The following is a 222690-nucleotide window of genomic DNA, read 5'->3' on the forward strand; positions in this document are numbered from 1 at the left end:
CTGGAGTTCAGCTGGGCAGGGCGGCTTTGCCTGAGTCGCAACAGCGCTCCCGCCTTTGGCGAAATCGAGGAAAACCTCTATTCCGCTTGCTGCGAAAACGGGCTGGGCACGGTTAAAAGCACATTGGCAGGCGTGATGGCTGCCGAATTGGCCAGCGGTCACCATTCACAGGTTTTGCAAAGTTTCAGTCAACTGCCAGGGCCTAGCCGGCTTCCACCAAAGATATTGACGATGTTGGGTGTCAACTCGGTTATTCGCTGGCAGGCGCTCAGAGCAGGTCGAGAAGGCTGAATAGTTTCAAACCACCGGCTTTTATTTCATAAAGGCCTAATCTCTAGTTTTAACCGTAGATCGGAGCACGCCATGAAAAAGATTTGGAAGGCAGTCTGCGCTGTCGCTGTGGCCGGCGTTATGTGTTTGCCAGTTCACGCCGAAGAAAAAAATATCACCATGGGTACTATGACGTGGGAGGACTTGACGCCAATTACGGGTATTACCAAGAAGGTGCTTGAAGACTCTGGTTATACCGTAAAAGTTGTGGAGTTCTCTGAGTGGGGCATCGCTTATGCGGCATTAAGCAAAGGTGATGTTCAAGTGCTGGCGTCGCAAACGGACTACGCGGCAAACGATTACTGGAACAAAAACAAGAACAAAATCGAGAAACTCTCGCCGGTTTCGTTTGGCCTCTACCAAGGGCTTGCGGTACCGAGTTATGTCGACATCGATTCCATCGACCAGTTGAACGCCAATTCGGAAAAACTGGGCGGCAAGATCATCGGTATCGAACCGGGTTCCGGCCTGATGAACGATGCGACCAATGTGGTTAAAGCCTATGACCTCAAGCTGAAACTGGTGGAAGGCAGTACCACGGCAATGACGGCGGCGTTGAAGTCGGCAGTCGACCGTAAAGAGCCGGTGGTCGTCACCGTTTGGGATCCGTCCTGGATGACCAAGAAATTCGATCTCAAATTCCTGAAAGATCCAAAAGGCATTTTCCCGCCGCTGCAAGGCTACTACTGGATCGGCCACAAAGGCTTCGCTGAAAGCAATCCGCGTGCGCGTGAACTGATGGCGAGCGTGTACGTGCCCATCGCTGACATCACCGCGATGAACGCCGAAGTCAAAGATGGCAAGACCATGGAACAGGCCATCAAGGGCTGGACCGATAGCCACAGCGAGCTGCTCAAGCGCTGGGAAAATATCAAGAACTGATTGCTGATGCCTTACGCCACTGCCGCCCTTTGATTCATTAGAGAAACCAGAAAACTGGTTCACGGGTTACGAAAATGACAACGGCCAAAATAGACACTAACGAAGTGCTGATAGATTGCCAGTCAGTCTGGAAAATCTTCGGGAAAGCCGCACCGGCAGCGATGAACGTTGTCACTCAGCAAGGGCTGACCAAGACTCAGATCCTGCAAAACTACGGCTGTGTGGTCGGGGTCTCCGACGTCAGCCTCCAGGTTCGACGAGGCGAAATCTTCTGCATCATGGGCTTGTCCGGCAGTGGCAAATCCACCTTGATCAGGCTCCTCAACAAACTGATCACGCCGAGCTCAGGCAAAGTGCTGGTCAAAGGCAAGGATCTGTCTTCCCTGACACCGGCGCAACTTCGAGAGGTGAGGGCGCGTCACATCGGCATGGTCTTCCAGAGTGTGGCGTTGTTGCCCAATCGAACGGTGCTGGAGAACACGGCATTCGGCCTGGAAGTGCAGGGCGTCGGCAAGGCTGAGCGGTACAAAGTGGCCGAGCAGGCACTGGCCAAAGTGGGGCTGAGCGAATGGTCATCGCGTTACCCCACGGAGTTGTCTGGCGGCATGCAGCAACGTGTCGGCCTGGCCCGCGCCATTACTGCCGACCCTGAAGTGATTTTGATGGATGAGCCGTTCAGTGCGCTTGATCCATTGATTCGCCGGCAGTTGCAGGACGAGTTTCGCCAGCTGACCAAGGAGCTTGGCAAGTCCGCGGTTTTCATCACTCACGACCTGGACGAAGCCATCCGCATCGGTGATCGTATCGCGATCATGAAGGATGGCGTGATCATCCAGGTCGGCACCGCCGAGGAAATCGTGCTTAACCCGGCGGACGATTATGTCGCGGAATTTGTGGCAGGTATCTCCCGGCTGCACCTGGTCAAGGCGCACTCGGTCATGACGCCGGTCGAGCCTTTCAAGGTCGCAAACCCGGGATGCGACATTTCCAGGCTGAGCAAGACTTCGCTGGGCGCAGACATCAACGAACTGATCGGATTGACGATGAAGTCCGAGCGCGACGCGCTGGCAGTCATCGACAACGGCGTGGTGGTGGGCATCATTACGCCGCGCGATTTGCTTCGCGGCGTTCAGGGCATTCCGAATGAATTCTCGGCCTCAACAACCGACACCGTTCTGGAGGCATCGACATGAGCATTCCGGACTTTTCCGATCAATTCGACGCGACCATCGACTCGAGCCTGGAATGGCTCTCGGACCATGGCGAGTTTTTGTTCGACGGTGTCAATGCACTGCTGACGGGCGTTTATAAAAGTGTGCTTTGGTGCATTGCCTATCCGCCGTATTACCTCGTCGCGCTGGCCATCGCCCTGATCGGATGGCGGGTGGTGGGCGCCCGGTTCGCGATTCTCGCGGGCCTCGCGCTGGTGTTCTGCGACGTGATCGGCTTGTGGCCAGAGACGGTCAGCACGCTTGCGCTGGTGCTGACGGCCACCGTACTGGCGCTGGTGGTCGCGATTCCATTGGGCGTGCTGGCCGGCCTCGCGCCGTCGGTTGATCGCGTGGTCGATCCGGTGCTGGACCTGATCCAGACCATGCCGCCCTACATCTACCTGTTGCCGGCCATCGCGCTGCTGGGCTACGGCCCGGCCACCGCACTGCTCGCCACTTTTATCGTGGCCGTGCCGCCGGCGATACGCCTGACATCCCTGGGGATTCGGATGACCCCGCGAGAGTTCATCGAGTTGGGCGATGCCAGTGGTGTCACGGGCTGGCAAATGTTTTTCAAGATTCGCCTGCCGTTCGCCAAGCCCAGCATCATGGCTGGGGTGAACCAGAGCTTGATGATGGCGTTCGGCATGGTGGTTATCGCCGGCATCGTCGGCTCCGGCGGGCTGGGTGAATCGATCTACGGCGCCGTTCGCACACTGGATATCGCCAAGTCGATCAACGCGGCCATCGCCATCGTCATTCTGACCATGATCCTGGATCGGTTAGCGCAGCACGCTGCCCGCTCGCGGATGGGAGAAAGCCAATGAGTGCCTCAGAACTGCAATTTTCCCCGGGCGAATTCCTGGCGCCCGCAGTCGATTGGCTGAACGCCAATCTGCACGGTGTGTTCAAAGGCATCAGCCAAGTCATCGAGGCGGTGCTGGGCGCGGTGGAGTCCACGTTGCTGGCGCCGCATCCTTATCTGTTCATCGCCATCGTCGTGGTCGGCGCGTTCTTTTTCGCCAACAAACGCGTCGCGGTGTTTGCCGCCTTGATGTTGGCGTTTTGCCTGTTCGCCGGCCTTTGGGCGGCCTCCATGCAAACCATCGCGCTGGTCTCGGTGGCGGTGTTGATCTCGGTGGCCATCGCCTTTCCGCTCGGTGTATTGGCGGCACGGGTAAAACGCGTGGATGAAGCCTTCCTGCCGATCCTCAACATCATGCAAACCGTGCCACCGTGGGTTTACCTGATCCCCGCGGTGATGCTGTTCAGCCTCGGGCGAGTGCCGGCGATTATCGCGACCATCGTCTACGGCATTCCGCCGATGCTCAGGCTGACCACCCTGGCGTTCAAACAGTTACCGAAAGACCTGCTGGAACTGGGCCAGGCGTCCGGCGCTTCACCCCGGGACATTCTGTTCAAGATCGAACTGCCGACCGCCGCGCCGACGCTGTTGGTCGGGCTCAACCAATGCATCCTCATGTCCCTGGCGATGGTGGTGCTGGCGGGCCTGGTCGGTGCCGGTGGACTCGGTGCCGAAGTGACGCGAGGTCTCTCCAGAATGGAGATGGGCCTGGGGCTGCGTGCCGGTCTGGCGATCGTCGCGGTGGCTCTGTTGCTGGACCGGCTGACACGCGGCGCGTTGCAGCGTCACTCCCCACGCGCACTTCTTTGAGAGACCTTCAGAATGAGACGTAGCTTTTTTTGTGTCGACTCCCATGCGTGCGGGAACCCGGTGCGGGTCGTGACCGGCGGCGGGCCTCTGCTGCCGTCCGTTTCGATGGCCGAACGCCGTGAGATCTTCGTGCGCGACCATGACTGGGTTCGCACCGCGCTGATGTTCGAACCCCGTGGGCACGACATCATGTCCGGCGTGATCATCTACCCGTCGAACCGCGACGATTGTGATTTTGGCGCATTGTTCATCGAAGTCAGCGGCTGCCTGCCAATGTGCGGGGCGGGTACGATCGGGTTGTCCACCGTGGTGATCGAAGAGGGCCTGGTCACGCCGCGCGAACCGGGTCGGCTGGCCATCGAAACACCGGCCGGACGTGTCGATGTCGATTACGTCATGAGCGGCGAATACGTGGACTCGATCCGACTGTTCAACGTGGCCAGCTACCTGCACAGCGCCGACGTGGTGGTCGAGGTGCCGGGCGTTGGAGCCTTCACCGTCGACATTGCCTATGGCGGCAATTTCTATGCAGTGGTTGAACCACAAGAAAGTTGGGCCGGCCTGACGGGGATGACGACCGCAGACATCGTCAGCCTGAGTCAGAAACTTCGCTCGGCATTGGCAGGCGTGGGTGATCCCGTGCATCCCGAAAACAGCCGGATCAGCGGCGTTCACCATGTCATCTGGTGCGACGACGAACACGGTACCGCCGCTGATGGCCGCAGTGCGGTGTTCTACGGCGACAAGGCGATTGACCGCTCTCCCGGCGGCACCGGGACGTCGGCGCGGATGGCGCAACTGGTGGGGAAGGGCCGGTTGCGCGTGGGCGAGACGTTTCGCAATGAGAGCCTGATCGGCACGATCTTCGAAGGCAAAGTCGAGTCTGCGGAGAAAGTCGGCTCATTCGACGGCATTCGCCCCAGCATCGGTGGCTGGGCGCAGATTACCGGGCACAACACCATATTTGTCGATGACAAGGACCCGCTTCGTCATGGCTTCCAGTTGGCGTGATCAGGTGTAAATGGCGCTAGGGTGTTTTGAGCGTCAGCAGGTAGCATTAGGTTTTATCTACGCCGTAACCGAGTGCCAAAAACTTTGATCGAACGACGCCAATTTAGCGGAGGCATGAAGGGGAAAAATCTTCGCTATCTGAACGACAACCCCGACGAGCCTGTTCAACTGACACGGACAGGCTTTTTGCTGCTCGAACATTTTTCGCTGCCGGCATTTACGCAGGCACTGGATACGATCGTCACGGCGAATCTGCTACGGCCAAAACTGTTCTCGTCGCGCACGTTCGGCTTGCACGACGGGGAGGTCGTCAGCGATCTGGGGCTGGTCATCCGGCCGGATGCGCGCATCGATTATTCCGTCGTGCACGAACTCGATCTGTTGGTCATTTGCGGTGGCTACAGAACCGAGCTGAAGGCCTCTGACGAGTTGACCAGTCTGTTGAAAGCGGCCGCCGACCATGGCGTGAGCCTGGCCGGTTTGTGGAATGGCGCCTGGTTCCTCGGGAGTGCCGGCTTGCTCGACGGCTATCGCTGCGCGATTCACCCCGAACATCGCCCCGCGCTCGCGGAAGTGGCGAAAGCGACGCATGTCACCAGTGAGCCTTTTGTCATTGATCGAGACCGGCTCACGGCGTCCAGTCCTTCGGGCGCTTTCCACATGGCGCTGGACTGGATCAAGAGCTTGCACGACAAGGCTCTTGTCGAAGGGATCGAGGACATCCTCGCGTTCGAAGAGTCGCGTTACCGGCGGATCAAACCAACGGAAAATGTCTGCGTGAGCGCACCCTTGCGCGAAGTGGTGAAGCTGATGGACGCCAACCTCGAAGAGCCTCTGGAGCTGGAGCAGTTGGCCGTTTACGCAGGCCGTTCTCGGCGCCAACTCGAGCGTCTGTTCAAGGAACAACTCGGCACCACGCCTCAGCGTTATTACATGGAATTGCGGATTACCGAAGCGCGGCGCCTGCTGCAGCACACGGAACTGTCCCAGGTGGATGTGCTGGTGGCCTGTGGTTTTGTGTCACCGAGTCATTTCAGCAAGTGCTACAGCTCGTATTTCGGGTACAGGCCGTCGAAGGAAAAACGGCTGGTCAAATAAGCCCCCTCGAAAATGGTCGGAGCGAGCCTGCTCGCTCTTACCATTCAAATGTTCGCCACGACATGCGTTGTCGTACGACTATCTGATTTTCAAATACCCACGGCCACACCCGGACCACTAATCTCTTCAAGGGCGGCGCAGCCTTTGCCGTTCGGCGAGTTGTACGTCGAGACGAACGGCCATTTTCCGGATTGACAGCCGGGTAGGGGAGTCGTTATAAAAGGCGTAGTTGTACGACGACATACGATGTTACACCCCTAAAAACAAAAACCGGGTCCCATCATGAACTCAATCCGCATTCCAGCCTTCCCGCATACCGCTTCTTGTGGTCCGGTCCTGATTGCCTGCCCAGGCGCTCAGTCATCCCCGTTATCTGTAGCAACCCCCCGATTGCACGTGCTACTCGTCTGACGATAGCCACAGAGCAGTTCGCTGCGCGTAAGAATTGATCTCGCTTGAAACCGAGAGATCATCACCACAATCCAATAATAAAGTGATGCCATGAATCTGAACGAGCCCATCAATGCGCAACGTGTCGGCCAGTCCGTCGGCAAGTATCGCTGGACGATCTGTGCGCTGTTGTTCTTTGCCACCACCGTCAATTACCTCGACCGCCAGGTGCTCAGCCTGTTGGCGCCGGATTTGTCGACGCAATTTGGCTGGAGCAACAGCGACTACGCCAACATCGCTTCCGTTTTCCAGTTTGTGTATGCGATATCCATGCTGTTTGCCGGCCGTTTCGTCGACAAAATCGGCACCAAGAAGGCCTACATCATCGCGATCGCTGTCTGGTCGACCGGCGCCATGATGCATGCCTTTTCAGTGCCGATGGGCGAGGGCATCGCGGCGGTGAGCAGTGCGTTCGGTCTTGCGGTGATCCCGGTCTCGATCGCCGGTTTCATGCTGTCCCGCGCCGTGCTGGCGATAGGCGAGGCGGGTAACTTCCCGATCGCGATCAAGGCCACGGCCGAATACTTCCCGAAGAAGGAACGCTCCTTCGCCACCGGTATCTTCAACTCCGGTGCCAACGTGGGCGCGATCCTGGCGCCGATCTGCGTGCCGCTGATTGCCGCCCTGTGGGGTTGGGAAGCGGCGTTCATCGTGATCGGCATGCTGGGCTTTGTCTGGGTGGCCGTGTGGATTGCGCTGTACGAAAAACCTGAAAATCAAAAACGTCTCTCGGCAGAGGAACTGGCCTTCATCCGCAGCGACGCGCAGGTGATTGCCACCCCGGCACCGGGCGTTGCCGAGAAAAAAGTCTCGTGGTTCAAGTTGCTGACCTACCGCCAGACCTGGGCGTTCGCCTTCGGCAAATTCATGACCGACGGTGTGTGGTGGTTCTTCCTGTTCTGGCTGCCAACCTACCTGTCGGCGCAGTACGGCATGAAGGGCGCGGCCATCGTGTTGCCTTTGGCCGTGCTGTACAGCATGACCATGGTCGGCAGTATCGGCGGCGGCTGGTTCCCGAGCTATTTCATGGCACGTGGCGATGCGCCGTATGACGGCCGGATGAAAGCCATGCTGGTCATCGCCTTTTTCCCGCTGCTGGTGTTGCTGGCTCAGCCACTGGGTTACATCAGCTTTTGGGTACCGGTGATATTGATCGGTATCGGGGCGTCGGCGCATCAGGCGTGGTCGTGCAATATCTTCACCACCGTGTCTGACATGTTCCCGCAAAAATCCATCGCGTCAGTGGTAGGCATTGGCGGTTTGGCCGGCGGCATGGGCGGGGTTGCGATGACGAAGCTTGGTGGTTGGGTGTTCGACTACTACAAATCGATCAACGATATTCACACCGGCTACATGATCATGTTCGCCATCTGTGCGGTGGCCTACCTGGTGGCGTGGAGTGTGATGAAACTGCTGGTACCGCGCCACAAGGAAATCACCGATCTGTAATCGGCTGGCTTGAGAGGTTGAACCGGTAGACGGCGGTTATCGCCGTCACCGGTTCCGTTTCACCATTCACCGCCCTTCAGTTCAGGGGGCGCAGGTCAGGTACGACTCGCCATGCGCCGTTTCACCCTGTAGCAGTCATTGATATCGAGCGCTTTCTGGTAAAACTCCCAGCGCTGCGCGCGGTTACTGTCACCCTGCAGCCGGTAAATCTCCGCTTGATAATCACGGCTGCTGCCCCATTGCATTGCCATGCCCACGGGCTCTTCGCGTCGACACTCAAGCTTTACAACCGGCTGCGGAAAGTATTTCTCATAGAGGGGCATGCTGGCCTCGATCGCCTGCAGCGCTGTCTGGTATTGGACGGTGTCCGTGAACGCCACGCACCAGGACGAAATTTCGAGTGCCGCTGGAGCAAAGCCATGCACCAGACTTTGTTCGAACAAGGGGCAAGCCTTCTCCTTTATCACGTCGCTCGGATGGAGCATCACGTAGATCAACGCCAGACGATACTGCGCTACCGGATGCTCAAGCGCTGCGGCTTGCTCCAGCAATGTGATCGCAGGCCTGAGCAACACTCCCGCTTCGTCGACCAGCGCCATTGAGCGCTGCTTCTCCTCGGCACTCGCCGTGGGAAAATTGGAAGGCACCGCTTCAAGCTTGCTATTGGCTTGCTGCAGATACGGGACAGCCTGTTGGTAGAGACTCTCGGAGCGAGAATCTATGGAAAACGAACTCGCCATGCACAGCGACGGCATCAGACTCGCCAGCACGGTGATGCAACTGCGATGGATAAACATGGGGACTTCCTTGTGTCACGCGTCTTGAGTGTTGCGCAGGATACTGAGAACTCCGCATGGGGACCACTTTCAGGCGTGAGCGATCAGGATTCTGGTGACGATAATGGACGCGCTTGAATGACGACTCGAACCTTCACCCCTTGGCCCGATGACGCAAGCGTGAATACGAAATCAGCATGCTGGTCAGTTCTTGCGTGACCTGGGTGAAGGGTGACACTCGACGGCTGATCAGGCACACCTCGCACGACTCCAGCGGCTCGCTAATCGAAATGCTGGTCAGCGACGAGGAAAACAGCTTCATGCCGGGAAGCATGCCGGGCTCAATGGTCAGGTAGTCCGTCTCAGAGATGATGTGCAGGATTTCCAGCAGCGACTCGGTCGTGATCGCGATTTTCGGAGGCGGCAAGCCTTGGGCTTTGAACAGCTCGATCAGATGCTTCTCCGCGCTACCGGCAATCCCCGCCGGGCGGACGCTGATCCACTGGCAATCGGCGAGGTCGCGCACTGAGCGAGCCTCCGCCAGGGGATGGCCCTTGCGCGCTATGACGCTGGCTTTCGAGCGGTAAAGCCGCTCAATCTGCAAGTCGATATCGCAAACGTCGGCACTCAGTGGACACATCACAAAGTCGAGCCGGCCCGCGCGAATCATTTCGATCAACTTCTTCGTCTGGCCACCGGCGACGTGCAACTGCACGTTTGGAAATCGGCGGGTAAAACTGTTGAAGACCGGCATCAGGCACGCAGCCAAGGGTTCCGTCGTGACACCCAATGCGATCTGACCTTCGGGCGCACCGTTGCATTGTCGGACGTCCTGTACTGCGCGATCACAATCCAGAATGATCGAGCGTGCCCTGGTCAGGAACACCTTGCCGGCCAGGGTCAGGCTGATGCCTTGATTGGAGCGCACCAACAAGGTGGCCCCCAGTTCTCTTTCCAGACTTTGAATCGACTCGGTCAAGGTGCTTTGAGCCGCTTCCAGCGTTCGCGCCGCCGAACGAAAACTGCCCATGTCGACCACTGAGCAGAACGCCCGGAGCTGGATCAGTTTCATGCAGCAGTGATCCAGTTGTTGCCGTTGTGGCCATGGGCAGCGTGAGAGACAGAGATTGTGCGGCTGCTTGCGGTGTTCATGGCGGATTCTCCAAACGGCAGGGTTATGGTGGCTTGCTATCGTTATCGATTAAATCGCATGCGATGTAGTTATATTCAAGTAAAGACCCCTTGATGTCAAAGCTCATGTCGCGACTTGGCGACGAGCGGTGATGGGCTTCATCTCTACTGGCGAAGGGCAGCTGGGTGGCCGGAAAAGCCGAAGGTGATCGGTTTTTCCGTCATTCCCGGTGCTTTTGTCGTGTCTATAAACTTAGCCAGGTCAGATAGTTACGTATCTTTAGTGCTATTTGACTTTAATAAAAAAACTCAAGGAATCACTGATGAGCAAAATCGAAAAAGTCTTGGCTACCGGCAAGACTCACACCACCCTGAGCAGCTCCGGCAACACTTCGCGCGGGCACAACGGCAACCTCGACATCGAACTCTCAACGCCGGGGAGCGCCAAACCGGCCCACGTATTTGCCGCCACCCAGCCGCACCCGACGGCCGAGCAGTTGTTTGCCGGCGCATGGTCGGCCTGTTACATCGCAGCGCTTGGTCTTGCGGCCAAAGAGTTGAAGGTGGCTATTCCGGCCGACGTGTCCGTCGATATCGAAATCGATCTGGGGCAAACCGGGAACGCTTACTTCCTGCAGGCCGGGTTCAACGTCAACCTGCCAGGCCTGCCTTATGAGGTCGCTTGCGCTGTTGCACATGCGGCGGATCAAATTTGCCCGTACTCGAAGGCCACGCGCGGCAACATTGATGTGTATTTGAATGTTCAAGTGTCGTAAGTCGATATGAAAAGCCGGGTTCAAGTCGCTGAGGCAAGTGAAAAGCCCAAAGCATGAAGACTTGATGCTGACGGCGGCAGTGTCCGTCGACGCACGGCTCCCTGGTGAGCTGTGCGCCGACTTTCACCGGTCTGTTGCACGTGGATAGCGAATACCAGATTAACGAGCACTTCCGATACCATCGCATGCGATGTATAGTCAGGCCTTGCGATTCATTTGTCTTTGGCCCGGAGAATGCTCATGAAACCCACTGAAAAGACATCCGCCCTCGACCTGAAGCTTTCCGACTTCCTGTGTTTTGCGGTCTATTCCTCCAACCTCGCCTTCGGCAAGGCTTACAAGCCAATGCTCGAACGGCTCGGACTCACCTACACGCAATACATCACCCTAGTGGCGCTGTGGGAGGAAGACAACCAGACCGTTGGCAGCCTCGGCGAAAAACTGTTCCTGGAATCCAACACCCTCACTCCGATCCTGAAGAAGTTGGAAGCCATGGGGTATGTGCTGCGCCAGCGCGACCCGGAAGACGAACGCCAAGTGCGGATCAGCCTCACAAAAGAGGGGCGAAAATTGCGGGAAGGTCTCTCCGAAGACGGCTTCCCGCAAACCGGTCTGGATGCCGACGACTTCGTGCAATTGCAGCAGGCAATCGTGAAGTTACGGGGCAACCTCATCCGTACGACGAAAGATCGGGAGTAGGGCGACTCAACCGTTCAAGCCTGTCTACCCGAAGGCAAGACGACAGGCAGTTCATCACACAACCCGCGTCGGCGCTTTACCCTGCCACCCCCACCAAGCATCATGTGCGGCCCGCACTCATGCCAACGGTGCCGGACATCCGTGGTGAAAAGGAACTGCAGTTGAACGAACAGACATTGTCCATGCGCCTGGAGCGCGTGGCTGCGCATATGCCAGCCGGTGCGCGCCTGGCCGATATCGGCTCGGATCATGCTTACTTGCCGGTGGCGTTGATGCGCCGTGGTGCCATCGCGTCGGCGGTGGCGGGCGAGGTGGCATTGACGCCGTTCCACTCGGCCGAACGCACCGTGCGCGAAAACGGCCTGGACCAGCACATCACCGTGCGTCTGGCCGATGGCCTGGCGGCAATCGAGCCGGGAGACGGGATCACCGCGATCAGCCTCTGCGGCATGGGCGGCGAGACGATCCGCGACATCCTCGACAGCGGCAAGGCGCACCTGAGCGGCCAGGAACGCCTGATCCTGCAGCCCAACGGCGGCGAGCAGCCACTGCGACAATGGCTGATGGAAAATGGCTACCGCATCCTCTGCGAGGAAGTGCTGCGCGAAAACCGTTTCGACTACGAAATCATCGTCGCCGAGCGCGCCGGACCGGTGACGTACACCGCCGAAGAACTGTACTTCGGCCCGCTGCAGATGCAGGCACGCACCCCGGCGTTCCTGGTCAAATGGCAGCGCATCCTGCGCCACAAGCAACAGACCCTGACCCAGTTCGCCCACGCGCGGCAGGCTGTGTCGGAGGAGAAGGTGCAGGATGTTGCCCGGCAGGCGCGGTGGATTAGTGAGTTGCTGGCTTGATACGTTTCCGGGGTTTGTACGGACGTTAGCTGGGCGGATATTCCTCAGAGGCGTAGACACATCTGGAGGGCCGTAAATGGTTGATAACGGCCTATAGTGAGGGGCAGCGAACGACCCATAGCTGCCCTTCGCGTAAGACTGCGATCGGCCAAAACTTGCCCACCGCAGTTAGATTGGCTCTGATGCGACACTGTTGCGCCCACTGAGCATCGTGAGCGCATGTCCCAGGTGCAACGTCGGTCCGCGTAAGCGCATGGAAACGGCCCAAATCGAATGGGTTCATGAGCATACTCGGTATAAATCAACTGATATCGGGGCAAGCAGCTGCTGTCCCGAACTTCAACCGATTTTGCGCAATGCACCTTGCCAGTATTTTTCGCGTACTTGCCGGCGTAGTACTTTGCCTACTGCTGAAGTAGGTAGTTCTTCGACAAATACCAACGACTTGGGCGCTTTGTAGCCACCCAGTCGCGCCCGTGTATGGTCAATCAAAGCCTCGGCGCTGACGGTCTCACCTTTACGCAAAACCACTTCGGCATGAACGGCTTCACCCCATTCCTCGTGAGGAATACCGACTACGGCAGCCATCATTACAGAGGGATGAGCGGCTAATGCCGCTTCAACCTCCACCGCGTACACATTGAAACCGCCGCTGATGATCATGTCCTTGAGGCGGTCGACGATGTACAGGTAGCCATCGGCATCGAGGTAGCCCAAGTCGCCGGACTTCCAAGCACCGTCCTCGAACTCTGCCACTGTTGCTTCAGGGTTCTCATAGTAACCTTTGATAATGGCTTTGCAGCGGATGCGAATTTCACCGGTTTCGCCAATGGACAACGGGTTTCCCTGCGCGTCTGCAATGAAAACCTCGACCCCGGGCGTTGGACGTCCGGCGGATGACAAGTGCTGCAATGTTGTAGCGCTATCCGGTTGGTGGGCGGCCTTGTTGAGCGTGGTTATCAGCATCGGGGATTCGGTGGCGGCATAACCTTGAGTAAAGATTTGACCGAAGCACGCCACCAGTTCCCCGAGTTTGTCAGGGCTCATCGGCGCTGCGCCGTAGATCAGTGTGGTAAGCGAAGAGAAGTCTTTTGGATCGCTTCGCTGCAACTCCAGCAGTCGGTAGAGCACGGTGGGCACCAGGAACGAATGAGTGACCCGTTCATGCTCCACCGTCCGCCGCCAGCTTTCCATGTCCAGGTGATTGAGGGTGATGTTGGTACCCCCGGCATAAACCGTCGGGATGAACTTCATCAGCGTCCCGTGGGATAACGGCGAGACGTGCAGCAATCGCGTCGTACCGCAGAACCCCAGGTCGGTATTGATGAACGCTGCGTCGCGACACGCCATCCAGTTGTCGATGGAGTACATCGCACATTTGCCCTTGCCGGTGGTGCCCCCGGTGAAGCGCAACATGCAGATATGCTCGTCGGTATCGAGACTCACCTCGTTGTCGAGATCGCAAGCGGCCTCCACCAGCGGCCAGAAACTGTGCACGCCGGGGAGGGCGGCTTGTTCGGTGGTGGGCGGGTCCATCACGACCACCTCGCATCCGCGATGGCGCAGCATTTCGTAATAGCTTTCCAGAAGGCGGGTCTCGAGAAACACGATCCGCGGCTTGACCAGGTCGATCTGGCGCGCATGCTCGTCGAGCGCATCGCGCAGGTTGGTCATGACCACCGTACCTTCCTGCTTGAAGGTGCTGGGAAACATCATCAGGCTGAGGTTGTCGTTTTCCAGGATCAGCATGAAGCGCTCACCCGCCCGCACCTTCAATGTGGTGCGCAGCACATCGGCGATGCGATTACTCAGCAGGTGATATTGCGCATAGCTAAAGCGTCGATTGCGCTCGATGTTGACGATTGCCTCGTTATCGCCATAACGCAATGCCAGCAAACGCATGATGCGGCAAAAATTCATTTTCATGGTTGATTGCTCTGATGGCTCAAGAAGGTCGCAGCTTGGTTTAGCGAGCGCGCATTCGCGTTGCGCCATCAAGGCGAATGGTTTCCCCGTTGATGTAGGCGTTCTCGATCAGGAAAGCGCAGCAATGAGCAAACTCGCGGGTGTCGCCCAGGCGCTTGGGTGCTTCCATTTGTTCCTTGAGCGAGTCGAGAATTTTTTCCTCGAGCCCGGCAACCATGGTGGTCAGGAACAGCCCCGGAGCGATGGCGTTGACACGTACCCCGACCGCACCCAGTTCGCGCGCGGCCGGCATGTTCATGCCGATCACGCCAGCTTTAGTCGCGGAGTAGGCGCATTGGCCAACCTGGCCTTCATACGCGGCGCCTGACGATACGTTGATCACCACGCCGCGTTCTTCGCCGGCTTCGGCGTCATTGCGGGTCATTTGTTCAACACACTTGGACATGACGTTGAACACGCCATTGAGATTGATCGCAGTGGCTTGGGCAAAGCGCGCCAGCGGTGCAGCCTTGCCTTCCTTACCCAGTATTTTGAAACCGGTTGGCACGGCAGCGCCGTTGATGCACACGTGGATGGCACCAAACCGGGCCATGACCGTATCGACGGCATGTTGAACCGAGGCTTCGTCGCTGACGTCGGTCTGGACGTATATTGCCCGGTCCGCGCCAATTCTCGCGACGGCAGCCTCACCGGCTTCGACGTTGAGGTCGAAAATCGCGACGAACGCAGCTTTCTCCTCCACCAAATAATGAGCGGTTGCCAGGCCGAGGCCCGAAGCGCCACCGGTGATGACCACGACTTTGTCTTGAATACGCATGAAAGTGTCCTGTTCCTTGCCCGGCCATCAAGTGACCGGATTGTTATTGTTGGGTGTCGAACCTTGAGCCGATCAGAACGCGTTGATCCCGGTCAGGGCGCGGCCGATGATCAGTTGCTGGATTTGCGTGGTGCCTTCGGGGATGGGGACGACGATCGCCTCACGAGCCAGTTTCTCGACGAGGAAGTCGGTGGTGACACCGGCGCCACCGTGGATCTGCACGGCCTGACGAGCGATGGTCACCGCCGCCTCGCACGCGAAGTATTTGGCCATCGCTGCTTCCATTTCGGCTGGAATACCAGCCCCGATCATCTCGGCGGCGCGGTAAGTCAACAGCCGGGCTGCATCAACCCGGGTGGCCATTTCCGCGAGCATCGCCGAGATCAATTGATGGCCGGCGATCAGCTTGCCGTGCTGCTTGCGTTCCTTGGCATAACGCACCGCTTCTTCCAGGGCGCGACGTCCGATGCCCAGGCCTTGCGCAGCGACGAATACACGGGAGCGCTCGAACAGCGACAGGGTGTTTTTCAGCGCTTCACCTTCGTTGCCGATGATGTTGCTGGCCGGCACCCGTACATCGTTGAGGAAAATTTGTGCAGTGGACTGGCTGTTCCAGGCAATCTTGTGAATGTTGCGCACTTCATACGGATGTTCCTTGCGGTCCAGCAGGAAGTGGGTGAGCCCCTTGCGTGGATCGTCGCCCGTACGGCAGGTGCAGATCAGGAAGTCGGAGTAGGAGCCATTGCTGATCCAGGTCTTTTCACCATTGATGATGAAATCGTCGCCGTCACGTCGGGCCCGGGTTTTGATTTCCAGCACGTTGGAGCCGACGTCCGGCTCTGAAATGGCAATGCTGGCAAACAGGTCACCACTGATCAGGCCGGGCAGGTAACGGTCACGCAGGTGGTCCGGCGCCAATTTTTCCAGTATCTGCGCGCCAAAGGAGTTGATCACCACCGGCGACGACAGGTCGACCGAGCACGCCGCCACTTCTTCGAACAGCATGATCAGGGTCGGCCAGTCCAGGCCCAGGCCGCCGTGCGCCTCGCTGACCGCGCCGGAAATCATGCCGAACTCGGTAAGCTGGCGCATGATCTCGGCCATCTTCTCCCGGGGGATGAATTTGTCGCGGTATTCCTTGTTGAACACCGGGTCGATCTTATCGGCCAGGAAACGACGGAAACTCTCGACCGCTTCCAATTGCTCCGAGGTGCGCATGACGTGTCCCATGGGGGGCTCCTTAAATATTCTTGTTGGCGAGAATGTTGACGGCGACAACGGCTTCTTCGATGCCGAACAAACCACCACCGTTTTCCTGAATGGCAATGCGCGCGCCTTCGACCTGACGCTTGCCGGCTTCGCCACGCAGTTGCGTGACCAGCTCATGAAGTTGCGCCAGGCCGGTGGCGCCAATTGGGTGCCCTTTGGATTCGAGGCCACCGGACGGGTTGATCGGCATGCAGCCACCAATGGTGAAATCACCTCGCTCGGCCGCCGGACCGCCTTCGCCGAAAGGCACCAACATCAGCGATTCGGCATTGATGATTTCGCCAATGGCCGAGGCGTCGTGCACTTCGGCGACGTCGACATCGGCCGGGCCAACGCCAGCCTGGGCGTAGGCTTTTTTCGCCGCCAGGTGCGCAACGATTTTTTCCGGCTCGTCGAGGCCACGACTGGTGCCGGTTTGCACCACACTGGCCAATACACGCACGGCGCGCTCGCCGGCATTTTTCAAGCGTTTGAGGCCGTCGGCATTGCACAGCACGACCGCGGCGGCACCGTCGCTGATCGGTGAGCACATCAGCGTGGTCAGCGGGTAGCAGATCGGCGGCGACGCCAGCACCTCGTCAATGCTGAAAGCCTGCTGGAACTGTGCGAGCGGGTTGTGCACCGAGTGCTGGTGATTCTTCGCCGCCACCGCGGCAATCTGCCGTTGAGTCGTACCGTAGCGCATCATGTGATTGCGGCAGATCGCCGCATACACGTCCATGAACACACTGTAAGGGCGCTCGGAAACCGTGCCCGGCGGCGGCACGATGCCTTCGCCCATGGCCAGCAAGGTGCGTTTGTTCTGCTCGACGGTGGATACGTCCCAGCCGCCATCGAACACCGCGAACATCCGCGCTTTATCGGCAATGTTCATCTTCTCGGCACCCACCGCCAGGGCGATGTCGCACTGACCGGCGCGCAACGCCAGGATGGCGAGGTTGAAGGCAGACGAACCGGACGCGCAGGCGTTTTCCACCGAGAACACCGGAACACCCTCGATGCCTAGACGGCGCATGGCAATCGGTCCCGGAATGGCGGTCTGCCCCTGCAAAATGCCGTTGGTCATAGTGCTGTAATACACCGAGCCGATGTCGGCGGTGACGGCACCGGCATCCGTCAGGGCCAGGCTGACGGCCTCGCCAACCAGGTCGTGGACGCTGCGCTCGAGCAAGCGGCCAAAGGGGGTCATGCCAACGCCTGCTACATAGATATCGTTCATGGTCTGTTCCTGCGAAGTCGGAAAATGTGCGGCCTAGCGGCCCTTGAAGTTCGGTGCGCGTTTTTCGCCAAAGGCTTGCAGACCTTCCTGGAAATCGGTGGAGCGCAGGTGTTGACGCAACATCACCTGCTCGTGCAGCAGGGCATCGTCGCGAGACTTGTCGGCAGAGGCGCGAGCGACCTCTTTCATGCGCCGCAGTGCGATCGGACTCTTCTTGGCAATGTGCTGCGCCAATGTCAGTGCGGCGCTGGCTAATTCCGTATCGCTGTGGACTTCGCAGACCAAGCCATAGACTTTCATTTCAGTGGCCGACAGGGATCTGCCAGTCAGCAGCAGGTACATCGCCATGTTCAGCGGGATCAGACGTGGCAGGATCGCTGCGCCGCCCGCACCGGGATAGACGCCGAAATTGGCATGGGCGTCGGCCAGGGTGGCCGATTGCGCTGCCACCACGATGTCGGCGCACATCGCCAGTTCGAGGCCACCGGCCATGGTCACGCCATTGAGGGCGGCGATCACTGGCTTGGGGAAATTGCGCAGTTGACTGAAGACCTGGTTCGCACGGTCGAGAAAATCAGCTTCACCGGCGGCCAGGCTGGCGCCGGCCAGCACTTCCTTCAAATCGGCTCCGGCGCAGAAGGCGGGGCCGTTGCCGGTGAGAATCACTACCCGCAACTCGTCATTGCGAGCAATGTCGTCGAGGCAGTGTTCCAGCTCGTCCAGCGTCGCCAGGTTCAAGGCGTTCATGGCCCGTGGCCGATTGAGCGTCAGGCGCGCCACCGGGCCGACGATTTCATACTGCAAAATTTCACTCATGACAGCTCCCCGTTATTGTTGATCGCGCTGATGGCGTAGCGGATGAACTGATACTAGGAATACCGTCGGCACTGACGCAGGTCCTTGCAACGAAAGCGCTTGTCCGTTGAATGCGCTGCACAACAGCTGTCATTACGCAGCGTTCGCCAAAGACCGGAGAAAGGGTTCAGATGACAGGCACGGCGCAAGGGCGTTGCGCACCATCGGTGCGCATTACCATCAGAACTCAAGGAACCTCATGGCCAGCAGTGAACACCTCGACACCCATGTGACCATCGCCCGAATGCAGGACGTGCTGACGCGCCAGCAAGCCGCGTTCATTGCCGAAGGCCCGCCATCGGCAGCCCTGCGCATTGATCGAATCGATCGCCTCATTGCACTGGTACTGGACAACCGACAGGCATTTTGTGCAGCGCTGGCTACGGACTTTTCATGGCGATCCCACGATCAGTCGTTGATGAGTGACGTGTTGTTGCCGGTCGCCGGGCTCAAATATGCGCGCAAGCATGTGCGGCGCTGGATGAAGCCTGAGCGGCGCAGCCCGGAAATGGGCGCCGGGTGGATGGGCGCCAAGGCCGAAATCCATTTTCAGCCATTGGGCAGCATCGGCATCATGACACCATGGAATTTTCCGCTGGCCATTTCGCTCGCGCCTTTGGCCGAAGCCTTTGCGGCGGGCAATCGGGCGATGATCACGCTGTCGGAGTTCACGCCCGCCACCGCAACCCTGCTGATTGAACTGCTGGCTCGACACTTTGATGACACCGAGGTGGCGGCATTTGTCGGGGGCGCCGACGTTGGCGCAGCCTTCAGTGCCTTGCCACTGGACCACATCATTTTCACTGGCAGCCCTAGAGTCGGGCGCCTGGTAATGGCAGCCGCAGCACAGAACCTGACACCGCTGACCCTGGAGCTGGGCGGCAAGTCACCGACCATCATCGGTCGTGGCGCGGACCTTGACGATGCGGCACGGCGTATCTGGGGCGGGAAGGGCATCAATGCCGGTCAGGCCTGTATTGCCCCGGATTACGTGCTGGTGCATGAAACGGACCTCGAGCGGCTGCTGACCAGCATGCAAGTGGAACTGGGCAAGATGTTCCCGACCCTGCGCGACAACCCCGACTACACCGCCATCGCCACACCCGGCCAGTACCAGCGCTTGCAAGCCTGTCTGGCGGATGCCAGGGCCAAGTGTGTGCGTTGCATCGAAGTCAATCCGCGTCAGGAACACCTCACCGACGTACGCAAGATTGCGCCGACATTACTGGTCGAACCGCCCGAGGACACCCTGGTAATGCAGGAAGAGTTGTTCGGACCGCTTTTGCCGATCCGTGTCTACCGATCCACCGATGAAGCCATTGCCTATGTAAACGATCGGCCCAGGCCATTGGCGTTGTACTACTTCGGCAATGACCGTGCCGAGTCGAAAAAGGTACTGGAGCGCACGTCCTCGGGCGGGGCCTGTATCAATGAGGTCATGCAGCATATTTTTCAGAGCGATCTGCCCTTCGGTGGCTGCGGAAACTCAGGGTTCGGGCGCTATCGCGGCGGTGATGGTTTCAAGGCGTTCAGCTTGCAGCGCGCCATCTACACCCCCCCCTACGTGGACGTCATGGGCCTGCTGCGACCGCCTTATGGCAGGCTGTTTCGACGGGTGATGAAGGCTTTGTTGAAACCTTGAATCGAGTGATTCGCAACCCGGAGGCAGGCCTGTGAACGGTGATATCGATGAGTGGGGCCGACGGTTGATCCATCGGCGCACGGTGATCTGCAAAGGATTCTTGCGAGCCGACGGGTTGTGGGATATCGAAGGCCGGCTTGATGACAGCAAGTCTCATCCGATGACGCTGGTCCAGGGGCGAGTAGTGTCGGCGGGTGAGACATATCATGGCATGTTGATCCGTCTGACCCTGGACGATGACTTCATCGTGCAAGAAGTGCAGGTGTCCATGCCCCATGTCCCTACCAGCGAATGTCGCGGTGCTGTGCAGGCCTATCAGTCATTGATCGGCGAGCGGATTGGTCCGGGATTTTCGCGCCGTATCAAGGAGCTGTTTGGCGGTGTCGGTGGTTGCGTACATTTGACGGAGCTGTTGTTGCCAATCGCCACCACCGCGTTTCAAACCATCCCGATGGCGCGGGCAACAGTGGCGCCACGCACGACGGCGGATGCCGGGGCTTTTGACAAAGCCGCCACTGGTTTGATCAACAGCTGCCACGCCTTGCGTGAAGATGGCCCAGTGGCGTTGATTCTGAAGAATTGAAAGGCAGGCTCGCGCACGAGCCTGCTGTTTTTTATGCAAGGTGACGAGACAGATTGGCATCCTGATCTTTCGGTGCTCGCAGGGCGGCGCCACCGCGACGATCTTCAGCGATCAAGTCCGAGGCTTTCTCACCGATCATCACCGTGGCCGCGGTGGTGCTGCAGCCAATGATGGTCGGCATGATGGACGCGTCCACTACACGCAATCCTTCCACACCGTAGACTTTCAAACGCGGGTCCACCACGGCCATGTCATCTGTACCCATTTTGCACGTGCCCACCGGGTGATAGAGCGTGTCGGAGCGATTGCGCAGAACCTGTTCGATCTGCTCATCGGTGTCCATGGGCATTTCAATGACATCCCTGGGATTGAAGGCCCGGAAGGCCGGGGTGGCCATGACCTGCTGGATGACACGGAAACCTTTGACCAACGTCTTGATGTCGTCGGGATGCGTCAGGAATGCCGGGTCGATCAGGGGCGGGTCCAACGGGTCGGCGCTGGCGAGCGTCAGGCGCCCGATGCTTTTGGGGTGCAGCAGGCACGCATGCACGCTCAAACCATGGCCGCTATACAAGGTGCGACCGTGATTGGCGAACATGGCGATGGTCAGCGCCAACTCGATGTCGGCTTGAGGCAGTTCCGGTGAGGTCTTGATGAAGGCGCACGCCTCGGCAAAGTTGCTGGTCAGCGGGCCGCTGCGCCGCCGCCAGTAGCGGATGGCGGCTTTGGCCATGTCCCACAATCCGGCAAACGAAAGGCCCATCAGGCGACGGGATTTGACTCGGAAGGAATGCACGTAATCGATATGGTCCACAAGGTTTTGCCCGACACCCGGCAAGTCGTGGAGCACCGGGATATCCAGTTTCAACAGATCGTCCTTGGGACCGATTCCTGACAACAGCAACAGCTGCGCAGAGTTGAAGGCACCGGAACTTACAATCACCTCATGGCGGGCACGCAATGAACGTTTTACGCCGTTCTGCAGGAACTCAATGCCCGTCGCACGCTTGCCCTCGAAAATGATCCGGGTTGCGTGGGCGTGAGTTTCGATGCGCAGGTTCTTCCGACCCTTATGGGGTGTCAGGTAGGCCCTTGCTGCGCTGCAACGTTGGCCATCCTTCTGCATCACCTGCACGCGCCCGAATCCTTCCATGGTCGCGCCATTCTGGTCGGGGCATGCGCGATAGCCTGCCTGCAGGCCGGCCTCGACAAACACTTCGCCGAACGGATTGGGGGAGGTATGAAAGCGCACGTTGAGCGGTCCATTCTGGCCATGCAGGGGGTCGGTGAAATGCTCGTTGTGCTCGGCGCGCTTGAACAGCGGCAGTACGTCTTGATAACTCCAGCCAGGATTGCCCAGTGCCGCCCAACGATCGAAATCCTCAGGATGGCCACGGTGATAGGCCATGGCATTGATCGATGAACTGCCTCCCAGCGTCTTGCCCCTGGGCTGATAGCCGACCCGGCCGTTCAAGCCGGCCTGGGGCACGGTCTGGTACTGCCAGTTATTGATCGACGTCGGCACCATGGCGGCGATCCCCGCCGGCATGTGCACCAACGGGTGAGTATCAGGGCCGCCCGCTTCGAGCAAGCAGACGCGAATGTCCGGATCTTCCGACAAGCGACTGGCGACGACGCAGCCGGCAGCGCCTGCGCCAACTACGATGTAATCGAATACCGTGTTCTCGTTCATGCGTTCTTCTCTTTATCCGATGCACAACTTCACTGCATTGTCAGGAGAAGACCGCTTCGCCACCGGTCTATAGAACGAATTCGACGGTCAACGGCGCAGGTGACGATCGCGCCAAGCATCGGCACATCCGGCACAAGGCACAGTCCGGAGATTGACCGGCAAGCAGGCCGGAGCGAGTATCGACAATCGCATTTTCAGCAGGCAATCCCATGTCAGGTTCGACGACACAAAGGCCCGGCGATGCACCGGCCGCGAGCGACGAAGCGCAGCAGCCCACCACCATTGGCAGCTACACGGTCGCCATCGCTAGGGCGCTGGAGGCCAGTGGGGTAGACAGCAAACGTATCCTTGCGTCTGTAGGCATTCCCCAGGGACTGTCCGCCGACCCGATGATTCGCCTGCCTGCCGCGACCATGACGCGCCTGTTCCAGGCCTGCGTGGATGTGACCAATAACCCGTATTTCGGGCTGGTCGTGTCCAGGCATCTGCATCTGACCCACCTCCATGCATTGGGCTATGCCTTGGCGGCCAGTGGAACCTTGATGGATTTTTGCCGACGTCTGGAGCGTTATTTCCGCTTGGCCTCTCAGGTGGCTACTGTCAGCGTCAGCGAGAGCACCGATGAGGTGTCATTGCGCTTCGAGCATCGGGTGCCTCTGAGCAGTGAGACCGAAGACGCATTTTTCGGCTTTCTGGTGCGCACGATGCGCCTGATTGACACGCAGGCATTCAACCCCTTGCGCGTTGAAATGCGCCGGCCCATGCCGCACGAAGGTGCCGAGCCTTACGAGACGCTTTTTCGCTCATCGGTGGTCTTCAGTCAGGACTACGGGCTGCTGGTTTTCGACAAGGCCGATATGGTGCGCCAATTGAGTGGTTCGTGCCCGGAACTGGCACAAGTCAACGACAACATCATCATCAGCTACCTGGCGCGGCTGGACAAAAACGATGTCATCACCGGCGTCACGCAGAAGATCATCGAATTTCTCCCGGATGGCGATTGCACGCGGGACAAGGTGGCCAGCGCGTTGTGCATGAGCCCGACCAAGCTTCAGCTCAAGCTGTCCCAGCGCGGGACGAGTTTCCAGCAATTGCTCGATGACACACGCAAGGAACTGGCCTGCAGCTACTTGAGCCAGGCCTCGCGTCCCGTCACGGAGATCACCTTCCTGCTGGGCTTCAGTGATACCAGCAATTTTACCCGCGCCTTCAAGCGCTGGACCGGGTTGTCCCCGACGGATTACCGGCAGCAGGGCTGAGCCCATCGCAAAAAAAGCCTCGCCGGAACTCTGTTCGGCGAGGCTTTCGTTTTGTCGACGGCGATTATTGTGCCGGCGGATTGGGCAGCACAACTTCGAAATTCGGCGAGAACGTGTCCATGAGACCCAGCAGGGTGGCGAAGGCCTGGGTATTACCTTCGATTTTCAATTGCCCACCTTGCAGGGCCTGCTGCGGTGTCAGTTGCTGGCTCATGATCGCATTCAACGTGTCGCGATCGAGTGTCAAGTTAGCGTCCGGATTGGGTGCCACCTGACCGGCAGAGTAGGTCAACGCCGAGTTCTCCAGGTTGAGCGCGTATTGCTTGCCGCTGTCCGTGAAATTCCAGTTCATGACGATGTGCTTGCCCTCGGCCTTCGGCCCGTTGAGACGAACCCCGAGCAAGTCGAAAATGTTTTCGATGGATAACGCGCGAATGGTGTCCGGGCTGGCGGTACGCAACGGTGACGGCACTTTTTTCCCGCCGCTGCGCAACTCCTGAGCGCCGGTCAGGTAGCTGTTGCGTTCTACCGCCGATTCGGCCTGGTAGCCGAGCTGCTCCAGGGCATCGGCAAACAGCTCCAGTGCGGGTTGATTGGTGGGTTCGGCATTCACCAGATGGTTCATGGCCTGGGACACCCAGCGATATTCGCCAGCTTGAAAATCTGTGCGTGCCCGGGCCAGCAAGGCGTCGGCACCGCCGGCGTAATCGACGAACTTGCGCCCGTAATCGATATTGCTCAAGGCATCCAGATTGGCCGGGTTGGCATCGTACCAGCCCATGTATTGCTGATACACCGCCTTGGCGTTGCGCTGCACCGACCCGTAATAACCACGGGCAAACCACTCGCTGGCCAGACTGGATGGCACGTTCTGGCGCATGAACTCGCCGATCTCCACGGGTTTGTAGCCCTTGTTCACCAGGCGTAGTGACTGGTCATGCATCCATTTATAAAGGTCACGTTGCTTGCTCAGGTAGGTGTTGACCTGTTCCTTGCCGAACACCGGCCAGGTGTGTTGGCCCACGAGGATGTCGGTATCGGCGCCAAAGCGCTGAAGTGCATCGTTGAGGTATTTGGCCCAAGCCTGGCTGTCGCGGATTTCCGCACCGCGCAGGGTCAGCAACTGGTGTTGCGCCTGAATGGCCAGCTCACCGGTGTCGAGCACTTTATGTTGTGGAAAGTAGTGAACCATCTCCGCCGGCGCTTCGGTGCCCGGTGTGAGCATGTTGATGATTTCCACGCCATCGATTTCCAACGTATCGATCGGCTTGGTGATTTCCCGGGTGGGCGGGATCAGCGTGATGGTGCCATTGGGTAACGCCTTTGCGCCACCCAGATCCAGTTGACCGCGATCGCCACGGGGCAGGGTGGTACCGAACTGGTATTCGGTGCGCCGACTCATGGCGTTGCCGGCCATGACGTTTTCGGCAATCGCGTGCTCCATGAATCCCGCGGGTGCGATGATTTGTACCTTGCCGGCCTTGACGTCGGCTTCATCGACGATGCCTTTGACGCCGCCGTAATGATCGACATGGCTGTGGTTGTAGATCACCGCCAGCACCGGTTTCTTCGGACGATGCGCATAGTAGAGATTGAGTGCGGTACGCGCAGTTTCAGCGGTCATCAAGGGGTCGATGATGATCAGTCCGGTCTTGCCTTCGATGATGGTCATGTTGGTCAAGTCGATGCCGCGCACCTGATAGAAACCTTCCGTGACCTTGTACAAACCGTTGGCCATGTTCTTGCGTGCCTGTAGCCACAGGCTGGGATTGACGGTGTTTGGCCCTTCTGCCGGTTTGAGGAATTCATAACCCTTGAGGCTATAAATCACCTTGCCGTCCGCCGTCAGCGTTTCGGCATCCGGGATGCTGGCGATGAAACCGCGATGAATGTCGGCCTCGCTCCGGCTGTTCATATTTTTCAGCATCTGGCGTGTCGCGTCATTGGCCATCACGGTGGCGGGCTCGGCCGATTTCGGTTCAACGGCGGCCACGGCGGATTGGCTGATCAGGCTGGCCAGCAACGAAGGTAAAAGCAGAACAGAAAGGGTCTTTTTCATGAGGTCTGTTTTTCAGGTCAAGGGTTCTGGTCGGCGCAAGCGGACCGCTCGACATTTGTTCTACAGGCCCTGTTCCGTGCAGACCGGTCAATAGCGCCCATTCATCAGTCAATACAAGGCGCGGCGTGGGTTTGGTCGCCTGCGCGCTGTGCTGACCGATGATTTGGCCCAATTGACCGGCGTCTCCCTCACTGCTCGCGATACAACATTCTCGACCGATCCGGCCTGCGCTCCCTAAGAGCAGGGCGTTTGGCTGACGGGCGTTTTTCCTGAATGACTTTTCGCGAATCCACAGTAAGGCGAGCACGCTAGATGAATAACAACAATAAGATCTGCCACTCCAATCTGCGACGCGGGCTGCTGGCATCGGCGGTTCTCGCCGGGTTGGGGATCACGCCCGTGCAGGCGTTCGAGTTCGATACGGGCAATGAGGACGTTTCGGTTCGTTTCGACAACACCTTCAAGTTCAACTACGCCCAGCGGGTGGAAGCGCCGAACAGCAAGCTGGCCAACGCGTGGAACAACAACGACGGCAACCGTAATTTTTCCTCCGGCAGCCCGGTTTCGCAGCGCCTCGATGTGTTGTCGGAACTGGACGTGGTCTACAAAAAACAGCTGGGGTTTCGGGTCAGTGCCAACAGCTGGTACGACCATGCCTATGACGACGTCGGCAGCTTCAACCCATCGACCAACCAGCTGAACAATGGCAGGCCAGACTCCCATCATCTGAGTGGCTATGCCGAGCGTTATTACAATGGCCCGTCCTCGGAAATCCTTGATGCCTTTGTTTTCGGCAGCACCGAGTTCGGTGACGAATCGCTGTTGAGCGGCAAGGCGGGCCAGCACACCTTGTATTGGGGGGAAAGCGTGCTGGCCTTCGCCCACGGCAACAGTTATGGCCAGTCCGGACTGGACTTGTCCAAGGCGCTTGCGGTGCCAGGGACTGAAGCCAAAGAGCTGTTCATCCCGCGCAATCAATTGTCCACCAGCTTCACAGTCAACTCGGAGTTGACCCTGGCGGCGCAATACTTCCTTGATTGGGATGCTGCACGACTGCCGGAGTCAGGCACGTACCTGGGTTTCAACGACGGTATCCAGAACGGCGGGCACAACCTGTCGCTGATCGCTGCACGCAATCCCCGTTTCGGCACGCCAGGGCCCTTGGGGGCCAATGAGTTTCTACGCCTGACCAATGGCCACACCCATACCCCTGACAAGCGCGGTGACTTCGGTCTCATGGCCAAGTGGAGTCCGGCGTGGCTGGACGGCACCCTGGGTCTCTACTACCGCAAGACCTCCGACATCCTGCCCAACCTGGTGCTGCAACCGGTGGCGGTCGGCCCGGCGCAGTTGGCCTCGGGCAATGCCGGCAGCTACAACCAGTTCTACGTCGATGACATCGATGTCTATGGCTTGAGCCTTGCTAAAAACGTCGCCGGTGTGAGTGTCGGTTTCGATTTGAGTTATCGCCACAACATGGCGCTGTCCAGCGTTCCGGCCACCGTCAACCCGGCCTTGGGCGCAGCGAACGCGCCCGGTTTCATTGAAAGCTTCGATGGCCAGAACGGCGTGGCACGTGGCAACACCGTACACGCGGTGCTCAACGGATTGACCACCTTTGGCGACACCCCGCTGTGGGACTCCTCGACCTTGCTGGTTGAACTCGGCTACAGCCGCTGGCTGGACGTGACCGAGAACAAGCAACTGTTCAAGGGCGAGGATTGGTACCACGGCGTCGACAAGGTCACCAAGGACAACTTCATCCTTGGCATGAACTTCAACCCGACCTGGTACCAGGTATTCCCCGGCGTCGATCTATCGCTGCCGGTCAGTTACAACGTCGGCCTCTCAGGCCAGTCCGCCGTGCAAATGGGCGGTAACAAAGGCACTGGCAGCTATTCGGTGGGCGTTGGCATGGACGTGCACAGCCAGTACCGCTTCGACCTCAAATACGTCGATAACTTCGGCGACTTCGACACCTGCGGCTCTGCCGGCAACGCCGCGGCACAGGGCGATGGCGCTGCACCCGGCGCCAACGGCCAGTACAACTGCGTTCCCGGCCAGACCACAGCCTTTGCGGGTACCCCGGCCCAGCTCAAGGATCGCGGCATGGTCACTTTCACCTTCAAAACCACCCTCTGATATTCGAGTTGTGCGTTAACAGGAGACACTCTATGAACCTTCTCAAATCACTACTGGCTCCAGCCCTGACCCTGGCCGTTGCAGGCTCCGCGCACGCGGCCGTCAACGCCGACCAGGCCGCGAAACTGGGCACTACGCTGACCGCCGTCGGCGCGGACAAAGCCGCCAATGCCGATGGCAGCATTCCGGCCTACACCGGTGGCCTGACCACAGTCCCGGCCAATTTCAAAAATGGCGATTCGTTCCGTCCTGATCCGTTTGGCGATGAAAAACCGCGTCTGGTGATCACTGCCAAGAACCTCGCCGAACAGAAAGACAAACTCACCGCGACAACCCAGGCATTGCTCACGCGTTACCCCAGCTATCGCCTCGACGTGTACCCGACTCACCGTAGCGTCGCGCTGCCCAGGACGGTTCTCGAGAACACCGCGAAAAATGCCGTGACCGCCAAGACCACCGATGGTGGCTTGTCGCTGGAAAACGTACTGCCGGGCGTACCTTTCCCGATTCCGGCGGATGGCAACGAAGCGATGTGGAACCATTTGCTGCGCTATCAGGGCGTGGCCATGACCAACAAGTACGATTCGTGGAACGTCGACTCGTCTGGCACCGCATCCTTGAGCTCCACGGGCGTGTTCAATATCGAGTACCCGCTCTATGCTCCGTCCCGGGCTGTGGGGGCTGTCGCTGCCGATGAGTCCTTCTACAAGATCAAGCTGACTTACACAGGCCCGGCCCGGCGTGCCGGTGAAGCACTGTTGCTCATGGACTCGGTCAACCCGCTGAAACAGCCCCGTCGCGCCTGGCAGTACCTGCCGGGGCAACGTCGGGTGAAACTGGCGCCGGACCTGGCCTACGACACGCCAAACCCGGGCACAGTCGGTGCGGCAACCTACGACGATGCGTTCTTGTTCAACGGCGCGATGGACCGTTACGACTTCAAATTGGTGGGCAAGAAAGAACTCTACGTGCCGTACAACACCTACAAGCTGAGCTATCACAAGGACGCGCGCGATGTGACGACCGCCAACCACGTCAACCCGGACCTGCTGCGTTGGGAGCTGCATCGGGTGTGGGTGGTCGAAGCCACGCTCAAGCCGGGCAAGCGTCACATCTACAGCAAACGTACCTTCTACCTCGACGAGGACAGCTGGATTGCCCTGGCGTCCGACGCGTATGACGCTCGTGGCCAGCTCTACCGTGGCGGCTTCTCGCACCTGACCTACAGCTACGACGTGCAGGCCCCGGACACCATCAACCACATGCTCTATGACCTGGTTTCCGGTGCCTACAACATGAATGGTTTCTACGGGCCTTACGGCGGCCTCAAATACATCGACCCGCTGTCCAAGGCGCAGTGGTCGGCCGAGTCCCTGGCCGGCACCGGCATCCGTTAAACCCACGATCGTGCAGGAGCGGGCGGCGATACGACTTGCCCGCGCCTGCAGAGGTCTGTGACGTGCACCCGAGATCACAATAATGACAATGATCAAATGGACCCTGCTCGCCGCGCTCGCATCAGCGCTGGCAGTGCCGTTTACCCGCCCGGTAATTGCCGGCGGGTTTGCCGATGTGCTCGACACCCCCGCGCTGCAAAGTGAATACGCCATGCATTCGACCTACACCGGGCTGACCCAGGCCGGTGAGCGGTTGATCGCCGTCGGCCAGCGCGGTCATATCCTTTACTCCGATGATGCAGGCGAACACTGGAAGCAGGCACAGGTTCCGGTCAGTTCCGACCTGGTTGCAGTCACCTTTCCCACGCCGCAGTCGGGCTGGGCCGTCGGACACGACGGTGTGGTCCTGCACAGCCGCGACGCCGGGCAGACCTGGAGCCGGCAACTGGACGGGCGTCGGATCGGGCAGCTGCTACTCGACCACTATCAACCCCGACTCGCCGAGCAGCCGGACGATGCCGATCTGCAACAGCGTGTCAGTGATGCGCAGCGAATGCTCGACGAGGGCGCCGACAAGGCCTTTCTGGATGTCTGGTTCGAGAATGCCCGGGTTGGCTACATCGTCGGCGCGTTCAATCTGATTTTTCGCACAGACAATGGGGGCCTTGACTGGACGCCGCTGCTGGAGCGTACCGACAACCCCTCGGCGTTGAATCTCTATGCATTGCGCCCCGTAGGCAATGAACTGTATATCGCTGGGGAGCAGGGCCTGGTGCTGAAGCTGGACCGTGCCAGCGGCCGATTCAATGCCATGCCGACGCCTTATAACGGCAGCTTTTTCGGCATTACCGGTAAGCCGGGTGCGGCGCTGGTTTTCGGCTTGCGCGGTAACGTCTTTCGCAGCACCGATGATGGCGCGAGCTGGAGCAAGGTCGAACTCGCTCTTCCCCTCAGTATCACCGCCAGTTCCGTGGCCGCCGACGGCCGGATCGTACTCGTCAGCCAGGCCGGTCATGTGCTGGTCAGCACCGACGACGGTGCCAGTTTTCATCCCCGACAGAACACCGTGACGTCCCCGGTAGCCGCTGCGCAAGTGACGTCCGATGGTGCGTTGGTACTCGCGGGTACCCAGGGCCTGCGGCGACTGGCCCTCGACTGAGCCCGGCATTACATAGAGAACAACATCATGGGTCACTACGAACTCGAAACAATGCCGGTCATCCGCGAACTCAAGGGTTTCGATGCCTGCTCTGGTAATGGCCTCGAACGGCTGATCTTCAACAATCGCCTGTGGGTGGTGCTGGCTTGCCTGATGGTGACGATAGCGCTGAGCTACCTGGCAACTACGCGACTGACACTCAACGCCAGCTTCGAAAAAATGCTCCCGCAGAGCCAGCCCTTCATCAAGAATTATCTGGAAAATCGCCCGGCCTTACGGGGGTTGGGCAATGCGGTGCGGGTCGTGGTGGAGAGCACTGATGGCGATATCTTCGACCCGCATTATCTGAACGCGCTGAAAGAGATCAACGATGAGCTCTTCGTCACTCCGGGCGTCGACCGTGCCTGGATGAAATCGCTGTGGACGCCGGCAGTGCGCTGGACCGAAGTCACCGAACAGGGCTTCCAGGGTGGCCCGGTAATGCCCGACTCCTATGACGGCTCCGTGCAAAGTGTTCAGCAGTTGCGCCAGAACATTGCCCGCTCTGGCATTGTCGGCAGCCTGATCGGCAACAACTTCAAGTCGAGCATGGTGTTCGTGCCGCTGCTGGAGAAAGACCCGGTCACCGGCCAGGCCATCGACTATCACCAATTCTCCAGAACCATCGAAGAGAAGCTGCGTGAAAAGTACGAGTTCGATGGGGTCGTACGGGTGGCGAGCGAGGAGGGCAAGGGCCCGATCAAGATTCGCGTGATCGGCTTCGCCAAACTGGTGGGCGACCTGATCGATGGGTTGATGCAGGTGATGCTGTATTTCGGCGCCGCCGCGCTGATAGCCACGGCGATTATCTTCTACTTCACCCGGTGTGTGCGCAGCACGGCGTTGGTCATCCTGTGTTCGGTGATCGCAGTGATCTGGCAGCTGGGATTGGTGGCCCTGTTTGGCTTCGCGCTGGACCCGTTTTCGATTCTGGTGCCGTTCCTGGTGTTTGCCATTGGCGTATCCCATGGCGCGCAAAAGATGAACGGTATCATGCAGGACGTCGGACGCGGCACCCATCAGTTGATCGCCGCGCGTTATACCTTTCGCCGGCTGTTTCTCGCCGGCCTCACCGCATTGCTGGCCGACGCCGTGGGGTTCGCGGTATTGATGCTGATCGACATTCCGGTGATCCAGGACCTGGCGGTCACCGCCAGCATTGGCGTTGCCGTGTTGATTTTCACCAACCTGGTGCTGCTGCCGGTGCTGCTGTCGTATTGGGGTGTCAGTCGAAAGGCTGCCGAGCGCAGCTTGCGCGCGGAAAAAAAGGAGCTGCGAGGCAGCGGCATGGGCGCGCTGTGGTGTTTTCTCGACAAATTCACCGAGCGCCGCTGGGCGACCATCGCCGTCAGTGTGGCGGGGCTACTGGCGGTGGGCGGCTTCATGGTCAGCACCCAGTTGAAGGTCGGTGATCTGGACCCCGGTGCGCCCGAGCTGCGTGCCGATTCGCGCTACAACCGCGACAACGCCTACATCACCGCCAACTATTCGCTGTCCAGCGATCAGTTCGCGGTGATGCTCAAGACACCCAGCGAAGGCTGTCTGAAATATGAAAGCCTGGTAGAAGCCGATCGCCTGGGTTGGTTGTTGCAGCAACAACCGGGCGTGCAGACCACGGTGTCGCTGGTGAACGCGGTACGGCAGATCACCGCGGGTTCCTATGAAGGCAACCCGAAGATGCTGACCATCGCGCGTAATCAGGATGTGCTCAATTACGGCGCACAGCAGGCATCTGTGAGCAATCCGGACCTGTTCAACAACGACTGCTCGATGATGCCGATCATCGCGTATCTGGCGGACCACAAGGCCGAAACCCTGGATCGCGTGGTGCGAGTGGCTGAAAGCTTCGCCCGTGAACACAGCAATGGCGAGCGTCAGTTCATGTTGGCGGCCGGCAGTGCCGGGATCGAAGCGGCGACCAACATCGTCGTGCGCGAGGCCAACCGCACCATGTTGTTTTATGTGTATGGCGCGGTGATCGTGCTGTGCTTCATCACCTTCCGCAGCTGGCGGGCGGTGGTGGTCGCGGTAGTGCCGCTGATGCTGACGTCGATCCTCTGCGAAGCGCTGATGGTCTGGTTGGGCATGGGCGTGAAAGTCGCGACATTGCCGGTGATCGCCCTCGGTGTCGGCATTGGCGTGGACTACGCGTTGTACCTGCTGAGCGTGCAATTGGCCCAGCAACGCGCCGGGTTGTCGTTGACCGAGGCTTATCGCAATGCCGTGGCATTCACCGGCAAGGTGGTGGCGCTGGTCGGCATTACCCTGGCTGCCGGCGTGATCACCTGGGCCTGGTCGCCAATCAAGTTCCAGGCCGACATGGGCATCCTGCTGACCTTCATGTTCATCTGGAACATGGTCGGTGCTTTGGTGCTGATCCCGGCGTTGTCCCATTTCCTGTTGCAGAAAGTGAGTAGATCCAATCATGGCTGATTACAAAGCGCCCCTGCGCGATATGCGCTTCGTCCTCAATGAAGTGTTCGAGGTCGCCAAACTCTGGGCCGAATTGCCTGCGCTGGCCGAGACCGTCGATGCGGAAACGGTCGAAGCCATTCTTGAAGAAGCCGGTAAAGTCACCAGTAAAAGCATCGCGCCGCTGAGCCGCGCGGCGGACGAAGAAGGTTGCCATTGGGCGGACGGTGCCGTCACCACGCCGGCAGGTTTCCCACAGGCCTATCAGACGTATGCCGAAGGCGGTTGGGTCGGTGTCGGTGGCGATCCGACCTACGGCGGTATGGGCATGCCCAAGGCGGTTTCGGCCCAGGTCGAAGAAATGGTCAACTCCGCGAGCCTGTCGTTCGGTCTGTACCCGATGCTGACGGCCGGCGCCTGCTTGTCGATCAACGCCCACGCCAGCGACGAGCTGAAAGCCGCGTACCTGCCGAACATGTACGCCGGCACCTGGACCGGTTCCATGTGCCTGACCGAGGCCCACGCCGGCACCGACCTGGGGATCATTCGCACCAAGGCCGAGCCGCAGGCGGACGGTTCCTACAAAGTCAGCGGCACCAAGATTTTCATCACCGGCGGTGAGCACGACCTGACCGAGAACATCATCCACCTGGTACTCGCCAAACTGCCGGATGCACCGGCGGGGCCGAAAGGCATTTCGCTGTTCCTGGTGCCGAAGTTCATGGTCAATGCTGATGGCAGCCTGGGTGCACGTAACCCGGCGACCTGCGGTTCGATCGAACACAAGATGGGCATTCAGGCCTCCGCGACTTGCGTGATGAACTTCGACGAAGCCGTGGGTTACCTGGTTGGCGAGCCGAACAAAGGCCTGGCGGCGATGTTCACCATGATGAACTACGAGCGTCTGGGCGTCGGTATCCAGGGCCTGGCCTCTGGCGAACGTTCTTACCAGAATGCCGTTGAATACGCCCGCGATCGCCTGCAAAGCCGTTCGCCGACCGGCGCGCAGAACAAGGACAAAGTGGCCGACCCGATCATCGTCCACCCGGACGTGCGTCGCATGCTGCTGACCATGAAAGCCTCGAACGAAGGCGGCCGTGCCTTCTCGACTTACGTGGCCATGCAACTGGACACCGCCAAGTTCAGTGAAGACGCGACCACCCGCAAACGCGCGGAAGACCTGGTGGCGCTGCTGACCCCGGTAGCCAAGGCGTTCCTGACTGACCTCGGTCTGGAAACCACCATTCACGGACAGCAGGTTTTCGGCGGCCACGGTTACATCCGTGAGTGGGGCCAGGAGCAACTGGTTCGCGACGTGCGCATCACTCAGATCTACGAAGGCACCAACGGCATCCAGGCACTGGACCTTGTCGGGCGCAAGATCGTTGGCAGCGGCGGGGCGTTCTACAATTTGTTCGCCGACGAGATTCGTCACTTCACCGCGACGGCCAGCGCTGAGCTGGACGAGTTCACCAAGCCGCTGAACGATGCCGTGACCACCCTCGACGAACTGACGGCGTGGTTGCTGGATCGGGCGAAAAACAACCCGAATGAAATCGGCGCGGCTTCGGTCGAATACCTGCAGGTGTTTGGCTACGTGGCCTATGCCTACATGTGGGCGTTGATGACCAAGGCCGCCTTGGGCAAAGAAACCCAGGACAATTTCTACGCGAGCAAGTTGGGCACGGCGCGGTTCTATTTCGCCCGTCTGCTGCCGCGTATTCACTCGTTGAGCGCATCGGTGAAGGCCGGCAGCGAGTCGTTGTTCCTGCTGGATGCGGGACAGTTCTGATCGGGGAACCAGCGACAGAAAACCCCGCATTCGCGGGGTTGTTGGTGAGACTGAGCCTTCCAAAAACCGTACTACAGCGAACGACCGCTTTTGGCTGTGGATTCAACCGGTCGATGCAATTGCTGCAGGGACTGTTTCACTCGAAAGGTCAGGTCAGGACTTAGGATCCGGCTGAGCGATTCTTTCCCTGCGTACACGGATTAAAAATCTGGTAAATACTCTCACTGGATCCTACATAGGTTTTGGTACCTGGAACCGCCACAGCCGAGTAGTTTTTGCGATCGGTGACCTGAATAAAACTTCCTTGCGCAGCCGTGAAGCTCTCAGTGTTTGGCGGCACTAGCACGCTCAGGAACTGGGCTTTCTTGTCGAGGGCCAAGGCTCCTCCCACGGTAATTGGCGCCAGCATGGCGGCCCAACGTTCACTGAATAGGTAGAAGGTATCGGCTGCGGCTCTGCCACTTTGCAGGTGGGCACACTGCACATCGCTGGCGTTGATGACTTCAGCTTGCTGGTAGATGCCGCCCTTATAGAAGGCCAGTACTAGCTTGCTCTTGGTCAGCACACCCAGGCCTTGCTTGGGTCTGCACACTTGCAAATCACCATAGGCAGATAAACACCAGTTGGTTTCGGTGATAGTGACGATTTCGTCTGCTCTGAGCTTCAGATCGCGTTCAATATTGGCGCGGGCTTCCGGGGTTTCGTAAGGGATGGCGCATGCGCTCAATAGAGCTGCGAGGGTAAGGGCGAGTAGCGGGGTTCTCATCAAGCGTCCTTTGCTGCTGGAAAGTACATGTAAATGACGAATATTTTTTGCAAATCTCTTCTTTCAACACTCTACGAGTCAAGCAATCGCGAGAGCAGGAGAAAATAGCCGCCCTCGAAAAACACTAGACAACGAAACACCCGCTGAACGATTTTCTGGGCAGCGACGCTGGTGCTACGGACGTGGGCCGTCAGTGCACGCGGGTGCTCACTACCTCGCCAGTGACTGCATCCTCCAGCCACACTTCAAGCCGATTGAGGCCCACATACCTTGAGCGCGCCATTATTTTCTGGCCAGCTTTGCCCTCGAACTTCAGGTCCGCAAACAGGAAGTGGCGGGGCAACTGGTATTCCAATTGGATGGTGTAGGTGCCAGGCTTCAACACCGCGCGCTGCGGGGAGTCGTTCTTGTAGTAGTACGTAGAGAAGGGGATGTTGCCGACTTTGTTGTCGTTGATCCTTATGATGTTCAGGTCCGGCTGAAGATCGGCGAAGTGACGCTGGGCCCTGCCCGCATAAGTATCTGTCTCGACCACGGTATAACGCGACTCGTCATCCGCCGTGGCGGGATCGACGTTGGAGTACGCGGGCATTTCCGCACAACCGTGCAGGCACAGCAGTGCGATAACAAACGGAAGGAAGATTTTTCTCATCAATAGATCCTATTGTTGCGCAAAAAATAATGCTGTTTGTCCTGGCCGGGTCTGGCAGACAGTTCAGTCTCGATGACTGCTCAACGCACAACATTCACTGCTGTGAACGTGTAAACGCTCTTCGTATTTTTCGACGTCGACTCCAGTGTCAGGGAAACCCCCAAATCCTCGATAAAGGCGGCGGAAGTTTTACTGGTGCCCTGGTCGCACTCCAGCGCGATGGCGTCACCTGTCAGCGAGGTGAATACTTGCCGGGCAGGAAAGCGCTGACCCACGGTGCAAGTCGTCGACTGCTTCATGGGTTTGTCGCTTGGCCGAGCAGGCACTTCTTCCATGACCAGACGAGCGCTCAACGTCTCGCCGGGGCTCCAGCTCGTCGGGGCCTTGACCTCAAGTTCGCGGGTGAGCAACACACGTCCATCGCCTATGCCGTTCATCTTCGACTTCAGCTGAATCAGGCCCGCCTGGGTGAGACGCTCGACGTGGAAGGCTTCGTTATAGATCTCATTCTTCTTCAGCAAAGCGCCGTCTGCGGTGTACTCAACCGTCACCGGACGATCCTTGATCGCATCGCCGGTTCGGGTGGCGTAGGTGTAGCTCAACGTTTTGAATTTCGGTTTGAGCAGCGGCGAGTCGAGGCGCTTGAGCACGTCCTCCGGTACGGCGACGCCGGCAATGCTCGTATCCGGTTGTGGCTGAGGATAATCAGCCGACGTGATGTCCGGGCGCAGTTGGGCGAGCATCGCACCGTCAACGGCGCCTTGCAGGGAACAATTGACCCGCGACTGAGTGCCCTGTTTGCCTTCCGCCTCGACAATCAAGATGCGTTCCACACGCTTGCTACCCGGCGCCGTGCCTGGCTGCGGCTGGATGAGTCGCCATTGGTCACCGACCTTGAGTTCACTGCGCACATAAGACGAGCCAATATTCTGCAGTTGCCCCGGTTGTTCCATCAGCGGCGCGAGGCGCCTGGCCACTTCGTCTACGCCGCCTTCAACAATGAAGCCCCAGAAATAGTAGTGACCCAGTTGGCCGAGGTCGCTGCTCTCGTCGACATAGGACAGCAGTTTCATACCGGCAACAATCGGCGTACCGCGCAGAGGCACCGAATTTTCCGGGTTGCTGCCACGGTTTTTGACGGCTATCCACGCCGCATCTTTTCGCTGTTCAATAGGCGCAATCGCGCCCCAGGCATCGCGGTGTGTGTTCAGGCTGGCGAAGAAGTTGGCGTCGCAGCGGGTGAGGGCCTTGAGCGTTTCGGTCAATGCTGCGTCGCTGGCTTGGGCGACGGTGGGCAGGAGCAGAGCGCAAGCGAGGAGCAAAATGGGGGACGGCAGCTTCACTGAATGGATGTCCTTATCGATGGGCTATGCGGGTGGAGGCATATGGCCATTATCCAGACATTGAGGGGTTAGCTCCAGTCGTTCCTGTCCAAATCGCCATTGACCAGCGGTGATGCCTGGGGGCATTAGGGGACAGACCACATTTTCTAAATGTGGTCTGTCCCTGAAATCGCAGCTCAAGTGACTATCCCTGTGCTTTCTTCAGCCCTTTCAAGCGCACATTCGCCCTTTGCACAGCGGCCATTTTTTCAGGTCGCTTCATGCGTTTCCACTTTCTGATGTCTTCCTTGCTCCGTCCACAACTCACACACAGATCGCCACTCAGTTGGCAAACCGAGATGCAGGGGTTTTCGATTTCTTTAGCCATCGTCAATAACCCTTGGCCAGGCGCTTCTGCCAGTCGCCACCATGAGTGCGCTGGCATTCTTCCTCGGAGTCAAAGCGGACATTGAGGTCTGAAGGGCTCAGATCGATGTTGGCTTCATTCAAGGCGATGGCCGTCAGCTCAAAGATGCGTGTCTTCGCGTTAACCTGGGCGAGCTTTTTGTCAGCGAGGGTTTCGAACACCCAGATCACCTTCAGGGTTTCAGCCAATGCGTTCAGGTCAGCGATGTGGGTGAGCCAGGTAAAACCCTTGATTTCACCTTTTGCTGTTTCGCACGCATCAGTGAGCGTGGCAATCAATCGGCGTTCGATCCGCGCCAGTTCACGTTTCCCTGGGGGCATTACGGTTTCCTTTGGAGGCTGTGGAGGGGAGGCGCTGAATCAGGCCGGTCGAAACTCGACCGTCAGATGGCTGACTTCATGAACCGGCTTCAGACGTTCACGAATGCTGTCGGCGTTCGCAGTGGCTTCACCAAGGACGCTGACGATGGCCGCATGCGCTTGCGGGCCAACTCGCCAGACGTGCAAGTCAGTGATGGTGGCATCTCCGGGTTTCTCAACCAGTTCACGGATTTCCTCGGCGACGTGTGCGTCTGTCTGATCCAGCAGTACACCTGCGGTGACCCCCATCAAGATCCACGCCCAACGCGCGATAACGATAGCGCCGACAATGCCCATGACCGGGTCCAGCCACACCCAACCGAGATACCGGCCGGCGAGCAGTGCAGCAATGGCCAGAACCGAAGTCAGCGCGTCCGCGATGACGTGGACGTAGGCCGATTTCAGGTTGTTGTCGTTCCCATGATGGGCATGATCGTGATCGTGCCCATGACTATGCCCGTGACCCAGCAGCAGAGCGCTGACAATGTTGACGATCAAGCCGGCAATCGCGATGAGCGTAGCGGTGCCGAACTGAACTTCCGTTGGCTGCAAGAGACGTATGACGGACTCAACGCCAATTCCCAGGGAGACCATACCGAGAATCAGCGCCGAGGCGAACCCGCCCAAGTCTCCAACCTTTCCGGTGCCGAAACTGTAGCGCTGGCTGAAAGCGTGGCGTTTTGCGTATCCATAAGCGGCCGCCGCGATGCCCAATGCGCCGGCATGGGTTGCCATGTGAAAGCCATCAGCCAGTAACGCCATCGAGCCCGTCATATACCCGGCGGTGATCTCGCCAACCATCATCACAACGGTCAGTATCACAACCCAAAGCGTACGCTTGGTGTTTTCGTCGTGCGCTGAGCCAAGGAACATGTGGTCGTGTGTGTAGTTGATGTTGGAGCTGCTCATGAGTGTGTACCTGCGTTCACTTGGAGTAACGGCGAATGGCCTCAAGAAGTTCTTCGACGCCCTTGTTACGCTCCTCTTCGCTGAGAGCAGGGTTCGCGACATGCTCCCGCGCGTGGTCCTCGATGATTTCCTCCATCAAACCGTTGATGGCTCCGCGGGTTGCGGCAACAAGATGCAGTGTTTTGGCACAATCGAGATCCGATTCCAATGCCCGTTCAACGGCTTGGATTTGTCCGGCGATGCGTTTTACGCGTTTGAGAAGATCGTCTTTGTTTGCTGCAATATGGCCCATGGCATACCCCCCCCTACCTATGTATTGCGCATGATAGGCATACCCCCTATACCTATGCAATGTCAGGGGCGGAGAGGGCATCTATAACCCCCCGGCAGGAAAGAGGCTTCATTTGTGAGGGGGAGAAAATCATACAAACCATCATCGACAGTGATGCTCACCAACTGCCCCCTTGGACTCGAGCAATGGATATCGCTTGGATGAATGGCAGTTCCTCAGCCTGCGGGACGTCTGGAAATCAGCTGTACTTAAAATCCGGCATCGAGTTCCTGGAGATCAGATTATGAGAAAGCACAGGACGTTTGGTTGGGTAGCGATGATTTTTCTTCTGGTGGCGAACGGGGCAGCTTGGGCGGCCACCGAACGAGCCGAGACGCGTCGTGCCGCACGCGATGTCAGGCAGGACACGCGCCAAGGGGCTCGTGAGACGAAACAGGATTGTCGAGCAGCCGATGCCCAGAGCAATCCCGGTTGTCGACAAGACAAGCGACAAACGAAGCAGGAAGGACGTCAAAAAGCCCGGGATATCAAGTACTGAACGTGGACGCTTGAACGGCGGAAACTGGCCGATTTCGGCCAGTCGTGGACGGTAGAAATCGGCCAATACCCGATATTTCTCACCCTGGCTCGCAGACGTTTTCGGTCCATGTGCCGTCACAGCCAGCACGTGAAATTTTGCGCGAAAATCCGTCATAACATGTTATGACCTCACTCAAAAATGCCGTTTGGCCCAACAAATACGGGGTTTAATGGACGAATGGTCGTAAGGCGTCAAGCGCGGGGAATTGCTAGGGGCCTGAAGCCACTACAGGCGACTCAGATCGGCGCGTTCGTCGCGGTGAAGTGAACTTCACTTTGAACACGTGTCACATTAAGTCCTCGTTAAGAGAACTTCAGTGGAGGTATAGCCTTATGAACATGGCCACAATTGTCAGTGCCGTGATTTCCAGTCTCGCGCCAACTGTCTTCGACCAGAACGGCCTGCAGGAACTTGGCGCGCATGTCTCAGCCGTCGATTACCACTACGGAATGGAAATCGATGTGAAGCGGGTACTGCAGCGCACTGATACATCCAACAAGACAGGCGTGGTACCGGTGACCCTGGTCTATGAAGACAGTCTGGGTGAGGTTCACAAGATCCGTTTCCTCGAATGGGGCGCAAGCCCGGCAAATCCCGCCAGCATTGCCTGATCCGCTCGCCGATAGGGTTCTGGATATCGCCGACCCCAGAAGCGGAAGTTAAACCTCATATGCACTAAGTACGGATGATTAAAAGTTCATTCGCGAAAATCGCTATTGTCTTGGCAGCGTAATACTGCAAGATTATTTAATAATTATTGTTGGATCCTAATTACAATCAGCAACGGCAAATTCCAATCAGGCTGTGCCGAGAACTATGTTGATTCACTATTGAAGCCAAGAGGTAACCATGGAACTTAGTATGATTTCTTCGTCCGCCGTGGAATATTTTCGTTTGGGCGTTGTATATTTCCATCTTATCGCCTGCTGTGTTGCAATCGGTCTTGTCCTTACCAGTGACGTTGCAATGGTCAAGCAACTTCTGAAGGGTGACGTGTCGGGTCACCATGATGACGCACATATGGAAAGCCTTCAAAAAACCGTAGTACTTGCACTTGTAGCTCTTTGGGTTACGGGCATTGGCATTATCGGTATCGACTATGCCGGCAAGGGGATGGAGTATTTCCTGAATCCAAAGTTGCAAGCAAAAATCGGGATCGTTGTACTGCTGACCTTTAACGGCTTCCTGTTGCATAGCGCTGTATTGCCGGCGCTGAAAAAAGCCGGTTCGTTACTTGAACTTTCCTTCAGCCTTCGCATGCTGGCGCTGTTCTCGGGTGCGCTCTCTGGTGTGTCGTGGTTCTATGCCGCGATGTTGGGTGTTGGTCGTCCGCTGGCCTGGAAATACTCGCTGATCGAGTTGCTGGCAGCCTATCCGGTTCTCATCGTTGGTGGATTCGCAATGATGGTGTTGCTCACCGCCTGGGCAAAAAGCAGAGATACCGACGAGCGTATGGAGCAAGGCACCTGGACGCAACAAAACGCCGCCCTGGCTTAATGCTAAAGCCAGGTTGAATAAGCAAGTAATGCTTTAGCAAATAACTACCACTGTTATCTATTAATAAACTCTCACTTGAGGAAACCCAAATGAAATCCATGAAAGTTCTTTTCGTCGCCGCCGCTCTGACCGCTTCCACTCTGGCTATGGCCACAGGTGGCGGTGATCGGACCTTCACACGCATGGAGTCGGCCCGGAAAGTCTCGATGGAAGCCTTCCAGGTTGCACAGAAGCAGAAGGCTGAAGCCGCTGTTGCCGAAAGCAAAGCCAAGGCGACCGATCGCACCAACGGCTGATCTGTGTAGGGTCATTAGGGGACAGACCACATTTTCTAAATGTGGGCTGTCCCTGAACTCCCTGAACTCCTCTCTCGCTTGACCCCAAAAAACACTCTGAAGTACTTGCTCGTTCAAGCTGCCCAGCGTAGTCCCGCGACACTCAGCAGGATCAATCCGATCCAGACCATTCGCCAGAGTGAAACCCCATCACCCAACCAATACATGCCGACAATGGCTGTGCCGGCGGCGCCGATGCCGGTCCAGACTGCATAGGCGGTACCGACTGGCAGAACGCGCAACGCCATCGTCAACAGGCACAAACTACCGGCCAACACGATGACGGTACCGGCCAACACGGCGGGCCGTTCAAAGCCGTTTGCAGATTTCAAACCGACCGCAAAGGCGATCTCCAGAAGACCGGCAACGATCAGCATTAACCACGAAGTGCTGTGTGTCATTCGATGAAACCTGTAGGGGCAAAAAAAAGCGAGCCGGTGAAGGCTCGCCAAAGGGAGGTAAAACGTCAGTTGGCCAACAGTTTGCCGCTGAACAGGCTGATCAGGGTTTTCACCAACAGCACGGTCAGTGCCACAGTGAGAAACAGCAGGATCGCCGCAGCGATGACCATCAGCAGAGCGTTGTCCTGGGCATGTGCATATTTCAGCGCCGCATTACTCAGGGCCGCGATAGGAAAGCTGATAGCCCACCACGAAGGGGCAAAGGGCACATCGCGACGGAACACTTTGAAGCTCAGCACCACGAACAGGAACAGGCCGAAGTAGAACAACACACTGGCAAACCGGTCGATTTCGCCGAACACGTTGGTGTACGCCAGGAAACCTACCTCGAAGGGTGCAATCAGGACCATCAACGAAGGCACCATGCCTTTGGCCAAAGCGGCTTCATGCACCAGTCGCGAAAAGATCCGGGTGAAGAAAACCAATGCCAGCACCGCACCCACGGCGAGGGCAAACAGGTTGAACTCCGCAGCCCAAACCATGGGCATGTGCGCACCGGTTACCGCGATGTCGAGGGTGGCAACACCAGGGATCAGCCAGGCAGACACGGCATTCACCGAATCCTGATTGCCCGACAACAGACGCGAAACCACCAGGCCTGCGAGCAACACTGTCAGCGCGCTGCCCAGTATCCAAAGAGCCTCTGCGAGCCACTGGCTGTGGGGCGCAGCGACTGCCGAAAGCAGCAACAGGGCAATGGTGACGGTGCCAAAAAAGTTGCTGGCAATCGGATGGTTGAACTCGGCCTTTACTGCTTCAGGGTGTTTCACCCATTTGCTCAGGTAACCCAGGGTCAGCAGCACGAATACCAGGCCGGCCAGTGCGCCAATCGCTTCACCCAATGCGCCGCCGACGCCGAAATATTGGCCACTCAAACGCCAGGCCAGTCCCAGGCCAGCCAGACCCATGACTGAACCGAACAGGTTGATGGGCAGGTTTTTGATCGACGTCGTACTGCCTGATACCGATTGTGCAGCTGCGACGGAGGAAGTGTATGCAGTGTTCATGGCGGTCTCCCGTTTGACTGAATTTGCTGTTGGAGCTATTTTCAGCCGAAAAGACCATGGCTGAAATAGTCACATCACGACGTATTCAGCCAATGATTCGACGAGGACAGACATCATGCGCATAACCCTCCTGGCGTTCCCCCGCGTGCAGCTTCTGGACGTCATCGGCCCGGCAGACGTCTTTGCTGAAGCGGCAAAGCAGCTCGGCAATCCGCGCGCCTATCGGGTGGAAGTCATCGGTACGGACAAGGGGATGATCAAAGGCTCAAGCGGATTGAAGCTGGGCATCGACGAGACCTTCGATACCTATAAAGGCAAGATCGATACGTTGCTCGTGGCCGGAAGCCCACACATCGATGAAATTGCCCTCGACCCCGCACTGCAAGAGTGGCTGCGCCGACAGGCGAAATCCGTGCGTCGTATCGGCTCGGTCTGCAGCGGTGCTTTCTTGCTCGCCGCCGCTGGCCTGCTGGACGGACGCCGAGTCACTACTCACTGGAACTCCAGCGCAAAACTCGCCAAGGAGCACCCGCAAACGCAGGTCGAACCCGACAGCATCTTCATCAAGGACGGCAACATCTACACCTCGGCGGGTGTCACGGCCGGCATGGACCTGGCCCTGGCGCTGGTCGAAGAGGATCACGGCAGAGAACTGGCGCTGAGCGTTGCCCGTGAAATGGTGATGTTCTTCAAGCGGCCTGGCGGACAGTCGCAGTTCAGCGCGCAACTGGCAGCGCAAACCGCAGAACGCAGCGTAATCAGAGACGTGCAGGATTATGTTTTGGAGCACCTGAAGGCTGACTTGAGCGTGCCCACCCTGGCTGCCCGCGCCGGGATGAGCGAGCGCAACTTCGCCCGTACCTTTAAATCCGAAGCGAATTCGACCCCGGCCGAATTTGTCGAGCTGGCGCGCATTGATGCGGCCCGGCGGCTAATCGAAGGCTCGGACGTATCACTCAAGCGCTTGGCCGATACCGTCGGCTATGCCAATACGGACGGGTTCAGAAGGGCATTTATGCGACGCCTCGGAGTGGGGCCGAGCGATTATCGCAAGCGGTTTTCATCCGTGTGATGCAGGGGTAAGCATCAGCGACATTGATCAAGCGACTTCAGAAATATTCTGATAGCCGCCTGCATGTATTTATTGATGGGCTTGATCCACCTGGCTGATGCATCTGCCTGGCGTCGCGCCTGTCAGCCAATGTGGCTATTGCAAATCACCCATTACACACATGACAATGCGAGTCATTATCACTCGCGAATTATTCCATCGTCATGTCCGCCAACGATTTATCCCTGCGTAGCGCCGTCAATGATCTGTATTGCGACCATCACGGTTGGCTCAATGGCTGGCTGCGCAAGCGCCTGGGCAATGCGTTCGATGCGGCAGACCTGACGCAGGACACCTTCGTCCGGGTCATCAAGGCGCGTAACGCACTCGATATTCGCGAGCCGCGACCTTACCTGTCGATGATCGCCAAGGGGTTGCTGATCGATCTGTTCCGCCGGCGGTCGTTGGAACAGTCCTATCTGGAAGCCTTGGCGGCCATGCCCGAATGGCAGCAGCCTTCGTTGGAGGAGCAGGCGATCCTGTTGCAAGCCCTGATGGAGATCGACCGCCTGCTGCAAGGATTGGGGACGAAGGTCAAACAGACGTTCATCCTGTCTCAGTTCGACGGCTTGACCTACCCGCAGATTGCCGAGCGCTTGAATATCAGCTCTCGCACGGTCAACAACTACATGGCCAAAGCCATGGAGCATTGCTGCCTGATGCAGATTCAGTTGCAACTGGCATGAGCCTTTCGCCCGCTGAGTTGAAGGCGATCAGCGTTGCCGCCCAGTGGTACGCCCGACTTCGGTCGGGTGTCGTCACCGATTCGGACCTGGCCGCCTGGAACGACTGGCTGGTCGCCGACCCTGCCCATCGACAAGCCTGGCAACGCATGGCGGACGTCGGCGAGCAGATGGCCAGTGTGCCGGGTGCCCTGGCATCGCCAGCGTTGCGTGGTGCTGATCTATCCCGGCGCCAGGTGTTGCGCAGTGTGCTGGTGCTTGCCTCCGCCAGTTCGCTGGGCTGGCTGGGCTGGCGCAGTGAAACCTCGCAGAACCTGTTCGCCGATTTTCGCACCGCCGTGGGTGAGCGTCGTGAGTTCCGGTTGGCGGATGGCAGTTCGTTGCTGCTCAATACCGACACCTCGGTGAATCTTCGTTTTGACGGTCGTCAGCGTGTGCTCGAACTGTTGCGTGGCGAGATCCTTGTGACGACCGCTGTCGATCCCTTGCAACGCCCCTTCAAGGTGCTCACCCGTCATGCAGAGGTGCTGGCACTCGGGACGCGTTTTATCGTCCGGTCCCTTGAACAGGGCGGCGGGGTGGCGGTGATCGAGAAGGCCGTAGAGGTCCGTTCGGCTGGCGGTGGCTCGACGGTGCGTCTGGAGGCCGGCCAGTCCCTGGACTTCGATGGTCACTCGGTGGGGGCGGTACGGCGCAACGACGCAGCCGTCGGCGCCTGGCAAACGGGCAGCATCATTGCCATCAATCGTCCCTTGGCCGAGTTGCTGGCCGACCTTTCGCGCTATCGCACAGGTGTGCTGCGCTGTGATCCGCGTATTGCCCAATTGAAAGTGTCCGGCGCTTTTCCCATTGATAACACCGACCTGGCATTGGCTGCGCTGGAGAGTGGTTTCTCGCTGCGGATCACCCGGTTCAGCCGATATTGGGTCGACGTGTCGCGTGGTGATTTGCTCTGAATGTGGGCTTGCTCGCGATAGATCTGAAAATAATTTTCCAGCCTTTGCACTTTTCATACACATCGTTCGGCTCATCCCTCAGTGAGTTTTTATTGATTGTTTTTGGGGGAGGGTAAGCATGTCTCGGGTGTACAAGTCTGATCGTCTGGCGACCGCAGTGACGGTCGGGCTATTGGCGGCAACTACGGCGGGCGTCTGGTCAACGGCAACGCTTGCGGCACAGGTGCCGGTGCAACAGCAGAGCCCGGTGAAATCGTTCAACATTCCCGGCGGCAGCCTGACCGAAGTGCTCAGCCAATTCGCCAGTGCGGCGGGTGCCGCCATATCCTTTGATGCGCGACAACTCGAAGGGTTGAAATCCCCGGGCCTAAACGGTGCGTTCGGGATCAGCGAAGGGTTTGCGCGGATTCTGGGCGGAAGTGGTCTGCAAGCCGAACCCCAGGCCAACGGTACTTATGTCCTGCGACCAGCCCCGGCTGCCGGCTCGGCCCTGGAACTGGGTGCGACCAACATCAATGGGCAAATGCTCGGCGCGACCACCGAAAACAGCGGCTCGTACACCACGGGGGCGGTGACTATCGGCAAGGGGGAGCACTCACTCAGGGAAACGCCGCAGTCGGTCACGGTGATGACGCGCAAGATGCTCGATGACCAGAACCTGAACACCATCGACCAGGTCATGGAAAAGACCCCGGGCATCACCGTCTACGACTCGACCATGGGCGGCAAGTATTTCTACTCGCGCGGGTTCCGCATGTCGGGCCAGTATCAGTACGACGGCGTCCCTCTGGATATGGGCAGCCTCTATGTTCAGGCCGACAGTTTCAGCGGTGACATGGCGTACTACGACCGTGTCGAAATCCTTCGCGGCGCAGCCGGGATGATGAAAGGTTCAGGTGGCACCGCCGGCGGGGTGAACTTCGTGCGCAAACGCGGCCAGACGGCCCCGCGCACCGACATCACGCTCTCCGGTGGCAGCTGGGACAACTATCGCGGACAGGTCGACACCGGTGGCCCGCTGAACGAATCCGGCACCTTGCGGGGGCGGGCGGTTGTTGCCGAGCAGAGTCGGCATTACTCGGTAGACGACGCCAATCGCAAGGATCAGGTGTATTACGGCGCGCTCGACGCTGATGTGAGCCCCGACACGACACTCGGCCTGGGCGTTGCCTATGAAGATGTGGACGCCAACCCTTGCTGGGGTGGCCTGCCGCGTTACCGGGACCGCAGCGATTTGAAACTCAGCCGCTCGACCTGCCTCGATCCTTCGTGGAACACGTGGCGCAGCCAGCGCACCACTGTTTTCAGTGATTTGAATCACCGGATCAATGATGACTGGAGCTTGAAGGTCGCCAGTGTTTATACAAAAAACACCCAGGACATCAAGTACGCATTCGCCTCCGGCGCCGTGACGCCCGGCACCAATACCACCGGCATGCTGGGCAGCATGTACGATTACGATCAAGTCGATTACGGCCTTGATGCGTACGTGGATGGCAAGTTCAACGCGTTCGGCCAGCAACATGAATTGATCGTGGGCGCCAACGCCAGCCGTTCGAAAAAGGACGACTTCTACTCGGTGGCGTTTCTGAAGCAACGCCAGAATGTGTTCAACCCCGACAAACATATTCCGGAGCCGGATGACAGTTACTTTATTGACAACTCGTCTCGCGGCGGGCCAGTCAATTCGGTGACCAAACAGAAGGGCATTTACTCGACACTGCGGTTGAAACTGGCCGATCCGCTGACATTCGTTGTCGGCAGTCGGGTGAGTTGGTACTACTCCGAAACCGACTCCGACTTCATCAACACAGGCACCTCGGAACATTCCAGCGCTACCGAGACCGGGCAGGTGACGCCGTTTGCCGGTGTGTTGCTGGACCTGAACGAGAACCTGACGGCCTATGCCAGCTACTCGGATATCTTTACCCCGCAAGGCAATTTCCGCTCGGAAGACGGTTCGGCGCTCAAGCCGCTTGTGGGCCAGAGCTATGAGCTGGGGATCAAGGGCGCCTGGTTCGACGGTCGCCTGAACAGCTCCTTCAACCTGTTCCGCACGATCCAGAAAGATCAGGCGCAGACGGACTACAACTCATCCTGTCCTTCATCCGATGGTTACTGCTACGTCAATGCCGGCAAGGTTCGCGCCCAGGGATTCGAGGCCGAGATCAGCGGTGAAGTCATTGAGCGCCTGCAAGTGCTGGCGGGTTACACCTATACCCAGACCAAAACCCTCGACGACATCGACACCAGCCTGAACGGCGCAGCGTTCAACAGTTATGTGCCTCGGCATGTGCTGCGCATGTGGGGCGATTACGCCCTGAGCGGGTCGCTTGAGCGATTCACGATCGGTGCTGGCGTCAACGCGCAAAGCGATAACTTCCGGGTTTCACCTTCCAGTGGCGACAAAATCAGCCAGTCAGGTTATGCGGTCTGGAACGGCCGCATCGGTTACCGCATCGACGACACCTGGTCGGTTGCGCTCAACGGCAACAACCTGTTCGACAAGCGCTACTACGCCACCATCGGAACCGAGACCTTCGGCAACTACTACGGTGATCCACGCAACTTTATGGTGTCGGTCAAAGCGAGTTTTTAACGAAGGTCGCGCTGAAAACGCCGCATAACCCGTGAACGAAATGCCCGCTTCGCAAGAAGCGGGCATTTTTTTGGGTTCTTCACACAGTCCCGGGAAACACAAAAACAATAACGGCCCGCAACTGCCAATTCGACATCGTCTGGTAAGCGCAAAACCTGTAGGAGCCGGCTTGCCGGCGATGCGGTCTTGAACTTTACGTTGCCCGTTCGGACGTCATCGCCGGCAAGCCGGCTCCTACAGGGGGACGCTGTTCACCGCTTGCTGAACGCCAACCGCGCGGCAAACAGAACAAAGATCATGCCCGTCGTGCGGTCCATCCATTTGATGACTTTTTCACGCCGCAGCACCAGGGCGAGTGGTTGTGTAGCGCGAATCAACGTCAACGACCAGATCAAACCGAGCACCACGTGAATGCTGACCAGGCCAAAAGTCCAGGCAATCAGCGAGTGGCCCTGGGGAATGAACTGTGGGAGAAAAGAGACGTAAAAAATGCCGATTTTCGGATTGAGCACATTCCCCATCATGCCTTTCAGAAACCAGTTGGCCGTTGGTTTTGCGTCCGTTTCGAGGGGTGACAGCGAGCGGCGCGGGCGCAGCAGCATGTTCAGGCCCAGCCACGCCAGGTATGCGGCGCCGCAGTATTTCAGGACGTTGAAGGCCAGTTCCGAGACCGCAATCAACGCGCCCAGGCCAAAAGCGACCGCGGCGCCCCACAGGAAGCAGCCAGCATTGATGCCCAATGCCGCGCGGAAGGCCTGTTGTCGACCTTCCACCGTTGCGGTTCGCAGGATCAATGCGGTATCGAGGCCGGGCGTCAGTGTCAGCAACGTGGCCGCGAAGGTAAACGCGAGAAGATTGTCGGCGATGGACATGGGCGTGCGCTTCCAAAAGAGGATGCGCGCACGTTATCACGCGGCGATCTATCGGTTATGCGCGACGTCGGCCAATTGAGCGGTGTCCACGCGAACAAAGGTGGAGTCGCCCACCGCCGTGAGCACGTCCCCGGCGTAGATCTCGCAGATGACCCGGGTCTTGCGCCCGACATCACCTTCGACCTTCGCCCGCAGGGTCAGCGGGACACCCATCGGCGTCGGTTTGATGAACTTGATGCCGAGGTTGCCCGTGACGCAATTGATGCGCGGAAGGCTGGCGGCTTCGCGGTTTTCCGCCCGGTAGTGATAGGCCATCGCGGTCCAGTTGGAATGGCAATCCACCAGCATCGCGATCAAACCGCCGTAGACCAGATCCGGCCAGCCGCAATACCTGGCGTCGGGCACGTGCTCGGCGATGACATGCTCGCCGTCTTCATGCCAGAAGCTTTTGACGTGCAGCCCATGCGGGTTGCGGCTGCCACAGCCATAACAAACGCCTTCCGGCGCCGCTGTGTCTTGCAGGGAAATGTCGGGTGTGGACATGCCTGGGTCATCCTCAAAAGTGTGGGCTGAACATTTTCCGATTCTAACGCCGAACGGATAGCCGCGTTCATTCCCTGTGCAGGCGTCAGTTCATTCCTCGGCGGTGTCTGGAAGCCTGGCAATCACCTTGATCTCGAATTGAAAGCCATACAGCCACGTTACGCCGACTCCGGTCAACGTCGGGTGCGGTGCGTTACCCCAGAACTCCGGCACGATCTTCCAGATGGTTTCGAAGGTCGATTCGGGGTCGACGATGAACACGGTGACATCAATCACATCGTCGAAGGTGCAACCGGCCGCCACGAGGATCGCGTTCAAATTGGTGAAGGCGAGCCGCACCTGTTTCTCCAGATCCGGTTCGGGCGATCCATCCTCAGCGCTGCCGACTTGCCCCGAGACGAACAAAAAGCCGTTGGAGCGAATAGCCGGCGAGTAGCGATTGCGCTGATATAGCGCCTGGCGTTTGGCTGGGAAAACAACATCGCGCTGCGTCATGAAAGGCCTCCATCAAGGGCTCTGTGTGAACGATGAAGGGACTGTAAGGACTTGCATCGGGGCGATAAACGAGCAACCTTGGCCAGCACTGTTTGTGATATCCAAACAATCCTATCGATACCTGGGGCTGCAATGGACCGTTTTGATGCAATGCAGGCATTCGCGCGGGTGGTGGAGGCGGGCAGTTTCACCAAGGCGGCCGAAACCCTGCACATGAGCAAGACCACCGTGACCCAACTGGTGCAGCAACTGGAGGCCCGGTTGCGCGTCAAGTTGCTCAACCGCACCACGCGCAAGGTCAACGTCACGGCTGATGGCGCCGTCTATTACGAGCGGGTGTTGCGGCTGCTGGCCGACATGGACGATGCCGAAACCAGCCTGTCCGGTGCGTCGACGTTGCCCAGAGGCCGGCTGCGCGTGGATGTGCCGAGCCCGCTGGCGAGGATGATTCTGGTGCCGGCATTGCCTGCGTTTTATGCGCGATACCCGGACATCCAGATCGACATGGGCGTCAGCGATCGCATCGTCGACATCATCGATGAAAACGTCGATTGCGTGGTGCGCGGCGGCGAGCTGATGGACCAGTCGCTGATGGCCCGGCGTGTCGCTGACCTGCCGCTTGGGGTGTTTGCAGCACCGAGCTATCTGGCTCGCGTCGGCGTGCCTTTACATCCGCAAGAGCTGGAGGATTCGGATCATCGAGTCGTCGGCTTTTTATGGGCGCGCACCGGCAAACCGGTGCCCTACGCGATGTACAACGAACGTGAGCGTGTGCAGGTCAAAGGACGTTATGTGCTGGCCGTCGATGATGGCAACGCATTTCTTGCGGCGGGCCTCGCCGGGCTCGGTGTGCTTTGGCTGCCCAAATACATGTCCAGGGACTACGAGGCTCGCGGTGAATTGGTACCGCTGTTCGAGGACTGGAGTCTCGAGACGATGCCCTTGTATGTGGCCTTCCCGCCGAACCGGCACATCAGCCTGAAGCTGCGCGTGTTTATTGATTGGGTGGTCGAGTTGATGGCGCAGCATGCGCCGGTTGCTGATCGGCCGGGGGCATGAGGCTAGGGGGTAACGATGCCTTTTGCCGCAACCATTCGTTTGATCAATAACCATCATCAAGAATCGCAAGTTCTGTTTTTTCGCCAAGGGAGGAGGATAGCCACATACCGAATTCGCCACCGAAGGAACCTGCGCGATGAGAATCTCTACCCTGCTGGCCCTTGTCGCTGTCCTGACCGGCAGCGTTGCCGCCACCGTGCCGGCATACGCCGCCGAACAGTCCTGCCACTTCCCGCCGGTCGCCGACAGCGCCGCGACGTTGCAACACGCGCAATCAGTGGGCGTGCTCTACAGCGAAAACACTGTCAGCACCCTCGAATACCTTGAGCAATACCACTCGGTTGCACTGAACGGCGCGAAGAACCCGGAACTGGATTCACGCATCAGCAGCGCCTTCGTCGACAGCTCCGATCCGAAACGGGCGATCAACTGGCTGATGGGGTCGTTGCAGAAAGAGTTTGCCTCGGTGACGGTCTACGACAACCTCGATGCGCTGGTGCAGGCGCACCCGGACGTGGTGGTGATGCTCGACACCTACAGCCGCCTGGTGTCCAAGCGCAATAACCAGGTTGAAGCGCGGTTCATGGCCAAATTCTACGACTCGAACCTGCAATACATCGGCAAGGCCGAGGGCTCGCGCGCACAACAAATGCCTTCAGTCTGGGTGCATGGCAAAGCCGCGCCGGAGATCGCCGCACAGATCGATCAGCAAACCGCATTGCAAGTGAATGCACTGAAACAGTTCGACTCCTCGTTGAAGGCGCTGGTGACCTCAGGCCATATAGCTCAGGTCGCGATCAACTGACGCTTCACCGCAATCCTGTAGGAGCCGGCTTGCCGGCGATGGGGCCCTCTGAACCCTACATCGATTGTGTTTGCACGAAGGTTTGGCTAATCTCGCACAAACCCGCAAATTCAGGCATAAACATGCATGACCATCACTCGGCCGCCGAACTCCCGCATCTGCGCCGGCAGAAAATCCTGCTGATCCTCGAACGTGACGGCAAGGTCATGGCCTCCGAGTTGAGTCAGCATTTCGCCGTCTCGGAAGACACCATCCGCCGCGACCTGTCGGAGTTGGCCACGGCCGGCCTGGTGCAACGCGTGCACGGCGGCGCGCTGCCTCGGCCCAAGGACACGGGCAAGGATTACTTCACGCGGGTCAGCGAAACCGATGAGGTGAAGACCCACCTCGCGCAGCTCGCCGCCAGTCGCGTGGAGAATGGCCAGATCGTGATGTTCGATTCCGGCACCACCACGCTGCAGATCGCGCGTTCGTTGCCTTCGGACATTTCCATCACCGCCATCACGACCTCGCCGATGACCGCCATCACCCTGGCCGAATACAAAGGCATCAAGGTGATTCTGGCAGGCGGGCAACTCAACCTCGCGACGATGTCGGTCAGCGGACACGAGACCCTGCGCTTGTTGCAGGGCATCAAGGCGGATGTGCTGTTCACCGGCGTTTGCGCGATTCATCCGCAAGTTGGCATCAGCTCATTGCACTTCGATGAGGTGCCGGTTAAACAGGCACTGCTCGACAGTGCTTCGCAGGTGATCGCCGTCACCACGGCGGACAAACTGGGCGCGGTCGAGCCGTTTGTGGTCGCGCCGTGCAACCGTATCCATACGCTGATCACCGAGCGCCATGTGGCGTCGGGCGATGTCGGGGATTATCGGAAACTGGGGATCGAGGTGGTTCAAACGCAGGCCTGAACACCACGCACAATGCTTAGCCGCCAGTGACGGGTGGAAAAAACGCGATCTCGTCAAAGTCTTCGACGGTCTGATCCAGTCGGCACAGGTCCTGGTTCACCGCGCACATCAGGTTGCTCTCACTGAAAATATCTGCCCAGACACCGCCACGCGCTACCAGCCGTTGGCGGATGTCTTCGACCGTGTTGAGCGAGGCATCCAGCAGCAGCTTTTCACCGCCAAGGTTCAACTGCTCGCGATAGCGGGCGAAGTAACTGATGAGAATCATTGCGTGTCCTCCAGATTGAAATGCCCCGTTAAACCGGGCTGTAAATGCGTGGCGCGTTGCGATGGGGGACGTGAATCAGATTGAGGCGGTGCCGGATGGCCCACTGCACCGTCAATGCAGTGGGTGCCGACAGGCTGACCAGCGTGCCGAGCTTCGCCCGTACGGCTTTGTGAATCAGCTCCAGGCTGCAGCGGCTGGTCACGACGGTGAAGCCGACGCGCGTATCGATCCGTGCCTGTTGCAGCGCGCCGATCAATTTATCCAGGGCGTTGTGGCGGCCGATGTCTTCCCTGCACACAACCGCATTGCCGTCAGCGTCGAAATACAACGCCGCATGCAGCGCGCCACTGCTGCGCGCCATTTGCTGAGCCTGTTCGATGCGCTCGCGTATGCCGTTGAAGTGCGCTGCGGCGGGGAGCGGAACGGGCTGCAGAATGTCCAGTTGCGGCAGCGCCTGTTCCAGTGCCTCGACACCACACAAGCCGCAACCACTGGTGCCGGTCATTTGCCGGCGATGATTTTTCAGTGCCCAGAACGCGCGACTGGATATCTGCACATCGGCCTGGCAGGCCTGATCGAAATGCGTGAGACGCACGTCGTAGATTTCGCTCAGGTCTTCAACAATGTCGTTGCTGACGCTGAAACCGCGGATGAAATCCTCGAGGTTGCCGGGCGAGACCATCATCACCGCCTGGCTCAGCCCGTTGTAAGTAATGGCCAAGGCAATCTCGGACGCCAGCGCCGCTTCTGAACGGGCAGCGGCCTTATCGTATTCTCTGAACGTCACGTGCAGCGGTTGTGGCGCCGGTGCATTCACATCCGTTAGTTCATTGGATTGTTCAACTTGGCACAACATGATTAAACCCCGCAGCACTGGATTAAGTTCAGGCTACGGATATTCAATTATTGCGTCCAATCGCTTGTTCCGATTCTGTGATTGGCGCTGTCGATCATCATCTCCGCACGTTGTTTGTCGGACGGCTGATTAACATCAGCTTGTTGCTTTGAATAACAATCGGGCCTCGGCAAAACATTTCTCGGCGATGGCCGAGCGCGGTTCGGTTTTGCGCATGACCAGTCCCAGCGGCGCAAGGACGCTGGCATCAGGCAGCTGGATGAACGCAAGGTGTTCGATCGGCTCCTCCAGTCCGCTGTCCAGCGGCATGATCGAGCAGCAGAAGCCTTCGTGAATCGCCTGGAGCAATTGATACGTCGAATCACTTTCCAGGATCGGCTGCGGGTTGAGCCCGCGACTGCGGAAACTCAGGTCGATGGATTTGCGGTAGTGCATGCCATTGCTGATCATCCCCAGCGGCAGTTCGGCGGCGTCTTCCCAGCTCATTTCAGTGCCTTCGAAATGGAAATGACGGGTGTCGTAGAGCAGACCGACGCGGGTCTCGCCGATTTCGAAAAACTCGAAGTAATTGGGGTTCACGTGATCCAGGTAGCAGACGCCGAGGTCCAGCTGGTTGTTGCCCAGGCCTTCGATGATCTGGTCCGAACTCATCGAGTTCAGACTGAACTTGAGCTCGGGAAAACTGTGGGAAAGGCCCTTGATGTAGCTGACCGGATTGAAACTGCTGAGCGGGACCAGGCCCATGCGCAGGTTGCCGACCAGTTGGCCACGGCAGGCGGCCGCTTCGGCGAACAACCCGTCATGGGCCGCCAGCAGGGTTCTGGCCCACGCCAGTACGCGCTCGCCAGCCTGGGTGAAGCCTTCGAAGCGCTGGCCTCGGGTGACCAGCACCAGATCCAGTTCATCCTCCAGATTACGCAGGCGCATGGACAGGGTGGGCTGGGTGATATGGCAACGCGCGGCGGCTTGACCGAAGTGACGGGTCTGCTCCAGTGCGATCAGAAACTTGAGTTGTTTGATGTCCACGATGGCACCTGCCGAGAGGGAATGGGCTGTCAGTATTAGCGTAGGTGCGAAGGGCACAGGCTTGGCATTTAACGTTATGAACAGACGATCTCACTGCCTCTCTTTTCAGTCCAATCAGTAATATTTAATGAGTCATCGGCGGGCTCTATCACTGCAAGAATTAATAGTCGAAATGAGTGATAGAGGGGCTCGATAAGTTGGTTGGTTAGAGTGATTAGACAGTGATTATTCAAGCGCTTTAGTCTCTGAAGGTTATTTAATTAATACCTGCCGGAGAAAGATATGAGCGTGAAATCGGATGCGTTATTTGTACCGTTGAATATTGCCGTGCTGACCGTTAGCGATACCCGTGAATATGCCAACGACACCTCCGGGCAATTGCTGGTCAGTCGATTGCTGGAAGCCGGCCACACCCTCAGTGAACGCAACTTGTTGAAGGACGACCTGTACAAAATCCGCGCCCAGGTGGCGAACTGGATCGCTGACGAAGACATTCAAGTGGTGCTGATTACCGGCGGCACCGGCTTCACCGGCCGCGACAGTACGCCCGAGGCCGTGGCGTGTTTGCTGGACAAACAGATTGACGGTTTTGGTGAGCTGTTCCGGGCGATCTCCATTCTCGACATCGGCACGTCTACGGTACAGAGCCGGGCATTGGCCGGGTTAGCCAACGGTACGCTGGTGTGCTGCCTGCCAGGTTCGACCGGCGCCTGTCGAACCGCGTGGGAAGGCATCCTCGCCGAGCAGTTGGATGCCCGTCACAGACCGTGCAACTTTGTGCCGCATCTCAAAGCGGTGCAGGCGTGCGGGCCACGGGGATGAATTCGCCAGGGCTAATGCCTGTGGAGGACGCCATCGCCAAACTGCTGGCGATGGCCGAGGCGCAACGCCTGCATGACAGCGAGCCGGTCCCGTTGAATGCGGCCCGGCAACGCGTGCTGGCCAATGACCTGGTGGCGACCCTGGACCTTCCGCCGTGGCCCAACAGTGCCATGGACGGTTATGCGCTGAGTGTTCATGACTGGAACGGGCAACCGCTGGCCGTGTCGCAACAAGTTTTTGCCGGCCGCGCCCCAGACGCCTTGCGGCCGGGAACCTGCGCGCGGATCTTCACCGGGGCACCTGTGCCGCAGGGCGCCAATTGCGTCGAGATGCAAGAGAACGTCGACGTCCTGGCGGACGGGCAGATACGCTTCAAGCAGCCACTGACGGCGGGCCAGAACATCCGCCCGCAAGGCCAGGAAAATCGCGCGGGCGAGGTTTTGTTGGTTGCGGGCACACGGCTGGGACCGTTCGAATTGGCGGTGGCTGCGGCTCAGGGATTGACGCAGGTCGATGTGGTGCGCCGGCCACGGGTCGCGTTGCTTTCTACCGGCGATGAACTGGTCGAGCCGGGCACGCCACTGAAGCCCGGCGGCATTTACAACAGCAACCGGACGCTGTTGAGGCATTGGTTGAGCGCATTGGGCTGCGAGGTCATCGATGCCGGGATTTTGCCTGACCAGCCACGGCAGACACGGCTCAAGCTTGAACAGTTGCAACACGCGGCTGACTTGATTCTGACCACCGGTGGCGTGTCTGCGGGTGATGCCGACTGCCTCGGGCAAGTGCTGCGCGAATGCGGCAGGCCGTTGTTGTGGAAGCTGTCGATCAAGCCGGGCAAGCCACTGACCGTCGGCCATTTTGGTACGGTGCCGGTGATCGGTCTGCCAGGCAATCCGACCTCGGCGCTGGTGACGTTCGGGCTGTTGGCCCGGGCTTATCTGCTGCGGATTCAAGGTGTCGAAGAGGTCACGCCCTTGAGCTTTCCGGTCAGCGCCGGTTTCGATTGGCCCAAGGCCGGAAGCCGCCGGGAATACCTGCGGGTCAAGCTGCAAGCAGGCCGGGCTGTGCTTTATCCGAACCAGAGTTCCGGCGTGTTGCTCGGTGCTTCCTGGGCGGACGGACTGGCGGAGATTGCAGAAGGTTGCACGCTGAAGGTCGGTGACCCGGTGCGGTTTATCCCTTTCAGCGAATTGTTCTAGAGCACGTCAACCATCCCTCACCGTTGGCTGAGGGATGAACGTCTCGATCACTCAAGTACGTAATCAACGGGCTCCAGCACCGGAGGAAGCTGCGTCGCCCCCAGCGCCGACAGCACTTCACGTTCGATAATGCGCACCAGGGCATCGGTGGGCAGGTCATTTTCGTCGCGACCGAACGGGTCTTCCAGTTCATCGCCAATCGCGTCCAGCCCGAAAAACGTGTAGCTGACAATGGCGGTGAAAATCGGCGTCAGCCAGCCCAATGGTTCGGCCATGGCGAAGGGCAGCAAGATGCAGAACAGGTAAATGGTCCGGTGCAGCAACAGGGTGTAGGGAAACGGCAGCGGCGTGTGTTTGATACGTTCGCAAACGGCCTGGGCCTGGGTCAGGCGGGTCAGATGGTTGGCCATGAGCGTATAGCGCCATTCATTGATCGCGCCCGATTCGCTGAGCGTCGAACACTGTTGGCCGACCTGCAGCAGAATCTGCCCACTCAGGTCGGGAGTATTGTTCTTCGGCATCGGGTCGAGCCAGTCGCCACTGGCGGCCAGTTCGTTTTCCGAGCGCAGTTTCGCGTTCAGCGCATGGGCGAAGCCGCAGAGGTTACTGAGGATTTTTGAGCGTTCGCCGGCGTCCTTGATGATCTGGGTTTCGCGAATCATCGACCGGATGTCCACGATCACATCACCCCACGCCTTGCGTGCTTCATACCAGCGGTCATAGCAGGCGTTGTTGCGAAAGCTCATGAAGATCGACAACGACAAGCCCAGCAGGGTGAACGGCGTTGCACTGACCTTGGAGAAATAACTGGGGTGCAGGGTCTCGATCAGCACGATGGCCGAGGCGAGCACGGTCACCATCAGGCTGCGCCAGGCAATACGTTTGGCGATCGAACCCTTGAGTGAAGTCAGGACGCCGATCAGATTGGGTTTGGGTCTCACGATCATGGTTTTCAGCCGCCCGTCATGTTCATGAAGCGAACCACCTGAACGTCATCGTTCACTTCGAAATTGTGCCGATAAGGCTTGAGCTTCATCGCCTCGATAATGGCTTTTTCCAAGCGTTCGGGCTGACCGGGATGGGCGCGCAGTACCGCCTTGAGATCGACCGAATGCTCGTTGCCCAGGCACAGCAGCAGCCGGCCTTCCACGGTCAGCCGCACCCGGTTGCAGGTGCCGCAAAAGTTGTGGCTGTGGGGGGAAATGAACCCCAGGCGAATCTGTGGCGCCTCGGCCAGACGCCAGTAGCGGGAAGGGCCCTGGGTCGACTCGGCGGAGTCAATCAAAGTGTAGCGCTCGGCTATTCGTTCACGTACCTGGGCGCTGGAATAAAACGATTCCGCGCGGCTGTGCTCATGGATGGTGCCCAAGGGCATTTCTTCGATGAATGAAATGTCGAGCTGGCGGTCGATGGCGAAGCTCACCAGATCGTTGATCTCGTGATCGTTGCGGCCCTTCATCACCACGCAATTGAGCTTGGTGTTGCGAAACCCGGCGGCGATGGCGGCGTCGATGCCCTTGATGACTTGTGCCAGATCGCCGGTGCGCGTCAGTTCGCGAAAGCGTTGCGGGTCCAGACAGTCGAGGCTGATGTTGAGTCGCTTGACCCCGGCGTCGAACAACGGCTTGGCCAGTTTGCTCAACTGCGAACCATTGGTGGTCATGCACAATTCGCGCAGGCCGGGCAGGGCGGCGATTCGTTCGCACAGTTGCACCACGCCGGGACGAATCAACGGCTCGCCGCCGGTCAGGCGGATTTTGCGGGTGCCCAGCGCCACGAAGCTTTCGGCGACCTGGTAGATTTCTTCCAGGGTCAGGATCCGTTGGCGCGGCAGGAATTGCATGTCTTCGGCCATGCAATACACGCAACGGAAGTCGCAACGATCGGTGACAGACATCCGCAGATAGTCCACGCGCCGGGAGAACCCATCGATCAAGACTCGCTCTGACATGACAGCCTCGCTTGGCGGTTTTGGTGGTAATGACCCGCGCACTTTGTAATGGAAATTCCGTCGTTATCCGGAATGGATTGCGGTGACGGAACTGTAGGAGCCGGCTTGCTGGCGATGGCACCCTCACTGACGCCATCGCCAGCAAGCCGGCTCCTACAAATCCGTCACTCGTTACAGGTCCGTTGTTTTACGACCCGAACCGCAGGCTAAGTGCAACTTTGGAGGGCGTCCAATCACTATTAATGACCGGGTGATCGATGGGCTCTATGACAAACTTTTTTCAAGCGTTAAAGTTATTTATTAAACACTCAAGCCATTGAAAATAAAGGGATAAATCCCGTGATAGATCTCTTCGATAATGTGGTCATTAATAGCGATTAGACAATATTCAATCCCCATTCATATGCTCGCTCCGTACTTCGAAAAGCCTGTGTGCAATGTCACGGAGAAGCATCATGTCTCAAGTCGACCGTTACAAACCTTACAAGGGTGCCGCTGCCGGTTGGGGGGCGTTGATCGCCGTCACCAAGAACTGGCTGGGCAGTGAGAACGCCCTGAAAAATATCCGCGCCATGCTCAAGACCAACCAGAACGGTGGCTTCGACTGCCCGGGCTGCGCCTGGGGTGAGTCGCCGGAAAACGGCATGGTCAAGTTCTGCGAAAACGGCGCCAAGGCGGTTAACTGGGAAGCGACCGGTCGCCTGGTGAACCCGGCGTTCTTCAACAAATACACGGTGTCGACGCTGGCCGAGCAAAGCGATTACTGGCTGGAGTATCAGGGCCGGCTCACCCATCCGATGCGCTACGACGCGCAGTCGGACCGTTACGTGGAAACCACCTGGGATGACGCGTTCGCCCTGATTGCCCGGCACCTCAATGCGCTGGAATCGCCGGATCAGGCCGAGTTCTACACCTCGGGCCGGGCCAGTAACGAGGCGGCTTTTCTGTACCAGTTGTTCGTACGGGCCTACGGCACCAATAATTTCCCGGACTGCTCCAACATGTGCCACGAAGCCAGTGCCGTCAGCATGGGCGAGAGCCTGGGCGTGGGCAAAGGCACGGTGGTGTTCGATGACCTGGAGCATTCCGACGCGATCTTCGTCATCGGCCAGAACCCCGGCACCAACCATCCACGGATGCTTGAACCGCTGCGCGAAGCGGTGAAGCGCGGGGCGCAGGTGATCTGCATCAACCCGCTCAAAGAGCGCGGGCTGGAGCGTTTCCAGCATCCGCAGCACCCGATCGAGATGTTGCTGAACGGCTCCGAGCCGACCAACACCGCCTACTTCCGCCCGGCACTCGGCGGCGACATGGCGGTGATGCGCGGCATGGTCAAGTTCCTCTTGCAGTGGGAGCGCGAAGCTCAAGCCAGCGGTGGCGAGCCGGTGTTTGACCACGCCTTCATCGCTGAACATACCTCCGGGATGGATGAGTATCTGGCGCAAGTCGATGCCACCACCTGGGCGCACATCGAGGAGCAGTCCGGCATGAGCCTGGCGGATATCGAACTCGCCGCGCGCATGTACGCCAAGGCCAAAGCCGTGATCATGTGCTGGGCGATGGGCTTGACCCAGCACACGCACTCGGTGCCGATGCTGCAGGAAGTCATCAACCTGATGCTGTTGCGGGGCAACGTCGGCCGCCCCGGCGCGGGCCTGTCGCCGGTGCGCGGTCACAGCAACGTGCAAGGTGACCGGACCATGGGCATCAACGAACTGGCACCGGTCGAGCTGCTGGATGCACTGGAAAAACGCTTTTCGTTCAAGCCGCCACGCGAGCACGGCCACAATACCGTGATGGCGATTTCGGCGATGGAGCAGGGCCGTTCGAAAGTGTTCATCGCTCTGGGCGGCAACTTCGCTCAAGCCACCCCGGACACCCCGCGCACCCACGACGCGTTGCGCAAGTGCGCCCTCACCGTGCACATCGCCACCAAACTCAACCGCAGCCATTTGGTCACCGGACGGGAAGCGTTGATTCTGCCGTGCCTGGGTCGCACCGATATCGACATGCAAGCCGAAGGACCACAAGGCGTCACCGTGGAAGACACCTTCAGCATGATCCACATCTCCCACGGCCAGTTGAAACCCAAGTCGGTGCATCTGCGCTCGGAGCCGGCGATCATTGCCGGGATCGCCGCCGCCACGCTGGGCAAGCATCCGATCGACTGGAATTGGGCCATCGGTGACTACGGCCGCATCCGCAACATGATTGCCGACACCATTCCAGGCTTCGAAGATTTCAATCAACGGCTGCTGCACCCGGGCGGTTTCCACATGCCCAACAACGCATCGAATCGCGTCTGGAAAACCGCGACCGGCAAAGCGCAGTTCACCCCGAGTGTGTTGCCGGAGCACCTGATCAGCGAAGGCGTGCGCAACCTGGCAGAGAAGCCGGATCTGATCCTGCAAACCATGCGTTCCCACGATCAATACAACACCACCCTGTACGGTCTGGATGATCGTTATCGTGGGGTCTATGGGATGCGCGACGTCGTATTTGTGAACGAACAGGACATTCGCAAACTCGGCTTCGAGCCGGGGCAGAAAGTTGATCTGGTTGCACTCTGGGACGATGACCGCGAGCGTCGTGTCAGCGGCTTCACCCTGATTGCCTACGACATTCCGCCGGGCCAAGCCGCCGCTTACTACCCGGAAACCAATCCACTGGTTCCGCTGGAAAGCTACGGTGACCGCACGTTCACCCCGACCTCCAAGTTCGTCGCCATCCGCCTCGAACAGGCGGGCGCCAGCAACGTGATCATGTCTTCCGTCGCGTAGTTCAGACCGGAGCGTCGCCGCACGCCGCACCGGTTTCACCCTTTCGACATTAGTTGGCTGCGGGCCCTACGGCCCGACGGTGGCCCGGCTGTGTGCCGTTTTTAACTCAGCCTCGATGAGGATGTTCAGCATGTTTAATCTGGAGGCACTGGACCTGGCGCGCATTCAATTCGCGTTCACGGTTTCGTTCCACATCATCTTTCCCGCCATCACCATCGGCCTGGCGAGTTTCCTCGCCGTGCTCGAAGGGCTTTGGCTCAAGACCCACAACGACACCTATCGTGACCTTTACCATTTCTGGTCGAAGATCTTTGCCGTCAACTTTGGTATGGGCGTGGTCTCTGGTCTGGTCATGGCGTATGAGTTCGGCACCAACTGGAGTCGCTTTTCCGACTTCGCCGGCAGCATCACCGGTCCGTTGCTGACCTATGAAGTGCTCACCGCATTCTTCCTTGAAGCGGGCTTCCTCGGGGTCATGCTGTTCGGCTGGAACCGGGTAGGGCGCGGCTTGCACTTTTTTGCCACGGTGATGGTGGCGATCGGCACGTTGATTTCGACCTTCTGGATTCTCGCGTCGAACAGCTGGATGCAAACGCCGCAAGGTTTCCAGATCGTCGACGGCCGGGTGATGCCGATGGACTGGCTGGCCATTGTGTTCAACCCGTCGTTCCCGTTCCGCCTGGCGCACATGGCGATTGCCGCGTTTGTCGCCACTGCGTTTTTCGTCGGCTCGTCAGCGGCGTGGCATTTGCTGCGCGGCAACGACACCCGTCAGGTGCGCAAAATGCTCTCGATGGCGCTGTGGATGGCGTTGATCGTGGCGCCGATTCAGGCGGTGGTGGGTGACGCTCATGGCTTGAACACGCTGGAGCATCAACCGGCAAAAATCGCCGCGATTGAGGGCCACTGGGAAAACGCCGACAACGGGCCGACGCCACTGGTGCTGTTTGGCATCCCGGACATGCAGGCCGAGAAAACTCGCTACGCCGTGGAAATCCCGTACCTGGGCAGCCTGATCCTGACCCACAGCCTGGACAAACAGATTCCCGCGCTCAAAAGCTTCCCGAAAGAAGACCGGCCCAACGCGACGATTATCTTCTGGAGTTTTCGCGTGATGGCGGGCCTTGGCATGTTGATGATTCTCGCCGGTCTGCTCGGGCTCGCGTTGCGCCGCAATGGTGGAATCTATCGGCATCGCGGCTTCCTGCGTTTTGTGTTGTGGATGGGGCCCAGCGGTTTGGTCGCGATGCTCGCCGGCTGGATCACCACCGAAGTGGGCCGTCAGCCTTGGGTGGTCTACGGATTGTTGCGCACGGCGGACGCGGCTTCTCACCATTCGGTCGCACAGCTGAGCATCTCATTGGCGCTGTTCGTGGTGATCTACTTCTCGGTGTTCACGGTGGGGATCGGCTACATGATGAAACTGGTGCGCAAAGGGCCGCAACCGCATCACGCGCATCCTGTCGGCGACTCGTCCGCTCAAGTAGTAACGCCACGTCGGCCGCTGTCCGCCGACGCCGAAAACCTCGACACCGACGCCCGCGTCCATTGAATAAGGGGAGTTGAATCATGGGTATTCAAGGTATTGACCTCTCGCTGATCTGGGGCGTGATAATCGCTTTCGGCGTGATGATGTACGTGATCATGGACGGCTTCGATCTGGGGTTGGGCATCCTGTTCCCGTTGATCCCGGATGCACGGGAGCGCGATGTGATGATGAACACCGTGGCGCCGGTCTGGGATGGCAACGAAACCTGGCTGGTGCTGGGTGGCGCGGCGCTGTATGGCGCGTTTCCGCTGGCGTATTCGGTGATTCTGGAAGCGCTGTACCTGCCGCTGATATTGATGCTGTGCGGGCTGATTTTTCGCGGTGTCGCGTTTGAATTCCGCTTCAAGGCCAGCCCGCAAAAGCGTCACATCTGGGACCTGGCGTTTATCGGTGGCTCGCTGTTGGCGACCTTTGCCCAAGGCGTGGTGATCGGTGCTTACATCGCCGGCATCCCGGTGGTCGATCGGCAGTTTGCCGGTGGCACACTGGACTGGCTGGCACCGTTTCCGTTGTTCTGCGGGGTGGGGTTGATCGTCGCTTACGCGTTGTTGGGCAGCACCTGGTTGCTGGTCAAGACCGAAGGCATGCTCGAATCGCGGATGCGCCTGTTCACGCGTCCGTTGGCCTGGCTGCTGTTGGCGGTGATCGGCGTGATCTGTGTCTGGACACCGATCCTGCACCCGGACATCGCGACGCGCTGGTTTGCCCACGCTCACCTGGTGGTGTTTGGCGGCTTGGCGTTGTTGGCCGCGCTCGCGTTCTTCGGCCTGCTCAGCACTTTGCGTCAGCGCCACACCCACTGGCCCTTCGTTTTTACCTTGGCGCTGGTGTTCCTGGGGTATATCGGATTGGCGTTCAGCATCTGGCCGAACATTGTGCCGCCCTCCATCAGCCTGTGGGCCGCGGCATCACCACCCACCAGCCAGTTGTTCATCCTGATCGGGGCCTTGTTCATTCTGCCGATCATCCTGATGTACACCGTCTGGAGTTACTACGTGTTCCGCGGCAAAGTGAGGATCGGCGATGGCTACCATTAATTCGCGTCAACCAGAACCCGCGCGCTGGTATCGGCGGCTCGGCTGGCTGGTGCTGATCTGGTTCGGCAGTGTGTTGGCGCTGGGCGTCGTGGCGGGGGCATTGCGATTGTTGATGCATGCGGCGGGAATGAGCTCGCACTGACTTGAAAAAAACAACCCGGACGCCGTCAAGGCGGTCCGGGTTTTTGCGTTTGTCGGCGGGCGTTTACGGCGAACCAAACATCACTGTCCAGTAAATCCCCGAATCGCTCTTCGGGTCCACCGCATACGCAGCACCCAATTCCTGGTACTGCGGGTTCATCAGGTTGGCGCAGTGGCCGGGGCTGGCGACCCAGCCATCGACGACCTTGCGCACGCTGTCTTGCCCGGCGGCGATGTTCTCGCCGATCTGCTGGCCGCTGTAACCCGCCAGTTCTGCCCGGTCACCCGGCGTGCGACCGTCGCGGTCCTTGTGATCGAAGTAATTGTTGTTGGCCATGGACCGCGCATGCGTCTCGGCGGCTGTCGCCAGTGTGGCGTTCCAGGTCAACGGCGTGGCAGCGGCAAAGGATTGCGTGCCGCACTGGCGTGGACGGCTGCGGGCGACGTTGAGTTCGGCCAGCAACTTCTGGCCTTCCGCCTGCCAGTCGCCCAGGCGCGCGCTCAACAATGGACGGGCCACCACGATGCGCCATTCACGGTCCTGGCGGCTCACGCCGATGTCGACGAATTGCGGATCGAGCACGATCTGGCAAAAGCTCTCCTGGATCGCTTTCATCGCCGCCGCCGCATCGCGCGGCCCGGACAGGCTGATCGCCTGCACGTTCTTCATCGGATAATTCGCGGCAACCATGGCCTGTTGCAGATTGCCGATGCTGGAGGCGGACAACGCCAGCCGTGGATCACCCGCCAGCGGTGGCAGTTCCGACGAGACCTGACCTGCGCATCGCTGGATCTGGCTGCGGTAATCGTTGATCGAGTCGATCAGTTGTTTCTCGTCGGTCGCCAGCGCATTCATGGCGAACAACAGCCCCAGCGACAACGTGGCAAGACGCAAAACGGGTGGCAGGACACGCATGGAAATCTCCCTTGTTCGGACTGCGCCCATGATGCGCGATTTCACCCCTGTGAGCGCAATGCCTTTTCACACCGAAATACAGGTTGTCGGCCGTCTGTCGAAATGAAAACGGGCAACTACAATCAAGCCATGTCGCCGGCCAGGGGCGCTCAGCGTCGACAGTTTGTTGCTTGAATCCAGTCCACTCAGAAGGGGCGATCATGCGCTTGATTTGGATAGCGACCTGCTTTGCAATCATGTTACTCGGCGGCCAGGCAGCGGCGACTGAACAGGAACAAAAAAAGGAAGCGGCCGAAAACAAGGCCGAAGTGCTGGAACAGAAAGCGGCGGAGAAGGGGGCCGATGTGCCGGTGCCCAGGTCCGAAGCGATTACCACCTCCGAAGTGCAGGCGGTCGACCCGGCAGGCGCGTCGCCGCTGGACGATGCAATCACCTGCCTGGCGCGCTCCATTTATTGGGAAGCCAAGGGCAAATCCTCCGCCGACATGGAAGCCGTGGCCAGCGTGGTGATGAATCGCCTGGGCCATGAGGGCTTTCCGGACACGGTGTGCGCGGTGGTCAAACAAGGTTCTGAAACCAAGAACTGCCAGTTTTCCTGGTGGTGTGACGGGCGTTCCGATCAGGTCCAGGAAGAAACCCAATACATGATCGCCAAGGAAATCGCGCGCAAGGCGCTCAACAAGCAGCTCAACGACCGCACCCACGGCGCGATGTATTTTCACGACCGCAACGTGCACCCCGATTGGGCCAGAAAATACATCAAGACCACCGAGACCAGCATGTTTCTCTTCTATAAGCCCAAGGGTGGAGAGGCCCATTAGCGATGTCATCTGGATGTCATCGAACCCATGTAAAAATTCTTGCAAACCGTCTTGAACGTACAGCGGGCCTGGGTCTGCTGACAGATGAATTTGCAAGGAATACCTCAATGAAAGGAGATGCCTCCCTGTTTGCGGCCATCGACCTGGGGTCCAATGCGTTTCGCATGATGATCGGCCAGTCGGTCAAGCGGAATCAGCAACTGGTGATCCAGGAAGTGAAAACCCTGCGTGAGCCGGTGCGTCTGGCGGAGGGTTTTCAGGGCGGTGCGCTGGACGAAATGGCACTGGATCGCGGATGGCAGGCACTCGCGCGATTCGGCAAAAAGTTACGCGGCTTTGAGCCCGGTCGTGTACGGGCGGTGGCCACCAGCGCCGTGCGTGAAGCCGACAATGCCCAATTGTTCCTGGCCAGCGCAGAGCGGCATCTGGGTTTTCGCATCGACGTGATCTCCGGGCATGAAGAAGCGCGGCTGGTTTACGCCGGTGTGGCCCACACGGTTCCCGGTACGGAACGCAAACGGCTGGTGATCGACGTCGGTGGCGGCTCCACGGAATTGATCCTCGGGCAGGGCGCGCAGCCGCTGTTGACCGAGAGCATTGCCATCGGCAGCGGCACCTTTGGTGCGCGTTATTTTCAAGGTGGGCGCATCACGGCCCCGGCGCTGCTGGAAGCCGAGCGTGTCGCCACTCTGCAATTCGAACGCGTGGCGCGCCGTTATCGCTCGCTGGGCTGGCAGCAAGTGATCGGCTCGTCAGGCACCGCACGGATGCTCGCCAAAGTGCTCAAGGCCAACGGTTTGAACGACGAAGGCCAGAGCGGCATTACCTACAGCGGCCTGTTGCGCCTGTCGCTGCGCCTGCTGGAAGTGGGGCACGTCAATCAACTCAGGCTCGCGGGCCTGCAAAGTCACCGCCTGAGCATCCTGCCCGGTGGGCTGGTGCTGATGCTGGCAGCATTCAAGGTTTTTGGCGTCTCGCACATGACACCGTCCGAGCCCGGTTTGCGGTTCGGTGTGCTGCATGGGTTGATGTCCCGGCACTGAGTGCCAGCCGCGATCCCTCCATAACTTCGCATAGTTCAACGCATCGACCACGGCCTGCGCCTCGTGTTGTCGGCCAACGGCTTTCCGTTAGGTGTAGAGCTGATCAGAGCGTACAGTGCAAGTTAGATGGCCTTAAAAGCTATCAAGCCTCCTTTGCGGTCATCAGGAATTGGCGTCATGCACGAGATCGGCCTCATCGTTTACCCCGAATTCCAGGTGCTGGGCCTGGCCATGTGTGCGGCGTTCGAAATGGCCAACGGCGCCGCCGATGAGCCGGTGTACAGCCTCACCTTGTTGTCGGAACACGGCGGGACGGTGCAGACCTCCGCCGGCTTCGGCGTGGAAACCACCGCGTTCGATCAGCGTTCGTTCGACACGCTGCTCGTGATTGGCGACAACCTGATCCGTCCGGTTTCATCGGGCATGGTGGCGTTTCTGCGCAGCGCCAGTCAGACCTGCCGCCGGGTCGGCTCGATCTGCACCGGTGCCATCGCGCTGGCCGAGGCCGGTCTGCTCGATGGCCGCCGAGCGACCACGCACTGGTGCCATGCGCCTGCGTTGCAACGGGCTTACCCGAAGGTGAAGGTGGAAGAGGACCGGATCTTCATCAACGACGGCAACGTCTGGACCGCTGCGGGCATGAGTGCCTGTGTCGATCTTGCATTGGCCTTGGTGGAAAGTGACCTCGGTGCAGAAGTGGCGCGGCGGGTGGCCCGGCAATTGGTGGTGTACCACCGACGCGCGGGCGGGCAGTCGCAGTTTTCGGTGATGCTTGAACTCGAGCCCAAGACTGATCGCATTCAAGCCGCGTTGACCTATGCCAAGCAGCACCTGAAGTCCGAGCTGTCGGTCGAGGAACTGGCCAGTGCCGCCAACCTCAGCCCGCGACAGTTCAGTCGCGTCTTCCATGCTGAAACCGGTCAGTCTCCTGCCAAGGCCATTGAAAACCTGCGGGTGGAGGCCGCGCGCCTGATGATGGAAACCGGCCGGCACGCCATCGATGTGGTGGCGACAGAGACCGGTTTTGGTGATCGCGAGCGGATGCGCCGGGCGTTTATTCGCGCCTTCGGCCAACCGCCGCAAGTCATCCAGCGTGCGAATCGAGGCTGACGTTGTAGGAGTCGGCTTGCTGCGGGCGGCGTTCTCGAAATCGCGATCGTCGGAACGCCGCCCGCAGCAAGCCGGCTCCTACAGGTTTTGTGTGAATCCTCGATTCTGGACATCCCCACGATCTGTAGGAGCCGGCTTGCTGGCGATGGCGTATTTGAAATCGCTATCTGCGTGGCTTAAAAGGTGGTGTATTCGACATTTTGGCCAAAATATTATTGTCGTAATCTAGATCTCGTTGAAGCCCCATTCCCAACTGAGATCACCGCCATGACCATCGTCAAAGCCGCTGCCGTCCAGATCGCACCTGTGCTCTACAGCCGTGAAGGCACTGTAGAAAAGGTCGTCAACAAGATCCGTGAACTCGGCGAGAAAGGCGTGCAGTTCGCCGTTTTCCCGGAAACCATCGTGCCGTATTACCCGTACTTTTCCTTTGTACAGTCGCCGTTCGAAATGGGCTCCGAGCATTATAAATTGCTCGATCAGGCTGTCGTTGTGCCTTCCGCAACCACCGATGCCATTGGCAAAGCCGCCAAGGACGCCAATATGGTGGTGTCCATCGGCGTCAACGAGCGCGATGGCAGCACCCTCTACAACACGCAATTACTGTTCGATGCGGACGGCACCCTGATTCAGGCCCGTCGCAAGATTTCGCCGACCTATCATGAGCGCATGATCTGGGGCATGGGCGATGGTTCCGGCCTGCGCGCAATCGACAGCGCTGTTGGCCGCATTGGTCAATTGGCCTGCTGGGAACACTACAATCCGCTGGCGCGTTACGCCCTGATCGAGGATGGCGAACAGATTCACGCCTCGATGTACCCCGGTTCCTTCGCCGGTGAGCGGTTCACCCGCCAGATGGAAGTCAGCATCCGCATGCACGCGCTGGAATCGGCGTGCTTCGTGGTCAACTCGACGGCCTGGTTGTACCCGGAACAGCAGGCGCAAATCATGGCTGACACCGGTTGCAGCATTGGTCCGATCTCCGGTGGTTGCTACACCGCGATCATCGATCCGCAAGGTGAAGTCGTCGGCGCACTGACCGAAGGTGAAGGCGAAGTCATTGCCGACATCGACTTGTTCCAGATCGAAGTGCGCAAGCGTCAGATGGATGGGCGCGGCCACTACAGCCGTCCGGAAATCCTCAGCCTGAACATCGACCGCACACCGCATCGCCATGTGCACGAGCGCAACGCGCAGCCGAAGCTGGCCGACACTGCGCAAGCGGAAGAGTTGTGATTATGAAAGTCATGACGATCAATCAATAAACGCCAAACCTGTAGGAGCCAGGCTTGCCGGCGAAGGCGTCTTTGAAATCGCCATCGCCGGCAAGCCTGGCTCCTACAGGTTTTGCGTGAACCCGTAACCCCGAACACACCCGAGATCTGTAGGAGCACGGCTTGCCGGCGAAGGCGTCTCTGAAATCGCCATCGCCAGCAAGCCGGCTCCTACAGGTTTGGTGTGAACCCGCGATCCCGAACACACCCGAGATCTGTAGGAGCACGGCTTGCCGGCGAAGGCGTCTCTGAAATCGCCATCGCCAGCAAGCCGGCTCCTACAGGTTTGGTGTGAACCCGCGATCCCGAACACACCCGAGATCCGTAGGAGTACGGCTTGCCGGCGAAGGCGTCTCTGAAATCGCCATCGCCAGCAAGCCGGCTCCTACAGGTTTGGTGTGAACCCGCGATCCCGAACACACCCGAGATCTGTAGGAGCACGGCTTGCCGGCGATGGCGTCAGTGAAATCGCCATCGCCAGCAAGCCGGCTCCTACAGGTTTGGTGTGAACCCGCGATCCCGAACACACCTGTGATCCGTAGGAGCCGGCTTGCTGGCGATGGCGTCTTTGAAATCGCCATCACCAGCAAGCCGGACTCCTACCCAAAGCGTGTCGGTCTTAGAGTTCCATGCCCAGGAAGATCAGCGTATTGCCATGGGCTTCAGCCGCGGCACGCTGGTTGTAGCTGTCGCGATGGGAGCAGTTGAAGCCATGCTCGGCTTCCGGGTAAACCACGATTTCAACGTTATCGTTGTTGTCGAAACGCTCGGCGATTTTCTCCACGGCTTCCAGCGGGATGTGGCTGTCCTGTTCGCCGAAGTGCATCAGCAGCGGCACTTCGATTTCGTCGGCGCGGTCCAGTTGGTTCTGGATGCCGCCGCCGTAGTAGGCGATCGCCACGTCCACCAGCCCATTGGCAGCGGTGTGGTAGGAGAGCAAGCCACCGAAGCAGTAGCCGATGGAGGCAATACCGCCATCCAGACCCGGTTGTGCTTTCAAAGCGTCGATGGCCAGCTCGATGTCTTTCTGCGCTTTGCCGACGTCGGTGGCGTTCATCAATTCGACGGCGCGTTTCCAGCCGGCTTCGTCGTAGGTCAGTTCAATGCGCGGGCCGCTGCGCCAGAACAGGTCCGGTGCGATCACCAGGTAGCCGTCGGCGGCATATTGCTCGGCGACCGAGCGGATGTGTTCATTCACACCGAAGATCTCCTGGATCAGCACAATCCCCGGGCCTTTCTGGGTATGCGGAATCGCCAGGTAAGCGCCGAATTTACCTTCAGCGCTGTCGATCTCGATCCATTGGGTGGTCACGCTCATGGTGGCTCCTGTCTTCGCAAGTGAGTTGGGGCGTAGCTTAATGCGGCTGTGTGGCTTTGAAGCTCGTCAGCCCCTGCATCCGTTTCCACCAGCTGTTGAAGCCGTCCACGGCAAATACCTGTGGCGCATCCGGAGTCATCGCGATGTAGGCGCAACCCGGTGCCAGGTAGAAGTCGCCGATGCTCGGTTCAAGGCCGGCGATATACGGATCGGTGCCTTTAATCTTCATCAACTCGCGCAGCACTCGTTTCGAGTTCTCGATACCTTGGCGACGCGAATCTTCATTCTGCCCGCCAATGAAGTCGGGAAACAGATGGTAGCCGAACACCGAGACCAGCGCGCCATAACCGTAAGAGTCATAAATGCCCTGGGCCATGTGGGTGCGCGCACGGTCGTGGGCGTTGTCCGGGGTGATTGACGGGCCGGGCAGGACTTCGTCCAGGTAGGCAATGATCGCGCCGGTTTCGATCACCCGAAAGCCGTCGTGGTCGACGACGGGCACCTTGCCGAACGGGTGACGCACCAGATGCTCCGGCAGGTGCGGTTCCCCTTTGATCACGTTGACCTGCACCTGCTCGAAGTCCGCGTCTTTTTCCACCAGCAACATCTTCACTGTGCGCACATAAGTACTGCCGTCAAAACCGTAGAGAGTGAGACTCATGGCGATTGCTCCTGTTCTATTGGGAGTGGCAGGTACGTTATCGAAACGCCGGCGCCTCAGCGGTGGTTGCGACGCCAGAAGAAGCGAGCCAACAACGTATCGAGACTGAGCTTGCCGGCACCCGAGAGCAACAGCGGCATCAGGGCGGCGAGGTAAATCAGCGGCAGTTTGAAGTTGCCGTAGCCCTTGTTGCTGATGGAGTAACCCTGAGCAAGCTCACTCAATGTAGACCAATCGGCCGGCCAGTGGACGGCGGCCGTCGCCACAAGGGTGACCACGATCAACGCGATGGCCGAAATCCGCGTGCCAAGGCCGACGAGGATGGCAAGGGCGCAAAGCAGTTCGGCCCACATCGACAGTTCCCAGTTCAGCGTCGCCGGTATCTGGTCGAAGGGAAACGGAAAACGATCCTGAATGTCGGCGAACCAGTTTTCGCCATTCCATTTTTCCAGGCCTGACTCGAAAAATTCCCAGGCAATGAACAACCGCAGGGTCAATGGGGCGAGCCAGCTACCGGCACGGTCAAGGTTCAGGTGCAGGCCTTTCACGGCCGACGAGATTGCAGAGTTCATGGACATGGTCTCCGTTCAGTCAGGGATGCGGGGCTCGCGGCCCCGCGCAAGGGTTACTCGCCGGCGCCGCACTTGCCTTCGCCGCATTTGCCTTCAGCCGGTTTTTCCGCGGTGTCGGCGTGGGCCTGGCTGTAGCCGTGGGCCAGCTGTTTCATGCTGAACGCTTCGGACTCGGAGGCCGACGCGACGTTGGACAGAGCCAGGCCGCCGGCGATGATCAGGCCGAGGGTCAGGGAAGAAGTCGAGAGCTTGAACATGGTGATACTCCGTAGCATTGAGTGAGTTGAGCGCTTTGATCGGCTGAGCCAATCGACAGGCACATTTCACCAATCGGGTGTATCTGCGATGTGTCGTTGGGGTGGGGTTTTATGGACGGGGTGTGTCAAGGACGGGGCTGTACACACTCTGATACGTAACCCCCTAAATTTCCTTGGCCCCCCACAAATCACTGTAGGAGCCGGCTTGCTGGCGATAGCGGTGGGTCAGTCGATACATTAATTGCCTGAACGGACGCTATCGTCGGAACGCCGCCCGCAGCAAGCCGGCTCCTACAATGGCATTCCAATTCACAACTGTGATCCGCTGCCGACCACCAGCGTCTAGCGTCAGTGTCCCCGCAATCCCTTGGGGCGAGACTTCGGAACCCGGCATGCAAGCGCTGTTGAACGAGATCCTTGACGCAGTTCGGCCCCTGATCGGTCAGGGCAAGGTGGCTGACTACATTCCTGCCCTCGGCACCGTGCCGGCCAATCAACTGGGCATCGCCGTATATGGCAACGACGGTGAGCTGTTTTGCGCCGGTGACGCCCACACGCCGTTCTCGGTACAGAGTATTTCCAAGGTGTTCAGCCTGGTGCAGGCCATCGAACATTCCGGCGAAGCCATCTGGCAGCGCCTGGGGCACGAGCCTTCCGGGCAGCCGTTCAACTCGCTGGTGCAGCTGGAATTCGAACGCGGGCGCCCGCGCAATCCGTTCATTAACGCCGGTGCACTGGTGATCTGCGACATCAATCAGTCGCGCTTTGCCGCACCGGCCTTGTCGATGCGCGATTTCGTCCGGCGCCTGTCGGGCAATCCGCAAGTCATGGTGGACGGCAAGGTCGCCGAGTCCGAATACCAGCACCGGGCGCGCAACGCCGCCATGGCGTACCTGATGCAATCCTTCGGCAATTTTCACAACGATGTCGAAGCGGTGCTGCGCAGCTACTTCAGCCATTGCGCCTTGCGCATGAGTTGCGTGGACCTGGCGCGGGCGTTCTGCTTCCTGGCCAACGACGGCTTCTGCAAGCACAGCGGCGAACAGATCCTCAGCGGCCGCCAGACCCAGCAAGTCAATTCCATCATGGCCACCAGCGGCCTCTACGACGAGGCTGGCAACTTCGCCTATCGCGTCGGTTTGCCCGGCAAGAGCGGCGTGGGCGGCGGGATCGTCGCGGTGGTGCCGGGGCAGTTCACGGTGTGCGTCTGGTCGCCGGAACTCAACGCCGCCGGTAACTCACTGGCGGGCATGGCCGCGCTGGAGTTGTTGAGCCAGCGGATTGGCTGGTCGGTGTTCTGATAGCGCGGGGTTGTGGCCGACCGACGTGTCTCTTTGATCGTGCGCATTCCCCTGTAGGAGCCGGCTTGCTGGCGATGGCGTCTGTCCAGCCAATACACACGTTGACTGATCCACCGCTATCGCCAGCAAGCCGGCTCCTACAGGGGATTTGCGTACGGTTTCGCAATCGAACGAAATGCGTCGGATGGCCACCGGTTAATGACGCTCCAGAAATTTTGCTATACATTTTCTGACCGCCCATTGCATGGTGAAACCGCTTCATGTCTCTTGCGCTCGAACGTCTAGTCGCTGGCACGCCAATCCCTTTCGCTGGTAACCGCGTCACTGTGGTCAGCCCCGAACTGGCCTTGCGCTTTCAGCCCGGGGACCACCTGTTGGTGGAGCAGGTCAGCGGCGAGTTGTTGCTGATTCCCGTTGCTGACCAGAAAGCGGCGGCGGTCGCGATTGAGCGGGCTGAAGCGGCGTTTGCGGCGATGTCCGCCGTTTCCGATCAGGCGATCAGTGCGTTTTTCGACCTTTTTGCCCAACGCCTGGAAAACCAGGACTGCTGGGACTTGATCGAAGCGGCCAACCGGGCCGACATCGAATGGGCCAAGTCGCGTGGACGCTCCACCACACGGTTGCTGGCCGATGAGCGTATGCGTCGCGACATGATTGCGGGTCTCAGGGCCTGGCGCGATGCGTCAGCCACGCGGGGCAAAGTGATCAGTTGCGTCGAGCATGACGGCTGGAAAGTCGAGCAGGTGGTTTCGCCGTTGGGCATCGTCGCCTTCGTCTTCGAGGGCCGACCGAATGTTTTCGCCGACGCCGCTGGCGTGTTGCGCACCGGCAACACCGCGGTGCTGCGCATTGGCAGCGATGCCTTGGGCACGGCGCAAGCCATTGTCACCCACGCGTTGAATCCGGCATTGAGTGAGGCCGGTTTGCCGGTGGGCGCAGTGTCGCTGGTGGAAAGTGTCAATCACGCCGCCGGTTGGGCCATGTTCGCCGACCGTCGCCTGTCGTTGGCGGTGGCTCGTGGTTCGGGGCGTGCGGTCAGTCAGTTGGGCAGCATCGCGCAACAGGTCGGCACTGCCGTCAGCCTGCATGGCACCGGTGGTGCCTGGCTGGTCGCCGACAAGGACGCCGACGCCAAGCGTTTTGCCGCCGTCGTGCGCAATTCCCTGGACCGTAAAGTCTGCAATACGCTGAACGTCTGCCTGATCCACCGCGATCGCGCCGCCGAACTGGTGCCGCTGTTTCTGGACGCCCTGGAAAAAGCCGGCAGCGCTCGGGAAGAGGGCTGCAAGTTGCACATCGTCGAGGGCAGCGAAACGTATTTGCCTGGCCGTTGGCGGAGTGCAACCGTCGAGGTCTACCGCCCCGACGGCTACCAGACCGAAGCGTTGGCCGAACCACTGCCCGAAGAACAGTTGGGCCGTGAGTGGGAGTGGGAAGAAACCCCGGAAGTCAGCCTCAAGATCGTCGACGACCTGGGCCAGGCCATCGCCTTGTTCAATCGCTACAGCCCGCAATTCACCGTGTCGTTGATCAGTGAAAATGCCGAGGCGCATGAGCGCTTCTACAACGCGGTCAACGCACCTTTTGTCGGCAACGGAATCACCCGTTGGGTTGACGGGCAGTACGCGCTGAATAAACCGGAACTGGGGCTTTCGAACTGGGAGAGTGGTCGCCTGTTCGCTCGCAGCGCGATTCTCTCGGGCGACGGTGTGTTCACGATCCGTAGTCGCATGACGCAGATCGATCTGTCGGTCAAACGCTGAGAACCCGACCTCAAGCGCAGACCGCACTATAATTAAGGGTGTCTGCGACTGCGTCTTGAGACAGGGGTCCGCCATGAAACTTCAATCCTTCGATCATTACTCTCATAAGCTGGAAATGGCCGCGCATGACGCGTGGCTGACAGCCCGGGTGAAGTCGGCCTTGGCGTTGGCCGATCCGACCCTTGGCCTGCAAGTCCATGTAAAAACCCTCGCGGGAACGGTGATGTTGAGTGGTCGCGTCAACACGCATAAGCAATGTGAGCAGGCTGTTGCGCTGGCTCGCACGGTCAATGGTGTCAATGAAATCGATGCCAGGGAATTGCTGACTCACGTGTTCACGCCTGGAAGCTTTCCAACACCGCCCAACGCCGAGGAAAACCCGGATATCCGGCCATCCTCGTCAGCCAAGCCGGAAGACAAATAGGGCGGGGTGCAGCGCTTCCGTGAATCGGGCGCGCTGCATTTTCACTTCGCGGCTATTGAGCGCGGATGCTGATTGGCTGCACGGTGCCAGCTGAGGGCGATGGCCCTCTGGTGCGCGGATCAAGCCGCTTCAACCGCTTTGCCGTAAACGGCGCACGTGGTTGGGTGCTCGACCAGCGACACGAACGTGCGGCTGTTGGCATCCAGTGCATCGATCGAACCGGTTTCGATGTCGTAGACCCAGCCATGCAGGTTCAGCAGGCCTTTTTCCTGAGCCAGTCGCACGCTCGGGTGCGTCTGAATGTTCGCCAGTTGCGCGATCACGTTTTCCCGCACCATCGAACTCACTTTCGCCGCGTCGCTGGCATGAGGCCGGGATTCGTTGATGACCTTCGCCGATTCCGCATGTTGCAACCAGCCGCTGACGGCGGGCAGGTGATCCATGCATTTGCAGCTGGCGACGGCTGTCATCGCGCCACAATCCGAATGGCCGCAAATCACGATGTCGGTGACGCCCAGTACGGCCACCGCGTATTCGACCGTGGCCGATACACCGCCCGGATGCGGGCTGTAGGAGGGCACGATATTGCCGGCGTTACGGATCACGAACAGTTCGCCGGGTTCTTGCTGAGTCAGCAGTTCCGGTACGACACGGCTGTCGGAACAGGTGATGAACAGCGTGCCGGGGTGTTGCGTGGTGGCCAGGTGTTTGAACAGGTCGGTCCGTTGTGGGAAGGCTTCCGTCTGGAACTTCAAAAAACCGTCGATGAGCGCTTTCATGGGGGCATTTCCTTTCAAATGATGGGGGATCAGTTCGAGCAGCCGGTGCCAAACACGCTGTAGTCCAGAATGTGGGTGGCGCCCGTGGAGTCCTGGTACGTCATTTCCACGGGGACGACCCCGCATTCATCGGCAATCGGCGTGATGCTCACGACATGCGCGATGTCCAGTTTCATGCCGTACTCGTAGGCGACGGCCGTTTCTTCTGCGTGAACCTGGGCAGACATGCCCGCTAACAACGACAGCACCAACAGAATTTTTTTCATGGGGCATCCTCCAGGCCAATGTGGTGAACAAAGAAACAAGCGGGGTTCTGGAACTGGCCCGCACTTGAGTGCGGGCCGGGATCAAGTCAGAAAGGACGCAGTGGCAGGAACTTGCCGTCGAGGGTGATCACGGCGCGGGAGCCGCCTTCCGGGTCTTCTACTTTTTTCATGTCGAGCTTGAAGTTGATCGCGCTGATGATGCCGTCGCCGAACTGTTCATGAACCAGGGCTTTGAGCGTGGTGCCGTAGATTTGGATCATTTCGTAGAAGCGGTAGATGGTCGGGTCGGTCGGCACGCCAGAGAGGCTGCCGCGCAGTGGAATAATTTGCAGGCGGGCCACGGTGTCGGCGTCCAGGTCGAGCTTCTCGCCAATCACTTTGGCGGCGCTTTCCGGCAGTGGGTGCTGACCGAGCAGGGCGGCGGTGACGTAGGCCAGGCCGAGGCCGGTGCCGTCGGTCAGGTCCTGCCACGACAGGTTTTTACGCGCCTTGGCATCGAGGATCGAGGTGGTCAGGGCCAGGCTCGGGTCGTTGTAAGCGTGGGACTGTTGCATGGTGAATCTCCTATCGGGTTGAGTACTGCTTGGGTGTGAAGCAATCTTCTGCCGATTGATTCATAGCGTCCAAGACCGATATACAATGCATTGCATAAGTCCTGCCTATAGGTTGATCCCGATGTTGCTCCGACATTTGCGCTACTTGCTGGCGGTCGCCGACCACGGCGGCTTCACCCGTGCTGCCGAGGCATTGCACGTGTCTCAACCGACCTTGTCGCAACAGATCCGCCAACTGGAGGAAACCCTCGGCGTGAGCCTGTTCGACCGCACCTCGCGCACGGTCAAGCCGACCGATGCGGGTGAGGCCTACATCGAGTGTGCTCGGCGGGTGCTGGTGGAACTGGAGGCGGGTAAACGGGCGTTGCATGACGTGAAGGACTTGTCCCGGGGGACATTGCGATTGGCGATGACGCCGACGTTCATGGCGTATCTGGTCGGGCCATTGGTACGCGACTACGTGGCGCGCTATCCGAACATTCACCTGGAGATTTTCGAGTTGTCGATGGACGACATTGAGGCCGGGCTGCTGGATGACTCACTGGACATCGCCATTGCATTTGATCAGGTCAGGAATGCCGACATCGAGTCGATCCCGGCGTTTACCGAGACGCTGGGCGTGATGGTCGGACGGGATCATCCGTTGTACGAAAGCCGGGTCGCGTTATCCGCTGAAGCGGTGGCCCAGCTGGAGTTTGCCCTGTTGGCCACAGACTTCGTCACCCGAACCCGAATCGATGAGTATTTCGCTGAGCAGCAGATCACGCCAACAGTGGCCATCGAGGTGAACTCGGTCAGCACCTTGCTGGAAGTCATTCGCCACACGGCGATTGCCACCATCCTTCCGGAACCCATCGCCACTCAGGACCGCGCGTTACGCAGGATTCCGTTGCTGGGGGAGGCGCCCAAGCGCGGGGCTGCGCTGCTGCGGCGTAAAAACAACTACCACAGCGCGGCGTCGGTGGCCTTCATGGAACTGTTGCTGGGAACCGTTGAGGCGACATCAGTCATCCACTGACTGACACACGCCGTTGGGGGCCTTGCCGGAGGAGGTCACGGCGACCGAATCGTCATCGGCGAGGACAATTGACAGGGTGATGCCGGAGCCTTTGGCTTCGAAGCGGCGCTCACTGATGATTTTGGTGTCGGCTTCCTTGCCGTTGATCATGACCGGCCCATCCTGATCTGCCTGGACGAGAATCTTGCCGGGGCACTCCACCGAGAATGACGGGACACCGTCGACACTGTTTGCCTGAGCAACACTTGTCAGAACCAGCAACAGCGGGAATATCAGCTTGTTTTTCATCGCAAGTCTCCAGTGACCAACAGCGGATACGCTTAACAATAGCTTTGTTTGGCAAACCGGAGACAAACAAAAAGGCCCCGCTCGTTTATTCGAGCGGGGCCTTTTTTATTGCGATGGTTTATCAGTAGAACCGATCAATCACCCGAACTTCATTCTGGTTCTGCATCGAGTCCCAGGCCTGCTTCAGCGTTTGCAGGACATTGCCGATGAAGTCCTTGTCGGCTGCAGCTTTCTTGCCGACATAACCCTGGCCGCGACGGTACATTTTCAGTCGGGCCAACAGGTTCTGGTTGTTCTGGTCGAACTCGGCTTCATGGGCATGCGGCGACAGGCAATCGATATGAACCTGGCCTGATTTGCTGATCCACAGAATGTGGCTGTCGTGGCTGTCTTTTTGCGCAGCGAACATACGAGCCAGTTCATCGATAGTAGGTTGATTGTTCAGATTCATAATATGCCCCTTGACCATTTGGTGATCTTTCAAAGTTGATTCGCTAATACAAGTAGCCCATCGGTTAGTTGATCCCTGGCACCGAAACCAGGACGTCAGCGTTCGGCCGTCGAAAGTGACGGGGTTCCGCGTCTGTTGCATGTAGTCGTGTTGAATAACTGCTACGCAATAGCGTCACAACGAAGAGAAGCAGCGAATACCTTCAGGCCACTGCCGACGTTTTCAGGGTCGGCCACAAGCTTCATGAGGATTGATCGCCAGCGCTTCTCGTCCTTGTACTGGACGTTCGGGCCAGGTCAGCTTCTTCAATCTGCCTTGTGGGCAGCGTGTATCCGGGAAAAACAGCTCGGCGGTCAGACGAGCTTGCTCAAACATGTTGCTGTACTCCCGATCGGGGAGATGTCTGCATCATGCAAGGGCAAATCGGAGGCGTCAACGGTTTTGTAGTGATTATTTTCAGTCACTACATATTGTCGGACAAAGCTGTTTGGAATTAGAAAGCAGTAGGTTGAAAGCGCCACTCAGGACGAGGGCGGCGTGCTTTGGAAGCGGTAAAAGGTGCAGGGATAACCGTCTACTGGCTGATGATGCAGGGAGAATGCGTCACCCGTGAGGTCTGGCATCACACTGGCCCAGAACTGCCGTGCAGGCGGGTTGGCGTCGATGTGGAAAATCTGCCATTGCCCGGGCAGCTGGCTCAAGAGGGTAGAAACGACAAACGTCGCGACTCCTTGGCCACGAAAGCGTCGGCTGACAAAAAGGTAGCCGATGTTGTACTGGGCGCCAGGCAGATGGGTGTTGTCATCCACGGTCACAAAACCGGCCAGCTCCCCGTTGACCTTGATCAGGAACGGGCGGGTTGCGGGGTTGCGCCAGTAGTCCTGTTGCGGCTGGATGTGGAAGAAGCCATGCCCGCCGAGTTTGAGCGGCAGCCACTCACTGAGGTCGTACATATAGAACTGCATCAGGTTTTCGAGCGTTTCCAGTTCGTCGCGCTGAGCGGCGTGCAGTTCTATCGAGGGCATGCGGGCTGGCTCCTGTTCAGAGCGGGATCAATCAGTGAGGCGCGAAGTCGTATTTTCCACCTTTCTTCAGTGCGGCTTGATAGGCCGGGCGCGCCTGGAAGCGCTCGATCCAGGCCGCTACATGAGGGTAGTCGCCGAGCTTGCCCTGGGCGCGGGCGATTTCGCCTATAAAACTCATCTGGATATCGGCTGCGCTGAGTTCCTTGCCCAACAGGTAATCGGAATGGCTCAGTGCCGTGTTCAGATAGCCGAGGTAATTGGCCACTTCCGAGTTGATCCGTGGATGCAGCGGTGCGCCGGCTTCACCGAGACGTCCGACATACAGGTTCAACATCAGCGGCAACATGGCCGAGCCTTCGGCAAAATGCAGCCACTGCACGTATTCATCGTAGGCCGGGGTGGACGGATCGGGTTGCAGGCGCCCCTCGCCATGGCGACGAATCAGGTAGTCGATAATTGCGGCGGACTCAATCAGCTTCTGCGTGCCGTCTTCGATGACCGGCGATTTACCCAGGGCGTTGATCGCTTTCAGTTCCGGCGGGGCCAGGTTGGTTTTCGGATCGCGCTGATAGAGCTTCAGTTCGTAAGGGATGGCCAGTTCTTCCAGTAGCCACAGAATGCGCTGGGAGCGGGAGTTGTTCAGGTGGTGCACGATAATCATGGTCGATGCCTTTTCAGGAAACAGGGTTGTAGCCGGGCTTGAAGAACACTAGACCATCGCTGTCCATTCGAAGTGCCATCAAGCTTTACCCGGCGTTTTTGCTGCACGTTTGGCGCCGGTCGATGACTTGCGTTTGGCCGGCTTGCGTTTGTTTTTCCAGGGTGTGGCACCTCGCCCGGCAGGGCTTGCGGGCCCGCTGATGGTCAGGCTCAGGCCGGAGCAGCGGGCAACCTGCTTGCTCATCCACGCCGCTTGTTTGGTGACGAATTCTTCCAGGCTCATTTCGCCGTTCTGCACCATGTCCAGCGCCTGTTCCCAGATCGCTGTGGTGCCAGGGTCGGCAATCGCGCGCGGCACGGCGTCGATCAGGCTGAACGCCGCCGGGGTAGCGGCCAGGGCCTTGCCGTTCTTGACCAGATAACCACGGTCGAGCAGGCCCTGAATGATCGAGGCGCGGGTGGCTTCGGTGCCGATCCCGGTGGTGTCCTTGAGTTTCTGTTTCAGCAGTGGATCCTCGACCAGCTTGGCGACATTCTTCATCGCCTTGATCAAATCACCTTCGGTAAACGGTTTGGGCGGTTGCGTCCAAAGGTCCTTGAGCTTCACTTCGGCCACCGCGCAATCACGGCCTTCGCTCAATGTCGGCAGTGTTTGCGGCGCCGGTACTTCGCGGCCCTTGGCCGGAGCAAGGGCCTCGGGCAGGGCGCGCTTCCAGCCGGGTTCGACGATCTGCTTGCCGACCGCGTGCAAGGCTTCACCGGCACAGTCGAAGTCGGCCTGGGTCCGGTCGTATTCGTGGTTGGGCAGAAACTGCGCCAGATACCGCGCGCGGATCAGCGTGTAGACTGCTCGCTGCTTGCCCACCAGTCGATCCAGGTTCTTTGCCGCAGCCGTGGGGATGATGCCGTGGTGAGCGCTGACCTTGGCGTCATTCCAGGCCCGTGAGCGCCGTTGCGGTTCAAGGTGGTCCTGCAAGGCGTTCAGCGTCGGATCTGCTTGCCGCAGGGCGGCAAGAATACCGGGCGCTTCACTGTGCTGACTCACCGGCAGGTAACCGCAGTCGCTGCGAGGGTAGGTGATGACTTTGTGGGTTTCGTAGAGTGCCTGGGCGATGTCGAGGGTTTCCTGAGCGCCGAGCCCGAGTTTCTTCGAACAGACTTCCTGCAACGTGCCCAGATCGAACGGCAACGGCGCCACTTCACGCATGCGCTCGGTACGCAGTTTGATCACCCGGGCGCTCGCCGCATTGCCAATTGCCGCCGCAGCTTGTTGTGCGAGTGCCTGATTGAGGCAGCGATCCTGATCGTCGCAAACATCGGACGGCGCACGCCACTGTGCGGTGAACGCGGTGCCATCGTGCAGCAGCTGCACGTCGATGGCCCAGTAAGCCACGGGGACGAAATCGGCGATGCTGCGGTCGCGGTCCACCACCAGGCGCAGGGTCGGCGTTTGCACTCGACCGACCGGCAATACGCCCTGATAACCGGACTGGCGCCCCAGCAGCGTGAACAACCGGCTCATGTTCATGCCGATCAGCCAGTCGGCCCGTGAACGGCCCAACGCCGAATGATAAAGGCTGAAGGTCTCCGCCCCCGGCTTCAGCGCAGCCAATGCCTTGCGGATTGACGCATCGTCCAGCGCCGACAGCCACAACCGCTGGATCGGCCCGCGATAACGGCAATGCTCCACCAGTTCCCGGGCGATCATTTCGCCCTCACGGTCGGCGTCGGTGGCGATCACCAATTCATCGGCCTCGCCGAGCAAGCGTTTGACGGCCTTGTACTGACTGGCGGTGCGCGGTTTGACGGTCATTTTCCATTTGTCCGGAATGATCGGCAGATCCGCCAGCACCCAGCGCTTGTAGCGTGCGTCGTAGGCATCCGGTGGGGCGGTTTCCAGCAGATGGCCGATGCACCAGGTCACCGTGACGTCCGTTCCCAACCAGCAGCCGTCGCCGCGACGCCGGGCGCCGAGCACGGCCGCAATGTCTTTGGCCTGGGAAGGTTTTTCACAGAGGTACAACCGCATAACCACCATCGTTCATCAATTGCCGGGAGGTGCACAGAATGGCCGCTGATGAGCGATGGAGCAATCTTTATCTGTATGGATGTACAGCTCGTGCGTTTCGAGTCATTGCAACGAACGGCATCTCGCTTCTACATTTGACGTTATCCGCCTCTGCGCTTGTGCCGGTCCACCGACGGATAGTTCCAGCGCCCCGTTCGGCTGTGAAGCCGTCGCGCTGATGAAATCTGGGTTATACCTGACAAAGCTGTGTTCTCAAGTTTTGGGGCACTGTGCGACCCATTGCGGGCAATTCGGATTGCCGCATCGCACGCTCCCACAGGTTTTTCACCGTCCCGAGGAACGCATTTCATGAAAAGCTCCGGTCCTAGCCCTGTCATTACCATCGCCGAGCAGCCTGGCTGTCTGTTGGTGAAGTTTCACGGCATTCAGGTGGCTGCGTCGGCGCGCGCGCTGGTGCTGCTGGAGGCCAATTACCCTCCGGTGTACTACGTGCCCCGGGAGGATATCGACGAGAAGTATTTTGCCCGCACCGACCACACGAGTTACTGCCCCTACAAGGGTGATGCGAGCTATTTCAGCCTGCAGGTCCCGGGGCATGAGGGCGCGAATGCGGCGTGGAGCTATGAAGATCCCAAAGTGTCGGTAGAACAGATTCGGGGCTACATTGCGTTCTATCCCGATCAGGTGAAGTTCGAGATTCTCAAAGACGTCGAGTGATTGAAAACGCCCTGCATTGACAGGGCGTTTTTACAATCAAGCGTTCAGTTCACGAACCGCCTGCACCAGCGTCGACTCATCGATCTGAGCAATCGAAGTCACCCCGGTCAACGTCATGGCCACGCGCATCTCTTTGGCGAAAATATCCAGCATGTTTTCCACCCCGCGTTGACCGTCGGCGGCCAGGGCATAGGCCATGGATCGCCCCAGCAATACACCTTTCGCGCCCAGGGCCAGCATCCGCACGACATCGAGCCCCGAGCGGATCCCCGAGTCGACCAGCACCGTCAGATTATTCCCCACCGCTTGTACGATGGGCGGCAATGCCTTGGCGGTGGAAAGCACGCCGTCCAGCTGTCGTCCGCCGTGGTTCGACACCACAATGCCGTCCGCGCCAAAGCTGACGGCGTCTCGCGCGTCCTGAGGATCGAGAATGCCCTTGATGATCATCGGGCCTTTCCAGAAGTCACGAATCCACTCCAGATCGCTCCAGCTGATCGATGGGTCGAAGTTGTTCGCCAGCCAGCCCATGTAGTCTTCGAGCGTGACAGCTTTGCCAAGGTACTTCGAGATATTGCCCAGATCGTGCGGGCGTCCCATGACGCCGACGTTGAAGGCCCAGTCGGGTCGGGTCATCGCCTGAAGTATTCGCCGCGATGACGCAAACGGCCCGGACATGCCCGAGTGCGCATCCCGGTAGCGCGCGCCGGGCGTGGGCATGTCGACGGTAAACACCAGGTTCTTCACCCCGGCGGCCTTGGCCCGTTCCAGGGCGTTTTTCATGAAGCCCCGGTCTTTCAGCACGTACAGCTGGAACCAGATGGATTGTTGGCTTTGGGCCACGACTTCCTCGATCGAACACACCGAGACCGTCGACAGGCACAGGGGAATGCCTTTGTTTTGCGCCGCTTTCACGGCTTGTACTTCGCCTCGACGGGCGAACATGCCTGTCAGGCCTACGGGCGCCAGGATGATTGGCATTGCGAGGGGCTGGTCGAAGAGGGTGGTTTGCAGGCTCAGGGTTTCGACGTTTTTCAGAATGCGCTGACGCAGGCTGATGCCTGTCAGGTCGGCGCTGTTGGCCCTCAGTGTGTGCTCCGCATAAGCGCCTCCATCGATGTAATCGAACAAGAATCGGGGGAGTTTGCGGCGGGCTGCCTCGCGATAGTCGGATGCGGATGAAATGATCATGGTGCCTCGGTCGGGTGAGTGGCGGGGCGATGGGTGCTTGGAGCCAGAGTAGCGAAAACGGCTCGTGTTTGCGGTAATTCTGTTTTTCTCGGTGTTGGGTGTTTGGGTTTTTTGGGGGGGATATATCCGTTATTGGGGTAACGGCGGCTATTGGTTTCGCCCTTACGGCGAGTCACTTTCGAAAAGCGCGAAAGTAACCAAAGCGCTCTTGCCCCTTTCGTTCGGTGCCTCGCTGTGGCTCGGCATGCCCTCGCTCCGGTCCTGCTCCGTGGGCCCGCCGCGATCGGCCATCCTTGGCCGTGCGCGGCTAACCCGGCATCCATGCCGGGTTGCCCACTGCGCAGAACCTCCACTCGGCCTCTCGAGGGGGCGACGACCGCCACAGCCGCCGAGGCGGCCTGAAAGCCGACCTGGCTCTTTGGGGGTACGCGTTGTCCTTCTCTGCTGCGCTCACCCATTCCTGACATGTACACCGATTCCCTGTAGGAGCCGGCTTGCTGGCGATGGCATCCGTCCAGTCAATAAATGTGTCGACTGACGCACCGCTATCGCCAGCAAGCCGGCTCCTACAGTTGATCGTATTTATCCAGACACATACGCATTTCCCTTGTAGGAGCCAGCTTGCTGGCGATGGACGTCAACGATAACGCGGGCTGTCTGAATGAACGCGTCGCTCAGACGCTTTTCGCCGGCAAGCCGGCTCCTACAGGGAACCCCATACGCTTTTGATTCTCACCACTCATCAGGCCGAGCGTTAGCTCGCCTTCCGCTTTTGATCTGAGCGCCCCCTCGAGAGGCTGAGTGGAGGTTCTGCGCAGTGGGCAACCCGGCATGGATGCCGGGTTAGCCGCCCCCGGCCATGGATGGCCGATGGCGGCGGGCCCACGGAGCAGGACCGGAGCGAGGGCATGCCGAGCCACAGCGAGGCACCGAACGAAAGGGGCAAGAGCCCTTGGTTACTTGGGGCTTTTCCAAGTGACTCGCCGTAAGGGCGAAACCGCCAGCAGCCATCACCGAAATAACGGACATGCCCCCAACCGCCCAAACACCAACCAACCCTCAGTTAGTATCCAGATCCACGTTCTTGGTCTCACGCAAACAGATCATCCCCACCACCAGGCTCACCGCAGTAATCACCACCGGGTACCAAAGCCCATAGAAAATGTCCCCGGTGTACACCACCAACGCAAACGACACCGTCGGCAGGAATCCACCAAACCACCCGTTGCCAATGTGATACGGCAGGGACATCGAGGTATAGCGAATGCGCGTCGGAAACAGCTCGACCATCAACGCCGCCAGCGGTCCGTAGCACATGGCCGAGATGATGATCAGCGCGACGATCAGCGCCACGATCATCGGTTTGTTGATCAACTGGACGTCGGCTTTTGACGGATACCCGGCCAGGGTCACCGCACCTCGCAGAGCCGCTTCGTCAAAGCCTTCAAGCCTCACGTCACCGACGCTGACCTGCACGCCGCTGCCGGCCGGGGCCGCTTCGCTGCTGTAGGGCAGGCCCTGTTTCACCAGGAATGTTTTGACCTTGTCGCACGGGCTGTCAAATTTCGCCTTGCCCACCGGATCAAACTGGAAGGTGCAGGTCGCCGGGTCGGCCAGTACGGTAATCGGTGCCTGACGGCTGGCCTGGTCGATCGCCGGGTTGGCGTAATGAGCCAGGGTCTTGAAGATCGGGAAGTACAGCGCGGTGGCCAGCAACAGGCCGATCATCAGCACCGGTTTGCGCCCGACCTTGTCCGACAGCCAACCGAAGAAAATGAAGAATGGCGCGCCGATGATCACGCTGACGATCAGCAGGCTGTTGGCCAGGGCCGGGTCCATTTTCAGGAACTGAGTGAGGAAGAACAGCACGTAAAACTGCGCCGCGTAAAACGTCACCGCTTGCCCGGCGTTGATGCTGAACAGCGCGATCAGCACGACCTTGAGGTTTTCCCATTTGCCGAAGGAATCGCGCAGTGGCGATTTGCAGAGCTTGCCTTCCTCTTTCATTTTCACGAACGCAGGCGATTCGTGCAGGCTCAGGCGAATCCAGGTCGAGATGCCCAGCAGCACGATGGAAAACAGAAACGGAATCCGCCAGCCCCAGACTTCAAACTGGTCACCGGTGAAGTAGCGGCAACCCAGCACCACGAGCAACGACAGCAACAGGCCGAGGGTCGCGGTGGACTGAATCCAGCTGGTGTGGAATCCGCGTTTGCCGATGGGCGCGTGTTCGGCGACATAGGTCGCAGCGCCACCGTACTCACCGCCCAGGGCCAGGCCCTGAAGCATGCGCAGCACCACGAGGATGATCGGTGCGGCGATGCCGATGCTCGCGTAAGTCGGCAGCAACCCGACGCAAAACGTCGCGACGCCCATGAGGACGATGGTGGCGAGGAAGGTGTATTTGCGCCCGATCATGTCTCCCAGCCGCCCGAACACCAGTGCACCGAAGGGCCGCACGATAAAGCCGGCGGCGAATGCCATCAGTGCAAAAATGAACGCGGTGGTGTCGTTGACCCCGGCGAAAAACTGTTTGCTGATCACCGCCGCGAGGGCGCCGTAGAGGAAGAAGTCATACCACTCGAACACTGTTCCCAGTGACGAAGCGAAGATGACTTTGCGGGTGTCACGGCTGGCATCGGTGCTGCGCGTGATTTCCAGAGATTGAACGTGTTCTGACATATCGGTATCCCTCACAGTGATTGTTTTTGTTGTTCCACTGTCGGCACCAGCCTTGTGGGCGGGTGCCGCTACTGTCCGTGCATCGGGTGACATCGATGTTGATTGATCCGCCGCTATCGCTGGCAAGCCAGCTCCTACAGTTGATCTTTGTCGTTCATATTTCTTGTGCCTTGCCTACAACCCTGTAGGAGCCGGCTTGCTGGCGATAGCGGTGGATCATTCAATAGCGATGTCGCCTGAGACACCGCTTTCGCCAGCAAGCCGGCTCCTACAGGTTTCGTGTTTGGAGGTCAGGCATTGCTCACCAGTTCCATCGGTGAAGTCAGGCTCCTTGTGGCGGGGTTGAGGATGAGTTGTGCGGCCTTTTCGGCAATCATCAGCGTCGGCGAACAGGTGTTGCCCGAGGTGATGCGCGGCATGATCGAGGCGTCGGCGATGCGCAGGCCGGGGATGCCGTGGACTTTCAATTCGGCATCGACCACCGCGTCCCCGTCGTTGCCCATGCGGCACGTACCGACCGGATGGAAAATCGTCGTACCGATTCGCGCGGCGGCTTCGTGCAGTTGTTCTTCGCTCTGCAAACTGTCGCCGGGCAGGTATTCCACCGGTTTGAACGCTTGCAGGGCGGGCGCGGAAACGATGCGTCGGGTCAGGCGGATCGCATCGGCAGCGACGCGCAAATCTTCCGGATGGCTCAGGTAATTGGGTTGAATCAGCGGCGCGTCCTGCGGGCTGACCGAGCGAATGTCGATTCGCCCACGGCTTTGCGGACGCAGATCGCAGACCGACGCCGTGAAGGCCGGGAAGGCATGCAGCGGCTCGCCGAAACGCTCCAGCGACAGTGGCTGCACGTGGTATTCGAGGTTCGCCGAAGTCTGCTCCGGCCCCGAGCGGGCAAACGCACCGAGCTGACTCGGCGCCATGGACAGCGGGCCACTGCGGTCATACAGATAACGCAGCCCCATGCCGATCTTGCCCCACACACTGCCGGCGATCTGGTTCAGGGTGCGCGCGTTTTGCAGTTTGTAGATCAGCCGCAGTTGCAAGTGATCCTGCAAGTTGCCGCCCACACCGGGCAGCTCATGGGCCACACCGATGCCCAGTTTTTCCAGGAGCGGGCGAGGGCCGATGCCGGAGCGTTGCAGGATGCTCGGCGAACCGACGGCTCCCGCGCAAAGGACGATTTCCTTGCGCGCCTTGAAGGTTTTCGCCTGACCCTGCCAGCGTGTACTTACCGCTGCTGCGCGGCCGTTTTCCAGGAGCACACGGTCGACTTCAACGTCGGTCAGCACGGTGAGATTGGGACGATGGCGGACCGGTTTGAGAAATGCCTTGGCCGCGTTCCAGCGAATCCCGGCCTTCTGGTTGACCTGAAAGTAGCCGCAGCCTTCGTTGTCGCCCTGATTGAAGTCATCGATGCTGGCGATGCCGCTTTGTTCGGCTGCGCTGCGGAACGCATCGAGAATCGGCCAGGACAGTCGCTGACGCTCGATCCGCCATTCCCCGGCGGCGCCGTGAAATTGCGAATCACCGGCAAAGTGGTTTTCGCTTTTCTTGAACAGCGGCAGCACATCGTCCCAACGCCAGCCGGGATTGCCATCGGCTGCCCAACCGTCGTAGTCGCCGGCCTGGCCGCGCATGTAGATCATGCCGTTGATTGAGGAGCAACCGCCGAGCACTTTGCCGCGCGGGTAACTCAGGGCGCGACCTTGCAGGCCTGCTTGCGCTTCGGTCTTGAAGCACCAGTCGGTGCGTGGGTTGCCGATGCAGAACAGGTAACCCACGGGGATGTGAATCCATGCGTAGTTATCGCGGCCGCCGGCTTCGAGCAGCAGCACCCGGTGTTGCGGGTTGGCCGACAATCGATTGGCCAGCAAACATCCCGCCGGCCCGGCCCCGACCACGATGTAATCGTATTCTTCAAGGGAAGTCTGCATCCCTGACCTCGTATTGTTGTTCTTGTTGTCGATCATCCTAGTTGTTAGCTTTCGTCAAAAGAATGTTAGTTTTTGCGCAGCCGCTGTGCGTTTTTAAACAGCGTATCCCTAAGGACGGTTCATGTTCGATTGGAATGACCTGCGGTTTTTTCTCGAATTGCAGCGCAGCGGGCGTTTGCTCACCGCTGCCCGCCGTTTGAACACCACCCACGCCACCGTGGCCCGGCACATCGAGGCCATCGAAAAAAGCCTCGGCACGGCGCTGTTCGTCCAGCACGCCCAGGGTTATGAATTGACGCCGGCGGGTGAGGCGCTGCTCAAACACGCCGAAGCGATGGAGAACGTCGCCTTGCTGGCCCAGGAAGAGATCACCCAATCGACGGCGCCGCTGGGCAAGATTCGCGTGGGGGTGACCGAGGGCCTGGGCATCATGTTCCTCGCCAGTCGCATGAACGGTTTGTTCGAGCGCTATCCGGGGCTGGAAGTGGAGCTGGTGGCGGTGCCGCGATTTGTCAGTATCCTCAACCGCGAAGCGGAGATCAGCATCCACCTCGAACGCCCCGCAGCCGACATGCTGGTCACGCGCAAACTCACTGACTATCGCCTGGCGCTGTATGCCAGCCAGGCCTACCTCGACAGAGCGCCACCGCTGCGCAGCCGCGAAGACCTCGGGCGCCATGCGTGGATCGGCTATGTCGACGACTTGCTGTTCAGTCAGGAATTGATGTTCCTCAACAGCTTCTGCCGCAATCCGCAGGTGGTGTTCCACAGCACCAGCGTGATCGCCCAGCAACAGGCGGCGCGTTCGGGGTTGGGGATTGCGGTGCTGCCGTGCTACATGGCCAGCGCCGATCCGCAGCTGGTGCCGCTATTGCCGGACGAAAGCATCCAGCGCAGCTACTGGATCAGTACCCGTCGCGAGCTGCACAAGTCCGTGCGGTTGCGGGTGTTGTGGGATTACGTGGTGGAGTTGTGTGAGCGCGAACAAAACCTGCTGCTAAACCCCGACCCTTTGTAGGAGCAGCGGTGCGGCGATCCGACTTGCCCGCGAAGGCGGTTTTGAAATTGATATCAGACTCAAGGGCCTCTTCGCGGGCAAGCCTCGCTCCTACGGTTGGCCGCGTGTTCAGGGAAGGATTTCGAAGGCCGTGCTGGCGAGGCGTTCGCCGTTCACCAGGACGTGCACCGCGTGCCGGCCGGCGTAGTGCTTGCGCGTGGTGAGTTCCTTAATGTGTTGACCACGGCTGAGGAGGGCGGTCGCATGGCCGGGCAGCGTCAATGCCTTGAGCTTGAACACCTTCGCCGAGGTGCTGCCATTGGCTTTGACGTAATCGATGGCGTAGTCGATCACCAGGCGCTGACTGTCCTCGACCGTGGATTTAACGCTGAAGGACAAGGTGACTTTCTCCCCCAGGCCAATCACGGCCGGTTCAACGTTCACACCAATGATTTCGACCTCGGGCTTGCCGCCCGCGCCAATAATCGCCAGCGCCCGCTGGTTGCCCTGTTTGATCAGGCTGCGTAGCGCATGTCTGGCGATCCATGCGGTATGCCTGTTCTCCAGCGACCAGCCTTCGATCAGGTCCAGCACCCATTCGGGATGGTCCTTGGTGATGTCGTTGAGGTGGTTGGCCACCGACTTGCGCACGTAAAGGCTGGCGTCCGCCTTGAGGTTGTCGAGGATCGCGGCGGCGAGGCTCGGGTCAGCTTGAATCTGCTCCAGGCGAAATGACCACGGCAGGCGCGGGCGACAGCCTTCGCTGGCCAGGCGCCGGACATGTTCGTTTTCATCCAGCGACCAATCGTGCATCACGGCCAACGCGCGCTTGAGGTCACTGCGCAGGAAATAGCGGATCGCGAACTCGGCGGAGCCGAATGTGGTGAAGTATTTGAGCGCAGCCATGGACGGTTCGAAAGCATGGGCGCCGTAAGTCGCGACGTAATGCGGCAGCGAGATGCTGACGAAGCCGCTGTTCAGGCGCGGGGCGAGGGCGCGCAATACCTCCAGCGACTCTTCAAAACCCAGTGGCAGCACTGCGTGCAGAGATTCGCTGACCCGGGCCATGCGCTGCATGATCGACAGCTCGGCCAGTCCATCGTTGGCCAGTTTCAAGAAGTTTTTGGCGTTGAAGTCGGGATAGACCGCGGTCATCTCGGTGGCGATGTGCTTGAGGCGCTCGGCGTTGAAGATTTCCTTCAGGGCGGGGGCGGGTTGGTCAACGGCCATTGTCGATTCCTTTTAAATCGTTATGCGCGGCTTTTTTCAGGACTTCATCTTCAATGGTTTTATACATCGCCGACCTATTGCTTGCGCTGATTGTCGAGAATCACCTTGCCCCACGGTCGATAACGCAGGGAAAACACCGCCGTCGGATGGCAACCTGCCGAGGAGGCGTCCGGGGTGGCCGGCTCTGCGCGGAACGGCTGGCCTTCGGCGCTGACCTGCCGGAACGCTTCGCGCACGATGCCGACCGGGCAGGGCAGCGCGCTGGCGTAGCCGTTGCGCACCAGTGGCGGTAAACGCCCGGTGCCCGCGCCGTCCTGCCACCACACTTGAACACCCACGCTCGTCAGCCCATCGAGCCACTGGCCATTGACCTGTGGCGCAAGTTTGCCGGCCGTGAAGGCGCTGACGTGCAGCGGTGCGTCCAGTTTGCCGGCGAAATCCTTGAGTTGGCGCTGCAGAATTTGCCGTCGCTCGACCGCCAGGAAGTGAAAGTCATCAAGCTCCATCGGCAGGTACCAACCGCTGATCGGCAACTTCCAGTCCAGGCGCAGCCGCTGTTGCTGGGCCAGCGACTGACCGAGTTGCACCTGCCAATAAGCCGCGAGCCCGGCGCTGTCCAGCTCATCGATACGCTGGTAATAGGCCGGGTCCATGTTTAGGCCCAGTACCAGTTTCAGGCCTTGCTCGTGGGCCAGTTTCAAACTGTTGGCGAGCCAGCCATCGGCGCCACCGAAGTTTGAATCACCGTACGCCGTCCATTGCACGATGACGGTCTGCACGCCGTGTTGAGCGGTGTCCTGCCAGATCCGCTGCCATTGCGCCTGGCTCAGACTGGCGTCGACGTTCAGGGGTTGGTAAAAAATCCGCTCATCGGCGCGGGCCATTGTGCTGCTCATTAACAGGCAAAGAACCAGGAGAAAACGCGTCATCAGAAATTCAACTCCACACCCAGCAACACACCGTTGCCGCCTTCATACAGGTTGCCGCTCAGGGATTGCTGATACTCGGTACGAACCGTCAGGTGCGCGCGGTAAGCGTTGTAGATGTCGTCGTCGAACCACCATTGCCAGCGCAGGCCGATACCGGTGCGCAGGTCCTGGCGCCAGTCATTGTTCGGGTCCTGGCTGGCGAACTCGAGAAAGCCGTACGGCATGACGGTTTGCGCACCGTTGAACGGCAACTTCCAGGTGTGACCTTGCTGGAAGCGCGACAGCCATTGGTGATCACCGGCCTTGGTCCACCACGCGGCGTCGAGGTAGAGGAAGCGTTCCTCCCAATCGTTTTCATCAATGCGCCAGTCGTTGCGGAATCGTCCCTGATCAAGAAACGAGGCCGTGGCACGCAACAGGTAATCAGTGCTGGTGTGACCGTCCTGGCGGTGATCGTTGAACTGGTCGGCGAGTTTTTCAGGAATCAGCAATTGACCCAGGCTCAGGCGCTGATTGTCGTTGTCATCGAACGAACTCTGTTTGTAGAGCTCGCCGTAGAAGTTGATGTTCGCCGTACCCCAGGGCTTGTAGCGCAGACCCACGCCGGTGCCGAGGGATTCGCCGTAACTCGATCGACCCTGACCGCCAAGCAGTACGCGGCCATAAACCGACAACGTGCTGCCGGCGCGACTCGGCTCTTCGCCGAGCGCATGGTCCCAGATCGCCACTTGTACGTTCTGTGAGGTGGCGCGTCGTGAGCTGTCGCGCAAGGTGCCGTTGGGGCGGAAGCTGTCGTTGGTCGAGACGCCGGCCGGTGACCAGGTGCTGGCCAGCGTGCGGCTGTCGCGACGGGACAGGGTTTCGTGAGCGCGGCGCTGGCGATAACGCCTGGCTTCCATGCTGCCGTCCTCATCGTCGGCGGCTACCGGGTGCTGTTCCAGGTCAATGACCCGGCGCAATTCCTTGCGTGCCGCCGCGCTGTCCTTCACTTCGTCATAACGCAGCGCCAGGGTTTCGCCGAGGCGATAGTCTTCCGGAAAATCACGGGTGGCGCTTTGCAGATAAGGGATGGCGTGGGCGCGCTGTTCCCGGGTGTCGGCCCCCGCGAGACGCATGCCGTAATCGGCGCGATAGCGCGGGTTGTGCGGTTCGCGACGCACGGCTTCGGCGAGCCACGCGGTGCTTTGTTCCAGTTCGCCGGCCTTTTGCGCGGTGACCGACGCTGCGTAGAAATGCCCGGCATCCGGCGCCTGCTGCAAGGCTGAACGCTGACGTTGCAATGCTTCGTGATGATCGCCGCGCGCGTCGGCAATCGCCGCACCCAGCGCCCATTCATTGGCCCCTCGGGCGCGACTGTGTTGCCAGTAACGTTCTGCGAGCTGCGTGTCGCCCGCGGTGAGGGCGCTGCGGCTGGCCGTCAGTTTGGCGTTATCGCTCAACTCAGCCTCCGGCAGGCTGCGCCAGATGGCCAGGGCGCCCGCCGAATCACCGGACGCTTCCAGCGCATACGCCAGCGGCAGACGACTGCCACGGTCGCCGAGTTTTTCTGCGGTCTGGTAGTAGACGACGGCTTCACCCGGCCGATCCGGCATGGCGCAACTGCCCAGGGCTCGATAGTCGCCTGCGACCTGCGGGTGGTCGCCAATGGCTTGTTGCACCGCGTCGCACTGACCTTTCTCGGCCAGTTGCGCCAGCAGTTGGCCGCGTGTGACGGGATCGACGCGATTGAGCAGCGACACCATGCGTTTCTGCTGCGCCGGGGTCGGCGTCGATGAGGCATAGAGCCCCGCCAGCCGTTGCAGCAGGGCAACGGGCAACTTGCCGCCATGACGGTCATAGGCGTTTTCGAGCAACTGTTGCGCGTGTTCGCGCTGGCCGGCGTTCAGCGCCAGATACGTTGCCTGATTGAGCGAGCCGAGGTTGCCGGTCTGCTGGTAGTGTCGCTCCCAGAGCGTCGCGGCTTCTGTATTGCGACCCAGGGCTTGCACCAGTTCGGCCCGGCGTTTGACCACGTCAGCCGTCTGTGGCTGGCCGGCGAGCCAGGCCATGACCTTGTCGCTCTCGCCCTGGTCCTGCCAGATGTCCAGCAGCCGTGCCTGGCGGCGACTGTCCCAGGGTTCGGGCAGGCGCGTGCCTTGCAGCAGCTCGGTGTCTTGCAGGCGCTGGGCCAGGATCAACCATTTTTGCGGGTCATCGTTCGGCTGGCAGTCACGCAGCTGCGTGCGTGCGGCTTGCGGATCGCGACCGGACAACCATTCGGCCGTCTCCAGGCACGGGCGCTGCAATTCGCTACTCAAGCGTTGCACAGTCGGTATATCGCCGCTTTGTCGAGCCAGTTCCCACAGGCGCTGGCGTTGCGCCGGATCCGCCAGTTCGCTGGCGGGCAATGATTGAATCCAGCGTTGAGCCTGTTGCACTTGGCCCATGGCGATCGCCCGATCGATCATCGCGAGGCGTGCCTTGCGCGCGGCTTCGGGTGACGGGGCTTGCTGCAGCAATTGCTGCAAAGGCTGTTCGTCGAGCCGCTGCACATAGGCGTTGGCCAGTCGCTGCCAGCCTTCGGCGTCCAGTTGATCGCTGGCGGCCAATGGCGCCAGTTGCTCGATGGTGCCGTTCCAGTCGCGCAATTGCTCGGACCAATTGGAGCGGGCCAGTTGCAGGATGTTGTCGTCACCCTTGGGCGTCAGTTGTGCCAGCCAGTCGTGAGCCCTGCCAGCGCCACCAAACTTCGCGAGGCTCAAGCTATAGGCCTGCCACAGGCGTACTCGCTGGCTGAGGTTGCTGTTGGCAATCCATTGTTCTACTTGCTCGCTGCCCGGAGGATCCTGTTCGATCCAGGTCAGGCGCAGGTTGAGCAGGGCGTCGTTGTTGTCCGGGTTGTCCGGCAGCGCCTGCACGGCATCCTTGTACCGTCGTTGCTTGGCCAGCGCTTCCACCAACAGGGCGCGGGCTTCATCGTTTTTCGGCACCTTGACCAGCAGGTGGCGCATCAGCCGTTCGACCTCGGCCCAGTTGCCCTTTTTCGCTTCGCGGTAGCTGCGATCCATGTAGGGGAAACTGCGAAATTGTTCGAACTCGGTCAGCGGTTCAGCCTGTACCCATGAGCTGGTGGCCAGGCTCAGCAACAGACTGCCAATGAGGAGGGCATGACGATCAGGCTTCATGCAACCTCCCGGACAATGCGGAAGGCCGCTTGCTGTTCACTGGCCTGGTCGGCCAGGGCCTGTTCGAGCACTTCCTGCGTGATCATGCCGCGCGAGATGAGGTGTTCACCCAAGGACATGTGCTCGGCATCGAAGTCGATCAAAGCCTGATTGAACAGGCTCGGCGGGACCATGCCGCGCACTTGCAGCAGATTGCCCAGCAGCACCTGGTGATGGCTGACGCGTTCGAGCAAGGCTTCATCGTCCTGATGACGCTCAAGCACTTCGAGCATGTGGTGCACTTCCTTATTCTGGCGGGGGCTGGCGTACCAGTAGCGGATACCCAGCGTGACCCGGCCCTGAGGCGCAAGACGGCAGCGCACCGGGCGTTTCAATTGACGGCTGATGGCGCCGAGGGAGACCTGGCTCACCGGCCCTTCGGAGGCCAGCACCAGGGTGTTGCCTTCCTCGGCCACCGGCAGCACGCCGTAGTGGGAGGCGATCTTGCGCGGCACGGCATCGATCAGGCGCTTGTCGAGTTTGAACGGGTTCAGTGGTGCCCATTCGAGATCCAGCTGCTCGGCGAGGGTTTCTACCAGTTGCGTGCTGTCGATGTGTTCACGCAGCAGCAGTTCGTGGCCCAGACGCCGGCGTATCGGGTTGGTGATCGCCGCTTCCAGTTGCTCTTCGGTGAGCAGGCCTTTTTCCACCAGGCGATGACCCAGCGGCGTGCGCTGGGCTTTGGTCAGGGCCGGGAATTCGTGGGTGGTCTTGTCCCACGCCACACGGCGCGAATCGCCCATTTCCATGACCTGGCGCAGCGCCCGCACGTTGGCGAAGAAGTTGATGAAGTTGCTCCATATCATGCGCGGTGCCGACAACAGGCCTTCGACGAGCCCGTAGTAACGGGTGACGAACCAGCCACGCTGGAACAGCCGATTGATCAGCATCAAACCGTTGAGCCACAAGAGCGTAGCGAGCACCGGGCTGTTGGACAGGATCGACGGATAGCGCCAGGCGGTGGGTGCAATCACTGTCATCAGCCACATCGCCAGCAGCACGAGGCACAACAGGTTCACCAGGAAACTCAGTAGGTAAGCGATCATGCCGCGACGGTCGCGCCAGAGGAAATAGTTGAGCACGCCCGTGGGGCTCCAGCCGAGGTTCTTGGTGCCTTGAAAGACGATGCCGACGATCCAGCGCGATTTCTGGCGGATGGCATGCTGAAAGTCCCGGGGGAAATGCTCGCGAACGCAGATGACCTGGGAAAACACGCGGTCCATGCCGAACGCCCAGGGCTGTTCGAGCGCCAGTTTCGGGTCGGTCACCGAGTAACGGGCAAAGATGCACTTCATGCCTTTTTGCTTGAGGCGGAAACCGATGTCGTAGTCTTCGGTCAGGCTCTGCACGTCGAAGGCGATGCCGTCACCGTCTTCGAGCAGGGCACTGATGGCTTTACGGCTGAAGCAGGTGCCGACCCCGGCGCTGGGCACCTGGCCGGTCATGGCTTCGCGGACGATTACATCCTTGCCATGGTTCTCGGCGAACTCGTCGACGTAATGCCCGGCGGTGAAGCCTCGCCACTCCGGCGCATAGGGGTAGACCGGAATCTGGATCAGGTCCTTGGCCGGCAGCAGGTAGTTGAAGAGGCGCAATTCCATCGGCGAAATCACGTCTTCGGCATCGTGCAGAATGAACCCGGAAAACTGGATTTTCGCCTCGCTTTCAAAGCGCAGGATCGCATCGATGATGTTGTTCAGGCAGTCGGCCTTACTGGTGGGGCCGGGGCGGGCGCAGACCACTTTGTGCACGTTGGGGTAGTGCTGGCAGACCGCATCGACGTCGGCCTGCGTCTCGGCATCGTTGGGGTACGTACCGACGAAAATCTGATAGTTCTCGTAATCGATGGTCGACGCCGCCAGGCGCGCCATTTCACCGACCACACCGACTTCGTTCCACGCCGGGACCATGATTGCCAGGGGTTTTTCGGCGATGGCGTAAAGGCGCTCTTCATCCGCGCGCTTGAATTTTTCGTAGATCCGCCAGCGTCGGACCAGCTTGCGGCCCCAGTACACGAGGTCGATGAACAGGTCATCGAGCCCGAGGAGGAACATCAATAACGCCAGGGTGATCGCGAGGTATTTGAGACCGAACAGGACGTAGGCAAAAAAATCGACAAAACCGAAAGTCATCGTGCTTTGACCGCCGCCGAGCGCACATTCAGCCACTCGAACAATCGAGTGCCGAAGCGTTCGCTGGCGTGGCCGTCGCCGAAGGGGTTGTGAACGCGGCTCATGCGTTCGAAGTGGACCTCGTCATCCTGTTGGCCGGTGGCGCAGAAGCTCAGTCTGCCCCCGGACAATTGACGCAACACTCTGGCGAGTGGCGCCATCTTGATGGCCTCCGGACGCGTACCGAAAACCATCATGATGTTGAAAGACATTGACCCCTCCTGGGAATGTGGCAAGGCTCTGGCTCAAGGCCAGCAATGCTTTGCCGCTTACTGAGATGTAAATGAAAGCAGCCGGATTGGAGCTTGTCCAATTGGGTTTGAGGCTTGATTGATGTCAATTAATTGCAGCAAATGCTCGGTCGATTATGGTTGCACCGCCGAGTATGGACGATAGAAAACTGCCGATCGCACTCATGTAAAACATCCTTGTCTTTGACCCGTCGGACGGGTGGGCTGCCGGCCATATGCTAGTCGTTCGATATGCCAAGTAAAAGATTTTGATTCGATAGGTTGCGTGGCCTCGTAGAGACGGGCTTCGGGTTGGTGAAACCGGTGGTTTTTTTCCTACAGCAACTCGGACGTGTATGGCCGTGTTTCGGGATCTGGCCCACAGCAGACTCGGAAATGGCGAAACGCGTGACGTGATATTTTTTGTTCTTCTGCATCTTGGCGCGAGTATCTCAGAATTGAAAAAGAAGCCCATGGGCTTGCTTGCCGCTGGCGGCGTCCAATCCGTTGCAATACTCAACCGAGATGGACCAGTGTTTTGTTGCGTCCCGGCCAAAGAGGACGAAGCCGTGATCTCCAGACTAGAAGATTTGGAGTTGATTTCCTTTTGTCATGAACGAGAAAACGACCCGACCATAAAAGTTTCAATTGATGATCTATGAGCTGGTGTTTGCTGAAACGGTCTGGAAAGAATGAAAGAAGCCCAGAGCAAACTTGAAGGAACAGTTCAGAATTGACCGTTAATTCCTCAATGCACCTTCCATTCGTTCCAGGTGCATCACGCACCGATTGTGAACCTGATACTCGCCCTTCGTAGCAAACGGTAGCGCTTCTCTTCTCTACGTTTCGTAACACCTTTTCCGCGCTTTCGCGCATCCCGCTGATTCACAAGACTTTTCAATCTCCCCAACATTCTCTCCACAACCTGTGGCACACTTTCTGCTGTCTATTCCGTTGTTACATACTAAGTTCCGGTATAGCGGAATAAACATCATCCTGGAGTGCTTGCCATGCATCGCCGACCTTCCTTGTTTAAAGCGTGTGTTTTTCTTTTTGCAGCTTCGGCTGCTGCCATGGGCGTAGCCCAGGCGGCGGACAGCAAGCTCGATAGCGTGCTGGCCCGTGGGAAACTGATCGTGGGCACGGGCAGTACCAATGCGCCGTGGCATTTCCAGGGAGCGGACGGCAAGTTGCAGGGGTTCGATATCGATATCGCGCGAATGGTCGCCAAAGGGTTGTTCAACGACCCGAGCAAGGTCGAGTTCGTGGTGCAGTCGTCCGATGCGCGGATTCCCAACCTGCTGACCGACAAGGTCGACATGAGTTGCCAGTTCATTACCGTGACCGCCAGCCGTGCGCAGCAAGTGGCGTTCACGCTGCCGTACTACCGCGAAGGTGTCGGCCTGCTGTTGCCGGCCAACAGCAAGTACAAGGAAATCGAAGACCTCAAGGCGGCCAATGACAGCGTGACCGTGGCGGTGCTGCAGAACGTTTACGCTGAAGAACTGGTGCACCAGGCGCTGCCCAAGGCCAAGGTCGATCAGTACGACAGCGTGGATTTGATGTACCAGGCCGTGAACTCCGGTCGTGCCGACGCCGCTGCCACCGACCAGTCTTCGGTCAAGTACCTGATGGTGCAGAACCCCGGTCGCTATCGCAGCCCGACCTACGCCTGGAGCCCGCAAACGTACGCGTGCGCAGTTAAACGCGGCGATCAGGACTGGCTGAACTTCGTCAACACCACGTTGCATGAAGCCATGACCGGCGTTGAATTCCCGACGTATGCGGCGTCCTTCAAACAGTGGTTCGGTGTGGATCTGCCTACCCCGGCCATCGGTTTTCCCGTCGAATTCAAATGACCCCGTGAGAGTGGGGCGCCCATAACGCGCCCCGTTCAAGGTACTGCTGACCATGAACTATCAGTTGAACTTTGCCGCCGTGTGGCGCGATTTCGACACCTTGCTGGCGGGGCTCGGACTGGGCCTGGAGCTGGCGCTGGTGTCGATCGCCATCGGTTGCGTGATCGGCCTGATGATGGCGTTTGCTTTGCTCTCAAAGCACCGCGCATTACGGGTGATGGCGTCGGTGTATGTGACGGTGATCCGTAATACGCCGATTCTGGTGTTGATTCTGTTGATCTACTTCGCGTTGCCGAGCCTGGGGATTCGTCTGGACAAGATCCCGTCGTTCATCATCACCCTGTCGCTGTATGCCGGGGCGTACCTGACCGAAGTGTTCCGTGGCGGGTTGTTGAGCATTCCCAAGGGCCAGCGTGAAGCCGGGTTGGCCATCGGCCTGGGCGAGTGGCAGGTCAAGGCCTACGTCACTGTGCCGGTGATGTTGCGCAACGTGCTGCCGGCCTTGTCGAACAACTTCATTTCGCTGTTCAAGGACACCTCGCTGGCGGCGGCGATTGCCGTGCCCGAGCTGACCTATTACGCGCGCAAGATCAATGTCGAGAGCTACCGGGTGATTGAAACCTGGCTGGTGACCACAGCGCTCTATGTTGCGGCCTGTTACCTCATTGCCATGATGCTGCGTTACCTCGAGCAGCGTCTGGCGATCCGCCGATAGGAGGCCCTCATGTACGAATCACCCAGTTGGTTGCATGAGTTATGGGTTGCCCGCGAAGTGTTGTGGCAAGGCTTCCTGACCAGTGTGCAGGTCTCGGCGCTGGCGATTTTGCTGGGCACGATGGTCGGCATAGTCGCCGGTCTGGTGCTGACTTACGGCAAGTTCTGGATGCGTGCGCCGTTCCGTTTTTACGTGGACATTATTCGCGGCACGCCGGTGTTTGTGTTGGTACTCGCTTGCTTCTACATGGCGCCCGCATTGGGCTGGCAGATCAGTGCATTCCAGGCCGGAGCCTTGGGGTTGACGCTGTTCTGCGGTTCCCACGTCGCCGAGATTGTGCGCGGCGCGCTGCAAGCGTTGCCGAGCGGTCAGATGGAAGCGAGCAAGGCGATTGGCCTGACGTTTTATCAAGCCCTCGGTTATGTGCTGTTGCCTCAGGCGCTGCGGCAGATCCTGCCGACCTGGGTCAATTCGTCCACCGAGATCGTCAAGGCCTCGACGCTGCTGTCGGTGATCGGCGTGGCCGAGTTGCTGCTCAGCACCCAGCAGATCATTGCCCGAACCTTCATGACGCTGGAGTTTTACCTGTTCGCCGGATTTCTGTTTTTCGTCATCAACTACGCCATCGAATTACTCGGCCGGCACATTGAAAAGCGGGTGGCCTTGCCATGACTCAACCTCAAGTTTCGAACGTTCCAAATGAGCAGCCCTTGCTGGACATTCGCGGGCTGCACAAAAAATATGGCCAGCTCGAAGTGCTCAAGGGCGTCGACCTGACCATGCAGCGCGGCAACGTGGTCACGCTGATCGGCTCCAGTGGTTCGGGCAAGACCACGCTGCTGCGCTGCGTGAACATGCTCGAAGAATTCCAGGGCGGACAGATCATGCTCGATGGCGAATCCATCGGCTATGACGAGGTCAACGGCAAGCGCATACGCCACCCGGAAAAAGTCATCGCCCGCCATCGCGCCATGACCGGCATGGCGTTCCAGCAGTTCAACCTGTTCCCGCACCTGACCGCGCTGCAGAACGTCACCTTGGGTTTGCTCAAGGTCAAAAAACTGCACAAGGACGAGGCTGTCGCGCTCGCCGAAAAATGGCTCGAGCGGGTTGGTTTGCTGGAGCGCCGCGATCACTATCCGGGGCAGTTGTCGGGCGGTCAGCAGCAGCGCGTGGCGATTGCCCGGGCGATTGCAATGAACCCGAGCCTGATGCTGTTCGACGAAGTCACCTCGGCCCTCGACCCGGAACTGGTGGGCGAAGTGCTGAGCGTGATCAAGGGCCTGGCCGAGGATGGCATGACCATGCTGTTGGTGACCCACGAAATGCGCTTCGCTTTCGAGGTCTCGGACAAGATCGTATTCATGAATCAGGGGCGTATCGAAGAGCAGGGGCCTCCCAAGGAGCTGTTCGAACGCCCGCAATCACCGCGTCTGGCTGAGTTCCTCAAAAACACGCGGTTTTAACTTTTAGCTTTTCAATCAGGAGAAACACTCATGAGCATTACTCGTTACGGCACCGGCAGCAGCGCCGCTGGCGGTACGCCTCGTCCTTTCGCCCGCGCCGTTGAAGCCGACGGCTGGCTGCACGTTTCTGGCCAGGTGCCGGCGTTGGATGGCGAGATCATTGTTGGCGGCATCGTCGAGCAGACTCACCAGACCATGAAGAACCTGATCGCGATTCTCGAAGAGGCCGGTTATGGCCTCGAAGACGTGGTGCGCGCCGGGGTGTGGCTGGAAGATCCGCGGGATTTCACCAGTTTCAACAAGGTCTTCTCCGAGTACTTCAAACCCGAACACGCACCGGCCCGGGCCTGCGTGCAGGCGAACATGATGGTTGATTGCAAGGTTGAGATCGACTGCATCGCGTACAAGAAAAAGGCCTGAACCGAGTCGCGCCCATCGCTGGCAAGCCAGCTCCTACAAGGACCACGCAAACCTGTAGGAGCCGGCTTGCCGGCGATGGCGGCCTAACGGTCGACACGGCACTCTGGGTAAACTCCCGGCACTTTGATTGGGAAACACTGACATGACCGAAGACACCATCAAGCGCCGGGCTCGCGGTCTGGACCGGGCGTTCGATATCCTCGATTTCCTCAAGGAAATCGGCCAGCCCCTGCGTCCGAATGAAATTGCCAGTGGCATCGGCAGCCCGAAATCCACGGTCTACGAGCTGGTGGCGTCCTTGCTCGAACGGCGGATTCTGGAGCCCGTGGGCAAGGACGGTCACGTCTACCTCGGCCGTCAGCTGTACTTCCTCGGGCAGGCGCATTTGCGTCATTTCGACCTGACCCGAGAGGCCGATCACGCCTTGCAGGAGATCGTCAGCCAGACCCATGAAACCGCGCAGATGTGCCTGCTCAACGGGCGCAAATACACGGTGGCATTGATGAAAGAGGGCGAGCGGCATTTCCGCATTTCCTCGGACATCGGCGAGAACGCGCCGATCCCCTGGACCGCGTCCGGGCGCCTGTTGCTGGCGCACCTGAGCGACCAGGAAATCATCGACCTGATCGATCACGACGACTTCATCCTGCCCAACGGTGAACGCCTGCCGCTGGAGCAGTTTCTCGGTGAAATCCGTCAGGCCGGTATCGACGGTTTTTTCTCCTTCGACAGTGTCGCCGACACCTTTACCCATTGCTTCGCCGCCCCGGTCAAAGACCCGAACGGCGTGGCCATTGCGACCCTGTGCATCGTCGCCCCACGGGCCGATGCCAAGACGCATTACAACGACTATCGCCGGGTGTTGATCGACAACGCCAACCGCCTGGCCCGTCGCATTAACGAATAACAGCGGCTGTTCGCGGCCGCGAAAATGTGAGGAGTTCTACCATGTCTTCTGCCCAAAATACTGCTGCCGTGGAAAAGGGCTCTGCCCAGGCCGGTGCCCATCTGGTGCGTGACGTCAGCCTGCCGGCGCTGGTACTGCACCGCGAGGCGCTGGAACACAACATTCGCTGGATGCAGGCGTTCGTCAGCAACAGCGGTGCCGAACTCGCGCCTCACGGCAAAACCAGCATGACCCCGGCCTTGTTTCGCCGCCAACTGGACGCCGGCGCCTGGGGCATCACCCTGGCCAGCGCCACGCAAACCCGCGCGGCGTACGCGCATGGTGTACGTCGGGTGCTGATGGCCAACCAACTGGTGGGGACGCCGAACATGGCGCTGATCGCCGATCTGCTGGCGGACCCGACGTTCGATTTCCATTGCATGGTCGATCACCCAGACAACGTCGCTGACCTCGGCGCGTATTTCGCCTCGCGCGGTGTGCGCCTGAACGTGATGATCGAGTACGGCGTGGTGGGTGGCCGTTGCGGTTGCCGGACCGAAGAGGAAGTGATCGCCCTGGCCAAGGCCATCAGCGCACAACCCGCGTTGGCACTGACTGGTATCGAAGGTTATGAAGGCGTGATTCACGGTGATCATGCGGTCACCGGCATTCGCGCGTTCGCCGCGTCGCTGGTGCGTCTGGCGGTGCAATTGCAGGACAGCGGCGCGTTCGCCATTGCCAAGCCGATCATCACTGCGTCGGGTTCGGCCTGGTATGACCTGATCGCCGAGTCCTTCGAAGCGCAGAACGCTGGCGGGCGTTTCCTCAGCGTTTTGCGTCCTGGCAGCTACGTAGCCCACGACCATGGCATCTATAAAGAAGCGCAATGCTGCGTGCTCGACCGTCGTAGCGATCTGCACGAAGGCCTGCGCCCGGCGCTGGAAGTCTGGGCCCATGTGCAATCGTTGCCAGAACCGGGTTTTGCGGTGATCGCCCTGGGCAAGCGCGACGTGGCCTACGACGCCGGGCTGCCGGTGCCGTTGCTGCGTTACAAGGCTGGTGTGGTGCCGGCAAAGGGTGACGACGTCAGTGCCTGCAAGGTGACGGCGGTGATGGATCAGCACGCGTTCATGACCGTGGCGCCGGGGATTGAACTGCGGGTGGGCGACATCATTTCGTTCGGCACTTCGCACCCGTGCCTGACGTTCGACAAGTGGCGCACGGGGTGTCTGGTGGATGAGCAGTTGAATGTCATCGAAACCATGGAAACCTGTTTCTAAGGTTCCAGACCGAGGCGCGGCCATCGCCAGCAAGCCGGCTCCTACAATGGAATGCGTTCCCCCTGTAGGAGCCGGCTTGCTGGCGATGGCGCCCGCCGAGACACCACCGAACCACCAGAGACACCACAACAATGAACACCATCAACACACTCGGCCCCAACATCCCGCGCATCGCCCTGATCGGCGAATGCATGATCGAGTTGCAACACCGCGCCGACGGCAGTCTGCAACAGAGCTTCGGCGGCGATACCTTGAACACGGCGGTCTATCTGTCCCGGGAACTCGGCGAAGGCGGCAGCGTTGATTACGTCACCGCCCTGGGCGATGACAGTTTCAGCGATGCCATGTGCCGAAGCTGGGCCGCCGAAAACATCGGCCTGGACATGGTCCAGCGCCTGCCCGGTCGCTTGCCCGGTTTGTACTGCATCCAGACCGACGCCGCCGGTGAGCGTCGCTTTTTGTACTGGCGCAACGAAGCCGCCGTCCGCGATTGCTTTACCACGCCAGCCGCCGCGCCGATCCTCGCGGCGCTGCCGGATTACGACGTGCTGTATTTCAGCGGCATCACCCTGGCGGTACTCGGTGTGCAAGGTCGGGAGAAGTTGCTGGAAACCCTGATCGAAGCGCGGCAGCGGGATGCACGGATCGTGTTCGACAACAACTACCGGCCACGTTTGTGGGCGTCGATCGAGGACGCTCGGGCGGCGTATCGCAGCGTGTTGCCGTATGTCGATCTGGCGTTGCTGACTGTCGACGACGAACAGGCGTTGTTTCATTTTTCCGATTGCGAGGCGGTGTTCGCCGCTTACGAGCAGGTGGGTACGCCGGAAGTGGTGCTCAAGCGTGGTGCCGAAGCGTGCCTGATTCGCTGTGAGGGCGAGTCGTTCGAGGTGCCGGCGCAGAAGGTCGAACGCGTTGTGGACACGACGGCGGCGGGGGATTCGTTCAGTGCGGCTTACCTGGCCAGTCGGCTCAAGGGGGGGAGCCCGGTGGAGGCGGCCGAGGCGGGGCATCGGTTGGCGAGTCGGGTGATTCAGGTGCCGGGGGCGTTGATTCCCAAGTAAGTGGTGAATGGCCGCTGGCTGCGCCACCGGATCGCGAGCAGGCTCACTCCCACAAGGTTTGTGTCGTACCCAAATTGGTGATCAACACACAAATCCTGTGGGAGCTGGCCTGCCAGCGATGGGGCCCTCAAGCCAACCCATCAATCCCGATAAAATACCTGCACCAGGTGATAGCCAAACTTGCTCTTGATCGGCCCATGCACCACCCGCAACGGCTTCTTGAAAATCACCGCATCAATCACACCGACCATCTGCCCTGGCCGTACTTCACCGAGATCACCGCCGCGCTTGCCGGACGGGCAGGTGGAATACTTCTTGGCCAGCACATCGAAGGCTTCGCCCTTGGCGATGCGTTGTTTGAGCTGCTCGGCTTCTTCCGAGGTTTTCACCAGAATATGGCGGGCTTGAGCTTTCATGGTGCGAGTACCTTGCAACGGTAGTGGCTATGTGGGTGGATCGGGGCGCGCGATTATGCCTCAACTCACTCGGGTTGGCCGATCATCGTGCGAATCTTGTTGGCCAGCAGGTCAACCGAAAACGGTTTGGCCACCATGTCCATGCCTTCCTCAAGGAAGCTCTGACGCTCGGCGGCCATTTCCGCGTAACCGGTCATGAACAGCACTTTGAGCTCCGGACGGTGCTGACGGGCGATTTCTGCCAATTGCCGACCGTTCATGCCCGGCAGCCCGACATCAGTCACCAGCAGATCGACCCGCAGATCCGATTCGAGCAGGGGCAGGGCAGTCTTCGCATCTTCGGCCTCGTGGGCGCGATAACCCAGCTCCTTGAGCAGATCGAATACCAGCATGCGCACCGCCGGATCATCTTCCACCAACACCACGGTTTCCCCGGCTATCGCCGAAGGTGCCTCGCCGATGACCGGCGTCAGCACATCTTGCGGCTCCATCTCGTGCAAGCGCGGCAAGAACAGGCGCACGCTGGTGCCCTGGCCCGGCAGGCTGAACAGGCTCACGTGGCCGCCCGACTGCTGGGCAAAACCGTAGATCATCGACAAACCCAGCCCCGTGCCCTGGCCGATAGGCTTGGTGGTGAAGAATGGATCGAACGCCTTGGCCAACACTTTCGGGGTCATGCCGGTGCCGTTGTCACTGACGGCGATCATCAGGTAATCCCCGGCCTTGACGGGTTCCAGAATGTTGATGTCGCTGCTGTCCAGATAGACATTGGCGGTTTCGATACGCAACTCGCCGCCATCGGGCATGGCATCCCGCGCATTGATCACCAGATTGAGCAGGGCGTTTTCCAGTTGGCTGACGTCGGTGCTGACCGGCCAGGCTTCATCGGCCAGTTGCAGTTTCAGCTCGATGTGCTCGCCCTTGGTGCGGCTGAGCAAGTCTTCCAGAGAATGAATCAGTTCGTTGGCGTTCAGCGGCTTGCGATCCAGCGACTGGCGTCGGGAGAAGGCGAGCAGGCGATGGGTCAGGGCGGCTGCGCGGTTGGCTGACGACACCGCCGCTTCGGTGAAACGGCCGATCTCGGCGGTACGCCCATCGGCGATGTAGCGCTGCATCAGGTCGAGGCTGCCGATGATCCCGGTGAGCATGTTGTTGAAGTCATGGGCGATGCCACCGGTGAGCTGGCCGACCGCTTCCATTTTTTGCGCATGGCGCAGGGCATCTTCGGCACGCTCGCGTTCGAACATTTCGTTTTGCAGGCGCTGGTTCGCTTCGGCCAATTGCTGGGTGCGGGCGGCGACGCGTTCCTCAAGGGTTTCGTTGAGGTTGCGCAAGGCTTCTTCGGTCTGTTTGCGCTCGGTTTCGTCGATCACGAAAATGTAGAAACCGTTCACCGCGCCATCCGGCCCGTGGCGGGGCAGGTAATTCATCAAGGCTTGTCGAGTGCTGCCATCACGATGTGGCGTGCTGATGCTGAAACAGCAGGTCCTGCCCGCCAGTGCTTCGGCGATGTATTCGGCACGCAAGGCGTAGGCTTCTTCACCCAGCACCTCACGAATGGTCCGACCGTAAAGCTCTTGGGGCGTCAGCCCGTACCAGTCGAGGTACGCCGAGTTGTTCAGGCGAAAGCGTTCCTCGCTGTCGACGTAACTGATCAGGATCGGCATGGCGTTGATGATCAGTTGCAGCTCGGTCTGACTCTGACGCAAGGCCTGTTCGGTGTGTTTTCGTTCGGTCAGGTCCAGCGCGGCGCCGAGGAAGCGGATCGGCCGGCCATGGTGGTCCTTGTAACAACGGCCCCGGGCAAACACCCAGCGCAACTGGCCGTCGGGTTGCAGCAGACGATATTCCTCGGCGTATTCGCTGCCCTGAGTGATGCACTGCTTGATGCCGCGAGTGACCATCGAGCGGTCTTCCGGGTGCACAGCTTCGAGATAGTCGCTGATGGGCAACTGGCTGGCGAGTAGCGGGTCTATGCCATGCAGTTGGGCGAAGTGTGCGTCGGCAATGAAGCGGTCTTCGCCGATGTCCCAGTCCCAGGTGCCGACGGCGTCAGTGGCGGCCAGCGCCAGTTGCAGGCGTTCCTCGGTCTCGCGCTGCGCCTTCAGACTGGCGGCCGAGCGCTGCTCCAGTTCGAGGGCGATGCGTCGGCGTTCATTGGTTTCGATGGCTGTGACCAGAATCCCGGCGACGTCGGCGTGTTCATCGCGGATCGGGCTGTAGGTCAAATCCAGCCAGAAGTCGGAATCATTCCCGTCGCGTTGCAGGGTGAAGCGTTGTTCGCTGTAAGTCCGCACCTGGCCTTGTAGGACGGCACTGTAAATCGGGTCGGTAAAGTCTTTGAGTTCTGGCCAGATCTGGTGCGTCGGTTGTCCGAAAGCGTGCGGATGCTTGCTGCCGGCCAGCAGCGCGAAGCCGTCGTTATAGATCTGCGTAAGCTGCGGCCCCCACAGCAACAGCATCGGCATCGGTGAGTGAATCACGATGTCCACCGCTGTGCGCAGGCTCTGCGGCCAGTCACTGGCGGCGCCGAGCGGGGTGCACGTCCAGTCCAGTCTGGCAATCAAGGCCTGGGCATCGCTGCCGGTGGGTACTGCGTTCATCAAGGTGTCCTGCACGTCGGTCGGGGTGACGGCGTCTACTATCCTAGGGCGGTAGACGCTGAATGACCGATTTTCCGGGTCATTTCTGTTCATTGAATGCTTCGCGGGTGTTTTTTGCCATGGAAATCGATGCGCTGTTAAAGACCCTGTCCAGCCAAGAGGGTTCCGATTTGTACCTGTCCACCGGTGCGCCACCCTGCGCCCGGTTTGACGGTGTACTCAAACCCTTGGCCGAACAGCCGTTCAAACCGGGGGAAATCGCCGCGATTGCCGCGTCCATCATGGACGCCGAACAGCGACTGGAGTTCGATCGGGAACTGGAGATGAACCTGGCGATCTCGTTGGCGGGTGTCGGGCGCTTTCGGGTCAATATTTTCAAGCAACGCAACGATGTGTCGATCGTGGTGCGCAACATCAAGCTCGACATTCCGCGTTTCGAAGACCTCAAGTTGCCACCCGTGCTGCTGGAAACGGTGATGCTCAAACAAGGGCTGATGTTGTTCGTCGGCGCCACCGACTCGGGCAAGTCGACCTCGCTGGCGGCGTTGATCGATTACCGCAACCGCCATAGCAGCGGGCATATCGTCACCATCGAAGACCCTATCGAGTACATCCACCGGCACAAAAAATCGATCATCAATCAGCGCGAGGTCGGCGTCGATACCCGCAGTTTTCATACCGCGCTGAAAAACACCCTGCGCCAGGCACCCGACGTGGTGCTGATCGGTGAGATCCGCGACCGCGAGACCATGGAGCATGCGCTGGCGTTTGCCGACACCGGGCATTTGGTGATTTCCACCTTGCACGCTCACAACGCCCATCAGGCGCTGGATCGCATTATCAATTTCTTCCCGCAAGAACGGCGGATGCAGCTGCTGCATGACCTGGGCAACAACCTTAAAGCGTTCGTTTCCCAACGTCTGGTGCGCACTCGTGACGGTCAACGCAGGGCGGCGGTAGAAGTGATGCTGGGCACGCCGACCGTAGGCGACCTGATACGGCGCAATGAGCTGGACGAACTTAAAAGCATCATGGAAAAGTCCGCCGAGCTGGGGATGCAGACCTTCGATGGCGCCCTGTATGCACTGGTGCTGGAAGGTGTGATCAGCGAGGATGAAGCGTTAAAAAATGCGGATTCGCTGAACAATTTAAAGTTGCACCTTAAGTTGCATAGGGACGGAGCTTCGATATTAAGATCATCCAGTGATGAATGGGGGTTGGCTGACTGATTGCAGGCGCCTCTTAAACTTTGTTGGTTCTAATGCTTGAAATGTTTTCTTGTGGTTTATTGCTGTTTAGTTACTCGTGAATAAGTAAGGATTTGGCTGGGTTTAACCAGTCGAATAATAAAATTCATGAGGTTGTTTTATGTGTGAAAAATTCAAATATAAAAACTATCAAATTTCCGGTTCAGTTTCCGAGGTGCAGTATCAATGGTTAAAGGCCGATGCTGTCGAGCGACAATCAGTACTAAACCTGTTGCCAACTATTATCGAGGAGCAAGAGGGCGATGGGGATTACAGTTGGCAAGGCTATGAGTTGGAATTGGTAGACGGGTCTTCGCTTTATGAAGTCCATATGCCGGGTCGAGCGGCGTGGAGTCACCTGGCCAACTACACGGTCGTGATGGATGAGCTCCGTCGCCACCGCCCCGAGAACATGGCGGCAACCCGAATCAATGAAGCCGGTGGCTTGGAGATATTTCGAAAAGACAGTGCCGTGTGGGAAGTCGTCGACGTGGATATCGTCCACCAGTCCCACTACTACCAGAAACTGCTGGTGGTCGGGGACATTGCCAGGCAGGCCGGTGGTTACGTTTATACCGAAGATTTAGTGGATGTGGAGCAATGGCTGAAGTTTCATGGCCTGGCAGTTCCTCGAAATGCGAGCGAAGTAAAAAACCTGATTGCGCTTTTCGAGTTTGATCCCGATGTTGACGAGTTGGGTAACTATTGGGGCCAGCTCGTTACGGATGACCCGACGTTGGCCGTCTTGTCGGCTGAGCAACGTGCTGCCATTCGGCAAGTCATCCCACTTGTCGCCGAGCACACCAAACTGCTGGATAAGTTGTACCGCGAAACCGGGCGCGGCCTGACGACGCACGATAACGCCGCTGAACGGATGGTTCAGTTGGTCAAGCATCCTGTGGCCCAGGCCAGCGCCAGGACACTGCTGGAGGCGTTGGACTGGTTCGGTGCGCAATCCGGGCAAGAGGTCTCTTCGCAAGATCTCGAGCAACTGCTGATAACCAGTCTGTTGCTGGACCTTTATCCGACTCTCGGCAGCACCCAGGAGCGCAAGAGTATCGGTGGTTTCGATTTATATACGCCGACCAATGTTGAGCGCTCGCCAGCCTTGGTGCGTGAAGAGTTGCAGGCCTTTCTCCATACCAAAGGCTGGGTTGATCCTGCCGCGGCACCGCTGGCGTGTCACCTGCTGCTGGCGGAGATCGCACCGGAATTTCTGGTCAGGGGCGTTCCATCGGCGCTGACGATGGGCTCGGTTTCCTGGGTGACCTTTTGCCATGGCGTTGCCCTGGCGGAAGCGGTCAGGAAGGGCGCGTCACGTGTGCTGACGTATGCGCAAATCATGGCGTATGTCGAATTGGAGCCTGTGAGCGAACCACTGTCCCGACTGCGGGATTTGGCAATGATTGACCCGATTGTCGATTGGGCACTGATGAATGGCGTTATCAGCGCAAGCGAACTCAACCAAGCGGCGAAGGAAACCACGGAGCAGGCAATCACGGCGTTCCAGGAATACGCAGAGAACTTCACCCATCTTGCGCGCATCTATTCCAGCCCCATGCCCAACCGCGAAACCATGGCGCGCGAAGCGTTGCAAGGCGCAGTGCCGGAGTGTGATTTCCTCGACGATACAGTGCTTTATCAACGCCCCGGCCTCTATGCATCCCCTAACCCCATGTCGATGGTCGGCTTGCATATGTCGGGAGATCTGACGGGTGGCCAGTGGGATTTTCGTGCGGTCTTTCCCGACGAAGTTATTTCCAAAACACCTGATTTGCATGCAGGCCTGACCAATTACAAAAGGCCAACCTATTACGATCCTTCCGTCACCAGCCTTTATAGTCGCTTTCCAAGGTTGCTGAGACTGCCGTCCAACAATGCCGAATACCATCGCCTATTACGGGACTATCACGGCAATTTGAATAAAGCGCTGATGACCAATGTGAAATTGGCCCTTTCACACATGCTTCCCCATGATCTGGATATCTTTCTGAAAGGCAAGATCAGCTTTTTTACCGTTCGTCTTCCGGCAACCAGGACCGAGTCTTACTTCTCAATATCGCCTGTGCCTATTTCAACGACCTACGAAACCCAGCACAGTAACGATGCTGTCAAGGGACGCTTTGGCATTGTCATGTGCGCTACACACGGAAACACGGCCGCGTGTTATGAGTTGTTTACCTTGCGCGGTGAACTGCGGAAAAACAGCACGCTCGCCTCGCTGATCATCTCAACAGGCAAATTGCGGGCTGCAGCCAGGTTGGACTTCAACGGGGATTTGAATGCGCCTCTTCGACCCACGCCTCCCGAATCGTTACCGCTCTCTGTTGTTGAATACACGGACGGGGTTGTTGCTGAGAATGACGCCAGCAGCTCCATGGCGATTATTGAAAAGCTCGGCGAAATCCCCGCGCCAGCGTCTGTGGCGGCGAGGCAGCAGAGTACCTACGGGAACTTCGCTAATCCGCAACTGGTGCGAATTGCCGAGTTCGTTGTGAACAATCATCCGTTCCGCACGTTTGACGAAATCGAATCAATGGCGACCGTGCCGACAGCGCTCGAAAGCGAACGCAAAAGGGGCGAAGAGACTGCAGATTACATCGTGAATCTGGTGGTTCCGTTTAAAAAATGCATCGAGGATTTATCTTCCGGTGAACACAACAAGGTCGTCGACGGGATCTATGGATGCGTCATGGACACTATTGCATTGGGAGGCGCCTTCGTGGGGGCGGGCGCCAAAGCGCTGAGCATTTCGGCAAAAGCCATCTCGACAACGACCAAAGCTGCGCGCTTGACCCAGCTGGCCTTCATGACGTCTGTTTCCTTGTTCAACCCCGTGGATGATGTACCAACGGTGTTTTATGGCGCCGGGAAGCTCATCCACAAGGGCGCGTTACGTTTCAGCAGGCAGGCGCAAGAGCTTCTCGGGCTGGCGAAGTCCCAATTGGGCAGACTCCATGGCACTCATAAATCCTATGACCTGATCCGCGCAGCCAACAACCTCCATACCGGGCAGGGTAACTGGCGTCCCCGTGGTGCAATCGGTGAGACGCTCACGGTGGTGGCGGCACGCAACAATTTTCAATGGTATGCCCTCGACCGTCTGGGCAAAGCCTGGGGACCAAAACTGAACAACTTTGCTTATGTGGCCCCTGTCCGATTGCCACGTTCCACCAAGACATTGCCCGTCAGTTACACCCGACAGTTCATTGAGCAAAGCCTGCCGCGAGCCCGGACCAAAATCGAAAACGCGATCAATGCCTTGACCCATCGTGACTTCGAAGCTCAACGCAAACTGGTCGCCAGACTGCTGATGGGAAGCGACTCGAACGAGGCAATCAATCAGTTGGGGAATTATCTGAGAGCGATCAGGGCGGACTTTGCGGGCGTGTCCATCAGTAATTTTCTTCTCGATCCGCTCAAGGACACCCACCACATCGCGGCTTTCGATACGAGCGCTTACCAGCAGTGGAAAGGTGCCACCGGGCCATCCGATACGACGTTCATTGAAATCTATACCGCCAATCTCAACAGGCACTTCATCGGCCTGGGGTTCAACCATGATGTGGTCGCAGACGACTTGATCCATGAGTTGTTTCACGGACCTGCGCAGATCGGTGATGTCGCCTATGCCCGCGACGCCGGCAATGTCGGCGGTGGGCAGTCGCTGGATGTGTCGGCGCTGCTGAACCTTGCCTCCGGGCAGCTTGCGGTGACTGATGAAGGCGATGACCTCCACGCCAGTTCCAAAGCCTTTGAAAACGCCGACTCACTGGCGGTGGCCACTTCGCTGTTGAGCCAGTTGTACACGGACAAGGGCGGGTATGAACGCAACATGGCCCTGCTGCAAGATGCACTTGAAGCAAATCCCGATAGTGCAATCGCCGATCCGGTGCGGATCACGCTGAACAACCCTGACGTGGCAACGCAAAGGCCTGCGTCAGGCAGGCCCGGTGCGTCCGTTGGATAATTCAGAAGTGCAGGCCGTTTAAAAAGCCAGTTCCGGTCGATCCCGAAATTGCTCCAGCGCTTCGGGATTGGCCAGCGCATCGGTGTTTTTCACCGGCTGGCCATGCACCACGTTCCTCACCGCCAACTCGACCACTTTGCCGCTGATGGTGCGCGGAATGTCCGTCACCGCGACAATCTTCGCCGGTACGTGCCGTGGCGTGGTGTTGGCGCGGATGACCTGGCGAATCTGCTGTTGCAGCGCTTCGTCCAGTTCGACCCCCTCGACCAGCCGCACGAACAGCACGACTCGCACGTCGTCTTGCCATTGCTGACCGATGGCCACGCTGTCGGTGACTTGCGGGACTTTCTCCACCTGACGGTAAATCTCCGCCGTGCCGATACGCACGCCGCCGGGGTTGAGTACCGCGTCCGAGCGTCCGTGAATCATCATCGCGCCGTGAGCCAATTGTTCGGCGTAATCGCCCTGGGCCCAGACGCCGGGGAACAGGCTGAAATAAGACGCGCGCAGTTTTTCCCCGGTCGGGTCGTTCCACAGGCCGACGGGCATGGCCGGAAAGTGTCGGGTGCAGACCAGCTCACCTTTTTCGCCAATGACCGCACGACCGGCATCGTTCCAGACTTCGACCGCCATCCCCAGGCTCTTGCCCTGGATTTCGCCGCGACGCACCGCCAGCAATGGATTGCCGTTCACGAAGCACGAAACGATGTCGGTGCCGCCGGACATCGACGCCAGGCACAGGTCGGCCTTGAGGTCGCGATAGACGTAGTCGTAGCTTTGCGGCGATAGCGCAGAACCGGTGCACAACAGGGTTTTCAGCGTGCCGAGATCATGGCTTTGCCGAGGCTTCACGCCGTTGCTTTCCAGGGTCGCGAGGTACTTGGGACTGGTGCCGAACACGCTGATGCGCTCGTCGTCGATCAGGTCGATCAAGCGCTCCGGGCCGGGATGAAATGGCGAGCCGTCGTACAGCACCACGGCGCTGCCGACGGCCAGGGCCGACACCAGCCAGTTCCACATCATCCAGCCGCAAGTGGTGTAGTAAAACAAGCGGTCGCCGGGCCCGAGGTCGCAATGCAGGCCGTGTTCCTTGACGTGCTGCAACAGCACGCCGCCGGTGCTGTGGATGATGCATTTGGGCACGCCGGTGGTGCCGCTGGAATAGAGGATGTACAGCGGATGGGCGAAAGGCACGGCAACGAAATCCGGCTCGCCGCCCGGTTCGTAGAACGCATCCCAAAGCGTCACGCCTGCGTGGGTGCGGAAGTCTTTGATGTGCGCCTGGGGTTGTGCGTAAGGCACCACGATCAGCTGTTGCAGCGACGGCAGGCGTTCAAGGATTTCGTTGACCTTGGCGCGCTGGTCGATGTCTTTGCCGGCATAACGGTAACCGGCGCAGGTGATCAGCACTTTCGGTTCGATCTGGCCGAAGCGGTCGATGACGCCCTGGGTGCCGAAGTCCGGCGACGAACAGGACCAGATCGCTCCGAGGCTGGTGGTGGCGAGCATGGCGACCAGGGTTTGCCAGGTGTTCGGCATGCACGCGGCGACGCGGTCGCCAAGGCCGACACCGACGGCGATCAAGCTGTTTTGAAAACCGGCGACATGCTCGGCCAGTTCGGCCCAGGTCAGTTGTTCGCGCTGGCCGTTTTCACCGATCGCAATGACGGCGACGGCATCGTCACGACGGCGCAGCAGGTGTTCGGCAAAGTTCAGGGTGGCGCCGGGAAACCACTGGGCGCTGGGCATGTGCTCACCTTCGATCAGCACGGCGTCCGGTTGCGTATGGAAACGGATGTCGAAGAAATCGACGATGGCTTGCCAGAAATCGACCCGTTGATTGATGGACCATTGGTGCAGGGCGGCGTAGTCGGCAATGTCGAGGTGGTGGCGTTGATTGATGGCGCGCCGGAAGGCGTCCATGCGGGTCTTGGCGATGCGTTTGGCATCAGGTTGCCAGAGGATGTCGGACATTTTTTGCCTCTTCTTTTATCTTCAGATCCAATCGCCAGCAAGCCGGCTCCTACAGGTCATGCGTCGATCATGAAAACACCGATAACCTGTGGGAGCTGGCTTGCCCGCGATGAACGATAACGCGGTCTATCGCCTAATCACTGCGCCAACCACCCACCATCTATATTCCACGCTGCACCTCGAACCTGGCTACCGGCCTCACTGCACAAAAACAGCACCAGTTCACCCAGCTGAGGCGGCGTAACGAACTCCAGCGACGGCTGCTTCTCGGCCAGCAAATCGTGTTGCGCCTGCTGCGGATCAACCCCTTTGGCGATGCGGTCGTCAATCTGCTTCTGCACCAACGGCGTCAACACCCAGCCTGGGCAGATTGCGTTGCAGGTGACGTTGGTCGTGGCGGTTTCCAGGCCGACCACCTTGGTCAAACCGATCACCCCATGCTTGGCCGCGACGTAAGCCGCCTTGCCCACCGAACCGACCTGGCCATGCACCGAGGCGATATTGATAACCCGCCCCCAGCCCTTGGCGCGCATGCCCGGCAAGCTCAAACGGGTGCTGTGAAACACCGACGACAGGTTGATCGCAATGATCGAATCCCAGCGCTCCACGGGAAAATCTTCCACCGACGCCACGTGCTGAATGCCGGCATTGTTGACCAGAATGTCCACGCCGCCGAACTCGCGCTCGGCGTAGGCGATCATGTCGGCAATCTGCGCCGGGTCGCTGACATCGGCGGGGTGATGACCGACCTTGCCGCCGAACTGTTCAACCTCGGCAATCACTGTGGAGGCATCGCCGAAACCGTTGAGAATCAGGGTGGCGCCAGCCTTGGCCAGGCTGAGGGCGATGCCCAGGCCGATGCCGCTGGTGGAGCCGGTGACCAGTGCGGTCTTGCCTGAAAGAGTCGTCATGAATACCTCACACAATGCCAGTGGCGTAGAAAGTACCGATCACCACAAAAACCGCCAGGGTCTTGATCAGCGTAATACAGAAAATGTCTTTGTAGGCTTCGCGGTGGGTCAGGCCCGTCACCGCCAGCAAGGTGATGACCGCGCCGTTATGCGGCAGGGTGTCCATGCCGCCACTGGCCATCGCGGCGACGCGGTGCAGCACTTCCAGGGGAATGTTGGCCGCATGGGCCGCAGCGATGAAGTCATTGGCCATGGCCGCCAGCGCAATGCTCATGCCGCCCGATGCAGAGCCGGTGATACCGGCCAGCAAAGTCACGGTGATCGCTTCGTTGACCAGCGGGTTGGGAATGCTTTTGAGCCAGTCGGCCAGCACCAGAAAGCCTGGCAAGGACGCGATCACCGCACCAAAACCGTATTCAGATGCCGTGTTCATCGCTGCCAGCAATGAACCGCTGACCGCACTTCTGCTGCCTTCGGCCAACTTGCCGCGAATCGCCTGGAAGCCGAACACCAGCACCATGATGATGCCGACCAGCAAGGCAGCCTGAACGGCCCAGATCGCCGTGAGTTTGGCGACATCGGTGGTTACCGGTGCGGCCATGCCTGGCAGCGCGAGGCTATGGGTCTTGCCGTACCACTGGGGAATCCACTGGGTAAACAACAGGTTCATGATGCCGACGGCCAGCAGTGGCGACAGCGCGATCCACGGGTTGGGAAGTTTGATGTCGGCGGCGGTTTCCGGTTCGTTGCGCAGGTCGGTGCCGTAGCCTTCACCCGAAATCTGAGCCTTGTTGCGCTGGCGCTGCAGAAACGCCATGCCGGCGCAGACCACGAAGATTGAGCCGATCAAACCCAGCCACGGCGCCGCCCACGCGGTGGTGTTGAAGAAGGTGCTGGGGATGATGTTCTGGATTTGCGGGGTGCCGGGCAGGGCGTCCATGGTGAACGAGAAGGCGCCGAGGGCGATGGTCGCCGGGATCAGGCGCTTGGGAATATTGCTCTGGCGGAACATCTCGGCCGCGAACGGGTAGACCGCAAACACCACCACAAACAGCGACACGCCGCCGTAAGTGAGCAGGGCGCAAACCAGCACGATCACCAGCATCGCCTGACGGGTACCGAGCAGGCGAATCGCCGCCGCAACGATGGAACGCGAGAAACCCGACAGCTCGATCAGCTTGCCGAACACCGCGCCGAGCAGGAACACCGGGAAATACAGTTTGATGAAGCCGACCATTTTCTCCATGAACACCCCGGTGAAAGCAGGGGCGACGGCGGAAGGGTCGGTGAGCAGGACAGCGCCGAGGGCGGCAATCGGGGCAAAGAGGATAACGCTGTAGCCACGGTAGGCCGCGAGCATCAGCAGCGCGAGGGCTGCCAAGGCAATGATCACACTCATGGTGTGTCTCCTGGATTGTTATTTTTGTGGGGTGAAACGGTGTGGGAGAGGGCTTTAGCGAGATTTGTGCCAAGGTGGCAACATGTTGAAATATAAGGATATTTTTGTGATTTTAGTGTGTGGATAGAGACGTTTGTCTCTTTTTTGAGATTTTTTGTGGTTTGGAGGCCGCCATCGCCAGCAAGCCGGCTCCTACAGAAGATCGCGTCAACACCGAAAACCCTGTAGGAGCCGGCTTGCTGGCGATGAGCGCAAAGCGCTCCAAAAATATGTCTGCAAATAGAGATTCATGTCTCTCTATAGAGACTCAGCAATCCCCAACGCCACCATCTTCTTGTACAACGTTGACCGCCCAAGCCCCAGCCGCGCCGCCGCCTCAATCACTTTCCCCCCGCATTGCGCGAGGGCCGATTCGATCAACTGCCGGTCAAACCGTTCACGCGCCTCACTGAACGTCTCGTGTGCCACCGACTCAACCTTTAAAGGCACCACACGCTCCACCGGCGTAAACGTACCAATCGCCGCGCGGATATCGGTCGCGTTCAGCATCAGATCGTCACTGAGCAATGCCGCCCGTTCCAGCACGTTGCGCAGCTCGCGAATGTTCCCCGGCCAGGCGTGTTGCCCCAATAGCTCCAACGCTTCGCGGTTCAGTTCATGCTGACTGCGCAGCTCCTCAAGAATCGCTTCACTCAGGGCCGGCAAATCATCGAGACGATCACGCAGCGGCGGCACCTGGATCGGCAGCACATTGAGGCGGTAATACAAGTCGGCGCGAAACTCGCCGCGTTTGATCGCCGCTTCAAGGTCGGTGGAGGTCGCGGCGATCACCCGCACATCGCTCTGAATCACTTCGTTGGACCCGACCGGTTCGAATTCCTTTTCCTGCAACACCCGCAGCAGTTTGCTTTGCAGCGGCAGCGGCATGTCGCCGATTTCATCGAGAAACAGCGTGCCGCCCTGCGCAATCTGCAACTTGCCGACGCGCCCCTTTCGATCGGCGCCGGTAAACGCGCCGGGGGCGGTGCCGAAGAATTCGGCCTCGAGCAGCGCCTCGGGAATCGCTGCGCTGTTGATGCTGACGAAAGCTTTGTGCGCACGGGGTGATGCGCCATGAATCGCCTGCGCCAGCAGCTCTTTGCCGGTGCCGGTTTCGCCGAGCAGCAAAACCGGAGAGTCAGCACTGGCGCTGCGTCGGGCGCGGCGTTTGACTTCGAGGCTGGCCGCGCTGGTGCCGATAAAATGCGCGAAGTTGTACTTGGTCTGCCGCGCCCGCAGCAGCGAACGGGTGGAGGCCAGTTCTTCCTGCATGCTCATGTAGCGCTTGAGCATCGGCGACAGGCTGCGCAACTCATCGAACAAGGCAAAACCGATGGCGCCGATCACCACGCCGGCGTCGTCGTGGATCGGCAGGCGCATCACCACCAACGGTTCCTTGGGGGTGTCCTGCATGTCGAGCAGAATCGGTCGGCCGGTGCGCACCACTTCCCGTAGCAGGCTGCCGGGGATCACACTTTCGCAGGCCTTGCCGATGGCCACTTCCGCTGATTCCAGACCGAAGCGTCGGGCATAACGTTCGTTCATCCAGACGATGTTCGCGTCGCGATCGACAATCACCGTGCCTTCGCTGGACTGCTCGATGATCTCGAACAGCGAACGGATCGCCAACAGACGAACGCGCTGGTAATCCTTGAGGCTTTCGGTGGTGTTCATAGTGCAGATCCTGATTATGATTTGCTTGGGCTGACGCCATCGCCGGCAAGCCGGTCTCGCTCCCACATTGGAACGCGGTCAACTGTGGGAGTGAGCCCGCTCGCGATAGGGGCGACGCGGTTTTATGCCTGTTGCAGATGCGCCGCCGCCAACAGCTCTTTGGTGTACGGATGCTGCGGTGAATCAAACACGTCGTGGCTGGCGCCGCTTTCCACCACTTTGCCGTCCTTGATCACGATCATGTCATGCGCCAGGGCGCGTACCACCGCCAGGTCGTGGCTGATAAACAGGTACGTCAGGCCGTGTTTTTCCTGAAGCTGGCGCAGCAGCGCGACCACTTGTTTCTGCACGGTGCGGTCCAGCGCCGAGGTCGGTTCGTCCAGCAGGATCAGCGCCGGTTTCAGCACCAGCGCCCTGGCGATGGCGATGCGTTGGCGTTGGCCACCGGAGAATTCGTGGGGGTAGCGATGACGGCTTTGCGGGTCGAGGCCGACTTCCTGCAGGGCCCGAATCACTTCGGCCTTGCATTCGTCTGCCGTCAACTGGCTATGCACTTCCAGGCCTTCACTGATGATTTGTGCCACGGACATCCGTGGGCTGAGGCTGCCGAAAGGGTCCTGGAACACCACCTGCATTTTCTTGCGCCATGGCCGCAGTTGCTTTTGCGTCAGGCCGTCCAGCGCCTGGCCCTGAAAGCGAATGCTGCCTTCAGAGTCGAGCAGGCGCAGGATCGCCTGACCCAGTGTCGACTTGCCCGAGCCGGACTCACCCACAATGCCCAATGTCTTGCCGCGCTGGACATTCAGGCTGATGCCGTCCACGGCATGCAAGTACGTTTTGCGCTTAAACAGCCCGCCACCGAGAGGGAAGCGCACGCAAAGATTGTCCACTTCCAGAACGTTCTCGCGCTCGTCACGGGGCAGCGCCTGGCCTTCCGGTTCGGCGTTCAGCAGTACGCAGCTGTAGGGATGTTTCGGCTCGGTGAACAGCGTTTCGCACGGCGCCTGTTCGACGATTTCCCCGGCCTTCATCACGCACACACGCTGAGCGATGCTGCGCACCAGATTGAGGTCATGGCTGATCAGCAGCAATGACATGCCGAGCCGCTGTTGCAAGGACTTGAGCAGGATCAGGATCTTGCGCTGCACCGTAACGTCGAGCGCAGTAGTGGGCTCGTCGGCGATCAGCAACTCCGGCTCGCAGGCCAGCGCCATGGCGATCATCACCCGTTGCCGCTGGCCGCCGGACAGTTGATGTGGATACGCCTTGAGCCGCTCTTTGGGCTTCTGGATGCCCACGAGGTGCAGCAACTCCAGAATCCGCTCCTGCGCAGCTTTGCCGGTCAGGCCCTTGTGCAGCAGCAGGGTTTCACCGATCTGCTTTTCAATGCTGTGCAGCGGATTGAGCGAGGTCATCGGCTCCTGGAAGATCATGGCGATGCGGTTGCCCCGCAACTCTCGCAAAACCCTGGACGAAGCGCCGAGCAACTCCTTGCCGCGATAGCGGATGCTGCCGCTGGTTTCGGTGCCGGTCTCGGGCAGCAGTTGCAGGATCGAGTGCGCGGTCACCGATTTGCCGGAACCCGACTCACCCACCAGCGCCAGGCATTCACCGGGGCGGATGTCCAGGCACAGATTACGCACCACGGTCTCGCCGCTGAAGGCCACGCAGAGGTCACGGATTTCGATCAGGTTGTTACTCATATCAACAGTCCGCGTCAGGATCGAGGGTCAAAGGCATCTCGCAACGCCTCGCCGATAAACACCAGTAAAGACAGGATCAGTGCCAGGGTGAAAAACGCAGTCAGCCCCAGCCATGGCGCTTGCAGGTTTTGCTTGCCCTGACCGATCAACTCGCCCAGCGAGGCACTGCCGGCCGGCATGCCGAAACCGAGGAAGTCCAGCGCGGTGAGCGTCGAAATGGCCCCGGTCAAAATGAACGGCAGGTAGCTCAGCGTCGCGTTCATCGCGTTGGGCAGGATGTGCCGCACGATGACTTTGCGGTCGGTCAGGCCCAGTGCCCGCGCAGCCTTGACATATTCGAGGTTGCGCCCGCGCAGGAACTCGGCACGCACCACGTCCACCAGCGCCAGCCAGGAAAACAACGCCATGATCCCCAGCAGCCACCAGAAATTCGGCTCGACAAACCCCGACAGAATAATCAGCAGGTACAGCACCGGCAGACCCGACCAGACCTCCTGCAAACGCTGGCCGATCAGGTCGACCCAGCCGCCGTAGTAGCCTTGCAGCGCGCCGGCAGCGATGCCGATCAGTGCGCTGACAAAGGTCAGCATCAGTGCAAAAAGAATCGACACTCGTGCGCCGAAAATCACTCGCGCCAGCACGTCGCGAGCCTGGTCGTCGGTGCCCAGCCAATTCACATTCGACGGTGGACTTGGTGCCGGTTTGTTCAGGTCGTAGTTGGGCGTGTCGTCGCTGAACGGGATCGGCGGAAACAGCAGCCAGCCGCCGTCCTTTTTGATCAGCTTCTGCACATAGTCACTGCGGTAATCCGCCTGGAACGGCAGTTGCCCGCCGAACGCCTGCTCGGTGTAGCGCTTGAACGCCGGGAAGTACAACGAGCCCTGATAGCTGACCACCAGCGGCTTGTCGTTGGCGATCAGCTCGCCACCGAGGGTCAGCAAAAACAGGCCGACAAATAGCCACAGCGACCACCAGCCACGGCGGTTTTTCTTGAATCGGTCGAAACGGCGGCGCGCCAACGGCGAAAGCTTGAACATCAGGCATTCCTCGCGGCGAAATCGATACGCGGGTCGACCAGCGTGTAGCACAGGTCGCCGACCAGTTTTATCAGCAGGCCGAACAGCGTGAAGATGAACAGCGAACCGAACACCACTGGATAATCCCGCGACACCGCAGCTTCATAACTCATGCGGCCCAGGCCATCGAGGGAGAAGATCACCTCGATCAGCAGCGAACCGGCAAAGAACACGCTGATGAACGCCTGGGGAATGCCCGACACCACCAGCAGCATGGCGTTGCGGAACACATGGCCGTACAGCACGCGACGTTCGCTCATGCCTTTGGCGCGCGCCGTGACCACGTACTGGCGGGTGATTTCATTGAGGAAGGAGTTTTTGGTCAGGATGGTCAATGTGGCAAATCCACCGATGACCAGCGCCGTGACCGGCAATACCAGGTGCCAGAAATAGTCGGCGATCTTGCCCACGGTGGACAGCGAGTCGAAATTGTCCGAGACCAGGCCGCGCACCGGAAACCAGTTCAGCGACGTGCCGCCGGCGAACACCACGATCAGGAACATCGCAAACAGGAACGCCGGCATCGCGTAGCCAATGATGATCGCGGTGCTGCTCCAGATATCGAATTGGCTGCCGTGGTGCACGGCTTTGCGGATGCCCAGCGGGATCGACACCAGATAGGTGATCAGCGTGGCCCAGAGCCCGAGGGAAATGGTCACCGGCATTTTTTCGAGGATCAGGTCGGTGACCGTGGCGCCGCGGAAAAAGCTTTTGCCGAAGTCCAGTCGCGCGTAACTGGTGAGCATTAGCCACAGGCGCTCATGGGCCGGTTTGTCGAAGCCGTATTGCTTTTCGATTTCCTTGATCAGTTGCGGGTCGAGGCCGCGACTGGCTCGCGAACTGCCGCTCATGACCTCGCCGGAACCGCCGCCGACGCTGGCGCCGCCGATGCCTTGCAAGTGCGCGATCGCCTGTTCGACCGGGCCGCCCGGTGCGGCCTGAACGATGACGAAGTTGACCAGCAGAATGATCACCAGGGTCGGAATGATCAGCAGCAGGCGCCGCAGAATATAAGCCCACATCAGTGCGGCCCTCCGGGTTTGCCGCGCTTGATCAGTTCGGCGGTCATCTGTTGGTTGGTCAGCGGCGTGGTGCTCACTTCCCACCAGCTCTCGATGGCTTCGTCATTGGCTGCTTGCACGCTGGGAATGCCGAAACGGTTCCACCACACAGTCGAGCTGCCCGGCGGGTAGTAGTTGGGAATCCAGTAATAGTTCCATTGCAGTACCCGGTCGAGGGCATGGGCGTAGCGCAACATGTCGGCCTGGGTGGTGGCGCGGACCAGGCCGTTGACCAGCGTATCGACCGCCGGGTTCTTCAACACCATGTAGTTGTTGGAGCCCGGATCGTTGGCCGCTGCCGAACCAAAATAGTTAGTCAACTCGTTGCCCGGCGACGTGGTGACCGGGTAGCCGGTGACGATCATGTCGTAATCCCGGGACATCAGACGATTGACGTATTGGGAGGAGTCGATGCGGCGGATGTTCAGGTCGATGCCGATCTGCTTCAGCGTGCGCTTGTAAGGCAACAGCAAACGGTCCATGCCGTTCTGGCTGACCAGGAAGGTAAAGCTCAGCGGCTGGCCCTCGGCATTCACCAATTGATCGCCATCGGGTTTCCAGCCGGCCTGTTCGAGCAAATCCAGTGCTTGCAGTTGTTTGTCACGGATCACGCCACTGCCGTCGGTTTTCGGCGCTTCGAAGACTTTGGTGAACACCTCGTCGGGGATCTGCCCGCGCAGCGGTTCGAGAATCGCCAGTTCGGCGGCATCCGGCAGGCTGCGGGCGGCGAGGGCGGAGTTGGAGAAGAAACTCTGCTGGCGGATATACATATCGCGCATCATCTGCCGGTTGCTCCATTCGAAATCCCACAGCATCACCAGTGCCTGGCGGACGCGGCGGTCCTGGAATATCGGATTCTGCAGATTGAACACAAAGCCCTGTGCCGATTGCGGCGCTTCTCTGGCCAGGTGCGCCTTTTGCAGGCGACCGTCGCTGAGGGCCGGGCTTTCGTAGCCGATGGAGTAGGCGGTGGCGGAGAATTCGCGGTTGTAGTCGTAGGCGCCACCGCGCAGCACTTGACGCGCCACATCGGTATCACCGAAGTACTCGATGCTGAAGTGATCGAAGTTGTACAGACCACGGCTGACCGGCAAGTCCTTGCCCCACCAGTCCGGATTGCGTTCGAAGGTGATGCTGCGCCCGGAGTCGACCTTGCTCACCTTATACGGGCCGCTGCCCAGTGGCGGCTCGTAACCGCCACCGCTTGCGAAATCGCGGGTTTTCCACCAGTGCTCGGGAAACACCGGCAAGGTTGCGATGTCGAGGGGCAGGGTGCGGTTTTCGTTGCTTTTGAAGTCGAAACGCACCGTCAGCGGGGATTCCACCTCGACGCCTTTGACGTCCGCGAACTGGGTGCGATAGCGCAGGCTGCCCTGGGTCATCAGCAGGTCAAAGGTGTAGCGCACGTCTTCGGCGGTGATCGGCTTGCCGTCGGCGAAGCGGGCCTTGGGGTTGAGGTAGAAACGCAGCGATAACCCGTCATCCGAACGCTCCATTTTCTGCGCCACCAGACCGTACACGGTGTAAGGCTCGTCCTGCGAACGCTGGGCCAGCGGCGAATAGATCAAGCCGTCGATCTGCGTCACGCCGATGCCTTTGTCTATATAAGGCAGCATATGGTCGAAATGCCCGATCTCGATCGCCGAGCGACGCATCGTGCCGCCCTTGGGCGCTTGCGGATTGGTGTAGGCAAAATGACTGAAGCCGGCCGGGTACTTGGGCGGTTCGCCGTAGACGGTCAGCGCGTGTTGCGGTGCGGCGTTCACACCGGCGGCGCCCAGCAACAGGGTCACGGCAGTGAACAACAAAACAGGGAAAGCCAGTCGCATTTTCAGCCTTAGAGCCGGGTGATCGATAACCGCAATTTGTACGCTAGCGGCGCGTCCCTCGCCAGTCGTATCACGTACCCGAAACACGACGGCCCACCAAAAGGCGGGCCGTTGTGCATGAAACTACGCGAATGACTTAGTCCTGACGGCTGGTCACTTCGAGCAAGTGGTAGCCGAACTGGGTCTTGACCGGGCCTTGCACGACGTTGATCGGTGCGCTGAAGACCACGGTGTCGAATTCCTTGACCATCTGGCCCGGACCGAACGAACCCAGGTCACCGCCTTGACGGCTGGACGGGCAAGTGGAGTTGGCTTTGGCAACTTCGGCGAAATCGGCGCCAGCCTCGATTTGGGCTTTGAGTTCGTTGCACTTGTCTTCGCTGGCAACCAGGATGTGACGGGCAGTGGCTTTAGCCATGGAAAAATACTCCTTCTAATGTTCAGTAAAGTGCTCAGCCTACCGGATTCAGGAGGCTATTTCTCCTCAAAGTTCCGCCCGGGTCACAGACCCGCCTTGCGCAGACGTTCGGCGTGTTGCACGTACAGGTCAATCGGGTCGATGTCTTTGCGAACCCGGCCGACTGTCTGGCTGATGCTGTCCAGGTGGTCCAGCGGATAGTCGGAGCGGATCACCTTGCCCAGATGAGAACTGAAGCGGCCGACCATGCCGTCGTTTTGCCCGGCCTCGATGGTGAAGTACCTGGCAAAAGCACGGGAGCACCCATTCAGTGGGTCAAGTGCGTTGAGCCCTTCATCGAGGAGGTTGCCCTGCAGGGTTCCGCTCCAGGAATAGTAGCGAACGCCGTTGACCCGCTCGCTGCCCTTGCCGCCCCAGGTCTTCGGCAGCCCTTGAGGGTATTTCTCGTTAAACGCGCTGACGCCTTCGGTGGTCAAGGCATTGAGCGCAGCGATCGCGTTTTGCGGCAGGTGGCGGTCGCCACTCAACAAGGACAGGAAGTCAGCGAACAACGTGGCCACCGTATCGGCGACCTGTTCCGGCAGCTGTCCAGGCGTCAGCGCCTTGCGCAGGAAATCCGCCAGTTCCGAGCCATGGTTGGGCCCGCTGACCGAGGTCACCGACGCAACGATGTCCGGTGCTATCGCTGCGGCATAACGGGCGGCCAGCGCTCCCTGGCTGTGCCCGATCAGGTTGACCTTGTCTGCGCCGGTGCCTTCCAGCACCCGTTCGATCTGTGCCAGAAGCTGGTCCCCTCGCGCCTCATTGGTATGCGTAGCCGACAGGTGCGGGATGAACACCCTCGCGCCAGAGCTCCTGAGGGTTTGCTTGATGTCATGGAACAGTTCGAATGGGCCGATCCGATCGAAACCAAACAGGCCGTGGACCAACAGGATGGGATGGAGAGTGCTTGCATTCCGTTGCATGTTCATACCTTTTCGCGGGAGTTCGTGATGTGTCCGGGGCCCACTCTAAAGCACTCGGACGTTTGCGCGATGTATGAGAAAGCCGCTGTGAATGGGGGAAAACGGAATAGGGAATGTACGAATATTCGAATCAGCAGGAGGCTCTTTTCGGAATGTCCGGACGTCCTTTAATCGGAGGTAGCGCAGAGCTCTGCAATGACCTACCTCCGGAATGTCATTTGCCTATCACCCGCGTGCGGTTCTCAGTTGTTCCGCCGCTGAACGCAACAACGCCTCGGTCCCCTCCCAGCCCAGGCAGCCATCCGTCACCGATACACCGTACTGAAGCGACGGACTCAGCGGCTGGCAGCCCTCGAACAGGTGACTCTCAATCATCATCCCGATCAGCGAGCGATCACCTTGCAGGCGCTGCTCAAGCACATCGTTGAACACCGCCGGTTGACGTAGCGGGTCTTTGCCGCTGTTGGCGTGGCTGCAATCGACCATGATCCGGGTCGGGATCTTCAGTTTGGTCAGGTCGCTGTTCACCTGGGCGACGCTGTTGCGGTCGTAGTTCGGGCCGCGATGACCGCCGCGCAATACCAAGTGAGTGTCAGGGTTGCCCGGGGTCTGGATGATCGCGGGGTGCCCCTGACTGTCGACACCGAAATGCCGATGCGGATGAGCGGCCGAGCGCATGGCGTCACTGGCAACACCGACGCCACCATCGGTGCCGTTCTTGAAGCCGACCGGCATGTTCAGGCCGCTGGCCATTTCCCGGTGGATCTGCGACTCGGTGGTGCGGGCGCCAATGGCGACCCAGCTGAGCAGGTCGTCGAAGTACCCGGCGGCCATCGGTTGCAGCAGTTCGGTGGCAATCGGCAGGCCGAGTCGAAGCATTTCGCGCATCAGCTCCCGTGACAGGGTCAGGCCACCGGCCATGTCGTCGCTGCCGTCCAGGTGCGGATCGTAAGCCAGGCCTTTCCAGCCGACGGTGGTACGGGGTTTTTCGACGTAGGCGCGCATCACCAGCAGCATTTCATCGCTGACGTCGGCAGCGAGGCGGGCGAGGTGACTGGCGTATTCGAGGGCGGACTGCGGGTCGTGAATCGAGCAAGGACCGACGATGACCAGCAAACGGGAGTCTTCACCGTTGAGAATCGCGCGAACCGCATCGCGGTGGGCGGCGACTTGCCGGGTCAGGGCGTTGCTGAGCGGCAGTTGCTGTTTGAGTTGCAGTGAGCTCGGCAGGCGCAAGGTCAGCGCTTCATTGGCAGGGCTCAGGGTGGACAGCGGCAAAGCAGAGACGGACGAGTTCATGTTCAGGCTTCCTGGGCGGGCGGCGGGTTCGTTCCCGCACGCTCGGCCCTACTGGGGTGTTCGACAATTGGCCGGATTGGCTGCGTGTGTGTGCTTGCCACCTGTGGGTGACCGATCGGAGGCGGCAGGCTGTCCCGAGCGGAGGCTGCTAAATCGCCAGGCGGTAAAACTGTTGTGACGGTAGTAAGTGGCGTAGTTCATGTCGTGAATCCTCAAAATGTCTGTGTTGTTGCTAAAAAGTGTGGGGGCTGAAAAAACAAAACCCCCGGTCGGGAGGCCGACCGGGGGTTGAGAATTCTCTGGTGGCGACCCGTTTAAAGTGGGCGCCGTGTGGGTATCAGGCGCGCCAGTGGCTAAACCAATACCCAAAATAAAAGCTGACCGGAGCGCAAACGACATTCACCCGGGCAGCCGCAACCGAGCGCGGGGCGCTGGCGGTACGAAGCTGTGAGAGGGCGTTGAACATGATCTGTCTCCGATGGATGCGCCGAGCTTACTAGAGGCCGGTACACGGATTCAATCACAAATTGCTATCGATCAACCGCGGCGTTTTCTATCGCTTGAGTGCGTCGGCGGTTGTGACACACTCGCCGTTTAAACAAAAACATAACGTCACAAGGACGAACCATGACGACGCTGACCATCGCCGCCGCTCAATCGATCTCCATCGCCGGAGACCTGGCCGCCAATATTGCGTGGCATCAACGCTTCATGCAGGTAGCGGCGGAGCAGGGCGTGCAGTTGCTGGTGTTTCCGGAACTGTCGTTGACCGGGTACGAGCGCGGGCTGGCGGCTGAGTTGGCCATTGCGCCGGGGGATGCGGTGCTGCAACCGTTGCGCGATTTTGCGCAGGAAGTCGGCGTAACGACCGTGGTCGGGATGCCTATTCGTCTGTCGGAGCATTCGCCGGTGTTGATTGGGGCGCTGGTACTGGGCGCCGATGGTTCACTCGGGGTCTACAGCAAGCAGCATCTGCATCCCGGCGAGGAAGTCGCGTTTGCACCGGGCACTGGCGGTTCGCCCCTGACCATCGGCGACGACACGGTTGCCCTGGCGGTGTGCGCCGATTTTTCCCACGCCAGCCATGCGGCCGCAGCGGCACAGCAGGGCGCCGACCTGTATGCCGCAGGCGTGCTGATCACCGAAAATGGTTACGCCCCCGATACCGCGTTGTTGCAAGGCTATGCCGTCAGGCATTCGATGGCGGTGCTGATGGCCAACCATGGCGGTGCGACAGGGGGCTGGGAGTCGGCGGGACGCAGCGCCATCTGGGCGTCGGACGGTTCGCTGATCGCTGCCGCACCGGGCGTAGGCAATCTGCTGGTCGTTGCTCGCCGCAATGCCGACGGCTGGACCGGACAAACAATCGTCGTCGCGGAGGCCTGATGGGATTCGAATTACGTCCTGCGACATCGCAAGACCTCGACTTTGCTCGTGAACTGACCTGTAAAACCATGCTCAGCTATTACATTCAGCACGATCTGCTGTGGCAGGACGAGGCTTTTGATGTGGCCTGGGCCGGGCGGGAAAGCTGGCTGATCGTCCGCGATGATGTACGGCTGGGTTATGTAAGCCTGAGTCGGGATGCAAGGGCCTTGTATATCCGTGAGTTACACGTGCTCGAAGCGTTCCGGGGGCAGGGCGCCGGTTCCTGGGCGATCGATCAGGTATTGGCAATGGCGTGCAAGGAACGACGCCCGGCATTGCGCCTGACGGTTTTTGAAAATAATCCGGCGAAAGCGTTATACGAGCGAAAGGGCCTGGCCGTGGTCGGCAAAGACGAGTGTTTCCTGAGAATGCAGCGCGATGTCGATGCCTCGTATCGCTGAAACACGCATGAGACAAGCCTTTCAAGATGTATTGAAACTTTTTATATGACGCTTGCCGCTAGGTCTGCCAGTTGCTTTTTGCTAAGGTGTCGGCAACTCAATAAGACCATATCGCGAGGTGTCTGCTTGATTAGGGTGCTAGTAGTCGATGACCATGATCTCGTTCGTACAGGCATTACACGAATGCTGGCTGACATCGATGGCCTGCAAGTAGTCGGCCAGGCTGAGTCCGGGGAAGAATCCCTGCTCAAGGCGCGTGAGTTGAAACCCGATGTGGTGCTGATGGACGTCAAGATGCCGGGTATCGGCGGTCTTGAAGCCACGCGCAAACTGTTGCGCAGTCATCCGGATATCAAGGTCGTCGCGGTCACCGTGTGCGAGGAAGATCCGTTTCCGACACGTTTGTTGCAGGCCGGGGCCGCGGGCTACCTGACCAAAGGCGCCGGGTTGCCGGAAATGGTCCAGGCCATCCGCCTGGTGTTTGCCGGGCAACGCTACATCAGTCCGCAGATTGCCCAGCAACTGGCGATCAAATCCTTTCAGCCGACCAACGATTCGCCCTTCGACGCACTGTCGGAGCGGGAGATCCAGATTGCGCTGATGATTGTCGGCTGCCAGAAGGTCCAGATCATTTCCGACAAACTGTGCCTGTCGCCCAAAACCGTGAACACCTACCGTTACCGAATTTTCGAAAAGCTTTCGATCAGCAGCGATGTCGAATTGACGCTGTTGGCAGTTCGTCACGGCATGGTTGATGCCAGCCTCTGAAAATGACTGACACCTTCGATCCGAGTGCTTTCCTGTCGACGGTCAGCGGACGCCCCGGCGTCTATCGCATGTTCGACAGCGAGGCACGCCTGCTCTACGTCGGCAAGGCCAAGAATCTCAAGAATCGTCTGTCGAGTTACTTCCGCAAGTCCGGCCTCGCGCCCAAGACCGCTGCGCTGGTGGCGCGTATCGCCCAGGTCGAAACGACGATCACGGCCAATGAAACTGAAGCCTTGCTGCTTGAGCAGACGCTGATCAAGGAATGGCGCCCGCCCTACAACATTCTGCTGCGCGACGACAAATCCTACCCGTACGTGTTTCTTTCCGACGGTCAGTTCCCGCGCCTGAGCATTCATCGTGGGGCGAAAAAGGCCAAGGGCAAATATTTCGGCCCTTATCCCAGCGCCGGGGCGATTCGCGAAAGCCTGAGCCTGCTGCAAAAAACCTTTTTCGTTCGCCAGTGCGAAGACAGCTACTACAAGAACCGCACACGCCCATGCCTGCAATACCAGATCAAACGCTGCAAGGCGCCGTGCGTGGGGCTGGTGGAGCCCGAGGTTTACGCCGAGGACGTTCGTCACTCAGTGATGTTCCTGGAAGGGCGCAGCAATGCGCTGACCGATGAATTGTCCGCCGGCATGGAAGAGGCGGCGATCAACCTCGAATTCGAACGTGCCGCTGAATTGCGCGACCAGATCTCGCTGCTGCGCCGGGTTCAGGATCAACAGAGCATGGAAGGCGGGACCGGTGACGTCGACGTCATCGCAGCGTTCGTCAATCCGGGCGGTGCCTGCGTCCATTTGATCAGCGTGCGCGGTGGTCGGGTGCTGGGGAGCAAGAATTTCTTTCCGCAGGTGGGTATTGAGGAAGACGTTTCCGAAGTCATGGCCGCGTTTCTCGGTCAGTACTTCGTCAGCAGCCCCGAGCGCGACTTGCCGAGCGAGCTGATCGTCAACGTGGTTCACGAAGACTTCCCGACCCTGATCGCGGCCATCGAAGAGCTGCGTGGTCGTGAGCTGAGCATCAGTCACAGGGTTCGTGGCACGCGGGCACGCTGGCAGCAATTGGCCGTGACCAATGCCGAACAGGCTCTGGGCGCGCGCCTGGCCAACCGCCAACACGTTGCGGCACGTTTCGATGCCCTGGCCGACGTGCTGAAACTGGATGAGCCACCGCAGCGCCTCGAGTGCTACGACATCAGTCACTCCAGCGGCGAAGCGACCGTGGCGTCCTGCGTGGTGTTCGGCCCTGAAGGCCCGATCAAGTCCGACTACCGGCGCTACAACATTGAGGGCGTTACGCCGGGCGATGACTACGCCGCAATGCACCAGGCCCTGACCCGGCGCTTCAGCAAACTGAAGGACGGGGAGGGCAAGTTGCCGGACATTCTGCTGGTGGACGGCGGCAAGGGGCAGTTGTCCATGGCGCGCGATGTGCTCAATGAACTGGCGGTGCCCGACCTGATTCTGCTGGGCGTAGCCAAGGGTGCGACGCGCAAGGCCGGTTTCGAAACCTTGTACCTCAATGACGCCGCCCACGAATTTACCTTGCGTGGCGATTCTCCGGCACTGCATTTGATCCAGCAGATCCGCGATGAAGCCCACCGATTTGCAATTACCGGACACCGTGCCCGTCGTGGCAAAACGCGCCGTACGTCTACGCTTGAGGGTGTAGCCGGGGTGGGTCCGACCCGTCGGCGCGATTTGTTGAAACATTTTGGTGGATTGCAGGAGCTGTCTCGTGCCAGCATCGAAGAGATCGCCAAAGCACCCGGGATCAGTAAAAAGCTCGCAGAGTTGATTTATGCAAATCTGCACAGCGAGTAGAATGCCCCCTCACCTCGTAGCCAGTTGTGCCGATGAATATCCCTAATCTGATTACCGTTCTACGCGTCCTGCTTATCCCGATCTTCATTTTACTGTTCTACCTGCCTTACCAATGGAGCTACCTGGCGTCCGCTTCGGTCTTCGCGTTTGCCGCCGCCACAGACTGGCTGGACGGATACCTGGCTCGTCGTCTGGAGCAAAGTACGCCGTTCGGGGCGTTCCTCGATCCGGTGGCCGACAAGCTGATGGTCGCCGTGGCGTTGGTGCTGCTGGTGCAGGAACACGGTAATTTGTGGCTCACGCTGCCGGCTGCCGTGATCATCGGTCGCGAGATCGTGGTATCGGCACTGCGCGAGTGGATGGCCGAGCTCGGCGCTCGTGCTCACGTCGCCGTGTCGAACCTGGGCAAATGGAAAACCGCTGCGCAAATGCTGGCGCTGGTGATCCTGCTGGCCAATCCGTCGGACTTCACGTTCTGGGTCCTGGTGGGTTACGCCTTGCTGATGATCTCTGCGGGCCTGACATTGTGGTCCATGGTCCAATACCTGCGGGCTGCCTGGCCGCATCTGAAGACCGATGTGGAAAAATAAATAAAACTTTTTTGAATCAAGGGGTTGACGGAGCTTCTGGATTCTATAGAATGCGCACCACCAAGACGCGGGAATAGCTCAGTTGGTAGAGCACGACCTTGCCAAGGTCGGGGTCGCGAGTTCGAGTCTCGTTTCCCGCTCCAAATACAAAAAAAGCGCCACTCAATGAGTGGCGCTTTTTTTTGTGCGTTTTTTTGGGTTGGCATTAGAAAAAGAGGCTTAGGCCTCTTTTTTCATTCCAGCGATTTCATTGCGCCGATCAGCAAACAGCGCCGAGATCACCGTGAAGCCAATCTGATTCCGTCACCCGACCCAAACATCGGCAAGCGCTGCAACATCCAGTTCAGCAGCTCCTGAGCCGGAGCGGCCAGCGGTCGGCCGGATTTCACCAGCAGTTTTGCTTCCACACCCAGAAACAGCGGATGGTCGATCAGTACCGCCGCGAGGCTGCCTTGTTCGATTTCCCGATAGGCAGCGAACTCGCCGAGTAACGAGGTGAAATCTCCGGAGGCCACCAGGCGCTTGAGTGCGGCGAGGGAGTTGCTGACCAGTGCCGGGCGGATTTCGATTTTCTCGGCGTACTCAAGCATCTTGATCGCATGCCCGATACCGAAGGTGGGGGGCGTCAGCACCAGTCGGCAGGTGAGTATGTCCTCGACGGTTGCCGTTCCCCCTCGCACTGCCAACGGATGATCGGGGCGAACCAACAGCATCACTGGCTGCGATGACGTCGCGCGGTAATCGATTTGCGAATGCGGCGGCGGATTGTAGGCAAGGCCGATGTGCGCACGGTTTTCGGCGACTTCGTTCAGCACGTCGTCGACGGGAAGGATGTCCAGCCGGACATCGAGCTTGGGGTACTGTTTGCAGAAGGGGGCGAGTACGTTGTCGACCAAGGCATCGACATAGCCCTCACTGATGACGACTCGCACCTGGCCCTGTTGCAGGCCTTTGATCGCTTGAAGCTGGTCTTCGAGTTTTTCCTGGTGTGATCGATAACCGCGCCAGAACTCCAGCAAGTGCGCCGCTGCCTCGGTGGGTTGCACGCCGCGAGCCTGGCGCTCGAACAGTTTTGCGCCCAGCTCCTCTTCCAGCAGCTTGATCTGGCGCGTGATAACGGAGGGCGACGTATTGATGCTGTCCGCCGCGCCACGAATCGAGCCGTGGACCAGCACTTCATGAAAATACCGCAGCCGTTGTTGGTTGATCTCGCGCATCCCGGACACTCCCGCCAGAAAGTTTGTGTTGCCTGTAGGGCAACGATACACGAACTTAGTTGCTCTTGCTGGGCCTGCGGTGCCGGTGCAACATTCTTTGGCACGAACGCAGACCAACAAGAATAATTGGAGACTCGCATGTCAACCTTACTGACACCGGCAAGCAGTGATGCTGTTTCTGCCCTTTACCGCAAGCTCAATTGGCGGCTGTTGCCACTCCTGTTCATTTGCTACGTCTTTGCGTATCTGGACCGGATCAACGTCGGCTTCGCCAAGCTGCAGATGCAAAATGACCTCGGACTGTCCGATGCGGCCTACGGAGCGGGCGCGGGTATTTTCTTTCTGGGGTACGTGCTGTTTGAGTTGCCGAGCAACCTGATGTTGCCGAAGGTGGGGGCGCGAAAAACCTTCAGCCGCATTTTGGTGTGTTGGGGCATCACATCGGCCTGCATGCTCTTTGTGCGCAACGTGCCGATGTTTTATGCGATGCGTTTTCTGCTGGGTGTATTCGAAGCCGGTTTTGCCCCCGGCATGATCTATTACCTGTCTTGCTGGTACGGCCCGAAGCGCATGGCGCGGGCCATTGCGATCGTGTTTATTGCAGGCCCCATCGGCGGCATTATCGGCGGTCCGCTGTCTGCCTGGCTGATCACCACGTTCGAAGGCGTTGGCGGCCTGGCCGGCTGGCAATGGATGTTTTTGATTGAAGGTCTGCCTTGCGTGTTCCTCGGCATCCTGACCTATTTCGTACTCTCCAATCGGCCCTCGGAGGCCCGATGGCTGAGTGTTGAAGAAAGGACACTGCTGGAGAGTGAACTCGGTACATCGTCGGGGCGAGCCCATTCGTTCCGGGCGGTGTTGCGCGACCCGAAAATCTACATCCTTGCGTCAGCCTATTTCTGCATCATCTTCTCGATCTACGCCATGAGTTTCTGGCTGCCGGCAATCCTCAAGGCCCAGGGCGTCAACGACACCATGCAGCTGGGTTGGTATGCCGCAATTCCCTATGTCGCGGCGGCATGCGGCATGTACTGGATAGGGCGTCGGTCCGACCGGGTCGGCGAACGACGCTACCACTGCGCAGTCCCTGCAGGCATTGGCGCCATCCTGTTGCTCATGTATCCCTTTGCCGACGGCAACCTGATGGCGTCGCTGGTTCTGCTGACCGTGGCGACCGCCATGATGTTCATGGCCTACACCGTGTTGTGGGCGATGCCCTCCGAGCACATCAAGGGTGATGCAGCGGCGGGAGGCATCGCCTTGATCAACACCATCGGGCTTTCCGGCGGCTTCTGGGGGCCTGCGGTGATTGGCTGGGCAAAAACGGCAACCGGCAGCGCCAATCTCGGCATCGTCGTTGTGGGTTGCGTCTTCCTGTGTGCAGCGTTCGTGATCCTTGCCACCAAACGACAACCGCGTGAGCGCCCGGTTTCTGAATTCAGCGCGGGTTGATCAACCGCCTCCCACTTGATCAATCGTGTTCCGAAAGGAACCCTTTTAAAGAGAGAACCCACATGCTTTTACACCTATCGACCTGGGCCGAAATCGGGAAATTCCTTGAACGCAGCCGCACCATCGTGATCCCGATCGGCTCCAATGAACAACACGGTCCGACCGGCCTTTTGGGGACCGACTGGATGTGCCCCGAAATCATTGCGTGCGAAGCGCAGAAGTCGGCAGACATCCTGATTGCGCCGACCTTCAACATCGGCATGGCCCAACACCATCTTGGATTCCCCGGGACCATTTCACTTCGTCCTTCGACGTTCATTGCGGCCATTGGCGACTGGGTGCGTTCGTTGGCCGCTCACGGGTTTGAAAGAATCCTCTTCCTCAATGGCCACGGCGGCAACGTCGCATCGATTGAAGCGGCGTTCTCGGAGCTTTACGCCGAAGCAAGCTTTGCTCGACGCCCTGCAGGGTTCGCGCTGAAGTTGTGTAATTGGTGGGATCTGGAGGGAATCGGTGAGTTGGCGCGGGAGCAGTTTCCTGAGGGGCACGGCATTCATGCCACGCCGTCCGAGATTGCCGTGACCCAATGGGCCTACCCGGATTCCATCAAGTCCGCCGAGTACTCGCCGCAGATCGCGCCGTGGGGGCCGATTCGCGAAGCGCTGGATTTCCGCGCACGCCATCCGGATGGCCGCATGGGCTCGGATCCGTCCCTGGCCAACCCGGACAAAGGCCGTGCTCTGGTGATGATGGCAGCGCAGAGCCTGGTGCTGGAAGTCGACGCCTTCAGCCGCGAATCGATACCCGGCTAAACAACCGGATCAACCGTTTTTCAACTAGCCCAGCGCCCGGAAGTTCCGGGCGTTGGCACGTTCTATTCGAGGAAAACCCATGATTGAACATGATGTTTATACCCGCCTGAAAGACATCGGTATCGAGCTGCCCACCACCGGCGCTCCCGCAGCAGCCTATGTAATGAGTGCGCAGAGTGGCAATGTCGTTTACCTGTCCGGCCATATCGCGAAGCAAGACGGCAAAGTCTGGGCAGGAAAACTGGGCGAAACGCTGACGACAGAGGAGGGCTATGTGGCCGCACGTTTGACCGCCGTCGATTTGTTGGCGACGCTGCACGCGCATCTTGGCGATCTGAATCGGGTCACGCGGATTGTCAAAGTGCTGAGCCTGGTGAATTCAACGTCCAGTTTCACCGAGCAGCATCTGGTCACGAACGGCGCCTCGGAGCTGCTGGCCGAGGTGTTTGGGGCTAAGGGAAAGCACGCGCGCTCGGCATTCGGTGTGGCACAGATTCCGTTGGGCGCTTGTGTCGAAATCGAGATGACTGTGGAAGTCAGTTGAAGGCCTGTGGGGGCGAAGTGATTCGCCCCCACATTGGTTTTAGGAAATCAGAACAGCGTCCACGTGTAACTGATGATCAGTCGGTTCTCGTTGATATCCGTGCGGTAGTTGGAGCGTGCCACCGCATTGCGCACTCGCACGCCGAGGCCTTTCAATGGGGCTGCCTGGAAGGTGTAACTGAGGTCGAGGTCACGCTCCCGATCTTTGCCTTCATAGTCCATCCCCGTCTTCACATTGTCGCCGGTGACATAGCGTGTGCTGGCTAGCAGGCCAGGCACACCAAGGGCCGCGAAGTCATAGTCATAGCGCAATTGAAAGGAGCGCTCATGGGTGGAGACGAACTCGTAGGTCGGCAATTCGTTGCCAAGGGCGCTGACATTGAGAAACACGCGAGGAAAGGGGCTGTCGCCGTACATGCCCTGGTAACCGGCATAAAACGTATGACCACCGAGTTTGGCCGATAGCAGCGAGAAGAAGGCCTGGTTGTCGACCTTGCCCACCAGTTTGCGACCTTCTTCCTGGGCGTCGTAGTAACCAAGATTGGCGCCCAGCACCCAACTGCCCACCGGCACACTGTGTTTCAAACCGAAGAAGTTTTGCTCATAGATATCTTCCAGTCGGGAATGCCAGGCACTCACGGTGGTGCGGTTACTGTTGAACGCGTAATCGCCGCCCACGTAGTTGAAGGCATCACTCGACACTTGCCGTTGCGGCTTGTTGCCCAGCAACGCCTGGAGTTTGCTCTCGCCGGCCTCGTTGCGCAGGGTCGTGGAGGTCAAATGCCCGGCTTGCAGCGTCAGGCCAGGGATTTCGCTGCTGGTAATGCTCGCGCCCTGATAGGCCGGGGGCAGCAAACGGATGTCGCTGAAGACCAGTGTCGGCAGGTTGGGTTGCAGTTCACCGACCTTCAGCTCGGTTTTGGAAACACGCATCTTCGCCGCCAACCCGAGGCGACCATAATTGTCCGCGGCATGGCCATCGTCCTTGACCGGTAATAACCCCGAGTTGACCCGGTCGGGGCTGCTGTCGAGCTTGAGGCCGAATTTGCCGATGGCATCCAGGCCGAATCCTACCGGCCCTGGCGTGTAGCCGGACTTGAAGTTGAGGATGAACCCTTGGGCCCATTCCTGAGCCATCGATTTTTCCGAGCCTCGGATATCGGAGAAGTCTCTGCTGAAAAAATAGTTTCGGGTTTGCAGGGTAGCGGTGGACTGTTCGACGAATCCGCTGTCGGCGGCTTGGGCAAGGTTGGCGCCAGCCCCGGTAAACAGCAGTACACACAGTTTGCCTTTGTCTCTGGTCATAATTTAACTCTTGTTTTTATTAGACATGACTCTCCCGTAGGCCCTCTGTCGGGGCTTGTGCGCGTGCGGGGGAGGTAAGACAGCCGGCAGGATGTGGCGCTCGCAGCCGCTCCGGTGTCGAGAGCGATGCTCGCTCCATTGACCAATGGCAGCAAGAGCAACTTAATTCAGAGATCGTTGCTCTGGAGGCAACGCTGATGGCAGGCGTGAAAAGACTGCTTCAGGAAAGTGGCGCAGACGTTGTAAGTGTCGGACCCGCCAGAGCAGCGGGTCCGAAGGGGAGGGCTTAGAGTTTTGGCAACTGGCCGATGCGCCCGAACATCTCGGTCACGATTTGCAGGTCCAGCAGGAACTGGTCGACGGTCTTGAACTCGTTGTCGGTGTGGCCGGTGTATTTGACTTCGGGCCGGGCCAGGCCGAACTGCACGCCGTTGGGCAGCTCATGGACCGAGGTGGCGCCGGCCGAGGTGCCGAATTTGTGTTCCATGCCCAGGTTTTCGCTGGCCACGGCGAGAAGTGCCTTGACCCATTCACCCTCGGGATTGCGGTACATCGGTTCGGCGATCGAGTAATCGAAGGCCACCGCAACCTGGGATTTCTTGCTCCAGGCGTCCAGCTTGTCGGCGATTTCGCGCTTGAGCACTTCCGGGGACTTGCCCTTCGGTACGCGCAGGTTGACCGCGAGTTTGAAGGTGTTTTCATCCATCCCGACAAAGGTCAGGGAGGTGGTCAACGGCCCCATGAACGCATCGGAAAAACCGACCGTCAATTTGCCACCCAGATAATCGAGCCCCCAGTTGTCGGCAGCGTAGCGGGCCGCGTCGGTGATGTGGTTGTGCTTGAGGGCGACCTTGCCGTCGAGGCTGTTGATGAACACCAGCATTCTCGCCACCGGGTTGATTCCGGACTCGGGCTCGGAGGAGTGGGCGGAAACGCCGGTGACTGTCAGCGTGACGTCTTTGCCGACGACCTTGGCCGTCACCTCGAAATCGCCGCCATTGCGCTTGGCGTATTCGGTACCGGCTTTTTGCAGGCTGGCGGCCAGCTCGGCGGGTTTGTCACTCAGCAGGGTGGCGACCGACGCCGACGGAATCTGGTTGGTGGCCAGGCCGCCAGTCATCGAGACGATTTCAGCGCCCTTGCCGTCAGCCTTGCGCTTGGGAAAGTTGGCCATGACCGTGCCGTAGCCTTTCTCGGCGATCACCACCGGGTAGCCGCCATCCAGCGCCAGGTTGTAGTTGGGTGTGGGGTTGTGTTCGAAGTAATAAGGGATGGCGTCGCCGCTGGTTTCCTCGGTGGTGTCCACCAGCAGTTTGAAATTCCTCGCCAGCGGTAGCTTTTCTTCCTTGATGACTTTCATGGCGTAGAGCGCCACCACGATGCCGTTTTTGTCATCTTCGGTGCCACGGCCATACATGCGATCGCCAATCAGAGTGACCTTGAACGGATCGAGGCGGGTGCCGTCTTTCAGGACCCAGTTTTCCGGCGTCACGGGCACCACGTCGGCGTGGGCGTGAATGCCCACCACTTCATCGCCGCTCCCTTCGAGGGAGATTTCATAGACGCGGTTGTCGACGTTGCGAAAGGTCAGGTTGAAGGCCTGGGCCAGGCTCTTGATCTTGTCGGCGATCTTGATGAATTCAGGGTTGTCGTGCTGGGCAACGCCGTCCACGCGGAAGGTCGGGATGGCCACCAGTTCACGCAGCGTCTCGGTGGCGGCTCTGCCGTATTTCACCCGCGCATAGAGGCCGAGCAGGCGATGGATTTCGTTCTGCTGGTCGGCGGAAAGGCCCTTGTTGTCGAGAAAGGCAGAGATTGCCGTGCCGAGGTCGTCGGTTTTGGCCAGGTCGCTCTTGGCCAGGCTTGTCAGGAACTGCCTGAAATCCGTGATCGATGCGTCACTGAACGTCTTGAGGATGGCCGCGCCTTGCTGCGGGGTAATGTTGGCTTGCGCTGCTGTGGTGAACGACGAAAGACTGGCCAGCATCAACGTTGTCGCGGCCAGGTGCTTGAGTGAGAAGTCCATTGTTGAAGGCATTCCTTTGCAGGGGTCTGATTAATGAAACAAAACGTTTCAACATTAACACTGTAGGAGCGAGCCTGCTCGCGATGGTTTAAAGGACGCTGCGTTTACCCAGGCAACACGCGTTTTCGTTAACGACCATCGCGAGCAGGCTCGCTCCCACATGGTTTCCTTCTAAATGTGCACAAACTAAAAAAATGCTTTGAGATGTTATAGGGTAACAATATAAGGTGCCCGGCAGGCTGTCCTGCGGGACACGTTTATTCACCCCTTGCGTTGCGAAACATCCATGACCCTTGCACCTTCTCGCTCCACCGGCACGGCAGTTGGCCGGCTTCTTTCCATCGATGCATTGAGGGGCATGGTGATTCTGTTCATGCTGCTCGATCACGTCCGCGAAACCTTTTTCCTGCATCGGCAGGTGTCCGATCCGATGGACATCACCACGACCGAGCCGGCGCTGTTTTTCAGTCGCACGCTCGCTCATTTATGCGCACCGGTCTTTGTGCTGCTCACCGGACTGTCGGCCTGGCTGTACGGTGAGAAGTACGCCGGCAAGGCCGACGTTTGCAGCTTCTTGTTCAAGCGCGGGCTGTTTCTGGTGGTGCTTGAGTTCACCCTCGTGAACTTCGCCTGGACGTTCCAGTTTCCGCCGACCGTCATTTACATGCAGGTGATCTGGGCCATCGGCTTGAGCATGCTGGCCCTGTCGGTGATGGTCTGGCTGCCGCGTCCGGTGTTGTTGCTCTTGAGCCTGGCGATCATCGCCGGTCACAACGTGCTGGACGGCCTGCATTTTCCGATCGAATCGGCGATGCACGTGCCATGGGCGATTCTCCATGATCGCGGCTGGATCGAACTGTCCGAAGGGTTTCGGCTGCGCACGTCCTATCCGGTGCTGCCGTGGATAGGAGTCATTGGTTTGGGTTACGCCATGGGCCCGTGGTTCGGGCGAGCGGCGCAGGCCACGGGGCGCCAACGCAAATTGCTGCTCTGTGGCGTTTTGGGGCTGGCCGGTTTCGTCGCACTGCGGCTGCTCAACGGTTATGGCGAGAAGCCATGGAGTGTTGGCGATACGTCCGTGCAAACACTGATGAGTTTTTTCAACATCACCAAATACCCGCCGTCGCTGCTGTTTATTGCGCTGACCCTGAGCCTCGGATGTTTGCTGCTTCTTTGGTTTGAGCACTTGCAGAAGAGCCAATGGCTGCGTCCCTTGACGGTGTTTGGATCAGCGCCGATGTTCTTCTATCTGTTGCACCTCTACGCACTGAAGGTTTTGTATCTCATCGCTGTAGCGCTGTTCGGATTGAATCAGGGCGCGTACTTCGGTTTCGACTCGGTAGGCGCGGTATGGATCGCCGCAATCCTGTTGGCCATTGCGCTTTATCGCCCGGTCTGTTGGTTTTCCGGGCTGAAGGCCCGACGTCGCGACATCGCCTGGCTCAAATACCTGTAATGCCCATGAATGCACTTTTATAAAGCCGTGAGGCCTCGGTCTGCACTATGCGAAGGCAAAACTCTGGAGCCTGTTCGGTGCTCGCGCCTGAAAAACGCTGCGCAATCAGCGTTTTCGCGATCTGGCACAAACACTGCAATACACCGGACAGGCCCACCATAAACGCAGTCGAGTGGGCAGCCCCCTCGGTCAACGACGATCGAATCATGGGCAACATCGGTGGATCAGGCATAGACGTCTGGTGCTAACACCGCAAAAGAACAGGCAAAGACGCCTGGAACCGCAAGGTTTCAGGCGTTTTTTTTTGCTTTTTGAACCGTTTTAGCCGGGTGCTTCTTATGAATTCCAATGTTGCCGCGTTGAACAAAGTGCAAACGCTGATCGTGATCGGCAATGGCATGGTCGGACATCATTGCGTCGAGCAGTTGATTGAGCGGGGCGCGCTTGACCAGTATCGGCTGCACGTCTTCAGCGAGGAGCCGATGCGTGCCTACGACCGCGTGCATCTGTCCGAGTACTTCTCGGGGCGTGATGCCGAATCGTTGGCGCTGTCCGATGCGTCGCTTTACCAGACGCCGGGCGTCACCCTGCATTTGGGTGTGCCGGTGCTGGAAATCGACCGCACCCGTCGCCAGGTGATTACCGCGCAAGGCAGCATCCCTTACGACAAGTTGGTGTTGGCCACCGGCTCTTATCCGTTTGTGCCGCCAGTCGAAGGTGCCGAAGGCGATTCGCGCCTGGTGTATCGAACCCTTGAAGACCTCGATGCGATCCGTGCCGCAGCAGCCAATGCCCGACGCGGCGTCGTGGTCGGCGGTGGCCTGCTGGGCCTTGAAGCCGCCAATGCCCTGAAAAGCCTCGGCCTGGAAGCGCATGTGGTGGAATTCGCCCCGCGCCTGATGCCGGTGCAACTGGACACAATGGGTGGGCTTGCGCTCAAGGCGCAGATCGAAAGACTCGGTGTCGGTGTGCACCTGTCGCGCTCTACTCAATCGATCAGCGCGGGCGAGGAATATCGCTACCGCATGAACTTCGCCAATGACGAGTTTCTTGAAACCGACCTGATCGTGTTCTCGGCGGGCATCCGCGCACAAGATGCGTTGGCCCGGCAATGCGCGCTGGAGATCGGCCCGCGCGGCGGCGTAGTGATCAATGACGAATGCCTGAGCAGCGATCCGGACATTTACGCCATCGGCGAATGCGCCTCCTGGAACGGCGGCCTGTTTGGCTTGGTCGCGCCGGGCTACCAGATGGCGCGCGGTGTGGCGGCACGTCTGTGCAACGACACGGCCGAGCCGTTTCTGGGTGCCGACATGTCGACCAAACTCAAACTGTTGGGCGTTGACGTCGGCTCCATCGGCGATGCCCACGGCAACACGCCAGGCGCACGCAGTTATCAGTTCATCGACGAAACCACGGCCAGCTATCGACGGCTGGTGGTGGATGCCTCGGGCAAGCATGTCATCGGCGCGGTGTTGGTTGGCGACAACAGCTATTACGACACGCTGCTGCAATACATGCAGAACGCGATTGCCTTGCCGGCGGAACCCGCCAGCCTGATCCTGCCGTCATCCGAAGGCGCGCCGACCCTGGGCCCGGGCGCGTTGCCCGAATCGGCCACGGTTTGCTCGTGCCACAACGTCACCAAGGGTTCCATCTGCTCGGCCATCGATGGCGGCTGCACCGACCTGGGCCTGCTCAAGTCTCAGACCAAGGCTTGCACCGGCTGCGGTGGTTGCGCCGGCCTGCTCAAGCAAGTCTTCGAACATGAGTTGATCGCCCGGGGCGTCAGTGTCGACAAAAGCCTGTGCGAACACTTTGCCTACACCCGTCAGGAACTGTATGCGCTGGTCCGCGTAGAAGGGGTCATCACCTTCGAAGAACTGCTGGCCAAACACGGCCGCGGCCACACCGGTTGCGACGTCTGCAAACCGGCCGTGGGCTCGATTCTCGCGTCGTGCTGGAACCAGCCGATCATGGATGCATCGCTGGTGCCATTGCAGGACACCAACGACACCTTCATGGCCAACATGCAGAAAAACGGCACCTATTCGGTGGTGCCGCGTATTCCCGGTGGTGAGATTACCGCCGACAAACTGATCGCCATCGGTGTCGTGGCGAAAAAATACGACCTCTACACCAAAATCACCGGCGGTCAGCGGATCGACCTGTTCGGCGCGCAACTGCATGAACTGCCGGACATCTGGGCCGAGCTGATCGAAGCCGGTTTCGAAACCGGGCACGCCTACGGCAAATCGACCCGGACGGTGAAGTCGTGCGTCGGTAGCACCTGGTGCCGTTATGGCGTGCAGGACAGCGTGCAAATGGCCCTGACCATCGAGGACCGCTACAAGGGATTGCGCTCGCCGCACAAGCTCAAGTTCGCAGTGTCCGGTTGCACCCGTGAGTGCGCCGAAGCCCAGAGCAAAGACGTCGGCGTGATCGCCACCGAGAAGGGCTGGAACCTCTACATCGCCGGTAACGGCGGCATGCGCCCGCGCCACGCCGAGCTGTTCGCCACTGACCTGGACGATGCCACGCTGATCCGCTACATCGACCGTTTCCTGATGTTCTACATCCGCACCGCCGACAAACTGCAACGCACCTCGGTGTGGCGCGAAAGCCTGGAGGGCGGCCTCGACTTCCTCAAAGAGGTGATCATCAACGACAGCCTCGGGCTCGGCGCCGAACTCGAATCGCAGATGCAACTGGTGGTCGACCGCTACGAATGCGAGTGGGCCAACGCCCTCAAAGACCCGGAAAAACTCAAGCGCTTCCGGACCTTCGTCAACGATAAACGCCCGGACCCGGACATCCATTTTGTCCAGGAGCGCGGCCAACGGCGCCCGATCATGGCCGCCGAACTCAACCTGATCCCTGTCACCGAGGAGATTGCCTGATGAGCCAGTCCACTACCCAACGCATCGATTCCCTGGCCGACAGCGATGTCTGGCAAACCGTGTGCGAGCAGCAGGACCTTGTCTCTAACTCCGGCGTCGTCGTGTGGCTCGACGGCGCACAAGTGGCGCTGTTCTATCTGCCGGGCGCGGAGGGCCGAAGCCTCTACGCCATCGACAACCATGACCCGCAATCCGGAGCGAACGTCATCGGGCGCGGGCTGGTCGGCAGCATCAAGGGTGATCTCGTGGTTGCTTCACCGATCTACAAACAGCATTTCCGCCTTGAAGACGGCAGTTGCCTGGAGTACCCGCAGCAACGTTTGCGGGTCTGGCCGGTGCGGCTTAACGGCAGCGTGGTGGAAGTGGGGCTGGCTTGAGGTCAAGCATCGGCAATGAGCAACGATAGCGGAGGCATCCATGAAAACAGCCGCACAGCTGCTGAAACTGAAAGTCGTGCAAAACCAGCACGTGCATAGCATCGCGCCAGACCAGATGGTGCTTGAAGCACTGAAAATGATGGCCGAGAAGAATGTGGGCGCGCTGCCGGTCATCGAAGCGGGGCAGGTGGTCGGCGTTATCAGCGAGCGCGACTATGCGCGCAAGGTCGTTCTGCAGGGACGCTCCTCGGTCGGCACGCCGGTGCGCGAAATCATGAGCGCGCCGGTGGTGACAGCCGACAGTCAGCAGAGCATCGAGCGTTGTATGGAAGTCATGACTGACAGCCACCTGCGGCATCTGCCGGTGTTAGATAGCGGCGAGTTGATCGGGTTGTTGTCGATTGGCGACCTGGTCAAAGAGGCGATTGTCGAGCAGGCCGATTTGATCCGGCAGCTGGAGTACTACATTCGTGGGCACTAAGCGGGCCGGGGGCATGCTGAAGTCGTATTGGCGCGCGCGGGCAAAGCGTTGAGCCTGCGTCGCAACATGCAAAGCACCTGACAAATTTTTTTTGAAATCAAGGGGTTGCCAGCCTTCGGAAATCAGTACATAATTCACGCCATCGAAAGCACTGACCGCTGAAAAAGCTCAATGTTTTCAAGGAGTTAGATCTAGATCTTCTCCAAGACTGTACGCGTTTGGTGTTGTGCTACATGACATCAGATGTTTGAGGCCGAGTAGCAAAATGGTTATGCAGTGGATTGCAAATCCACCTACGCCGGTTCGATTCCGACCTCGGCCTCCACTTTAAACAAGCTCCGTAGATCGATGATTTACGGAGCTTTTTTATTTGCGTTGTCCTGCAAGATTTAGTCTTGAAATGGGCGTTTGCAAACTTGCTTCACCGGGACGGGATGTATATATTTCGTCCTCTGCTGCACAGGCGTCAGAACTGACAGATCGTCATTTGTCAGCCATCAGACTACTTGACCGCGCTACCGCCCGAATGGCGAAACTGGTAGACGCATGGGACTTAAAATCCCCCGCTCGTAAGGGCGTGCCGGTTCGATTCCGGCTTCGGGCACCATCTAAAATCAAGGGTTTGCGAGCGAAAGCTGATGCAAGCCCTTGTTTGTTTCTGGGTCGCAATTATTGAGTTGGGTCGCAATTCACTTAGTTGGAGAGACCTTTTTACCTTTCCGGTTCCGGATGTATTGCTCGGTCATAACTACGGTCGTATGCCCAAGTTGATCTCTTGCCTGCATGATGTCACCACTCGATTCAGCCTTGTCTGTACCAGCTTTAGCGCGCAGATCCCGCATTTGAAACTCGGTCTTGGCAACACCTGCTGCCTCCCTGGCTAAGTCAAATCTCCCCCGCAACATCGCCACCGTCATTGGTGTGCCATCCTCCGAAACGATCAGCCGCGTCGAGCGGACCTTATGTTCTTTCTTTCGGGACATGATTCGATCAATCAAAATCTTCAGCTCTCCAGTGATTTCGATCCGTCGCTTTGCATTTGTCTTGCCTTGCAGAACCCAAATCTGGCCGTCACGAACATCCCGCTCGTCCAATAGCCGCGTGTCAGTTACGCGCTGCCCGGTCAGATAGGCAAGGTCCATGGCATCTTTCAAGCCAACATCCGCTTTCTCGTACACGCGCTTGAACAGTGCGTCCTCGATGTAGATATCGCGCCCGGTCTCCTTGTTGCCCTTGATGCCAGCGCAGGGGTTGGCCAAGGCCGTGTAGCCGACATCCCTGGCGTAGTTCCAGATAGCACTGAGCAAAGCCTTTTCGCGGTTTGCTCGAACTGGTGCGGCCTTACGCCAGGTCAGATACTGCCGGACGTGCAACGGCTGTATTGTCTCCAGCGGCGCCGGCGGGTCATCGAAAAATGACATCAGGTTTTTCAATTCCCTGACGTTGTCCTTCTGTGTGGCGGGTTTCTTCGCAGGAACGACGTCGATCATGTACTTCTCGGCGACGTATCGGAACGTGATCACCTTGGCGACCAAGTCTGTAGCTGTGCGATCACGCTCCAGCTTGGCGTACTCCATGATTGCCAGGCCGTAGTCGCTGCCCAGGGCGATTTCTTTGCGGGCTTTGCCGCCTACTTCGTAGTAGTAGAAAATCCGGCCGCTGGCTTTTTTGCGTTCGCGCAGCCGGGCAATTGAGCCTGGTTTACTTGGTCGTCGTCCCATGTCAGCTAGCCTTGCGTGGTGTCCATACGGGTTTTTCAGCTTCAAACATACCGACCGCGGTCACGGCCATAGTAGTAACACTTGGCCAGCCGTTCACTTTGATCGTGTGCCTTACGCCGTTCTTCTTCAGGTTGAGGATTTGACCTGCCTTCGTCCGCGCGCCGGTGAGCTCGCAAACTTCCTCATGGGAAAGAAACTGGATGTTCATGAGCTGCTCCATGCCGCGCGTGGCGGCAGAAGGTGGTTAATTGGCGAACTTGGCGAGCGCGGTATCTGCGATCTTCATCGCTGCCTGGGCGTCGTTCACATAGGCTGGGTCGAACCCGCCGCACAGATGGATGGTTGCTTGGCAGGCCCGCAAGTTCTCGCGAGTGAGTTTCAGTGCGGAGACCAGTTCTTCACGGGCCTCAGCTTCGCCTCGGGCGATGTCCCAGAAGCGTTGCTGCCACTGCCCGGGTGGCGGCGGGTTGCTGTTCTGCGCGCCAAACACCATCGCCCCTACGATCGAATCGCACAGGTCGCGCTTGTAGGCGTTGTCGCCGTCGATGCTCAGGCCGCGCCGGCGGAGCGCGCTGACCACCTCATTTCTATCCAGGCCTTGGTCCTCGATGACGATGTCCCGCTCTGGTTCGCCCGGCGTGTAAATCACCAAGGCCAGTTTGGCGCCGGGCAGGCAATGCTCGCTGAGTTTGACCAGAGCGTCGTTGGCTGCTTCGTGGAATCGCTGAACTGCTGACATAGGAGTTCCTCGCCCGCCGTTCACCGGCAGGCTGGTAGATGGAAGAGGGGGTTAGGGGTACTGGCGTTTGATGCGGTCAGCGATGCCTTCAAGCCTTTCCGCCATGGACCGCATGTCGTTGTTGTCACGTCTGGAGACGACGCCGGATCGCTGCACGTTGCGGCCATCTATGATCCAGGCAGCCAGGCGGATGAGAGCGGACTCAAGTCGCCGCCGAAGGAAGCCGGTGTGCGGAACAACTTTCATCACCGCGGCCCCTTGTAGCAGTACACGTAGGCGAACCAGGCGAGGGCGATCATGGCGTCACCTGCTTGAACTCGACGACCCAGACCCATGGGTTGGCGTTCCAGTCACCTCCGACAGAATCCCAAAGACCCGCAAAAGCTTTGGCTGCCGTTGTCTGCAAGCCGGTCTTCCCATCGTCAGGGCCGACCATATAGCCGGTGCAGATGGGCCAGCCATCATCGGGTCGGAACGCTACGCCGACGATTCCCTCGGCCAGTGCCTGCTTTTCGCTGATGTCCTGCAACCGCTCGACGCGCACGTCGGTGATCTCCAACAGGATGCGGCTGTCACGGCGGAACATGTGGATGCTGGGCTTCCAGCGGAGCTCGCTCGCCGGCGGGATGTTTTCGAGATCCGGAGGTAGGCAGTCCGGGTAGGTTGCTCGGTAAGTCAGATAGCCCGGGTCACCATTGCCAGCGCGGGTCCAGGTCTCGCGCACCCACAGCCGGTCGCCGGGCTTGCCGTAGGGGCAGCAATGGTGGGAGAAGTTGCGAGATGTCTCGCGTGAGTCTGAGCCGCTACCGAACAGATGACCTTTCCACGAAAAGCCAGAGCCTTCCGTAAGCACCGGCTGCGGATTTACCGCCCGCCGCGTTACCGTCTTCCGGCCTTCCAGGATGGCGCGCACCATCGGGGCCGAGAACAAGATCGGCCGTTCCTTTATGTCAGACATGGGAATCCTTTGCCGCTATAGCGGCTGACTTTGAAGGGAGGGATAAAGCTGACCGGTGGTCAGACGGTATGAATTATCCGAGGTGGCCGTACTCGACCGTTCGAGGAGCGGCTGTTTCTCAATGGCGGTGAGTTCCGCCCAGGAGAAAGGCAATGGCTTCTATCGATGACTTCAGATTTGAATCGCACCAGCTTCTATTAGAGCTAGACGCCGCTACCATGGGGATGATGATGCTGGTTTCATCCAAATGTGTATCCGGGCCTGAGTGGGACCTTGCTAGCAAGCGGCAACATGATGCCTATAAATGCTGGGACGCATTTATGAACATCCCGACCGCACCGGATCGCCTCCCCAGCGCTGTATGATCGCTTTCTTAATCCGTTTAGGAAGTCGAATCCGATGTGGGTAGTGATGCTAAAAAGCCCGGACGGTGACATCTTTTACGGCGAGGCGATCGACCGCGAGGGTTTTCGGTATCGCTGCAAAAATCCTGAAGAAGCGGAAGCTTTCGTGACGAAGGCGGACGCAGAAGCCAGTTTTGATCACTTTCGCCTGATGAGGCGGCTGCGGAGATATCAGCTTGAGGCTGTGGATGTTCAGACGATATCTGATCTGTAGTCACCAGTAAGCGCCTTCAGCTCATCAATTCGCTGATCCGCTGCGTTCAGGCGCTGCTGTAGGGCTTGTTCGCGAGCTTTGACCTCCTCGAAGTGCTGCGCCAGCGTGCACGCGAAGTCGCCGGCCAGCCGCTCATTAATGTACTGACGGTAGTCGTGACGCTTGAGCACAGTCTTGAACAGGTTGTCGATGTAACCGCGTCCGCCATCTGGCGTGTTCAGGTCAAAGCCTGGATCAACCGGTTTGTTTTCTGTGGGCATGGGGGAGCCTTGGCCGATGTTCGGCTACAGTAGGTAAGTCATCGAAATGGAGATCGGACATGCAATGCTTAATTTGCCAAGCTGCTTCTAAAATTGTTCACACGACAGGATGCTGGTCCGAGGTCAAATGCTCGGCCGGATGTGGACACTTTAGGGTCTCAGCAAACCTTGTTGCGAAGATGAAGTTCAAAAACGAATTCTTTGACGTTGAACGAACGAGGCAATGGCTCGGGATTGCTCGGCAGGAAGGCTCCGGACCGTTGATATCGACTTACGACTACAACGTTTCTTTATTGCATCGTGTCACTAAAGAGCGATCTGACCACTTGCCGAGTCGTTCAGGTAAACCAGTAGCGCCGGAATAGATGGGTTTCCTATTTCGCTCCGCTGAAGTGCCAACTACATCGCAGCGATGGTTCGGCGCCACATGGGGCGTCCTATGGCGGGTCATGCCCGGGCGGTGGAGTGGCAATTTAAGAGTGATTTGTGGTTTATTGCGGCAACTTTTTCAGTTGGGCGAGGCTGCTAGTGAGCATAGAAAATCTGATGATGACAGTTCACAGAGTTCCAAAAATCGAGTTGGATACTGGAACAGATTGGACTGCCGTTTGGACTGCTGTCGGAACTTCACTCGCAACGATTGCTGTGGTGGTAATAACCACCTTATATACGGCGTACTCTTTTCGTAAAACAATGAAGGCTCAAAAGGAATTGGCTGATGAGCAGGAGGCTAGCCGCATAGCGCACTCGAAAGCTGAGTCTGTCGCACGAAGTAGGCAGGACTGGATTAATAGCTTGAGGGATGCGGTGGCGTCGTTTATTTCCAGCGGTGACGATCTTGCCGGCGCATCAGTGAAACTTCATGAGAGAAAGCCTGTGGCGCCCGAAAGCCATCAAGATGTACAGCGCTCAGCAGATTTATATGATCAGCTTTTCACAGATGTCTCGCGCAGCCTAACGACGGCAAAATTGCATTATTCCAGGGTTCAGCTTTATACAAATCCTACTGAAAAAGAAACTGATGAACTTATGACGGCCATGAATGCGTACATTCAAGCATGTATGCTGTGTCAGCCTACTGCTGATTTAGGTAATGCTGTGGTAAGGGTCGCTCAGACAATAATCAAAAACGAGTGGGTAAGGGTTAAGGATATGAAGTGATCAGTCGCCACAGAAGCAGTCGATAGCTTCATCGTGGTCGGCGAACATGTCGAATTGGGTGTCTGAGTAGTCGAGCATCTGCTGGTAGCTGGGTCGGTCGCTGCGGAAGCGGGCGCCGTCACCGGTGAACTTCCCGCCGGAGACAACTGAGCTTTCCATGCGTGCCCACCACTCAGCCTTGGGGCGGTCGCTGGCGATGATCGAATAGACCTGCTTGGCGCCCTTCAGGAAACAGAGGTCGCAGTTACCTTCCAGCGTCCGGCCGTTGATCGTCGGTAGCATCAGGTCGAATGGCTGAGCAGCCCAGAAGTCCGTCACGTCCTGCACGCCGACGCCGGCGTCAGCCAGCGGCATCACCATGGTTGCCCACTTGCTTTCACTCGTGCTTTTGCGATGGCGGATCTTCACGACACGCCGTGGCTCATCGGCACGGATGCCGGTCATCATGTCCACCGGCATCTCCTCGGTAGACAGGCCCAGGCTACGCAGATACTTGTGGATGATCCGGATCTTGAGGTCGATGGTGCAGAACCGGGTCACAGGGTTGGGCAAGTACTTCCGCTTGCGGATCAAGCCTTCGAACGGTTCTCCGTGGCGACTGGCGCTGGCGAAGTCCACCACCTCAAAGCCAGTTTCGTTGTCACGGAACTCAAGCCAAACGATCGGCACCGACCAGCGTTCGGCGCACTCCTGAACAAACTCCAGCGTGGCTGGGTGTTCCTTGCCGGTGTTGGCGAAGGTGACGACCAGATCGCTCAGATCATCGTTGTTGTCGAGCACCTGGCGCAGCATATAGGCGCTGGTTCGACCGCCGGAAAAGCTGACGACCGTCGTCCCGGACAATTTGTAGAGAGACATAGAGGATCCTCGCCGGCTGGCGTGATTCGTTGAAGTGGGGTATTTGTGTTCGGCCCGGCATGGAGTCGGTATAAGGAGCGAACAGTGAGCGGCAACATTGTTGAGTGCCCATACGAAACTGGGATTCTCAAGCACAGACGAATGTATTTTTTGTTCGTTATAACTGCACTGATGATCCCAATAGCAACCTGCCTGATGGTTGTCGCCATGGAAAAACCAAGCATGTGGATAGCAAGATCGGGGGCCTTGATGGCCTGCGCCGCATTTCTTGCACACCTCCAAGTGGGCGGAATGCGCGGATCACTATCGGTATCATTGTCAGGCCCAACCTATTACGCCACCCGAACTAAATACTTCAGGCAGATCGGCATATGCGATCAAGTTGCTATAGCGACTGTTATTCTGGGGTCGGTTGTATGGGGTTTTGGTGACTTGTTGCCGGTAGGTGCGGCTTAAAAGATGGATCAGGCTCGCCGCACCTTGAAGCAGAGCATTGCCTTGATGCTGTGGCAGTAATCCTGAAGCTGCTCATAGGCCTTGTATTTGGCCTGACCTCGAGTGGCCGCCCAAACCCTGACCAAGTCTTCTCGGGCCTCTCGGCTCCAGCTGAGATCATCCCAGTCATGCTTGAACGGCAGGACCAGCCATTCTTTGAGTGGCAGCGTTTCGGCCATTTCGCCGTACTGCATTTCGTGTGTCGGGTGGTAATTGCTGATCCGCTTCTTCGGGTCTTCGTCCAGCACCACGCCGATGTAGTGACCGCGATCAGCCAGGATGACGCCGGGCTTCCCGTAGGCGATGACGCGGCGGCCAATCTCGGCGGGCACCTGATAGTGCTGCCGGACGTATGCGCAGTTGTGGCTCATGGATTTCTCCAGTCAGGCGCCGCCCTCCGTGACCGGATGCGACAGTGGCAATTTGGGTTGTGGTGGGGTATTACTTGTCACCGGCATGGAGTCGGCTCGAGGAGCAAACATGTACCAAACCGATATACTAGAAACTTTGAATTACTATATTCAATCTCGAAATGTTGCGCTTAGAGTCGCGAAAGGGTACTCGGCGCCTATCACTGCTGAGGCTGTCATTGAACTTCGCTTTTATTATTCAAGCTGTCTTTCAAGTATTGTTTCGTTGACAGAGTATCTTTCAGAAAAAACATACCCGTACTATTTGGAGTTTCTTGAATCTATTAGGACGGATTTTATTTTTGAAGGATTCTCTGATGGTGAGCAAAATTATTCATTCTTGAGGGGGCTTAGGAATATGGTCGTGCATAGAGGCTATGACCTGACAAGAGAGTCTCATTTGGACGGAGACAAGCCTTATTTTATTTTGCCAGAATATGCTGCCTCGATCAGCGGGAAGACCTTTTATAAGTGTTATGAAAGGTACTTGCCTACAATGCTTGGTGAAACAATAGAAAAAATCGACTCGATTTTAAGTGCTCACATTGATAACTATGTCTCTCAAATTCCTGAGCGTACTGCAGAAGAAATCGAGTCTGAGATAAAGCTAATGATGTTCGCCGACACTTTTACTGTGCCCGCTGAGGCCAAGGCTTACATGCTCGATTTTTTGGGAAAAAACAACATCACAGGTTTTGTAAATGATGCCAAGCAACGCCTAAAATTGCAGTTGTCGACATCGTTGAATTTGGTATAGACCGTATAAGAATTTTGGAAGATGTCTTTGTCGGCATCCCTTAAGTTAATGCGCCGTAGGAGTTGATCGATTCTCTAACATTCAGGTTCGACTATTTCGTCGCCAGGTTCTCCCTGATCGTCGTGGAGCTTGCGAAGGCTTTGATTGCGGAATTCACGCGACACCTCTTCGCTGATGACGCAAGGTGTCGTGACACAGCGGAGCATCCGGGCGGCGGTATCGAAGTCGGCGGCGATCACGTTGCACAGCAGGTTCTGATACACCTCCTGCTGATTGTTGAAGCCGTGCTCTTTCATCAGGCGCTTGAGGTCCAGCATGAACACGCCGGCGACCTCAACCTTGAAGACACCAACACCCTTCTTCGCATCGTCCTCGGCCTTTTTGGCCCGCTTTTTCTTCTGTTTCACCGACTCCGCTGTCGGCTCCTGCTGTTCCTCGGCCATGGCCTGCCTCTTCAATTCCGTGGGCCGGTACATCCAGCCATGTCTGTCGTCGGCGCTGGCGCACCTGGTTGCTGATGTGTCTCACGGCGGCCCCGGGAACTTGATGTCGTTCTCGCGGGCTATGAGCCTGGCGCGTTTCGTTTCCATGCCCATCTCTTTGGCTGCTTCGATGACGGTCTTGCCGGCATCGGCCAGTTCCTTCATCCGTGGAGCGAGCTTGTCGCGTTCAACCCGCAGCTTGTTGCTGTGGGAGGTGCCGAACATGGCTGCCTTTTCACCGCTGACGCCGGCGGGTATTTCCTGCACCGGTTTGCCCGCACCGAAGTACTGCTCCAGCTGCTGGTTGAGGTTCGCGAGGATCGAGTCTCGCGGGTTGGGCATTGGTACGCCGATCATCGCTGCGCTCCGAAGTACGCGAACACAACCAGCATCAAAGCGCCGACCAGTACCCAGCGGAGCATTGGCCGGCCAAACCGACTGGTAGTCACCCGGACCTCTTCGAAGAAGTCAGCGTTCTTTTCGAGTTGCTTCGCGTAGTCGCAGGCCGTGCCGTGACCGTCACGAGCGCCTCGCGAAAGGCCGGTGTCATGCTCGATCACGTCAAACTTGTTGCCACCCAGCGGGATGACGTTGAAGCGTGGCGCACGCACAGGCTCTTCGCGACCGATCATCTGGTACATCTCCGAGGTGGACAGCAGAACGCGTTCCCGCAACACCTGCAGGACCGCATGTTTTTGGCGAATGGTCTGGTTCATGACGATTCCTCATGGTGGGTTGCGGTTATTCGTCAGCACTCTAGCCACCTGCTGGTTGCCGTTGGGCGCAGGGGAGAGTGCTGACGGATAAAGGCGGGCGTAAAAAAGCCCGATCGGAACCGGGCTTTTGTTTGCGTCACAAAGACCACCTTATGTGACGGGGTGCCTCCTGTTGGAGGGCTTCGGGCATGGTCTATTTCATGATGGTCATCCTCCAATGCGCGCCGTTGGCATCTTGGCGGGCGCTCGCCATTTCTATTCCGCTACATTTGGATGGCCGGCACTCCCCGGCGAGTTTCAGGTCTGGCTTCTCGTACTTGAGTAGCCCCGCGAATCACCCACAAAGAGCAATGAATGAAGAATTAAATAGGCAATCTGCGGACGGGGCGGACACGGAGCTCGTAGTTCTTGCCGCCGCTGGTCTGATTGCCATCATCGAAGTCCATGGTGAATGCGCTGAGGGCGGAGCGCTGCGTTGACGACCAGTACGCGCGCGGCTTGAAGGCTTCAGGTCCGCCAGCCTTGAACGCCTCGATGGTGGTCTGCACTGGTGAGTCTTCGGTATAGAGCAGGCCGACCGGCTCGCTGTTCGGGTTGTCACCGCTGCGGCCGTACTGCCAGTTCGCTTCGGTGGTTGGTTTGAAGTGGCGGTATTGCAGCTCCTGCACGTCACGCGCCGGGATCGCCCAGTCAGTGAAGCCGCCGATATCCAGAGCCAGCACCTGCTGTGCCAGTTCACTGCCAGCGGCAGCCATCGCCTCGGTGTTGGCGCGGCTGTCGGTGAAGCTGTCGGCGCCTTCGATCTTCTCGCCGTACTTGCCCCATTCGCCTTCCAGTTCATGCGCAGCGCCGGCGGTGATGTTCAGGTAGCGCTTGCCGGTGTCCGGGTCACGGGTAATGCCGGAGAAGAACCCGCCGCCGAACGCCTGGCCGATTTCCGGGATGGTCACTGCTGGTGCTGCTTTCTCAACTGCGGACATGGTCTTTCCTCTTTTCGAAGGCAACAAAAAAGGCGCTGCTGCGCCCGGTGCCGGATCAAGAACGGATGAATGAAGGATTAAATAAAGAATCTGCGGACGGGGCGGACACGGAGCTCGTAGCTCTTGGCGAGGTTGTCCTGAGTGCCATCAGCGAAGGTCATGCCGAATGCGTGGCTGGCGGAGCGCTGCGAGGATGACCAGTAGTAGCAGTCATGAGCGAACACCTCGGGGCAATTCAGCCAGCCCTGGTACAGCTCGGCGGCGGCTGGCAAGTAAAAGTCGTGATGCCCGTCAGCCTGGTACTCGGCACACGCGTTCGCGGCGTGGTACTTTCTCTCGTCATCATTGCCAATCAGCACTTGGGTGTTGGTGTAGCCATCGGTCTTGCTCAGGCCTTTCAGCTCAACCCCACGACCACCCCATTCGTGGTCGCCAATGTCCTTGGCGGCGAAGATCAGGTAATGCGCTGGAACATCGCCGTGAGCCGCAACCAGTCCGCCGTTGAGTCCGCCTTGGCCTGGCCATTCAGCGCCGAGCGGCGGAATGCTGGCAGGCGTGATCGGTTGAACATTCGCCGCCGGCGGCAGCACTTGGGCGAACACGCTGGCCACTGCCAGTTTTGCCAGCGAAGAAGCCGGCATCTTGATGGTGGTGTCGCCATGCTTCAGGGTGATCATTTCAGGTTTCATGTGATACCTCGTTGGTTATGCTTCGATGCCGGTCTTGGCGAATTCTTCAAGCTGTCGCGACTGCTTATCGGTGATTACGATTTCAGGTCGCGACATGGTGGAAAAGCGGGCGGACTCTTCGGCAGGCGCGGCGGCGAGGTTGATCAGGAACGTCGACACCGTCTCCTGCCATTCCTCGAAGTCGTGGCGCTCACCAAGCACCTGAAGTGCATCAGCAAGCGCCTTCGACACAATCAGCGTGCGCTTCTCGGCGCCGATCCGATCCAGCAGGGCACGCTCCTTGGCGCGCTTGTCCTTCTGAATGTCCGCGTTGCTCTTGGCCATGGCCTGCCTCTTCAATTTCGTGGGCCGGTATATCCAGCCATGTCTGTCGTCGGCGCTGGCGCACCTGGTTGCTGATTCGCCTCATGCCGCGACCTTCACCTGATGCCAGGCGCCGGCGGAGTAGAACAGCTTTGCGGCCTGGGCCTCATCAAGCGACACATCCGCGGGAACGGCGATCCACCCTGACGCAACCATGTGGTTTGGGTTGCAGCTGCCGCGCAGCTCCAGGTAGTAATGCTCGATGGCATCGGTGAGGCGTTCGACCTTGTAGATGCCCTCTGGCGATATTTCCACTGACTTGACGTACTCAACGCCGCGTTCGTCTCGACACATGACGCTGAGGTAGATCGTCCAGTGGTAGGCAAAGTCGAACAGGGCGTTGGCGATCGCCAGGCTCCGGATCTGCCGGCAGCTTTTCCAGTTCGCCATGATCTGGTTACCGCTGGGGTCGATGTTGACGACCGCGACGTGATTGGTCCTGAGCAACGCCCGGCAACTGCGTTCGGCTCGGGCGAAGCCGTTGTTTGCCTTGCGCTTACTCATAACGCCTCCGTGATCCGCCGTAGCGCGATGCGTTCTGCCCGGGTTGGCGAAGGCCGGCGGCGCTTGAGGATGGTTTCGGGATCGATCTTTGTGGATCGCTCAGCGGGTGGGGGATTGATTTGAGCGGGGTCGGCTCTGGAGAATCGCCCGCCCGCGGCCAAGTGCTGTTCGACCTGGCTGGACAGCTCCAGAGCTTTATCGCGTCGGAACTCGATGTCGTATTTCAGGTTACTGATCATGATGGCCACCTCATTCGATATCAGGCACTTAACCGATGAGCTTGCGCACGAGCTCTGTCGGCGACCTCATCAACCATGCGATTCAGTTCCAGATTGAACTGGACCAGCTCTTTGTGCAGGTTGGCGATGTAGTCTTCGTCGCGGTAAATCGTCTCGATGTAGAGCTGACACTCTTCATCTTGACGAGAATCGAACGACAGAAAATCCCACCACTTCCGCCCCGTGACGAACATGCAGCCCTGTACCTGCGGCATGTGTTCCTCGGGCATGCCTTCGAGCCATGTCCTGACGTGTATCGCCTCGTTGAAGGGGCACTTCGACTCGGTGCCCCCGTCATCGTTGATCAGGCCGTCTGGCGAACAGCCGAGCCAGTCGTACCTTGGGTGAACGATGAACTCTGACGGCATCACGATGTTGCCGGTCAGCATCTCGTAGGCGTCCTGAGCCTTCTGCTCTTCGGTGTGGCCCCACTTCATGGAAGCGCTGCTGACGTTGTGCTTGGACTTCTTTGCCAGTCGTTCGAAGCACAGTTCGCGCATGTAGGAGGTGCGTGCACCCATGGGCTCGCGCTTCCCATTTTTGTCAGGCTTCCCCCAGGCCATCACGTCTTTAAACCGACTGGCTGTCACCCGACCAGATCGGTCTGCATGCCACTTTTCAGTGCCCTGAAGTTCAGCTCTCATTACGCCGCTTCCTCGGCCTGAGACAGGTCGTCGTTGGTGCCAGTTATGTCGGTGAAGTCGCCATCAACAGTTGCCGCCATGGCCTTGAGCGCTTCGTGACATTCAAGGCCGATTGCTGCGCGCTGCTTCGGCTTGAGAGCTGCCCAAGCTGCCGCATAGGCTTCGATGTCTTGCTGTTTCGCGACGGCCAAAAGATCGGCGAATACACCGTCGATTTCCGGCGACGGGGATTTCGGGCCGAAGGAAACGCTGGAGGCAGCAGCAGTGTTCGCCGCTTGCTTCACAGGGGTGATATCGATTTCGCCGCCGTACGAGTCTTCGAACTCATCGGGCGTGTAGACGCCGAGGATGACGTCAGGGCAGAAGAGTCTGGCCCACTTTTTTGTCACCAAATAGGCAATCTGCTGCTTGGGATCTTCCGCCCAAAGCGTAGAGTTTCGCGTGCGGACCTGGGTAAGTAGAAGTTCCAGAACACGCGGCTCGTCCTCGCCTTTGAAGGTCGCCCAGACCTTGATCCCGAGACCTTTCTCGTCGTCAAAGCTCCAGTCCGGAACGCGGTACTTCTTGAACTCGCCAGTGTCCTCGTCCTGCTTGGTCCTGCTGGTAACTTCGCGCATCTTGCCGATGACGTTTTCCCAGGCACCGAACCACTCGAAGTTTAAGCGCCCCTTGACTGGCGCCTTGGCGGTGATCACCGCATTGACGAGCTGCGCCTCGTAGCTCAGGGCACCGCCGTTGACGATGAACGTCTTCTGCGCAACGGCAAATGGGTTCATCTGCCACTGCATTGCTTGTAGTACCACCGCCATGCAGTCAGCTTGATTGCCCTTCAGATGCTTGGGGACTGTTGTCACGCCCTTCGACATCATCAGCGCGAGGTCGCTCATCGACTTCATGGTGCCTGGGTCGAGGATGAGCGCTGCCGCGTTGTGCGATGGATCGTGGTAAGTGGCGAGGCCCGTTGGTGCTTGAGTGTCTGAGTCGGTCATGGCGCTCTCCGTGGCCGACAAGGAGTGTGTCGGCCTTTAGATGGAAAGGGGGGGTTAGAAGCGGATGGCGCGAAGCCAGGCGCGAGCAGTGTCGAGGTCCACGTCGAAGCCCAGGGCTACAACCTCGACAATGTCGTCAACCGCCGGCGCGGCCGTAGTCACATCGTCGGATGCAGCGGCGGTCGCCTGTGTGCTGATAGGTGCGATTTCAACCTTCTCTTCGACCAGGGCAGGAGCCGCGGTAGTGACCGGCGCCGGCGCGGAAGCTTGGGCACGCAGACGGGCCAGTTCTTCCTGATCGCGCTGGTATTGCTGGTCCTTCAGGGTCTGCGCGTCTTGATCTCGCTGCAGTTGCTCGCGCTGCCGGTTAAGTTCTGCCTGCTGGTCTGCAATGCGCTGGCGATCTTCTGCTGCGATCCGTTGGCGTTCCTTCTCCGCGTTCTCATCGGCGATGCGCTGCTTCTCGCGCAACTCGTCGAGTTCTTTCTGCTGAGCCAACAGCTTGGCGGCAGCCTCTTCTCGTTCAATGGCAGACTTGTGCAGCGTTTCTAACTGTTCAATAGCGTTGTCACGAGCGATGGTGCCTTCGGCTTCAAACTCGGCATATTCTTCGGGCAGGATTACCGACTCTTTGACGCTTTGCAGAATGCTTGCGACATCAGCAGCGCTGCGGCTTGCATATGCAGCAGCAACAGAACTGAAGCGAGTAATCTTCGTCCGGATGGCTTCGACACGTTCAGCCTCGACACGCTCGCGCTCGGCTTTGGCATCAGCTACACGTTTTTCTTCGGCCTTGATTGCTTCGTCAACGGGCGCCTCGATCGCCAAGACTCGATCCTTCAGCGCCTCGCCGAACTCCTTGACCTGGTTGACTCGAGCTTGGGCATCCTTGACCTTCTGCTGATAGGGAACCAGCGCCGTTTTGGTGGTGTTGGCCAGCGCATAGCGCACGTCGCGGATATCGACACGAACTTCCTTCGCATTCGCCAAGCCTTCGCTGGTCGAGCAGTCAACGACCAACTTTGCGTAAGTGGTCTCCAAGCGAACGATCTGTTCCTCGTGCGGCCGGTATTCGGCGATGTCGGTGACGGCAACCGAAGGGACAACGGAGTTTTGTGCGTCTTCGGCTTCGCCCATTTCGAGCGAGTCTTGCGCGAGTGCTTGTTTAGTATTTGCAGGCATGACAGTTCCTTGCCGCGCGGTGCGCAGCCTTGAAAGGTGTGAGGGGTTATTGAGTTACAAGGCCGCCGAGTGCCGGGGCCAGAAGGACGATGGTGATGAACAGGAAGCCGACAAAGGCTGATGTCCGGCGGATAGCGCGGCGCCGGGAGCGCTGGCGGGCGGTCATGGCATGCACCAACGACCACCACAGATAAAGCGAGGTTCGTCATTGGCGAAGTAGTTGGCCTCCCCGAACTCACCACAACCGCACTTCAGTAGAGGCGAGTCATCTTCAAGATAGAAGGTGTCCGGGGCGTGGATGACCTGGGCGTCATCGCGAACATAAGACCATTCGCAAAGGTGGTCGGCCTGCAATTTCCCGCACACGTCAATCCTTATAAGGCCGGTCTGAACATCGATGTCGTACACCGGCCACCACCAATCTTTCCCGTTCTTGCTAACCCAGAGTGGCTGTGGGAGCGAGTTGATCAGTTCCATATTCAGAAGGTCGCTCATGGCCGAACCCTCACCGCGATTCGCCCACCCTTCATGGTGGTCGCCAAGCGTTGCGGCAGGCTGGACACTGCACGCTCACGCGGCTGGCCGATCACTTCGTTAAACGGAAGTCCGAAGCCGAGCATGATCAGTTTCGATTCGATCTCGTCGAGCTGTTCGTCGATCAGTGATTTAACTGGCGGGGTAGTCATGCTGCAGCTCCCTGTTTGTTCGACTCGTTGTAGGAGGCATAGATCTGGTCGATGCGCGCCCGGTAGTGACGCTGCTCTGCGTCGTCAATGGCGCGCAACAGGAAGGCTAGAGTGATAACTGACGTAGCCGCCGAACTCGCGTTTGGCTTTCCCAAATCGCGAATCATGTTGTTGATCTCGCCTTCGATCCAGGTGACAGCGGTCTGGTGATCGCGCTCTTCAGTGTTCACGCTGCGCCTCCATTTGGCGGACAGATCGTTTCCATTTGCACCATTGCCAGGCCGATGCGGCGTCTCAGGCTTTTGCGCTCTTCAATTGCGCGGACGGCACGATCTGCCAGCGCCTGAGTGCGCAACTGCTCGGCGGCTTCGTAGTCGTGGAACTCATGGGGCTGAGGTCTCTTATCTCGGCCCCAAGCGTCGTAGCGCCTATCCCACTCTCGGGCCTGCGCACTGTCTGCATAGGTGGTTGCCATGGCGTCGCCTCCAAGAGTGGCGGTGCTGATCCAACAAAACTCGGCTGCACTCATCCGTTCCGCTGGTTGCCGTTGGGCGCGGAGGGGAGTGCATGCGGGTGGGGTCGGGGAGGGTGTATCTAATTCAAAGTTGGTTTCGGTGTTTAGGTTTGCTGTAACTCACCAGTGAATCATTCATAGGACCCACGGTCATATCGCCGACCTTTGCTTTTAGGATGTTCAGATGATGCGTGCAGTTATGTTGTTCATGGCCATTTCAGGTTCTCTTCTGCTGGTAGGCTGCGGCCCTCATTGGGACGACGGAGAACGGTACGGTCGTGATCGCGGCTATGATCATGGTCATCGTTACGACCGACGATATGACGATGATCGATGGCATGACCGCAGACATGATCGTCGCGACAATGATCAGGGGTATGAACGTAATCGCGATCGTGACGATAGAGATGACTAACCGCTCTAAGCAGTCTTCTGCATCCGCTACACCCTGCAACCAAAATTAATCTGTGAAATCCCCAGGCCCGCTGCTGGCGACGGCCTGGGTTTGCAGCATCAAGTTGTCTTCGTTCGCGAGGGTGGCCTACCGGTTGCCCGGCCGATGCGCGGTGACATCGACGACCTACTGTCCGCTGCCTGTATGAGTGTTGGGCGCAGCCTTCAGGCTTGCTGCGCCACACGGGAGAAGCGTTGGTCTACTTCATGGCAGTAGCTCCTATCGCTCGCTCACTGGGCAGGCAGTGGCCACCTATTGAAGCTGCATTGGAATGTCGGTCCTGACCAAGATGCCTAACTACGTCCGCCCGTTCGCATACAAACAGTTGGCCTGGATCAGCTTTTTTCATGGGGCGCCGACATTCCGATGCAGCCTCTTTCGAGGTGATCGGGAAGGTCTCCAATCTTCTGACGGGGTCTCTGATTATTTATATTGCCGTAGGCCCGTGAAGCGGCAATTTCGTTTTGGCTTACGCCGAATAGGTGATGCAGGTGGGCGGTTATAGGCCGCAGTTACGTCCGCATCCGTCTGCCCACTCATTGAATGAGCAGAGGTGATGCTGTCAGTCGTAAATGCCGTAGCTGAAATCGTCTTCTTCGCAGTCCACCAGAATCTTGGAGGCGCCGAAGTAGAGGGCTGCGAGCAGCTTCTCGAACTTCGATCTGAAGCGCAGGGTTTGGCCGATTTTCTCGTTGTCGATGCGGGCGGCGTAGACGGTGCCAACCTGCCGGCCTTTCTCGTCCCGGTCGCTACCACGCTTATCGAACGAGATGTGGATTGCGTTATCCAGGCTGTACTCACTGCGGCTGCTGTAGGACGATTCTTCTTTCGGCTTCTTGTCGAAGTAGATGTGCAGCCCGCCATATTCGGACTCTTGGAATCGAATATCTGGATGCTCCCAGCGCTCTTCTGCTGCGCTTTCCTTGTGTTCATCAATGAAGGCTTCGAGAAGGTCCTGCAGGCTTACCACTTCGGGCATCTGGTCCTTGGTGAGAACTTCGTCGATGGCTTCCTGGGCGCGACGGACCATGTCGGCCTCTACGCCGCTGGCTTCCCACTTTTCTTTCAGGGCCTTGGCAATCATGTCGTTGTAACGGGTCAGCTCGAAGACTGTGGCCAGGTTGGCTGGCAACGCTGCCTTGATTGCCTCCTCAACCTGCTTACCCATATCGCCGTAACGACCAAAGCAGTTGTCGATCACCTTGGTGAACATGATCTTCACATGCTCGTCGATGATTGCTGCTGGCTGATCACCTGAAGCAAAGGCAGTGACTCGCTCAGCCAGCAGCGCTTGAAGGGTTTGCTCGCTCATTTGATGCTCCGTGCTTGTCGGTTGTTTTCCCAATGCACCCGTCACCAGGTGCATCAGTGAAACTTTCCGCCATGACCCGCTGCTGGCGTCGATCATTGGCCTCTCTCAAATTGTTCTTCCAGCCGCGGGCCTTTCGGCTTGTTCTCCCGCTGGATAACTGTTCTTGGCGTTTTACGCTGCACGCCCGGGTCAGTTGCCAACCCTCTGAACCGTTGAGGCCGGTTCATCGCTGCCTTTGAATCTGGGCCGGTGGTGATCCGGCAAGGTGAAGCGGTGGAGCTAAATAACGGCGGGTCTCTCGACCCTTCGCTGCCGGTCCCTTGTTGGGTACTCGGTGGCGATGGATGTAAATTAACCGGCGGTTTATGTATCGTCAATACCGGCGGTTAATTTATTTTTTGTGGTTGTGTCGTATGCTTTGGCAAATGCTGTATGTATATCCAGTATCTAGGAGGCGAGATGGCGAAGGCGAAAAAACAGGAAAAGCAGGCAGAGCGGCTGGAGATGAGCGGTATTGAAAGGCTGGGGCTACGCGTCTCATCGATGATCAATCACCCCGTAGCGCAGATTCAGCGCTGGGTGACGATCCATCGCCTGGACATGGACGGAGATCGGGAGTGGGAGGAGGTGATAGGACTGTTAAACGAGACGGATGGGATAGACATGACGTTCAATGACGATGAGTCCGTGACGCTGAAGTGGGAGGCGAGCGCGGAAGAGGATCGGCCGGTGGAGGTGTTTGAGCCGGCAGAGGAGGCTGCACCTTTCTGAAGGGGCAAAAAAGCCCGCTCGATGGCGGGCTTCGCTTGGTGTATGACTATAGCTTCCCGGCTGCGTCCTGAATTTTCTGTCCGCCGTCCTGAATAGCGCGTGCTTTAGAGGCGATGGTTCGCAAGCTTGCTGAACTGGTATTGATGTCGCCATCATACTTTTGGAGAGTAATCTCTACCTTTTTTCCCAGCCACTGCAGTTGCTCGTTGTTGAATTCGGCGCCGCCTTTCGTTTTTATAGTCTCACTCGTTCGTTTCGTTGGCTGCCCGTATTTGGTGATAAATACTTGCACAAGTCTAGAGAAGTCTTCGGTCTGGGTTGTCAGATAGAAGGAGTCGACTGGGCCAGTCTTCGCCATTGCGGACAGCCCATAACCTCCGATGAGACCAATCGACGGCGTCCCCTTAATCGTATATAGGCCTTGGTAAGGCGCGTCACGACACATGCTCTTGGGGATCTCATAACCAGACGGGCATTCCGGAATGGAGTACACCAGCTTTTGATCAAAACTAACTCCCATGAAGCTATCTGGTTCTTGAGTCCATGGCGTCGGCTCAGATGTTTTTTTGGCCGCAACAGCTGATGCTGCAATGCAGGATGCGAGCAGGAAAAAGGCGATTTTCGATTTCATTGGTTCCCTCCAGAATTTGCCTCGAACTCTAACATTCATGGCGTACAGCCACCATCAACGAGGCGGGAGGGGCAGAAAAAACAAAAAAGCCCGCTTAATGAGCGGGCTCTTTATAGGCGCTAAAAGATCCTTCGATCAACTCAAAATCATACCCTCTGGCGCCTTGCTGATTTGCAGGCCGGCGCAATCAAGTTTTTCGCCGTCAACTAAAATTTCGATGTCGATCTTGCCGTAGGACTCCATGCTGAAAGGAGCCAGGGCTATCATGAGCTGGGCAGTGAAGCCCTTTCTATTTTCCACAGCCGGTGCGGCGGCGTACATTTCCTTTAGGCCCGCATCATCGACCTCGCTCGTAAAAATCGTCTGACCTAAAAAGCTTCCCGTTACCCTGAGATCGGATATAGGGTCGTCCAAATCACTGTGCACCGAAATTATGCAGCACAATTTTGGTATTAGGGCAGGGGCGACAGGAATAAACAAAACCCCCCCGAAGGTGCCCATCAGAGAAACCTTTCCATTGACTTCGTACCTGATGTCGTCACAGAAAGTCGTATATGCGTATCGGCTCATTTTTCGTTCCGTGATTCGTAAATGCGCTCTTGGCGCTCCATGATTTCATCAAGCTTCTCAGCGGTGATCCCAAGCACTTCTCTAATTTTTTTACACGTCGAGCGGCGAGGGTCGGTATTCCCCTTTTCTATCCTCGCGACTTGTGCCTGAGTAGTCAAAAGACGATCTGCAAAGTCTTGTTGACTCCAGCCCTTCTTGAGACGAAGTGAACGAATCGTTTCTCCTTCCGGGTCTAGCAAAGTATCTGCTACCCATGCGCGTGCATCTTGGATTTCGGATCGGAGATTGGAGTCGCTACTGATTCGCTCCAACAAACCCTTGAAGCGGCTGTTTTTTTGCGAAAGCGGTGTTGGCTTAACTGAAAACTCTAGATGCACTACCGCACCAGGTTTCACCGCAGTGCTGCTGACCTGAGGGCTACCATTGGTCATCGAGCTGCCGATATGCACTAAAGATCCGCTGTGTGACAGGATGCTGTTCGTCATAATTGAATGCTCTCTCAACGACGGCTAAAACGTAATACTGATGTGTTGACGGGTTGAATGCATAGATAACGCGATACTCGTGACCTTGTCTCGAAAGCTCAAAATCGCGCATTCGCCACAGATTCATACCGAGTCTCTGCGCCCTAACCCAAGCTCCGATATTTATTACCGCTCCTCGCATCGGCTTCCATGGAGAACCACCATAGCCTTCTTGAGTAAGCCTATCCATAAGGTCTTGGTCACCCTGCAGGTGCTCCAAAAGGGCGATGACTCTCATGGCCGCTGTGCGGTTTGTCTCGAGGAGCTGCTCAAGATCATCGGCTGCGTCGTCGCCTACGATTAGTTCGTACACTATATCGTCCTAGATATATTTCTTCAAGGTCGCTTTCATGCCGCAACCGCCTATGTGATGTCTCGACCGACCAGCACGGCCATGCCTATTGAAGCGTTCTACCTTTGATTCCCAGCACTGGAACGATCGAGCTGACTCCGGACCGTACCTAAACCAAGTGGGCATTCCAAACGAGAAGCACCCGTGCCTGGATGAAGGTCTCGTCGGCCCTGATCGTCTGCGGAGGATGCCTATCGTTATCGGAAAGCATCTTGATTTGATTATCACCGATCCACTGCAGGCGCTTGATGTACAGGTGACCTTCCCAAGAGAACATGTAGATCCCATCTCCTGAGAACTCGCGAACGCTGACATCAACCAAGAGCGGGTCGCGGTGCTTGATCGTGGGCGCCATGGACTGACCCCAACCTGTAACCATCTTCAGGTGGAAGTGTTCTTTGAATTCAACGCCCATCTCGCGCAGGTGCCGGGGGCTGACGCGCACGTCCTGAAACATCTCGGGATAGTCGTGAGGGATCTGGCCGCCACCCATTGCCGCTCGGACGTCGTAATGCGCAATCCACACTTCATCGCCCACGGCGCCAGGGCGGTAGTAATCGAGCTCGATTACACCGCCGCCATCGTCGGCTTCAGCCGCTGCAAGCAACCTCTTCCTTGCAGCCTCAGGTAGCGATTTCCCCTGCTTCTCTAGCATTTGACGAACGATGTCTGAAGCTGTCGCGCCTGGCGATGAAGCGTTCGTGCGCTCAGCACCGCTTGTGAGTCCGCTAATCTCCTTCGCCAGTCTCTTGCTGAACTTCTCAACGGGTACATCCAGCAGGCGAGACAGCACCGCGGCAAACTTTACGTTCAGCGGGTTCGTGCCGTTCAGGTACATAGCGACAGCGGCAGCAGAAATATCAGCTGCTTCTGCAAGGCTCGCTTGAGTGAGGCCAAGGGCGTTTTTTTTCGATACGAAAAGCGCCTTCGCGGCGTCGCACTCAGCTTTCAGCTCTGGGGAAAGTTCTTTCTTTTTACTCATCCGTGAAATTTAACCGTTGGTTAATTTATTTGCGGCAACCGGCGGTATTGCTAGAAACCTAACCGGCGGTTAATATCGTCCTCGAAAACACCATTCGAGAATTCCAGAATGAAGCAGATCCCACTTACAGAGCTGGTTGCTACGAAAGGGCAGGCCTTTGCGGCCAAGGCTCTGGGGGTCAGCCCTGCCGCGATCAGCAAAGCCATTGCGGCCGAGCGAAATATTTCAGTCACCTGCAACTCGGACGGGACTTTTGAAGCGCATGAGCTCAAGTCCTTCCCGGCGCAGGCGGCCCTAAAGAAATCCGCCGCCTAACCCCAGCACTGTCACCCGGAAATCGGAAGTGAACCTATGGCCTACGACGACAAAGCGCATCGGCACGAACACCAAGTGAAGGTGCGCCTCGATGACGAAGTCTTCCAAGAGCTCAAGGACGTTGCTCGCGACATGAAGCTGCAACACAGCGTGCTCAGCCGGGAAATCATCGAAGCGGCGCTTGAGGTCAGGCGAACACTGGGTGAATTGCCGTTTGAGCTTGAGAAGCGACAAGCCTGAAAAGGCGACAGAGGGGGGATTTATGCCCAGTGCAGAAGTGGAGCTCAGGAAGAACGCAACGGAAGAACTGACGCGATGGGCGTTGGAAGTCGGGATCACCCCTGACGCATTGGCCTCCGAACTTGTGCGAATGGCGATGCCGGGGCTCAAGAAGGCGATGTGCGATACGGCCAAGCCCGACAGCAACGTTCTCGCCTTCGTCCCAAAGAGATGAGTTCCGGCCCTTATTAGGGACCAAGGAGCGAGAAGGGCAGTCCGGTTACAGATTTCAAGTTTGGTGCTGGTCCCTGTTTCGGGACTGGGAAAAGAAAGGGTCATGGGTTCATCCCTGATCAGTGGTAGCGATTTGGCATGAACCCAGATTACGAACGAGAGAGCCCGATGAATACGTCCAGTTCAAGACACAACGTTCAAACCCGTGACCAGGTGCTGGTTGCGCACGCGGCGAACCAGATCGCTCGCACCAGCTTGAGCCAGGACGACTTCGCCCAGGCATTGAGCCGTGAACTTCACCTGGCTTGCCCGGAAAAGGCCATCGCCAAAGAAGTTCCGGACTTCAGCGCGCTGACTGATCAGAACGACGTCGGTGAGTTCGTGAAGGCAACCGGCCGGTGGTTAAAGCGAGTTCAGCGCTGGCTGTCTGGCGATCAGGACATGCCGTCGTGGCTTGAGGAGTCGTGGGTCAACGCACTTGAGCCGGAGTTCCGCGATCACTGCATCAACGAACTCGCCGGCCGCCACGGACTGATCGGCGCCCGTCAGATGATCAGCGACCAATGCGCGAACAAAAGTTTCGGCGCGCTAATCCGCGCTCTCGGCGATGTGATCGATACCGGCAGCGAAGTGTTCGACGACCAGGTGATGTGCGAGGAGGACTTGCCGCACCTCCCGGCGTTTGCCAAGCAGTGCCGCCAAGTTGAAGCGCGGGCAGGGGAGTTGGGCCGGAAGGCTGAAGCCCTGCTTGTAAAGCATCGCCCTAATTTGAAATCCATCGCCTGAATTCCAGGCACAAAAAAGCCGGGATTGCGCCCCGGCTAATTCATTACCACTTGATGAGGCCGATTATGCAGAGCCAACCCAATTCAAGCAATACCTCTTCCAATGTCGCGACACGTTTTGTTAACTCTGAAAACGTGTCGCGTACCACTATGTCTTCCCGCGAAATCGCCAACGTCACCGGTAAGCGCCACGCCAACGTGAAGCGTGATGTCGCAGCGATGCTGAAAGAGCTGAAATTAGATGTGCTCAGTTTTGAGCACATCTATTTGGACGGCCAGAACCGAGAGCAAGTCGAGTACATGCTCGATCGCGAGCACACCGACTGCCTGCTGACAGGCTACAGCGCACCGATGCGTATGAAGGTGATTCGCCGCTGGCGCGAGCTGGAGCAGCAGCGGGGTGCCCGTGAGCAAGTCTTGCTGAGTGGCACCAAGGTCGTCGGAGAGATCGCCATCATGGAGTGCTTCACGCGCCTGCTGAAGCCTGCACCATCCTGCCAAATGGCCATGTTGACGAAGATCGCCCAGAACAACGGACTGGACCCGAAGTTTCTCCCAGGCTACGCCGTCGACGCTGCACCAGATGCTGCCGGTGGATCCTCGATGCCCACCAAGTCGGCCACGGCCCTGCTGAAAGACAGCGCCATTCGCGTGTCACCGGCGGCATTCAATCGTGCGCTGGAAGCCAAGGGCTTCTTGAAGCAACTCCAGCGCAAAAACTCCAAACAGGAAATGGTCGACTTCTGGTCGGTGACCGAGAAGGGCATGACCTACGGCAAGAACCTCACCAGCCCCCAATCCCCCCGCGAGACGCAGCCTCACTGGTACGTCGATCGTTTCCTCGAACTGGCCGATCTGATCGGCAAAGGCAGCAAGTAATGGCCGGAGACTGGATCAAATTCGAACTCGTGACGATGGACAAGCCTGAGGTTTGCCAGATTGCGGACCTCGCCGATATCGATCAGGACGCAGTAGTTGGAAAGCTGATGCGTGTGTGGGCCTGGTTCGATCAACAAACTGAAAAAGGTAACGCTCCGAGCGTTAGCAAAAAGTTACTCGACCGCTCCGTTGGCGTTATCGGTTTCTGCGAGCACATGAAATCGGTGGGCTGGATGGTCGAAGCCGACGGCTTTATTTCCTTGCCTCACTTCGAACGACACAACGGGAAGACCGGTAAAAACAGGGCTTTGACGGCAAAGCGCGTGTCAAACCACAAGACAAAGGGTAACGCTGGCAGCGTTACTTCTGCGTTACCTAAAGAAGAGAAGAGAAGAGAAGAACAACACCACTCTCACACTGCGGGCGAAGAGCCTCAGCCTGAGCTGGATCTCGAAGCCACTCCGGAACCTGTTGATCCAAAGGCACCCATGGAGATGACTCTGGACTGGGTGCCTGACGCCAATCTCCTGAAAACCTACTGCCTCCACTTCGGCGTATCCGTGGACTTGTTTACCCAAGAGGCAGTCGCCCCCTTCACCGCTCACCACGAAACAACCGGCCTCCTGCAGATCCAATCCAAATGGGTGTCTCTCCTGGTCAAGTGGGTGAAGGACGATAAGCACCGAGCGAGCAATGTCCGCCAGTTCCCGAAACGTGAACCCCAATCCCGTCACACCGGCTTCGCTGACCGCGATTACACCGCCGGCCTGACCATGCGAGAGGACGGCAGCTATGCGATCTGAAAAAGTAATCGCGATGTCCGGGGCTGCGCCAGCTCCGCAAACAACCACTGGCATCTGCGAAGACCACGGCCAGTTCCCGCAAACCGTGAACGTGATCTTCGGAAAAGTCTTCAAGACCGGCTGCCCGGATTGCATGCGGATCGAGAAGGAAGAAGAGGCTGAGCGGGCCAAGGTTCATGAGCGCTACGAACTGTCCGTCAAGCTCGGTTCGGCCCTGATCCCGAAACGCTTCGCCAGCAAGACGCTCAACGGCTACAACGCCGAGTCGCCCGAACAGAAAGAAGCGCTACGGATCTGCCGCAAGTACGTGGACAAGTTTCCGGAGATATCTGAATCAGGCCGCTGCCTGTTGATGCTGGGCAAACCAGGCACCGGCAAGACTCACTTGGGTGTTGCGATCGCCAATGAGCTGATGCGTAAGACCGCGGCCACTGCCGTCTACCGCACGGTCGGTTCAATCCTGCATGACATCCGGTCGACCTACGGCGGCGGCACTGAGCGAACCGAAGGAATGATCCTTGCCGGACTGATCGCGCCTTCTCTGCTCGTTCTGGATGAGATCGGCGTGAGCAAGGAAACGCCGAGCGACTTCGAACTGACCACGCTGTTCGCAATCATCAACGGTCGTTACGAGCAGATGCGCCCGACGGTGATCATCTCGAACCTGGACGGCAAGTCTTTGCCATCGGCCATGGGGGAACGTTGCGTGGATCGTCTGCGGGAGGGCGGGGTGATCGTGGTCCCGTTCGAGTGGGAATCACAACGCGGCAAGGAGGGTTTTTAGATGATCCCTAAATCAGTAATGACACTGGTCTGCACCTTTGCCGGTTTCGGCATTGGCGTGTTCTGCGTCTTCATCACAATGGCGCTGACGTCATGAGCGACTACAGCGAACTGAAAAAGCTGCTCTGGTCCGAAGTCGCCGCCTGGAGCCTGAATTGTGAGTCTTGGCAGAGAAGCTCGGAAGCACTCGGCGAGTTCCTGGGCAAGAAGACCGTTGAGGAAGTGCTGCTGGAGTTGATCACCGAGAACGAGGCGCTGCGCAAGGAGCGCGACAAACTGGCCGAGGACAAACAAGGGCTGCTTGAAGACTGCGCGGGGTTCCTATGACTGACAAGATCAGCGTGAACTGCCAGGCCAAACTCACTGAGGCCATCACCAGCCTGACCACCATGTACCGCGACAAGAAGTTCGTGGTGGTGTCGCTGCGCCCGGGCAAGGACCGCACGCTCGACCAGAACGCTTTGTGGTTCGCAATGTACAAGCGCATCTCTGAGATGACGCAGATCGGCGACGCGGCCGACGCCCGTCGTTACTGCAAGCTGCATTTCGGTGTGCAGATCCTGCTGAACGAGGATGCAGGTTTCCAGGCGGCTTGGTACCGGGTCATGCGCCATCTGCCATATGAGGAGAAGTTGGCCCTGATGGGGGAGCACAAGCTGTTCGGCCCTGACGGCTTCCCGGTGACCAGCCTGTTCAATCGCGCCCAGGGTGTGGCTTACACCGACCGCATCGCCGCTTACTTCACCGGTCATGGTGTGGTTTTTGCCGATCTGCTCAGCAAGGAGGCTGCATGATTGCCAAGCAACCACGACCGAAGAAGTGCAAGAACCCTGCATGCGGCGTCAGCTTCCCGCCGCAACGCTTAGGTCAGGCCGTGTGCAGTCCAAAGTGTGGCTTGGCCATCAAGGACGTGAATCGGGAGAGGGCACGTAAGTCGCTGGCCCAGATTGAGCGCAAAGAGATTCAGGTTCGCAAGGAGAAGCTGAAGAGCCGGGCGGATCATTTGCGCGAAGCTCAGGCCGCGGTAAATGAATTCGTTCGCCTGCGTGATGCGCATTTGCCTTGCATCAGCTGCGACTCAACCCCAAGCGATCACGACCTGATCACCGGCAGCAGATGGGACGCCGGTCATTACCGATCGGTGGGGGCTTGCCCGGAACTGAGGTTCGAACCGCTGAACATCCACCGCCAGTGTGTGAAGTGCAATCGCAGCCTATCCGGCAACGCGGTCGAGTACCGAATCCGCCTGGTGCTGCGTATCGGTGCAGAGAAGGTGGCGTGGATTGAAGGGCCTCATGAGGCACGCAAATACACCGTGGAAGAGATTAAGGCGATCAAGGCCAAATACCGGGCAATGACCAGAGAGTTGAAAAAAGGGGAAGCCGCATGAAGCTGATCAACGCAAGGCAGGTATGGACAGAGGCTCAGCACGAATCGAACGCGTCGATCAGCGCTGTGGCCATCGACAAGGCGCAATCTGCGCCGATCAAGAAGGGACAACGCATGCGCCGCGCCGAGGCTGTGTTTGCTGCACTGGGGGAAGACAAGGAGGAGCGCATTCAGGTTGTGCGCCAGAAAATCAGCATCAGCGAGACGCGCGGGACGCCGCTTGGACGGTCAACCGCCCGCGCCGCGCACCTGGCCACCATCGGCAAAGTGCTGCGTGCCATCGACACACTGCCGTTCCAGGTGCAGCAGTTCGGGCACTATCTCTACCACCCGGCGATGAACATGCGGCACCTGCTGAATGCGGTGCTGCTGATCACCGCCAAGGCTGCGCTACCAGACCTGACTTCGGCGAAGCGCGTGAAAGCTCAGTACTTGGTTACCCTGGCCCTGCAGTCGTACAAGGGGGAGGTGGCTGGATCTGCCGAGTGGGGCCCGGCGCGAGTAGCTGCCGAGATGAACACTTTCTTTGGTGTGACCATCGACCCGAAGAACTGGACTCGTGACTGGCTCGACCTGTGGGAATCCCTGAAAGAAGTGATCAAGGAAGTGGATATTCAGGCCCAGCAGCCGCTATGGCAGGTGATCCACTCGCAAAAAGATCAGGAGGCGGCATAATCATATTGACATGACGGGGTTTTGTGCGTACTTTCTCCATAGTGCACAAGTAACGCGAAACGCACACGAAACCCTAAACCCGGCCAGGCGCCGGGTTTTTTATTGCCCAAATGCAGGCGAAAGACCGGAAAGACCCTCCTGCTCATTCGATACAGAGGATCTACCGATGTCGCATATCACTCGCTGCAAAATGACTCTCCGCTCCAAAGGGCCTGTTCAGGGCTCGACGGAATCACTGACCCGCCTGCACTTCGGTGCCGTGTGGTCGGCCAATCCTGCGGAAGAAGACGCTATCTACGGCAAGTACACACCTTACGGTGAATACACCGTTAACGTGGTGGCTGATCGCACCGAGCATTTCGAGGAAGGGAAAGACTACTACTTCGATATCACGCCGGCCTTCTGAGGTTGCTGGGAAATTTCTTGGCTCAGCTCTGCACGAATGTCCCGAACACGACTGTCGGAAAGCAAGGCTCCCCGGAGGTGTAACACGTGGCCATTCACGTGCGATCTGTGCGTGCTGTACTCGGAGATCACTGAGTGCGGGATTGATACTGCTTCAACTACCTCGTACGACTCGCTGAAAATTATTGCGATCAGTTCGTCGAAATCGCCCTTTTCCAAATTACGTATAACGCCTAGCTGTCTGGATTTGTTGGCGGGGTTTACTCGGCGCGCCTTAATTTGGATTTTTTTGCCTGTTTCAGACTCCGCGTCATGACCTGCGGCTGAATTTTTGGCGAGCTTCAAGCCTAGAGCCGAAGCAACCAACCACTCGGCGTAGTCGCCAACAGGGTTGTTCATCGTCCTTAGGATCCCTCGGCTCCTGAGCTCCCTCATCACCTCAGACTGAAGCTTTAGTAGATCTTTGGTTTGTAAGTTGATGAGATTCATTCTGTGAGAGTCCTTTAATTAAGGGCTTTTTCGCTAGGAAAGTCTGGACACTGATAAGCCGGCAAGTGCAGTACTACGCGAAAACACCGGCAGCCCGCGCATCCAGTTCTGACAGTGCTTACTGGGTGGTGCGAGACTGAATCAGCGAGATCGATGCAATAGGGCGTCGACGCAATGAAGTCTTCGGCAGACAGCGTGGAAAGACACGCGCACCTATTTCAGGGCTTCAGAAATCTTTCTTCTTGAAGGTTTTGTCGCCCGATTGATCATTGCTTATTGTCAGTACGCCATTCGACACCGAGTACGTCGTCGATGCATCCCCCTCTGAATACCGATTTCTCCACCGGCCCCATTCGTTTTCGTCTTCCATGAATGCAGACCAGATCACACGGTCCTCACTTATCTGGCACCGATACCGAAATGAGTCTCCATCGGGACGTCGATAAGAAATCTCCGGATTTGGCTCTGCTTGTTTGGTTTTCATCGTTTTTGTGGGTCGGCCCATCTCCACGGAAATAGCTGCCTTGCAGATATCGGCGCTTGTGAAGGTGTCGGCGTGTGCACTGGACATGAGTCCAATGGAAGCGAGGAGTCCTGCCGCTACTTTTTTGTTCATACCCTTGTCCTTGGTTTATTGGCAGGGGAATTCTACATGGCCCAAGGCCATTTGCTCATGCCCATCACGGAGTCGAGCGCATGGAGTTTTTATACCGCCTGCTCGACAGGTTGGATTCATGGTTTGTAGCCGGGTTGCTTGGGGCAATCGCCGCCAGCTTCTGGCACAAGGATGACCTGGTAGACCGAAAGGCCTGGGCGATCTTCATTTTCTCGGGCGCTGCATGCGCTCACTACCTGACAGGCTTAGTCAGCACCTACCTCGGCGTCGTCGAGCCTCGAAGCGTTGCTGGTATCGGCTTCCTGCTTGGCACCTTCGGCGGATCGCTGATCGCGGCAATCACCCGGGCCATTAAAGCCGCTGACCTCTGGGCGTTCATTCGCCAGCGGTTCGGGGGAGGTAATCCACCATGAATTACGAACTGATCAACTCCATCGCGGTAGGCCTGATTTCTCTGTGGGCCACCTGGTGCGTACTGAGCGGGAAGGTGAGGGACGGCATCCTCGGGAAGCTGATCTACTCGACGATCGCCATCAGCGGCTTTGTCGTCATGGCGCGCAGCCAGAACATTTTCTTCGGTCCGACCACTTCTGGACTGACGCTGCATGTGTCCCTGGCCCTGGCTGGTGCTCGCCACATCTTCATGGTCACTTACTGGCAACGGGTGAAGGTCTGGCTATGCCGGGCGTTGAACTGTGAGCACTGCCTGCACTGTGACAAGGCGCCCGGTGGCGTCGAGCGCCGGGCCAAGTAATCCGCGCCACGTTTTCGAATGCGCCAAATCGTGGCGCGACACGAAAAATCATGAAGATCGCCATTTCCATGCAGTCAACGAGACCTATCGTTATGCGGGCCTCCGACATCCTTAGTTTGAGCTCCCAGCAGCGCAGAGAAGAGCGCTGACAACTTCTCCATTATCTTTCCCTCTAACTCGAGTGCAAGAGCTTGGTGCTTTAAGTCGTCGAGTTCGGATTCGAGCTTTTCGATTTTTTTGCTGTGCTTCGCTCTCCGGATTTCAATGGCGCGGTCGAAAAGCAAGTAGGCGTACCAAATCGAAAGCAGGGTTGCGAACACAAAATTAGCGATCTCTGCCCTGGTGGGCTGGCCCTCTCCGGCCACGAAACTAATGATGGAGTAGGTGCAGATTCCAATTAGCAGGAGAAGAAATCCGAAATATGTGCTTTGCCGCCCCCATCCAATAACCTTCGCTTTTTCCTCTGGCGTCGCCCTAGCGATCGTGAAGAGAAGTGCAATAAAGGCCATCAAGGTAGCGACGACTATTTGGATGGTCGACATCATTGAGTCAGGTCCCTAGTCCATTCATAACGTGATCTGCACAAATACCGGCATCCAGCCATCATTTCAAGCTTAGCGCGAGGAAGAATATGACGACCATTGCCTACAAAGACGGCGTGATCGCCTATGACTCCCGATCAACTCGCGGCACTACCATTCTGGATGACGACACCAACAAGCTGCAGGTGGTCAAGGGTGTGCGTTTTCTTTGCACTGGCGCGACCTGCGACTTTGCCGCGTTGATCGCTGCATTCTTTGGTGCTGATGCGCCGAGCGCTGTAGAGGCGTCAGCTCTTGCCTGGGACGGTAGTGCGCTTTGGCTGGTCGGTCATGACGACAAGACCGGCGCCTGGAAGGACTCCTTGGAGCTTGACCGGCCATATGCAATAGGCAGCGGCTCAAGCCATGCGCTCACGGCGATGGATATGGATGCGACTGCTGTAGAGGCAATTCAGATGGCGAAGAGGCGCGATACCTGCACTGGTGGCCGGGTTCGCAAGCTGGTGATCGTGAGGGCGGGGTAGGTGTGCCGCAGGTGAGTGCGGCACGGGTGGATCACTTAGATTTTAATGCCTCTTGGATCTTGTCGGCGTAATCGCCAAGGCTTTTGAGTTCGGACTCCAAGAGGCCGCCACTGTGAGCCCCGCTCACATTCAATGCGATGAGATCCAAGGCGGCAGCTACCGCCATCGCTCTTTGCGATTCGGCTGATTGGCTGCGGTATGTGTGCGAAGAAATATTGCCGATGTTTTTGATGCCTTCCGTCATGACTCGATCTCCATTGAATTGAATGCCACCAATACCGGCAACGCGCCACTATTTCAATCCCGCCTTTAGGCTTACCTGAGACAATTTATGACAACCAAGCAACCCGACTGGGAGGCAATCGAACGTGCCTACCGGGCTGGTTCGCTTTCCATCAGAACTATCGCTGAGCGCCAAGGCGTGAGCGACACGGCAATCCGGAAGAAAGCCAAGGTTCAAGGATGGGCGAGAGACCTTTCCGACCAGGTGCGCAAAGAGGTTCGCAGCAAGCTGGTTCGCGGCGAGGTTCGCAACGACCAAGGCGCGAACTGCGAACTTGATGCCGAGATCATCGAAGAGGCCGCAGAAGAAGGGGCTCGTGTGGTTCGCAGCCATCGCAGAGATATTCGCAAGGCCACGAACCTTGCGAACCTGCTGATGGATGACCTGCTCAATACCATCCAACGCCGGGAAGAGATCGAAGACGCGATCATCGACGAGACTGACGAGGACAATAACGGCATGCGCCGGGCCTCGATGCTCGCTGCTGTCGCGCTACCCAGCAATTCCAAAACCTTGTTTCAGCTTTCCTCTGCAATGAAGAACCTGCAAGTTCTGGAGCGTCAGGCATTCAGCCTGGACGAGAAGGAGAAGACGGACGACGCCGACGAGATCTCGAAGATGATGGACGAATTATCACAGGACGCCTGATATGAAACCCGAGCACATGAAGCTGCTTCGGGATCGGTTCTGGCGACTGAATGACCTCTACTTCATCACCGACAAGCAGGGCAAGAAGGTTCGCTTCCGCATGACGCAGGAGCAGATCGATTACTTCCAGGGGATGCATACCCGGAACATCATCCTGAAAGCTCGCCAGCTGGGCTTTACGACGCTGGTGTGCATCGTCCAGCTGGATGCGGCGCTGTTCGAGGCTGCGAAGTGCGCCTTGATCGCTCACACCCTGAACGACGCCAAGCGCCTTTTCCGGGAAAAGGTGAAATACGCCTACGACAACTTGCCGAAAGAGCTGCGTGCTGCCAACCCTGCACGAAATGACGCCGCTGGTGAGCTGGTGTTTAGCAAGGGCGGGTCGCTGTACGTCAGTACCTCGTTTCGGGGTGGCACGCTGCGCTACCTGCACGTATCTGAGTTCGGGAAGATCTGCGCCAAGTTCCCGCACAAGGCGCGGGAGATTGTCACCGGTGCTTTCGAGGCGGTGGCCGCTGATTGTTTCGTCACCATCGAGTCGACGGCAGAAGGCCGGGCCGGGTATTTCTTTGATTACAGTCAGTCAGCAGAGCGCCAGCAACTCGCTGGTGTCCCGCTGGGCCTGCTCGACTGGAAGTTCTTTTTCTTCAGTTGGTGGAACAACAAGGCCTATAGCCTTGACGCTACCGACGTGGTGCTGCCGCAGCGCCTGACCGACTACTTCAATGAACTGCAGGCCAAGCATGCAATCGTCACCAACGACGGCCAGCGCGCCTGGTACGCGGCCAAAGAGAAGACACTTGGCGACGACATGAAGCGGGAATACCCGTCGATCCCCGTCGAAGCCTTCCAGCAATCGGTCGAAGGCGCCTACTACGCGCAGCAGTTCACCAAGCTGTATGCAGCTCAGCGCATCGGCACTCTGCCCGACAACAGCCACCTGCCGGTGATGACCTTCTGGGACATCGGCGTCGGCGACTCCACGGCCATCTGGTTCGTGCGTCAAGTTGGGGAAGAGTTTCACGTCATCGATTATTACGAGAACAGCGGCGAAGGCCTGCGGCATTACATGAAGGTGCTCAAGGACAAGGGATACACCTACTCCGAGCACTGGGGGCCGCACGACATCGACAACCGCGAGTTCGGCAGCGATGCCAAGACCCGCCGAGAACTTGCCCGCGAGGGATACGAAATCGACGGGCAGAAGTACTGCATGACCTTCCAGGTTGTCCCCAAGCTCGGCATCAACGACGGCATTGAGCAGGCTCGCGAGATCCTGCCCAAATGCGTGTTCGATGAATCCAAGTGCGAAGCAGGCATCGCCTGTCTTGAGAACTACCGCAAGGAGTGGGACGACAAGCGTGGCTGTTGGAAGGACAAACCGCTTCACGACTGGACGTCTCACGGCTCCGACGGATTCCGGTACTTCGCTGTCGCCAAGAGCGCAAGGAAGCCGGTCAAATCAATCAAAATGGGATTCGCACGCTAATGGCAGACGTCACTTACACCCGCCCGGAGTACGACGCGGCACAGTCCCGTTGGCGGCTTGTGCGAGACGTGTGCAAGGGCTCCGAAACCGTAAAGGCCCGAGGCGATGTTTACCTGCCGAAGCCCAACGAGCATGACACCAGCCTGGAGAATATCGCCCGCTACAAGGGCTACAAGCAGCGGGCCGTGTTCTACAACGCCACTGGGAGAACCAAAAACAGCCTGGTGGGTGCGGTGTTTCGCACCTGGCCGACGCTGACCGTTCCGGGCGCTCTCGACTACGTGTCGAAGGACGTCGACGGGCAGGGCGTGAGCGTCTACCAGCAGTCGCAATCGGTCATCGGGCATCTGCTCGAGGTCGGTCGTCACGGGTTGTTGGTGGACTACGTCGCCGTCAAAGCCGGCACCGTGAGCAAAGCAGACGAACATGCTGGCCGAGCACGGGCGAGCGTTGCCAGCTACTCGGCGGAGTCAATCAGGAACTGGAAGACTCGGAAGGTCGGTGGTCAACACCTGCTGAGCCTTGTCGTTCTGCGCGAAGAAGTCGACGTTGATACCGATGACGGCTTCGGCAGTGAAAAGGTTGTGCAATACCGCGTGCTTCGTCTCGACGGGGCGGGGATCTACACGCAGGAAGTGTGGGAGGAAGGCCGTAGCGAAACGTCCCTGATTGTCGCGCCTTTCACTCCGCTCAACGGCCTCGGCCTTCCGTGGAAGGTTATCCCGTTCCAGTTTCTGGGCAGTGAGAACAACGACACCAGCATCGACGATTCGCCGTTGTACGACATGGCCGTGCTCAACATTGGCCATTACTGCAACAGCGCCGACTATGAAGACTCGGTGTGGTTTTCCGGCCAGCCTCAGTTCTGGATTTCCGGTCTCGATGAAGCCTGGCGCGATCACCTGGAAGCGAACGGTATCTACGTCGGCTCCCGCGCGCCGCTGACTCTTCCCGCCAACGGGTCGTGTGGTTTCGCACAGCCTGAACCGAATACGCTCGTGAAAGAGGCGATGGACGCCAAGAAAGAAGACATGGTCTCGCTCGGTGCCCGGCTGATCGAGCGGGGCAGCGCGGTGAAGACCGCCACCCAGGCTGACAACGACAGCGCCGCCGAACACAGCGTGCTGTCTCTGGTGGTGAGCAACGTCAGCGAGGCTTACAGCCAGTGCCTGGTCTGGATGGCTGAGTTCGTGAACGCTCCCGGCAAAACCCTCTACAAGCTCAATCAGGACTTCAGCCAGATCAGCCTGGACGCAACGATCCTCACTGCACTGTTCAACGCGGTTCAGGGCGGCAAGCTGCCGGCGGGCGACTTCTGGCAGTACCTGCGCGATCGCGGCGTGATCAATCCCGAGAAGACCGACGACCAAATTCGCGACGAACTGGAAACAGAGAATCCGGTGATCGATCTGGATGACGACGAGGTAATCCCGAATGGCGGCAAACCAAGCGATCCTTGATGCCACGATTCGGCACGCCGTCTTCCTTGAGCAACTGAAGTCGGGGGAGGTCGCGAAGTTCGGGCCATTCCTCAAGGAGATTGATCGCTCGATCCGTGAGCGGCTGACGCGTGCGGATCTGACGGATTACACCGTCGCGCGGCTGGAACGGCTGCTGAGCGAGGTGGATAGCCTGCTGCTGGGCATCTTCGACCGGTACAGCGAGAAGCTGAACCTCGACCTGATCGACATCGCCAACTACGAGGCTGAGTTTGAAGCGACCAGTCTGACCCGGGCGGCACCGGTGGGCGTCTCGTTTGATGCGGCAGTGCCTGGCGCTGCTGCAATCCGGGCGGCCATCCTCACGAACCCGCTCAGTGTGCGCGGCGCGGACGGCGGCAAGCTGCTCAAGTCGTTCATTTATGGCTTCACCTCCACCGAGCGACAACGCCTCACTGGCGCGATCCGGCAGGGCTTCTTCGAAGGCCAAACCAACTTCCAGATCATCAAGAGCATCCGCGGGACCAAAGCGCTCCAGTACAACGACGGTATCCTGGCCACGACCAACCGGAACGCCGGCGCTGTGGTGCGGACGGCGGTGCAACACGTTGCCACTCAAGCGCGCATGGAGACGCTGAAAGAGAACTCCGATGTCGTGCAGGCCGTGGAGTGGGTCAGCACGCTGGACACGAAGACCACCAGCCAGTGCCGGACGCTCGACAAGCAGCGCTTCAAGCTGACTGAGGGGCCTCGGCCGCCGATCCATATCAACTGCCGCTCGACGATTGTCGCGGTGACCCGTTTTAGCGCGTTGTTTGCCCAGGACGCCACGCGAGCATCCATCGGCAATGGTGGCGCCCAGCAGGTGAGGGCAGACCTCAGCTATTACGACTGGCTGAAGCAGCAGCCGGCCGCGTTTCAGGACAGAGCTATCGGCCCGGTCCGCGCCAAGCTGTTTCGCGAAGGCGGCCTGAGCATCGAACGATTCTCCGAGCTGCAGCTTGATCGCAACTTTTCACCTCTGACCCTTGTGCAGATGAAGGCTCTTGAGCCTCTGGCGTTCGAGCGGGCGGGCATCAAATAGCAGGCAGGGCCTGCATCAACGTCTCTGGGAGACAACAAATGCTGAAATTCCAACTGGACAGCCTGGATGGTGTCGATGAAGCCGTGCGCGCTCTTTACACCGAGAAGGACGGCAAGTTCGTACTCGGCATTGAAGGTCTGCCTCAGCCTGAGGATGTCTCGGGCCTGAAATCCAAGGTTCAGGAACTGCTGGACGAGAAGAAGGCCGCCGACAAGGCTCGCAAGGACGCCGAAGACCAGGCCCGCCTGGAGCGCGAAGAGAATGCCCGGAAGTCCGGCAACGTCGAAGAGCTCGAACGCTCCTGGTCCGAGAAGTACAACCGCCGCGAAGCTGAGCTGAACGGCACGCTGGAACAAGAACGTGGAACGCTGAGTGCGCAGATCCGGGATCTGACTGTCGGCCGTACCGCTACTGATATCGCGTCTGCCCTGGCCATCCCGGGCAGCGCAAAAGCCCTGTTGCCGCACATCGAACGCCGCCTGAGCGTCGAGCAGCGCGACGGGAAGCCTGTTGTGGTCGTGCTCGACCAGCAGGGCAAGCTCTCGGCGGCAACACTGGATGAGCTGAAAGCAGAATTCGCAAATGACACGGCGTTCGCGCCGTTGATCGCGGGTAGTAAGGCATCTGGCGGCGGGGCTGCTGGTGCTGGTGGTGGGGGCGGGGCCCCGAAAGGAAATATCGGCGGCACCAAAACGGAACGCACTGCGGCAATCGCCAGCAAGTTTCCGGATCTCCCTCTCAAGTAAGGAAGTAATTCATGTCCCTCGCTCAAATGCAGGTTTTCAACGACTTCATCATGCCTGCCACGCTGGAAAGCCTGGATCAGATGACAGCCGCCTTCAACGCTGCCAGCAATGGCGCAATCATCCTTTCCCCGGATGGCTTTACTGGCGACTTCCTTCAGGAATCGTTCTTCCAAACCCTGGCCGCTGCTCAGCGTCGCGTTGATCGTTACGCTGCCAACGGTGTTGCACCGGTCACTGACCTGACCGAGCTGAAAAACTCGTCCGTCAAAGTAGCTGGCGGTTTCGGTCCGATCCGCTACGAACCGTCGCAGATGACCTGGCTCCAGCGACCGACCGTGCAGGGTGTTGAAGTTGCCTCGCGCGCGTTCGCCGAAATTCTGCTGAAGGACCAACTGAACACCGCCATTGCCGCGCTGGTTGCAGCAATCACCGCGCAGGCCACTGCCGTGAACGATGTATCGGCCACCGCCGGCATCACCCAGGCCGGGCTGAACAACGCACACGCGAAGTTCGGTGACGCGAGCCAAAGCCTGGTAGCGCAAGTCATGCAGGGCACCACCTGGCACAAGCTGGTTGGTCAGGCGATCGCCAACTCCACCAACCTGTTCGTCGCAGGCAACGTGCGCGTCGTCGATATCCTCGGCAAGGTAACTGTGGTCACCGACGCTCCGGCGCTGATGCAGACCGGTACGCCAAACAAGGAAGTGATCTTGTCCCTGGTGTCGGGTGCAGCACTGGTTCACGACGGCCGCGACCAGATTTCGAACGTGGACACCGCAAACGGCAAGGAGCGCATCGAGACGACCATTCAGGTCGACTACACCTTCGCTCTGGGCCTGAAGGGCTACACCTGGGATACCACCGCCGGCGGCAAGTCTCCGACCGATGCCGAACTGGCAACCGGCACCAACTGGGACAAGACCGCCACCAGCATCAAGCACACCGCTGGTGTGGCTTTGATCGGCGATGCCTCCAAGTAATCCCTGACAGCTGAGCCGGGCCTCGCGCCCGGTTCGGTGAGGACATGATCATGAGCAACAAGAACATTTGGTATCTGCCCGGGCCGTTCCACCAGTACCAGGAAGACGTGAAAGCATTGGCGAAAGAAGCCGGTCTGCGCATCATCGACGCGAATGTAACTGACGATCGTGGTGACGAGGCAGTCGACACGCCTGAAGTAACTCTGAAGGAAGTCGAGCAGCACCTGGTGCTGGTTGTTGGGGATGGCGATAACAAGGCTGAGCTCGAAGAGCTGATCGGCAAGCTGCGCATCGAAAGCGATATGGTCCGCGCTGTCATTGTTGGGCTCGAGGCTGGCGAGATTGAAAAGCCGGAATGCGGCGAGCTGGCGATCCGTCTCTACCAAGCGCTGGAACACATCCGCGAGAAAGTGGATGAACTGGCCACCAGTCGCGATGCTCTCGCCACGGACAACGAGACGTTGCGCAACGAGCTTGCTGAGCTGAAGGCGGGCGAGGGCATGGAAGTCGAAGCCCTGAAGGTTAAACTCGACGCTGCTGGCGTGACTTACCGGGCCAACGCCTCGAAAGAATCCTTGGAAAAGCTCGTCGCTGATCTGCCCAAGGCGTGATACTGCTGGCTGCCGGTGTTCCGGTGGCCAATCTAAAAACCAACGCAGCGAGTTGATCCATGACACTCATCATCGAGGACGGCACCGGTAAGCCTGACGCCGAAAGCTATGCGAGCGCCGAGGATCTAGTCATGTACGCCGTGAAGTTCGGTGTGACCATTCCTGCGGACGTTGCTGCGCAAGAAGCGCTGCTTCGCCGGTCGGCCTTGGCGATGGATGGCATGACCTGGAAGGGACGCAAGATGGACAGCGATCAGGCTCTGGCCTGGCCGCGCCGAGGGGTTGAGCTGGACTGTCAGATCAAGCCCGACAACTACCTGCCTGCTCGCATCCAGTACGGCCAGATGGCTTTGGCTGCCGAGATCCACACCGACGACATCGATCCCGTGGAGAAGCGCAAAGGCGCTGTGACGCTCGAGCGTGTCGAAGGCGCGGTAACTCGCGAGTACGCGACCATCCCGAACACCAGCGGCCGACTATTACCGGCCGCGCCGGATCGGCCGAGTGCGACCCAGTTTGCCGACTACTTGCAGCGACGCGGGTTGTTTGCGGTACGTGCCTGAGCTAGCGTTGAATCTCCATACGGAGAAATCTATGCGCGGGTTTGGGTTTGTTGGTGATCTCGTCATGCTGGGGCTTATTGGGCTGACGATGCTCGGCTGGATGTATCTCTGGTACTTGTGTGTTTTTGGCGCCGAGAAGCCTATCGCTAGAATCTTTGGTGATTACGCTTTGGCGATATCCGCAATTGGATTCCCTTTCTTGGCGTACCTTGTATTTGCAATTGCTCTGAAGGTATTCGGACGACAAAACATCGGTTGGGCCCTTGCGATATTTGGTGTCGGCCTACCAGTCCTCGGTGCTCTTTATCTTCGCAAGGAAATGAACCGGGGAAAACGATAATCATTGGAGCCACCATGGCCTTCTACGACGAAATGGCCGCGTTGGCTCTGGATATGATCGCAGAGTTCGGCCAGCCCGTGATCATCCGCGCAACAACTGTCGGCGAGTACGACCCAGAAGCCGGCACCGCGTCTCCCGACACCGTGATCGAGCAGACCGCCCAAGGCATGCTGATCGACTTCACCGGTCAAGAATTCCAGAACAACACCCTCATCAAGCAGGGCGACAAGAAGCTCAAGATCGCCGCGCAGGGATTGGCGTGGGTGCCAGGGCTACTGGACAAGGTCATCGTTCAAGGACGTACCTGGTCAATTGTCCCTCCGCTGAAAGAGATCAATCCCGCGGGTACGCCGATCCTGTACGAGCTGCAGGTGCGGTCATGAGCCGCGCCGGCTCCGGCCAGTCCGGCAGCTTCGCGTTGAGCCTCGCCGAGTTCGCGGCCCAAGCCACCGAAGCCATCGACGCGAGCCTGCGCGAGATCATCATCGAGGTGGGCAGCAGCGTCATCCGCATGTCGCCAGTCGGCAACCCCGAGATCTGGGCGCAGAACGCAGTGGCCAGCCAGTACAACAAGGCCGTGGACGATCACAACAGCGACCTGCGCAACGATCCGGCCAATCTGACAAAGGCGGGGAGGCTCAAGCCCGGGCGCAAGCTGAACGACGGCATGGACGTCCGCGCCCCTGACGGTTACGTAGGTGGGCGGTTTCGGGCGAACTGGCACCTTTCAATTGATGTCGTCGAGAACGTCACGTTTGACGAAGTTGACCCGGGCGGGCAGGAGACCATCGCTGCCTTGGTTTCAGCAGTCAGCGACTTCACCGCGGGACAGACTGCCTATCTCATTAACAACCTGCCATATGCAATACCGTTGGAATACGGGCACTCGAAGCAAGCCCCCGCCGGCATGGTCCGCATCACTGTGGCCCGCTTCCAGCAGATCGTTGATGACGCCATCAGGAATAATCAGGTATGAGCCACAAGATCATCAGGTCCTTGTTTGAGGGGCGGCTGAAAACATGGGCCGAGACACGCAGTCCTGCGCTGCGCATCTCTTACCAAAACGTCGACTTTGCGCCGACCGCTAACGAGACCTACCTTCGGGCGTTCCTGCTACCGGCGGGCACGAACAGCAATGACCTTGCTGGAGCCCATCGGTTATACACGGGGCTGTTTCAGATCACGATCGTGACACCCGCCGGCGGTGGCACTGGCGCAGCCGAAGGGTTGGTCGACGAGTTGGCCGCGCTATTCCCCCTTAACGACCGGCTGACCAAGCCAGGCTTCAGCGCTCAGGTTATGACGCCTGTCGAGCCCGGGCCTGAGCAGCAAGAAGACACCGCATTCGCTTTGCCTGTTTCGTTCCAGTACCGCGCCGACACCACTACCTAATCCGCCCATTGGGCAAACCCAGAACCCGCCCTTGAGCGGGTTCTGTCATTTCTGCAAAGAGGAAAACCCCATGGGCTACAAACTCCCGAATGGCGCGACGTTCGAGCATGCCGCTACCTACGCTGCCGCGCTGCCATTCTCTGCCATCTCCAACGCCTCCGAAGCCATCTGCACCGTTGTCGGCGCCACGCTGGTGGCTGGTGACATCGTGCAGATCGCTTCTGGCTGGACGCCACTCAATGGCAAGGTGGTTCGCGTTAAGGCCGCGACCGCAACCGCGATTACCTTGGAAGCAATTGACACCACCAGCACTCAGATCTTCCCAGCTGGTTCTGGCGCGGGCACGCTGACGAAGGTACTGACCTGGGCGCAAATCCCGCAGATCACAGATGTGGCCTTCTCCGGCGGCGAGCAGAACTACGCTGACATCGTCTTCCTTGAAGACCAGCAAGGCCGGCAACTGCCTACCGACAAATCTGCCGCCAGCATGGTGCTGACTGTCGCCGATGACCCGACTCTTCCGTATGTGGCCGTCGTTACAGCCGCCGATGCTGCGAAGTCTATGCAGGCCGCCCGCCTGAACCTACCTGGTACAGACAAACTGTATTACGGCGCCTACACCTCGTTCTCGCTTCAGCCTGCGGTCTCCCGCAACAACCTGCTGACGCGCACCGTATCCCTGGCGCTGCAAGCTGCGCCAACTCGCTACCTGTCGTAAGGAATCCACATGGCAAAGTTTTCCATCGCGCCGAAACCGACATTCACTGTCGACGTAGCCATCCCGCAGGTAGGCGGCACTCCAGCCATGGTGCCGTTTACGTTCAAGTACCGCGACCGTACAGCGCTGGCTGAGCTGTTTGATTCCTGGAAAGAAAAGGCGGAAGCCATCGGCGAGCGATTCAAGGGCGCGCAGCCAACCCTTGCAGACGTAACCGCAGCGGAAGTTGAGCAGGGCGCTGATCAAGTAAAGGATCTGGTTGTGGCTTGGGGGTTCGACGATGAACTCAACGACGAATCAATCACCGCTCTGGTGAAGAGCTGTATCGGTGTTTCAGATTCGGTTGTGAAGGCCTACAGCGAAGCCTTTGGGAAGGCTCGCCTGGGAAACTGACCGACGCCGCACGCGCACTGTACGAGCCGGTGGCTGCGGAGGGCGTTCTTTCAGTGTTTGGCCTTTCTCCGTCGGACGTCGATGACACATTCGAAGTCTGGCCGGACAACTGGAAATCCTTCCTCGTCATGGATTCGATGTGGACCCAGTGGCGCACGGGTGCATGCGGCGCAACCGGTCTCGATTACGGCGTACTGCCAGAAGTGATGAAGCTCGTCGGCGTCCCTGCCAAGGACCGCTCGCGCGTGTTCCAAGACATCCGTGTCATGGAGTCGGAAGCCATCGCGGTAATGGCCGACGCACGCGACAACAGCCCGTAATCACGGGCACTTATTCAAGGTGAGTCGATGAACATTGCAGAACTCGGCATCAAGGTCGACTCCGCCGATGCTGCTCAGGCTGCGACCGACCTCGACAAACTGACCAAGTCCGGCGAGCGGGCAGAGCAGTCTGCCGTCGGCCTGATGAAAGAGATGGAGGCGCTGGAGAAGTCGCTGTCGAAAGGCGCGACCTCCACGCAGGAGCTGGCCAAGCAGCGCGAAAGCCTGGCGAAGCTAACCCAGACTGGAGCTTACGGCGAGGCGGAATTCTCCAAAATTACCGCCCAGCTCGATAAGCAACAAATCGCACTGGCCAAGTCGACACTGGATGAGCAGAAGGCACTGAACAGCCTGCTCGGTGCTATTGATCCGGCCAAGGCTGCAATTTCCAAGCTGGACACTCAAGTCGAGCAGCTGGGTAAGCACCTCGACGCCGGACGTATCAGTCAAGATCAGTACAATTCGGCGCTGAGCAAGATCGACAAGGATTACGCCAAGCTCGAAAAAACCGCCACCGGCTTCGATAAGCTGAAACTGGGCACCCGTCAGGCGCAGGAAAACGTCGTCCAATTGGGCAATGCTCTGTCGTCGGGCGACTGGGGCAGTGGCGTTCGTGCAGTGGCGCAACTGGGGGCCGGTGCCGGCGCATCTGCTGCTGGCTTGCTTTCCATCTTAGGGCCAATCGCCTTGGTCACTGCCGCCGTGGGCGGGCTGGCTTACGCGTATTACCAGGGCGCAAAGGAAACGGGTGAGTACAACAAGAGTCTGACACTCACCGGGAATTTTGCCGGCACCAGTGCTGGACAGCTTTCCGAAATGGCGCGCCAGGTCAGTGCAACGGTAGGCACAACGGGTGCCGCCGCTGAAGTGCTGGCTACCTTGGCGGGTAACGGCAAGCTTGCAAGCGGTAGTTTCATCGAGATCGCCGAGGCAGCCCTGGCGATGGAAAAAGCCACCGGCAAATCGGTGGACGCAACCATCGCCGAGTTTGTGAAGATCGCGGATGACCCAGTGGCGGCGGCCAAATCGCTGAACGAGCAGTACCATTTCCTGACCGCGTCGGTGTACTCGCAAATAGTTGCCCTGAAAGACCAGGGCGACACCATTGGCGCTACCAAGCTGTTGACTGACACCTATGCCGATACGATTCAGTCCAGATCCGGGCAAATCATCAGCAATCTCAGTCTCTGGGAGAGGGCTTGGAAGGGGGTTGCGTCTGAAACCCAGAAGACCCTGGATGCTTTCAAGGATATCGGTCGGGCGGAGGAATCGGCGAAGCGAATTGTTGAGCTGACCCAGAGTGTCGCCTTCGCACGCAGCGCTTTGGCCGCCGATCCTGATGACACCGACGCCAAAAAGAAGCTGCAGAACTCTCAGCAAGAGCTCGAATTCCTTACCAAGCAACGGGATACCCAGGCAGCAATTGCTTCAGCGGCAGGACTTTATCAGCAGACCCAGGACAAGGCGCAAGACGCACAGCGCCGAGTCAAAGCGCTCACTGATTCAAACCTCACGAACGAAGAAAAGCGTAACAAGCTCATCAAGGAGTATTTGCGTGACGTAGAGGCGATCCGAAAGGCAACTCCCAATGATCCCTCTGTCCAGGCTGATGTTGTTACCAAAAACATCCAAAACATAAAGGACAAGAACAAGGACCCAGCTGCCGCTGCGGGAAGCGTTGATCTGACCAGCTTCAACAATGCGAAAAATGTACTGGCCGAAACTCTGGCCTATTACAAAAACGCGGAAAAGGAGTTGGAGGCATCGCAGCGCGCCGGCGTCATTTCTCAGGAGAGTTTTACCGAGCAGCGCGTCGGCCTGCTTCAGCAGGAAGCTACCGAAGTTGCTCAGAGCTACCAGTCTGAAATCAATGCGCTCGAAGCGGCCAAGACCAAGAAAGGAACAACAGCGGCGCAGGTGATCCAGATTGATCAAAAGATCTCGGATGCCCGTTCCGCCATGGTCAAGGCGCAGCAGGACAGCGACAGCGAACTGGCGATCATTGCGACCAACGAAGAAGGCCGGCTTCGCAAGCAGACGTTGGCGGTCAATACGTACACCAGCGCCCTCCAACAACAGGTTGAGACACTTCGGCAGCAAGGATTGCGGGCGGCCTCTGGACTTGGCCAAGGTGACCGGCAACGTGGGCTGACGGATCAGCAGAACGGAATCGACGACCGCATCAATCAGCAAAAGCTCGACCTGGCCAATCAGTACGGTGATGGCTCGCGCGGCATGAGTCTTGACGAGTACAACCAGAAGCTCAAAGCGCTGAAGGCCACGCAACAGGATCTGCACAACACGGTGCAGGCCAATTACGAAGACATGACGGCGGCCCAGGGTGACTGGAGCGCCGGCGCATCGTCGGCATGGCAGAACTACCTGGAGTCGGCGAAAGACATTGCCGGGCAGACGAAAAGCCTGTTCACCAATGCCTTCAGTTCAATGGAAGACGCAGTCGTCAATTTCGCCATGACCGGGAGGCTGTCGTTTGCTGACTTCGCCAAGTCGGTTCTTGCTGACATGGCGCGTATCGCGACGCGGCAGGCAAGTTCCTCGGCGTTGAGTGGCCTGTTCGGTCTGGCAGCCAATGCGGCCGGCTCGTACTTCGGAGGCGGCGCTTCCTCGGCCGGCTCCACGCAAGCGGGATATTCGGATACCTATTTCCCTCAAGCCGCTCAAGCCAAAGGCGGTGCGTGGTCCGGCGGCGTGCAGTTGTTCGCCGATGGCGGCGCGTTCACCAACAGCATCGTCAGCAAGCCGACTGCGTTCGGCATGGCCAATGGCAAAACCGGGGTCATGGGTGAGGCGGGCGAGGAGGCGATCGTACCGCTGGCTCGCGACTCCCAAGGGCGTCTTGGCATCAGAGGTGGCGGCGGGGGAGCTCCTGTCACCATGAACTTCTATGTGGACGCAAAGGATGGCGAACCCGTAATTCCTGACCCGGCGAAATTCGCTGAAGCCATGAAGGTCGTGGCCCGGCAAGAAATCGCCAGCCAGCGCCGCAATGGCGGCTTGCTCACCTAAGGAGGCGTAATGCCGACATTCACATGGCGGGCAACATATGACGCCTCCAAAACCATCACCCCAACCGTCAAGGTCATCAAGCTCGGCGACGGATACGAGCAGCGGCAGGGAACCGGAATCAACCGACAGCCACGCAAGTATTCGCTGATGTTTAAGCGGGCCAAGGCGGAGATTGATGTCATCGACGCCTTTCTTGGCGCTAGAGGCTCAATCGAATCCTTCAACTACACGCACCCCGGTCAATTGATCGGGGTTTTTGTTTGCCGTGAGTGGGTGCGCACCAACATCGCCCTCGGCGTTGATGGCCTGTCCGCGACCTTTGAGGAGGTTTACGAATGACCACTCTTCAAGGTCAGCTTTCACTGGCAACAGGCATGTCGATCTGGGAAGGCTTCGAGCTGATCCTTCCTGACCAGACGCTGCGCTTCCATTCGGGCCTCAACGAATCACGGGGCTCGGCGGTGTGGCAGGGCAATACTTACACCCCGTGGCCGCTTCAGGCGGTGGAGTTTGGAACGCCAAGCCAAGGATCTCCGGCTCGCCCGAAGCTTCAGCTCGGGAACTTCGGTGGAACAGTGTCGGCACTGTGCCGGCAATATGACGACCTGTTGGGGATCAAGCTCAAACGCCGGCGCACGCTGGTCAAGTACCTGGACGCGGTGAACTTCGCCGGCGGAAACCCAACGGCTGATCCGGCTCAAGAGTATCCGATCGAAACGTGGTTCATCACACGCAAGGTCAACGAAACGCCGGCCGCCATCGAGTTCGAGCTTGGCTCGCCGCTCGACCTGCAGGGTGTGAAGTTGCCGCGCCGTCAGGTGGTGGCCGGCACTTGCCTATGGGCGTATCGCTCTGGCGAGTGCGGCTATGCCGGCGGGCCAGTGGCTGATTATGCAAACAACCCCACTAACGACCCAGCCAAGGACCAATGCAGCCGAACCATGACCGGTTGCAAGAAGCGCTTTGGCGAATATGGCGAGTTGCCGTTTGGCGGCTTCCCCGGAATCGCACGTGTACCGAGACTTTGACCATGAGCACACTGCTTGATAAATGCCGGGCTGATGCCGAGGCGCATGCTCGGTCTGAGTATCCGCGCGAGGCTGTCGGCCTGGTCGTCGCCGTGCGCGGCAAGCCTCGATACATCCCGTGCCGCAACCAGTCAGAAGAGCCAGATCACTTTGTCCTGCACCCTGAAGACTACGCCGCCGCCGAGGATCTGGGCGACATCGTGGCTATTGTGCACTCGCACCCAGATTGCGGGCCGGAACCCAGTCTGCACGATTTGGCGAGCCATGCGGCCAGCCGGATGACGTGGTGGATTGTCGGGCTGAAGGATGGTGCCGCAACCTGGCAGGAGATGCAGGCCGCCGGCGAGTTGCCGTTGGAAGGGCGCGTGTTTGTCCACGGCGCGATCGACTGCTACACCCTGGTCCGTGACTACTATCGGCAAGAGCTCGGCATCATCTTGCCGGATTTCCACCGCAAGGATGATTGGTGGCACAACGGCGACAACCTGTACGTCGACAACTTCGCCAAGACTGGTTTTGTCCCGGTCGATACGCCAGAGCAGGGGGATCTGATCGTCATGGCGATCGGCAGTCCTACGCCGTGCCATGGTGCGATCTGGCTGGAGGGTGACGTTCTGCTGCATCACCTCTATGGCCGGCTGAGCTGCAAAGAAGTCTACGGTCGTGCCTACCGTGAGTGCACGACCCACATAATGCGCTATCGCGGGTAGGTCCTGTCTTTCTGCGCATCTTCACTGGTAGAGTCGCCAAAACCCATGGAGGCTCAACATGCGCAAAACACTCACGGCCCTGGCATTGATCACACTGGCAGGATGCACAATCGCCGGCAGGGAAAGTGACGGCCCTGACCTTGTGGTGAAATCGAGCAAAACGCCTCAGGTTTATGCCAGGTGCCTCGGTCCGAAGTGGCTTTCAATGAATCCAACAACGACCTCAGTTGAAACCGAGCAGGGCTATAAGATAGCCGCATCCGCCACCTATTACGGAGTGGTGTCTCTCGCAAGTGTTGAGCGTTCGCCAGAAGGGTCGAACATCAAGGCCTATTTCCCAGTAACGAAACTTGGAACTGATGGCTGGAAACAGCCAGTAATCGACTGCCTATAAGAACTGGGCAGATAAATTAAACCGCCTCCGGGCGGTTTTTTATTGCCTGGAGAAAAGTATGAGCGCTGCCTATGCCCTGCCTATGACCACCATTTTGCTGTCTGGCAGCCTGGCTCAAGCCTTCGGCCGCAAGCACGTCCGCCATCTTGAAACCGGAACTGCAGCCGAGGCCTTCCGCGCGCTCAAGCATACCGTTCAAGGGTTTGAGGAATTCATCCGCGACTCAGCTCGCCGTGGCCTGCGTTACGCCATTTTTCGCAACCGCGAGAATGTTGGTGAAGCCGAATTTACGTTGAGCGGCACCACCGAGATCCGCATTGTCCCTATCATCTCCGGCAGCAAGAACGGCGGCCTATTTCAGGCAGTGCTTGGTGTTGTCCTGATCGTGGTGGGGGCTTTCATTACGCCAATTTCCGGCCCAATAGGGGGGGCGTTGGTATCTGTAGGCATAGGCATGGCCATCGGCGGCGTCGTTCAGATGCTCACGCCCGTGCCAAAAACACCCAGCCAGCAAGAACAATCCGGTACCGAAAACAAACCCAGTTACCTGTTCAACGGCGCGTTCAACTCCACGCAGCAAGGCCTCCCCGTGCCTGTTGTTTACGGTCACATGTTGGTCGGTTCCAGCGTGGTCGCCATCGGTACCTGGGCAGAGGCGATTCCTGTATGAGCGAAGTCATTGTCGGCAGGAAGGGTGGCGGGAAGGGGGGGGGTGGCGGTGGTGGTTCGTCTCGCTCCCCAGTAGAAGCACCAGACAGCCTTCGCTCCAATCAGCACGTAAGGGTGCTGCACGCTATCTCTGAAGGCGAAATCTCCGGCATCACTGGCGCGCAGCAGATCTTCTTCGACGACGTGCCGCTTCAGAACGCCGACGGCAGCTACAACTTCTCCGGTGTCGGCGTAGATATCCGCCTCGGCACCCAAGGCCAAGCCTACATGCCGATGACCGGCCTTGAGGCTGAGCAGTCGGTAGGGGTTGAGCTGAAATACGGCGTAGCCATTGAGCGCGCCATCACCGACACCGACGTGGATGCCACTCGGTTCACGATCAGCGTTCCGCAGCTGTATGAGCAGAACACCACGAACGGCGATTACACCGACTCAACTACTGTTTTTCGGTTGGAAGGAAAGGTTGGGGCCAGTGGTTGGTTTCAACTGTGCGGTGATATCTGGATCACTGGCAAGACCATGAGCCGAACGCAGTTCTCGTACTACGTCCGCCTGCCGGTATCCAGCGGTCTGCCACGCTACATCCGTGCGACCCGGTTGTCGTCCGACTCCATCAGTGCCGCAATCCAGAACCGTACCTTCTTCGACAGCTACACCTTGCTGTGGGATGAGAAACTGCGCTACCCGAATACAGCGATGATCGGCATCTCGATCGACGCACAGCAGTTTTCCAGCATTCCGCGCATGGCGTTCCAGATTCACGGCATCAAGGTCTTGGTGCCGAGCAACTACAACAACGGCACGCGCGCCTATACCGGTTCTTGGGATGGCACCTTTGTCCGGGCCTGGACCGATAACCCGGCCTGGATCTGGTACGACATGCTCACGAACACCCGCTACGGGCTTGGTGGTTTGCTCGATTCGACGCTGATCGACAAGTACTCGCTGTACAGCATCGCCCAGTATTGCGATGTGTTGGTGCCAAATGGCTTTGGCGGTATGGAACCACGGTTTACCTGCAATATCGCCCTGACTACCCAGCAAGATGCGTGGAAGCTGGTCAACGACATGGTGTCGGTTTTCCGGGCGATTTGTTTCTGGGCCGGCGGCTCGCTGACTGCTGTGCAGGACGCTCCGCGCTCCAGTCGCTACCTGTTCAACAACTCCAATGTGGTCGCCGGCGACTTCAGCTATCAGTCGGTTGCGTCCGATCAGCGCTTCAACGTGGCGGCGGTGACGTGGAACGATCCACTCCAGCAATACAAACAGTCGGTCGAGATCGTCGAGCGGCCAGAGCTGATCGCCAAGTGGAATCGCATCCAGCAGAGCGACGTCGTGGCCATCGGCTGCACATCGCGGGGCCAGGCTCGTCGCCTTGGCCGCTGGCTGCTGTATGCCGAAACTGAGGCGGTTTCCTTTGCCGTCGGTGCCGATGGTGCGTTGCCGCTTCCAGGCGACATCATTGATATCGCTGATGCGAATCGCGCCGGTGCTCGCAATGGTGGCCGGCTCTTGGCTGGCAGTACCGCTTCAACGCTGCTGCTGGATGCACCAATCGGACTGGCCGGCACCGGGACGGTAGGTGTTGTCATGCCAGACGGATCTTATGCCGTCGTTCCGGCAACCGTTGGGGTTGGCGGAACATCGATCACCGTCTCTCCGCCGCTTGCATCTGACCCTTTGGCCACTGCGCCTTGGGTGTTTTCCACTCCTGAACTGGAAACGCAGAAGTTTCGCGTGATCAGCGTTAGCGAAGGTGATGACGGCACCTACGCGATCAGCGGCATCGCTTACGACCCGGACAAGTTCGACCAGGTCGAGTTCGGCACGCCTGACGTCGACAATCCGACCAGCATCATCAATCTCGGCAAGCCGGATGCGGTAGGGCAGCTCACGTTCCTTGAGTCTCTGTATGACACCGGCACCGGACTGGCTGCTGCTCGATTGACGGTCAGCTGGACGCCGCCGCCGCGCGCGATGCGCTACCAGATCGAAGTCAAGAAACCGGGCGGTAACTGGGAGTACGTGACGGAGATCAACACGCCAACGATTGATTTCGACTCGGCTTCATCGGGGCTGTGGTCGGTTCGGGTTACGCCGAAGTCAGTCCTTGGGCTGGCGGGCCCTGGATCGATACAGGAGTACAACGCTCAGGCGCTGCTGGCGCCGCCGTCAGCGCTTACCGGTCTGCGACTGGATGTGATCAGCAGCGTGGCCACGCTGGCATGGGATGCCGCGCCGGAGCTTGATGTGAAGCTCGGCGGCAGCATCTCCATCCGGCATACACGCAATACGTCTGCCAACTGGGATGCGGCTTTGCCGCTGGCCGAAGTGGCGGGGCGCTCCACGTCGTCCGTGGTCGCCTTGCTGCCGGGCAAGTACCTGGCGCGGGCGGTCGATTCCTCTGGTGTCGGCGGGCCGGTGACCGAGGTGTGGTCCGACGCTCAAGTCCCGCTACCAACCAACGTGGTGCTGACCATTACAGAATCGCCAGCCTTCACCGGTGTGGCGGTCAACGCGGCACCATCGGGCGGTCTACTGAAAATGTCCGGAGCCGGCTTTATCGATGATGTCACCGATATTGATGCTGTCTTGGGCGAGATCGACAAGTTCGGCGGCTCGCTGCTCACCTCGACCTACAGCTTCACGGCTCCTGCTGACCTCGGGTACGTCTACGACTGCACGCTGACAGCCGATGTCGTGGCATCGCTGTATGACGACGGCACCTACATCGACACGATCACGGACTTCGATGCGCTGCTGGGCATTGATGGTGATCCGCCAAATGGCGCGTCTCTGTCGCTGTGGGTGCGCACCTCTGATGTTGTGCTGCCCGAGGTTTGGTCGGCCTGGAAACCTTTTGTTGTCGGTGATTACCGCGCGCGCTTGTTCGACTTTCAGCTTCGCGGCTCGGTCGAGCAGCCTACTCACTGGATCGACGTATCCAAGCTCGAGGTGGTGATCGACATGCCGGACCGGATCGAGAGCGGCAACGACATTGTGGTCCCAGTTGGCGGGCTTACCGTCGCCTACTCTCCGCCGTTCAACGCCTCGCCGGCCGTCAGCATCACGGCGCAAAACCTCGCTCCCGGCGATTGGCCGGACGTGTCAGCTAAGACCGCAACGGGCTTCACGGTCTTCATTCGCAATTCCAGTGGGGTCGCCCAGTCAGGCCGCTCGATTGACTACATCTCAAAGGGATACTGACTATGTCGCAACATGATATGACGCTGGACAATGCCTCTGGCCTGGCATTCCGGACTGATGCGAATGATGCTTTGCAGGCGCTTGCATCTCAGAGCAGCGGGGCGTCTGCGCCAAGCCCTTCGTTTCCCTGTCAGGTTTGGGCTGATGTTGGGACTGGCCGAAAAAAGCGCCGAAACTCTGCAAACTCTGGATGGCTTGATGAGGGGCCGCTTGATGCGCCGCTAAGGGACGCGGCTAGCCAGGGCGAGTTCGCCGCAGACACTGGGGCGGCGAATGCCTATGTCTGTAACTTTGTGCCGGCGATCACGGTCGGAACCAGAAGCGAGAGCACGCCGCTACGATTCAAGGTTGCCAATACCAACACCACCGCGAGCACTATTAACGACGGTGTCGGCACCGTGGCGCTGGTTGGCGCTGCGCATTCCGCACTTCAAGGCGGCGAGATGATCGCCAACGGCATTGCCTGGATTCAGTGGAACGCATCGGTTGGTGGCGGTTCGTACGTGCTCCTGTTCTGCACTGGTGCGCCGCAGCAGGTGGCAGATGCGACAAAAAGCAAACATGCAGTGACTCTTGCTCAAATCCAGCCGCCAGTGGTTGGCAGCACCCGCAATGGCAAGATGTCGATTACCGCAGCGTCAGCCACCGCCACCTTCACGGCGGACGAGGCGATCGTCGAAACCGCACTTGGCGGGACGGGCTACAAACTTTCCAGTCTCAGCAAGACAATCAATCTCGCGACCACTGGCGCCGGCGGCATGGACACGGGGAGCGCCCCGGTAAGTGGCTGGGTGGCGGTCTACCTGATCTATAATCCGACCACTCTGGCAAGTGCCCTGTTGGCAAAGAACGCCACCGCCGGCGTGCAGACCGAGGTTTATTCGGGAGCGAATATGCCTTCCGGGTATACCGCGTCCGCACTGATCGGGGTGATGCCGACCACCGGCTCGAGCCAGTTTGGTATTGCCTATCTGGATTCGGACTCTCGCAAGGTGTCCACGCCCGACGTAAACGTTTTAAGTACATCCACCAACTCCAGCGGCCTGACGTCACTCTCTCTATCGACGGCAATTCCACCCAATGCAAAAAGCGTTGGTGGTTATGTCAAGGTGTCGGCAAGCAGTCCTGGTGACTATGCCGCACGGCTGTCGGCAAACTCCGTGGGCATCGGACAGACATTTGTGACAGGCGGCTATACGAGCGCATCCGGCTATTTCAACTTAGTGGTCATCACGCTGCAAACCATGTGGTATGCGGTGTCGACATCGGCCGGCACGCTAACGGCGCTCATTTATGTCACTTCTTACACCTTCTAAAGGCGGTCATATGCCATACGTTCAATTTTCGGATGCATCGCAGGTGGCTGTGGTTTCGGTGTTTGGCTGTCCGCAGGACCCAACGGAGTACCCGAATCAGGGCGAAGTTCCCGACGACGATCCGCGCTATCTTGCGTTCATGGACCCTCCGCCGGATTACCTCGCCATCAATAGCGCCAAGCTGCAGCAACTTATTCAACTGGCGGCAGCCCAAAAAACCGCGCTCACCAATCGGATTGGCGACCTTGAGAGCGCCATCGAAAATATCGGGATTGAAGGGCAGGAGGAATTCGCCGCCACCCCAGAAGAAGAGGCTGAGTATCCTGTTCGGAAGGCCCAACTGACGAAATGGAAGAATTACTCCATTTCGCTGGGGCGCGTGACCGCGCAGGCAGGCTGGCACACCGTCGTCACCTGGCCAGCTCAGCCAACAAGTGGGATGGACCTTACGGTCTCGGCTTCGGCTCCATCCACCGTCTAACGCGAAATCACACTGTAAACCGGCCGCCATTGAGCGGTTTTTTTGTGCCTGGAGAAAAGTGATGCCAGTTACCGATAAAGATCGCGACATTCTCGCCCGAACGTTGTGGGGGGAGGCCCGCGGCGAAAGCCTAGCCGGCCAGATCGCCGTTGCCTGGACCATTCGCAACCGTGTGAACGATGGCAAGGAAAAATCCTGGTGGGGCGAAGGCTACGCAGGCGTGTGCCAGAAGCCCTATCAGTTCAGCTGCTGGAATAAGACCGACCCGAACTATGCGTTCCTGATCGGCATCAAGCAGATCCCGTTCCGCGAGCTTGCGCAGGCGCGGATCGCCGCTGACCAGGTGATCGACGGAAAGGTGCCAGACCCCACCGGTGGCGCCACGCACTACTACGCCGCCGCGATGATGAAGGCGCCAGCCTGGGCGAAGGGTGCCAAACAGACGGTGAAGATCGGTGGTCACGTCTTCTTCAGGGACGTGCCGTGATGCCCCCCGCGCAGAGGCTGATAGCTCTGCTGGTGCTGATCGTGGCGCTGATGGCCGGCGCCGCGGCGGGCGCATGGAAGGTGCAGGACTGGCGCTATGGAAAGCAGCTCGCTGAACAGGCCCGGCTGCACGGCGATGACCTTTCCGCGATCAGCAACGCGGCCGCCGACCAGGTCCGCACCGATCAGGACAAGCGCCTCGCGCTCGAGCAGCGCCTTTCGGCCAGCGACCAAACACACCATGAGGCTTTGACCAATGCTCAAAAAGACCAGGCTCGCCTGCGCGATCGCCTTGCCACTTCTGATCTGCGGCTGTCAGTCCTTCTCGACTCCACGGATCCAGCCAGTGGCTGTTCAGTGCCAGCCGGTACCGAAGCCGTCGGCGTGGTTCATGGAGGAGCGCGCGCCCGACTTGACCCAGCGCATGCTCAACGAATTATCGCCATCACCGACGCCGGTGACCAGGGATTGATTGCGCTGAAGGCGTGCCAGGCATATGTCAAGGAAGTGAGTACACGGTAGGCGGGATCAGTTCAGTCCTCACTAGGGCTCCTAAAGTAAGCATGCGTTATGCCGATATATTTTTTCATCATAGCGAAAAGTGACGCGAAAAATTGAAAACATCGGTCAGCTTCATAACTTGCTTCGTTTTTTTAGTTCTATCGACTAGTTCTCGTGCGGCTTCAGATATGCCGTTGACTTCGGTGGAGTCAAAACCGCAAGAATATGTCATGGAAGACAAGCAAACCCAGCTTCTTCAAAGTTTGCGTATGGATGCGAACGACGGTGATGCGGATGCGATGCTCGAACTGGCTGGTGAGCTTCTGTATAACCCAAAAATAACCAAGGCGGATCTTCCGGCAATTAAGCAACTCATCGACGCTGCAGAAGTAAAGCTTGGGGCTGCTAAGGTTGATTTTACTAGGGGGTTATTTGAGGGGTACGTTGGTAAGTTCAATGGGACTGTTACAATGACTACGTACACTCCTGATTTGGGTTTAACTAACGGCAAGCCCTCTAGCCCCTCTAGACCTAGAGATAAAGTGAAGGCGCAAAAATTCGCAACATGTTCAGCTTTTTTCTCTGCTGTGAATGATTACATGAAGCAGATTGGTAAACCTTGGGTTGGAGAGATTTCAAGATTCCAAATCGACTTGGGGGTTACGTCTGTAATGTATTCTGATTTTGATACGATGCTGCGCGAATTTAGTCCCGTTTATAATAGCTATACCGCTCAGGTGCAAAGTCATCCTGAGCAGCTTCAATATTATTTCCCGCGGATTTCTAAAGATTGCACGGAGATGTACAAGGCAGAACTTCCGACATTGAAAATTTATGGTAAATCTGCGGAGGACGAGTTTTACGCTGGTGCTAAAAAAGTATTAATTCCTTGAGTGTTGGAAGCCGGTGCAAAAAGTGAGCTTCTAGTCGGGAGGGGGACGATGGTGTGTGCCAGAAGCTCTTCTATAAGAGCGTCTCATAGGGCTTGTATGGGGCTATGGCGGCCCGGAGAACGGTTCTTCGCCGGTCATGCGCAGGAATTGTCCTCAGGTTTCGAACTCGGTCCGGCAACCGAACCAGTCGCTGGTGTCTTCGATTTCATGCGGGTCCACGGTAGCGCCTTACTGATACTGTTTGTATATACAGTAATCGAGGCGCGATGATTGGGCGAGTGGTGGGCGACGAACAGTGACTCAGTCCGGTGTCATGATCACCGCAAGGGTCAGTTTGATGAACTCCTCGTTTTTGTCGATGGTGTCCAGGGCGCCGCGTACGTTGTCGGCGACTTCTGTACCGCCTCGCTGCTCCACCCAGTTGGACAGCTCCATGATAGCCGCCTCGAGGGCGAGTTGGTTTTCGTTGATTTTGTAGAGTAGGGAAGGGAGCAGGTCAGAATTGGGCATGTTATTCCTCCGTGGAAGAGGAAAGCGTAGCAGTCAAACAGGATTATGATTCGGTCGGCAGGACGCCGGAGAAGGGGATTCACTGTATGCCAAATCGGCATACCTTACGCCGTGTTCTGAGCGTTCAAGAAGGCTATTTCGCGCTCATGATCACGGGTTTTTCTGGTTCGCAATCTTTCCAAGGCATGCGGAAACATTGGCCTGCATGGCAAGCAATTGTGGTTGATTGCGAACCGGAAAACCTATTAGAAGGTACGGCTTGATTGATTTCCACTCAGGACTTAAAATCCCCCGCTCGTAAGGGCGTGCCGGTTCGATTCCGGCTTCGGCACCATGAATATCAAAGGCTTGCGTGAGGTACCTCACGCAGGCCTTTTTCATTTTTACTCGGCTATTTCTCGAAGTGTTCTGCGAAGATCACTTTGCCGACTTCATCTTCTTGCGAGGCCCAGGATGGCATGGAAGACACTTAAGTACCTGATGGTATCGGGCATCGTTCTGGCGAGCGTGGTCTACGCGTCAAGATATGCGTACTTCAATTACTACATGGAGTACCAGGCTAAAAACCTTGTCAGGGATTATCTGAAAGACCCTCAATCCGCGGTGTTCAGGAACATTGACTCCAGGCACCAGGTATTTTGCGGCGAGGTGAACAGTCGAAACAGCTTCGGGGGAATGGTCGGTTTTTCAAGGTTCATCGCACTTCCTCACGATAACAGAGTTGTACTGGAAGAAGAGTTTGAAAGCCGAAACGCTGGGGAGTTGTTTGAGCAGTCGTGGAGACTTACTTGCGAACCGGCTTGAGCTGGACTCTTACCGTACTTTATAAAATCAAGGGTTTGCGATCGATAGCTGATGCAAACCCTTGTTTGTTTTCGGTCAACTATATTCACTTGCCGCTTGTGTCTGCAGGCTGATTCGCCTTGCGTCGATCAGCACCGGAAGGGTTGCCGGTGTCAACGAGCCTTCTCTCTACCAAAACATTCTGCAGAGCCTCACGATCTACCGGGTCGAGCTGATGTTCTCTTTCCTTGAGTTCCAGCAGGATCGGGCTGGACCAGCGGCGGTAGGTTTTTTCCGCCTCACGGATCAGTGTCATTCGTTCCTCCTTGATCAGGCGCCTACCCACATCGTCGGCGCAGTATCGATGCGATAGAAACCCTAGCTGAGGAAAACGCTAATCGCCAAAAATGAAATGGCACACAACGCTATGGAAGTTATCGTCGAATAATCTATTCGGTTGATCTCAACCCCAGACACCCGTAGCCGCCGTGCGGTGAACAGAGTGAAGTCGCCGAAACGAGAAATCATGGGGCCGGCGGCCGGGCCGAGTGAACGTGCTTCAACCGCCGAACCTGTCAGTTAAACGAATGGTTGACCGCTAAAACCACGGGGCAACCGTTGCAGCCCGGCCATGGCGGTAAGCCGCTCAACCCATGCTGCGCGCCAGTCATTGGCAGTGTGAGTGACTTTGGCTTTGCGTGCGGCGCGACGTGCCGCGTTGCGTTGGTCTTTGCGTGCATCCTTGAATGCATCGGTGTTTCGGCAGCTTCTGCATTTCACCTTGGTCAATTCAGTGGTTGAGGTGAGCTTGCTGCCTTTATGACCGCAAGCCAGATGCCCGGCAACTTTGAAGTGAGTAACCATCAGACGCCTCCTTCGTGACGTGTGAGCGTTTGACCTCACGCGAGTGATGACGTTCGTTGAGCGCAGGCGAGCAAAAAGAAGGCCCGCATGCGGGCGGGCCAAGGGATATTTCAAAAGGAGTAGGGCTACAGTAAGGCGTGAGTTGTGAAGGCTGTGTGAAATGACCGGACAAAAAAAATCCCGGTACAGGGCCGGGTTCGGATTTCAGCAGCAGGTGATCAGGCAAGGACGCACCCGGTGACGATCATCGTCGCCGTTCATGCGTCCTGGCCGTGCGCTCGTGTCCGGAGTCCAGACCGAATCATCTGAACCGCGGCAGCGGCGGCTCGACAGGTTTGAGCGAAGACAGCGTGTTACGAATCAGCGGCGTGTCCTTCTCGATGTCGTTCAGGCGATCACGAATCCTGAGGGCGGTCGGGTGCCCGCCTTGATGATCGACCCAGTCGGCGATTTCCTTGCAGGCCGCGGCCAAGCGAACCTGGCGCGAGTCGAGCAGGGTGAGCAGGGTGGTGATGGACTCTTTTTCGGACATGGCAAACACCTCCGTTCAAGAAACCTGGCAGTGGCAGCAAAAAGCCCGCAAGGAGCGAGCTTTCTGCCGATGGGGTCGCTGTTCCCTCAGCCATTTTTCAGTATAGACCCGGACTTCAGCCTTGTCGGGCCAGCACTTGCGATCGGGCATTGAATAGATGGCAGGCGCGAAGGGCATCTTCTTCGGAATCAAAACCGTCGCCGATGAAACCATCGGTACGGGTATCGGCGATGCGATACCAGACTTCTGCGTCTGGTGGCGTATGACCGGCTTCCCCGGCTCGACGCCCATGAATGATGATCTTGTTGCAGCGCTTAACAACGTAAATGTCTTCCATGGCTTCACTCGAAGCTAATTTGTGTCACAACAACTATAGAAGCCATTGGTGATCGTGCAAAAAATGGACAGGTCAGTTCGTCGGTTGAGTTGCCTCGATCATCTTCTCCAAATACATCGCCAGCCCGACTTCCTCGGCCCTCAAACCTTTACGTGTTCTCGGGCGCGGTAACCCGGCCAATTCACCCATCAGGAAACCCTCTAGCACCGCCGGGTGGATGTAGCACTTGCGACAAACCGCCGGGGTGTTGCCAAGTTGCCTGGCGACGTTCTTGACCATCTCCACCACATGCCGCCTGGCGTCTGATTCCGGTTCCCACTGCAAACCGCGCAACACCGACAACGCCTGCACGCTACCTGCCCAGGTGCGGTAATCCTTGGCGGTGAAGTCGGTGCCGGTGAGGGTTTGCAGGTAGGCGTTTACGTCGGAGGAACTGACGGTGTGCCGCTCACCGCTTTCATCCAGATACTGAAACAGGTTCTGCCCAGGAATCTCCTGGCAGCGCTTGATGATTCGTGCCAGGCGCCGGTCTTTCACGGTGATCTGGTGCTCGACGCCGCTCTTGCCCCGGAACTGGAACCGGATCGCACTGCCGTTGATCTCGACGTGCCGGTTGCGCAGGGTGGTCAGCCCATACGAGCGGTTGTCCCGGGCGTACTGCGTGTTGCCGACCCGTATCAATGTTGCGTCGAGCAAGGTAATGACCGTGGCCATGACCTTGTCGCGGCCGAAGCCCGGCGCGGCCAACAGCGTTTCAAGCTGTTTGCGCAGTTTCGGCAGGGCGAGCCCGAAATCCCGCAGGCGCGAATATTTGTCGGCATCGCGCACTTCGCGCCAGCGCGGGTGATAACGGTATTGTTTGCGCCCCCGGGCATCACGGCCAGTGGCTTGCAGATGCCCGCGCGGGTCGGCGCAAATCCAAACGTCGGTGTAGGCCGGGGGTACGGCGAGGGCATTGATACGTTTGATTTGCTTTGGGTCGGTGATGCGTTTTCCGTCCGGGTCGAAGTAGCAGAACTTGCCACGCAGTTTCTTGCGGGCGATGCCGGGCTGGGTGTCATCGACATAATGCAGGTCAGGTGGCAGCGCATCAGTCAGCGCGGAATCGAGCATGGCGGTAGTCCTTGGCGACGAATCAGGGGCCGTTACAGCCATTGACCGCGTGCCAGTGCAGTCGTGCCAGCGGGTTTACGCCAGCACCGCCACCGCTTTGATTTGCGCCCAGAGCTGTTGGCCGGGATGCACCTGCAATTGATCCCGGGAGTAGCGGGTGATCCGCGCCAGCAGCGGTGTACCGGCCGCATCCAGGCGAATCAGCACGTGGGCGGCGTTGTCTGCGCCCATTTCACTGATCACGGTCACCGGCAGCCGGTTGAGGATGCTGCTTTGCTCGGCGCTGTGCAGGCTCAGGCTGACATCGCGCGCCTGGACCTTGCAACGCAGCGCTTGGCAGACGTCCATCGGCGTGTGCGTCACGCGGATGTTCAGAGCGGTGCCTGGCAGTTGCAAGGTCAGCAACTGATAATCGGCGTCATAGGCACTGACGTGGCCCTCGATCACCACGCCGGCGTCATCGCCCAAGGCCAAAGGCAAATCGAGCCGGGCCAGCGTTTCGCCGATAGGGCCGCTGGCCAGGGCTTTGCCGTTGCTGAGCAGGACGATGTGGTCGGCCAGTCGCGCCACTTCATCCTGGGAATGGCTGACGTACAACACCGGGATGTCCAGTTCATCGTGCAGCCTTTGCAGGTAGGGCAGGATTTCGCTTTTGCGTTGCGAATCCAGCGCCGCCAGCGGTTCGTCCATCAGCAACAGTTTCGGGCTGGTGAGCAGCGCGCGGGCGATGCCGACACGCTGTCGCTCGCCACCCGACAAGTGCTGCGGATGGCGATCCAGCAGATGACCGATGCCCAACAGTTCCGTCGCGTGCGCCATGTCGACCCGGCGTTGTTGTCTGGGGATTCGCTTGAGGCCGAACTGCAGGTTCGCCAACACCGACAGGTGCATAAACAGACTGGCTTCCTGGAAGACATAGCCGATTGCGCGTTTGTGCGGCGCTACGAAAATCTTCTTGTCGCTGTCCTGCCAGACTTCATCGTTGACCTGGATAAAGCCTTGTTCGGCCCGTTCCAGGCCTGCGATGCAGCGCAAACAGGTGGTCTTGCCCGAGCCGGAATGGCCGTAAAGCGCGGTGACGCCACGGCCGGGCAGTTGCAAGTCCACATTCAGGGCAAACCCCGAATACCTCAGTTTCAGACGTGTTTGAATCATCGATCAGCTCCAGCCCGCTTTGGTTTTACGGCTGGAGTACAGCGCCAGCAACACGGCAAACGAGAACACCAGCATCGCCCCGGCCAGCCAGTGGGCCTGGGCGTATTCCATGGCTTCGACGTGATCGTAGATCTGCACCGAGACCACGCGGGTCTTGTCGGGGATGTTGCCGCCGATCATCAGCACCACGCCAAACTCACCGACGGTGTGGGCGAAACCGAGAATCGCGGCGGTGATGAACCCCGGTCGGGCCAGAGGCAGGATCACGCTGAAAAAGGTGTCCCAGGGATTGGCGCGCAAGGTCGCAGCCACTTCCAGTGGGCGGGTGCCAATGGCAGAAAAAGCGTTTTGCAACGGCTGGACCACGAACGGCATCGAATAGAGCACAGAGCCGATCACCAATCCGGCAAAACTGAACGTCAGGGTGCCAAGCCCCAGCGATTGAGTGAAGTGGCCGATAAAGCCGTTAGGGCCCAGCGCCAGCAACAGATAAAAACCGATCACCGTGGGCGGCAGCACCAGGGGCAGGGCGACAATCGCCCCGACCGGGCCGCGCAGCCACGATTGGGTGCGCGAGAGCCATAACGCAATCGGAGTGCCGATCACCAGCAGGATAACTGTCGTCAGGGACGCCAGTTTCAGGGTCAGCCAGATGGCGGAAAAATCGGCACTCGTCAGCGTCATTTAGAGTTGGTAACCGTAGGATTTGATGACAGCAGCGGCTTTCGGACCTTTGAGGTAGTCAGCCAGCGCCTTGGCAGCCGGGTTGTCCTTGCCTTTGTTGAGGATCACCGCGTCTTGTTTGATCGGGTCGTGCAGGCTGGCTGGAACGATCCACGCCGAACCGCTGGTGACTTTGCCGTCTTTGTAGATCTGCGACAAGGCGACAAAGCCCAGTTCTGCGTTACCGGTTGAGACAAACTGATAAGCCTGGGTGATGTTCTGGCCTTCAACGATCTTGTCTTTGACCTTGTCGGTCAGACCCTGCTTGGCCAAAACCTGGGTGGCAGCCAGGCCATAAGGGGCGGCTTTCGGGTTGGCGATGGACAGATGCTGATATTCGTTCTTTTTCAGCACGTCCCCTATAGCATCGACGTAACCTTCTTTAGCCGACCACAACGCCAGGGTGCCAACGGCGTAGGTGAAGCGCGAGCCCTTGACGGTGTCGCCTTCGGTTTCGAGTTTTTGCGGGGTGGTGTCATCCGCCGAGAGGAACACTTCAAACGGCGCGCCATTCTTGATCTGCGTATAGAACTGGCCGGTTGCCCCAAAGGAGGTGACCAGTTTGTGCCCGGTGTCTTTCTCGAAATCGGCAGCGATAGCCTGGATCGGCGCGGTGAAGTTGGCCGCGACGGCGACCTGGACTTCGTCCGCCTGGGCCGCGCCAATGGCGAACACAGCGAGCAGGCTCGCCAGGCAAGTAGGGGCAAAACGTGAGGCACGAATGGTCATGAAACGGCTCCGTTGTAGGCAGGGGCAGCGAGGGGTTAAAACGCTATATAGCGGAATATATAGCGAATTGCCTGCAAACGGAATGTGTTGATCTCGATTGCATTGCGGCGAAACGCCTCGCCCCAGGTCTTGTGCCTAGCGGTGCAACAGTTTCGCCAGGCCGTCTTGAGCCAGATGCTGCGTCAATTCTGCTGTCGTCATCTCAACCCCCAACCTGAACGCCTGCCCGGCCCAGAGGTTGCTGAAATCCGCTTCGCCCTTTGCCCGCAACGGCATCAACGCCCCACCCGCCAACGGGAAGGCCGGTGCTTTATCGCAGATCGGTCCGAGTTCGCGCATCACGCGATTGAGAATCCCGCGTGCCGGGCGGCCGGTGAAAATGTTGGTGACGGCAGTCTCGCTTTCTTTGGCCGTGCGCAACGCCTTGTGATGAGAGGCGCTGACCTTGGCTTCCGGTGTAAACAAATACGCCGTGCCCACCTGCACCGCGGACGCGCCCAACAGAAAAGCCGCCGCCACGCCCCGTGCGTCGGCAATGCCGCCAGCGGCAATCACCGGTACTTTCACCGCGTCGACAATTTGCGGCAGCAGCGCGAAGAGGCCCACCTGGCTGCTCAAATCGTCGCTGAGAAACATGCCCCGATGGCCACCGGCTTCGTAACCCATGGCGATGATCGCGTCGCAGCCATGCTGCTCAAGCCAGACGGCCTCTTCGACAGTCGTCGCCGAAGACAACACTTTCGCCCCGGTTGCCTTGACGCGATCCAGCAGGGATTTTTCCGGTAGGCCGAAGTGAAAGCTCACCACTTCGGGGCGGCATTCTTCGATCACTTCACAGGTCGCGTTATCGAACGGCGCGCGATTGGACACGGGCGTCGGTACGTCGAAATCCACGCCGAGTTCGCGGTAGTAGGGTTCCAGCAGATTCTTCCAGTCACGGGCACGTTGCTCGTCGGCAGGGGGCGGCTGATGGCAGAAGAAGTTGACGTTGATCGGGCGCTGAGTGTGTTGGCGAATGGTCTTCAATTCTTCGCGCAACTGCTCGGTGGTCAGCATGGCTGCGGGCATCGAGCCCAGGCCGCCGGCATTGCTCGCGGCGATGACCATGGCCGAACCGGTTGCGCCAGCCATCGGAGCCTGGATGATCGGCAGTTCGATCCCCAGCAAATCGATAATTCGGGTATCTGGCCATTGGCTCATTTCAAGGTTCTCCGGGTCATGACGGGGAAGGGCTGTAGAACGGGACTTGTATCAGCAAAGACAGGCGCAAGACCCATCGGGTTTCAGGATGGGGCATTCCTGGATTGGCTTAAAGTCGGGTACGGCAAAAGGTTGCAGTGTGATATTCCAGTAGCACGACAACTGAATGATCTGACAGGAGACGACAATGTTCCAAGGCATTTTGATCGACAAAGACGACAGCGGTTACCGGGCCACACTGCAAGAGATCAATGACGATCAACTGCCCGAGGGCGATGTGACAGTGCGTGTGGCGTACAGCACGCTGAACTTCAAGGACGGTCTGGCGATCACCGGCAGCAGCCCGGTGGTGCGAAAATTCCCGATGGTGCCGGGCATTGATCTGGCGGGGACTGTCGAAGTCAGTGGGCATCCGGACTACAAGGTCGGTGATCAAGTCGTACTCAATGGCTGGGGGGTAGGTGAGGGGCATTGGGGTGGATTGGCGCAGAAGGCGCGCCTGAATGGCGACTGGCTGATTCCGCTGCCTCGGGAATTCACCGCTGCCCAGGCAATGGCGATCGGCACGGCTGGTTACACGGCGATGCTGAGCATCCTGGCCTTGGAACATAACGGTGTGACGCCGGAGCAGGGTGACGTTCTGGTCACGGGCGCCAACGGTGGTGTCGGCAGTTTCGCCATCGCGCTGTTGAGCAAGCTCGGCTACCGGGTGGTCGCGTCCACCGGCCGCACCTCCGAACACGACTACCTCAAGCAATTGGGTGCCAGCGAAATCATCGACCGCGCGACATTGTCCGAGCCGGGAAAACCACTGGCCAAGGAGCGTTGGGCGGCCGTGATCGACTCGGTCGGCAGTCACACCCTGGCCAACGCCTGTGCCAGCACGAAAGCCAACGGCACTGTCGCCGCGTGCGGTCTGGCGCAAGGCATGGACTTTCCGGCGTCTGTCGCCCCGTTCATTTTGCGCGGCGTGACCCTGGCCGGAATCAACAGCGTGACCCAACCCAAAGCCAAGCGGGTACTGGCATGGAACCGTCTGGCCAAGGATCTGGACTTTGCCTTGCTGCCGCTGATCAGCCACGAAATCGGTTTGAGTGAGGCGATCGATGCGGCACCGCGATTGCTCGCCGGTCAGCTGCGTGGCCGTGTGGTGGTGGATGTGAATCGCTGAAAGCAAACATCGCAGCCTGCGACTGCCGCAGGCTGCGATCTTTTGATTTATTGGCTTTCGCGCTCCAACAACTGCCGCTTGCGCTCCACGCCCCAACGATACCCCGACAAGTTGCCGTCACTGCGCACCACGCGATGGCACGGGATGGCCACTGCCAGGCTGTTCGCGCCGCAGGCCTGGGCCACGGCGCGCACCGCTTTCGGCGAGCCGATGCGCTGCGCGATGTCGGCGTAGCTGGCGGTGCTGCCGACAGGAATCTCCCGCAGGGCTTGCCAGACGCGCTCCTGAAACGCCGTACCGCGCACATCCAGAGGCAAGTCCAGGCCGATGGCCGGCGCTTCAATAAACCCGACAACCTGGGCGATCAACTGCTCGAACCCGTGGTCGGCGCCGATCAGGTTGGCTCGCCGAAACTTGTCCTGCAGGTCGCACACCAATTGGTGCGGATCATCACCCAGCAGAATCGCGCACACCCCACGTTCGCTTTGCGCCACCAGAATCGCCCCTAAAGAACACTGGCCGACGGCAAACCGAATGTCGTTGTTCTGGCCTTCGGCACGGTAATCGCCAGGTTTCATCCCCAACAATTGATCCGCCGCCTCATAAAATCGGCTATTGGAATTGAAACCGGCGTCATACAAGGCATCGGTCACCGAACCTCCATCGATCAGGCGTTGGCGAACCTTGCGTGAACGGTGGGCCGTGGCGTAGCCCTTGGGCGTCAATCCGGTCACGGCTTTAAACACTCGGTGAAAGTGGAAGCTGCTCAGGCCCGCCACGTCCGCCAGTTCACTCAGTGCCGGCAGATGCTCTGCGGTCTCGATCTGACGGCACGCGGCGGCTACCGTTGCGGCATGTTGCGCGGCGACGTCACTTTGATCCTTCGCTGCGCGTTTGCTCGGGCGGTAACCGGCCGCCTGGGCTTGCTCGGCGGTGTCGAAGAATTCGACATTCTGCGGCTTGGGCAAGCGCGCCAGGCTGCTGGGGCTGCAATAGATGCCGGTGGTTTTCACGGCATACACAAACTGCCCGTCTGCGCGGGGATCGCGTGCGACGACGGCGGCCCAGCGCGGATCGTTTTCGGTGGCGATTCTTGTCGATTGGCGTGTCATGGCTTCTTGTCCGTTGACCTGTTTGATTCAGATTAACCAGCCGGCGCAGTCGTCGCACTCCGGGGCTTGCGGTCAAATTCGGGGATTCATTTTGCGGTACGAAACGTGAAGTTGATCCGTTGCTCGCCCATTCGCGGGTGCTGACCGTCCTTGATCGGCAAGACACCGTGATAACGCAAGCGATCAACGCCGCCCCAGACCACAATATCGCCGTGCAACAGTGGCACTCGCTGGCTTTTATCGCTGCGTTCAAACCCGCCGAACAGGAACATCGCCGGCAAGCCCAGGGAGACCGAAACGATCGGCGCCGCGTAGGACGCTTCATCCTTGTCTTGATGCAATGACATTTTGGCGCCGGGGACGTAACGGTTGATCAGGCACGAATCGGGTACGAAATCAGCAAAACCGGCTTCGCGCGCCGCCGCTTGTGCGAGCGCCAAAAACACTGCGGGCATGGCCGGCCAGGGTGCGTCGGTTTGCGGATCATTGCGGGTGTAGCGATAACCGCTACGGTCGGTGGTCCAGCCCCAGGTGCCACAACTGCTCATGGCTGCCGACATGATGAAGCCGCCGGGCGTGACCATCTGCCGAAGCGGCGCGGCGGCCAGAACCGCTTCCAGTGCCGGCAGCAAACGATCCAGCCAGGGCAGGGCAAAGCCTCTCAGTACGCAGGACTGTTCGCCGATCTGCTCGCGCCGAGGTAGCTGCTCGGGCTCGGCGTCGGCAAACAGGTCGAATGTGCTCGGGGTCATGGGGTCATGTCGCATCGTGAAAGATGATTCCAAGGGTATGCCGTATTCCGCTGTGCAGGCGACTCACCCCATGGCGCAACGTGACCCGGTAGAAGCCGCGAACGCCTTTGACTGGCCGTTGGTTGACGGCAAAGATCAGCCCGTCACCTTTCTTCAGGCCAATCACCTGGGGGCGAGACTGCATCCGTGGCCGTTGCTCGGTCAGTACAAACTCGCCGCCGGTGAAATCTTCGCCTGGCTCTGACAGAAGAATCGCCACTTGCAGTGGAAAAACGTGTTCACCGTACAGATCCTGATGCAGGCAGTTGTAGTCCTGTGGCCCATATTGCAGCAACAACGGCGTTGGGCGCTCCTGACCGGCGGCATGACAGCGCTCAAGGAACGCCTCGTGCCTGGGAGGGAAACGGATCGGCAAGTCCATCTGCTCGTACCAGCGATTGGCAATCGGCACCAGTCGCGGGTAGAGCGCATTGCGCATTCGGCAGACGAGATCCGGTAGCGGATAGCGGAAGTATTTGTACTCGCCGCGGCCAAAGCCGTGGCGGGCCATCATGACCTGTGAGCGGAAAGGCTCTGGTTTCACATAGAGCGCGCTGATGTCGTCACACTCTTCGGCACTCAGCAATGACCGGATGATGGCGCAGCCATCCTGATCGAGTTGCTGGTACAGGCTGTCCCAGTCGAGTGCATCGAGCGTACGCTCGTTAAACATGTGCTGACTCCTTAACCCAGGGTTGAGGTGGCCAGTCTAGGGAGCGCTGCCGTCGTGAACACTCCGGCGCTTGCGGTCGAATTCAACGGACGGAGCAGACATCCCGGTTGTCGCTCCGAATCCCGTTACAGCGCTTTGCTGACGCTGATTTCGCTGATGACGTCTTCGCTCTGGCCATGAATGGCGTCCAGCGCGGCTTTGGCTTCTGCTTCGGTGCCGTTTTCAAGCTGGGCAAATTCGAAGCGGCGTTCGCCGTTGAGTTTGTATTTGATGACGTACTTGGTTGTTTGGGTCACGGTCATATCTGCCTGTGTTCGAGTCGGGCGGTGCTCAGCTCAGTTTCGTGGTGGAGCGGCGGATGATCTTGATCGAGTGGGACAAGGTCGGTTTGCGGGTCACGCTGATCGCCCGACGATTGACGGTGTCGATGGTGATGTTCCAGAAACCGGTGCTTGGTGCAGTAATACGGGCCGGGAAGGTGTCGAATGCACCACCATGGTAAGTGTGACGGCCGCCATTCTTGAAGCTGCGGAAATTGGCGTCGTTCATCAAGCGGATGTTGCACATTTGCGAGCACTGGATGACGACGATGTCGTCTTCATTGAGGTGCTCGCGCTGGTGGATAAATTTCATGAGGCGCCTCCAGAAGGGCTTTTTCTACAAAATCAAAACGATAGCATGGGCGATGGGCGCAGTTTATCAGCCCGAACGGGTTATTATCCGGTCGTCGGGCTCCGCTTTGACAATTAAAAACAGTTATTCGGAATTCTATGAGCGATAAAAGCAGTGGGCCTCGGAGAAAACCAGCATTTGTGCTGTCGGAGGGGCTTTATCGGAGGTTTTTTATGAAGTGGGGTGCGTGGGTTTTGCCATTGGCGTTGGCGATGAGTGGTTGTGCAAGTGTCTCGGAAATCAACGAGACGCTGCCCACCATGAACGTGATTTCAGGCAAGAAGCCCCATGAGTACGCGCAATGCCTGACCGAGAAACTGGCCGGCAGCCGCGGTGCCCTGCAAGTCGAGCCGCAGGGCAAAGACGGTGTGCGGGTCATCGTGCCGCAGAAGTTCTCCTCAGGCCCGGCCGCTGTATTCGATATCGAAGAACGTTCCAGTGGCAGCAGCATCAAGCTGCATGAGCGCATCTCCAATGTGCCGTTACGCCCCATGGATGTGCGCGATGCCGCCACGGCGTGCATTTCCGGCTGATAGACTGGCGACAGTCAGCATCGATGCCGTCAAAGCAACGCTTTGGCGGCATTGTCATTTCTGGAGTCGAGCATGAAGCGAGAGCAGGTACGGGAGCGGCACGCAGAGGGTCACATCTCTGCTACCCATGTGATTCAAAATCCGGCTGATCCGGGGGAATGGATCGTGTTTTTCAAGAAAAGCGCCGGGCGCAGCTATTTTCTGGTGGACGATAACGATGAAGTCGAATCCTTCAGTCGTCTCGACGATCTGATCGAGACCGTGCGCGGTCTCGGGATCAAGTTCGCCGAAATTCACATGTAGGGCAGGGCGCCTTACTTGCAGACCACCACGACGCTGCGGTTTTTGTAGTTGCCTACGTCGACGCCGAGGGTCTTGTCGCTTTCCTTGGTCGACGGGGTTCCGTCGGTGCCAACGATTCGATAGCCGGTGCCGGCGCAGGAGGCATCGGCTTTTTCATAGCAGGAGGCCCAGGAATTGGCTTCGCCGGAGCAGTCGATGGACAGGCCCGTTTCGCCATTGCCCAAGTAAGTCTTTTCAGAGGTGGCACAGCCACTCAGGGCCAATATCGCAATCAAAGGCAAAAATCTATTCATGTCGTGGTCGTCGTCAGGGTGATGGGGCTAAGCCTGTGACAGCGCCGGAATCAAAAGGTTATAGCGAAAGGCCACTTCGTTTCATCCAATCACAAAAAAGCCCTGCGCGAGGCAGGGCTTGGTCATGCAAATCGGCTTCAGATCAGGACTTGTCCTTGCCGCGACGCTTCGGGGCCGGGTGTTCGAGCTCCAATACGGATGCCACTTCAATCGCCAACGCTTCAGTCGGGAAGGGCCCGGCGATATTCTCGCCGCTGACGCTGTCTACCCACCACTGGCCGTCTTTCGCCTGATTGATCAGGAACCCGTTGACACTTTTTGCTACCGACATCTATCTGCCTCGTTGGCTGGTTCAATTGCGCAATGATAACGCCAAACGCACGCAACCGGTGTTGATGGGTGTACGGTGGGTGCGATTGCATGCTCGGTTGTCGCCTGCGCAGCCCCGAAAATCTGCTATCTATAAGAGGCATCGCGACGTTCTGCGGAACTATCCGCAAGAATATTTCTCTATGTTGGCATCGGTTAGCCAGTGCGGGGCATTGTAAGGTGCACGCCGCCTGATTAGACTGCGCCGAAACTCGTACACACAGCCCTTTCAAGGACTTTTATGATCAAGAAATGCTTGTTCCCAGCAGCCGGTTACGGTACTCGCTTCCTGCCAGCGACTAAAGCCATGCCCAAAGAAATGCTGCCGGTGGTAAACAAGCCACTGATCCAGTACGGCGTCGAAGAAGCTCTGGATGCCGGTTTGACCGAAATCTCCATCGTTACCGGTCGTGGCAAGCGCGCCCTGGAAGACCACTTCGACATCAGCTACGAGCTGGAAAACCAGATCAAGGGTACCGACAAAGAGAAATACCTGGTCGGTATCCGCAAACTGCTCGACGAGTGCTCTTTCTCCTACACTCGCCAGACCGAAATGAAAGGCCTGGGTCATGCCATCCTGACCGGTCGTCCGCTGATCGGCGACGAACCTTTCGCCGTGGTGTTGGCGGATGACTTGTGCGTCAACCTCGACGGTGACGGCGTACTGACGCAGATGGTCAAGCTGTACAAACAATACCGCTGCTCGATCATTGCGATCCAGGAAGTCGATCCGCAGGAAACCAACAAGTACGGCGTAATTGCCGGTGATCTGATCGGTGATGACCTCTACCGCGTTCGCAACATGGTCGAGAAACCAGCCCCGGAAGACGCACCGTCGAACCTGGCGATCATCGGTCGTTACATCCTGACCCCGGACATCTTCGACCTGATCAAGCAAACCGAGCCAGGCAAGGGTGGCGAGATCCAGATCACCGACGCCCTGATGAAACAGGCGCAAAACGGTTGCGTCATTGCCTACAAATTCAAAGGCAAGCGTTTCGACTGCGGTGGCGCTGAAGGCTACATCGAAGCGACCAACTTCTGCTTCGAGAACTTCTACAAGACTGGCAAGGCTTACTGATAGCGTTTGACCTGCTTGTTTCTTAAAAGCCACCTTCGGGTGGCTTTTTCATTTTCCGGCCCCATATCGTTTGCAGCGCTTGCCCAACGGACGTCTGCGGGTATGCTGTTTGCCTGCCGAGGAGATTGAAAATGGCCTACGATTTTGACCTTTATGTGATTGGCGCCGGTTCCGGCGGTGTGCGAGCGGCGCGTTTTGCGGCCGGGTTTGGCGCGAAAGTGGCCGTGGCCGAGAGTCGTTATCTGGGTGGTACGTGCGTGAACGTCGGCTGCGTGCCGAAGAAGTTGCTGGTCTATGGTGCACACTTCGCCGAAGACTTCGAGCAATCTTCGGGCTTTGGCTGGACGCCGGGCGAAGCACAGTTTGATTGGGCAACGCTGATTGCCAACAAGGATCGCGAGATCAATCGCCTGAACGGTATCTATCGCAACCTGCTGGTCAACAGCGGTGTGACCTTGCATGAAGGCCACGCGAAGATCGTCGATCCTAATACGGTCGAGATTAATGGCGAGCGTTTTACTGCGAAGAACATCCTGATCGCCACGGGCGGCTGGCCGCAGATTCCGGAGATTCCGGGGCATGAACACGCGATCAGCTCTAACCAGGCATTCTTCCTCAAAGAGCTGCCTAAGCGTGTGCTGGTTGTCGGTGGCGGTTACATCGCCGTTGAGTTCGCCGGTATTTTCCACGGCCTGGGCGCCGACACCACGTTGCTGTATCGCGGAGATTTGTTCCTGCGCGGTTTTGACGGCGCGGTTCGCAAGCATTTGCAGGAAGAACTGACCAAGCGTGGCATGAACCTGCAATTCAATGCCGACATCGAGCGCATTGAAAAGCTCGCCGACGGCAGCTTGAAGGCAACGCTCAAGGACGGTCGCGAACTGGAGGCGGATTGCGTGTTCTACGCCACTGGCCGGCGTCCGATGCTGGACAACCTGGGGCTGGAAAACACCGGGGTCAAACTCGACAAGAAAGGCTTTGTCGAGGTCGATGAGCAATACCAGACCGCCGAACCGTCGATCCTCGCGCTGGGCGATGTGATCGGCCGGGTTCAGCTCACACCGGTTGCGCTGGCTGAAGGCATGGCCGTTGCGCGTCGCTTGTTCAAGCCTGAGCAGTATCGCCCGGTGGATTACAAGATGATCCCGACGGCCGTGTTCAGCTTGCCGAACATCGGCACAGTCGGCCTCACGGAAGAAGAGGCTCGCGAGGCCGGTCATGACGTGGTGATCTTCGAAAGCCGTTTCCGCCCGATGAAGCTGACCCTGACCGAATGTCAGGAGCGCACGCTGATGAAGCTCGTGGTGGACGGCAAAACCGACAAGGTGTTGGGTTGCCACATGGTCGGACCGGATGCCGGCGAGATCGTGCAAGGTCTGGCGATTGCCTTGAAGGCGGGCGCTACCAAGCGCGACTTCGACGAAACCATCGGCGTGCACCCGACGGCCGCCGAAGAGTTCGTCACCATGCGTACACCGGTCGCGGGTTAATCGGCCTTGGCTGCGTCTGGCGCTGTCGCAATGACCGCTGCCAGGCGCACGCTTTCATCGAGGCTCGCCTGAGTCTTCAGTAGTTCAATTTCCAGCGCTTTGTTTATCTGCGACTGCTCCTCGACGTTCTGCTTCAGCGACTGGCTCTCCAGCAGTGCTGCGCGCAGGCGTTCCTGGAGGAGGGTGCGTTCGCTGTCGATCCGATTGACCTGTTCCAGCAGTTGATCCTGGCGGGTATGGGTGTGTTTGAGCTGTTCTTGCAACAGGCTCAGCTCGCGCAATGTGCCGCGGTTTTCGGTCAGCAGGCGTTCGTTGTCGCGATGCAGTTGGGTGATTTCATCCTGGCGCACCAAGGCGCTTTGCTGGGCCTGGCGCAACTCCATCTGAATCTGCTGCACCTGGCCTTCATGGCGGCTTTGTTCCTGCTCGCGCTGCTCTTTGACGGCGTTGCGATAGTGCTCCAGTGCGTCACGGGCGTGCAGGTGCTTTTCCTCAAGGGAGCGGATCTGCTCGTCCTTGTCCTGCAAGCGCAACTCAAAATCAGCCAGCGCCTGATTCATTCCGGCGTTGCGGGTTTGCTCGGTCTGCAGCATCGACAGGGTGTTGTGCAGGGTGTCGGACTCCTGCGTCAGCGCCAGGGTTTGAATCTCGTACTGCTGCTGCAATTCGCTGTTGGCTTCCTGGGCGTCTGTCAGCTGGTTTTCCAGGTCTTTTCGTTGCTGTTCGAACTGCGCGCGTGCCTGATCGATGGGCTCTTGTGCTTGTTCCTTGAGGCGTTGCGCAAGGCGCGAGACCAGCCCGGCCAGCTCGTCATCGATGGGTTCGGAGGAGGGCGCTACCGGCTCGGCGCCGTCATCCAGCTCCTTCAAGTACCGGTGAATAGTGGTTTTCGAGCCGGTATTGCCCATTTCGATCCGTACTGCATCGATACTGGGGTTTTCACCGCGAGCCAGAATTGCCAAGCGTGCCGCTTGCACCACTGCTTTGTTTACACCGCCGCGTGCCATGAACTCTCCTACGATTTCGTACTGTGGTACATACCACCAAAGTACACAATGTACCACACCAATAAACAACATTAAATACGAGAAGTATTAACACGGGATATACTGGTATTACCCCGTGTGACAGCGATCCTGAATTGGTCGAAGCTCCATTTCCGTACACAACCCTCCTGTAGGAGCGAGCCTGCTCGCGAAAAACCTCCAGGCACCGCGATCACTCAGGCAGTTAGCGTCATCGTTTACGTCCATCGCGAGCAAGCTCGCTCCTACAGGAGTCACCGCCATGAGCGATCTGGATCGTTACCTGCAAGCCGCCACGCGCGACAACACCCGCCGAAGCTACCGGGCGGCCATCGAACATTTCGAAGTCGATTGGGGCGGGTTTCTACCGGCCACGGCTGACAGCGTTGCGCGCTATCTGGTGGCGTATGCGGGTGAGTTATCGATCAATACGTTAAAGCTGCGGTTGTCGGCGCTGGCGCAGTGGCACAACAGCCAGGGGTTTGCCGATCCGACCAAGGCGCCCGTGGTGCGCAAAGTCTTCAAAGGCATTCGCGCGCTGCACCCGGCGCAGGAGAAGCAGGCTGAGCCATTGCAGCTTCAGCATCTGGAGCAAGTGGTGGCTTGGCTTGAGCAGGAGGCACAAACCGCGAAATCAAAAGACGACCGACCGGCGCTGTTAAGAGCCCGGCGCGATAGGGCGCTGATCCTGCTGGGCTTCTGGCGCGGTTTCCGCAGCGACGAGTTATGCCGCCTGCAAATTGAACACGTACAGGCCAGTGCCGGTTCAGGCATCACCCTGTATCTGCCTCGCAGCAAGAGCGACCGCGAAAACCTTGGCAAGACTTACCAGACGCCGGCGTTGCAGCGCTTGTGTCCGGTGCAGGCATACATCGACTGGATGACCGAGGCTGCATTGGTGCGTGGGCCGGTGTTCCGTGGCATCGACCGCTGGGGCCATTTGAGCGAAGAGGGCTTGCACGCCAACAGCATCATCCCGTTACTGCGCCAGGCACTGGAGCGCGCCGGCATTGCGGCCGAGCACTACACCAGCCATTCGTTGCGACGGGGTTTTGCCACGTGGGCCCATCAAAGCGGTTGGGATTTGAAATCGCTGATGAGTTACGTCGGCTGGAAGGATATGAAATCGGCCATGCGTTACGTAGAAGCCAGTCCGTTTCTGGGGATGACGCGGATTTCGGAAAAGCCGTTGGCGCCCTAGATACCTTTTCCTTCTATTAATACTGTCTGCTAATAGCGAAAACCAATCAGCAGCATGAGGTTTGCCAATGAGCCATCCGTCCGTCGAGTGGGTAGAGTTCACTCCATCAACTTCTTAACCCCTGACGGAGAGTCAACGATGCCTATCATCAACAGCCAAGTTAAACCATTCAAAGCTGACGCATTCAAAAACGGCGACTTCGTAAAAGTCTCGGACGCTGACCTGAAAGGCAAGTGGTCGGTTGTGTTCTTCTACCCAGCAGACTTCACCTTCGTTTGCCCGACCGAACTGGAAGACCTGGCTGACAACTACGACGCGTTCCAGAAACTGGGCGTCGAGATCTACAGCGTTTCCACTGACACCCATTTTGCTCACGCTGCCTGGCACAACACTTCGCCAGCCATCGGCAAAATCCAGTACACCATGATCGGCGACCCGACCCACGCTATCTCCCGCAACTTCGACGTACTGATCGAAGAAGCTGGTCTGGCTGACCGTGGCACCTTCGTGATCAACCCTGAAGGCCAGATCAAAATCGTTGAGCTGAACGATGGCGGCGTTGGCCGTGACGCTTCCGAGCTGCTGCGCAAAATCAAGGCTGCCCAGTACGTCGCTGCTCACCCAGGCCAGGTTTGCCCAGCCAAGTGGAAAGAAGGCGAGGCCACTCTGGCTCCGTCCCTGGACCTGGTCGGCAAGATCTAAGTCTGTGACACGCTTCAAAGGGCGGAACTCCGCACCTGCTCAGTAAGCTGCACCGCCCAATAGAAAAGCCCGGGCGAGATTCGCTCGGGCTTTTTTTCGCCTCAAGAAAAGCAAAGGAAATCGCCCGTATGTTGGACGCCAATCTTAAAGCCCAGTTGAAATCGTACCTGGAACGGGTCACCCAGCCGATCGAGATCGTTGCATCCCTCGACGACGGTGCGAAATCCCGGGAAATGCTCGAACTGCTGAAAGACGTTGCCAGTCTTTCCAGCCAAATTACTTTGCTCGACAACGGTGACGACACGCGTAAACCATCGTTCTCGATCAATCGCCCCGGTGCCGACATAAGCCTGCGTTTCGCCGGCATCCCGATGGGCCACGAATTTACCTCGCTGGTGCTGGCCCTGCTGCAAGTCGGTGGCCACCCTTCGAAAGCCAGTGCGGAAGTGATCGAACAGATCCGCTCGCTCAAAGGCCAGTTCAGCTTCGAGACTTACTTCTCGCTGTCCTGCCAGAACTGCCCGGACGTCGTTCAAGCGCTGAACCTGATGGCCGTGCTCAACCCGAACATCCGTCACGTCGCTATCGACGGCGCGTTGTTCCAGGCCGAAGTCGATGATCGCAAGATCATGGCCGTGCCAAGCATTTACCTGAACGGCGAGATTTTCGGCCAGGGCCGTATGGGCCTGGAAGAAATCCTCGCCAAGATCGACACCAGCGGCGCCGAGCGTCAGGCCGAGAAAATCAGCGCCAAAGAAGCCTTTGATGTGCTGGTGGTCGGCGGTGGTCCGGCTGGTGCTTCGGCAGCGATCTACGCCGCCCGTAAAGGCATTCGCACCGGTGTGGCGGCTGAGCGTTTTGGTGGGCAGGTGCTGGACACCATGGCCATCGAGAACTTCATCTCCGTGCAGGAGACCGAAGGGCCGAAACTGGCCAGCGCGCTCGAAGAGCACGTCAAGCAATACGACGTCGATATCATGAACCTGCAACGGGCCTCCGCGCTGATCCCGGCGAAGAATCCCGGCGAGTTGCACGAGGTTCGCTTCGAAAGTGGCGCGACCCTCAAGACCAAGGCACTGATCCTCGCCACCGGCGCCCGCTGGCGTGAAATGGGTGTGCCGGGCGAGCAGGAATACAAAGCCAAAGGCGTGTGTTTCTGCCCGCACTGCGATGGTCCGCTGTTCAAAGGCAAACGCGTAGCGGTGATCGGCGGCGGTAACTCCGGCGTTGAAGCGGCGATCGATCTGGCCGGTATTGTCAGCCACGTCACGCTGCTGGAATTCGACAGCAAGCTGCGCGCCGATGCGGTATTGCAACGCAAGTTGTTCAGCCTGCCCAACGTCGATGTCATCACCAGCGCACTGACCAGTGAAGTGAAGGGTGACGGCCAGAAGGTGACCGGCCTGGTTTACAAGGATCGCGATTCGGGTGAGTTCAACACGGTGAACCTTGAAGGTATCTTCGTGCAGATCGGTCTGCTGCCCAACACCGACTGGCTCAAAGGCACCATCGAGTTGTCGCCTCGCGGCGAGATCATCGTCGATGCCCGTGGTGAAACCTCGATGCCGGGCGTGTTCGCTGCCGGTGACGTGACGACCGTGCCGTACAAGCAGATCGTGATTGCAGTAGGCGAGGGCGCCAAGGCTTCCCTGAGTGCATTCGATCACTTGATCCGGACATCGGCCCCGGCATAAACCGGACGCTGAAAACACAAAACCCCATGAGTGATCATGGGGTTTTTTGTATGCGCAGCAGATCCCTGTAGGAGCCGGCTTGCTGGCGATGGCGATTTCACTGTTACAACCATTGGGAAGGCCGCCGCTTTGCGACGGATCGCCAGCAAGCCGGCTCCTACAGTAGGGCGGTGTGTTTCAGAGTGGCGCTGGCTGGATGATCTCGACCCAGTAAGCATCCGGGTCCTTGATGAATGCCAGGCTCTTCATGCGGCCGTCGTTCAGGCGCTTCTGGAAATCGCAGCCCAGCGCTTCGAAGCGTTCGCACGCAGCGACGATGTCCGGGACCGAGATGCAAATGTGGCCGAAAC

At 58.6% G+C, this 222690-nt stretch carries 240 protein-coding genes, 3 tRNA genes and 1 pseudogene (2 of these 244 cut by a window edge); 127 read left to right on the forward strand and 117 right to left on the reverse strand.

What is annotated here, in order from left to right:
- The 8 genes from IB254_RS01050 to IB254_RS01085 all read left to right on the forward strand — a co-directional run.
- On the forward strand, positions 1-291 hold the 3' end of the coding sequence (locus IB254_RS01050; protein WP_192415866.1) for an NAD(P)/FAD-dependent oxidoreductase. Its footprint begins 1056 nt before the window's first position; 291 of the gene's 1347 nt are visible here — the last part of the coding sequence; its start codon lies beyond the left edge, outside the window; it ends in the stop codon at positions 289-291.
- A 72-nt stretch (positions 292-363) separates the two neighbouring features.
- Complete coding sequence (locus tag IB254_RS01055; RefSeq protein WP_008038804.1) at positions 364-1212, forward strand: glycine betaine ABC transporter substrate-binding protein; 849 nt, start codon at positions 364-366, stop codon at positions 1210-1212.
- Between the two features lie 74 nt (positions 1213-1286).
- The gene (locus IB254_RS01060; protein WP_192415869.1) at positions 1287-2405 is read left to right on the forward strand and encodes a quaternary amine ABC transporter ATP-binding protein; all 1119 of its coding nucleotides are present in this window, start codon (positions 1287-1289) and stop codon (positions 2403-2405) included.
- Positions 2402-3250: an ABC transporter permease gene (locus IB254_RS01065; protein WP_008038802.1), complete on the forward strand. Its 849-nt coding sequence runs from the start codon at positions 2402-2404 to the stop codon at positions 3248-3250. The genes IB254_RS01060 and IB254_RS01065 overlap by 4 nt, the downstream gene beginning before the upstream one ends.
- The gene (locus IB254_RS01070) at positions 3247-4098 is read left to right on the forward strand and encodes an ABC transporter permease (RefSeq protein ID WP_192415871.1); all 852 of its coding nucleotides are present in this window, start codon (positions 3247-3249) and stop codon (positions 4096-4098) included. Before IB254_RS01065 ends, IB254_RS01070 begins: the two co-directional genes overlap by 4 nt.
- A gap of 12 nt (positions 4099-4110) precedes the next feature.
- Positions 4111-5109: a 4-hydroxyproline epimerase gene (locus IB254_RS01075; protein ID WP_192415874.1), complete on the forward strand. Its 999-nt coding sequence runs from the start codon at positions 4111-4113 to the stop codon at positions 5107-5109.
- 114 nt (positions 5110-5223) lie between these two features.
- The gene (locus tag IB254_RS01080) at positions 5224-6207 is read left to right on the forward strand and encodes a GlxA family transcriptional regulator (RefSeq protein ID WP_192415876.1); all 984 of its coding nucleotides are present in this window, start codon (positions 5224-5226) and stop codon (positions 6205-6207) included.
- 501 nt (positions 6208-6708) lie between these two features.
- Positions 6709-8106: an MFS transporter gene (locus IB254_RS01085; protein WP_008033386.1), complete on the forward strand. Its 1398-nt coding sequence runs from the start codon at positions 6709-6711 to the stop codon at positions 8104-8106.
- Between the two features lie 95 nt (positions 8107-8201).
- Here IB254_RS01085 and IB254_RS01090 read toward each other — a convergent pair whose 3' ends face one another.
- Both IB254_RS01090 and IB254_RS01095 read right to left on the reverse strand, forming a co-directional pair.
- Positions 8202-8903, reverse strand: coding sequence for a hypothetical protein (locus IB254_RS01090; RefSeq protein ID WP_192415878.1), 702 nt, complete (start codon positions 8901-8903; stop codon positions 8202-8204).
- Positions 8904-9036: 133 nt separating this feature from the next.
- Entirely contained in the window at positions 9037-9954 is a 918-nt protein-coding gene (locus IB254_RS01095) for a LysR substrate-binding domain-containing protein (RefSeq protein WP_192415880.1), read from the reverse strand.
- 382 nt (positions 9955-10336) lie between these two features.
- Here IB254_RS01095 and IB254_RS01100 point away from each other — a divergent pair, with 382 nt between their 5' ends.
- The 3 genes from IB254_RS01100 to IB254_RS01110 all read left to right on the forward strand — a co-directional run bounded on the left by IB254_RS01100 (position 10337) and on the right by IB254_RS01110 (position 12345).
- Positions 10337-10789 (forward strand): Ohr family peroxiredoxin, encoded by a 453-nt coding sequence (locus IB254_RS01100; protein WP_192415882.1) that lies wholly within the window; start codon positions 10337-10339, stop codon positions 10787-10789.
- Positions 10790-11029: 240 nt separating this feature from the next.
- A complete protein-coding gene (locus tag IB254_RS01105; protein ID WP_008033385.1) occupies positions 11030-11488 on the forward strand; it encodes a MarR family winged helix-turn-helix transcriptional regulator in 459 nt (152 codons plus the stop codon).
- Positions 11489-11649: 161 nt separating this feature from the next.
- On the forward strand, positions 11650-12345 hold the full coding sequence (locus IB254_RS01110; protein ID WP_318653011.1) for a tRNA (adenine(22)-N(1))-methyltransferase: 696 nt from the start codon (positions 11650-11652) through the stop codon (positions 12343-12345).
- A gap of 339 nt (positions 12346-12684) precedes the next feature.
- Here the strand turns inward: IB254_RS01110 and IB254_RS01115 are convergent, their stop codons facing one another.
- The 5 genes from IB254_RS01115 to IB254_RS01135 form a co-directional block, all read right to left on the reverse strand.
- On the reverse strand, positions 12685-14271 hold the full coding sequence (locus IB254_RS01115) for a class I adenylate-forming enzyme family protein (protein ID WP_192415886.1): 1587 nt from the start codon (positions 14269-14271) through the stop codon (positions 12685-12687).
- 40 nt (positions 14272-14311) lie between these two features.
- The gene (locus tag IB254_RS01120) at positions 14312-15088 is read right to left on the reverse strand and encodes an SDR family NAD(P)-dependent oxidoreductase (RefSeq protein ID WP_192415888.1); all 777 of its coding nucleotides are present in this window, start codon (positions 15086-15088) and stop codon (positions 14312-14314) included.
- Positions 15089-15160: 72 nt separating this feature from the next.
- Positions 15161-16318, reverse strand: coding sequence for an acyl-CoA dehydrogenase family protein (locus IB254_RS01125; protein ID WP_192415890.1), 1158 nt, complete (start codon positions 16316-16318; stop codon positions 15161-15163).
- A 10-nt stretch (positions 16319-16328) separates the two neighbouring features.
- Positions 16329-17576 (reverse strand): thiolase family protein, encoded by a 1248-nt coding sequence (locus IB254_RS01130; RefSeq protein ID WP_192415892.1) that lies wholly within the window; start codon positions 17574-17576, stop codon positions 16329-16331.
- Positions 17577-17609: 33 nt separating this feature from the next.
- Positions 17610-18392, reverse strand: a complete 783-nt coding sequence (locus IB254_RS01135) for an enoyl-CoA hydratase/isomerase family protein (RefSeq protein ID WP_192415894.1) — start codon at positions 18390-18392, stop codon at positions 17610-17612.
- Positions 18393-18630: 238 nt separating this feature from the next.
- Here IB254_RS01135 and IB254_RS01140 point away from each other — a divergent pair, with 238 nt between their 5' ends.
- Together IB254_RS01140 and IB254_RS01145 are read left to right on the forward strand one after the other, a co-directional pair.
- On the forward strand, positions 18631-20073 hold the full coding sequence (locus IB254_RS01140; protein ID WP_192415896.1) for a coniferyl aldehyde dehydrogenase: 1443 nt from the start codon (positions 18631-18633) through the stop codon (positions 20071-20073).
- Between the two features lie 31 nt (positions 20074-20104).
- Positions 20105-20656, forward strand: coding sequence for a DUF2889 domain-containing protein (locus IB254_RS01145; RefSeq protein WP_192415898.1), 552 nt, complete (start codon positions 20105-20107; stop codon positions 20654-20656).
- Positions 20657-20687: 31 nt separating this feature from the next.
- Here the strand turns inward: IB254_RS01145 and IB254_RS01150 are convergent, their stop codons facing one another.
- On the reverse strand, positions 20688-22349 hold the full coding sequence (locus IB254_RS01150; RefSeq protein WP_192415900.1) for a GMC family oxidoreductase: 1662 nt from the start codon (positions 22347-22349) through the stop codon (positions 20688-20690).
- Between the two features lie 209 nt (positions 22350-22558).
- Here IB254_RS01150 and IB254_RS01155 point away from each other — a divergent pair, with 209 nt between their 5' ends.
- Positions 22559-23608, forward strand: coding sequence for an AraC family transcriptional regulator (locus IB254_RS01155; protein ID WP_192415902.1), 1050 nt, complete (start codon positions 22559-22561; stop codon positions 23606-23608).
- Positions 23609-23672: 64 nt separating this feature from the next.
- Here the strand turns inward: IB254_RS01155 and IB254_RS01160 are convergent, their stop codons facing one another.
- The gene (locus IB254_RS01160; protein WP_192415904.1) at positions 23673-25667 is read right to left on the reverse strand and encodes an alkyl/aryl-sulfatase; all 1995 of its coding nucleotides are present in this window, start codon (positions 25665-25667) and stop codon (positions 23673-23675) included.
- Between the two features lie 312 nt (positions 25668-25979).
- Between IB254_RS01160 and IB254_RS01165 the strand changes: the two genes are divergently transcribed.
- From IB254_RS01165 to IB254_RS01185, 5 genes are all read left to right on the forward strand, one after another.
- Positions 25980-27809 carry a DUF1302 domain-containing protein gene (locus IB254_RS01165; protein ID WP_192415906.1) on the forward strand — a complete coding sequence of 610 codons (1830 nt, stop codon included), beginning with the start codon at positions 25980-25982 and terminating at the stop codon, positions 27807-27809.
- A 32-nt stretch (positions 27810-27841) separates the two neighbouring features.
- Complete coding sequence (locus IB254_RS01170) at positions 27842-29206, forward strand: DUF1329 domain-containing protein (protein WP_192415908.1); 1365 nt, start codon at positions 27842-27844, stop codon at positions 29204-29206.
- Positions 29207-29288: 82 nt separating this feature from the next.
- Positions 29289-30365 (forward strand): WD40/YVTN/BNR-like repeat-containing protein, encoded by a 1077-nt coding sequence (locus IB254_RS01175; RefSeq protein WP_192415910.1) that lies wholly within the window; start codon positions 29289-29291, stop codon positions 30363-30365.
- A gap of 27 nt (positions 30366-30392) precedes the next feature.
- Positions 30393-32837, forward strand: coding sequence for an efflux RND transporter permease subunit (locus IB254_RS01180; RefSeq protein WP_192415913.1), 2445 nt, complete (start codon positions 30393-30395; stop codon positions 32835-32837).
- On the forward strand, positions 32830-34608 hold the full coding sequence (locus IB254_RS01185; RefSeq protein ID WP_192415915.1) for an acyl-CoA dehydrogenase C-terminal domain-containing protein: 1779 nt from the start codon (positions 32830-32832) through the stop codon (positions 34606-34608). The genes IB254_RS01180 and IB254_RS01185 overlap by 8 nt, the downstream gene beginning before the upstream one ends.
- 160 nt (positions 34609-34768) lie before the next feature.
- Here the strand turns inward: IB254_RS01185 and IB254_RS01190 are convergent, their stop codons facing one another.
- From IB254_RS01190 to IB254_RS01225, 8 genes are all read right to left on the reverse strand, one after another.
- A complete protein-coding gene (locus IB254_RS01190) occupies positions 34769-35374 on the reverse strand; it encodes a hypothetical protein (RefSeq protein WP_192415917.1) in 606 nt (201 codons plus the stop codon).
- Between the two features lie 190 nt (positions 35375-35564).
- Positions 35565-36026 (reverse strand): hypothetical protein, encoded by a 462-nt coding sequence (locus IB254_RS01195; RefSeq protein ID WP_192415919.1) that lies wholly within the window; start codon positions 36024-36026, stop codon positions 35565-35567.
- An 80-nt stretch (positions 36027-36106) separates the two neighbouring features.
- On the reverse strand, positions 36107-37369 hold the full coding sequence (locus IB254_RS01200; RefSeq protein ID WP_192415921.1) for a hypothetical protein: 1263 nt from the start codon (positions 37367-37369) through the stop codon (positions 36107-36109).
- Positions 37370-37553: 184 nt separating this feature from the next.
- A complete protein-coding gene (locus IB254_RS01205) occupies positions 37554-37736 on the reverse strand; it encodes a DUF1289 domain-containing protein (RefSeq protein WP_008033373.1) in 183 nt (60 codons plus the stop codon).
- 2 nt (positions 37737-37738) lie between these two features.
- On the reverse strand, positions 37739-38095 hold the full coding sequence (locus IB254_RS01210; protein ID WP_192415924.1) for a hypothetical protein: 357 nt from the start codon (positions 38093-38095) through the stop codon (positions 37739-37741).
- Between the two features lie 39 nt (positions 38096-38134).
- Positions 38135-39043 (reverse strand): CDF family Co(II)/Ni(II) efflux transporter DmeF, encoded by a 909-nt coding sequence (gene dmeF / locus IB254_RS01215; RefSeq protein ID WP_192415933.1) that lies wholly within the window; start codon positions 39041-39043, stop codon positions 38135-38137.
- Between the two features lie 16 nt (positions 39044-39059).
- On the reverse strand, positions 39060-39335 hold the full coding sequence (locus IB254_RS01220) for a metal/formaldehyde-sensitive transcriptional repressor (RefSeq protein WP_004575538.1): 276 nt from the start codon (positions 39333-39335) through the stop codon (positions 39060-39062).
- Between the two features lie 238 nt (positions 39336-39573).
- Positions 39574-40029 carry a hypothetical protein gene (locus tag IB254_RS01225; protein ID WP_192415936.1) on the reverse strand — a complete coding sequence of 152 codons (456 nt, stop codon included), beginning with the start codon at positions 40027-40029 and terminating at the stop codon, positions 39574-39576.
- A gap of 218 nt (positions 40030-40247) precedes the next feature.
- On the opposite strand from IB254_RS01225, the gene IB254_RS01230 reads away from it, so the two are divergent.
- From IB254_RS01230 to IB254_RS01240, 3 genes are all read left to right on the forward strand, one after another.
- Positions 40248-40526 carry a DUF2790 domain-containing protein gene (locus tag IB254_RS01230; protein WP_192415937.1) on the forward strand — a complete coding sequence of 93 codons (279 nt, stop codon included), beginning with the start codon at positions 40248-40250 and terminating at the stop codon, positions 40524-40526.
- Positions 40527-40764: 238 nt separating this feature from the next.
- On the forward strand, positions 40765-41412 hold the full coding sequence (locus IB254_RS01235; protein ID WP_192415938.1) for a hypothetical protein: 648 nt from the start codon (positions 40765-40767) through the stop codon (positions 41410-41412).
- 89 nt (positions 41413-41501) lie between these two features.
- Positions 41502-41708: a co-regulatory protein PtrA N-terminal domain-containing protein gene (locus tag IB254_RS01240; RefSeq protein WP_008033360.1), complete on the forward strand. Its 207-nt coding sequence runs from the start codon at positions 41502-41504 to the stop codon at positions 41706-41708.
- A gap of 113 nt (positions 41709-41821) precedes the next feature.
- Here IB254_RS01240 and IB254_RS01245 read toward each other — a convergent pair whose 3' ends face one another.
- A complete protein-coding gene (locus IB254_RS01245; RefSeq protein ID WP_192415939.1) occupies positions 41822-42148 on the reverse strand; it encodes a DMT family transporter in 327 nt (108 codons plus the stop codon).
- Positions 42149-42213: 65 nt separating this feature from the next.
- Positions 42214-43215 (reverse strand): SLAC1 anion channel family protein, encoded by a 1002-nt coding sequence (locus IB254_RS01250; protein WP_192415940.1) that lies wholly within the window; start codon positions 43213-43215, stop codon positions 42214-42216.
- A gap of 115 nt (positions 43216-43330) precedes the next feature.
- Between IB254_RS01250 and IB254_RS01255 the strand changes: the two genes are divergently transcribed.
- The 4 genes from IB254_RS01255 to IB254_RS01270 all read left to right on the forward strand — a co-directional run bounded on the left by IB254_RS01255 (position 43331) and on the right by IB254_RS01270 (position 48564).
- Positions 43331-44287 (forward strand): GlxA family transcriptional regulator, encoded by a 957-nt coding sequence (locus IB254_RS01255; protein ID WP_192229319.1) that lies wholly within the window; start codon positions 43331-43333, stop codon positions 44285-44287.
- Between the two features lie 203 nt (positions 44288-44490).
- Positions 44491-45012, forward strand: coding sequence for a sigma-70 family RNA polymerase sigma factor (locus IB254_RS01260; RefSeq protein ID WP_192415941.1), 522 nt, complete (start codon positions 44491-44493; stop codon positions 45010-45012).
- Positions 45009-45965: a FecR domain-containing protein gene (locus tag IB254_RS01265; protein ID WP_192415949.1), complete on the forward strand. Its 957-nt coding sequence runs from the start codon at positions 45009-45011 to the stop codon at positions 45963-45965. The genes IB254_RS01260 and IB254_RS01265 overlap by 4 nt, the downstream gene beginning before the upstream one ends.
- A 118-nt stretch (positions 45966-46083) precedes the next feature.
- Positions 46084-48564 (forward strand): TonB-dependent siderophore receptor, encoded by a 2481-nt coding sequence (locus IB254_RS01270; protein ID WP_192415951.1) that lies wholly within the window; start codon positions 46084-46086, stop codon positions 48562-48564.
- A gap of 251 nt (positions 48565-48815) precedes the next feature.
- On the opposite strand, the gene IB254_RS01275 is transcribed toward IB254_RS01270, so the two are convergent.
- The 3 genes from IB254_RS01275 to IB254_RS01285 form a co-directional block, all read right to left on the reverse strand.
- Entirely contained in the window at positions 48816-49436 is a 621-nt protein-coding gene (locus IB254_RS01275) for a LysE family translocator (RefSeq protein WP_008024109.1), read from the reverse strand.
- Positions 49437-49484: 48 nt separating this feature from the next.
- Positions 49485-49979, reverse strand: a complete 495-nt coding sequence (locus tag IB254_RS01280) for a PaaI family thioesterase (protein WP_192415953.1) — start codon at positions 49977-49979, stop codon at positions 49485-49487.
- Between the two features lie 90 nt (positions 49980-50069).
- A complete protein-coding gene (locus tag IB254_RS01285; RefSeq protein ID WP_192415955.1) occupies positions 50070-50474 on the reverse strand; it encodes a RidA family protein in 405 nt (134 codons plus the stop codon).
- Positions 50475-50606: 132 nt separating this feature from the next.
- Here IB254_RS01285 and IB254_RS01290 point away from each other — a divergent pair, with 132 nt between their 5' ends.
- The 3 genes from IB254_RS01290 to IB254_RS01300 all read left to right on the forward strand — a co-directional run bounded on the left by IB254_RS01290 (position 50607) and on the right by IB254_RS01300 (position 53249).
- Positions 50607-51533 (forward strand): LysR family transcriptional regulator, encoded by a 927-nt coding sequence (locus IB254_RS01290; protein WP_008024114.1) that lies wholly within the window; start codon positions 50607-50609, stop codon positions 51531-51533.
- 136 nt (positions 51534-51669) lie between these two features.
- On the forward strand, positions 51670-52338 hold the full coding sequence (locus IB254_RS01295) for an ATPase (RefSeq protein WP_192415958.1): 669 nt from the start codon (positions 51670-51672) through the stop codon (positions 52336-52338).
- Between the two features lie 122 nt (positions 52339-52460).
- The gene (locus tag IB254_RS01300) at positions 52461-53249 is read left to right on the forward strand and encodes a DeoR/GlpR family DNA-binding transcription regulator (protein WP_192415960.1); all 789 of its coding nucleotides are present in this window, start codon (positions 52461-52463) and stop codon (positions 53247-53249) included.
- Positions 53250-53265: 16 nt separating this feature from the next.
- Here IB254_RS01300 and moaD read toward each other — a convergent pair whose 3' ends face one another.
- The 3 genes from moaD to IB254_RS01315 all read right to left on the reverse strand — a co-directional run bounded on the left by moaD (position 53266) and on the right by IB254_RS01315 (position 55399).
- A complete protein-coding gene (gene moaD / locus IB254_RS01305; protein ID WP_192415962.1) occupies positions 53266-53517 on the reverse strand; it encodes a molybdopterin converting factor subunit 1 in 252 nt (83 codons plus the stop codon).
- 28 nt (positions 53518-53545) lie between these two features.
- The gene (gene fdhD, locus IB254_RS01310) at positions 53546-54373 is read right to left on the reverse strand and encodes a formate dehydrogenase accessory sulfurtransferase FdhD (RefSeq protein ID WP_192415965.1); all 828 of its coding nucleotides are present in this window, start codon (positions 54371-54373) and stop codon (positions 53546-53548) included.
- A gap of 135 nt (positions 54374-54508) precedes the next feature.
- Positions 54509-55399, reverse strand: coding sequence for a LysR family transcriptional regulator (locus IB254_RS01315; protein ID WP_192415968.1), 891 nt, complete (start codon positions 55397-55399; stop codon positions 54509-54511).
- Positions 55400-55681: 282 nt separating this feature from the next.
- Between IB254_RS01315 and moaB the strand changes: the two genes are divergently transcribed.
- On the forward strand, positions 55682-56221 hold the full coding sequence (moaB, locus tag IB254_RS01320; RefSeq protein ID WP_192415986.1) for a molybdenum cofactor biosynthesis protein B: 540 nt from the start codon (positions 55682-55684) through the stop codon (positions 56219-56221).
- Positions 56218-57423, forward strand: a complete 1206-nt coding sequence (gene glp / locus IB254_RS01325; protein WP_192415996.1) for a gephyrin-like molybdotransferase Glp — start codon at positions 56218-56220, stop codon at positions 57421-57423. The genes moaB and glp overlap by 4 nt, the downstream gene beginning before the upstream one ends.
- Before the next feature lie 47 nt (positions 57424-57470).
- On the opposite strand, the gene IB254_RS01330 is transcribed toward glp, so the two are convergent.
- Entirely contained in the window at positions 57471-58370 is a 900-nt protein-coding gene (locus IB254_RS01330) for a bestrophin family protein (protein ID WP_192415999.1), read from the reverse strand.
- A 5-nt stretch (positions 58371-58375) separates the two neighbouring features.
- The gene (gene moaA / locus IB254_RS01335) at positions 58376-59374 is read right to left on the reverse strand and encodes a GTP 3',8-cyclase MoaA (RefSeq protein ID WP_192416001.1); all 999 of its coding nucleotides are present in this window, start codon (positions 59372-59374) and stop codon (positions 58376-58378) included.
- Positions 59375-59829: 455 nt separating this feature from the next.
- Between moaA and IB254_RS01340 the strand changes: the two genes are divergently transcribed.
- The 4 genes from IB254_RS01340 to IB254_RS01355 all read left to right on the forward strand — a co-directional run bounded on the left by IB254_RS01340 (position 59830) and on the right by IB254_RS01355 (position 64882).
- Entirely contained in the window at positions 59830-62154 is a 2325-nt protein-coding gene (locus IB254_RS01340) for an FdhF/YdeP family oxidoreductase (protein WP_192416004.1), read from the forward strand.
- 130 nt (positions 62155-62284) lie between these two features.
- Positions 62285-63706: a cytochrome ubiquinol oxidase subunit I gene (locus tag IB254_RS01345; protein WP_192416006.1), complete on the forward strand. Its 1422-nt coding sequence runs from the start codon at positions 62285-62287 to the stop codon at positions 63704-63706.
- Between the two features lie 17 nt (positions 63707-63723).
- Positions 63724-64740, forward strand: coding sequence for a cytochrome d ubiquinol oxidase subunit II (gene cydB / locus IB254_RS01350; protein WP_192416008.1), 1017 nt, complete (start codon positions 63724-63726; stop codon positions 64738-64740).
- Positions 64727-64882 (forward strand): DUF2474 domain-containing protein, encoded by a 156-nt coding sequence (locus IB254_RS01355; protein ID WP_192416010.1) that lies wholly within the window; start codon positions 64727-64729, stop codon positions 64880-64882. Before cydB ends, IB254_RS01355 begins: the two co-directional genes overlap by 14 nt.
- 63 nt (positions 64883-64945) lie before the next feature.
- Here the strand turns inward: IB254_RS01355 and IB254_RS01360 are convergent, their stop codons facing one another.
- Positions 64946-65797 carry a CAP domain-containing protein gene (locus IB254_RS01360; RefSeq protein ID WP_192416012.1) on the reverse strand — a complete coding sequence of 284 codons (852 nt, stop codon included), beginning with the start codon at positions 65795-65797 and terminating at the stop codon, positions 64946-64948.
- Positions 65798-65997: 200 nt separating this feature from the next.
- Between IB254_RS01360 and IB254_RS01365 the strand changes: the two genes are divergently transcribed.
- From IB254_RS01365 to IB254_RS01380, 4 genes are all read left to right on the forward strand, one after another.
- Positions 65998-66618, forward strand: coding sequence for a cell wall hydrolase (locus IB254_RS01365; protein ID WP_192416014.1), 621 nt, complete (start codon positions 65998-66000; stop codon positions 66616-66618).
- A gap of 107 nt (positions 66619-66725) precedes the next feature.
- Positions 66726-67661 carry a phosphatase gene (locus IB254_RS01370; RefSeq protein WP_008024127.1) on the forward strand — a complete coding sequence of 312 codons (936 nt, stop codon included), beginning with the start codon at positions 66726-66728 and terminating at the stop codon, positions 67659-67661.
- A 177-nt stretch (positions 67662-67838) separates the two neighbouring features.
- Positions 67839-68771: a GlxA family transcriptional regulator gene (locus IB254_RS01375; protein WP_192416016.1), complete on the forward strand. Its 933-nt coding sequence runs from the start codon at positions 67839-67841 to the stop codon at positions 68769-68771.
- A 267-nt stretch (positions 68772-69038) separates the two neighbouring features.
- Entirely contained in the window at positions 69039-70007 is a 969-nt protein-coding gene (locus tag IB254_RS01380; RefSeq protein ID WP_192416018.1) for a nitrilase-related carbon-nitrogen hydrolase, read from the forward strand.
- Positions 70008-70664: 657 nt separating this feature from the next.
- On the opposite strand, the gene IB254_RS01385 is transcribed toward IB254_RS01380, so the two are convergent.
- Genes IB254_RS01385 through IB254_RS01400 form a run of 4 tightly spaced genes read right to left on the reverse strand, consistent with a single transcriptional unit; the run spans position 70665 to position 72853 of the window.
- Complete coding sequence (locus IB254_RS01385; RefSeq protein WP_192416020.1) at positions 70665-71363, reverse strand: dienelactone hydrolase family protein; 699 nt, start codon at positions 71361-71363, stop codon at positions 70665-70667.
- A gap of 37 nt (positions 71364-71400) precedes the next feature.
- Complete coding sequence (locus tag IB254_RS01390; protein ID WP_008043943.1) at positions 71401-72024, reverse strand: glutathione S-transferase family protein; 624 nt, start codon at positions 72022-72024, stop codon at positions 71401-71403.
- Between the two features lie 56 nt (positions 72025-72080).
- The gene (locus IB254_RS01395) at positions 72081-72596 is read right to left on the reverse strand and encodes a DoxX family protein (RefSeq protein ID WP_008028137.1); all 516 of its coding nucleotides are present in this window, start codon (positions 72594-72596) and stop codon (positions 72081-72083) included.
- A 53-nt stretch (positions 72597-72649) separates the two neighbouring features.
- Positions 72650-72853, reverse strand: coding sequence for a hypothetical protein (locus tag IB254_RS01400; protein WP_008043946.1), 204 nt, complete (start codon positions 72851-72853; stop codon positions 72650-72652).
- Between the two features lie 392 nt (positions 72854-73245).
- Here IB254_RS01400 and glsB point away from each other — a divergent pair, with 392 nt between their 5' ends.
- The 3 genes from glsB to IB254_RS01415 all read left to right on the forward strand — a co-directional run bounded on the left by glsB (position 73246) and on the right by IB254_RS01415 (position 76341).
- A complete protein-coding gene (gene glsB / locus IB254_RS01405; RefSeq protein WP_008028142.1) occupies positions 73246-74154 on the forward strand; it encodes a glutaminase B in 909 nt (302 codons plus the stop codon).
- Positions 74155-74414: 260 nt separating this feature from the next.
- Positions 74415-75917, forward strand: a complete 1503-nt coding sequence (locus IB254_RS01410; protein ID WP_192416023.1) for an aldehyde dehydrogenase family protein — start codon at positions 74415-74417, stop codon at positions 75915-75917.
- Between the two features lie 73 nt (positions 75918-75990).
- On the forward strand, positions 75991-76341 hold the full coding sequence (locus tag IB254_RS01415) for a BON domain-containing protein (protein ID WP_192416025.1): 351 nt from the start codon (positions 75991-75993) through the stop codon (positions 76339-76341).
- Between the two features lie 119 nt (positions 76342-76460).
- Here the strand turns inward: IB254_RS01415 and IB254_RS01420 are convergent, their stop codons facing one another.
- The 3 genes from IB254_RS01420 to cynS all read right to left on the reverse strand — a co-directional run bounded on the left by IB254_RS01420 (position 76461) and on the right by cynS (position 77940).
- Complete coding sequence (locus IB254_RS01420) at positions 76461-77120, reverse strand: carbonic anhydrase (RefSeq protein ID WP_192416027.1); 660 nt, start codon at positions 77118-77120, stop codon at positions 76461-76463.
- 29 nt (positions 77121-77149) lie between these two features.
- The gene (locus IB254_RS01425) at positions 77150-77386 is read right to left on the reverse strand and encodes a DUF2790 domain-containing protein (protein WP_192416029.1); all 237 of its coding nucleotides are present in this window, start codon (positions 77384-77386) and stop codon (positions 77150-77152) included.
- Between the two features lie 86 nt (positions 77387-77472).
- A complete protein-coding gene (gene cynS, locus IB254_RS01430) occupies positions 77473-77940 on the reverse strand; it encodes a cyanase (RefSeq protein WP_008043963.1) in 468 nt (155 codons plus the stop codon).
- A gap of 121 nt (positions 77941-78061) precedes the next feature.
- On the opposite strand from cynS, the gene cynR reads away from it, so the two are divergent.
- Entirely contained in the window at positions 78062-78958 is an 897-nt protein-coding gene (gene cynR / locus IB254_RS01435) for a transcriptional regulator CynR (RefSeq protein WP_192416031.1), read from the forward strand.
- On the opposite strand, the gene IB254_RS01440 is transcribed toward cynR, so the two are convergent.
- The 6 genes from IB254_RS01440 to IB254_RS01465 form a co-directional block, all read right to left on the reverse strand.
- Positions 78944-79246: a hypothetical protein gene (locus tag IB254_RS01440; RefSeq protein ID WP_192416034.1), complete on the reverse strand. Its 303-nt coding sequence runs from the start codon at positions 79244-79246 to the stop codon at positions 78944-78946. The genes cynR and IB254_RS01440 overlap by 15 nt on opposite strands.
- A 121-nt stretch (positions 79247-79367) precedes the next feature.
- Entirely contained in the window at positions 79368-79697 is a 330-nt protein-coding gene (locus IB254_RS01445) for a hypothetical protein (protein WP_008028159.1), read from the reverse strand.
- A 222-nt stretch (positions 79698-79919) separates the two neighbouring features.
- Positions 79920-80072, reverse strand: coding sequence for a hypothetical protein (locus tag IB254_RS01450; RefSeq protein ID WP_007946257.1), 153 nt, complete (start codon positions 80070-80072; stop codon positions 79920-79922).
- 146 nt (positions 80073-80218) lie between these two features.
- Entirely contained in the window at positions 80219-80722 is a 504-nt protein-coding gene (locus IB254_RS01455; protein ID WP_192416044.1) for a GNAT family N-acetyltransferase, read from the reverse strand.
- A gap of 31 nt (positions 80723-80753) precedes the next feature.
- On the reverse strand, positions 80754-81383 hold the full coding sequence (locus tag IB254_RS01460) for a glutathione S-transferase family protein (RefSeq protein ID WP_192416046.1): 630 nt from the start codon (positions 81381-81383) through the stop codon (positions 80754-80756).
- A 78-nt stretch (positions 81384-81461) separates the two neighbouring features.
- On the reverse strand, positions 81462-83411 hold the full coding sequence (locus IB254_RS01465; protein ID WP_192416048.1) for a DNA topoisomerase III: 1950 nt from the start codon (positions 83409-83411) through the stop codon (positions 81462-81464).
- A gap of 348 nt (positions 83412-83759) precedes the next feature.
- On the opposite strand from IB254_RS01465, the gene IB254_RS01470 reads away from it, so the two are divergent.
- Positions 83760-84128 carry a DUF427 domain-containing protein gene (locus IB254_RS01470; RefSeq protein ID WP_008028168.1) on the forward strand — a complete coding sequence of 123 codons (369 nt, stop codon included), beginning with the start codon at positions 83760-83762 and terminating at the stop codon, positions 84126-84128.
- A gap of 36 nt (positions 84129-84164) precedes the next feature.
- Here IB254_RS01470 and lldD read toward each other — a convergent pair whose 3' ends face one another.
- The 3 genes from lldD to IB254_RS01485 all read right to left on the reverse strand — a co-directional run bounded on the left by lldD (position 84165) and on the right by IB254_RS01485 (position 89938).
- Positions 84165-85319, reverse strand: coding sequence for an FMN-dependent L-lactate dehydrogenase LldD (lldD, locus tag IB254_RS01475; RefSeq protein WP_192416055.1), 1155 nt, complete (start codon positions 85317-85319; stop codon positions 84165-84167).
- Positions 85320-86378: 1059 nt separating this feature from the next.
- The gene (locus IB254_RS01480; RefSeq protein ID WP_008032527.1) at positions 86379-88001 is read right to left on the reverse strand and encodes an MFS transporter; all 1623 of its coding nucleotides are present in this window, start codon (positions 87999-88001) and stop codon (positions 86379-86381) included.
- Between the two features lie 290 nt (positions 88002-88291).
- Positions 88292-89938 carry a GMC family oxidoreductase gene (locus tag IB254_RS01485; RefSeq protein ID WP_192416056.1) on the reverse strand — a complete coding sequence of 549 codons (1647 nt, stop codon included), beginning with the start codon at positions 89936-89938 and terminating at the stop codon, positions 88292-88294.
- Positions 89939-90059: 121 nt separating this feature from the next.
- On the opposite strand from IB254_RS01485, the gene IB254_RS01490 reads away from it, so the two are divergent.
- Positions 90060-90956, forward strand: a complete 897-nt coding sequence (locus IB254_RS01490; protein WP_008035628.1) for a LysR family transcriptional regulator — start codon at positions 90060-90062, stop codon at positions 90954-90956.
- 108 nt (positions 90957-91064) lie between these two features.
- Here IB254_RS01490 and IB254_RS01495 read toward each other — a convergent pair whose 3' ends face one another.
- The 5 genes and pseudogenes from IB254_RS01495 to IB254_RS01515 all read right to left on the reverse strand — a co-directional run.
- Positions 91065-92165, reverse strand: coding sequence for a DNA alkylation repair protein (locus IB254_RS01495; protein ID WP_192416057.1), 1101 nt, complete (start codon positions 92163-92165; stop codon positions 91065-91067).
- 74 nt (positions 92166-92239) lie between these two features.
- Positions 92240-93094: a DUF4434 family protein gene (locus tag IB254_RS01500; protein ID WP_192416058.1), complete on the reverse strand. Its 855-nt coding sequence runs from the start codon at positions 93092-93094 to the stop codon at positions 92240-92242.
- Entirely contained in the window at positions 93094-96258 is a 3165-nt protein-coding gene (locus tag IB254_RS01505; RefSeq protein WP_192416059.1) for an NfrA family protein, read from the reverse strand. The genes IB254_RS01500 and IB254_RS01505 overlap by 1 nt, the downstream gene beginning before the upstream one ends.
- A complete protein-coding gene (nrfB, locus tag IB254_RS01510; protein WP_192416062.1) occupies positions 96255-98429 on the reverse strand; it encodes a cyclic di-3',5'-guanylate-activated glycosyltransferase NrfB in 2175 nt (724 codons plus the stop codon). The genes IB254_RS01505 and nrfB overlap by 4 nt, the downstream gene beginning before the upstream one ends.
- 80 nt (positions 98430-98509) lie before the next feature.
- Positions 98510-98680: pseudogene (locus IB254_RS01515) on the reverse strand (UDP-N-acetylglucosamine 2-epimerase (non-hydrolyzing)); the annotation flags it as partial.
- Between the two features lie 374 nt (positions 98681-99054).
- Here IB254_RS01515 and IB254_RS01520 point away from each other — a divergent pair.
- From IB254_RS01520 to IB254_RS01560, 9 genes are all read left to right on the forward strand, one after another.
- Entirely contained in the window at positions 99055-99360 is a 306-nt protein-coding gene (locus tag IB254_RS01520; protein WP_225602221.1) for a plasmid stabilization protein, read from the forward strand.
- A 348-nt stretch (positions 99361-99708) separates the two neighbouring features.
- Complete coding sequence (locus IB254_RS01525) at positions 99709-100557, forward strand: transporter substrate-binding domain-containing protein (protein WP_008033036.1); 849 nt, start codon at positions 99709-99711, stop codon at positions 100555-100557.
- A gap of 52 nt (positions 100558-100609) precedes the next feature.
- Positions 100610-101272 carry an amino acid ABC transporter permease gene (locus IB254_RS01530; RefSeq protein ID WP_008033038.1) on the forward strand — a complete coding sequence of 221 codons (663 nt, stop codon included), beginning with the start codon at positions 100610-100612 and terminating at the stop codon, positions 101270-101272.
- A gap of 9 nt (positions 101273-101281) precedes the next feature.
- Complete coding sequence (locus IB254_RS01535) at positions 101282-101944, forward strand: amino acid ABC transporter permease (RefSeq protein ID WP_008033040.1); 663 nt, start codon at positions 101282-101284, stop codon at positions 101942-101944.
- Positions 101941-102738 (forward strand): amino acid ABC transporter ATP-binding protein, encoded by a 798-nt coding sequence (locus IB254_RS01540; protein WP_008033043.1) that lies wholly within the window; start codon positions 101941-101943, stop codon positions 102736-102738. Before IB254_RS01535 ends, IB254_RS01540 begins: the two co-directional genes overlap by 4 nt.
- 30 nt (positions 102739-102768) lie before the next feature.
- On the forward strand, positions 102769-103158 hold the full coding sequence (locus IB254_RS01545) for a RidA family protein (protein ID WP_008033044.1): 390 nt from the start codon (positions 102769-102771) through the stop codon (positions 103156-103158).
- 142 nt (positions 103159-103300) lie between these two features.
- The gene (locus IB254_RS01550) at positions 103301-104065 is read left to right on the forward strand and encodes an IclR family transcriptional regulator (protein WP_008033782.1); all 765 of its coding nucleotides are present in this window, start codon (positions 103301-103303) and stop codon (positions 104063-104065) included.
- Positions 104066-104106: 41 nt separating this feature from the next.
- On the forward strand, positions 104107-105324 hold the full coding sequence (locus IB254_RS01555) for an amino acid deaminase (RefSeq protein ID WP_192416065.1): 1218 nt from the start codon (positions 104107-104109) through the stop codon (positions 105322-105324).
- A 131-nt stretch (positions 105325-105455) separates the two neighbouring features.
- Positions 105456-106388 (forward strand): sugar kinase, encoded by a 933-nt coding sequence (locus IB254_RS01560; RefSeq protein WP_192416067.1) that lies wholly within the window; start codon positions 105456-105458, stop codon positions 106386-106388.
- Between the two features lie 140 nt (positions 106389-106528).
- Here the strand turns inward: IB254_RS01560 and IB254_RS01565 are convergent, their stop codons facing one another.
- Positions 106529-106804, reverse strand: a complete 276-nt coding sequence (locus tag IB254_RS01565) for a peptidylprolyl isomerase (RefSeq protein WP_007898282.1) — start codon at positions 106802-106804, stop codon at positions 106529-106531.
- 65 nt (positions 106805-106869) lie between these two features.
- A complete protein-coding gene (locus tag IB254_RS01570) occupies positions 106870-109407 on the reverse strand; it encodes a PAS domain-containing protein (RefSeq protein WP_192416074.1) in 2538 nt (845 codons plus the stop codon).
- A 119-nt stretch (positions 109408-109526) separates the two neighbouring features.
- On the opposite strand from IB254_RS01570, the gene IB254_RS01575 reads away from it, so the two are divergent.
- Entirely contained in the window at positions 109527-110636 is a 1110-nt protein-coding gene (locus tag IB254_RS01575) for a PilT/PilU family type 4a pilus ATPase (protein WP_192416610.1), read from the forward strand.
- 139 nt (positions 110637-110775) lie between these two features.
- The gene (locus tag IB254_RS01580) at positions 110776-114624 is read left to right on the forward strand and encodes a hypothetical protein (RefSeq protein ID WP_192416079.1); all 3849 of its coding nucleotides are present in this window, start codon (positions 110776-110778) and stop codon (positions 114622-114624) included.
- Between the two features lie 18 nt (positions 114625-114642).
- Here the strand turns inward: IB254_RS01580 and IB254_RS01585 are convergent, their stop codons facing one another.
- From IB254_RS01585 to IB254_RS01635, 11 genes are all read right to left on the reverse strand, one after another.
- Complete coding sequence (locus IB254_RS01585; RefSeq protein WP_192416080.1) at positions 114643-116598, reverse strand: acetoacetate--CoA ligase; 1956 nt, start codon at positions 116596-116598, stop codon at positions 114643-114645.
- A 137-nt stretch (positions 116599-116735) separates the two neighbouring features.
- Entirely contained in the window at positions 116736-117509 is a 774-nt protein-coding gene (locus tag IB254_RS01590; protein ID WP_192416083.1) for a 3-hydroxybutyrate dehydrogenase, read from the reverse strand.
- Positions 117510-117516: 7 nt separating this feature from the next.
- Positions 117517-118908 carry a GntP family permease gene (locus IB254_RS01595; RefSeq protein ID WP_192416085.1) on the reverse strand — a complete coding sequence of 464 codons (1392 nt, stop codon included), beginning with the start codon at positions 118906-118908 and terminating at the stop codon, positions 117517-117519.
- A 297-nt stretch (positions 118909-119205) separates the two neighbouring features.
- A complete protein-coding gene (locus IB254_RS01600; protein ID WP_192416088.1) occupies positions 119206-120621 on the reverse strand; it encodes a sigma-54 interaction domain-containing protein in 1416 nt (471 codons plus the stop codon).
- Positions 120622-120743: 122 nt separating this feature from the next.
- Positions 120744-122324, reverse strand: coding sequence for an ABC transporter ATP-binding protein (locus IB254_RS01605; RefSeq protein ID WP_192416090.1), 1581 nt, complete (start codon positions 122322-122324; stop codon positions 120744-120746).
- A gap of 14 nt (positions 122325-122338) precedes the next feature.
- Positions 122339-123361: an ABC transporter permease gene (locus tag IB254_RS01610; RefSeq protein ID WP_008037110.1), complete on the reverse strand. Its 1023-nt coding sequence runs from the start codon at positions 123359-123361 to the stop codon at positions 122339-122341.
- The gene (locus IB254_RS01615; RefSeq protein WP_008029533.1) at positions 123361-124422 is read right to left on the reverse strand and encodes a microcin C ABC transporter permease YejB; all 1062 of its coding nucleotides are present in this window, start codon (positions 124420-124422) and stop codon (positions 123361-123363) included. The genes IB254_RS01610 and IB254_RS01615 overlap by 1 nt, the downstream gene beginning before the upstream one ends.
- A complete protein-coding gene (locus IB254_RS01620) occupies positions 124422-126290 on the reverse strand; it encodes an extracellular solute-binding protein (protein ID WP_192416092.1) in 1869 nt (622 codons plus the stop codon). Before IB254_RS01620 ends, IB254_RS01615 begins: the two co-directional genes overlap by 1 nt.
- Before the next feature lie 136 nt (positions 126291-126426).
- The gene (locus IB254_RS01625; RefSeq protein WP_008029538.1) at positions 126427-126708 is read right to left on the reverse strand and encodes a peptidylprolyl isomerase; all 282 of its coding nucleotides are present in this window, start codon (positions 126706-126708) and stop codon (positions 126427-126429) included.
- 83 nt (positions 126709-126791) lie between these two features.
- Entirely contained in the window at positions 126792-127673 is an 882-nt protein-coding gene (locus IB254_RS01630) for an esterase/lipase family protein (RefSeq protein WP_192416095.1), read from the reverse strand.
- Positions 127674-127898: 225 nt separating this feature from the next.
- Positions 127899-128972 carry a 3-deoxy-7-phosphoheptulonate synthase gene (locus tag IB254_RS01635; protein WP_192416097.1) on the reverse strand — a complete coding sequence of 358 codons (1074 nt, stop codon included), beginning with the start codon at positions 128970-128972 and terminating at the stop codon, positions 127899-127901.
- Between the two features lie 627 nt (positions 128973-129599).
- On the opposite strand from IB254_RS01635, the gene IB254_RS01640 reads away from it, so the two are divergent.
- The 6 genes from IB254_RS01640 to IB254_RS01665 all read left to right on the forward strand — a co-directional run bounded on the left by IB254_RS01640 (position 129600) and on the right by IB254_RS01665 (position 134128).
- Positions 129600-130358 (forward strand): carbon-nitrogen hydrolase family protein, encoded by a 759-nt coding sequence (locus tag IB254_RS01640; protein WP_192416099.1) that lies wholly within the window; start codon positions 129600-129602, stop codon positions 130356-130358.
- Positions 130358-130801, forward strand: a complete 444-nt coding sequence (locus IB254_RS01645) for a GNAT family N-acetyltransferase (protein ID WP_192416101.1) — start codon at positions 130358-130360, stop codon at positions 130799-130801. The genes IB254_RS01640 and IB254_RS01645 overlap by 1 nt, the downstream gene beginning before the upstream one ends.
- A gap of 126 nt (positions 130802-130927) precedes the next feature.
- Positions 130928-131569 carry a UvrY/SirA/GacA family response regulator transcription factor gene (gene uvrY, locus IB254_RS01650; RefSeq protein ID WP_008015884.1) on the forward strand — a complete coding sequence of 214 codons (642 nt, stop codon included), beginning with the start codon at positions 130928-130930 and terminating at the stop codon, positions 131567-131569.
- Between the two features lie 2 nt (positions 131570-131571).
- Positions 131572-133395, forward strand: a complete 1824-nt coding sequence (gene uvrC, locus IB254_RS01655; RefSeq protein WP_008029554.1) for an excinuclease ABC subunit UvrC — start codon at positions 131572-131574, stop codon at positions 133393-133395.
- Positions 133396-133427: 32 nt separating this feature from the next.
- Positions 133428-133985, forward strand: a complete 558-nt coding sequence (gene pgsA, locus IB254_RS01660; RefSeq protein WP_008029556.1) for a CDP-diacylglycerol--glycerol-3-phosphate 3-phosphatidyltransferase — start codon at positions 133428-133430, stop codon at positions 133983-133985.
- A 67-nt stretch (positions 133986-134052) separates the two neighbouring features.
- A tRNA-Gly gene (locus IB254_RS01665) sits at positions 134053-134128 on the forward strand.
- Between the two features lie 135 nt (positions 134129-134263).
- On the opposite strand, the gene IB254_RS01670 is transcribed toward IB254_RS01665, so the two are convergent.
- Positions 134264-135202, reverse strand: coding sequence for a LysR family transcriptional regulator (locus IB254_RS01670; RefSeq protein WP_008037096.1), 939 nt, complete (start codon positions 135200-135202; stop codon positions 134264-134266).
- Between the two features lie 138 nt (positions 135203-135340).
- Here IB254_RS01670 and IB254_RS01675 point away from each other — a divergent pair, with 138 nt between their 5' ends.
- From IB254_RS01675 to IB254_RS01685, 3 genes are all read left to right on the forward strand, one after another.
- On the forward strand, positions 135341-136654 hold the full coding sequence (locus IB254_RS01675) for an MFS transporter (RefSeq protein ID WP_008037095.1): 1314 nt from the start codon (positions 135341-135343) through the stop codon (positions 136652-136654).
- Between the two features lie 62 nt (positions 136655-136716).
- Positions 136717-137466: a creatininase family protein gene (locus IB254_RS01680; protein WP_192416104.1), complete on the forward strand. Its 750-nt coding sequence runs from the start codon at positions 136717-136719 to the stop codon at positions 137464-137466.
- Between the two features lie 79 nt (positions 137467-137545).
- A complete protein-coding gene (locus IB254_RS01685) occupies positions 137546-138010 on the forward strand; it encodes a RidA family protein (RefSeq protein ID WP_192416106.1) in 465 nt (154 codons plus the stop codon).
- A gap of 47 nt (positions 138011-138057) precedes the next feature.
- Here IB254_RS01685 and IB254_RS01690 read toward each other — a convergent pair whose 3' ends face one another.
- Positions 138058-139314 carry an OprD family porin gene (locus tag IB254_RS01690; protein ID WP_192416109.1) on the reverse strand — a complete coding sequence of 419 codons (1257 nt, stop codon included), beginning with the start codon at positions 139312-139314 and terminating at the stop codon, positions 138058-138060.
- A 286-nt stretch (positions 139315-139600) separates the two neighbouring features.
- On the reverse strand, positions 139601-141340 hold the full coding sequence (locus IB254_RS01695) for a dipeptidase (protein ID WP_192416111.1): 1740 nt from the start codon (positions 141338-141340) through the stop codon (positions 139601-139603).
- Positions 141341-141626: 286 nt separating this feature from the next.
- On the opposite strand from IB254_RS01695, the gene IB254_RS01700 reads away from it, so the two are divergent.
- The 6 genes from IB254_RS01700 to IB254_RS01725 all read left to right on the forward strand — a co-directional run bounded on the left by IB254_RS01700 (position 141627) and on the right by IB254_RS01725 (position 147161).
- A complete protein-coding gene (locus tag IB254_RS01700) occupies positions 141627-142796 on the forward strand; it encodes a DUF1624 domain-containing protein (protein WP_192416113.1) in 1170 nt (389 codons plus the stop codon).
- Between the two features lie 338 nt (positions 142797-143134).
- Entirely contained in the window at positions 143135-145696 is a 2562-nt protein-coding gene (nirB, locus tag IB254_RS01705) for a nitrite reductase large subunit NirB (RefSeq protein ID WP_192416115.1), read from the forward strand.
- Positions 145696-146073, forward strand: a complete 378-nt coding sequence (gene nirD / locus IB254_RS01710; RefSeq protein WP_192227025.1) for a nitrite reductase small subunit NirD — start codon at positions 145696-145698, stop codon at positions 146071-146073. The genes nirB and nirD overlap by 1 nt, the downstream gene beginning before the upstream one ends.
- Before the next feature lie 40 nt (positions 146074-146113).
- Positions 146114-146554 (forward strand): CBS domain-containing protein, encoded by a 441-nt coding sequence (locus tag IB254_RS01715; protein WP_192416117.1) that lies wholly within the window; start codon positions 146114-146116, stop codon positions 146552-146554.
- A 251-nt stretch (positions 146555-146805) separates the two neighbouring features.
- A tRNA-Cys gene (locus IB254_RS01720) sits at positions 146806-146879 on the forward strand.
- Positions 146880-147074: 195 nt separating this feature from the next.
- Positions 147075-147161, forward strand: a tRNA-Leu gene (locus IB254_RS01725).
- 82 nt (positions 147162-147243) lie between these two features.
- On the opposite strand, the gene IB254_RS01730 is transcribed toward IB254_RS01725, so the two are convergent.
- From IB254_RS01730 to IB254_RS01750, 5 genes are read right to left on the reverse strand one after another with little or no spacing between them, the layout of a single operon-like run.
- The gene (locus IB254_RS01730) at positions 147244-148275 is read right to left on the reverse strand and encodes a tyrosine-type recombinase/integrase (protein ID WP_192416119.1); all 1032 of its coding nucleotides are present in this window, start codon (positions 148273-148275) and stop codon (positions 147244-147246) included.
- A 1-nt stretch (position 148276) separates the two neighbouring features.
- Positions 148277-148483, reverse strand: a complete 207-nt coding sequence (locus IB254_RS01735; RefSeq protein ID WP_192416121.1) for a DUF4224 domain-containing protein — start codon at positions 148481-148483, stop codon at positions 148277-148279.
- Positions 148484-148519: 36 nt separating this feature from the next.
- Positions 148520-149014: a hypothetical protein gene (locus tag IB254_RS01740; protein WP_192416123.1), complete on the reverse strand. Its 495-nt coding sequence runs from the start codon at positions 149012-149014 to the stop codon at positions 148520-148522.
- A gap of 51 nt (positions 149015-149065) precedes the next feature.
- Positions 149066-149260: a hypothetical protein gene (locus tag IB254_RS01745; RefSeq protein ID WP_192416125.1), complete on the reverse strand. Its 195-nt coding sequence runs from the start codon at positions 149258-149260 to the stop codon at positions 149066-149068.
- Positions 149261-149309: 49 nt separating this feature from the next.
- Complete coding sequence (locus IB254_RS01750; protein ID WP_192416127.1) at positions 149310-149972, reverse strand: hypothetical protein; 663 nt, start codon at positions 149970-149972, stop codon at positions 149310-149312.
- A 399-nt stretch (positions 149973-150371) separates the two neighbouring features.
- On the opposite strand from IB254_RS01750, the gene IB254_RS01755 reads away from it, so the two are divergent.
- Positions 150372-150590, forward strand: a complete 219-nt coding sequence (locus IB254_RS01755) for a hypothetical protein (RefSeq protein ID WP_192416129.1) — start codon at positions 150372-150374, stop codon at positions 150588-150590.
- Here the strand turns inward: IB254_RS01755 and IB254_RS01760 are convergent.
- Complete coding sequence (locus tag IB254_RS01760; protein WP_192416131.1) at positions 150569-150850, reverse strand: hypothetical protein; 282 nt, start codon at positions 150848-150850, stop codon at positions 150569-150571. The genes IB254_RS01755 and IB254_RS01760 overlap by 22 nt on opposite strands.
- 546 nt (positions 150851-151396) lie before the next feature.
- Here IB254_RS01760 and IB254_RS01765 point away from each other — a divergent pair.
- Positions 151397-152011: a hypothetical protein gene (locus IB254_RS01765; protein ID WP_192416133.1), complete on the forward strand. Its 615-nt coding sequence runs from the start codon at positions 151397-151399 to the stop codon at positions 152009-152011.
- Here the strand turns inward: IB254_RS01765 and IB254_RS01770 are convergent, their stop codons facing one another.
- Positions 152012-152869 carry a phosphoadenosine phosphosulfate reductase family protein gene (locus tag IB254_RS01770; RefSeq protein ID WP_192416135.1) on the reverse strand — a complete coding sequence of 286 codons (858 nt, stop codon included), beginning with the start codon at positions 152867-152869 and terminating at the stop codon, positions 152012-152014.
- A gap of 84 nt (positions 152870-152953) precedes the next feature.
- On the opposite strand from IB254_RS01770, the gene IB254_RS01775 reads away from it, so the two are divergent.
- Entirely contained in the window at positions 152954-153325 is a 372-nt protein-coding gene (locus IB254_RS01775; protein ID WP_192416137.1) for a hypothetical protein, read from the forward strand.
- An 8-nt stretch (positions 153326-153333) separates the two neighbouring features.
- Here IB254_RS01775 and IB254_RS01780 read toward each other — a convergent pair whose 3' ends face one another.
- Positions 153334-153735: a hypothetical protein gene (locus IB254_RS01780; RefSeq protein ID WP_192416139.1), complete on the reverse strand. Its 402-nt coding sequence runs from the start codon at positions 153733-153735 to the stop codon at positions 153334-153336.
- On the opposite strand from IB254_RS01780, the gene IB254_RS01785 reads away from it, so the two are divergent.
- Positions 153734-154531 carry a hypothetical protein gene (locus IB254_RS01785; protein ID WP_192416142.1) on the forward strand — a complete coding sequence of 266 codons (798 nt, stop codon included), beginning with the start codon at positions 153734-153736 and terminating at the stop codon, positions 154529-154531. The genes IB254_RS01780 and IB254_RS01785 overlap by 2 nt on opposite strands.
- A gap of 74 nt (positions 154532-154605) precedes the next feature.
- Here IB254_RS01785 and IB254_RS01790 read toward each other — a convergent pair whose 3' ends face one another.
- The 16 genes from IB254_RS01790 to IB254_RS01865 all read right to left on the reverse strand — a co-directional run bounded on the left by IB254_RS01790 (position 154606) and on the right by IB254_RS01865 (position 164324).
- The gene (locus tag IB254_RS01790; protein WP_192416144.1) at positions 154606-154974 is read right to left on the reverse strand and encodes a hypothetical protein; all 369 of its coding nucleotides are present in this window, start codon (positions 154972-154974) and stop codon (positions 154606-154608) included.
- 81 nt (positions 154975-155055) lie between these two features.
- A complete protein-coding gene (locus IB254_RS01795) occupies positions 155056-155370 on the reverse strand; it encodes a hypothetical protein (RefSeq protein ID WP_192416146.1) in 315 nt (104 codons plus the stop codon).
- On the reverse strand, positions 155367-155729 hold the full coding sequence (locus IB254_RS01800) for a hypothetical protein (protein ID WP_192416148.1): 363 nt from the start codon (positions 155727-155729) through the stop codon (positions 155367-155369). Before IB254_RS01800 ends, IB254_RS01795 begins: the two co-directional genes overlap by 4 nt.
- 362 nt (positions 155730-156091) lie before the next feature.
- Positions 156092-156709 carry a DUF1566 domain-containing protein gene (locus IB254_RS01805; RefSeq protein WP_192416150.1) on the reverse strand — a complete coding sequence of 206 codons (618 nt, stop codon included), beginning with the start codon at positions 156707-156709 and terminating at the stop codon, positions 156092-156094.
- Between the two features lie 77 nt (positions 156710-156786).
- Positions 156787-157398, reverse strand: coding sequence for a DUF1566 domain-containing protein (locus tag IB254_RS01810; RefSeq protein ID WP_192416151.1), 612 nt, complete (start codon positions 157396-157398; stop codon positions 156787-156789).
- A gap of 15 nt (positions 157399-157413) precedes the next feature.
- Entirely contained in the window at positions 157414-157722 is a 309-nt protein-coding gene (locus IB254_RS01815; RefSeq protein ID WP_192416152.1) for a hypothetical protein, read from the reverse strand.
- 81 nt (positions 157723-157803) lie between these two features.
- Positions 157804-158265: a hypothetical protein gene (locus IB254_RS01820; RefSeq protein ID WP_192416153.1), complete on the reverse strand. Its 462-nt coding sequence runs from the start codon at positions 158263-158265 to the stop codon at positions 157804-157806.
- Positions 158262-158504: a hypothetical protein gene (locus tag IB254_RS01825; RefSeq protein WP_192416154.1), complete on the reverse strand. Its 243-nt coding sequence runs from the start codon at positions 158502-158504 to the stop codon at positions 158262-158264. Before IB254_RS01825 ends, IB254_RS01820 begins: the two co-directional genes overlap by 4 nt.
- 20 nt (positions 158505-158524) lie before the next feature.
- On the reverse strand, positions 158525-159187 hold the full coding sequence (locus IB254_RS01830) for a lambda exonuclease family protein (protein WP_192416155.1): 663 nt from the start codon (positions 159185-159187) through the stop codon (positions 158525-158527).
- Positions 159187-160176 (reverse strand): RecT family recombinase, encoded by a 990-nt coding sequence (locus IB254_RS01835; RefSeq protein ID WP_192416156.1) that lies wholly within the window; start codon positions 160174-160176, stop codon positions 159187-159189. Before IB254_RS01835 ends, IB254_RS01830 begins: the two co-directional genes overlap by 1 nt.
- Positions 160177-160230: 54 nt before the next feature.
- Positions 160231-161358 (reverse strand): hypothetical protein, encoded by a 1128-nt coding sequence (locus IB254_RS01840; protein ID WP_225602222.1) that lies wholly within the window; start codon positions 161356-161358, stop codon positions 160231-160233.
- 162 nt (positions 161359-161520) lie between these two features.
- Entirely contained in the window at positions 161521-161853 is a 333-nt protein-coding gene (locus IB254_RS01845; RefSeq protein WP_192416157.1) for a hypothetical protein, read from the reverse strand.
- Positions 161850-162044, reverse strand: a complete 195-nt coding sequence (locus tag IB254_RS01850) for a hypothetical protein (RefSeq protein ID WP_192416158.1) — start codon at positions 162042-162044, stop codon at positions 161850-161852. Before IB254_RS01850 ends, IB254_RS01845 begins: the two co-directional genes overlap by 4 nt.
- Positions 162041-162274 carry a hypothetical protein gene (locus IB254_RS01855; RefSeq protein ID WP_192416159.1) on the reverse strand — a complete coding sequence of 78 codons (234 nt, stop codon included), beginning with the start codon at positions 162272-162274 and terminating at the stop codon, positions 162041-162043. Before IB254_RS01855 ends, IB254_RS01850 begins: the two co-directional genes overlap by 4 nt.
- On the reverse strand, positions 162271-162519 hold the full coding sequence (locus IB254_RS01860) for a hypothetical protein (protein ID WP_192416160.1): 249 nt from the start codon (positions 162517-162519) through the stop codon (positions 162271-162273). Before IB254_RS01860 ends, IB254_RS01855 begins: the two co-directional genes overlap by 4 nt.
- A gap of 1055 nt (positions 162520-163574) precedes the next feature.
- Positions 163575-164324 carry a hypothetical protein gene (locus IB254_RS01865; RefSeq protein WP_192416161.1) on the reverse strand — a complete coding sequence of 250 codons (750 nt, stop codon included), beginning with the start codon at positions 164322-164324 and terminating at the stop codon, positions 163575-163577.
- Between the two features lie 459 nt (positions 164325-164783).
- On the opposite strand from IB254_RS01865, the gene IB254_RS01870 reads away from it, so the two are divergent.
- Positions 164784-165095 (forward strand): DUF1654 domain-containing protein, encoded by a 312-nt coding sequence (locus IB254_RS01870; protein ID WP_192416162.1) that lies wholly within the window; start codon positions 164784-164786, stop codon positions 165093-165095.
- Between the two features lie 46 nt (positions 165096-165141).
- Here the strand turns inward: IB254_RS01870 and IB254_RS01875 are convergent, their stop codons facing one another.
- From IB254_RS01875 to IB254_RS01890, 4 genes are all read right to left on the reverse strand, one after another.
- On the reverse strand, positions 165142-165726 hold the full coding sequence (locus tag IB254_RS01875; protein ID WP_192416163.1) for a hypothetical protein: 585 nt from the start codon (positions 165724-165726) through the stop codon (positions 165142-165144).
- Between the two features lie 135 nt (positions 165727-165861).
- Complete coding sequence (locus IB254_RS01880) at positions 165862-166296, reverse strand: DUF6941 family protein (protein ID WP_192416164.1); 435 nt, start codon at positions 166294-166296, stop codon at positions 165862-165864.
- Positions 166293-166781 carry a helix-turn-helix transcriptional regulator gene (locus IB254_RS01885; protein WP_192416165.1) on the reverse strand — a complete coding sequence of 163 codons (489 nt, stop codon included), beginning with the start codon at positions 166779-166781 and terminating at the stop codon, positions 166293-166295. The genes IB254_RS01880 and IB254_RS01885 overlap by 4 nt, the downstream gene beginning before the upstream one ends.
- A gap of 500 nt (positions 166782-167281) precedes the next feature.
- On the reverse strand, positions 167282-168154 hold the full coding sequence (locus IB254_RS01890; RefSeq protein WP_192416166.1) for a helix-turn-helix transcriptional regulator: 873 nt from the start codon (positions 168152-168154) through the stop codon (positions 167282-167284).
- A gap of 108 nt (positions 168155-168262) precedes the next feature.
- Between IB254_RS01890 and IB254_RS01895 the strand changes: the two genes are divergently transcribed.
- From IB254_RS01895 to IB254_RS01950, 12 genes are all read left to right on the forward strand, one after another.
- A complete protein-coding gene (locus tag IB254_RS01895) occupies positions 168263-168469 on the forward strand; it encodes a Cro/CI family transcriptional regulator (protein WP_192416167.1) in 207 nt (68 codons plus the stop codon).
- Positions 168470-168505: 36 nt separating this feature from the next.
- Positions 168506-168709, forward strand: coding sequence for a hypothetical protein (locus tag IB254_RS01900; protein ID WP_192416168.1), 204 nt, complete (start codon positions 168506-168508; stop codon positions 168707-168709).
- A 22-nt stretch (positions 168710-168731) separates the two neighbouring features.
- Positions 168732-168923 carry a hypothetical protein gene (locus tag IB254_RS01905; RefSeq protein WP_192416169.1) on the forward strand — a complete coding sequence of 64 codons (192 nt, stop codon included), beginning with the start codon at positions 168732-168734 and terminating at the stop codon, positions 168921-168923.
- Positions 168924-169090: 167 nt separating this feature from the next.
- The gene (locus IB254_RS01910; RefSeq protein WP_192416170.1) at positions 169091-169708 is read left to right on the forward strand and encodes a hypothetical protein; all 618 of its coding nucleotides are present in this window, start codon (positions 169091-169093) and stop codon (positions 169706-169708) included.
- 149 nt (positions 169709-169857) lie between these two features.
- Positions 169858-170586 (forward strand): Rha family transcriptional regulator, encoded by a 729-nt coding sequence (locus tag IB254_RS01915; RefSeq protein WP_192416612.1) that lies wholly within the window; start codon positions 169858-169860, stop codon positions 170584-170586.
- Positions 170586-171389 carry a DnaT-like ssDNA-binding domain-containing protein gene (locus IB254_RS01920; protein WP_192416171.1) on the forward strand — a complete coding sequence of 268 codons (804 nt, stop codon included), beginning with the start codon at positions 170586-170588 and terminating at the stop codon, positions 171387-171389. Before IB254_RS01915 ends, IB254_RS01920 begins: the two co-directional genes overlap by 1 nt.
- Complete coding sequence (locus tag IB254_RS01925) at positions 171379-172173, forward strand: ATP-binding protein (protein WP_192416172.1); 795 nt, start codon at positions 171379-171381, stop codon at positions 172171-172173. The genes IB254_RS01920 and IB254_RS01925 overlap by 11 nt, the downstream gene beginning before the upstream one ends.
- 92 nt (positions 172174-172265) lie before the next feature.
- Positions 172266-172499: a hypothetical protein gene (locus IB254_RS01930; protein ID WP_192416173.1), complete on the forward strand. Its 234-nt coding sequence runs from the start codon at positions 172266-172268 to the stop codon at positions 172497-172499.
- Complete coding sequence (locus tag IB254_RS01935) at positions 172496-172966, forward strand: hypothetical protein (RefSeq protein ID WP_192416174.1); 471 nt, start codon at positions 172496-172498, stop codon at positions 172964-172966. The genes IB254_RS01930 and IB254_RS01935 overlap by 4 nt, the downstream gene beginning before the upstream one ends.
- Entirely contained in the window at positions 172963-173562 is a 600-nt protein-coding gene (locus tag IB254_RS01940) for a recombination protein NinG (protein ID WP_192416175.1), read from the forward strand. The genes IB254_RS01935 and IB254_RS01940 overlap by 4 nt, the downstream gene beginning before the upstream one ends.
- Positions 173559-174236: a hypothetical protein gene (locus IB254_RS01945; RefSeq protein ID WP_192416176.1), complete on the forward strand. Its 678-nt coding sequence runs from the start codon at positions 173559-173561 to the stop codon at positions 174234-174236. Before IB254_RS01940 ends, IB254_RS01945 begins: the two co-directional genes overlap by 4 nt.
- A gap of 166 nt (positions 174237-174402) precedes the next feature.
- A complete protein-coding gene (locus IB254_RS01950; protein ID WP_192416177.1) occupies positions 174403-174642 on the forward strand; it encodes a hypothetical protein in 240 nt (79 codons plus the stop codon).
- Here IB254_RS01950 and IB254_RS01955 read toward each other — a convergent pair.
- Both IB254_RS01955 and IB254_RS01960 read right to left on the reverse strand, forming a co-directional pair.
- Positions 174615-175130 (reverse strand): DUF6998 domain-containing protein, encoded by a 516-nt coding sequence (locus IB254_RS01955; RefSeq protein WP_192416178.1) that lies wholly within the window; start codon positions 175128-175130, stop codon positions 174615-174617. The two genes, IB254_RS01950 and IB254_RS01955, sit on opposite strands and share 28 nt — an antisense overlap.
- A gap of 226 nt (positions 175131-175356) precedes the next feature.
- On the reverse strand, positions 175357-175746 hold the full coding sequence (locus IB254_RS01960; protein ID WP_225602225.1) for a hypothetical protein: 390 nt from the start codon (positions 175744-175746) through the stop codon (positions 175357-175359).
- Between the two features lie 80 nt (positions 175747-175826).
- Here IB254_RS01960 and IB254_RS01965 point away from each other — a divergent pair, with 80 nt between their 5' ends.
- Positions 175827-176159, forward strand: coding sequence for an MFS transporter (locus tag IB254_RS01965; protein WP_192416179.1), 333 nt, complete (start codon positions 175827-175829; stop codon positions 176157-176159).
- The gene (locus IB254_RS01970; RefSeq protein ID WP_192416180.1) at positions 176156-176500 is read left to right on the forward strand and encodes a hypothetical protein; all 345 of its coding nucleotides are present in this window, start codon (positions 176156-176158) and stop codon (positions 176498-176500) included. Before IB254_RS01965 ends, IB254_RS01970 begins: the two co-directional genes overlap by 4 nt.
- Positions 176501-176574: 74 nt before the next feature.
- Here IB254_RS01970 and IB254_RS01975 read toward each other — a convergent pair whose 3' ends face one another.
- Complete coding sequence (locus IB254_RS01975; RefSeq protein ID WP_192416181.1) at positions 176575-177045, reverse strand: hypothetical protein; 471 nt, start codon at positions 177043-177045, stop codon at positions 176575-176577.
- Positions 177046-177131: 86 nt separating this feature from the next.
- On the opposite strand from IB254_RS01975, the gene IB254_RS01980 reads away from it, so the two are divergent.
- Positions 177132-177566, forward strand: a complete 435-nt coding sequence (locus IB254_RS01980) for a proteasome subunit beta (protein ID WP_192416182.1) — start codon at positions 177132-177134, stop codon at positions 177564-177566.
- Positions 177567-177597: 31 nt separating this feature from the next.
- On the opposite strand, the gene IB254_RS01985 is transcribed toward IB254_RS01980, so the two are convergent.
- Positions 177598-177810, reverse strand: a complete 213-nt coding sequence (locus IB254_RS01985) for a hypothetical protein (RefSeq protein ID WP_078048333.1) — start codon at positions 177808-177810, stop codon at positions 177598-177600.
- 87 nt (positions 177811-177897) lie between these two features.
- On the opposite strand from IB254_RS01985, the gene IB254_RS01990 reads away from it, so the two are divergent.
- The 27 genes from IB254_RS01990 (at position 177898) to IB254_RS02120 (ending at position 201284) form a co-directional block, all read left to right on the forward strand.
- Entirely contained in the window at positions 177898-178497 is a 600-nt protein-coding gene (locus IB254_RS01990; RefSeq protein ID WP_069022855.1) for a hypothetical protein, read from the forward strand.
- Position 178498: 1 nt separating this feature from the next.
- Positions 178499-179986 (forward strand): terminase, encoded by a 1488-nt coding sequence (locus tag IB254_RS01995; RefSeq protein ID WP_192416183.1) that lies wholly within the window; start codon positions 178499-178501, stop codon positions 179984-179986.
- Positions 179986-181446 carry a DUF4055 domain-containing protein gene (locus tag IB254_RS02000; protein WP_192416184.1) on the forward strand — a complete coding sequence of 487 codons (1461 nt, stop codon included), beginning with the start codon at positions 179986-179988 and terminating at the stop codon, positions 181444-181446. Before IB254_RS01995 ends, IB254_RS02000 begins: the two co-directional genes overlap by 1 nt.
- Positions 181421-182509 carry a minor capsid protein gene (locus tag IB254_RS02005; protein ID WP_192416185.1) on the forward strand — a complete coding sequence of 363 codons (1089 nt, stop codon included), beginning with the start codon at positions 181421-181423 and terminating at the stop codon, positions 182507-182509. The genes IB254_RS02000 and IB254_RS02005 overlap by 26 nt, the downstream gene beginning before the upstream one ends.
- A 38-nt stretch (positions 182510-182547) precedes the next feature.
- Complete coding sequence (locus tag IB254_RS02010) at positions 182548-183255, forward strand: hypothetical protein (RefSeq protein ID WP_192416186.1); 708 nt, start codon at positions 182548-182550, stop codon at positions 183253-183255.
- Between the two features lie 11 nt (positions 183256-183266).
- A complete protein-coding gene (locus IB254_RS02015; protein ID WP_192416187.1) occupies positions 183267-184235 on the forward strand; it encodes a major capsid protein in 969 nt (322 codons plus the stop codon).
- Between the two features lie 50 nt (positions 184236-184285).
- A complete protein-coding gene (locus IB254_RS02020; protein ID WP_192416188.1) occupies positions 184286-184846 on the forward strand; it encodes a hypothetical protein in 561 nt (186 codons plus the stop codon).
- A 59-nt stretch (positions 184847-184905) separates the two neighbouring features.
- Entirely contained in the window at positions 184906-185409 is a 504-nt protein-coding gene (locus IB254_RS02025) for a DnaT-like ssDNA-binding protein (protein ID WP_192416189.1), read from the forward strand.
- Between the two features lie 31 nt (positions 185410-185440).
- The gene (locus IB254_RS02030; RefSeq protein ID WP_192416190.1) at positions 185441-185749 is read left to right on the forward strand and encodes a hypothetical protein; all 309 of its coding nucleotides are present in this window, start codon (positions 185441-185443) and stop codon (positions 185747-185749) included.
- A gap of 14 nt (positions 185750-185763) precedes the next feature.
- Complete coding sequence (locus tag IB254_RS02035) at positions 185764-186132, forward strand: hypothetical protein (RefSeq protein WP_192416191.1); 369 nt, start codon at positions 185764-185766, stop codon at positions 186130-186132.
- Complete coding sequence (locus IB254_RS02040) at positions 186129-186725, forward strand: hypothetical protein (RefSeq protein WP_192416192.1); 597 nt, start codon at positions 186129-186131, stop codon at positions 186723-186725. The genes IB254_RS02035 and IB254_RS02040 overlap by 4 nt, the downstream gene beginning before the upstream one ends.
- On the forward strand, positions 186722-187141 hold the full coding sequence (locus IB254_RS02045; protein ID WP_192416193.1) for a phage tail terminator-like protein: 420 nt from the start codon (positions 186722-186724) through the stop codon (positions 187139-187141). The genes IB254_RS02040 and IB254_RS02045 overlap by 4 nt, the downstream gene beginning before the upstream one ends.
- A gap of 70 nt (positions 187142-187211) precedes the next feature.
- The gene (locus IB254_RS02050; RefSeq protein ID WP_192416194.1) at positions 187212-187859 is read left to right on the forward strand and encodes a phage tail protein; all 648 of its coding nucleotides are present in this window, start codon (positions 187212-187214) and stop codon (positions 187857-187859) included.
- A gap of 9 nt (positions 187860-187868) precedes the next feature.
- On the forward strand, positions 187869-188252 hold the full coding sequence (locus tag IB254_RS02055) for a phage tail assembly chaperone (RefSeq protein ID WP_192416195.1): 384 nt from the start codon (positions 187869-187871) through the stop codon (positions 188250-188252).
- A gap of 53 nt (positions 188253-188305) precedes the next feature.
- Positions 188306-188572 (forward strand): DUF1799 domain-containing protein, encoded by a 267-nt coding sequence (locus IB254_RS02060; RefSeq protein WP_192416196.1) that lies wholly within the window; start codon positions 188306-188308, stop codon positions 188570-188572.
- 27 nt (positions 188573-188599) lie between these two features.
- The gene (locus IB254_RS02065) at positions 188600-191599 is read left to right on the forward strand and encodes a phage tail tape measure protein (RefSeq protein ID WP_192416197.1); all 3000 of its coding nucleotides are present in this window, start codon (positions 188600-188602) and stop codon (positions 191597-191599) included.
- Between the two features lie 9 nt (positions 191600-191608).
- A complete protein-coding gene (locus IB254_RS02070) occupies positions 191609-191938 on the forward strand; it encodes a phage tail protein (RefSeq protein ID WP_192416198.1) in 330 nt (109 codons plus the stop codon).
- A complete protein-coding gene (locus IB254_RS02075; RefSeq protein ID WP_192416199.1) occupies positions 191935-192627 on the forward strand; it encodes a phage minor tail protein L in 693 nt (230 codons plus the stop codon). The genes IB254_RS02070 and IB254_RS02075 overlap by 4 nt, the downstream gene beginning before the upstream one ends.
- 2 nt (positions 192628-192629) lie before the next feature.
- The gene (locus tag IB254_RS02080) at positions 192630-193337 is read left to right on the forward strand and encodes a C40 family peptidase (RefSeq protein WP_192416200.1); all 708 of its coding nucleotides are present in this window, start codon (positions 192630-192632) and stop codon (positions 193335-193337) included.
- Positions 193338-193395: 58 nt separating this feature from the next.
- Positions 193396-193731 carry a hypothetical protein gene (locus tag IB254_RS02085; RefSeq protein ID WP_192416201.1) on the forward strand — a complete coding sequence of 112 codons (336 nt, stop codon included), beginning with the start codon at positions 193396-193398 and terminating at the stop codon, positions 193729-193731.
- Between the two features lie 58 nt (positions 193732-193789).
- Positions 193790-194401, forward strand: coding sequence for a tail assembly protein (locus IB254_RS02090; RefSeq protein WP_192416202.1), 612 nt, complete (start codon positions 193790-193792; stop codon positions 194399-194401).
- Complete coding sequence (locus IB254_RS02095) at positions 194398-197607, forward strand: host specificity protein J (RefSeq protein WP_192416203.1); 3210 nt, start codon at positions 194398-194400, stop codon at positions 197605-197607. Before IB254_RS02090 ends, IB254_RS02095 begins: the two co-directional genes overlap by 4 nt.
- Positions 197608-197609: 2 nt before the next feature.
- Positions 197610-198923, forward strand: a complete 1314-nt coding sequence (locus IB254_RS29435) for a hypothetical protein (protein WP_225602226.1) — start codon at positions 197610-197612, stop codon at positions 198921-198923.
- 10 nt (positions 198924-198933) lie between these two features.
- Positions 198934-199404 (forward strand): hypothetical protein, encoded by a 471-nt coding sequence (locus IB254_RS02105; RefSeq protein WP_192416204.1) that lies wholly within the window; start codon positions 198934-198936, stop codon positions 199402-199404.
- A 61-nt stretch (positions 199405-199465) separates the two neighbouring features.
- Positions 199466-199891 (forward strand): cell wall hydrolase, encoded by a 426-nt coding sequence (locus IB254_RS02110; protein WP_192416205.1) that lies wholly within the window; start codon positions 199466-199468, stop codon positions 199889-199891.
- Positions 199891-200412, forward strand: a complete 522-nt coding sequence (locus IB254_RS02115; RefSeq protein WP_192416206.1) for a lysis system i-spanin subunit Rz — start codon at positions 199891-199893, stop codon at positions 200410-200412. Before IB254_RS02110 ends, IB254_RS02115 begins: the two co-directional genes overlap by 1 nt.
- Positions 200413-200621: 209 nt before the next feature.
- Complete coding sequence (locus IB254_RS02120; RefSeq protein ID WP_192416207.1) at positions 200622-201284, forward strand: hypothetical protein; 663 nt, start codon at positions 200622-200624, stop codon at positions 201282-201284.
- Positions 201285-201584: 300 nt separating this feature from the next.
- Here IB254_RS02120 and IB254_RS02125 read toward each other — a convergent pair whose 3' ends face one another.
- Together IB254_RS02125 and IB254_RS02130 are read right to left on the reverse strand one after the other, a co-directional pair.
- Complete coding sequence (locus IB254_RS02125; RefSeq protein WP_192416208.1) at positions 201585-201794, reverse strand: hypothetical protein; 210 nt, start codon at positions 201792-201794, stop codon at positions 201585-201587.
- Between the two features lie 150 nt (positions 201795-201944).
- Positions 201945-202175, reverse strand: coding sequence for a hypothetical protein (locus IB254_RS02130; RefSeq protein WP_192416209.1), 231 nt, complete (start codon positions 202173-202175; stop codon positions 201945-201947).
- Between the two features lie 72 nt (positions 202176-202247).
- Here IB254_RS02130 and IB254_RS02135 point away from each other — a divergent pair, with 72 nt between their 5' ends.
- Positions 202248-202598, forward strand: coding sequence for a hypothetical protein (locus IB254_RS02135; RefSeq protein WP_192416210.1), 351 nt, complete (start codon positions 202248-202250; stop codon positions 202596-202598).
- A gap of 85 nt (positions 202599-202683) precedes the next feature.
- Here the strand turns inward: IB254_RS02135 and IB254_RS02140 are convergent, their stop codons facing one another.
- The 9 genes from IB254_RS02140 to IB254_RS02180 all read right to left on the reverse strand — a co-directional run bounded on the left by IB254_RS02140 (position 202684) and on the right by IB254_RS02180 (position 209230).
- Positions 202684-202893, reverse strand: coding sequence for a hypothetical protein (locus IB254_RS02140; RefSeq protein ID WP_192416211.1), 210 nt, complete (start codon positions 202891-202893; stop codon positions 202684-202686).
- 263 nt (positions 202894-203156) lie between these two features.
- Positions 203157-203441, reverse strand: coding sequence for a hypothetical protein (locus tag IB254_RS02145; protein ID WP_192416212.1), 285 nt, complete (start codon positions 203439-203441; stop codon positions 203157-203159).
- Between the two features lie 301 nt (positions 203442-203742).
- Positions 203743-203973 carry a hypothetical protein gene (locus IB254_RS02150; RefSeq protein WP_008031039.1) on the reverse strand — a complete coding sequence of 77 codons (231 nt, stop codon included), beginning with the start codon at positions 203971-203973 and terminating at the stop codon, positions 203743-203745.
- 115 nt (positions 203974-204088) lie between these two features.
- Positions 204089-204310 (reverse strand): hypothetical protein, encoded by a 222-nt coding sequence (locus tag IB254_RS02155; RefSeq protein ID WP_192227044.1) that lies wholly within the window; start codon positions 204308-204310, stop codon positions 204089-204091.
- Between the two features lie 72 nt (positions 204311-204382).
- Positions 204383-205423 carry a DNA topoisomerase IB gene (locus tag IB254_RS02160; protein WP_192416213.1) on the reverse strand — a complete coding sequence of 347 codons (1041 nt, stop codon included), beginning with the start codon at positions 205421-205423 and terminating at the stop codon, positions 204383-204385.
- A gap of 75 nt (positions 205424-205498) precedes the next feature.
- Positions 205499-206578 (reverse strand): molybdenum ABC transporter ATP-binding protein, encoded by a 1080-nt coding sequence (gene modC, locus IB254_RS02165; protein ID WP_192416214.1) that lies wholly within the window; start codon positions 206576-206578, stop codon positions 205499-205501.
- A gap of 3 nt (positions 206579-206581) precedes the next feature.
- Complete coding sequence (gene modB / locus IB254_RS02170) at positions 206582-207262, reverse strand: molybdate ABC transporter permease subunit (RefSeq protein ID WP_192416215.1); 681 nt, start codon at positions 207260-207262, stop codon at positions 206582-206584.
- Positions 207263-208030, reverse strand: coding sequence for a molybdate ABC transporter substrate-binding protein (modA, locus tag IB254_RS02175; RefSeq protein WP_225602227.1), 768 nt, complete (start codon positions 208028-208030; stop codon positions 207263-207265). It abuts the gene before it with no gap.
- Between the two features lie 135 nt (positions 208031-208165).
- Positions 208166-209230, reverse strand: coding sequence for an NAD(P)H-dependent flavin oxidoreductase (locus tag IB254_RS02180; RefSeq protein WP_192416216.1), 1065 nt, complete (start codon positions 209228-209230; stop codon positions 208166-208168).
- 187 nt (positions 209231-209417) lie between these two features.
- Here IB254_RS02180 and IB254_RS02185 point away from each other — a divergent pair, with 187 nt between their 5' ends.
- Positions 209418-210401, forward strand: a complete 984-nt coding sequence (locus IB254_RS02185) for an MDR family oxidoreductase (protein ID WP_192416217.1) — start codon at positions 209418-209420, stop codon at positions 210399-210401.
- Between the two features lie 47 nt (positions 210402-210448).
- On the opposite strand, the gene ada is transcribed toward IB254_RS02185, so the two are convergent.
- The 5 genes from ada to IB254_RS02210 all read right to left on the reverse strand — a co-directional run bounded on the left by ada (position 210449) and on the right by IB254_RS02210 (position 213610).
- Positions 210449-211513, reverse strand: a complete 1065-nt coding sequence (gene ada, locus IB254_RS02190) for a bifunctional DNA-binding transcriptional regulator/O6-methylguanine-DNA methyltransferase Ada (protein ID WP_008031054.1) — start codon at positions 211511-211513, stop codon at positions 210449-210451.
- An 86-nt stretch (positions 211514-211599) separates the two neighbouring features.
- The gene (gene alkB, locus IB254_RS02195; protein WP_192416218.1) at positions 211600-212280 is read right to left on the reverse strand and encodes a DNA oxidative demethylase AlkB; all 681 of its coding nucleotides are present in this window, start codon (positions 212278-212280) and stop codon (positions 211600-211602) included.
- A complete protein-coding gene (locus IB254_RS02200; RefSeq protein ID WP_192416219.1) occupies positions 212270-212977 on the reverse strand; it encodes a 2OG-Fe(II) oxygenase in 708 nt (235 codons plus the stop codon). The genes alkB and IB254_RS02200 overlap by 11 nt, the downstream gene beginning before the upstream one ends.
- A 125-nt stretch (positions 212978-213102) precedes the next feature.
- Positions 213103-213273, reverse strand: coding sequence for a hypothetical protein (locus IB254_RS02205; protein ID WP_192416626.1), 171 nt, complete (start codon positions 213271-213273; stop codon positions 213103-213105).
- Between the two features lie 34 nt (positions 213274-213307).
- Entirely contained in the window at positions 213308-213610 is a 303-nt protein-coding gene (locus IB254_RS02210; RefSeq protein ID WP_008031060.1) for a DUF1883 domain-containing protein, read from the reverse strand.
- Positions 213611-213822: 212 nt separating this feature from the next.
- On the opposite strand from IB254_RS02210, the gene IB254_RS02215 reads away from it, so the two are divergent.
- Both IB254_RS02215 and IB254_RS02220 read left to right on the forward strand, forming a co-directional pair.
- Positions 213823-214182 (forward strand): hypothetical protein, encoded by a 360-nt coding sequence (locus IB254_RS02215; protein WP_192227053.1) that lies wholly within the window; start codon positions 213823-213825, stop codon positions 214180-214182.
- A gap of 72 nt (positions 214183-214254) precedes the next feature.
- Positions 214255-214485 carry a hypothetical protein gene (locus IB254_RS02220; protein ID WP_008031064.1) on the forward strand — a complete coding sequence of 77 codons (231 nt, stop codon included), beginning with the start codon at positions 214255-214257 and terminating at the stop codon, positions 214483-214485.
- 11 nt (positions 214486-214496) lie between these two features.
- Here the strand turns inward: IB254_RS02220 and IB254_RS02225 are convergent, their stop codons facing one another.
- Both IB254_RS02225 and IB254_RS02230 read right to left on the reverse strand, forming a co-directional pair.
- On the reverse strand, positions 214497-214778 hold the full coding sequence (locus IB254_RS02225; protein WP_008036896.1) for a hypothetical protein: 282 nt from the start codon (positions 214776-214778) through the stop codon (positions 214497-214499).
- A 142-nt stretch (positions 214779-214920) separates the two neighbouring features.
- Positions 214921-215109, reverse strand: a complete 189-nt coding sequence (locus IB254_RS02230) for a hypothetical protein (RefSeq protein ID WP_192416220.1) — start codon at positions 215107-215109, stop codon at positions 214921-214923.
- Positions 215110-215388: 279 nt separating this feature from the next.
- On the opposite strand from IB254_RS02230, the gene galU reads away from it, so the two are divergent.
- Positions 215389-216228: a UTP--glucose-1-phosphate uridylyltransferase GalU gene (gene galU, locus IB254_RS02235; RefSeq protein WP_008036893.1), complete on the forward strand. Its 840-nt coding sequence runs from the start codon at positions 215389-215391 to the stop codon at positions 216226-216228.
- A gap of 131 nt (positions 216229-216359) precedes the next feature.
- The gene (gene gorA / locus IB254_RS02240) at positions 216360-217718 is read left to right on the forward strand and encodes a glutathione-disulfide reductase (protein WP_192416221.1); all 1359 of its coding nucleotides are present in this window, start codon (positions 216360-216362) and stop codon (positions 217716-217718) included.
- Here the strand turns inward: gorA and IB254_RS02245 are convergent.
- Positions 217715-218725, reverse strand: a complete 1011-nt coding sequence (locus IB254_RS02245) for a DNA-binding protein (RefSeq protein WP_192416222.1) — start codon at positions 218723-218725, stop codon at positions 217715-217717. The two genes, gorA and IB254_RS02245, sit on opposite strands and share 4 nt — an antisense overlap.
- Positions 218726-219005: 280 nt before the next feature.
- Here IB254_RS02245 and IB254_RS02250 point away from each other — a divergent pair, with 280 nt between their 5' ends.
- From IB254_RS02250 to ahpF, 3 genes are all read left to right on the forward strand, one after another.
- A complete protein-coding gene (locus IB254_RS02250; RefSeq protein WP_192416223.1) occupies positions 219006-219944 on the forward strand; it encodes a site-specific integrase in 939 nt (312 codons plus the stop codon).
- 138 nt (positions 219945-220082) lie between these two features.
- Positions 220083-220646 carry an alkyl hydroperoxide reductase subunit C gene (gene ahpC / locus IB254_RS02255; protein WP_007975937.1) on the forward strand — a complete coding sequence of 188 codons (564 nt, stop codon included), beginning with the start codon at positions 220083-220085 and terminating at the stop codon, positions 220644-220646.
- Between the two features lie 128 nt (positions 220647-220774).
- Complete coding sequence (ahpF, locus tag IB254_RS02260) at positions 220775-222340, forward strand: alkyl hydroperoxide reductase subunit F (RefSeq protein ID WP_192416224.1); 1566 nt, start codon at positions 220775-220777, stop codon at positions 222338-222340.
- A 177-nt stretch (positions 222341-222517) separates the two neighbouring features.
- On the opposite strand, the gene gloA is transcribed toward ahpF, so the two are convergent.
- Positions 222518-222690, reverse strand: partial view of a lactoylglutathione lyase gene (gene gloA, locus IB254_RS02265; protein ID WP_192416225.1) — the 3' portion only. It continues 349 nt past the right edge of the window; 173 of the gene's 522 nt are visible here — the last part of the coding sequence; its start codon lies beyond the right edge, outside the window — the gene reads right to left on this strand; the stop codon is at positions 222518-222520.

This window comes from Pseudomonas sp. PDM03, assembly GCF_014852385.1.
Taxonomy (GTDB): domain Bacteria; phylum Pseudomonadota; class Gammaproteobacteria; order Pseudomonadales; family Pseudomonadaceae; genus Aquipseudomonas; species Aquipseudomonas migulae.

Excerpts from the sequence above, each read along its gene's own strand:
- IB254_RS01225 (WP_192415936.1), bottom strand. The coding sequence starts at position 40,029 with ATGACGGATTTTCGCGCAAAATTTCACGTGCTGGCTGTGACGGCACAT.
- IB254_RS02010 (WP_192416186.1), top strand. The coding sequence starts at position 182,548 with ATGCTGAAATTCCAACTGGACAGCCTGGATGGTGTCGATGAAGCCGTG.
- IB254_RS01735 (WP_192416121.1), bottom strand. The coding sequence starts at position 148,483 with ATGAACATCCAGTTTCTTTCCCATGAGGAAGTTTGCGAGCTCACCGGC.
- IB254_RS01395 (WP_008028137.1), bottom strand. The coding sequence starts at position 72,596 with ATGAACTCTGCAATCTCGTCGGCCGTGAAAGGCCTGCACCTGAACCTT.
- IB254_RS02210 (WP_008031060.1), bottom strand. The coding sequence starts at position 213,610 with ATGAAATTTATCCACCAGCGCGAGCACCTCAATGAAGACGACATCGTC.
- cynR (WP_192416031.1), top strand. The coding sequence starts at position 78,062 with ATGTTGCTCCGACATTTGCGCTACTTGCTGGCGGTCGCCGACCACGGC.
- IB254_RS01645 (WP_192416101.1), top strand. The coding sequence starts at position 130,358 with ATGGGATTCGAATTACGTCCTGCGACATCGCAAGACCTCGACTTTGCT.
- IB254_RS01920 (WP_192416171.1), top strand. The coding sequence starts at position 170,586 with ATGGCCGGAGACTGGATCAAATTCGAACTCGTGACGATGGACAAGCCT.
- IB254_RS01170 (WP_192415908.1), top strand. The coding sequence starts at position 27,842 with ATGAACCTTCTCAAATCACTACTGGCTCCAGCCCTGACCCTGGCCGTT.
- IB254_RS01500 (WP_192416058.1), bottom strand. The coding sequence starts at position 93,094 with ATGACGCGTTTTCTCCTGGTTCTTTGCCTGTTAATGAGCAGCACAATG.
- IB254_RS02080 (WP_192416200.1), top strand. The coding sequence starts at position 192,630 with ATGAGCACACTGCTTGATAAATGCCGGGCTGATGCCGAGGCGCATGCT.
- IB254_RS02155 (WP_192227044.1), bottom strand. The coding sequence starts at position 204,310 with ATGGAAGACATTTACGTTGTTAAGCGCTGCAACAAGATCATCATTCAT.
- modB (WP_192416215.1), bottom strand. The coding sequence starts at position 207,262 with ATGACGCTGACGAGTGCCGATTTTTCCGCCATCTGGCTGACCCTGAAA.
- IB254_RS02185 (WP_192416217.1), top strand. The coding sequence starts at position 209,418 with ATGTTCCAAGGCATTTTGATCGACAAAGACGACAGCGGTTACCGGGCC.
- IB254_RS01240 (WP_008033360.1), top strand. The coding sequence starts at position 41,502 with ATGAAATCCATGAAAGTTCTTTTCGTCGCCGCCGCTCTGACCGCTTCC.
- IB254_RS01835 (WP_192416156.1), bottom strand. The coding sequence starts at position 160,176 with ATGACCGACTCAGACACTCAAGCACCAACGGGCCTCGCCACTTACCAC.
- IB254_RS01670 (WP_008037096.1), bottom strand. The coding sequence starts at position 135,202 with ATGCGCGAGATCAACCAACAACGGCTGCGGTATTTTCATGAAGTGCTG.
- IB254_RS01520 (WP_225602221.1), top strand. The coding sequence starts at position 99,055 with ATGGCCGTGTTTCGGGATCTGGCCCACAGCAGACTCGGAAATGGCGAA.
- glp (WP_192415996.1), top strand. The coding sequence starts at position 56,218 with ATGAATTCGCCAGGGCTAATGCCTGTGGAGGACGCCATCGCCAAACTG.
- IB254_RS01540 (WP_008033043.1), top strand. The coding sequence starts at position 101,941 with ATGACTCAACCTCAAGTTTCGAACGTTCCAAATGAGCAGCCCTTGCTG.
- IB254_RS02005 (WP_192416185.1), top strand. The coding sequence starts at position 181,421 with ATGGCGGCAAACCAAGCGATCCTTGATGCCACGATTCGGCACGCCGTC.
- moaA (WP_192416001.1), bottom strand. The coding sequence starts at position 59,374 with ATGTCAGAGCGAGTCTTGATCGATGGGTTCTCCCGGCGCGTGGACTAT.
- IB254_RS01635 (WP_192416097.1), bottom strand. The coding sequence starts at position 128,972 with ATGAACTCGTCCGTCTCTGCTTTGCCGCTGTCCACCCTGAGCCCTGCC.
- gorA (WP_192416221.1), top strand. The coding sequence starts at position 216,360 with ATGGCCTACGATTTTGACCTTTATGTGATTGGCGCCGGTTCCGGCGGT.
- IB254_RS01150 (WP_192415900.1), bottom strand. The coding sequence starts at position 22,349 with ATGAACGAGAACACGGTATTCGATTACATCGTAGTTGGCGCAGGCGCT.
- IB254_RS01490 (WP_008035628.1), top strand. The coding sequence starts at position 90,060 with ATGTTCGATTGGAATGACCTGCGGTTTTTTCTCGAATTGCAGCGCAGC.
- IB254_RS01925 (WP_192416172.1), top strand. The coding sequence starts at position 171,379 with ATGCGATCTGAAAAAGTAATCGCGATGTCCGGGGCTGCGCCAGCTCCG.
- IB254_RS01900 (WP_192416168.1), top strand. The coding sequence starts at position 168,506 with ATGGCCTACGACGACAAAGCGCATCGGCACGAACACCAAGTGAAGGTG.
- IB254_RS02050 (WP_192416194.1), top strand. The coding sequence starts at position 187,212 with ATGGGCTACAAACTCCCGAATGGCGCGACGTTCGAGCATGCCGCTACC.
- IB254_RS01905 (WP_192416169.1), top strand. The coding sequence starts at position 168,732 with ATGCCCAGTGCAGAAGTGGAGCTCAGGAAGAACGCAACGGAAGAACTG.
- IB254_RS02090 (WP_192416202.1), top strand. The coding sequence starts at position 193,790 with ATGAGCGCTGCCTATGCCCTGCCTATGACCACCATTTTGCTGTCTGGC.
- IB254_RS02115 (WP_192416206.1), top strand. The coding sequence starts at position 199,891 with ATGCCCCCCGCGCAGAGGCTGATAGCTCTGCTGGTGCTGATCGTGGCG.
- IB254_RS01820 (WP_192416153.1), bottom strand. The coding sequence starts at position 158,265 with ATGAGTAAGCGCAAGGCAAACAACGGCTTCGCCCGAGCCGAACGCAGT.
- IB254_RS01450 (WP_007946257.1), bottom strand. The coding sequence starts at position 80,072 with ATGTTTGAGCAAGCTCGTCTGACCGCCGAGCTGTTTTTCCCGGATACA.
- IB254_RS01945 (WP_192416176.1), top strand. The coding sequence starts at position 173,559 with ATGAAGCTGATCAACGCAAGGCAGGTATGGACAGAGGCTCAGCACGAA.
- uvrC (WP_008029554.1), top strand. The coding sequence starts at position 131,572 with ATGACTGACACCTTCGATCCGAGTGCTTTCCTGTCGACGGTCAGCGGA.
- IB254_RS01580 (WP_192416079.1), top strand. The coding sequence starts at position 110,776 with ATGTGTGAAAAATTCAAATATAAAAACTATCAAATTTCCGGTTCAGTT.
- IB254_RS01505 (WP_192416059.1), bottom strand. The coding sequence starts at position 96,258 with ATGAAGCCTGATCGTCATGCCCTCCTCATTGGCAGTCTGTTGCTGAGC.
- IB254_RS01605 (WP_192416090.1), bottom strand. The coding sequence starts at position 122,324 with ATGAGTAACAACCTGATCGAAATCCGTGACCTCTGCGTGGCCTTCAGC.
- IB254_RS01180 (WP_192415913.1), top strand. The coding sequence starts at position 30,393 with ATGGGTCACTACGAACTCGAAACAATGCCGGTCATCCGCGAACTCAAG.
- IB254_RS01730 (WP_192416119.1), bottom strand. The coding sequence starts at position 148,275 with ATGGGACGACGACCAAGTAAACCAGGCTCAATTGCCCGGCTGCGCGAA.
- IB254_RS29435 (WP_225602226.1), top strand. The coding sequence starts at position 197,610 with ATGTCGCAACATGATATGACGCTGGACAATGCCTCTGGCCTGGCATTC.
- IB254_RS01915 (WP_192416612.1), top strand. The coding sequence starts at position 169,858 with ATGTCTTCCCGCGAAATCGCCAACGTCACCGGTAAGCGCCACGCCAAC.
- moaD (WP_192415962.1), bottom strand. The coding sequence starts at position 53,517 with ATGATTCTCATCAGTTACTTCGCCCGCTATCGCGAGCAGTTGAACCTT.
- IB254_RS01340 (WP_192416004.1), top strand. The coding sequence starts at position 59,830 with ATGTCTCAAGTCGACCGTTACAAACCTTACAAGGGTGCCGCTGCCGGT.
- IB254_RS01680 (WP_192416104.1), top strand. The coding sequence starts at position 136,717 with ATGCTTTTACACCTATCGACCTGGGCCGAAATCGGGAAATTCCTTGAA.
- IB254_RS01690 (WP_192416109.1), bottom strand. The coding sequence starts at position 139,314 with ATGACCAGAGACAAAGGCAAACTGTGTGTACTGCTGTTTACCGGGGCT.
- IB254_RS01480 (WP_008032527.1), bottom strand. The coding sequence starts at position 88,001 with ATGTCAGAACACGTTCAATCTCTGGAAATCACGCGCAGCACCGATGCC.
- IB254_RS02225 (WP_008036896.1), bottom strand. The coding sequence starts at position 214,778 with ATGAATAGATTTTTGCCTTTGATTGCGATATTGGCCCTGAGTGGCTGT.
- pgsA (WP_008029556.1), top strand. The coding sequence starts at position 133,428 with ATGAATATCCCTAATCTGATTACCGTTCTACGCGTCCTGCTTATCCCG.
- IB254_RS01380 (WP_192416018.1), top strand. The coding sequence starts at position 69,039 with ATGACCATCGTCAAAGCCGCTGCCGTCCAGATCGCACCTGTGCTCTAC.
- IB254_RS01750 (WP_192416127.1), bottom strand. The coding sequence starts at position 149,972 with ATGTCTGACATAAAGGAACGGCCGATCTTGTTCTCGGCCCCGATGGTG.
- IB254_RS01530 (WP_008033038.1), top strand. The coding sequence starts at position 100,610 with ATGAACTATCAGTTGAACTTTGCCGCCGTGTGGCGCGATTTCGACACC.
- glsB (WP_008028142.1), top strand. The coding sequence starts at position 73,246 with ATGCAAGCGCTGTTGAACGAGATCCTTGACGCAGTTCGGCCCCTGATC.
- IB254_RS01375 (WP_192416016.1), top strand. The coding sequence starts at position 67,839 with ATGCACGAGATCGGCCTCATCGTTTACCCCGAATTCCAGGTGCTGGGC.
- IB254_RS01555 (WP_192416065.1), top strand. The coding sequence starts at position 104,107 with ATGTCTTCTGCCCAAAATACTGCTGCCGTGGAAAAGGGCTCTGCCCAG.
- IB254_RS01890 (WP_192416166.1), bottom strand. The coding sequence starts at position 168,154 with ATGAGTAAAAAGAAAGAACTTTCCCCAGAGCTGAAAGCTGAGTGCGAC.
- dmeF (WP_192415933.1), bottom strand. The coding sequence starts at position 39,043 with ATGAGCAGCTCCAACATCAACTACACACACGACCACATGTTCCTTGGC.
- IB254_RS01355 (WP_192416010.1), top strand. The coding sequence starts at position 64,727 with ATGGCTACCATTAATTCGCGTCAACCAGAACCCGCGCGCTGGTATCGG.
- IB254_RS01810 (WP_192416151.1), bottom strand. The coding sequence starts at position 157,398 with ATGAAACCTGAAATGATCACCCTGAAGCATGGCGACACCACCATCAAG.
- IB254_RS01755 (WP_192416129.1), top strand. The coding sequence starts at position 150,372 with ATGTGGGTAGTGATGCTAAAAAGCCCGGACGGTGACATCTTTTACGGC.
- IB254_RS01185 (WP_192415915.1), top strand. The coding sequence starts at position 32,830 with ATGGCTGATTACAAAGCGCCCCTGCGCGATATGCGCTTCGTCCTCAAT.
- IB254_RS02145 (WP_192416212.1), bottom strand. The coding sequence starts at position 203,441 with ATGGTTACTCACTTCAAAGTTGCCGGGCATCTGGCTTGCGGTCATAAA.
- IB254_RS01270 (WP_192415951.1), top strand. The coding sequence starts at position 46,084 with ATGTCTCGGGTGTACAAGTCTGATCGTCTGGCGACCGCAGTGACGGTC.
- IB254_RS02040 (WP_192416192.1), top strand. The coding sequence starts at position 186,129 with ATGAGCCGCGCCGGCTCCGGCCAGTCCGGCAGCTTCGCGTTGAGCCTC.
- IB254_RS02015 (WP_192416187.1), top strand. The coding sequence starts at position 183,267 with ATGTCCCTCGCTCAAATGCAGGTTTTCAACGACTTCATCATGCCTGCC.
- IB254_RS01770 (WP_192416135.1), bottom strand. The coding sequence starts at position 152,869 with ATGTCTCTCTACAAATTGTCCGGGACGACGGTCGTCAGCTTTTCCGGC.
- IB254_RS01245 (WP_192415939.1), bottom strand. The coding sequence starts at position 42,148 with ATGACACACAGCACTTCGTGGTTAATGCTGATCGTTGCCGGTCTTCTG.
- IB254_RS01695 (WP_192416111.1), bottom strand. The coding sequence starts at position 141,340 with ATGGACTTCTCACTCAAGCACCTGGCCGCGACAACGTTGATGCTGGCC.
- IB254_RS02160 (WP_192416213.1), bottom strand. The coding sequence starts at position 205,423 with ATGCTCGATTCCGCGCTGACTGATGCGCTGCCACCTGACCTGCATTAT.
- modA (WP_225602227.1), bottom strand. The coding sequence starts at position 208,030 with ATGACCATTCGTGCCTCACGTTTTGCCCCTACTTGCCTGGCGAGCCTG.
- IB254_RS02055 (WP_192416195.1), top strand. The coding sequence starts at position 187,869 with ATGGCAAAGTTTTCCATCGCGCCGAAACCGACATTCACTGTCGACGTA.
- IB254_RS01135 (WP_192415894.1), bottom strand. The coding sequence starts at position 18,392 with ATGAGTGAAATTTTGCAGTATGAAATCGTCGGCCCGGTGGCGCGCCTG.
- IB254_RS01400 (WP_008043946.1), bottom strand. The coding sequence starts at position 72,853 with ATGTTCAAGCTCTCGACTTCTTCCCTGACCCTCGGCCTGATCATCGCC.
- IB254_RS01860 (WP_192416160.1), bottom strand. The coding sequence starts at position 162,519 with ATGGCAACCACCTATGCAGACAGTGCGCAGGCCCGAGAGTGGGATAGG.
- alkB (WP_192416218.1), bottom strand. The coding sequence starts at position 212,280 with ATGCGACATGACCCCATGACCCCGAGCACATTCGACCTGTTTGCCGAC.
- IB254_RS02105 (WP_192416204.1), top strand. The coding sequence starts at position 198,934 with ATGCCATACGTTCAATTTTCGGATGCATCGCAGGTGGCTGTGGTTTCG.
- IB254_RS01535 (WP_008033040.1), top strand. The coding sequence starts at position 101,282 with ATGTACGAATCACCCAGTTGGTTGCATGAGTTATGGGTTGCCCGCGAA.
- IB254_RS02075 (WP_192416199.1), top strand. The coding sequence starts at position 191,935 with ATGACCACTCTTCAAGGTCAGCTTTCACTGGCAACAGGCATGTCGATC.
- IB254_RS01790 (WP_192416144.1), bottom strand. The coding sequence starts at position 154,974 with ATGGCCGAGGAACAGCAGGAGCCGACAGCGGAGTCGGTGAAACAGAAG.
- IB254_RS02200 (WP_192416219.1), bottom strand. The coding sequence starts at position 212,977 with ATGTTTAACGAGCGTACGCTCGATGCACTCGACTGGGACAGCCTGTAC.
- IB254_RS01445 (WP_008028159.1), bottom strand. The coding sequence starts at position 79,697 with ATGAATCTGAACAATCAACCTACTATCGATGAACTGGCTCGTATGTTC.
- nirB (WP_192416115.1), top strand. The coding sequence starts at position 143,135 with ATGAATTCCAATGTTGCCGCGTTGAACAAAGTGCAAACGCTGATCGTG.
- IB254_RS01120 (WP_192415888.1), bottom strand. The coding sequence starts at position 15,088 with ATGCGTATTCAAGACAAAGTCGTGGTCATCACCGGTGGCGCTTCGGGC.
- IB254_RS01600 (WP_192416088.1), bottom strand. The coding sequence starts at position 120,621 with ATGAACACCACCGAAAGCCTCAAGGATTACCAGCGCGTTCGTCTGTTG.
- IB254_RS01845 (WP_192416157.1), bottom strand. The coding sequence starts at position 161,853 with ATGAGCGACCTTCTGAATATGGAACTGATCAACTCGCTCCCACAGCCA.
- IB254_RS02020 (WP_192416188.1), top strand. The coding sequence starts at position 184,286 with ATGAGCAACAAGAACATTTGGTATCTGCCCGGGCCGTTCCACCAGTAC.
- IB254_RS01965 (WP_192416179.1), top strand. The coding sequence starts at position 175,827 with ATGGAGTTTTTATACCGCCTGCTCGACAGGTTGGATTCATGGTTTGTA.
- IB254_RS02065 (WP_192416197.1), top strand. The coding sequence starts at position 188,600 with ATGAACATTGCAGAACTCGGCATCAAGGTCGACTCCGCCGATGCTGCT.
- ahpF (WP_192416224.1), top strand. The coding sequence starts at position 220,775 with ATGTTGGACGCCAATCTTAAAGCCCAGTTGAAATCGTACCTGGAACGG.
- IB254_RS01440 (WP_192416034.1), bottom strand. The coding sequence starts at position 79,246 with ATGAAAAACAAGCTGATATTCCCGCTGTTGCTGGTTCTGACAAGTGTT.
- IB254_RS01640 (WP_192416099.1), top strand. The coding sequence starts at position 129,600 with ATGACGACGCTGACCATCGCCGCCGCTCAATCGATCTCCATCGCCGGA.
- nirD (WP_192227025.1), top strand. The coding sequence starts at position 145,696 with ATGAGCCAGTCCACTACCCAACGCATCGATTCCCTGGCCGACAGCGAT.
- IB254_RS01265 (WP_192415949.1), top strand. The coding sequence starts at position 45,009 with ATGAGCCTTTCGCCCGCTGAGTTGAAGGCGATCAGCGTTGCCGCCCAG.
- IB254_RS01610 (WP_008037110.1), bottom strand. The coding sequence starts at position 123,361 with ATGTTCAAGCTTTCGCCGTTGGCGCGCCGCCGTTTCGACCGATTCAAG.
- IB254_RS01895 (WP_192416167.1), top strand. The coding sequence starts at position 168,263 with ATGAAGCAGATCCCACTTACAGAGCTGGTTGCTACGAAAGGGCAGGCC.
- IB254_RS01590 (WP_192416083.1), bottom strand. The coding sequence starts at position 117,509 with ATGACGACTCTTTCAGGCAAGACCGCACTGGTCACCGGCTCCACCAGC.
- IB254_RS01280 (WP_192415953.1), bottom strand. The coding sequence starts at position 49,979 with ATGTCCACACCCGACATTTCCCTGCAAGACACAGCGGCGCCGGAAGGC.
- IB254_RS01930 (WP_192416173.1), top strand. The coding sequence starts at position 172,266 with ATGAGCGACTACAGCGAACTGAAAAAGCTGCTCTGGTCCGAAGTCGCC.
- IB254_RS01675 (WP_008037095.1), top strand. The coding sequence starts at position 135,341 with ATGTCAACCTTACTGACACCGGCAAGCAGTGATGCTGTTTCTGCCCTT.
- IB254_RS01565 (WP_007898282.1), bottom strand. The coding sequence starts at position 106,804 with ATGAAAGCTCAAGCCCGCCATATTCTGGTGAAAACCTCGGAAGAAGCC.
- IB254_RS01130 (WP_192415892.1), bottom strand. The coding sequence starts at position 17,576 with ATGAACGATATCTATGTAGCAGGCGTTGGCATGACCCCCTTTGGCCGC.
- IB254_RS01700 (WP_192416113.1), top strand. The coding sequence starts at position 141,627 with ATGACCCTTGCACCTTCTCGCTCCACCGGCACGGCAGTTGGCCGGCTT.
- IB254_RS01760 (WP_192416131.1), bottom strand. The coding sequence starts at position 150,850 with ATGCCCACAGAAAACAAACCGGTTGATCCAGGCTTTGACCTGAACACG.
- IB254_RS02025 (WP_192416189.1), top strand. The coding sequence starts at position 184,906 with ATGACACTCATCATCGAGGACGGCACCGGTAAGCCTGACGCCGAAAGC.
- IB254_RS02245 (WP_192416222.1), bottom strand. The coding sequence starts at position 218,725 with ATGGCACGCGGCGGTGTAAACAAAGCAGTGGTGCAAGCGGCACGCTTG.
- IB254_RS01870 (WP_192416162.1), top strand. The coding sequence starts at position 164,784 with ATGGCGAAGGCGAAAAAACAGGAAAAGCAGGCAGAGCGGCTGGAGATG.
- IB254_RS01865 (WP_192416161.1), bottom strand. The coding sequence starts at position 164,324 with ATGAGCGAGCAAACCCTTCAAGCGCTGCTGGCTGAGCGAGTCACTGCC.
- IB254_RS02135 (WP_192416210.1), top strand. The coding sequence starts at position 202,248 with ATGGCATGGAAGACACTTAAGTACCTGATGGTATCGGGCATCGTTCTG.
- ada (WP_008031054.1), bottom strand. The coding sequence starts at position 211,513 with ATGACACGCCAATCGACAAGAATCGCCACCGAAAACGATCCGCGCTGG.
- IB254_RS01140 (WP_192415896.1), top strand. The coding sequence starts at position 18,631 with ATGGCCAGCAGTGAACACCTCGACACCCATGTGACCATCGCCCGAATG.
- IB254_RS01840 (WP_225602222.1), bottom strand. The coding sequence starts at position 161,358 with ATGCCTGCAAATACTAAACAAGCACTCGCGCAAGACTCGCTCGAAATG.
- IB254_RS01410 (WP_192416023.1), top strand. The coding sequence starts at position 74,415 with ATGTCTCTTGCGCTCGAACGTCTAGTCGCTGGCACGCCAATCCCTTTC.
- IB254_RS01545 (WP_008033044.1), top strand. The coding sequence starts at position 102,769 with ATGAGCATTACTCGTTACGGCACCGGCAGCAGCGCCGCTGGCGGTACG.
- IB254_RS01625 (WP_008029538.1), bottom strand. The coding sequence starts at position 126,708 with ATGGCTAAAGCCACTGCCCGTCACATCCTGGTTGCCAGCGAAGACAAG.
- IB254_RS01980 (WP_192416182.1), top strand. The coding sequence starts at position 177,132 with ATGACGACCATTGCCTACAAAGACGGCGTGATCGCCTATGACTCCCGA.
- IB254_RS01830 (WP_192416155.1), bottom strand. The coding sequence starts at position 159,187 with ATGAGAGCTGAACTTCAGGGCACTGAAAAGTGGCATGCAGACCGATCT.
- IB254_RS01740 (WP_192416123.1), bottom strand. The coding sequence starts at position 149,014 with ATGTCAGCAGTTCAGCGATTCCACGAAGCAGCCAACGACGCTCTGGTC.
- IB254_RS01365 (WP_192416014.1), top strand. The coding sequence starts at position 65,998 with ATGCGCTTGATTTGGATAGCGACCTGCTTTGCAATCATGTTACTCGGC.
- IB254_RS01085 (WP_008033386.1), top strand. The coding sequence starts at position 6,709 with ATGAATCTGAACGAGCCCATCAATGCGCAACGTGTCGGCCAGTCCGTC.
- IB254_RS01780 (WP_192416139.1), bottom strand. The coding sequence starts at position 153,735 with ATGAGCCACAACTGCGCATACGTCCGGCAGCACTATCAGGTGCCCGCC.
- IB254_RS01095 (WP_192415880.1), bottom strand. The coding sequence starts at position 9,954 with ATGAAACTGATCCAGCTCCGGGCGTTCTGCTCAGTGGTCGACATGGGC.
- cydB (WP_192416008.1), top strand. The coding sequence starts at position 63,724 with ATGGGTATTCAAGGTATTGACCTCTCGCTGATCTGGGGCGTGATAATC.
- IB254_RS01100 (WP_192415882.1), top strand. The coding sequence starts at position 10,337 with ATGAGCAAAATCGAAAAAGTCTTGGCTACCGGCAAGACTCACACCACC.
- IB254_RS01995 (WP_192416183.1), top strand. The coding sequence starts at position 178,499 with ATGAAACCCGAGCACATGAAGCTGCTTCGGGATCGGTTCTGGCGACTG.
- IB254_RS02000 (WP_192416184.1), top strand. The coding sequence starts at position 179,986 with ATGGCAGACGTCACTTACACCCGCCCGGAGTACGACGCGGCACAGTCC.
- IB254_RS01815 (WP_192416152.1), bottom strand. The coding sequence starts at position 157,722 with ATGGCCAAGAGCAACGCGGACATTCAGAAGGACAAGCGCGCCAAGGAG.
- IB254_RS01300 (WP_192415960.1), top strand. The coding sequence starts at position 52,461 with ATGCATGACCATCACTCGGCCGCCGAACTCCCGCATCTGCGCCGGCAG.
- IB254_RS01390 (WP_008043943.1), bottom strand. The coding sequence starts at position 72,024 with ATGAGTCTCACTCTCTACGGTTTTGACGGCAGTACTTATGTGCGCACA.
- fdhD (WP_192415965.1), bottom strand. The coding sequence starts at position 54,373 with ATGTTGTGCCAAGTTGAACAATCCAATGAACTAACGGATGTGAATGCA.
- IB254_RS01055 (WP_008038804.1), top strand. The coding sequence starts at position 364 with ATGAAAAAGATTTGGAAGGCAGTCTGCGCTGTCGCTGTGGCCGGCGTT.
- IB254_RS01370 (WP_008024127.1), top strand. The coding sequence starts at position 66,726 with ATGAAAGGAGATGCCTCCCTGTTTGCGGCCATCGACCTGGGGTCCAAT.
- IB254_RS01825 (WP_192416154.1), bottom strand. The coding sequence starts at position 158,504 with ATGATCAGTAACCTGAAATACGACATCGAGTTCCGACGCGATAAAGCT.
- IB254_RS02095 (WP_192416203.1), top strand. The coding sequence starts at position 194,398 with ATGAGCGAAGTCATTGTCGGCAGGAAGGGTGGCGGGAAGGGGGGGGGT.
- IB254_RS01175 (WP_192415910.1), top strand. The coding sequence starts at position 29,289 with ATGACAATGATCAAATGGACCCTGCTCGCCGCGCTCGCATCAGCGCTG.
- IB254_RS01970 (WP_192416180.1), top strand. The coding sequence starts at position 176,156 with ATGAATTACGAACTGATCAACTCCATCGCGGTAGGCCTGATTTCTCTG.
- IB254_RS02230 (WP_192416220.1), bottom strand. The coding sequence starts at position 215,109 with ATGTCGGTAGCAAAAAGTGTCAACGGGTTCCTGATCAATCAGGCGAAA.
- IB254_RS01330 (WP_192415999.1), bottom strand. The coding sequence starts at position 58,370 with ATGATCGTGAGACCCAAACCCAATCTGATCGGCGTCCTGACTTCACTC.
- IB254_RS01420 (WP_192416027.1), bottom strand. The coding sequence starts at position 77,120 with ATGAAAGCGCTCATCGACGGTTTTTTGAAGTTCCAGACGGAAGCCTTC.
- IB254_RS01160 (WP_192415904.1), bottom strand. The coding sequence starts at position 25,667 with ATGAAAAAGACCCTTTCTGTTCTGCTTTTACCTTCGTTGCTGGCCAGC.
- IB254_RS01795 (WP_192416146.1), bottom strand. The coding sequence starts at position 155,370 with ATGATCGGCGTACCAATGCCCAACCCGCGAGACTCGATCCTCGCGAAC.
- IB254_RS01875 (WP_192416163.1), bottom strand. The coding sequence starts at position 165,726 with ATGAAATCGAAAATCGCCTTTTTCCTGCTCGCATCCTGCATTGCAGCA.
- IB254_RS02180 (WP_192416216.1), bottom strand. The coding sequence starts at position 209,230 with ATGAGCCAATGGCCAGATACCCGAATTATCGATTTGCTGGGGATCGAA.
- IB254_RS01960 (WP_225602225.1), bottom strand. The coding sequence starts at position 175,746 with ATGAACAAAAAAGTAGCGGCAGGACTCCTCGCTTCCATTGGACTCATG.
- IB254_RS01425 (WP_192416029.1), bottom strand. The coding sequence starts at position 77,386 with ATGAAAAAAATTCTGTTGGTGCTGTCGTTGTTAGCGGGCATGTCTGCC.
- IB254_RS01570 (WP_192416074.1), bottom strand. The coding sequence starts at position 109,407 with ATGAACGCAGTACCCACCGGCAGCGATGCCCAGGCCTTGATTGCCAGA.
- IB254_RS01260 (WP_192415941.1), top strand. The coding sequence starts at position 44,491 with ATGTCCGCCAACGATTTATCCCTGCGTAGCGCCGTCAATGATCTGTAT.
- IB254_RS02220 (WP_008031064.1), top strand. The coding sequence starts at position 214,255 with ATGAAGCGAGAGCAGGTACGGGAGCGGCACGCAGAGGGTCACATCTCT.
- IB254_RS01765 (WP_192416133.1), top strand. The coding sequence starts at position 151,397 with ATGATGACAGTTCACAGAGTTCCAAAAATCGAGTTGGATACTGGAACA.
- IB254_RS01230 (WP_192415937.1), top strand. The coding sequence starts at position 40,248 with ATGAACATGGCCACAATTGTCAGTGCCGTGATTTCCAGTCTCGCGCCA.
- IB254_RS01075 (WP_192415874.1), top strand. The coding sequence starts at position 4,111 with ATGAGACGTAGCTTTTTTTGTGTCGACTCCCATGCGTGCGGGAACCCG.
- IB254_RS01805 (WP_192416150.1), bottom strand. The coding sequence starts at position 156,709 with ATGTCCGCAGTTGAGAAAGCAGCACCAGCAGTGACCATCCCGGAAATC.
- IB254_RS01060 (WP_192415869.1), top strand. The coding sequence starts at position 1,287 with ATGACAACGGCCAAAATAGACACTAACGAAGTGCTGATAGATTGCCAG.
- IB254_RS01220 (WP_004575538.1), bottom strand. The coding sequence starts at position 39,335 with ATGGGCCATATTGCAGCAAACAAAGACGATCTTCTCAAACGCGTAAAA.
- IB254_RS02130 (WP_192416209.1), bottom strand. The coding sequence starts at position 202,175 with ATGAAAAAGGCCTGCGTGAGGTACCTCACGCAAGCCTTTGATATTCAT.
- IB254_RS01955 (WP_192416178.1), bottom strand. The coding sequence starts at position 175,130 with ATGAATCTCATCAACTTACAAACCAAAGATCTACTAAAGCTTCAGTCT.
- nrfB (WP_192416062.1), bottom strand. The coding sequence starts at position 98,429 with ATGACTTTCGGTTTTGTCGATTTTTTTGCCTACGTCCTGTTCGGTCTC.
- IB254_RS01115 (WP_192415886.1), bottom strand. The coding sequence starts at position 14,271 with ATGAAAATGAATTTTTGCCGCATCATGCGTTTGCTGGCATTGCGTTAT.
- IB254_RS01195 (WP_192415919.1), bottom strand. The coding sequence starts at position 36,026 with ATGAGAAAAATCTTCCTTCCGTTTGTTATCGCACTGCTGTGCCTGCAC.
- IB254_RS02125 (WP_192416208.1), bottom strand. The coding sequence starts at position 201,794 with ATGCCCAATTCTGACCTGCTCCCTTCCCTACTCTACAAAATCAACGAA.
- IB254_RS01235 (WP_192415938.1), top strand. The coding sequence starts at position 40,765 with ATGGAACTTAGTATGATTTCTTCGTCCGCCGTGGAATATTTTCGTTTG.
- IB254_RS01595 (WP_192416085.1), bottom strand. The coding sequence starts at position 118,908 with ATGAGTGTGATCATTGCCTTGGCAGCCCTCGCGCTGCTGATGCTCGCG.
- IB254_RS01800 (WP_192416148.1), bottom strand. The coding sequence starts at position 155,729 with ATGAACCAGACCATTCGCCAAAAACATGCGGTCCTGCAGGTGTTGCGG.
- IB254_RS01785 (WP_192416142.1), top strand. The coding sequence starts at position 153,734 with ATGGATTTCTCCAGTCAGGCGCCGCCCTCCGTGACCGGATGCGACAGT.
- IB254_RS01250 (WP_192415940.1), bottom strand. The coding sequence starts at position 43,215 with ATGAACACTGCATACACTTCCTCCGTCGCAGCTGCACAATCGGTATCA.
- IB254_RS01940 (WP_192416175.1), top strand. The coding sequence starts at position 172,963 with ATGATTGCCAAGCAACCACGACCGAAGAAGTGCAAGAACCCTGCATGC.
- IB254_RS01155 (WP_192415902.1), top strand. The coding sequence starts at position 22,559 with ATGTCAGGTTCGACGACACAAAGGCCCGGCGATGCACCGGCCGCGAGC.
- IB254_RS01715 (WP_192416117.1), top strand. The coding sequence starts at position 146,114 with ATGAAAACAGCCGCACAGCTGCTGAAACTGAAAGTCGTGCAAAACCAG.
- IB254_RS01990 (WP_069022855.1), top strand. The coding sequence starts at position 177,898 with ATGACAACCAAGCAACCCGACTGGGAGGCAATCGAACGTGCCTACCGG.
- galU (WP_008036893.1), top strand. The coding sequence starts at position 215,389 with ATGATCAAGAAATGCTTGTTCCCAGCAGCCGGTTACGGTACTCGCTTC.
- IB254_RS01190 (WP_192415917.1), bottom strand. The coding sequence starts at position 35,374 with ATGAGAACCCCGCTACTCGCCCTTACCCTCGCAGCTCTATTGAGCGCA.
- IB254_RS01630 (WP_192416095.1), bottom strand. The coding sequence starts at position 127,673 with ATGCAACGGAATGCAAGCACTCTCCATCCCATCCTGTTGGTCCACGGC.
- IB254_RS02150 (WP_008031039.1), bottom strand. The coding sequence starts at position 203,973 with ATGTCCGAAAAAGAGTCCATCACCACCCTGCTCACCCTGCTCGACTCG.
- IB254_RS01290 (WP_008024114.1), top strand. The coding sequence starts at position 50,607 with ATGGACCGTTTTGATGCAATGCAGGCATTCGCGCGGGTGGTGGAGGCG.
- IB254_RS01950 (WP_192416177.1), top strand. The coding sequence starts at position 174,403 with ATGTCGCATATCACTCGCTGCAAAATGACTCTCCGCTCCAAAGGGCCT.
- IB254_RS01585 (WP_192416080.1), bottom strand. The coding sequence starts at position 116,598 with ATGTCCGACATCCTCTGGCAACCTGATGCCAAACGCATCGCCAAGACC.
- IB254_RS01295 (WP_192415958.1), top strand. The coding sequence starts at position 51,670 with ATGAGAATCTCTACCCTGCTGGCCCTTGTCGCTGTCCTGACCGGCAGC.
- IB254_RS01525 (WP_008033036.1), top strand. The coding sequence starts at position 99,709 with ATGCATCGCCGACCTTCCTTGTTTAAAGCGTGTGTTTTTCTTTTTGCA.
- IB254_RS02120 (WP_192416207.1), top strand. The coding sequence starts at position 200,622 with ATGGAAGACAAGCAAACCCAGCTTCTTCAAAGTTTGCGTATGGATGCG.
- IB254_RS01385 (WP_192416020.1), bottom strand. The coding sequence starts at position 71,363 with ATGAGCGTGACCACCCAATGGATCGAGATCGACAGCGCTGAAGGTAAA.
- IB254_RS01210 (WP_192415924.1), bottom strand. The coding sequence starts at position 38,095 with ATGCCCCCAGGGAAACGTGAACTGGCGCGGATCGAACGCCGATTGATT.
- IB254_RS02215 (WP_192227053.1), top strand. The coding sequence starts at position 213,823 with ATGAAGTGGGGTGCGTGGGTTTTGCCATTGGCGTTGGCGATGAGTGGT.
- IB254_RS01205 (WP_008033373.1), bottom strand. The coding sequence starts at position 37,736 with ATGGCTAAAGAAATCGAAAACCCCTGCATCTCGGTTTGCCAACTGAGT.
- IB254_RS01620 (WP_192416092.1), bottom strand. The coding sequence starts at position 126,290 with ATGCGACTGGCTTTCCCTGTTTTGTTGTTCACTGCCGTGACCCTGTTG.
- IB254_RS01850 (WP_192416158.1), bottom strand. The coding sequence starts at position 162,044 with ATGACTACCCCGCCAGTTAAATCACTGATCGACGAACAGCTCGACGAG.
- IB254_RS01935 (WP_192416174.1), top strand. The coding sequence starts at position 172,496 with ATGACTGACAAGATCAGCGTGAACTGCCAGGCCAAACTCACTGAGGCC.
- IB254_RS01285 (WP_192415955.1), bottom strand. The coding sequence starts at position 50,474 with ATGACGCAGCGCGATGTTGTTTTCCCAGCCAAACGCCAGGCGCTATAT.
- ahpC (WP_007975937.1), top strand. The coding sequence starts at position 220,083 with ATGCCTATCATCAACAGCCAAGTTAAACCATTCAAAGCTGACGCATTC.
- IB254_RS01745 (WP_192416125.1), bottom strand. The coding sequence starts at position 149,260 with ATGAAAGTTGTTCCGCACACCGGCTTCCTTCGGCGGCGACTTGAGTCC.
- cynS (WP_008043963.1), bottom strand. The coding sequence starts at position 77,940 with ATGCAACAGTCCCACGCTTACAACGACCCGAGCCTGGCCCTGACCACC.
- IB254_RS01125 (WP_192415890.1), bottom strand. The coding sequence starts at position 16,318 with ATGGGACACGTCATGCGCACCTCGGAGCAATTGGAAGCGGTCGAGAGT.
- IB254_RS01685 (WP_192416106.1), top strand. The coding sequence starts at position 137,546 with ATGATTGAACATGATGTTTATACCCGCCTGAAAGACATCGGTATCGAG.
- IB254_RS02070 (WP_192416198.1), top strand. The coding sequence starts at position 191,609 with ATGCCGACATTCACATGGCGGGCAACATATGACGCCTCCAAAACCATC.
- IB254_RS01090 (WP_192415878.1), bottom strand. The coding sequence starts at position 8,903 with ATGTTTATCCATCGCAGTTGCATCACCGTGCTGGCGAGTCTGATGCCG.
- IB254_RS01275 (WP_008024109.1), bottom strand. The coding sequence starts at position 49,436 with ATGTCCATCGCCGACAATCTTCTCGCGTTTACCTTCGCGGCCACGTTG.
- IB254_RS01985 (WP_078048333.1), bottom strand. The coding sequence starts at position 177,810 with ATGACGGAAGGCATCAAAAACATCGGCAATATTTCTTCGCACACATAC.
- IB254_RS01885 (WP_192416165.1), bottom strand. The coding sequence starts at position 166,781 with ATGACGAACAGCATCCTGTCACACAGCGGATCTTTAGTGCATATCGGC.
- IB254_RS01065 (WP_008038802.1), top strand. The coding sequence starts at position 2,402 with ATGAGCATTCCGGACTTTTCCGATCAATTCGACGCGACCATCGACTCG.
- IB254_RS01485 (WP_192416056.1), bottom strand. The coding sequence starts at position 89,938 with ATGCAGACTTCCCTTGAAGAATACGATTACATCGTGGTCGGGGCCGGG.
- IB254_RS01910 (WP_192416170.1), top strand. The coding sequence starts at position 169,091 with ATGAATACGTCCAGTTCAAGACACAACGTTCAAACCCGTGACCAGGTG.
- IB254_RS01550 (WP_008033782.1), top strand. The coding sequence starts at position 103,301 with ATGACCGAAGACACCATCAAGCGCCGGGCTCGCGGTCTGGACCGGGCG.
- IB254_RS01255 (WP_192229319.1), top strand. The coding sequence starts at position 43,331 with ATGCGCATAACCCTCCTGGCGTTCCCCCGCGTGCAGCTTCTGGACGTC.
- moaB (WP_192415986.1), top strand. The coding sequence starts at position 55,682 with ATGAGCGTGAAATCGGATGCGTTATTTGTACCGTTGAATATTGCCGTG.
- modC (WP_192416214.1), bottom strand. The coding sequence starts at position 206,578 with ATGATTCAAACACGTCTGAAACTGAGGTATTCGGGGTTTGCCCTGAAT.
- IB254_RS01455 (WP_192416044.1), bottom strand. The coding sequence starts at position 80,722 with ATGCCCTCGATAGAACTGCACGCCGCTCAGCGCGACGAACTGGAAACG.
- IB254_RS01975 (WP_192416181.1), bottom strand. The coding sequence starts at position 177,045 with ATGATGTCGACCATCCAAATAGTCGTCGCTACCTTGATGGCCTTTATT.
- IB254_RS01560 (WP_192416067.1), top strand. The coding sequence starts at position 105,456 with ATGAACACCATCAACACACTCGGCCCCAACATCCCGCGCATCGCCCTG.
- IB254_RS01470 (WP_008028168.1), top strand. The coding sequence starts at position 83,760 with ATGAAAAGCTCCGGTCCTAGCCCTGTCATTACCATCGCCGAGCAGCCT.
- IB254_RS01165 (WP_192415906.1), top strand. The coding sequence starts at position 25,980 with ATGAATAACAACAATAAGATCTGCCACTCCAATCTGCGACGCGGGCTG.
- IB254_RS02030 (WP_192416190.1), top strand. The coding sequence starts at position 185,441 with ATGCGCGGGTTTGGGTTTGTTGGTGATCTCGTCATGCTGGGGCTTATT.
- IB254_RS01105 (WP_008033385.1), top strand. The coding sequence starts at position 11,030 with ATGAAACCCACTGAAAAGACATCCGCCCTCGACCTGAAGCTTTCCGAC.
- IB254_RS01345 (WP_192416006.1), top strand. The coding sequence starts at position 62,285 with ATGTTTAATCTGGAGGCACTGGACCTGGCGCGCATTCAATTCGCGTTC.
- IB254_RS01465 (WP_192416048.1), bottom strand. The coding sequence starts at position 83,411 with ATGCGGTTGTACCTCTGTGAAAAACCTTCCCAGGCCAAAGACATTGCG.
- lldD (WP_192416055.1), bottom strand. The coding sequence starts at position 85,319 with ATGATCATTTCATCCGCATCCGACTATCGCGAGGCAGCCCGCCGCAAA.
- IB254_RS01880 (WP_192416164.1), bottom strand. The coding sequence starts at position 166,296 with ATGAGCCGATACGCATATACGACTTTCTGTGACGACATCAGGTACGAA.
- IB254_RS01415 (WP_192416025.1), top strand. The coding sequence starts at position 75,991 with ATGAAACTTCAATCCTTCGATCATTACTCTCATAAGCTGGAAATGGCC.
- IB254_RS02035 (WP_192416191.1), top strand. The coding sequence starts at position 185,764 with ATGGCCTTCTACGACGAAATGGCCGCGTTGGCTCTGGATATGATCGCA.
- IB254_RS01080 (WP_192415876.1), top strand. The coding sequence starts at position 5,224 with ATGAAGGGGAAAAATCTTCGCTATCTGAACGACAACCCCGACGAGCCT.
- IB254_RS01360 (WP_192416012.1), bottom strand. The coding sequence starts at position 65,797 with ATGCGTGTCCTGCCACCCGTTTTGCGTCTTGCCACGTTGTCGCTGGGG.
- IB254_RS01460 (WP_192416046.1), bottom strand. The coding sequence starts at position 81,383 with ATGATTATCGTGCACCACCTGAACAACTCCCGCTCCCAGCGCATTCTG.
- IB254_RS02045 (WP_192416193.1), top strand. The coding sequence starts at position 186,722 with ATGAGCCACAAGATCATCAGGTCCTTGTTTGAGGGGCGGCTGAAAACA.
- IB254_RS02085 (WP_192416201.1), top strand. The coding sequence starts at position 193,396 with ATGCGCAAAACACTCACGGCCCTGGCATTGATCACACTGGCAGGATGC.
- IB254_RS01615 (WP_008029533.1), bottom strand. The coding sequence starts at position 124,422 with ATGTGGGCTTATATTCTGCGGCGCCTGCTGCTGATCATTCCGACCCTG.
- IB254_RS02250 (WP_192416223.1), top strand. The coding sequence starts at position 219,006 with ATGAGCGATCTGGATCGTTACCTGCAAGCCGCCACGCGCGACAACACC.
- IB254_RS02110 (WP_192416205.1), top strand. The coding sequence starts at position 199,466 with ATGCCAGTTACCGATAAAGATCGCGACATTCTCGCCCGAACGTTGTGG.
- IB254_RS01495 (WP_192416057.1), bottom strand. The coding sequence starts at position 92,165 with ATGGCCGTTGACCAACCCGCCCCCGCCCTGAAGGAAATCTTCAACGCC.
- IB254_RS02140 (WP_192416211.1), bottom strand. The coding sequence starts at position 202,893 with ATGACACTGATCCGTGAGGCGGAAAAAACCTACCGCCGCTGGTCCAGC.
- IB254_RS01070 (WP_192415871.1), top strand. The coding sequence starts at position 3,247 with ATGAGTGCCTCAGAACTGCAATTTTCCCCGGGCGAATTCCTGGCGCCC.
- IB254_RS01575 (WP_192416610.1), top strand. The coding sequence starts at position 109,527 with ATGGAAATCGATGCGCTGTTAAAGACCCTGTCCAGCCAAGAGGGTTCC.